The organism is Erythrobacter sp. JB1-15 (assembly GCF_057365035.1).
This window is the reverse complement of the sequence record NZ_CP200295.1, coordinates 1483222-1708849: the sequence shown is the minus strand read 5'-3', so window position 1 is coordinate 1708849 and position 225628 is coordinate 1483222. Positions and strand designations below refer to the sequence as shown.

223 protein-coding genes, 4 tRNA genes, 2 pseudogenes and 2 riboswitches (2 of these 231 running past the window's edge) are annotated in these 225628 nt (G+C 57.9%); of the genes and pseudogenes, 114 read left to right on the top strand and 115 right to left on the bottom strand.

Going from position 1 to position 225628, the window contains the following annotated elements:
* Window positions 1-1160, top strand: the 3' portion of a protein-coding gene (locus AC0V6L_RS08265) for a lipopolysaccharide biosynthesis protein (RefSeq protein WP_486153806.1). Its footprint begins 163 nt before the window's first position; only the last 1160 of its 1323 coding nucleotides appear in the window; the start codon falls outside the window, past its left edge; its stop codon occupies window positions 1158-1160.
* A 54-nt stretch (window positions 1161-1214) separates the two neighbouring features.
* On the opposite strand, the gene AC0V6L_RS08260 is transcribed toward AC0V6L_RS08265, so the two are convergent.
* The 10 genes from AC0V6L_RS08260 to AC0V6L_RS08215 all read right to left on the bottom strand — a co-directional run bounded on the left by AC0V6L_RS08260 (window position 1215) and on the right by AC0V6L_RS08215 (window position 14150).
* A complete protein-coding gene (locus tag AC0V6L_RS08260) occupies window positions 1215-2249 on the bottom strand; it encodes a DUF6624 domain-containing protein (protein ID WP_486153805.1) in 1035 nt (344 codons plus the stop codon).
* The gene (gcvPB, locus tag AC0V6L_RS08255) at window positions 2246-3829 is read right to left on the bottom strand and encodes an aminomethyl-transferring glycine dehydrogenase subunit GcvPB (RefSeq protein WP_486153804.1); all 1584 of its coding nucleotides are present in this window, start codon (window positions 3827-3829) and stop codon (window positions 2246-2248) included. The genes AC0V6L_RS08260 and gcvPB overlap by 4 nt, the downstream gene beginning before the upstream one ends.
* Window positions 3826-5202: an aminomethyl-transferring glycine dehydrogenase subunit GcvPA gene (gene gcvPA, locus AC0V6L_RS08250; protein ID WP_486153803.1), complete on the bottom strand. Its 1377-nt coding sequence runs from the start codon at window positions 5200-5202 to the stop codon at window positions 3826-3828. Before gcvPA ends, gcvPB begins: the two co-directional genes overlap by 4 nt.
* 100 nt (window positions 5203-5302) lie before the next feature.
* Window positions 5303-5674, bottom strand: coding sequence for a glycine cleavage system protein GcvH (gene gcvH / locus AC0V6L_RS08245; protein ID WP_486149971.1), 372 nt, complete (start codon window positions 5672-5674; stop codon window positions 5303-5305).
* 5 nt (window positions 5675-5679) lie between these two features.
* Window positions 5680-6831 (bottom strand): glycine cleavage system aminomethyltransferase GcvT, encoded by a 1152-nt coding sequence (gene gcvT, locus AC0V6L_RS08240; protein ID WP_486153802.1) that lies wholly within the window; start codon window positions 6829-6831, stop codon window positions 5680-5682.
* A 50-nt stretch (window positions 6832-6881) separates the two neighbouring features.
* A riboswitch (glycine riboswitch) is annotated at window positions 6882-6994 on the bottom strand.
* Window positions 6995-7089: riboswitch (glycine riboswitch) on the bottom strand. It abuts the riboswitch before it with no gap.
* A 129-nt stretch (window positions 7090-7218) separates the two neighbouring features.
* Entirely contained in the window at window positions 7219-8463 is a 1245-nt protein-coding gene (locus AC0V6L_RS08235; RefSeq protein WP_486153801.1) for a serine hydrolase domain-containing protein, read from the bottom strand.
* 30 nt (window positions 8464-8493) lie between these two features.
* On the bottom strand, window positions 8494-11133 hold the full coding sequence (gene metH / locus AC0V6L_RS08230) for a methionine synthase (RefSeq protein ID WP_486153800.1): 2640 nt from the start codon (window positions 11131-11133) through the stop codon (window positions 8494-8496).
* A 1-nt stretch (window position 11134) separates the two neighbouring features.
* Window positions 11135-12208, bottom strand: a complete 1074-nt coding sequence (locus AC0V6L_RS08225; protein WP_486153799.1) for a homocysteine S-methyltransferase family protein — start codon at window positions 12206-12208, stop codon at window positions 11135-11137.
* Entirely contained in the window at window positions 12205-13134 is a 930-nt protein-coding gene (metF, locus tag AC0V6L_RS08220; protein ID WP_486149963.1) for a methylenetetrahydrofolate reductase [NAD(P)H], read from the bottom strand. The genes AC0V6L_RS08225 and metF overlap by 4 nt, the downstream gene beginning before the upstream one ends.
* Entirely contained in the window at window positions 13131-14150 is a 1020-nt protein-coding gene (locus AC0V6L_RS08215; RefSeq protein WP_486153798.1) for an ArsR/SmtB family transcription factor, read from the bottom strand. Before AC0V6L_RS08215 ends, metF begins: the two co-directional genes overlap by 4 nt.
* A gap of 130 nt (window positions 14151-14280) precedes the next feature.
* Here AC0V6L_RS08215 and AC0V6L_RS08210 point away from each other — a divergent pair, with 130 nt between their 5' ends.
* Window positions 14281-16212, top strand: coding sequence for a beta-galactosidase (locus tag AC0V6L_RS08210; protein ID WP_486153797.1), 1932 nt, complete (start codon window positions 14281-14283; stop codon window positions 16210-16212).
* A gap of 8 nt (window positions 16213-16220) precedes the next feature.
* On the opposite strand, the gene AC0V6L_RS08205 is transcribed toward AC0V6L_RS08210, so the two are convergent.
* The 4 genes from AC0V6L_RS08205 to AC0V6L_RS08190 all read right to left on the bottom strand — a co-directional run bounded on the left by AC0V6L_RS08205 (window position 16221) and on the right by AC0V6L_RS08190 (window position 22789).
* Window positions 16221-17174 (bottom strand): NAD(P)H-binding protein, encoded by a 954-nt coding sequence (locus tag AC0V6L_RS08205; RefSeq protein WP_486153796.1) that lies wholly within the window; start codon window positions 17172-17174, stop codon window positions 16221-16223.
* A complete protein-coding gene (locus tag AC0V6L_RS08200; RefSeq protein WP_486153795.1) occupies window positions 17171-18682 on the bottom strand; it encodes a sodium:solute symporter family transporter in 1512 nt (503 codons plus the stop codon). Before AC0V6L_RS08200 ends, AC0V6L_RS08205 begins: the two co-directional genes overlap by 4 nt.
* 163 nt (window positions 18683-18845) lie before the next feature.
* Window positions 18846-21719 carry a TonB-dependent receptor gene (locus AC0V6L_RS08195; RefSeq protein WP_486153794.1) on the bottom strand — a complete coding sequence of 958 codons (2874 nt, stop codon included), beginning with the start codon at window positions 21717-21719 and terminating at the stop codon, window positions 18846-18848.
* A 212-nt stretch (window positions 21720-21931) separates the two neighbouring features.
* Complete coding sequence (locus AC0V6L_RS08190; protein WP_486153793.1) at window positions 21932-22789, bottom strand: helix-turn-helix domain-containing protein; 858 nt, start codon at window positions 22787-22789, stop codon at window positions 21932-21934.
* 214 nt (window positions 22790-23003) lie between these two features.
* Here AC0V6L_RS08190 and AC0V6L_RS08185 point away from each other — a divergent pair.
* From AC0V6L_RS08185 to galK, 5 genes and pseudogenes are all read left to right on the top strand, one after another.
* Window positions 23004-24898 (top strand): annotated as a pseudogene (locus AC0V6L_RS08185) (alpha-galactosidase); the annotation flags it as partial.
* Window positions 24872-25300, top strand: coding sequence for a GH36 C-terminal domain-containing protein (locus tag AC0V6L_RS08180; protein WP_486155080.1), 429 nt, complete (start codon window positions 24872-24874; stop codon window positions 25298-25300). The pseudogene AC0V6L_RS08185 and the gene AC0V6L_RS08180, both read left to right, overlap by 27 nt.
* 8 nt (window positions 25301-25308) lie before the next feature.
* Entirely contained in the window at window positions 25309-26802 is a 1494-nt protein-coding gene (glpD, locus tag AC0V6L_RS08175) for a glycerol-3-phosphate dehydrogenase (RefSeq protein ID WP_486155079.1), read from the top strand.
* Window positions 26799-27899, top strand: coding sequence for a galactose-1-phosphate uridylyltransferase (locus AC0V6L_RS08170; RefSeq protein WP_486153792.1), 1101 nt, complete (start codon window positions 26799-26801; stop codon window positions 27897-27899). The genes glpD and AC0V6L_RS08170 overlap by 4 nt, the downstream gene beginning before the upstream one ends.
* Window positions 27896-28939, top strand: coding sequence for a galactokinase (gene galK / locus AC0V6L_RS08165; RefSeq protein ID WP_486153791.1), 1044 nt, complete (start codon window positions 27896-27898; stop codon window positions 28937-28939). Before AC0V6L_RS08170 ends, galK begins: the two co-directional genes overlap by 4 nt.
* A 24-nt stretch (window positions 28940-28963) precedes the next feature.
* Here galK and AC0V6L_RS08160 read toward each other — a convergent pair.
* A tRNA-Thr gene (locus tag AC0V6L_RS08160) sits at window positions 28964-29039 on the bottom strand.
* 49 nt (window positions 29040-29088) lie between these two features.
* A tRNA-Cys gene (locus AC0V6L_RS08155) sits at window positions 29089-29162 on the bottom strand.
* Between the two features lie 159 nt (window positions 29163-29321).
* Between AC0V6L_RS08155 and AC0V6L_RS08150 the strand changes: the two genes are divergently transcribed.
* Both AC0V6L_RS08150 and AC0V6L_RS08145 read left to right on the top strand, forming a co-directional pair.
* Complete coding sequence (locus tag AC0V6L_RS08150) at window positions 29322-29549, top strand: hypothetical protein (protein ID WP_486153790.1); 228 nt, start codon at window positions 29322-29324, stop codon at window positions 29547-29549.
* On the top strand, window positions 29513-30100 hold the full coding sequence (locus tag AC0V6L_RS08145; RefSeq protein ID WP_486153789.1) for an acyl-CoA thioesterase: 588 nt from the start codon (window positions 29513-29515) through the stop codon (window positions 30098-30100). Before AC0V6L_RS08150 ends, AC0V6L_RS08145 begins: the two co-directional genes overlap by 37 nt.
* A gap of 34 nt (window positions 30101-30134) precedes the next feature.
* Here AC0V6L_RS08145 and AC0V6L_RS08140 read toward each other — a convergent pair whose 3' ends face one another.
* The 4 genes from AC0V6L_RS08140 to AC0V6L_RS08125 all read right to left on the bottom strand — a co-directional run bounded on the left by AC0V6L_RS08140 (window position 30135) and on the right by AC0V6L_RS08125 (window position 33972).
* Window positions 30135-30941 (bottom strand): crotonase/enoyl-CoA hydratase family protein, encoded by an 807-nt coding sequence (locus AC0V6L_RS08140; protein ID WP_486149947.1) that lies wholly within the window; start codon window positions 30939-30941, stop codon window positions 30135-30137.
* A 128-nt stretch (window positions 30942-31069) separates the two neighbouring features.
* A complete protein-coding gene (locus AC0V6L_RS08135) occupies window positions 31070-31465 on the bottom strand; it encodes a winged helix-turn-helix domain-containing protein (protein ID WP_486153788.1) in 396 nt (131 codons plus the stop codon).
* A gap of 485 nt (window positions 31466-31950) precedes the next feature.
* Window positions 31951-32667 carry a helix-turn-helix transcriptional regulator gene (locus AC0V6L_RS08130; protein ID WP_486153787.1) on the bottom strand — a complete coding sequence of 239 codons (717 nt, stop codon included), beginning with the start codon at window positions 32665-32667 and terminating at the stop codon, window positions 31951-31953.
* Window positions 32668-32766: 99 nt separating this feature from the next.
* Complete coding sequence (locus AC0V6L_RS08125; protein ID WP_486153786.1) at window positions 32767-33972, bottom strand: LL-diaminopimelate aminotransferase; 1206 nt, start codon at window positions 33970-33972, stop codon at window positions 32767-32769.
* A 160-nt stretch (window positions 33973-34132) separates the two neighbouring features.
* Here AC0V6L_RS08125 and AC0V6L_RS08120 point away from each other — a divergent pair, with 160 nt between their 5' ends.
* From AC0V6L_RS08120 to AC0V6L_RS08090, 7 genes are all read left to right on the top strand, one after another.
* Window positions 34133-36091, top strand: coding sequence for a PHA/PHB synthase family protein (locus tag AC0V6L_RS08120; RefSeq protein ID WP_486153785.1), 1959 nt, complete (start codon window positions 34133-34135; stop codon window positions 36089-36091).
* A 164-nt stretch (window positions 36092-36255) separates the two neighbouring features.
* Window positions 36256-37086, top strand: coding sequence for a phasin family protein (locus tag AC0V6L_RS08115; protein WP_486153784.1), 831 nt, complete (start codon window positions 36256-36258; stop codon window positions 37084-37086).
* A 304-nt stretch (window positions 37087-37390) separates the two neighbouring features.
* A complete protein-coding gene (gene clpS, locus AC0V6L_RS08110) occupies window positions 37391-37738 on the top strand; it encodes an ATP-dependent Clp protease adapter ClpS (protein WP_486155078.1) in 348 nt (115 codons plus the stop codon).
* A complete protein-coding gene (locus AC0V6L_RS08105; protein ID WP_486153783.1) occupies window positions 37735-38244 on the top strand; it encodes a DUF427 domain-containing protein in 510 nt (169 codons plus the stop codon). The genes clpS and AC0V6L_RS08105 overlap by 4 nt, the downstream gene beginning before the upstream one ends.
* Window positions 38245-38458: 214 nt before the next feature.
* Window positions 38459-39649 carry an LptF/LptG family permease gene (locus tag AC0V6L_RS08100; RefSeq protein ID WP_486155077.1) on the top strand — a complete coding sequence of 397 codons (1191 nt, stop codon included), beginning with the start codon at window positions 38459-38461 and terminating at the stop codon, window positions 39647-39649.
* A 15-nt stretch (window positions 39650-39664) separates the two neighbouring features.
* Window positions 39665-40762, top strand: a complete 1098-nt coding sequence (gene lptG / locus AC0V6L_RS08095) for an LPS export ABC transporter permease LptG (protein ID WP_486153782.1) — start codon at window positions 39665-39667, stop codon at window positions 40760-40762.
* Entirely contained in the window at window positions 40759-41277 is a 519-nt protein-coding gene (locus tag AC0V6L_RS08090) for a GNAT family N-acetyltransferase (RefSeq protein ID WP_486153781.1), read from the top strand. The genes lptG and AC0V6L_RS08090 overlap by 4 nt, the downstream gene beginning before the upstream one ends.
* Here AC0V6L_RS08090 and AC0V6L_RS08085 read toward each other — a convergent pair.
* Entirely contained in the window at window positions 41274-42374 is a 1101-nt protein-coding gene (locus tag AC0V6L_RS08085) for a fatty acid desaturase family protein (protein WP_486155076.1), read from the bottom strand. The two genes, AC0V6L_RS08090 and AC0V6L_RS08085, sit on opposite strands and share 4 nt — an antisense overlap.
* A gap of 150 nt (window positions 42375-42524) precedes the next feature.
* On the opposite strand from AC0V6L_RS08085, the gene AC0V6L_RS08080 reads away from it, so the two are divergent.
* Window positions 42525-43685 (top strand): N-acetyltransferase, encoded by a 1161-nt coding sequence (locus AC0V6L_RS08080; RefSeq protein WP_486153780.1) that lies wholly within the window; start codon window positions 42525-42527, stop codon window positions 43683-43685.
* A 281-nt stretch (window positions 43686-43966) separates the two neighbouring features.
* Window positions 43967-44761 (top strand): response regulator, encoded by a 795-nt coding sequence (locus AC0V6L_RS08075; RefSeq protein WP_486153779.1) that lies wholly within the window; start codon window positions 43967-43969, stop codon window positions 44759-44761.
* A 3-nt stretch (window positions 44762-44764) separates the two neighbouring features.
* Here AC0V6L_RS08075 and AC0V6L_RS08070 read toward each other — a convergent pair whose 3' ends face one another.
* Window positions 44765-46483 carry a CHASE domain-containing protein gene (locus AC0V6L_RS08070; protein WP_486153778.1) on the bottom strand — a complete coding sequence of 573 codons (1719 nt, stop codon included), beginning with the start codon at window positions 46481-46483 and terminating at the stop codon, window positions 44765-44767.
* A 201-nt stretch (window positions 46484-46684) separates the two neighbouring features.
* Between AC0V6L_RS08070 and AC0V6L_RS08065 the strand changes: the two genes are divergently transcribed.
* Complete coding sequence (locus AC0V6L_RS08065; protein ID WP_486153777.1) at window positions 46685-46897, top strand: NepR family anti-sigma factor; 213 nt, start codon at window positions 46685-46687, stop codon at window positions 46895-46897.
* An 86-nt stretch (window positions 46898-46983) separates the two neighbouring features.
* Entirely contained in the window at window positions 46984-47541 is a 558-nt protein-coding gene (locus AC0V6L_RS08060; protein WP_486151575.1) for a sigma-70 family RNA polymerase sigma factor, read from the top strand.
* 29 nt (window positions 47542-47570) lie between these two features.
* Here AC0V6L_RS08060 and AC0V6L_RS08055 read toward each other — a convergent pair whose 3' ends face one another.
* Window positions 47571-48848 carry a dicarboxylate/amino acid:cation symporter gene (locus AC0V6L_RS08055; RefSeq protein WP_486153776.1) on the bottom strand — a complete coding sequence of 426 codons (1278 nt, stop codon included), beginning with the start codon at window positions 48846-48848 and terminating at the stop codon, window positions 47571-47573.
* Window positions 48849-48968: 120 nt separating this feature from the next.
* Between AC0V6L_RS08055 and glmM the strand changes: the two genes are divergently transcribed.
* The 4 genes and pseudogenes from glmM to AC0V6L_RS08035 all read left to right on the top strand — a co-directional run bounded on the left by glmM (window position 48969) and on the right by AC0V6L_RS08035 (window position 52290).
* Window positions 48969-50309, top strand: a complete 1341-nt coding sequence (glmM, locus tag AC0V6L_RS08050) for a phosphoglucosamine mutase (protein WP_486153775.1) — start codon at window positions 48969-48971, stop codon at window positions 50307-50309.
* A gap of 15 nt (window positions 50310-50324) precedes the next feature.
* The gene (locus AC0V6L_RS08045) at window positions 50325-50549 is read left to right on the top strand and encodes a DUF1272 domain-containing protein (protein ID WP_486153774.1); all 225 of its coding nucleotides are present in this window, start codon (window positions 50325-50327) and stop codon (window positions 50547-50549) included.
* A 27-nt stretch (window positions 50550-50576) separates the two neighbouring features.
* Window positions 50577-51385, top strand: a pseudogene (gene thiD, locus AC0V6L_RS08040) (bifunctional hydroxymethylpyrimidine kinase/phosphomethylpyrimidine kinase).
* A complete protein-coding gene (locus AC0V6L_RS08035; protein WP_486153773.1) occupies window positions 51382-52290 on the top strand; it encodes an acyl-CoA desaturase in 909 nt (302 codons plus the stop codon). The pseudogene thiD and the gene AC0V6L_RS08035 overlap by 4 nt, the downstream one beginning before the upstream one ends.
* Here the strand turns inward: AC0V6L_RS08035 and AC0V6L_RS08030 are convergent.
* Window positions 52287-53171, bottom strand: coding sequence for an LOG family protein (locus tag AC0V6L_RS08030; RefSeq protein WP_486153772.1), 885 nt, complete (start codon window positions 53169-53171; stop codon window positions 52287-52289). The genes AC0V6L_RS08035 and AC0V6L_RS08030 overlap by 4 nt on opposite strands.
* 178 nt (window positions 53172-53349) lie before the next feature.
* Between AC0V6L_RS08030 and AC0V6L_RS08025 the strand changes: the two genes are divergently transcribed.
* Entirely contained in the window at window positions 53350-54621 is a 1272-nt protein-coding gene (locus tag AC0V6L_RS08025) for a Ppx/GppA phosphatase family protein (RefSeq protein WP_486153771.1), read from the top strand.
* 3 nt (window positions 54622-54624) lie between these two features.
* Window positions 54625-55293, top strand: a complete 669-nt coding sequence (locus AC0V6L_RS08020) for an RlmE family RNA methyltransferase (RefSeq protein ID WP_486153770.1) — start codon at window positions 54625-54627, stop codon at window positions 55291-55293.
* Window positions 55294-55314: 21 nt separating this feature from the next.
* Here the strand turns inward: AC0V6L_RS08020 and AC0V6L_RS08015 are convergent, their stop codons facing one another.
* A complete protein-coding gene (locus tag AC0V6L_RS08015; RefSeq protein ID WP_486153769.1) occupies window positions 55315-56040 on the bottom strand; it encodes a c-type cytochrome in 726 nt (241 codons plus the stop codon).
* A 133-nt stretch (window positions 56041-56173) separates the two neighbouring features.
* On the opposite strand from AC0V6L_RS08015, the gene AC0V6L_RS08010 reads away from it, so the two are divergent.
* The 9 genes from AC0V6L_RS08010 to bla are packed head-to-tail and all read left to right on the top strand — an operon-like array spanning window position 56174 to window position 64705.
* Complete coding sequence (locus tag AC0V6L_RS08010; protein WP_486153768.1) at window positions 56174-57067, top strand: prephenate dehydratase; 894 nt, start codon at window positions 56174-56176, stop codon at window positions 57065-57067.
* A 48-nt stretch (window positions 57068-57115) separates the two neighbouring features.
* Window positions 57116-57382 (top strand): hypothetical protein, encoded by a 267-nt coding sequence (locus AC0V6L_RS08005; RefSeq protein ID WP_486153767.1) that lies wholly within the window; start codon window positions 57116-57118, stop codon window positions 57380-57382.
* Window positions 57383-57390: 8 nt separating this feature from the next.
* Window positions 57391-57909 (top strand): hypothetical protein, encoded by a 519-nt coding sequence (locus AC0V6L_RS08000; RefSeq protein ID WP_486153766.1) that lies wholly within the window; start codon window positions 57391-57393, stop codon window positions 57907-57909.
* On the top strand, window positions 57906-59258 hold the full coding sequence (locus tag AC0V6L_RS07995) for a DUF4350 domain-containing protein (RefSeq protein ID WP_486153765.1): 1353 nt from the start codon (window positions 57906-57908) through the stop codon (window positions 59256-59258). Before AC0V6L_RS08000 ends, AC0V6L_RS07995 begins: the two co-directional genes overlap by 4 nt.
* A gap of 2 nt (window positions 59259-59260) precedes the next feature.
* The gene (locus AC0V6L_RS07990; protein WP_486155075.1) at window positions 59261-60217 is read left to right on the top strand and encodes an AAA family ATPase; all 957 of its coding nucleotides are present in this window, start codon (window positions 59261-59263) and stop codon (window positions 60215-60217) included.
* Between the two features lie 6 nt (window positions 60218-60223).
* Window positions 60224-61585, top strand: coding sequence for a DUF58 domain-containing protein (locus tag AC0V6L_RS07985; RefSeq protein WP_486153764.1), 1362 nt, complete (start codon window positions 60224-60226; stop codon window positions 61583-61585).
* Window positions 61582-62754 carry a stage II sporulation protein M gene (locus tag AC0V6L_RS07980; protein ID WP_486153763.1) on the top strand — a complete coding sequence of 391 codons (1173 nt, stop codon included), beginning with the start codon at window positions 61582-61584 and terminating at the stop codon, window positions 62752-62754. Before AC0V6L_RS07985 ends, AC0V6L_RS07980 begins: the two co-directional genes overlap by 4 nt.
* Entirely contained in the window at window positions 62751-63725 is a 975-nt protein-coding gene (locus AC0V6L_RS07975) for an RDD family protein (RefSeq protein ID WP_486153762.1), read from the top strand. Before AC0V6L_RS07980 ends, AC0V6L_RS07975 begins: the two co-directional genes overlap by 4 nt.
* Window positions 63722-64705 (top strand): class A beta-lactamase, encoded by a 984-nt coding sequence (gene bla, locus AC0V6L_RS07970; RefSeq protein ID WP_486153761.1) that lies wholly within the window; start codon window positions 63722-63724, stop codon window positions 64703-64705. The genes AC0V6L_RS07975 and bla overlap by 4 nt, the downstream gene beginning before the upstream one ends.
* A 29-nt stretch (window positions 64706-64734) precedes the next feature.
* Here the strand turns inward: bla and AC0V6L_RS07965 are convergent, their stop codons facing one another.
* Window positions 64735-65841 carry an isoaspartyl peptidase/L-asparaginase family protein gene (locus AC0V6L_RS07965; RefSeq protein ID WP_486153760.1) on the bottom strand — a complete coding sequence of 369 codons (1107 nt, stop codon included), beginning with the start codon at window positions 65839-65841 and terminating at the stop codon, window positions 64735-64737.
* Window positions 65842-65959: 118 nt separating this feature from the next.
* Between AC0V6L_RS07965 and AC0V6L_RS07960 the strand changes: the two genes are divergently transcribed.
* Both AC0V6L_RS07960 and AC0V6L_RS07955 read left to right on the top strand, forming a co-directional pair.
* Window positions 65960-67123, top strand: coding sequence for a mechanosensitive ion channel (locus tag AC0V6L_RS07960; RefSeq protein WP_486153759.1), 1164 nt, complete (start codon window positions 65960-65962; stop codon window positions 67121-67123).
* A 78-nt stretch (window positions 67124-67201) separates the two neighbouring features.
* Window positions 67202-68152: an SDR family NAD(P)-dependent oxidoreductase gene (locus AC0V6L_RS07955; RefSeq protein WP_486153758.1), complete on the top strand. Its 951-nt coding sequence runs from the start codon at window positions 67202-67204 to the stop codon at window positions 68150-68152.
* Between the two features lie 21 nt (window positions 68153-68173).
* Here AC0V6L_RS07955 and AC0V6L_RS07950 read toward each other — a convergent pair whose 3' ends face one another.
* Genes AC0V6L_RS07950 through bufB form a run of 3 tightly spaced genes read right to left on the bottom strand, consistent with a single transcriptional unit; the run spans window position 68174 to window position 70882 of the window.
* Window positions 68174-69127: an alpha/beta hydrolase fold domain-containing protein gene (locus AC0V6L_RS07950; RefSeq protein ID WP_486153757.1), complete on the bottom strand. Its 954-nt coding sequence runs from the start codon at window positions 69125-69127 to the stop codon at window positions 68174-68176.
* A 46-nt stretch (window positions 69128-69173) separates the two neighbouring features.
* Entirely contained in the window at window positions 69174-69980 is an 807-nt protein-coding gene (locus tag AC0V6L_RS07945) for an HvfC/BufC N-terminal domain-containing protein (protein ID WP_486153756.1), read from the bottom strand.
* Entirely contained in the window at window positions 69977-70882 is a 906-nt protein-coding gene (gene bufB, locus AC0V6L_RS07940) for an MNIO family bufferin maturase (RefSeq protein WP_486153755.1), read from the bottom strand. The genes AC0V6L_RS07945 and bufB overlap by 4 nt, the downstream gene beginning before the upstream one ends.
* A gap of 420 nt (window positions 70883-71302) precedes the next feature.
* On the opposite strand from bufB, the gene AC0V6L_RS07935 reads away from it, so the two are divergent.
* From AC0V6L_RS07935 to AC0V6L_RS07900, 8 genes are all read left to right on the top strand, one after another.
* Window positions 71303-71584 (top strand): BufA1 family periplasmic bufferin-type metallophore, encoded by a 282-nt coding sequence (locus AC0V6L_RS07935; RefSeq protein ID WP_486153754.1) that lies wholly within the window; start codon window positions 71303-71305, stop codon window positions 71582-71584.
* A gap of 74 nt (window positions 71585-71658) precedes the next feature.
* Window positions 71659-72132, top strand: a complete 474-nt coding sequence (locus AC0V6L_RS07930; RefSeq protein ID WP_486153753.1) for a DoxX family protein — start codon at window positions 71659-71661, stop codon at window positions 72130-72132.
* 13 nt (window positions 72133-72145) lie between these two features.
* Entirely contained in the window at window positions 72146-72676 is a 531-nt protein-coding gene (locus AC0V6L_RS07925) for a sigma-70 family RNA polymerase sigma factor (RefSeq protein WP_486153752.1), read from the top strand.
* Between the two features lies 1 nt (window position 72677).
* Window positions 72678-73334, top strand: a complete 657-nt coding sequence (locus tag AC0V6L_RS07920) for an NrsF family protein (protein WP_486153751.1) — start codon at window positions 72678-72680, stop codon at window positions 73332-73334.
* A 168-nt stretch (window positions 73335-73502) separates the two neighbouring features.
* Window positions 73503-74678, top strand: a complete 1176-nt coding sequence (gene ispG, locus AC0V6L_RS07915) for a flavodoxin-dependent (E)-4-hydroxy-3-methylbut-2-enyl-diphosphate synthase (RefSeq protein WP_486153750.1) — start codon at window positions 73503-73505, stop codon at window positions 74676-74678.
* The gene (locus AC0V6L_RS07910) at window positions 74675-75190 is read left to right on the top strand and encodes a thioredoxin family protein (RefSeq protein ID WP_486153749.1); all 516 of its coding nucleotides are present in this window, start codon (window positions 74675-74677) and stop codon (window positions 75188-75190) included. The genes ispG and AC0V6L_RS07910 overlap by 4 nt, the downstream gene beginning before the upstream one ends.
* 32 nt (window positions 75191-75222) lie before the next feature.
* On the top strand, window positions 75223-76137 hold the full coding sequence (locus tag AC0V6L_RS07905) for a histone deacetylase family protein (protein WP_486153748.1): 915 nt from the start codon (window positions 75223-75225) through the stop codon (window positions 76135-76137).
* Between the two features lie 57 nt (window positions 76138-76194).
* Window positions 76195-76746: a retropepsin-like aspartic protease family protein gene (locus AC0V6L_RS07900; protein ID WP_486153747.1), complete on the top strand. Its 552-nt coding sequence runs from the start codon at window positions 76195-76197 to the stop codon at window positions 76744-76746.
* A 19-nt stretch (window positions 76747-76765) separates the two neighbouring features.
* Here AC0V6L_RS07900 and AC0V6L_RS07895 read toward each other — a convergent pair whose 3' ends face one another.
* Window positions 76766-77449: a hypothetical protein gene (locus tag AC0V6L_RS07895; RefSeq protein ID WP_486153746.1), complete on the bottom strand. Its 684-nt coding sequence runs from the start codon at window positions 77447-77449 to the stop codon at window positions 76766-76768.
* Between the two features lie 78 nt (window positions 77450-77527).
* Between AC0V6L_RS07895 and AC0V6L_RS07890 the strand changes: the two genes are divergently transcribed.
* The 3 genes from AC0V6L_RS07890 to AC0V6L_RS07880 all read left to right on the top strand — a co-directional run bounded on the left by AC0V6L_RS07890 (window position 77528) and on the right by AC0V6L_RS07880 (window position 80308).
* The gene (locus tag AC0V6L_RS07890; protein ID WP_486153745.1) at window positions 77528-78985 is read left to right on the top strand and encodes an NAD(P)-binding protein; all 1458 of its coding nucleotides are present in this window, start codon (window positions 77528-77530) and stop codon (window positions 78983-78985) included.
* Window positions 78986-79072: 87 nt separating this feature from the next.
* Window positions 79073-79786, top strand: a complete 714-nt coding sequence (locus AC0V6L_RS07885; RefSeq protein ID WP_486153744.1) for a murein L,D-transpeptidase catalytic domain-containing protein — start codon at window positions 79073-79075, stop codon at window positions 79784-79786.
* Window positions 79787-79789: 3 nt separating this feature from the next.
* Window positions 79790-80308 (top strand): hypothetical protein, encoded by a 519-nt coding sequence (locus AC0V6L_RS07880; protein ID WP_486153743.1) that lies wholly within the window; start codon window positions 79790-79792, stop codon window positions 80306-80308.
* Here AC0V6L_RS07880 and AC0V6L_RS07875 read toward each other — a convergent pair.
* On the bottom strand, window positions 80305-81681 hold the full coding sequence (locus AC0V6L_RS07875; protein WP_486153742.1) for a L,D-transpeptidase family protein: 1377 nt from the start codon (window positions 81679-81681) through the stop codon (window positions 80305-80307). The genes AC0V6L_RS07880 and AC0V6L_RS07875 overlap by 4 nt on opposite strands.
* Before the next feature lie 218 nt (window positions 81682-81899).
* Here AC0V6L_RS07875 and AC0V6L_RS07870 point away from each other — a divergent pair, with 218 nt between their 5' ends.
* Entirely contained in the window at window positions 81900-82805 is a 906-nt protein-coding gene (locus tag AC0V6L_RS07870) for a DMT family transporter (RefSeq protein WP_486153741.1), read from the top strand.
* 87 nt (window positions 82806-82892) lie between these two features.
* On the opposite strand, the gene AC0V6L_RS07865 is transcribed toward AC0V6L_RS07870, so the two are convergent.
* Window positions 82893-83057, bottom strand: coding sequence for a hypothetical protein (locus AC0V6L_RS07865; protein WP_486153740.1), 165 nt, complete (start codon window positions 83055-83057; stop codon window positions 82893-82895).
* A 223-nt stretch (window positions 83058-83280) separates the two neighbouring features.
* Between AC0V6L_RS07865 and acnA the strand changes: the two genes are divergently transcribed.
* The 4 genes from acnA to AC0V6L_RS07845 all read left to right on the top strand — a co-directional run bounded on the left by acnA (window position 83281) and on the right by AC0V6L_RS07845 (window position 88453).
* Window positions 83281-85953 carry an aconitate hydratase AcnA gene (gene acnA / locus AC0V6L_RS07860; RefSeq protein WP_486153739.1) on the top strand — a complete coding sequence of 891 codons (2673 nt, stop codon included), beginning with the start codon at window positions 83281-83283 and terminating at the stop codon, window positions 85951-85953.
* The gene (locus AC0V6L_RS07855) at window positions 85910-86470 is read left to right on the top strand and encodes a rhodanese-like domain-containing protein (RefSeq protein ID WP_486153738.1); all 561 of its coding nucleotides are present in this window, start codon (window positions 85910-85912) and stop codon (window positions 86468-86470) included. The genes acnA and AC0V6L_RS07855 overlap by 44 nt, the downstream gene beginning before the upstream one ends.
* A gap of 97 nt (window positions 86471-86567) precedes the next feature.
* Complete coding sequence (locus AC0V6L_RS07850; protein WP_486153737.1) at window positions 86568-87131, top strand: rhodanese-like domain-containing protein; 564 nt, start codon at window positions 86568-86570, stop codon at window positions 87129-87131.
* A 116-nt stretch (window positions 87132-87247) separates the two neighbouring features.
* On the top strand, window positions 87248-88453 hold the full coding sequence (locus AC0V6L_RS07845) for a hypothetical protein (protein ID WP_486153736.1): 1206 nt from the start codon (window positions 87248-87250) through the stop codon (window positions 88451-88453).
* 587 nt (window positions 88454-89040) lie between these two features.
* Here AC0V6L_RS07845 and ruvB read toward each other — a convergent pair.
* Window positions 89041-90096, bottom strand: a complete 1056-nt coding sequence (gene ruvB / locus AC0V6L_RS07840; RefSeq protein WP_486153735.1) for a Holliday junction branch migration DNA helicase RuvB — start codon at window positions 90094-90096, stop codon at window positions 89041-89043.
* 71 nt (window positions 90097-90167) lie between these two features.
* Here ruvB and AC0V6L_RS07835 point away from each other — a divergent pair, with 71 nt between their 5' ends.
* Window positions 90168-90476, top strand: coding sequence for a GIY-YIG nuclease family protein (locus tag AC0V6L_RS07835; RefSeq protein WP_486153734.1), 309 nt, complete (start codon window positions 90168-90170; stop codon window positions 90474-90476).
* A gap of 159 nt (window positions 90477-90635) precedes the next feature.
* On the opposite strand, the gene AC0V6L_RS07830 is transcribed toward AC0V6L_RS07835, so the two are convergent.
* Window positions 90636-91133, bottom strand: coding sequence for a hypothetical protein (locus AC0V6L_RS07830; protein WP_486153733.1), 498 nt, complete (start codon window positions 91131-91133; stop codon window positions 90636-90638).
* A 57-nt stretch (window positions 91134-91190) separates the two neighbouring features.
* Window positions 91191-91805, bottom strand: a complete 615-nt coding sequence (gene ruvA / locus AC0V6L_RS07825; protein ID WP_486155074.1) for a Holliday junction branch migration protein RuvA — start codon at window positions 91803-91805, stop codon at window positions 91191-91193.
* 394 nt (window positions 91806-92199) lie between these two features.
* Between ruvA and aroC the strand changes: the two genes are divergently transcribed.
* From aroC to AC0V6L_RS07790, 7 genes are all read left to right on the top strand, one after another.
* Window positions 92200-93315: a chorismate synthase gene (gene aroC / locus AC0V6L_RS07820; protein WP_486153732.1), complete on the top strand. Its 1116-nt coding sequence runs from the start codon at window positions 92200-92202 to the stop codon at window positions 93313-93315.
* Window positions 93316-93422: 107 nt separating this feature from the next.
* Window positions 93423-93779, top strand: a complete 357-nt coding sequence (locus AC0V6L_RS07815; protein ID WP_486153731.1) for a UrcA family protein — start codon at window positions 93423-93425, stop codon at window positions 93777-93779.
* A 165-nt stretch (window positions 93780-93944) separates the two neighbouring features.
* Entirely contained in the window at window positions 93945-94388 is a 444-nt protein-coding gene (locus tag AC0V6L_RS07810; protein WP_486153730.1) for an NAD(P)-binding protein, read from the top strand.
* Complete coding sequence (locus tag AC0V6L_RS07805; protein ID WP_486153729.1) at window positions 94337-95377, top strand: hypothetical protein; 1041 nt, start codon at window positions 94337-94339, stop codon at window positions 95375-95377. The genes AC0V6L_RS07810 and AC0V6L_RS07805 overlap by 52 nt, the downstream gene beginning before the upstream one ends.
* Window positions 95377-96003, top strand: a complete 627-nt coding sequence (locus AC0V6L_RS07800) for an FAD-dependent oxidoreductase (protein ID WP_486153728.1) — start codon at window positions 95377-95379, stop codon at window positions 96001-96003. The genes AC0V6L_RS07805 and AC0V6L_RS07800 overlap by 1 nt, the downstream gene beginning before the upstream one ends.
* An 11-nt stretch (window positions 96004-96014) precedes the next feature.
* The gene (locus tag AC0V6L_RS07795) at window positions 96015-98129 is read left to right on the top strand and encodes an FAD-dependent oxidoreductase (RefSeq protein ID WP_486153727.1); all 2115 of its coding nucleotides are present in this window, start codon (window positions 96015-96017) and stop codon (window positions 98127-98129) included.
* 11 nt (window positions 98130-98140) lie between these two features.
* Window positions 98141-99085, top strand: coding sequence for an acetoacetate decarboxylase family protein (locus AC0V6L_RS07790; protein ID WP_486153726.1), 945 nt, complete (start codon window positions 98141-98143; stop codon window positions 99083-99085).
* 21 nt (window positions 99086-99106) lie between these two features.
* Here the strand turns inward: AC0V6L_RS07790 and AC0V6L_RS07785 are convergent, their stop codons facing one another.
* On the bottom strand, window positions 99107-100684 hold the full coding sequence (locus tag AC0V6L_RS07785) for a winged helix-turn-helix domain-containing protein (protein WP_486153725.1): 1578 nt from the start codon (window positions 100682-100684) through the stop codon (window positions 99107-99109).
* 260 nt (window positions 100685-100944) lie between these two features.
* Here AC0V6L_RS07785 and ahpC point away from each other — a divergent pair, with 260 nt between their 5' ends.
* The 5 genes from ahpC to AC0V6L_RS07760 all read left to right on the top strand — a co-directional run bounded on the left by ahpC (window position 100945) and on the right by AC0V6L_RS07760 (window position 106405).
* Complete coding sequence (ahpC, locus tag AC0V6L_RS07780; protein ID WP_486153724.1) at window positions 100945-101511, top strand: alkyl hydroperoxide reductase subunit C; 567 nt, start codon at window positions 100945-100947, stop codon at window positions 101509-101511.
* Between the two features lie 163 nt (window positions 101512-101674).
* The gene (gene ahpF, locus AC0V6L_RS07775) at window positions 101675-103276 is read left to right on the top strand and encodes an alkyl hydroperoxide reductase subunit F (RefSeq protein ID WP_486153723.1); all 1602 of its coding nucleotides are present in this window, start codon (window positions 101675-101677) and stop codon (window positions 103274-103276) included.
* Between the two features lie 146 nt (window positions 103277-103422).
* Complete coding sequence (gene katG, locus AC0V6L_RS07770) at window positions 103423-105624, top strand: catalase/peroxidase HPI (protein ID WP_486153722.1); 2202 nt, start codon at window positions 103423-103425, stop codon at window positions 105622-105624.
* A gap of 140 nt (window positions 105625-105764) precedes the next feature.
* Window positions 105765-106172: a Pr6Pr family membrane protein gene (locus AC0V6L_RS07765; protein WP_486153721.1), complete on the top strand. Its 408-nt coding sequence runs from the start codon at window positions 105765-105767 to the stop codon at window positions 106170-106172.
* Window positions 106130-106405 carry a Pr6Pr family membrane protein gene (locus AC0V6L_RS07760; RefSeq protein WP_486153720.1) on the top strand — a complete coding sequence of 92 codons (276 nt, stop codon included), beginning with the start codon at window positions 106130-106132 and terminating at the stop codon, window positions 106403-106405. The genes AC0V6L_RS07765 and AC0V6L_RS07760 overlap by 43 nt, the downstream gene beginning before the upstream one ends.
* On the opposite strand, the gene AC0V6L_RS07755 is transcribed toward AC0V6L_RS07760, so the two are convergent.
* A complete protein-coding gene (locus AC0V6L_RS07755; RefSeq protein WP_486153719.1) occupies window positions 106382-107260 on the bottom strand; it encodes a LytTR family DNA-binding domain-containing protein in 879 nt (292 codons plus the stop codon). The two genes, AC0V6L_RS07760 and AC0V6L_RS07755, sit on opposite strands and share 24 nt — an antisense overlap.
* 181 nt (window positions 107261-107441) lie before the next feature.
* Between AC0V6L_RS07755 and AC0V6L_RS07750 the strand changes: the two genes are divergently transcribed.
* A complete protein-coding gene (locus tag AC0V6L_RS07750; protein ID WP_486153718.1) occupies window positions 107442-108041 on the top strand; it encodes a DUF2306 domain-containing protein in 600 nt (199 codons plus the stop codon).
* A gap of 107 nt (window positions 108042-108148) precedes the next feature.
* On the opposite strand, the gene AC0V6L_RS07745 is transcribed toward AC0V6L_RS07750, so the two are convergent.
* The 3 genes from AC0V6L_RS07745 to AC0V6L_RS07735 form a co-directional block, all read right to left on the bottom strand.
* Complete coding sequence (locus AC0V6L_RS07745; RefSeq protein WP_486153717.1) at window positions 108149-108571, bottom strand: Smr/MutS family protein; 423 nt, start codon at window positions 108569-108571, stop codon at window positions 108149-108151.
* 158 nt (window positions 108572-108729) lie between these two features.
* Window positions 108730-109815: a murein transglycosylase A gene (gene mltA / locus AC0V6L_RS07740; protein WP_486153716.1), complete on the bottom strand. Its 1086-nt coding sequence runs from the start codon at window positions 109813-109815 to the stop codon at window positions 108730-108732.
* Window positions 109816-110001: 186 nt separating this feature from the next.
* Window positions 110002-110658, bottom strand: a complete 657-nt coding sequence (locus AC0V6L_RS07735) for a Tim44/TimA family putative adaptor protein (protein WP_486153715.1) — start codon at window positions 110656-110658, stop codon at window positions 110002-110004.
* Window positions 110659-110947: 289 nt separating this feature from the next.
* Between AC0V6L_RS07735 and secB the strand changes: the two genes are divergently transcribed.
* The 4 genes from secB (at window position 110948) to AC0V6L_RS07715 (ending at window position 115066) form a co-directional block, all read left to right on the top strand.
* On the top strand, window positions 110948-111472 hold the full coding sequence (gene secB / locus AC0V6L_RS07730; RefSeq protein ID WP_486149788.1) for a protein-export chaperone SecB: 525 nt from the start codon (window positions 110948-110950) through the stop codon (window positions 111470-111472).
* Window positions 111473-111515: 43 nt separating this feature from the next.
* Window positions 111516-113132 carry a murein biosynthesis integral membrane protein MurJ gene (murJ, locus tag AC0V6L_RS07725; protein WP_486153714.1) on the top strand — a complete coding sequence of 539 codons (1617 nt, stop codon included), beginning with the start codon at window positions 111516-111518 and terminating at the stop codon, window positions 113130-113132.
* A 1-nt stretch (window position 113133) separates the two neighbouring features.
* Window positions 113134-114153 carry a tryptophan--tRNA ligase gene (trpS, locus tag AC0V6L_RS07720; RefSeq protein WP_486153713.1) on the top strand — a complete coding sequence of 340 codons (1020 nt, stop codon included), beginning with the start codon at window positions 113134-113136 and terminating at the stop codon, window positions 114151-114153.
* 202 nt (window positions 114154-114355) lie between these two features.
* Complete coding sequence (locus AC0V6L_RS07715) at window positions 114356-115066, top strand: DUF4136 domain-containing protein (protein WP_486153712.1); 711 nt, start codon at window positions 114356-114358, stop codon at window positions 115064-115066.
* A gap of 96 nt (window positions 115067-115162) precedes the next feature.
* Here AC0V6L_RS07715 and dut read toward each other — a convergent pair whose 3' ends face one another.
* Window positions 115163-115621 (bottom strand): dUTP diphosphatase, encoded by a 459-nt coding sequence (gene dut, locus AC0V6L_RS07710; RefSeq protein WP_486149784.1) that lies wholly within the window; start codon window positions 115619-115621, stop codon window positions 115163-115165.
* Window positions 115618-117318, bottom strand: coding sequence for a bifunctional phosphopantothenoylcysteine decarboxylase/phosphopantothenate synthase (locus AC0V6L_RS07705; RefSeq protein WP_486155073.1), 1701 nt, complete (start codon window positions 117316-117318; stop codon window positions 115618-115620). Before AC0V6L_RS07705 ends, dut begins: the two co-directional genes overlap by 4 nt.
* A gap of 222 nt (window positions 117319-117540) precedes the next feature.
* Between AC0V6L_RS07705 and AC0V6L_RS07700 the strand changes: the two genes are divergently transcribed.
* Window positions 117541-117951, top strand: a complete 411-nt coding sequence (locus AC0V6L_RS07700; protein ID WP_486153711.1) for a DUF4345 family protein — start codon at window positions 117541-117543, stop codon at window positions 117949-117951.
* An 8-nt stretch (window positions 117952-117959) separates the two neighbouring features.
* Here the strand turns inward: AC0V6L_RS07700 and ubiB are convergent, their stop codons facing one another.
* Complete coding sequence (gene ubiB / locus AC0V6L_RS07695; protein WP_486153710.1) at window positions 117960-119525, bottom strand: 2-polyprenylphenol 6-hydroxylase; 1566 nt, start codon at window positions 119523-119525, stop codon at window positions 117960-117962.
* Window positions 119526-119574: 49 nt separating this feature from the next.
* Window positions 119575-120330 carry a class I SAM-dependent methyltransferase gene (locus AC0V6L_RS07690; protein WP_486153709.1) on the bottom strand — a complete coding sequence of 252 codons (756 nt, stop codon included), beginning with the start codon at window positions 120328-120330 and terminating at the stop codon, window positions 119575-119577.
* Window positions 120331-120513: 183 nt separating this feature from the next.
* Here AC0V6L_RS07690 and mutM point away from each other — a divergent pair, with 183 nt between their 5' ends.
* The 5 genes from mutM to yaaA all read left to right on the top strand — a co-directional run bounded on the left by mutM (window position 120514) and on the right by yaaA (window position 125487).
* Window positions 120514-121329 (top strand): bifunctional DNA-formamidopyrimidine glycosylase/DNA-(apurinic or apyrimidinic site) lyase, encoded by an 816-nt coding sequence (gene mutM, locus AC0V6L_RS07685; RefSeq protein WP_486153708.1) that lies wholly within the window; start codon window positions 120514-120516, stop codon window positions 121327-121329.
* 161 nt (window positions 121330-121490) lie between these two features.
* Window positions 121491-121751, top strand: coding sequence for a 30S ribosomal protein S20 (gene rpsT / locus AC0V6L_RS07680; RefSeq protein ID WP_486149772.1), 261 nt, complete (start codon window positions 121491-121493; stop codon window positions 121749-121751).
* Window positions 121752-122196: 445 nt separating this feature from the next.
* Window positions 122197-123657, top strand: coding sequence for a chromosomal replication initiator protein DnaA (dnaA, locus tag AC0V6L_RS07675; RefSeq protein WP_486149770.1), 1461 nt, complete (start codon window positions 122197-122199; stop codon window positions 123655-123657).
* 132 nt (window positions 123658-123789) lie between these two features.
* A complete protein-coding gene (locus tag AC0V6L_RS07670) occupies window positions 123790-124644 on the top strand; it encodes a HesA/MoeB/ThiF family protein (RefSeq protein WP_486153707.1) in 855 nt (284 codons plus the stop codon).
* Between the two features lie 54 nt (window positions 124645-124698).
* Window positions 124699-125487, top strand: a complete 789-nt coding sequence (gene yaaA / locus AC0V6L_RS07665; RefSeq protein ID WP_486153706.1) for a peroxide stress protein YaaA — start codon at window positions 124699-124701, stop codon at window positions 125485-125487.
* Between the two features lie 66 nt (window positions 125488-125553).
* On the opposite strand, the gene AC0V6L_RS07660 is transcribed toward yaaA, so the two are convergent.
* A complete protein-coding gene (locus AC0V6L_RS07660) occupies window positions 125554-125874 on the bottom strand; it encodes a hypothetical protein (RefSeq protein ID WP_486153705.1) in 321 nt (106 codons plus the stop codon).
* Between the two features lie 23 nt (window positions 125875-125897).
* Window positions 125898-126629, bottom strand: coding sequence for an NAD-dependent deacylase (locus AC0V6L_RS07655; RefSeq protein ID WP_486153704.1), 732 nt, complete (start codon window positions 126627-126629; stop codon window positions 125898-125900).
* 34 nt (window positions 126630-126663) lie between these two features.
* Here AC0V6L_RS07655 and dapB point away from each other — a divergent pair, with 34 nt between their 5' ends.
* Genes dapB through nth form a run of 3 tightly spaced genes read left to right on the top strand, consistent with a single transcriptional unit; the run spans window position 126664 to window position 129258 of the window.
* Window positions 126664-127401: a 4-hydroxy-tetrahydrodipicolinate reductase gene (dapB, locus tag AC0V6L_RS07650; RefSeq protein WP_486153703.1), complete on the top strand. Its 738-nt coding sequence runs from the start codon at window positions 126664-126666 to the stop codon at window positions 127399-127401.
* A gap of 23 nt (window positions 127402-127424) precedes the next feature.
* Entirely contained in the window at window positions 127425-128597 is a 1173-nt protein-coding gene (locus tag AC0V6L_RS07645; RefSeq protein WP_486153702.1) for a M48 family metallopeptidase, read from the top strand.
* A 10-nt stretch (window positions 128598-128607) separates the two neighbouring features.
* On the top strand, window positions 128608-129258 hold the full coding sequence (nth, locus tag AC0V6L_RS07640) for an endonuclease III (protein WP_486153701.1): 651 nt from the start codon (window positions 128608-128610) through the stop codon (window positions 129256-129258).
* A gap of 104 nt (window positions 129259-129362) precedes the next feature.
* Here nth and AC0V6L_RS07635 read toward each other — a convergent pair whose 3' ends face one another.
* Genes AC0V6L_RS07635 through AC0V6L_RS07620 form a run of 4 tightly spaced genes read right to left on the bottom strand, consistent with a single transcriptional unit; the run spans window position 129363 to window position 132802 of the window.
* Entirely contained in the window at window positions 129363-129677 is a 315-nt protein-coding gene (locus tag AC0V6L_RS07635; protein ID WP_486153700.1) for a 1-deoxy-D-xylulose-5-phosphate synthase, read from the bottom strand.
* 5 nt (window positions 129678-129682) lie between these two features.
* Window positions 129683-130939 carry a dicarboxylate/amino acid:cation symporter gene (locus tag AC0V6L_RS07630; protein ID WP_486153699.1) on the bottom strand — a complete coding sequence of 419 codons (1257 nt, stop codon included), beginning with the start codon at window positions 130937-130939 and terminating at the stop codon, window positions 129683-129685.
* A gap of 5 nt (window positions 130940-130944) precedes the next feature.
* Window positions 130945-132102 carry a succinyl-diaminopimelate desuccinylase gene (gene dapE, locus AC0V6L_RS07625; protein WP_486153698.1) on the bottom strand — a complete coding sequence of 386 codons (1158 nt, stop codon included), beginning with the start codon at window positions 132100-132102 and terminating at the stop codon, window positions 130945-130947.
* A 40-nt stretch (window positions 132103-132142) separates the two neighbouring features.
* On the bottom strand, window positions 132143-132802 hold the full coding sequence (locus AC0V6L_RS07620) for a glutathione S-transferase family protein (protein ID WP_486151563.1): 660 nt from the start codon (window positions 132800-132802) through the stop codon (window positions 132143-132145).
* A gap of 355 nt (window positions 132803-133157) precedes the next feature.
* On the opposite strand from AC0V6L_RS07620, the gene AC0V6L_RS07615 reads away from it, so the two are divergent.
* The gene (locus tag AC0V6L_RS07615; RefSeq protein ID WP_486153697.1) at window positions 133158-133598 is read left to right on the top strand and encodes a VOC family protein; all 441 of its coding nucleotides are present in this window, start codon (window positions 133158-133160) and stop codon (window positions 133596-133598) included.
* A gap of 43 nt (window positions 133599-133641) precedes the next feature.
* On the opposite strand, the gene AC0V6L_RS07610 is transcribed toward AC0V6L_RS07615, so the two are convergent.
* Both AC0V6L_RS07610 and AC0V6L_RS07605 read right to left on the bottom strand, forming a co-directional pair.
* Complete coding sequence (locus AC0V6L_RS07610; protein WP_486153696.1) at window positions 133642-135417, bottom strand: sodium:solute symporter family protein; 1776 nt, start codon at window positions 135415-135417, stop codon at window positions 133642-133644.
* 12 nt (window positions 135418-135429) lie between these two features.
* Window positions 135430-135735 (bottom strand): DUF4212 domain-containing protein, encoded by a 306-nt coding sequence (locus AC0V6L_RS07605; protein WP_486153695.1) that lies wholly within the window; start codon window positions 135733-135735, stop codon window positions 135430-135432.
* 179 nt (window positions 135736-135914) lie between these two features.
* Between AC0V6L_RS07605 and AC0V6L_RS07600 the strand changes: the two genes are divergently transcribed.
* Genes AC0V6L_RS07600 through AC0V6L_RS07590 form a run of 3 tightly spaced genes read left to right on the top strand, consistent with a single transcriptional unit; the run spans window position 135915 to window position 138864 of the window.
* Window positions 135915-138377 (top strand): M1 family metallopeptidase, encoded by a 2463-nt coding sequence (locus AC0V6L_RS07600; protein ID WP_486153694.1) that lies wholly within the window; start codon window positions 135915-135917, stop codon window positions 138375-138377.
* The gene (locus AC0V6L_RS07595; protein ID WP_486153693.1) at window positions 138374-138739 is read left to right on the top strand and encodes a DUF6702 family protein; all 366 of its coding nucleotides are present in this window, start codon (window positions 138374-138376) and stop codon (window positions 138737-138739) included. The genes AC0V6L_RS07600 and AC0V6L_RS07595 overlap by 4 nt, the downstream gene beginning before the upstream one ends.
* Window positions 138736-138864 carry a hypothetical protein gene (locus AC0V6L_RS07590; protein ID WP_486149740.1) on the top strand — a complete coding sequence of 43 codons (129 nt, stop codon included), beginning with the start codon at window positions 138736-138738 and terminating at the stop codon, window positions 138862-138864. Before AC0V6L_RS07595 ends, AC0V6L_RS07590 begins: the two co-directional genes overlap by 4 nt.
* A 63-nt stretch (window positions 138865-138927) precedes the next feature.
* On the opposite strand, the gene AC0V6L_RS07585 is transcribed toward AC0V6L_RS07590, so the two are convergent.
* The 6 genes from AC0V6L_RS07585 to AC0V6L_RS07560 all read right to left on the bottom strand — a co-directional run bounded on the left by AC0V6L_RS07585 (window position 138928) and on the right by AC0V6L_RS07560 (window position 146329).
* Window positions 138928-139998, bottom strand: a complete 1071-nt coding sequence (locus AC0V6L_RS07585; protein WP_486153692.1) for a M14 family metallopeptidase — start codon at window positions 139996-139998, stop codon at window positions 138928-138930.
* Window positions 139995-141269 carry a DUF3526 domain-containing protein gene (locus AC0V6L_RS07580; RefSeq protein ID WP_486153691.1) on the bottom strand — a complete coding sequence of 425 codons (1275 nt, stop codon included), beginning with the start codon at window positions 141267-141269 and terminating at the stop codon, window positions 139995-139997. Before AC0V6L_RS07580 ends, AC0V6L_RS07585 begins: the two co-directional genes overlap by 4 nt.
* A complete protein-coding gene (locus AC0V6L_RS07575; RefSeq protein WP_486153690.1) occupies window positions 141266-142696 on the bottom strand; it encodes a DUF3526 domain-containing protein in 1431 nt (476 codons plus the stop codon). The genes AC0V6L_RS07580 and AC0V6L_RS07575 overlap by 4 nt, the downstream gene beginning before the upstream one ends.
* Entirely contained in the window at window positions 142693-143418 is a 726-nt protein-coding gene (locus AC0V6L_RS07570; RefSeq protein ID WP_486149732.1) for an ABC transporter ATP-binding protein, read from the bottom strand. Before AC0V6L_RS07570 ends, AC0V6L_RS07575 begins: the two co-directional genes overlap by 4 nt.
* An 18-nt stretch (window positions 143419-143436) precedes the next feature.
* Window positions 143437-145638, bottom strand: coding sequence for a TonB-dependent siderophore receptor (locus AC0V6L_RS07565; protein WP_486153689.1), 2202 nt, complete (start codon window positions 145636-145638; stop codon window positions 143437-143439).
* Between the two features lie 76 nt (window positions 145639-145714).
* Complete coding sequence (locus AC0V6L_RS07560) at window positions 145715-146329, bottom strand: DUF1826 domain-containing protein (RefSeq protein WP_486153688.1); 615 nt, start codon at window positions 146327-146329, stop codon at window positions 145715-145717.
* A gap of 646 nt (window positions 146330-146975) precedes the next feature.
* On the opposite strand from AC0V6L_RS07560, the gene AC0V6L_RS07555 reads away from it, so the two are divergent.
* From AC0V6L_RS07555 to AC0V6L_RS07525, 7 genes are all read left to right on the top strand, one after another.
* On the top strand, window positions 146976-147941 hold the full coding sequence (locus tag AC0V6L_RS07555) for a tyrosine-type recombinase/integrase (RefSeq protein ID WP_486153687.1): 966 nt from the start codon (window positions 146976-146978) through the stop codon (window positions 147939-147941).
* A gap of 411 nt (window positions 147942-148352) precedes the next feature.
* A complete protein-coding gene (locus AC0V6L_RS07550; protein WP_486153686.1) occupies window positions 148353-148859 on the top strand; it encodes a hypothetical protein in 507 nt (168 codons plus the stop codon).
* 113 nt (window positions 148860-148972) lie between these two features.
* Entirely contained in the window at window positions 148973-149164 is a 192-nt protein-coding gene (locus AC0V6L_RS07545) for a helix-turn-helix transcriptional regulator (protein WP_486153685.1), read from the top strand.
* 187 nt (window positions 149165-149351) lie between these two features.
* Window positions 149352-149660 carry a hypothetical protein gene (locus AC0V6L_RS07540; protein ID WP_486153684.1) on the top strand — a complete coding sequence of 103 codons (309 nt, stop codon included), beginning with the start codon at window positions 149352-149354 and terminating at the stop codon, window positions 149658-149660.
* Window positions 149657-149890 (top strand): hypothetical protein, encoded by a 234-nt coding sequence (locus AC0V6L_RS07535; RefSeq protein ID WP_486153683.1) that lies wholly within the window; start codon window positions 149657-149659, stop codon window positions 149888-149890. Before AC0V6L_RS07540 ends, AC0V6L_RS07535 begins: the two co-directional genes overlap by 4 nt.
* A complete protein-coding gene (locus AC0V6L_RS07530; RefSeq protein ID WP_486153682.1) occupies window positions 149887-151098 on the top strand; it encodes a virulence-associated E family protein in 1212 nt (403 codons plus the stop codon). The genes AC0V6L_RS07535 and AC0V6L_RS07530 overlap by 4 nt, the downstream gene beginning before the upstream one ends.
* 176 nt (window positions 151099-151274) lie before the next feature.
* Complete coding sequence (locus tag AC0V6L_RS07525; protein WP_486153681.1) at window positions 151275-151658, top strand: HGGxSTG domain-containing protein; 384 nt, start codon at window positions 151275-151277, stop codon at window positions 151656-151658.
* Between the two features lie 274 nt (window positions 151659-151932).
* Here AC0V6L_RS07525 and AC0V6L_RS07520 read toward each other — a convergent pair whose 3' ends face one another.
* Window positions 151933-152442 (bottom strand): hypothetical protein, encoded by a 510-nt coding sequence (locus AC0V6L_RS07520; RefSeq protein WP_486153680.1) that lies wholly within the window; start codon window positions 152440-152442, stop codon window positions 151933-151935.
* Between the two features lie 151 nt (window positions 152443-152593).
* Here AC0V6L_RS07520 and AC0V6L_RS07515 point away from each other — a divergent pair, with 151 nt between their 5' ends.
* From AC0V6L_RS07515 to AC0V6L_RS07490, 6 genes are all read left to right on the top strand, one after another.
* On the top strand, window positions 152594-152824 hold the full coding sequence (locus tag AC0V6L_RS07515) for a helix-turn-helix domain-containing protein (RefSeq protein ID WP_486153679.1): 231 nt from the start codon (window positions 152594-152596) through the stop codon (window positions 152822-152824).
* Window positions 152825-153011: 187 nt separating this feature from the next.
* Window positions 153012-153866: an energy transducer TonB gene (locus AC0V6L_RS07510; RefSeq protein WP_486153678.1), complete on the top strand. Its 855-nt coding sequence runs from the start codon at window positions 153012-153014 to the stop codon at window positions 153864-153866.
* A 112-nt stretch (window positions 153867-153978) separates the two neighbouring features.
* Entirely contained in the window at window positions 153979-155436 is a 1458-nt protein-coding gene (locus AC0V6L_RS07505) for a tape measure protein (RefSeq protein WP_486153677.1), read from the top strand.
* A gap of 237 nt (window positions 155437-155673) precedes the next feature.
* Window positions 155674-156870 (top strand): phage tail tape measure C-terminal domain-containing protein, encoded by a 1197-nt coding sequence (locus AC0V6L_RS07500; RefSeq protein WP_486153676.1) that lies wholly within the window; start codon window positions 155674-155676, stop codon window positions 156868-156870.
* The gene (locus AC0V6L_RS07495; RefSeq protein ID WP_486153675.1) at window positions 156870-157136 is read left to right on the top strand and encodes a hypothetical protein; all 267 of its coding nucleotides are present in this window, start codon (window positions 156870-156872) and stop codon (window positions 157134-157136) included. Before AC0V6L_RS07500 ends, AC0V6L_RS07495 begins: the two co-directional genes overlap by 1 nt.
* Before the next feature lie 426 nt (window positions 157137-157562).
* Complete coding sequence (locus AC0V6L_RS07490; protein WP_486153674.1) at window positions 157563-158675, top strand: Fic family protein; 1113 nt, start codon at window positions 157563-157565, stop codon at window positions 158673-158675.
* Window positions 158676-158778: 103 nt separating this feature from the next.
* On the opposite strand, the gene AC0V6L_RS07485 is transcribed toward AC0V6L_RS07490, so the two are convergent.
* Window positions 158779-158854, bottom strand: a tRNA-Lys gene (locus tag AC0V6L_RS07485).
* Window positions 158855-159027: 173 nt separating this feature from the next.
* Window positions 159028-160578, bottom strand: coding sequence for a tetratricopeptide repeat protein (locus AC0V6L_RS07480; RefSeq protein WP_486153673.1), 1551 nt, complete (start codon window positions 160576-160578; stop codon window positions 159028-159030).
* Between the two features lie 222 nt (window positions 160579-160800).
* Between AC0V6L_RS07480 and AC0V6L_RS07475 the strand changes: the two genes are divergently transcribed.
* The gene (locus AC0V6L_RS07475) at window positions 160801-161310 is read left to right on the top strand and encodes a PEP-CTERM sorting domain-containing protein (protein WP_486149724.1); all 510 of its coding nucleotides are present in this window, start codon (window positions 160801-160803) and stop codon (window positions 161308-161310) included.
* Between the two features lie 301 nt (window positions 161311-161611).
* The gene (locus AC0V6L_RS07470; protein WP_486149722.1) at window positions 161612-162121 is read left to right on the top strand and encodes a PEP-CTERM sorting domain-containing protein; all 510 of its coding nucleotides are present in this window, start codon (window positions 161612-161614) and stop codon (window positions 162119-162121) included.
* A gap of 92 nt (window positions 162122-162213) precedes the next feature.
* Here AC0V6L_RS07470 and folK read toward each other — a convergent pair whose 3' ends face one another.
* The 3 genes from folK to AC0V6L_RS07455 all read right to left on the bottom strand — a co-directional run bounded on the left by folK (window position 162214) and on the right by AC0V6L_RS07455 (window position 165341).
* Window positions 162214-162681: a 2-amino-4-hydroxy-6-hydroxymethyldihydropteridine diphosphokinase gene (folK, locus tag AC0V6L_RS07465; protein WP_486153672.1), complete on the bottom strand. Its 468-nt coding sequence runs from the start codon at window positions 162679-162681 to the stop codon at window positions 162214-162216.
* A 16-nt stretch (window positions 162682-162697) separates the two neighbouring features.
* On the bottom strand, window positions 162698-163576 hold the full coding sequence (gene aguB, locus AC0V6L_RS07460; protein ID WP_486155072.1) for an N-carbamoylputrescine amidase: 879 nt from the start codon (window positions 163574-163576) through the stop codon (window positions 162698-162700).
* Window positions 163577-164495: 919 nt separating this feature from the next.
* Window positions 164496-165341: a class I SAM-dependent methyltransferase gene (locus AC0V6L_RS07455; RefSeq protein WP_486153671.1), complete on the bottom strand. Its 846-nt coding sequence runs from the start codon at window positions 165339-165341 to the stop codon at window positions 164496-164498.
* A 162-nt stretch (window positions 165342-165503) separates the two neighbouring features.
* Here AC0V6L_RS07455 and msrA point away from each other — a divergent pair, with 162 nt between their 5' ends.
* Window positions 165504-166049, top strand: coding sequence for a peptide-methionine (S)-S-oxide reductase MsrA (gene msrA, locus AC0V6L_RS07450; protein ID WP_486153670.1), 546 nt, complete (start codon window positions 165504-165506; stop codon window positions 166047-166049).
* On the opposite strand, the gene AC0V6L_RS07445 is transcribed toward msrA, so the two are convergent.
* Complete coding sequence (locus AC0V6L_RS07445; RefSeq protein WP_486153669.1) at window positions 166046-167293, bottom strand: RsmB/NOP family class I SAM-dependent RNA methyltransferase; 1248 nt, start codon at window positions 167291-167293, stop codon at window positions 166046-166048. The two genes, msrA and AC0V6L_RS07445, sit on opposite strands and share 4 nt — an antisense overlap.
* 37 nt (window positions 167294-167330) lie before the next feature.
* Between AC0V6L_RS07445 and AC0V6L_RS07440 the strand changes: the two genes are divergently transcribed.
* A complete protein-coding gene (locus AC0V6L_RS07440) occupies window positions 167331-167519 on the top strand; it encodes a DUF1674 domain-containing protein (RefSeq protein ID WP_486153668.1) in 189 nt (62 codons plus the stop codon).
* 232 nt (window positions 167520-167751) lie between these two features.
* Here the strand turns inward: AC0V6L_RS07440 and AC0V6L_RS07435 are convergent, their stop codons facing one another.
* From AC0V6L_RS07435 to AC0V6L_RS07420, 4 genes are all read right to left on the bottom strand, one after another.
* Complete coding sequence (locus AC0V6L_RS07435; RefSeq protein ID WP_486153667.1) at window positions 167752-169158, bottom strand: cytochrome P450; 1407 nt, start codon at window positions 169156-169158, stop codon at window positions 167752-167754.
* Window positions 169159-169218: 60 nt separating this feature from the next.
* Window positions 169219-170253: a ferrochelatase gene (hemH, locus tag AC0V6L_RS07430; protein WP_486153666.1), complete on the bottom strand. Its 1035-nt coding sequence runs from the start codon at window positions 170251-170253 to the stop codon at window positions 169219-169221.
* 79 nt (window positions 170254-170332) lie between these two features.
* Window positions 170333-172618, bottom strand: coding sequence for a molybdopterin cofactor-binding domain-containing protein (locus AC0V6L_RS07425; protein WP_486153665.1), 2286 nt, complete (start codon window positions 172616-172618; stop codon window positions 170333-170335).
* A 3-nt stretch (window positions 172619-172621) separates the two neighbouring features.
* Window positions 172622-173629 (bottom strand): Mrp/NBP35 family ATP-binding protein, encoded by a 1008-nt coding sequence (locus tag AC0V6L_RS07420; RefSeq protein WP_486153664.1) that lies wholly within the window; start codon window positions 173627-173629, stop codon window positions 172622-172624.
* Window positions 173630-173724: 95 nt separating this feature from the next.
* On the opposite strand from AC0V6L_RS07420, the gene hflK reads away from it, so the two are divergent.
* From hflK to AC0V6L_RS07405, 3 genes are all read left to right on the top strand, one after another.
* Window positions 173725-174918 carry a protease modulator HflK gene (gene hflK, locus AC0V6L_RS07415; protein ID WP_486153663.1) on the top strand — a complete coding sequence of 398 codons (1194 nt, stop codon included), beginning with the start codon at window positions 173725-173727 and terminating at the stop codon, window positions 174916-174918.
* A 2-nt stretch (window positions 174919-174920) separates the two neighbouring features.
* Entirely contained in the window at window positions 174921-175757 is an 837-nt protein-coding gene (hflC, locus tag AC0V6L_RS07410) for a protease modulator HflC (RefSeq protein WP_486149700.1), read from the top strand.
* A 184-nt stretch (window positions 175758-175941) separates the two neighbouring features.
* Window positions 175942-177477 (top strand): Do family serine endopeptidase, encoded by a 1536-nt coding sequence (locus AC0V6L_RS07405; RefSeq protein ID WP_486149698.1) that lies wholly within the window; start codon window positions 175942-175944, stop codon window positions 177475-177477.
* Window positions 177478-177535: 58 nt separating this feature from the next.
* On the opposite strand, the gene AC0V6L_RS07400 is transcribed toward AC0V6L_RS07405, so the two are convergent.
* Both AC0V6L_RS07400 and msrB read right to left on the bottom strand, forming a co-directional pair.
* Window positions 177536-179833 (bottom strand): transglycosylase domain-containing protein, encoded by a 2298-nt coding sequence (locus AC0V6L_RS07400; RefSeq protein ID WP_486153662.1) that lies wholly within the window; start codon window positions 179831-179833, stop codon window positions 177536-177538.
* A 118-nt stretch (window positions 179834-179951) separates the two neighbouring features.
* The gene (gene msrB / locus AC0V6L_RS07395; RefSeq protein ID WP_486153661.1) at window positions 179952-180359 is read right to left on the bottom strand and encodes a peptide-methionine (R)-S-oxide reductase MsrB; all 408 of its coding nucleotides are present in this window, start codon (window positions 180357-180359) and stop codon (window positions 179952-179954) included.
* A 146-nt stretch (window positions 180360-180505) separates the two neighbouring features.
* Here msrB and AC0V6L_RS07390 point away from each other — a divergent pair, with 146 nt between their 5' ends.
* On the top strand, window positions 180506-180688 hold the full coding sequence (locus tag AC0V6L_RS07390; RefSeq protein WP_486153660.1) for a hypothetical protein: 183 nt from the start codon (window positions 180506-180508) through the stop codon (window positions 180686-180688).
* 6 nt (window positions 180689-180694) lie between these two features.
* Here the strand turns inward: AC0V6L_RS07390 and AC0V6L_RS07385 are convergent, their stop codons facing one another.
* The 3 genes from AC0V6L_RS07385 to AC0V6L_RS07375 form a co-directional block, all read right to left on the bottom strand.
* Window positions 180695-181366 carry a glutathione S-transferase family protein gene (locus AC0V6L_RS07385; RefSeq protein WP_486149692.1) on the bottom strand — a complete coding sequence of 224 codons (672 nt, stop codon included), beginning with the start codon at window positions 181364-181366 and terminating at the stop codon, window positions 180695-180697.
* A 96-nt stretch (window positions 181367-181462) separates the two neighbouring features.
* Window positions 181463-181957, bottom strand: coding sequence for a hypothetical protein (locus tag AC0V6L_RS07380; protein ID WP_486153659.1), 495 nt, complete (start codon window positions 181955-181957; stop codon window positions 181463-181465).
* A 74-nt stretch (window positions 181958-182031) separates the two neighbouring features.
* Complete coding sequence (locus AC0V6L_RS07375) at window positions 182032-182394, bottom strand: hypothetical protein (protein WP_486153658.1); 363 nt, start codon at window positions 182392-182394, stop codon at window positions 182032-182034.
* 84 nt (window positions 182395-182478) lie between these two features.
* Between AC0V6L_RS07375 and AC0V6L_RS07370 the strand changes: the two genes are divergently transcribed.
* Together AC0V6L_RS07370 and AC0V6L_RS07365 are read left to right on the top strand one after the other, a co-directional pair.
* The gene (locus AC0V6L_RS07370; protein WP_486153657.1) at window positions 182479-182871 is read left to right on the top strand and encodes a VOC family protein; all 393 of its coding nucleotides are present in this window, start codon (window positions 182479-182481) and stop codon (window positions 182869-182871) included.
* Between the two features lie 73 nt (window positions 182872-182944).
* Entirely contained in the window at window positions 182945-183619 is a 675-nt protein-coding gene (locus tag AC0V6L_RS07365) for a basic helix-loop-helix domain-containing protein (RefSeq protein WP_486153656.1), read from the top strand.
* Window positions 183620-183639: 20 nt separating this feature from the next.
* Here the strand turns inward: AC0V6L_RS07365 and metW are convergent, their stop codons facing one another.
* Both metW and metX read right to left on the bottom strand, forming a co-directional pair.
* On the bottom strand, window positions 183640-184248 hold the full coding sequence (gene metW / locus AC0V6L_RS07360; protein WP_486153655.1) for a methionine biosynthesis protein MetW: 609 nt from the start codon (window positions 184246-184248) through the stop codon (window positions 183640-183642).
* The gene (gene metX / locus AC0V6L_RS07355; RefSeq protein WP_486153654.1) at window positions 184245-185354 is read right to left on the bottom strand and encodes a homoserine O-acetyltransferase MetX; all 1110 of its coding nucleotides are present in this window, start codon (window positions 185352-185354) and stop codon (window positions 184245-184247) included. Before metX ends, metW begins: the two co-directional genes overlap by 4 nt.
* A gap of 84 nt (window positions 185355-185438) precedes the next feature.
* On the opposite strand from metX, the gene AC0V6L_RS07350 reads away from it, so the two are divergent.
* Window positions 185439-186539, top strand: coding sequence for a pyridoxal phosphate-dependent aminotransferase (locus AC0V6L_RS07350; protein WP_486153653.1), 1101 nt, complete (start codon window positions 185439-185441; stop codon window positions 186537-186539).
* Entirely contained in the window at window positions 186536-187444 is a 909-nt protein-coding gene (locus AC0V6L_RS07345; RefSeq protein WP_486153652.1) for a prephenate/arogenate dehydrogenase family protein, read from the top strand. The genes AC0V6L_RS07350 and AC0V6L_RS07345 overlap by 4 nt, the downstream gene beginning before the upstream one ends.
* A gap of 32 nt (window positions 187445-187476) precedes the next feature.
* On the opposite strand, the gene AC0V6L_RS07340 is transcribed toward AC0V6L_RS07345, so the two are convergent.
* The 4 genes from AC0V6L_RS07340 to ftsE are packed head-to-tail and all read right to left on the bottom strand — an operon-like array spanning window position 187477 to window position 190426.
* A complete protein-coding gene (locus AC0V6L_RS07340; protein WP_486153651.1) occupies window positions 187477-188133 on the bottom strand; it encodes a lysophospholipid acyltransferase family protein in 657 nt (218 codons plus the stop codon).
* Window positions 188134-188163: 30 nt separating this feature from the next.
* Window positions 188164-188694, bottom strand: a complete 531-nt coding sequence (locus AC0V6L_RS07335) for a YdcF family protein (protein WP_486153650.1) — start codon at window positions 188692-188694, stop codon at window positions 188164-188166.
* A 10-nt stretch (window positions 188695-188704) separates the two neighbouring features.
* On the bottom strand, window positions 188705-189676 hold the full coding sequence (locus tag AC0V6L_RS07330; protein ID WP_486153649.1) for a cell division protein FtsX: 972 nt from the start codon (window positions 189674-189676) through the stop codon (window positions 188705-188707).
* 3 nt (window positions 189677-189679) lie between these two features.
* A complete protein-coding gene (gene ftsE, locus AC0V6L_RS07325; RefSeq protein ID WP_486149670.1) occupies window positions 189680-190426 on the bottom strand; it encodes a cell division ATP-binding protein FtsE in 747 nt (248 codons plus the stop codon).
* Between the two features lie 166 nt (window positions 190427-190592).
* On the opposite strand from ftsE, the gene AC0V6L_RS07320 reads away from it, so the two are divergent.
* Together AC0V6L_RS07320 and AC0V6L_RS07315 are read left to right on the top strand one after the other, a co-directional pair.
* Window positions 190593-191741 carry an MJ0042-type zinc finger domain-containing protein gene (locus AC0V6L_RS07320; RefSeq protein ID WP_486153648.1) on the top strand — a complete coding sequence of 383 codons (1149 nt, stop codon included), beginning with the start codon at window positions 190593-190595 and terminating at the stop codon, window positions 191739-191741.
* 160 nt (window positions 191742-191901) lie between these two features.
* Window positions 191902-191988, top strand: a tRNA-Leu gene (locus tag AC0V6L_RS07315).
* 91 nt (window positions 191989-192079) lie between these two features.
* On the opposite strand, the gene AC0V6L_RS07310 is transcribed toward AC0V6L_RS07315, so the two are convergent.
* Complete coding sequence (locus AC0V6L_RS07310) at window positions 192080-192652, bottom strand: flavin reductase family protein (RefSeq protein ID WP_486153647.1); 573 nt, start codon at window positions 192650-192652, stop codon at window positions 192080-192082.
* A 245-nt stretch (window positions 192653-192897) separates the two neighbouring features.
* Between AC0V6L_RS07310 and nhaA the strand changes: the two genes are divergently transcribed.
* A complete protein-coding gene (nhaA, locus tag AC0V6L_RS07305; protein ID WP_486153646.1) occupies window positions 192898-194103 on the top strand; it encodes a Na+/H+ antiporter NhaA in 1206 nt (401 codons plus the stop codon).
* A complete protein-coding gene (locus AC0V6L_RS07300; protein WP_486153645.1) occupies window positions 194093-195001 on the top strand; it encodes an alpha/beta fold hydrolase in 909 nt (302 codons plus the stop codon). Before nhaA ends, AC0V6L_RS07300 begins: the two co-directional genes overlap by 11 nt.
* Window positions 195002-195017: 16 nt before the next feature.
* Here AC0V6L_RS07300 and AC0V6L_RS07295 read toward each other — a convergent pair whose 3' ends face one another.
* The 19 genes from AC0V6L_RS07295 to AC0V6L_RS07205 form a co-directional block, all read right to left on the bottom strand.
* On the bottom strand, window positions 195018-195395 hold the full coding sequence (locus AC0V6L_RS07295) for a hypothetical protein (RefSeq protein ID WP_486153644.1): 378 nt from the start codon (window positions 195393-195395) through the stop codon (window positions 195018-195020).
* A gap of 18 nt (window positions 195396-195413) precedes the next feature.
* Window positions 195414-196847: a flagellar filament capping protein FliD gene (fliD, locus tag AC0V6L_RS07290; protein ID WP_486153643.1), complete on the bottom strand. Its 1434-nt coding sequence runs from the start codon at window positions 196845-196847 to the stop codon at window positions 195414-195416.
* Between the two features lie 30 nt (window positions 196848-196877).
* The gene (locus AC0V6L_RS07285; RefSeq protein ID WP_486153642.1) at window positions 196878-198017 is read right to left on the bottom strand and encodes an EscU/YscU/HrcU family type III secretion system export apparatus switch protein; all 1140 of its coding nucleotides are present in this window, start codon (window positions 198015-198017) and stop codon (window positions 196878-196880) included.
* Entirely contained in the window at window positions 198014-198814 is an 801-nt protein-coding gene (locus AC0V6L_RS07280; RefSeq protein ID WP_486153641.1) for a flagellar biosynthetic protein FliR, read from the bottom strand. The genes AC0V6L_RS07285 and AC0V6L_RS07280 overlap by 4 nt, the downstream gene beginning before the upstream one ends.
* 34 nt (window positions 198815-198848) lie before the next feature.
* The gene (locus AC0V6L_RS07275; RefSeq protein WP_486149652.1) at window positions 198849-199121 is read right to left on the bottom strand and encodes a flagellar biosynthetic protein FliQ; all 273 of its coding nucleotides are present in this window, start codon (window positions 199119-199121) and stop codon (window positions 198849-198851) included.
* Between the two features lie 14 nt (window positions 199122-199135).
* Entirely contained in the window at window positions 199136-199969 is an 834-nt protein-coding gene (gene fliP, locus AC0V6L_RS07270; RefSeq protein WP_486153640.1) for a flagellar type III secretion system pore protein FliP, read from the bottom strand.
* Entirely contained in the window at window positions 199966-200280 is a 315-nt protein-coding gene (locus tag AC0V6L_RS07265) for a flagellar biosynthetic protein FliO (RefSeq protein WP_486153639.1), read from the bottom strand. Before AC0V6L_RS07265 ends, fliP begins: the two co-directional genes overlap by 4 nt.
* Window positions 200277-200687 carry a flagellar motor switch protein FliN gene (fliN, locus tag AC0V6L_RS07260; protein WP_486153638.1) on the bottom strand — a complete coding sequence of 137 codons (411 nt, stop codon included), beginning with the start codon at window positions 200685-200687 and terminating at the stop codon, window positions 200277-200279. The genes AC0V6L_RS07265 and fliN overlap by 4 nt, the downstream gene beginning before the upstream one ends.
* The gene (locus AC0V6L_RS07255) at window positions 200684-201670 is read right to left on the bottom strand and encodes a FliM/FliN family flagellar motor switch protein (protein WP_486153637.1); all 987 of its coding nucleotides are present in this window, start codon (window positions 201668-201670) and stop codon (window positions 200684-200686) included. The genes fliN and AC0V6L_RS07255 overlap by 4 nt, the downstream gene beginning before the upstream one ends.
* The gene (locus AC0V6L_RS07250) at window positions 201667-202251 is read right to left on the bottom strand and encodes a flagellar basal body-associated FliL family protein (protein ID WP_486153636.1); all 585 of its coding nucleotides are present in this window, start codon (window positions 202249-202251) and stop codon (window positions 201667-201669) included. Before AC0V6L_RS07250 ends, AC0V6L_RS07255 begins: the two co-directional genes overlap by 4 nt.
* A gap of 33 nt (window positions 202252-202284) precedes the next feature.
* Window positions 202285-203082, bottom strand: coding sequence for a hypothetical protein (locus AC0V6L_RS07245; RefSeq protein WP_486153635.1), 798 nt, complete (start codon window positions 203080-203082; stop codon window positions 202285-202287).
* Entirely contained in the window at window positions 203030-204172 is a 1143-nt protein-coding gene (locus tag AC0V6L_RS07240) for a hypothetical protein (protein WP_486153634.1), read from the bottom strand. The genes AC0V6L_RS07245 and AC0V6L_RS07240 overlap by 53 nt, the downstream gene beginning before the upstream one ends.
* 265 nt (window positions 204173-204437) lie before the next feature.
* Entirely contained in the window at window positions 204438-204878 is a 441-nt protein-coding gene (locus AC0V6L_RS07235; protein ID WP_486153633.1) for a hypothetical protein, read from the bottom strand.
* Window positions 204868-206217, bottom strand: coding sequence for a FliI/YscN family ATPase (locus tag AC0V6L_RS07230; RefSeq protein WP_486155071.1), 1350 nt, complete (start codon window positions 206215-206217; stop codon window positions 204868-204870). Before AC0V6L_RS07230 ends, AC0V6L_RS07235 begins: the two co-directional genes overlap by 11 nt.
* An 8-nt stretch (window positions 206218-206225) precedes the next feature.
* Window positions 206226-206879, bottom strand: coding sequence for a FliH/SctL family protein (locus tag AC0V6L_RS07225; RefSeq protein ID WP_486153632.1), 654 nt, complete (start codon window positions 206877-206879; stop codon window positions 206226-206228).
* Complete coding sequence (gene fliG / locus AC0V6L_RS07220; protein WP_486153631.1) at window positions 206866-207924, bottom strand: flagellar motor switch protein FliG; 1059 nt, start codon at window positions 207922-207924, stop codon at window positions 206866-206868. The genes AC0V6L_RS07225 and fliG overlap by 14 nt, the downstream gene beginning before the upstream one ends.
* Window positions 207921-209657, bottom strand: a complete 1737-nt coding sequence (gene fliF, locus AC0V6L_RS07215) for a flagellar basal-body MS-ring/collar protein FliF (protein ID WP_486153630.1) — start codon at window positions 209655-209657, stop codon at window positions 207921-207923. Before fliF ends, fliG begins: the two co-directional genes overlap by 4 nt.
* A gap of 3 nt (window positions 209658-209660) precedes the next feature.
* Window positions 209661-210014, bottom strand: a complete 354-nt coding sequence (gene fliE / locus AC0V6L_RS07210) for a flagellar hook-basal body complex protein FliE (RefSeq protein ID WP_486153629.1) — start codon at window positions 210012-210014, stop codon at window positions 209661-209663.
* A complete protein-coding gene (locus tag AC0V6L_RS07205; protein WP_486153628.1) occupies window positions 210011-211423 on the bottom strand; it encodes a sigma-54 interaction domain-containing protein in 1413 nt (470 codons plus the stop codon). Before AC0V6L_RS07205 ends, fliE begins: the two co-directional genes overlap by 4 nt.
* Window positions 211424-211784: 361 nt before the next feature.
* Here AC0V6L_RS07205 and AC0V6L_RS07200 point away from each other — a divergent pair, with 361 nt between their 5' ends.
* Window positions 211785-212603 carry a flagellin N-terminal helical domain-containing protein gene (locus AC0V6L_RS07200; RefSeq protein ID WP_486153627.1) on the top strand — a complete coding sequence of 273 codons (819 nt, stop codon included), beginning with the start codon at window positions 211785-211787 and terminating at the stop codon, window positions 212601-212603.
* Window positions 212604-212958: 355 nt separating this feature from the next.
* Here the strand turns inward: AC0V6L_RS07200 and AC0V6L_RS07195 are convergent, their stop codons facing one another.
* The 15 genes from AC0V6L_RS07195 to flgC all read right to left on the bottom strand — a co-directional run.
* Entirely contained in the window at window positions 212959-213774 is an 816-nt protein-coding gene (locus AC0V6L_RS07195) for a class I SAM-dependent methyltransferase (RefSeq protein WP_486153626.1), read from the bottom strand.
* The gene (locus AC0V6L_RS07190; protein WP_486153625.1) at window positions 213771-216200 is read right to left on the bottom strand and encodes an HAD family hydrolase; all 2430 of its coding nucleotides are present in this window, start codon (window positions 216198-216200) and stop codon (window positions 213771-213773) included. Before AC0V6L_RS07190 ends, AC0V6L_RS07195 begins: the two co-directional genes overlap by 4 nt.
* Window positions 216201-216264: 64 nt before the next feature.
* Window positions 216265-217233, bottom strand: a complete 969-nt coding sequence (locus AC0V6L_RS07185; RefSeq protein WP_486153624.1) for a flagellar motor protein MotB — start codon at window positions 217231-217233, stop codon at window positions 216265-216267.
* Between the two features lie 14 nt (window positions 217234-217247).
* On the bottom strand, window positions 217248-218111 hold the full coding sequence (motA, locus tag AC0V6L_RS07180) for a flagellar motor stator protein MotA (RefSeq protein ID WP_486153623.1): 864 nt from the start codon (window positions 218109-218111) through the stop codon (window positions 217248-217250).
* A gap of 52 nt (window positions 218112-218163) precedes the next feature.
* On the bottom strand, window positions 218164-219081 hold the full coding sequence (locus tag AC0V6L_RS07175) for a flagellin N-terminal helical domain-containing protein (protein ID WP_486153622.1): 918 nt from the start codon (window positions 219079-219081) through the stop codon (window positions 218164-218166).
* Window positions 219082-219101: 20 nt separating this feature from the next.
* Entirely contained in the window at window positions 219102-220220 is a 1119-nt protein-coding gene (locus AC0V6L_RS07170) for a FlgK family flagellar hook-associated protein (protein ID WP_486153621.1), read from the bottom strand.
* The gene (locus tag AC0V6L_RS07165; RefSeq protein ID WP_486153620.1) at window positions 220189-220443 is read right to left on the bottom strand and encodes a hypothetical protein; all 255 of its coding nucleotides are present in this window, start codon (window positions 220441-220443) and stop codon (window positions 220189-220191) included. Before AC0V6L_RS07165 ends, AC0V6L_RS07170 begins: the two co-directional genes overlap by 32 nt.
* 9 nt (window positions 220444-220452) lie before the next feature.
* On the bottom strand, window positions 220453-220770 hold the full coding sequence (locus tag AC0V6L_RS07160; RefSeq protein WP_486153619.1) for a rod-binding protein: 318 nt from the start codon (window positions 220768-220770) through the stop codon (window positions 220453-220455).
* Window positions 220770-221882, bottom strand: coding sequence for a flagellar basal body P-ring protein FlgI (locus tag AC0V6L_RS07155; RefSeq protein ID WP_486153618.1), 1113 nt, complete (start codon window positions 221880-221882; stop codon window positions 220770-220772). Before AC0V6L_RS07155 ends, AC0V6L_RS07160 begins: the two co-directional genes overlap by 1 nt.
* A gap of 20 nt (window positions 221883-221902) precedes the next feature.
* Entirely contained in the window at window positions 221903-222622 is a 720-nt protein-coding gene (locus AC0V6L_RS07150; RefSeq protein ID WP_486153617.1) for a flagellar basal body L-ring protein FlgH, read from the bottom strand.
* Window positions 222622-223413, bottom strand: coding sequence for a flagellar basal-body rod protein FlgG (gene flgG / locus AC0V6L_RS07145; RefSeq protein ID WP_486149607.1), 792 nt, complete (start codon window positions 223411-223413; stop codon window positions 222622-222624). Before flgG ends, AC0V6L_RS07150 begins: the two co-directional genes overlap by 1 nt.
* Before the next feature lie 25 nt (window positions 223414-223438).
* On the bottom strand, window positions 223439-224188 hold the full coding sequence (locus AC0V6L_RS07140; RefSeq protein WP_486153616.1) for a flagellar basal body rod protein FlgF: 750 nt from the start codon (window positions 224186-224188) through the stop codon (window positions 223439-223441).
* A 13-nt stretch (window positions 224189-224201) separates the two neighbouring features.
* Window positions 224202-225014, bottom strand: coding sequence for a flagellar hook-basal body complex protein (locus AC0V6L_RS07135; RefSeq protein WP_486153615.1), 813 nt, complete (start codon window positions 225012-225014; stop codon window positions 224202-224204).
* A 34-nt stretch (window positions 225015-225048) separates the two neighbouring features.
* Window positions 225049-225453 carry a flagellar hook assembly protein FlgD gene (locus AC0V6L_RS07130; RefSeq protein ID WP_486153614.1) on the bottom strand — a complete coding sequence of 135 codons (405 nt, stop codon included), beginning with the start codon at window positions 225451-225453 and terminating at the stop codon, window positions 225049-225051.
* Between the two features lie 2 nt (window positions 225454-225455).
* Window positions 225456-225628 carry the 3' end of a flagellar basal body rod protein FlgC gene (gene flgC, locus AC0V6L_RS07125; protein ID WP_486153613.1) on the bottom strand. The gene runs 259 nt beyond the window's last position, so only the last 173 of its 432 coding nucleotides appear in the window; the start codon falls outside the window, past its right edge — the gene reads right to left on this strand; it ends in the stop codon at window positions 225456-225458.

Sequence of the window (225628 nt, the reverse complement as noted above, 5' to 3'; positions counted from 1 at the left end):
CCAATTTTCAGACTTGGCAATTCATCATCAGATGGGGCGCAAATGGAGATGCACCCGATGAAGAACCCGATGCCGAAAATGTGCGAGAGGCGACGGGGTTTGCCATCGCGCTCGATATGATCTCAATCGCAATAGGAACTGTGATTGCGGGATTGGTTGTTTGGACGGCCAATTGGTGGTCGCCTTTACCGCCTGAGCTGTACGCGCTTACCTTTGGTTATTGCGTTGTCTCACTTCTATCGATCCGCACAACACCAACAGGCCTTTTGCGGCTTAGGTTCAAGTTCGGAACCGCCACCGCAGCAGAGGCTGTGCAGCCCGCCATTCGTGCAGCAGGCGCGATCCTCGCCTTTTTCTTAATGCCAACTGTGACGGGCTTTATTCTTGCTTGGGCTGCGGCAGAGGTGTGCGTGGCCATCGCGCTTTGGATTGCCGCAAGCCGTGACCAGCGCATCGACCTATCTGCGCTCAGCCTTACGCGCATCCCTGCAAAATATGCGGATGTCTGGCGGTTTGTCTTGTCCACCAATATGTCGGGCAGCCTGACGGTTGCAGGAAAGCCCGTCGTGCTGCTGCTGGTTGGAACATTCGGAGGCGCAGCGCTGGCTGGCGGGTTCAGAGTGGCGATGCAATTGGGACAAGCGCTTGTCAGCCTTGCGCAGACTGTGTCGAAAGCGATCTTCCCAGAGCTCGTCCATGCCAAGGAAAACGCGCTGATGCTTGCAAGGCGCATGGCCAATATCGCGCTGGTCGCAGGTGTGATTGCCGTGCTGGTGGCGCTGATGGGCGGACGCTGGGCGCTGGAGACGATAACACAGGAAGATTTCAGCGGGTTTTACTGGGCAATGGTGATCCTATCCATCGCAGGCGCGGTGGAATTGATCGGGGCGAGCCTTGAATCGCTGCTGGTAAGCGCGGGGCGCGCAGGCACAGCCTTTATCGTGCGCGCCGTGCCCACTGTGCTGGCGCTGGTGATGCTGGATGCCGCGATTGACTGGAACGGCGCAAAAGGCGCAGCCTTTGCCGTGCTGGGATCAAGCTCTTTGGCCGTGATCGGGTTCTATGTGGCGATCCTGAATCTGTCAGAGATCAAGATTTCGGTGAAGGGGGATGGGGAGAAGGACGAGGACCAAGACGCGGTCAAGCAGACCGCGGAGTAAGCCTATTTCCAGCTGGCCGCTCCTATTGCGGGCCGTTTTTATTGAGGGCCGTTCTTATTGTGGGCAGGGCGCGCGGAAATATCCCAGATATTCCGCCAGTGGTTCCAGATCCATCTCGGCGCGTAACTGATCCACCCGCTCTGGTTCTTCAAGCGGCAGAGGCTGACGTTCTCCGCTTTTGCAGGTCATCTGCGTGCCAAAGCGTTGCTTGCCTGCCAGCTTGAGCATGACGCGATCATAGAGATAAGCGTAGTTGCTTTTGGATACTTCGCCTTCTGCAATCAATGCTTCCATCATTCGAAGCGCGCGCAATTGGAATGCTGGGTCTAAGTCAGCATGCTGAGTGAGGAGCCAAGCTGAAAACGCGCCACGCTTGCCGACTTCAGACATAGTGGGCCAACCCTCCTTGGCAACCAGCGCCTTAAGCCACGTGGTGTTCTGATGATCGACAAAGACAACTTCGCTGTTGAGCAGCGCGAGAAAGACCTTTCTTTCTTTTTCGGTCATTTTCGGCGCGCGCGGATCGCTGACCTCATTCCAACCCCAACGAAAGGCGAGGCGCAACATCTGTTCGCCCAGAATACGGTGATGCAGATCGCCCCCGAGATCGTCATTGCTGAAAGGCCCGGTGCGTTCTTCAGCGCGGCTAATAGACTGCACCAGCGTATTGAACACCAGCCGCGCGCCGCGCGTAGCCTCGGCCAGCTCGGCGAAAGAAGTAAATTCCTCAAAAAATTCGCCTTGGACCACCTGCTGGCAGACATTGTCCGCGCCGATCAGGCTGCCCTTGTCGTAGGACACGCCCAGCTCTCCCAGTTCGGCATCAAGGCGCGCTTTACCCTTTTTCTCGCAAGCGTCGAGCCACGCGATGAGCGCAGCATATTGGACCTTTTCCGCCTCGCTAGCCTCGGGGAAATAGCCGCGCAGATACTCAAATTGACCTAGCTCAACGCGGCCATCTTCTATGCGTTCGGAGAAGAAGGATGGCGGTTCTAGGGTCTCGGACGCGGCCTGAGGCGGCTCATCCGCCGCAATCAGCGATACGCCAATCGCAGCGATGATGCCTGCTTTGAGCCCTCTTGCGATCACCCCGCAGGCTCTTCCCACGCCAGTTTCGGTTTCCGTGCCGCTGCCGTTTCATCCAGCCGTCTGCGCGGGGCGAAATATGGTGCTTGTTTTAAGCTCTCATCGCCCGCCAGTGCGCGCTCAGTCACGGAGCGGAAGGCTGTGATGAACTGGTCGATCGACGCTTTGCTTTCCGTCTCTGTCGGCTCGACCAGCATCGCGCCGTGGACCACCAGCGGGAAATACACTGTCATCGGGTGGAAGCCTTCATCGATCAGCCCCTTGGCAAGGTCCAAAGTCGACAATCCGCCGCCGAAATCCTTATCGCCAAACAGCGCCTCATGCATGCACGGGCCGCTGTCTGCGAATGGCGCATGGAGGATATCTTCAAGGCTGCGCAGGATGTAATTGGCGTTGAGCACAGCGTCTTCGGCGACTTGTTTAAGGCCGTCCGCACCGTGGCTGAGCATATAGGTCAGCGCGCGGGTGAACATGCCCATTTGTCCGTGAAACGCTGTCATCCGGCCAAAGTGATTGAGCGGCCCGCCAAAATGTTCACGCGCAAATTCATCCGCCTGCCCTTCCTCGATCAGATGCACCACGCCATCCGCCGTGCGCGCCGTGTAAGGCAGCGGCATGAACGGGGCGAGCGCTTCGGATAGAACCACTGGCCCAGACCCCGGTCCGCCGCCGCCATGCGGGGTGGAGAAGGTTTTATGGAGGTTGATGTGCATGGCATCAACGCCAAGATCGCCCGGACGCACCTTGCCAACGATGGCGTTGAAGTTTGCACCATCGCAATAGACATATCCGCCCACTTCGTGAACCGCATCTGCAATCGTGCGAAAGTCCTTTTCGAACAATCCGCAAGTGTTCGGGTTGGTGATCATCACCGCCGCCACGTCAGGGCCAAGGCGTGCTTTCAAAGCCTCGACATCCACACGGCCTTCGGGCGTTGCGGGGATATTATCGACTTTATAGCCCGCAAACGCTGCTGTGGCCGGGTTGGTGCCATGCGCGCTTTCCGGGACCAGCACCACCTCGCGCGGATTTCCGGCGGCGGTGTGCGCTGCGCGGATCGCGAGGATACCGCACAATTCACCGTGCGCGCCCGCTTTGGGGCTCATCGCAACGCTGTGCATGCCCGTGAGTTTAAGCAGCCAATGCGCAAGCTCATTGATCACTTCCAGCGCGCCTTGAACGGTTGAAACCGGTTGCAGCGGGTGAATATCGGCAAAGCCGGGCAGTCGCGCCATTTTCTCATTGAGGCGCGGATTGTGCTTCATCGTGCAGGAACCGAGCGGGAAGAACCCCAGATCAATCCCGTAATTCTGGCGCGAAAGGCGCGTGTAATGGCGCACGGTTTCAGGTTCTGTCAGGCCGACGAGACCGATTGGGTCGGTCCGCTCAAATCCGCCGAGGCGGTTGGAGGACGAGGCGTCAATCTCGGGCAGGTCAACACCTGTTTGCTCAGCATGGCCAATTTCGAAAATCAGCGGCTCTTCCAGCATCAGCGCGCGATTGCCTGTAGTGGTGGGCGCATCACCTGCCGCATCAGCGACTTCCATCTGCGGTTTCCAGCCGGATTTGTTGGGCGCGTTCATTGGGCTGGCTCCTTCACGAGCGTTTCAAGTTCGGCGGCAAGCGCCTCGATATCTTCCTCAGTGGTCATCTCGGTCACAGTGACCAGCAGCGCGTGTTCGAGCGCCGCAACACCGGGATAAAGCCGCCCAAGCGACACGCCGCCCAGAATGCCCCGATCCGCCAGATCGCGCACAATATCGCGCGCAGGTCTGCCATCGAGCATGAGAGTGAACTCATTGAAAAACGCATTGTTCAGCAGTTTCACGCCCGGAACCGCGGCCAAACGGTCCGCGGCATGGCAGGCAAGACGGTGATTTTCTGCAGCGAGTTGGCGCAGGCCTTTTTCGCCCAGCAAAGTCATATGCGCGGTGAATGCCAGCGCGCACAGGCCTGAATTGGTGCAGATGTTCGACGTCGCTTTTTCGCGCCGGATATGCTGTTCGCGGGTCGAGAGCGTCAGCACAAAACCGCGCTTGCCGCTCGCATCCAGTGTCTCTCCGCACAGCCGTCCGGGCATCTGGCGCACATGCTTGGGATCGCGCACGGCGAACAGGCCAAGATACGGCCCGCCAAATTGCAAGCCAACGCCCAGCGATTGCCCCTCACCCACGACAATATCCGCGCCCATTTCGCCCGGTGACTTAACCGCGCCCAACGCCACCGGTTCGGTGTTCACGACCACCAGCAAAGCGCCCTTTTCATGCGCGGCATCGGCGACTTTCGACAGATCAGAGATGCGCCCCAGAATGTCGGGATATTGCACGACGACGCAGGCGGTATCCTCATCAATGCGCGAGGTCAGCGTTTCGAGATTGGGTTCTGGCGTGATCGCGGGCTGCGCCGTCGCAATCTGTTCGCCAGTAAACTGCGCCATGGTTTTGACGACTTGCGCGTAATGCGGGTGAAGCGCGCCTGAGAGCACGGCTTTGTTACGCTTGGTCACCCGCGTCGCCATCGCCACCGCTTCCCAGCACGCGGTCGAGCCATCATAGAGCGAGGCATTCGCCACCGCGCAGCCATAAAGACGCGCGACCTGCGTTTGAAATTCAAACAGCATTTGGAGCGTGCCCTGCGCAATCTCGGGCTGATAGGGCGTGTAAGCGGTAAGAAACTCGCCGCGCTGGATGATGGTATCAACGCTGGCGGGCACATGGTGCCGGTACGCGCCCGCACCGAGGAAAAACGGCGCATCGCCTGCGGCCAGGTTCTTACCCGCAAGCCGTTTCATATGCCGCTCAACCGCCATCTCGCTCGCATGCATCGGCAGGTCGCGAATAGGCCCGTCCAGCCGCGCGACTTCGGGCACATCGACGAACAGATCATCGATTGAGCCCGCGCCAATTTTCGCAAGCATATCGCTGCGGTCGGTGTCAGTTAGGGGTAAGTAACGCATTGTTTTTCAACCTTCGTCATCCCAGCGAAAGCTGGGATCTCTCTCAACACAGTGGGGCACAAGCGGCTAGCGATCCCAGCTTTCGCTGGGATGACGCGGTCTAAAGCCCCGCGACGAATGCCTTGTAAGCTTTGTCGTCCATCAGACCTTCCAGCTCGGCCTTGTCGCCAATGGTCATGCGGAAAAACCAGCCGTCTTCCTCGGGTGAGGAATTGACCAGAGCGGGCTCTTCTTCGAGCAAGTCATTGCCTTCGGTCACTTCGCCGGTAATCGGCGCGTAGACATCGCTGGCCGCTTTCACACTTTCGACCACCGCCGCATCGCCGCCTTTATCCAGAGCGGTGCCGACACCGGGCAATTCAACAAAGACGATATCGCCCAATTGTTCTTGCGCGTAATCGGTGATGCCAACGGTGGCGCTATCGCCTTCGACATCAATCCATTCATGTTCATCAGTAAAATAACGCGGCATATGGGTCAGCTCCCTCTGTAATAGCGGTGTGGGACAAATGGCATGGGTGATACGGTCGCGGGCAGGCGTTTGGTGCGCACTTGGCATTCCAATGCGGTGCCTGTCTCGGCATAGGTCGCGTGGACATAAGCCATCGCAATCGGCGCGCCCAAAGTGGGCGAGAACCCGCCGCTGGTGACTGTGCCGACTTTGGTATCGCCTGCATAAACATCAGCGCCTTCGCGTGCGGGCATGCGCCCTTCGAGCGTTAGGCCGACGCGGACCCGGTCTGTGCCTTCGGTGATTTCGCGATTGATGCGGTCTGCACCGGGAAAGCCGCCTTCACTGCGGCGGCGCTTGTTAATGCCGAAGATCAAACCCGCTTCGATAGGGCTGATCTCGGGCGACAGATCATGCCCGTAAAGCGGCAATCCAGCCTCCAGCCGCAAACTATCGCGCGCACCCAGCCCGATGGGTTCCACCTCCGGTTCTGCGCAAAGGAGTGTCGCAATTTCCTCTGCGGCTTCGGCGGCAATCGAGATTTCGAAGCCGTCTTCGCCCGTATACCCGGCGCGCGCAATTGTCGCATTATGGCCCGCAATTTCAAACTTGCCAAAGCGCATGAACGTGAGATCGGAGATCGCGTATTCGCCGCTTGCATGGCGCGCCAAGGCATCGGCTGCCTTTGGCCCCTGCAACGCCAGCAGCGCGTGGTCTTCCATATGATGCAGCGTGATTTCATCGGGCAGATGTTCGCGCAGATGAGCGATATCGTCGTATTTCACCGCGCCGTTTACCACCAGATAAAGGTGGCCGGGCCAACGCGAGACCATCAGATCATCGAGCACGCCGCCATTTGCATCCAGCAGCAGCGAATAGCGCTGACGGCCCAATTTCAGAGTGGAAAGGTCGATGGGCAAAACCGCCTCCACCGCTTCATCCAGCCCTTCGCCTGACAGTAGAACCTGCCCCATATGGCTCACGTCAAACAGGCCCGCTTGGGTGCGCGTCCAATTGTGTTCGGCAACAATGCCGCCGTTTTCGCCGGCATATTGGATCGGCATTTCATAGCCTGCAAACGGGACCATGCGCGCACCGCGCGCCCGGTGCCATGCATCCAATGGCAACGTGCCCAGCGGCAGGTCTTCGCCTGTATCTTCAGGTGGTGTTTCGCTCAAAATCGTGTTCCCCAGACGAGTGCAAGAACGCTTCGGATGAAGCGCGTATTCTTGCCCCCTCTGTCGGGTGAACCTGAGAGCTTCAGCAGCGCGCCAAATCGCGGCGCGCGCCTCCCCTTCGGTGGTTTCCAGCGAAGGCCGGAAACGCTTTCCAGAGTGCCAATGCTTTTGCGCGGTCCCTTGTACCTGAGAGTTTCCGGGGCGGTTGCTCCTTCGGCGCCGGTCCGATTTCGAACCAAGCTCTCCCGCGCAAAAATGCCAGAATCACTTCCGGCCAGCGAGGCCTTATGTTGCGGATGCGAAGGCCCCCGTCAATCGCGCAAAGGGGGTGTTTTTGCGCGCCAAAAGAGACTTATTCGCAGGGTAGATGGCGTGCGCGAAATATCCTTACTCTTGGCCGGACTCTTGTTGCGTTTGATCGGGTTTCTCGGCCGGACCAGCGATCTCAAGCGCGCGCGCCATCAAGGCGATTTCGCGTGCATCAAAGCCGCCTTCGTCTTCTGCTGATTGACGCGGGGGGACCTCAGTAGTGAAATAGACGAAGCCGCGATCGCGTAATGGCACAAACCACATCCCTGCGCGCAGTCCATAGGCCTCTCCGGCATGACCAATATAGGGCATTCCATCGCCGAATAATTCATCCTGGCAAGTTGTCTCCTCCCATTGGATCACCTGCACGCCTGCCCCGTAAATACAGAAGAAATCCTGCTCAGATCCCTGCAATTCGAAAAGCTTGATTGCGCCGCTCACGGAACTCTGCATTGGCCGAATGACGCTGTTCGGCAATGCTTCGCTATTGCCTTTCAGCAAGGCCTGCCCAATCTTCGCCAAATCCATCATCCCGATGCGCACGCCGCCCTGCGGGGAGAAGATCGAGGCATTCGTGCCGGGCACATAATTGTCGAGCGTGCATTCTGTGCCTTCCGCCACGGGCACAGGGCAGCCCTCTGCCAACTCTTCTGGAAAATCGCGCGCAGGCTCGCCCGTATCGCGGTAAAGCGCGACCGCGCGCGCTTTCATATCGTCCGAGCACCCGGTCCAGTTGACGCAGGCATTTTCGATGCCGAGCGGGTCAAACACGGTGCGCTTTAAGATTGCGTCATAACGCTCCCCCGTCGCCGCTTCCAAAACAGTCGCCACCACGGGCGATCCCAGATTGGCGTATTCAAAGGGAGCTTCGCCCGGCGGCGCGTCTGCATACCACGCGGCGGGGTCTTTTAGCTTTTCCTCCAGGCTCTCGCCCAAGGGGATCACATAGCCAGCATTGTCGCGCAGGCCGGATTGGTGCGAAAGCAATTGTGCGAGCGTAACCTCCGCATCCGGGTGATGCGGGGAGCGGACCTGCCACCCCAGATACTCCGACACGTCCGCATCCAGATCGACCACGCCCTCATCCACCAGCCGCAAGGTCGCGAGCGCCATGATAAGCTTGGAAATCGACGCAATGCGCACCGGATCATTGGCCTCCACCGCCTCGCCGCTTTCGCGATTGCGCGTGCCCTCAGCGATCAGCGGGGTGATCGTCTCACTATCAAACGCCACCACCACGGTTGCGGGCGGAGGTGTGCGGTCTTCGGCCTGAGCGGACAGGGGTAAAGCGAGAGCAGCAGCTGCAAGGATGGGTCTAAGCATAGCCCACCATTGCGCGGCTTGCTCCGTTAATCAATCCAGATTGGGCCGCAGCCAGCGTTCTGCCGTTGCCACATCGACGCCGCGCCGCTCCGCATAGGCTTCCAATTGATCGCGCCCGATGCGCGCCACGCCGAAATACTGGCTTTCCGGATGGCCGAAATAGAAACCTGAAACCGCCGCCGTGGGATACATGGCGAAGCTTTCCGTGAGGGTCAGCCCGACATTCTTTTCCGCATCCAGCAGTTCAAACAATATAGGTTTCAGCGAATGATCAGGACACGCCGGATATCCGGGCGCGGGGCGAATGCCGCGATATTGCTCTTTAATCAGCGCTTCATTGGTGAGCTGTTCTCCGGGCGCATAGCCCCACAGATCGGTGCGGGTGTGTAGATGCAGGCGCTCTGCAAACGCTTCAGCGAAGCGGTCTGCCAGAGCTTTAAGCAAGATGTCGGAATAGTCATCCTTGTCCGCCTGGAACCGGGCGGAGTGTTCCTCGATACCGTGAATGCCAACCGCAAAGCCGCCAATCCAGTCGCCATCGGGATCAATAAAATCGGACAGGCACATATTGGCGCGGTCGCGCGATTTCTTGATCTGTTGGCGCAGGAAGGGAAGGCGGATGTTCTCCTCGCGCCGCACGCGGTGGATAATCACATCATCGCGGCATTGATGATCGCGTGCGCATGGCCAGAAGCCGGCAACACCGCGCGCGGTCAGCCATTTTTCGCCGATGATTTTGTCGAGCATCGCATCTGCATCCGCTTTTAAGGACCGCGCGCTTTCGCCGACCACATCGTCTTGCAGGATCGCGGGGTAATTGCCGTGGAGTTCCCATGCGCGAAAGAACGGGGTCCAGTCGATGTAATCGCGCAGGTCTTCCAAAGACCAATCATCGAAAACATGCACGCCGGGTTTGAGCGGCGGTGCGGGTTTATCGGATAGGTATGCGTCGTAGAAATTCGCCCGCGCCTCTGACAAAGTCATCAGCTGGCTGGGCGTTTTTCCGGCGCGCGCATCGCGCACCTTGGTGTATTCACCGGCGGTACCAGCCACAAATTCTTCGCGCTGCGTGTCAGAAAGCAGCTTTGAGGCAACGCCCACCGCCCGGCTCGCGTCGAGCACGTGGATCACCGGCCCCTCATAACTCGGATCAATCTTGAGCGCGGTGTGGACCTTCGACGTTGTCGCTCCGCCGATCAGCAGCGGCATGGTCATATCGCTGCGCTGCATTTCTTCGGCCACCGTCACCATTTCATCGAGCGAAGGCGTAATCAGGCCGGACAGCCCGATCATATCCGCCTTGTTATCATTGGCGGATTTCAGAATGTCAGACCACGGCACCATAACGCCCAGATCGATTACGTCATAGCCATTGCACTGCAACACCACGCCCACGATATTCTTGCCGATATCGTGCACATCGCCTTTCACTGTCGCCATGATGATCGTGCCTTTGGAAGCGCGTTCGGCCTCGGGCAGCAATTCCTTTTCCGCCTCGATATAGGGGATGAGATGCGCGACGGCTTTCTTCATCACGCGCGCTGATTTGACGACTTGCGGCAGGAACATTTTGCCCGATCCAAACAGATCGCCCACCACATTCATGCCGTCCATCAGCGGCCCCTCGATCACCTCGATAGGCCGCCCGCCTTCCTCTTCCTTGGCTGCGCGCATAATCTCGGTGTCAGCCACGATATGCGCGTCGATCCCTTTGACCAGCGCATGTTCAAGCCGTTTGGCAACCTCCCAGCCGCGCCATTCTTCTGCGGCTTTTTCATCGGCGACCGATTTGCCTTTATAGCTTTCGGCCAGATCAATCAGCCGCTCGGTCGCATCGGGGCGGCGCATCAGGATCACATCTTCGCAATGCTCGCGCAGTTTGGGGTCAATCGTGTCATAGACATCCAACTGCCCCGCATTGACGATCGCCATATCAAGCCCTGCCGGGATCGCATGGTAGAGGAACACCGAGTGCATCGCGCGGCGCACCGTTTCATTCCCGCGGAAAGAGAATGACAGGTTCGACAGCCCGCCGCTCGTTTTAGCATGGGGGCACTGCTTTTTGATTTCCGCAACCGCCTCGATAAAATCGAGCCCGTAGCGGTCATGCTCTTCAATGCCGGTCGCCACGGCGAAGATGTTCGGGTCAAAGATGATGTCCTCGGGCGGAAAGCCTTCTGCCACCAGCAAATCATAAGCGCGTTTGCAAATCTCGACCTTGCGCTGTTTGGTGTCGGCCTGACCCACTTCGTCAAACGCCATCACCACCACGGCCGCGCCGTATGCCATGCACAGCCGCGCATGTTCCAAGAAAGCCTCTTCGCCTTCCTTCATCGAAATGGAGTTCACAATCGGCTTGCCCGAAACGCATTTCAGCCCTGCCTCGATCACGTCCCATTTGGAACTGTCGATCATCACCGGAACGCGCGCGATATCGGGTTCTGCGGCGATCAGTTTAAGGAATGTGGTCATCGCATGATGCGCATCCAGCAGCCCTTCATCCATATTGACGTCGATCACCTGCGCGCCGTTTTCAACCTGCTGGCGCGCGACCTCTACGGCGGTGGCGTAATCATCCGCCATGATGAGCTTTTTAAACCGGGCAGACCCGGTCACATTGGTGCGTTCACCCACATTGATGAAGCTTGAGGCTGATTTTTGAGCAGTCATTTCAGTTCGCCACCACAAAGGGTTCCAGCCCGGCAAGCCGCATTGCGGTTTCGCCTTCGGGCACAGCGCGCGGCTCCAATCCGGAAACCGCATTCGCAATCGCCTGAATATGCGCGGGCGATGATCCGCAGCAGCCGCCCAGAATGTTCACTTGCCCACCTTCGGCCCATTGTTTGACAAGGCCTGCCGTGGTGTCCGGCATTTCGTCATATTCGCCCAGTTCATTGGGCAGGCCCGCATTGGGGTAGGCCATAATCAGCGTATCCGCGATGGCGGAAAGCGATTGCACATGGGGGCGCAATTGGTCTGCGCCAAAGCTGCAATTAAGGCCAACAGTCACAGGCTTTGCATGGCGGATCGCATACCAGAATGCCTCGACCGTGTGGCCCGACAGGTTCCGGCCTGAAAGGTCCGTCAATGTCATCGACATCATGACAGGCACATCGCGGCCCAGATCATCGGAAAGCTGTTTAACCGCCATCACGCCGGCTTTCGCATTCAGCGTATCAAACACCGTTTCAATCAGGATGAAATCGCAGCCGCCTTCAACCAGGGCCGCAGCCTGTTCTTTGTAAACCGCGGTCAATTCATCAAAATCAATCTCGCGGTAGCCGGGATCTTCGACATCGGGGCTTAACGAGAGTGTCTTGTTCGTCGGCCCGATTGCGCCTGCGATAAAGCGCGGGCGGCCATCTTTTGCTTCATATTCATCGGCCAGTTCGCGCGCGATTTTGCCGCTTGCAATATTGATCGCGGCGACCTGATCTTCTGCCGCATAATCGGCCTGGCTGATGCGATTGGCTGAAAACGTATTGGTCGAAATGACATCCGATCCCGCATCAAGATAGGCCCGCGTGATATCGCGGATCACATCTGGGCGCGTCAGCGCAAGGATATCGTTATTGCCTTTTTGATCGGCATTTAAGCCCAGCGTGCCCGCGTAATCCGCCTCGGTCAGCTTGCGTTCCTGGATTTGCGTTCCAAACGCGCCGTCAAAAATCAGCACGCGTTTTGCAGCTTCAGCCTGAAGTTTTGCGCGCGCGCCCTGCTCTGAGCCTGCCTGATGGTGCGTCATGCGGCCTCTCCTTCGGGGCGTTTGCCCAGCATATGGCAAATCGCATAGGCCAGATCGGGCCGGTTGAGAGTGTAAAAATGCAAATCGCGCACCCCGCCTGCATAAAGCCGGCGGCAAAGCTCGGCTGCGACGGTGGCTGCAACCAGTTGGCGCGCGCCGGGGCGTTCATCCAGACCTTCGAACAGGCCGTCCATCCATTCAGGGATCACGGCGCCGCAAAGCCCTGCGAATTTGCGCGCCTGGGCGACATTGGTGACAGGCAGAATGCCCGGCAGCACCGGCTGCGACACACCTGCTGCGGCAAGTTTGTCCTGAAACCGGAAAAACGTATCTGCCGAAAAGAAGAACTGCGAGATTGCGCGGCTTGCGCCTGCATCCAGCTTTCGTTTGAGATGGTCGATATCGGCCTGCGGACAGGTCGCATCCGGGTGGGTTTCGGGATAGGCGGCAACCGAGATATCAAAATCGGCAATCTCTTTCAGGCCCGCGACCAGATCGGCTGCGCTGGCATAACCTTCAGGATGCGGAGTGAACGGCGCGCCCGGTTCGCCTGCATCACCGCGCAATGCGACAATATGGCGCACGCCCGCTTCCCAATAGTGTTCGGCAACTTCGCGAATCTCTTGCTTGGATGCACCCACACAGGTGAGATGCGCGGCGGCGGGCAAATTCGCCTCTGCAATGATCCGCGCAACCGTGTTGTGCGTGCGTTCGCGGGTCGATCCGCCCGCGCCGTATGTGACAGAAACAAAGCTGGGACCCAGCGGTTTCAGCTCTGTCACCGCCTGCCACAACTGGTTTTCCATCTTCTCCGATTTGGGCGGGAAGAATTCAAAGCTGACATCCACATCACCGGGCAAGCCGGAGAAAAGCGGCGTATCATGCGCGGTGCGAAGTTCAGCGGTGCTGTCGAGAGGGGCCGTCATGCGGATGCTTTCTTATCAGGGGATTTTTGGGTTTGAGAGGCAGGTAGATCAGGCATTTGCTGAGGCGCAGCGCGGCGCTGGCCAATCCAGATTTTGACAATCAATTCCCCGCTATCAAGCTGCGCCGGCGGCGCGGGGTCAAAGCCTGCCTTGCGCAGCAGAGCCGCCATTTGCCGGTCGGAAAATCCCAGCCGAGCATGGGCATGACGGCCCCGCAATTCTTCGCGGTCATGCGCGTCAAAATCGACAATCGCGATGCGTCCGCCCGGCTTTGTGACGCGCGCTGCTTCTGCGAGCGCGTGTGCGGGAACCTGAGCGAAATGCAGAACCTGATGCAGAAGCACTGTGTCAAACGCGGCATCTGGCAAAGGCAGATCGGTGAAATCGCCTTGCACCAGCTCTATTTGCGTACCGGGCACATGCTGCAATTTGGCCCGCGCAATGCGCAGCATTTCAAGGTTTTTATCAAGCGCGGTGATCCGCTGCGCTTTATCGGCGAACAATTCGGCCATGCGCCCCGTGCCCGTGCCAATATCGAGCACCGCGCCAAGCGGCGCATCCTCAAGCGCTTTTACCAGCGCCTCTTCCACCTGATCGTCCGGGCTGTGAAGCGCACGCAAAGCGTCCCATTCGCTTGCATGACGGGCAAAGTAATCCTCTGCCTGCGTGTCGCGCGCATCGCGAATGGCGGTAAGCTTGCGCCTGTCGGTATCGCACAGGGCCGCAAATTCCGGATCGTGGTTCTGGCTTGCGCTAAGCAGCGTTTCGACCGCGCTTAGGATTTCTGTATCAAGCGTTTCGCCGCTGGCCTGCCTCAGAAACACCCAGCTGCCCTCACGCCGCCGCTCAGCCAGCCCCGCATCGCACAAAATTCCCACATGGCGCGATACGCGCGGCTGGCTTTGGCCCAGAACCTGTGCCAATTCCCCCACCGCCAGCTCCATCGCAGACAGCAGCCGCATGGTGCGCAATCTGGTGGGATCAGCCAGCGCCTTGAAGATGGTATCGACGAGCATTGAAAGGAACATATAAAGATATTTTTATATGTGTAAATGGGCGGGATTAACACTCAAAAAATACACCCCCCACTAGGCCCACCAAAACCCTTGCGCTACGCATGTATTTCCTCAACCAAAGGCGACCCAAATGAAGCTTGGCTGCTGTTATTATCCCGAACATTGGCAGCCAGAAATGTGGCCCCAAGATGCGCAGAGAATGGCGGAAATGGGCCTGTCACTGGTGCGCATCGGGGAATTCGCCTGGAGCCGGATTGAACCTCGCCCCGGCGTCTTCGATTGGGATTGGCTGGACCGCGCAATAGACGTTTTGGCAGAGGCGGGTTTGCAAGTTATCCTGGGCACTCCCACCGCGACCCCGCCAAAATGGCTGGTCGATCAAATGCCCGATATGGTGGCGATTGATGAGGCAGGCCGCCCGCGCGGTTTCGGATCGCGGCGGCACTATTGTTTCTCGCACCAGGGATACCGGGAAGAGGCCGCCCGCATCACTCGCGCCATGGCGGAAAGGTATGGCCGCAACCCCGCTATCGCCTGCTGGCAAACCGATAACGAATATGGCTGCCACGACACCGTGCTCAGCTTTTCAGACAGCGCAGCCGCCCGCTTTCGCGAATGGCTCAAAGCGCGATATGGCAATGTGACAGCCCTCAATGCAGCATGGGGCAACGTCTTTTGGAGCATGGAATATGGCAGCTTTGCCGAGATTGATCCGCCCAACCTGACCGTTACCGAAGCAAACCCCGCGCACTGGCTCGATTACCGCCGCTTTGCCTCAGACGAAGTGATCAGTTTTAACGCAGCCCAAGTGGCGATTTTGCGCGAATACTCGCCCGGCCGCGATGTGACGCACAATGTCATGGGGTTCTTCACCGAGTTCGACCATCACGATCTGGGCCGCGATCTCGATATTGTGACATGGGACAGCTATCCGCTGGGCTTTCTTGAACAGTTCTGGTTCTCCCAAGAGGAAAAGCGCGACTTTCTAAGGCAAGGTCACCCCGACATCGCCGCTTTTCACCACGACCTTTACAGAGGCTGCTGCCCGCAGGGTCGCTGGGGAGTGATGGAGCAACAGCCAGGCCCTGTGAACTGGGCGCGGTTCAATCCGGCACCCTTGCCAGGAATGGTGACCTTGTGGACATTGGAAGCAATGGCCCACGGCGCAGAACTGGTGAGCTATTTCCGGTGGCGGCAAGCACCCTTTGCACAGGAACAAATGCACGCAGGGCTACTGCGCCCCGACAGCATTGACGCACCCGGCGCAGACGAAGCACGCGAGGCGGCGCAGGTCATTGATGAGCTGGGCCAACAATCGGCAATTAAGGCGCCCGCTGCACTGGTCGTATCTTACGAAGCAGCATGGGTGTGCGGTATCCAGCCGCAGGGGGAAAGTTTCCGCTATCTCGAGCTGGTGTTTGAATGGTATTCCGCCCTAAGGCGGCAGGGACTGGATGTCGATATTGTCGCGCCCAATGCTGACCTTACCGGTTACTCCATCGTTTTGGTCCCCACCCTGCCCATCGTAAGCGATGATTTCGTCAAATCGCTAGCGGGGCTGAATTGCCCGGTGCTGATCGGGCCAAGATCGGGCAGCAAGACGGCAAGCTTTTGCATTCCCGAAACCCTTGCGCCCGGCAAACTGAAAGAGGTCATGCCCATCACTGTCACACGCGCCGAAAGCCTGCGTGACCGCGTGAGCGAAGATGTGGGCGGCGGCGCGGTTGAACGCTGGCTTGAAGATATTGCGAGCGATCTGGAACCGGAACGGGCGACTCAAAGCGGGCAAGGCGTGCTCTACGGCGCCGGAGGTGCGCGCTATATCGGCGCATGGCCGGATCGCGCGCTGCTTGATGAGATTGTGGCGATGATGGCGGATGAAGCGGATTTGCCGCTCACCCCCTTGCCCACCGGGCTGCGTCTGCGCCGCACGCAAAGCCATGTGTTTGCGTTCAACTATTCAGCAGAACCCGTCGATATCGCGCATCTAATAGGCGGAGCCGCGCTTGTGACCGGGCAAACCGAACTTCCGCCAGCAGGAACCGCGATCTGGCCGCGATAGGCCGTGGGCTAACCCTCGATGCCCAAAAGCTTTGCATAATGATCGCGCAAAGTGTCGCTGCCAAACTCGGGCGTGTCATCGGCGCTGTATCGCTGCGCGGTATCATCCCACACCAGCATGCTTTCGGTCGCATAATATCGCGCGATCCGGGCGTATTCAGCCTTTTCCGCCGCCCAATCTGACCACCCTTGAGCTGCACCCAGGACCGTCGCGGCCCCGCTGAACACCGCGAGCGGAACCCTGCGGTATCGCGGCTCTTGTCCGAGCAGTTCAAACAGCATCGCGCCCTGTTCGCGCATTGTGATCGCCGGCCCCGGTCCGCCAATGGGCAAAATCGCGCCGCGCCGCGCTGGATCGGACAGGCAATCAATTATAAACCGCGCGCAATCGGCATCGCTGATCGGCTTGCACCGGGTCAATTCGCCATTGCCAAACACCATAAACGGCTTGCCGCTGCGCACCCGTTCAATCTGGCCCGAAAGCGATTTGAAAAACGCGGTCGGCCGCACGATGGTGTGCGCAACCGGGCTCTCGGCAAGCTTTGCCTCGAACACCAATTTTGCGTGTTGAAAGGCCAGCCGCGGCTTTTGTACGCAGATCGCCGATAGCAGTACGAAATGCTGAACACCTGCCTGCTCGCTCGCAGCCAACAGATTTGCGTTGGCATCGTGATCGACCGCCCACGCATCTTTGGGAGCGCCCGAGCGTGAAGCGATACAGGAGATAACTGCGGACGGACGAATAGCGGCCAAAGCGCGCGCGGCGGCCTTACTATCTGCAAGATCGACGACAATCGCATCCTCACCCGCCGCGTCAATGGGTGAGCGGACAAGCCGGGTTACCCTGTAGCCGTTTGCAACAAGGCATTGCGCAACTGCCTGTCCGATCGTCCCGGTTGACCCGGCCAGAACCACACGCTGGACGCCATGGCGCGTCGCTGCTGACGCCGCAGGACGGCTCATGCTGCTTGCGGCTGCCCTGCCTCTTTACCCAAGGCGAACTCAGCGTTCGCCCCGAAGACCAGCCGGTTGACCAATAACGAGGTGAACACCGACAGCAGCAAGGTGCATGCCATCCAGTGAATGTAGTGCACGTTCAACAATGCCTCTGCCCCCAGCAGCTTCATCAAACCTTCGCGCGCACTGATAACAAAGCCCAATGGCGCGGCCCAAAAGCCGTAGAAAAATACACCTGCCACCACTCCGATCATCGCGGCGCGCGCCTGAACCCCGGTGAAGACAAGCCCGACGATAAACGCAGAAAGGATCGGCATGGACAACAATCCATAGAGCGTCTGAACCGTGTTAATCAGGCTTTCCTGGCTGGCAAAGAACGGCACCAGTGCGAGTGCAAACAGGCTCATCAAAATGGAAACAATAGCTCCAAGCCGCGCGACCTTTTTAGGTTCGCCCACATAAGCTTCGTGCATATCGCACACATACAATGCCGCGCTGGCGTTGAGGATCGAGTTGAAGGTAGTGAGCGCGGCTGCGAACAAAGCCGCTGCAAAAGCGCCAGAAAGCCAGCCAGGCAATACCGAGCTGACGATCATGCCATACGCGCCATCCTGCGGGACATCGCCGAACAGCTTAAAGGCGACAATGCCCGGTACCACCACGATGATAGGCACAATCATCAGGCGGATGGCAGCAGCAGCCATCACGCCTTTTTGTGCTTCGCCGATTGACGGCGATGCCATGGCGCGCTGGGTGATGGTCTGATTGGTGGACCAATAGAATGTCTGGATGAATATCATCCCTGTTAGCAAAGTATGCCAGGGGATGTCAGAATTGTTGTCACCAATCAAAGTCAACCGGTCTGCAGGGATACCGCTGAGATCGAAATCAATCGCTTTGAGAGCAAGATAGGCGACCACCAACGCAAGGCTGAGTATCAGGACTCCTGAATAGGTGTCCGACACGGCCACTGCGCGAAGACCGCCGAAAATGGCATAGGCGGCACCGATCGTGGCGAGCACAACCGAAAGGATCATGATGTTTCCAAGCCCGCCATCCAGTTCGAGCAGGGACAAGAAAAAGCGCGATCCGCCATAGAGGATTGCGGGGAGAAAAATGAAGAGATTGCCTGCGAGAAAAAGCAGCGAGATCAGCGCGCGGATATGCTTGTCGCCATACTTCTTCTGCAACAATTCCGTCGTGGTGGTGCAATTGTTGCGATAATAAACAGGCAAAAACACGAAAGCGAGAATGAACAGACCAACCACCGCAGCCAGCTCCCACCAGGCAATCAGCAGCATCTGATTGCCATTCATGCTGACAAGCTGATCGGTCGACAGGTTGGTCAGCGTGATTGAACCCGCGACAAAATACCAAGACAGCCCGCCATTCGCGAGGAAGTAATCGCTTTTGCTGTCATCACCTGTCCCCCGTTTGCCCCGACAATGCATATAGGTCGCGAACGCGATGAGCACAGTGATCGCAAGAAACACCGCCGCCTGGCTTATGGTCATGATAAAAATCCCTCTCCGCAGCGCTTCGTGATCGCTGATTTTGCCGTAGTCTTTCAAGAACAGGCCGGGTGCGCAAGTCCGGTCCGCGCCCAAATGCAAAACAAAAGCGGGCACCCCTCACAAAAGAGAGATGCCCGCCAATGCCTATGCATACCCCTCAGGCTCAGAACGTGGCGCGAACGCCCGCAGTGTAACGCGCACCGGTCCGCTCATAGGTGAGCACCCGGTTGCGGAAACGTGAAAAGTCACGTGTGTCTTCATTGAAGATATTGAGACCTTCAACAAACACTTGGAACTGGTCAGTCAATTCATAGCTGGCCGAGAAATCAACCTGACCAAAGCTCTCACGCTGGCGCGGTTCGCTTTGCACGTCGCTGCCCTGGAAGAGGAAGCCATCGCGGTAGTTGTACGATACGCGCGCTGACAACCGGTCCCCTTCATAGAAGCCGGTAAGGTTGACTGTGTGCGGCGTAAAGCCGTTGAAGCCAAGATCTCCTACCGGTGCGTTGTCACGGCTTGATGTCACATAAGTGTAGTTGATGATGCCGCCAAAGCCGTTGTCGAACGTCTTCTGGAACGCAATTTCTGCACCTGAAATGCTACCCGAAAGACCGTTGCGCTGACGCGTATCCTGGAATGTCACGTCGGTCGGCGTATCGACGGTAAGCCCGCCATTGCCAGCAGGGAAGATGACAACGCCCGGCACACCGATGGTCGATGTTTCGAGGAAGCCGCCAAGCTCCTTGTGGAAACCGGCAACGCTGAAATAGCTCAGGCTGTCGAAATACCATTCGAACGATACATCAAAGTTGTCAGCCTCAAACGCTTGAAGCAGCGGGTTGCCGCCTCCGCTCAAAGGCGCATCGGAACGGCCGCCAAAGGTGTTGGCAACACCCAGCGCAGTCAATGTCGGCCGCGTCACGGTGCGCGCATAGCTCATCCGAAGGACCGTGTCTAAGGACGGTTCAACCTTGACGTTTACCGCCGGTAGGAAGTTCACGTAGTCGTTCGGCACCGAGACATTGGTCGCAGGGCCAAAGACCGTAACAAGCTGCGTGTCGCCAGGCGTTTCGCGGAATTCGATCACCGGCTGGTCAATCCCGCTTGAGACGACATCAGTGAATGCAATGCGGAAACCGATATTGGCCGACCATGGCAGGTCTCCACCAAAGTCGCCGCCCCATTCGGTGTTGAAATAGGCGGAATAGATCTGCTCTTCGACCTGGAAGCTGCCGCCGGGATTGAACGAAGGCGTGTAAATGCCAAGCACCGGATCAAGTCCGCCGCTGTTCAGATATGCCAAGAGATCAGCAGTGTTGCCGCCTGTGCGGTCCATATTCTGCAGGTTCGCCGTGCTGTTCAGCTGCGCGAATGCATCAGCAAAGCTAGCCGTCAGGATCTGAGCTGGAACCGTGTCAGCGCCATCGACACCGCTCAGGAACCCGTCAAATGAGAACGGGCTGAGGATCGAGGTGTCAAACGGCACGGTGTAACCGCAATAGGCGCAGAAAATTTGCGCCGCTGTCAGGCTTCCAAAACCAGGGTCAGCAAAGTTATCGAAAAGGTTCTGCACCTTTTCGCGGTCTGTATACAGCCCGCCAAATGTCACTGCGCTGAGCGGACCTGCATCGACTTCCCACTCGCCATCAAGACGCACTTCGAACACTTCGTCTTCAACCTGAGTGCGGTTCACATTCACAAAGTGCAGCCGCTGGATCGACGGATCCACAAAGTCTTCGGCGTTGATATTGGTGATTGTCGAAATGCCGGTTGTGCTGGTGGATTGGATCAGCGGTGATGTGGGCGCAAGCGCACCCAGCACGACAAACGGGTTGGTGCCATCGCGCGTTGCACGTGACCATGCCACGTCGGCCACAAATGTCAGTGCATCGCTGGCTTCAAATTCGAAGTTACCACCAAACGCAAAAGTTTCAGCTTCACGGTTGTTCGATGTGAGCACGTTGTCGTTTTGAGACAAGCCAACAGCGCCCGCGATATCGGGGTTGCGATTGGCAAAATCGATGCTGGGACGGTTGAACGATGTCACGGTTCCATTGGCATCAATTTCGGGATTCAGGAAAGGCGGGCTGAAAAAGCCGGAGAACTGCTGATCGAACGAGCTGATGTCGAATTTTGAATACAGACCATCAAATGTTGCCGTGAAGCGATCAGACGGCGCAAATTGTAACGCACCGTTCAGCGTGATCCGCTCACGCTCTTGCACATCGCGGCTGAAGATCACCTGCTGCTGAACCCGTGCCCCGTCTGGCAAGGCACCGATATCGGCGGGTTGCAAGCCGGCGGCACTTTCCGGCGCAAAGATAGCGGGATCGCCTTGGCGCAGTGCATAACCGTTGGTGATATTGCGATCGATCTGGGCGTTGCGCAGATTGTATGATGCACCAAACAGCGCACCGACAGTGCCGTTGGACCACGACACGACACCGCTAAGATCTGTACCGACGTCTTCGCTCAGGTTTTCGTAAATCGCAGCGCCTGATACCGATGCATTAAAACCTGGGCGATCCAGTGGCCGCGCGGTTGTGATGTTTACAAGCGCCCCGATACCACCTGACTGGAAACTCGGTTGAGCTGACTTATAAACCTCAGCGGTCTGGATGATATCCGAAGATAGCACATCGAATGAAAATTCACGCCCGGGGTTATCGGTGGCGATTGTCCGCCCGTTTAAAAGCACCGCGTTGAATTCAGGGCCAAGGCCGCGAACGGTGATGAACTGGCCTTCACCGCCGGACCGGTCAATCGCAACGCCAGTAATACGCTGGAGCGATTCCGCAACGTTCTGGTCGGGGAATTTGCCCACATCTTCGGCAGAGACCGCATCTACAACAGCAGCGCTGCTTCGTTTGAGATTGATCGAATCTTCGAGACTTTTGCGGAAGCCGGTGACGATGATGGTGTTTTCTTCACCCTCTACCGCTTCGGCGTCATTGTCTTGGGCAACAGCCGGGCTGGAAATAGCAATTGCTGCAATGGCAGCGCCTTGAGCCAACATGGCCCGCTTGGAAAACAACATGATACTCTCCCTTAACCGCGCCCCACCTGACCAATGTGATTTCTTATGGAGGCACATTCACGTGATCCTATCCGGATCGCGGTAGGATTTGTGGCGCTTCGATCCGCGATTTCCATGGGCGAATTGGACCGGCATGAAGTTTTTGGGAAATATCAACGTCGCTGAGCGTGATTGCTCAAATCTGTCATAATATTGCAACGCCTCACGGCGAATTATCTAACATGATCCGGGATTTCGCCCAATTCTTCAAATCGCGACGGACTGCGCGCAATCCGGGAGCGATATTCTGATGGGGGCCAACCGACTGATTTGCTGAATTGGCGGCTGAAATGGTATTCATCGCAATATCCAAGCTCGTCAGATATCTCGCGTAGCATAACATTGGGGTCAGACAGCATTTCGCAGGCCTTTTCCATCAGGACGCTTGTGCGATACCGGCCGGGTGATTGCCCCGCGAGCTTTCTAAAGCGCTTGCGAAACGCCTCATAGGAATGACCCAGCTGAGTCGCGGCCAGGCGAACGTCCAGAGTTTCGCCAATCACCGTTTTAGCATTGGCAAGCCAGGCAATATCATCACCCATATCCTGCTCACGTGCCTGCGTGATATCAGCAAGAAGGCTTTGCAATCCGACCGTTTCGCGCATCAATTCGCTTTGTGTTTTGGCTCTGGTCTGGCCGATAAGGTTCAAGATCCGGTCGCGCCAAAAATCCAGCGGCTTAAGCGAAACGACTGGATCTGCCTCGTCAAGACATCCCGAATTTCGCCAAAGATCGAACACTGGACCTTCGAAAACAAGATAAAATTCATCCCAGCTGCCCCCGGCAGGCGGCCCATACCAATGCTCCACGCCTGGCGCGACAATAATGGCATCGCCTGCAGTGACGCTCAGCGATTGCCCTGTCTCATCCCAATATCGCCCTTCCCCGCGCGTCACATAAACAAGGGTAAAGTGCGGCAACGTCCGCCTTGCACTCAAGACGCCCACGCCGTTTTTAAGGAAGCAAGCCAGCTTAATGCCGCCAATAGGCGACAATTGCATGTTCTGCTTGTAGACTTTTTCCTCCCACACGGGCTGCTCCTTGATTAAATCTGGATTGGGATTACCAAAAAATTCATGCACTGCCAAAATCGCACTTCACAAATGCCGGGCAAAGGCGTGATGGTGACGCGGAGTCCCATAAAGCGCGCGTCAGCAAGCCGTTTTGGGCATGGAGAGGGAAAGGCATGTGCTGTTTGGGCACTCAGCCTTAAGGGATGCTTCGTCAGAGGCATGATGTGTTAATATGACAGAAAAAGCCGCAATCGGCATGGCACAGTCAGATGAGCAGTCCGCGTCACGGGACGAAGCTGTTCGCAATGTAAGCAGCGAAAGCGCGGTCGCTGAAACCGTGATCCATGAACACCGGCCTGTGCCCGTAACCGATCCAGCCGAGCGGATTTCAGGCGAACCGCAATATTGCGAGTTGAGAGCAGGCGGCACACTGCTCGCACTCGAGGCGACTGTGGGAATGCGCCCGATCATCCTTTATGCTGGACCTGACCTGCCTGGCGTCACGCCTGCCAATATGGCGGTGCTCGCCACGCGCCAGCATGCACCGGGCAGCGCCTCTGTGCCGCTGCGTGGATCGCTGCTCAACGAAATCGGTACCGGAATATCCGGTCCCTCTGGCATGATAGGTCATCGCGATGGGCAGAACTGGGCGCTTGATTTGCGCATCGTCGCGGTTGATTTCACCGAAAACGAGCGAGTGGAGATACGCTGCGAAGATGCCAATGCGAAGATCGCAACCCGGCACATTTTTCAGATCGAAGCCGGCACGGGTATGCTGCGCGCCAAAACACTGGTCGAAAACCAAGCTGATGCGCCTTTCCATCTCGATTGGTGTGCTGCCCTGTGCTTGCCTTTTGATCAGCGCTTCGACCGTTTTCTAAGCCTTACCGGACGCTGGTCTAAGGAATTTCAGATTGAGCAGATCGATCTGTTTCAAGGTAGCATTGTGCGCGAGAACAAGGCTGGCCGGACCAGTCACGATGTGTTTCCCGGCGGCATTTTGGCCAGCGCAGAAACCACCGAAACCACAGGATTAGCGCTAGGCTTTCATCTTGCATGGAGCGGTAATCACAAACTACGCGTTGATCGGCATTCCGATGGGCGTGGCTTTGTTCAGACCGGCGAAATGGCGTTTCCGGGCGAAATAAAGCTTGGCCAGAACGACGTATATGAAACGCCTGAATTTCTCGCGGTTTGGGCGCAAAACGGCATCAATTCTATCGCGCAGGCCTTTCATACTCATCTCACTGACAAAGTGCTTGATCCGCGCACTCGCGACAATCCGCGGCCAGTGCACTACAACACTTGGGAAGCGGTCTATTTTGACCATGATGAGGCAACGCTCATTGAACTTGCACAGGCTGCCGCCGCTGTCGGGGCGGAAAGGTTTGTGCTGGATGATGGCTGGTTTGGTGGACGCCGCCATGATGCAGCGGGACTTGGTGATTGGTGGGTGTCCGATAACGTCTATCCCGAAGGCCTGCACCGCCTTGTCACAACAGTCAAAGAATTGGGCATGGAGTTTGGCCTGTGGTTCGAACCTGAAATGGTCAACCCAGACAGCGATCTGTACCGCGCTCATCCCGATTGGGTGCTAAAGGCTGATGGCGTTGAGGCGATACCTTTTCGCGGGCAGTTAACGCTTGATCTAACCAGAAACGAAGTGTTCGACTATTTGCTCAAAAAGATCAGCACGCTCGTGCACGAATATGGCATCGCTTATATCAAATGGGATATGAACCGCGATACCAATCACCCCAGCAGCAATGGCAGGGGCGCGATGCACCGCCAGACGCATGCAGTTTACCGCTTGCTGGATGAATTGCGCAGCCAGCATCCTGCGCTTGAGATTGAGAGCTGCTCATCAGGCGGCGCGCGGGCGGATTTCGGTATTTTGCGCCACACGGATCGCATCTGGACGTCCGACAATAATGACGCGCGCGAACGGCAGATTATCCAGCGCGGCGCGGCCAATTTTTTCCCCTGCGCGTGCTTGGTAGCCATGTCGGCCCAAGGCGGTGCCATATTACCGGGCGCGAATTGCCTATGTCGTTCCGCGTCGCCAGTGCCGTTTTCGGCCATATGGGCATGGAATTGGACCTGCGCGAGGAAAGCGAAGCGGATCTCGAAACGCTGAAAGCCGGCATCGCGCTTTATAAGCAGCATCGTGCGCTGATCCATTCTGGCGACTATCTTGCTCTTGCCAGCCCCGAAGGAACCAATTTCCTCGGCTGCGTCGCGGATGACAAAAGCGAAGCGCTGTTTTCCTACGCGAAACTGGAGCCTGAGCTTTCGACATTGCCCAGCCGGATTCATTTTGACGGACTTGATCCTGCCCAATTGTACGAGCTGCGCATTGTCTGGCCAGAATTTAATCCCTCAATCAGCGCGCCATCGATTATGGATGCAGCTGATCTTCAGGGGAACGGGATCAAAGTGCTGGGTGCAGCCTTGGTCGGGCACGGCATTCAACCCCCGCTGACTTTTCCCGACACCTGTCTCATCTATCATCTGAAAGCGTGCAAGTGAGCGCAGACATGAACCCCGTCTATGACCTGCTGATCATTGGTGGCGGGATTAATGGCGCCGGGATTGCCCGCGATGCCGCCGGCCGCGGTTTGTCAGTGTGCCTGGTGGAAAAGGACGATCTGGCTCAAGCCACTTCAAGCGCTTCGACAAAATTAGTGCATGGCGGGCTGCGCTATCTGGAACATTACGAATTTCGGCTGGTGCGCGAAAGCCTGATTGAGCGTGAACGCCTTCTCGCCATGGCGCCGCATATCATTTGGCCGCTGCGCTTTGTTTTGCCTCATGATGAGGGACTGCGTCCCAAATGGCTGCTGCGGCTCGGATTGTTCATGTATGACAATTTGGGCGGGCGAAAAATGCTGCCGCCCACCCGCACTCTGGATCTCAATTCTCCTCCCCACCGAGCTATCCTGAAGGATCGGCTCACAAAAGGATTTGAGTATTCCGATTGCTGGGTGGAGGATTCCCGGCTTGTCGTCCTCAATTGCATGGACGCAAAAGAAAACGGCGCTGACATTCACACGCGCACCGAATGCGTCGGGCTCACCCGCGACAACGATATGTGGACCGCGTTTTTGATCGGGCCGGAAGGCGCAAAAGAAGTGCGCGCAAGAACCGTCATAAACGCCGCTGGCCCCTGGGTTGACAGGGTATTGTCGCGCGCAAAACCGCACGAAACCCAGACGAACCTGCGCCTTGTCAAAGGCAGCCATCTCATCTTTCCGAAATTGTTCGAAGGCGATCATTGCTACATTTTTCAGAACAAAGATGATCGGATCATTTTCGCGATACCCTATGAAAGCGATTTCACGCTAGTTGGGACGACAGATGAAGGGTTCGAAGGCGACCCGGCCGGGATTACCATTTCGGACCGCGAAGCGAGATACATCTGCGATGCAGCCAATGAATATCTGCGCACCGAAATTACGCCGGATGATGCCGTTTCAAGTTATGCAGGGGTGCGCCCGCTTTATGATGACAGCGCCGCGTCCAATTCAACCGTAACGCGCGATTATCAGTTTGAGCTTGATCGGGGTGATAACGGCGATGAAGCCGCGATCCTCTCAATCTTTGGCGGTAAGATTACAACCTATCGCAAACTGGCAGAGCATGCGCTGGAAAAACTGGGGCTGGCGGGCAAATCATGGACGGCCGATCAGCCTCTGCCGGGGGGCGATATTGATCCGGCGCGTTTTGATGCTTTTGTCGCCGATGTCGCCACGCGATATGATTGGCTTCCCGCTGGCGCAGCACAGCGACTGTGCCGAGCCTATGGTACGCGGGTTCATGTCCTACTGACCGGCGCGGAAGGACTGAATGATCTGGGACCTCATCTGGGCGGTGACCTGTATACGCGCGAGCTGGAATATCTGGTCGATCAGGAATTTGCGACGTCAGCCGAGGATGTCTTGTGGCGCCGCTCCAAACTGGACCTTCACCTCGACGATGATGCAAAAACGCGCGTTGCCAAGTGGTTCGAACAGGCAAAGACTCCGGCGTGAGCGATAATGTCCTTTTGCCCCGCATGCTTGTCGGGCGCGGCGCGTACAGGCGCGATCATCGCAAGGCTGATGGGCGAATGCTGCACCTTTACGGCCGCACACCGCATGACCTGGACTGCTTAGACGAAACCCATGACGACATCGCGCAGGGCGGCGAGATCCGCCATCACCCCTTGCGCGATGAATGGAATGTCTATGCCGCGCACCGGCAAAACCGGACTTTCAAACCATCAGCAGCCCAAGACCCACTTGCTCCCACATTGCCCGGCGGGCCTGCGACCGAAATCCCATTCAGCGATTTCGAAATCGCCATTTTCGAGAACAAATTTGCAGCTTTTCACCCCAGCGCGGCTGATGCAGCCGAGCTTGATGGCATAGCCAGCGAGCCCGCAAAAGGCGCTTGCGATGTCGTTGTCTATGCGCCCGATGCCAGCGGCAGCCTGCACACATTGGGAACGGATCGCTGCCAGCTATTGGTAAGCGCCCTGCTCGACCGGTATGAAGCGCATTTTTCAGCCGGGTGCGATTATGTCCTGCCGTTTGAAAATCGCGGTGATGAAGTGGGCGTGACCCTGCATCACCCGCATGGGCAGATTTATGGATTTGACCGTGTGCCCGCCATCCAGCAGCGGGCGATCAATGCTTTTGCATCTGGGTACGATTTAGCAGCGGAAATGCGCCGCGCGATGCCCGATTATGGCCTAGGCGAGGATGGCGGGATGGCGGCCTTTGTCCCGCGCTTTGCCCGGTTCCCTTTTGAGACCTGGATCGCGCCCGTTCAAAAACGCGCTGGCCCTTGGGAATGCAGTGATGAAGAACTGGAAGCGCTCAGTTACTGGCTCGGAGAAATGACACGGCGGTATGATGCACTGTTCAAGCAGCCCGCCGCCACGATGATGGCTTTTCACGCTGCGCCCAATCCCGGTGGAGCAACCAGAGCGGACGGATACCATTTCACCGTGCAGTTCTATCCCCTGTTGCGCGCGCCGGGACGAGTGAAATATCTCGCTTCTGTCGAACAGCACACCGGCACGTTCACCGTGGATGTGATGCCCGAAGCAGCCGTTGCCGCTTTGCGAGAGCAGGCACAATCATGACACAGACGTTCACCGCGCGCGCACCGGGCCGCGTCAATCTGATTGGCGAACACACCGATTACAATGGCGGCATGGTTCTGCCAGCAGCGCTTGGCGTTGGGATAGAGGTCACGCTTGCCCCGCGAACCGACAGCGCAGTTGCAGTCACCTCAAACCATTATGACGCGCCCGTAATACGCGATCTGGCAGATGATGCCGTGGATGAATGGGCCGATGCCGCCGTGGGCGCCGTGCGGGAAGCGAACGCGCTCGGCCTGCTTAACGGCGGAGCAACGATCGATATTGTTTCTACCATGCCCGAAGGATCCGGGCTTTCTTCTTCCGCCGCCCTTATCGTCGCGCTGCTCAAAGCGGCTCGCTCTGCAGCCGGATCAAGCATATCCGATGTAGATATCGCGATTGCCGCCCGGCGGGTCGAAAACAACTATATCGGCGTCCCTTGCGGGATTATGGACCAGATGGCGGTCGCTCTGGCTACTCCCGGCACTGCAATGGCGCTCAACACCAATTCGCTTGCCTGGGACATCATCGATCTGCCCGCAGGCTATGACATGATGGTCCTGCATTCGGGCGTAACCCGCAAGCTAACCGATGGACGCTATGCCGAGCGTAAGGTCGAATGCGATACCGCAAAAGCGTATTTCGGCACTGAGGATCTGTGCTTGTTAAACGAGACGGATGTTGCCGCAGCAGACCTTGATCCCCCAATCGCCCGCCGGGTGGCGCATCTGGTGAGCGAGCATGCCCGTGTGGCTCAATCTGTCACTGCGCTGCGCGATGGCGATATCCAGCTTTTTGGCGATCTGATGGTCAAAAGCCACGCATCCATGCGCGACCAGTTTGAAATGTCGGTGCCGGCCATCGATGCCCTGGTGCAAAGCGCGCTGGATTGCGGGGCCATCGGTGCGCGGCTGACAGGCGGCGGATTTGGCGGATGCATTGTCGCCTGCGTCAGAACGACTGAGCGGGAAGCATGGCTCCAAAGAGTCTTGAAAGACCATACCGATGCGCGCTTTATCGATGCCGCGAAACGAAGCTGAGCGCGGACAGCCTACCATAAGGAGTGGTGCCGCTTACGTGACTCGAACACGTGACCCCATCATTACGAATGATGTGCTCTACCAACTGAGCTAAAGCGGCAGCGCGTCAGCACTAAAGGCTTCTACCCCAAAACGCGCAATCGCAGATGTGGAGGCCCGAGCCGGAATCGAACCGGCCTTCACGGATTTGCAATCCGCTGCGTAACCACTCCGCCATCGGGCCGAGCCACCCTCCTGCGAAAGGGGCGAGCGCGCGCACTAGCGATTCGGCGCGGTAAAGGCAATGCGCCTCTTGCAAGAAGGCACTAATCTGTGTGGTCACAATTGGCTTTACGTATGGTCAATCTGGACCCGGCGCGTTTGGCGAGGCAAAGAAGCGGCTATGACCATTGCCAGCTTGCTCGAACCCATAACCGGCGTGTCCGGCCTTGTTACTCTCAATCATGCTGATGACTGGATGCAAGGGCGCACTCTTTATGGCGGCGCATCCGCCTTGATCGCGTTCACCATGGCTCGCCGCGCCTTTCCCGATCTCCCCCTTTGCGCGCGGCCCAAATCGGTTTTGTCGCGCCAGTGGGTGAACATATCGAACTGTCCGCCGAGATCGTGAGGCAAGGCCGCAATGTTACCCAAGTTCGCAGCGAGATACGCAACGAGAAAGGCGTTGCCTTAACCGCATTCTGGCTGTTTGCAGCAGAGCGCGAAGCCAACGCCGTACGCGAAGCATCACCGCTGGCCGATTGGCCTGGTGCCCCTCAAGACAATCCTGTCACCATGCAGGGCCAAGGCCCAAGTTTTATTCAGAACAATTTCGAAATTCGCTTTGGTCAGGATAAAGACGCAGATCACGGTAGCACCATCAGGCGCTGGGCGAGACTGACCGAAGATCATGATCTTGACCCGGTGAGCAAGCTCGTTCTGATGGGCGATGTGATGCCGCCAGGCGCGATGCGGATCATGCAGCGCATGGGTCCGATCAGTTCGATCAATTGGTCATTCAATGTGCTCGATCCGGCGACACAGTCAGACGGCGGTTGGTATCTGGCTGAAAATGCCAGCCAGCACGCCGATCATGGCTATTCCTCAGAGCGGCTGAGGATGTGGGACAGCAATGGCCGCCAAGTGCTCGACGGGCTGCAATGTGTGGCGGTGTTTGGGTAAGACTTGCCCTTATTGGGGCCTATCTGATTGGGGTCTATACGTCTTCAAAAGTGGCTTTGCGCTTTTGCATGCCTGCCATAACCGCCTCAATCTGATTGGGTGTGCGGCTGATCGCTTGTTGTTCGGCACTTTCTTCCATCAAGATTTCATCGCCCGACATATCATGCATGGCTGCGCTTAAGCGCTTTGCTGCACGGATGGCGTGAGGGTTTCTGTTGGCAATATCAGCAGCGATTGCACGAGCGCGCGGCAGAGGATCGCTATCGACATAAGTGGCAAGGCCAAGGGTTTGCGCTTCAGCGCCTGTAAACTCGCGATTGGTGTAAACCAGTTCGCGCAGCACATCATCGCGTACAGTCCCGCGCCACAAGGCATAGCCGCCCATATCGGGCACCAGGCCCCATTTCAGCTCCATAATCGCCATACGCGTGTCCGGATGCGCGATGCGGATATCAGCGCCGCTGGCAATCTGTAATCCGCCACCAAAGCAAACGCCGTGCAGCGCAGCTACGACCGGGACAGGAAGCTTGCGCCATTGCAGCGCGACCTCTTGGAAGGTGTTTGCATTGCCATGCGTGCGCTCAACCAGGCTCGATGACACATTCGAAAAACTTGATGTATCAAGCCCTGCACAAAAAGCCCGGCCATCCCCCGACAGAACAACCGCGCGCAGGCCCGCAAGCTGATTGAGATAGGCACCGGCTTCGATAATCGCGGTGAACATCGCCGGATCTAGCGCGTTCATCTTGTCGGCACGTGTCAAACGCACATGCGCAACGCCATCCTCGTCCATATCAATCGCAACGCGATCACTGGAGGGTTTTTCCGTAGTATTTGCCATCGCTTAATCCGAGCCTGTGCCTGAATGATATTCCGTTTGGCAAAGGTGTGACGGATCAGAGAAGGTGTGTCCAGCCGTTCATTCTGGCGACGCGGCAAGCCGGGTCAAGAGCCGCATTCTGACAAGCATTATTCATCCTGTTCGGGTTCTTGATTAAATGCCCCCGGGCTCGGCGGCACATCAAGGAAATAGCCGTTCTGTTTGTGCGTCGCGAGGATGTGCGCAAGCCCATAAGGCTCCAGTTTGGCCCTTACCCGCGCAACATGAACAGCAACGCTGTTTGTCTTTGGCTCAAATGCAATGCGCCAGACATCAGCGAGCAACTGCTTTTTGGTGAAAGCCTTGCCTGGCTCTTCTGCGAGCCTCCACAACAGCTCAAATTCACGCGGATGAAGACCAAGCCACTTGGATTCAACCCGGCCGTCTCTGTGAACCAGATCAAGCGTCACGTCGCCTGCCTCTCGAAAACGAGGGATAAGCGTGTCGCTGTCCGGAAACATATTATAGGCAGGTGTTGACGTCATAATTCGGCCCCTGAAAGATTAGAGCACACTGACTTGCGAGAACAATAAAATAATCGAAATACAAATATCAAACTTGAACAATATAATAGTGGAATAAATCTTCCGATATCATTGTCATTTCTGATCTGTGACCACTCATTGAACGGCCGATATAATCGATTATCATTCTTGATCCCACAAGAAGTGTATTGCTGATAAAGTCCCCATCAGCACATAAAGTTCCCCCTAACTTTCAACACTAGACGAAATTTTGTCAATAAAGGAAAGTAAATTGTAGAATAAAAATGAAAATCCCGTACATTTTTCGTGGCTTATGGAAAAAGGGGTAGGATTAAGCTGTTTTGATTTATTTTTATCCAACTCATGCGAAAGCTGCGGTGTGCAGCTGCCGAACTGAACAATAGCGAAGGTTGAGCAAGAAAGCCTTCCCTGCATATGCCCCCCAATTTCATCACCTGCTGCAAAGCTTAGGGCGTTTGGAGCTGTTAGACTTTCCCGTTCAGACCAGGAAGCATAGTATTGTTCGCCGCGCGGGCTATTTCAATCTCGCCATCAGTCGCATCAACACTAATCGCCGGCTCTGCGCCAACCGCCTTTTCAATTGAGCCAGTTAGCGCGGAAGTCAGTGTCAAAGAAGCCAAAAACAACAACGCGATCACAACAATTGCACCCAAACGCAACACAATAGCATGCTCACCATTTAAGATGCTTGGTTCGCTCTTTTCAAACCACGGGGCATTTTCGACGACAGGTAAAATACCATTTATCAGTGTTCCGCCCAGTTCCTTGCTATCACCTAAATGGCTTTCTGAGACTATTTGAACACCAGAATTGCCCTTAACTTGTTTCTGTGGGGAGGTTGTAGAAATCGAAATACGCGCATTTGTATCTGCGATTTGCATGGGAAATGCGCTGGCCGTCACATATTGCACGCTCGAAGTTTCCATTCCGCCTAGATAGAAATGCTCCAGTTTGCTGCCATCTTCGGCATCAATGTCAGTCAAAGACGCGCGATAAAGCTCAACCAACTCGCCAAGACTTGCAGCGTCAAATATATCTTTGAGCGCGCGAATATGCTGATTGATCCGAGTCTCGGACACGCTCAATTCCTGAGCAATAACCTTAATCGGAACCCGGCGATCCACACGCTCCATAACGGCGCGCTGCCTGTCAGTCAGCGGTTTCGTATCTGGCGGTGGCATATTGGCCTCCTTAAACCGTGCACTCAGCATACATCCTCAACGCGCGATCTGGCAAATCGCTCCATTTTTGAGAGATGGAAAACGATTCATCAATCAAAACTAAGACTTCGGGCTGGCAGTGTTGACACCCACAGATATGAGATACCGTTTAATATTCCGCGCCGCCTGTCTCAGCCGCTGTTCGTTTTCGACCATCGCAATGCGAACAAACCCTTCGCCTTCTTCGCCATAGCCCACGCCCGGCGCGACCGCGACTTTCGCCTCGGTCAACAATTGCTTCGAAAATTCAAGACTGCCCATGTCTGACAACGCCGCAGGAAGTGGAGCCCAAGCAAACATTGAGGCGGAAGGGGCCGGGATGTCCCAACCCGCACGCCCGAACGATTCGACCATCACATCACGGCGCTTTCGGTAAAGAACCCGGTTTTCCTCCACAATATCCTGCGGCCCGTTGAGCGCCGCGCAGGCTGCTGCCTGAATGGGAGTAAAAGCACCATAATCGAGATAGGATTTCACCCGTGTCAGTGCCGCTATCAGTTTCTTGTTTCCAACCGCAAACCCCATACGCCACCCTGCCATGGAATAGGTCTTGCTCATGCTGGTAAACTCTACGGCGACATCCTTTGCGCCTTTCACTTGCAAGATGGAGGGCGTTGGTACGCCATCATAATACAGTTCTGAATAGGCAAGATCGGACAAAATCCAGACCTTGTTCTCGCGCGCCCAAGTGACCAGCCGCTCGTAAAAGGCCAGATCGACTGTTTCGGCCGTCGGGTTTGATGGATAGCTCACCACCAGCACACTGGGCCGGGGCACAGTGAAATTCATCGCGCTTTCGAGCGAGCGCCAATAATCCTCGTTGGGCGTAGTTGGAACCGAGCGGATGGTTGCCCCAGCGATGATGAAACCAAATGTGTGGATCGGATAGGATGGGTTGGGCGCAAGCACACAGTCGCCCGGCGCCGTAATCGCGGTGGCCAGGCTGGCGAGACCTTCTTTGGACCCCATCGTCACAACAACTTCGCTTTCAGGGTCTAGATCCACCCCGAAACGGCGTTCGTAATAATTGGCCTGAGCACGGCGCAAACCGGGAATGCCCTTGGATTGCGAATAGCCATGCGCGTCAGGCTTGGAGGCGACCTCGCACAGTTTTTCGATTACATGGGCAGGCGGCGGCTGGTCGGGATTGCCCATGCCCAAATCTATGATGTCTTCGCCGCTGGACCGCGCAGCGTGACGCATCGCATTCACTTCCGCAATCACATAGGGCGGAAGACGTTTCATGCGATAGAATTGGTCGTTCATTGCTTATCCTGGCAAAATCGCGCAATCAATGTGACAACACGCGCACCGATTATTCTAGGGCATTATTGCTGGCTGTGGGAAGGCGTTTTCGCGACAATTCCCCCGAAGGCCCTATTTTTGGGCTTTGGAACGCTGCGTCACTTGAGGGATTGTACTGGTCATGGCTTCGAAAAACACAACCGATAACGGCCCTGCGGCCTTCCTTCAAAATGAGCAGTTCAAAGCGTTCTTTGACATGCAAGGCAATGCCATGCGGGATATGCTGTCAGGCGCCCTGCCTTCGCATGCCAAGGATGCCGCTGGGGCGGCAACGGATATCGCGCAGGCTTTGCCAAAGGATATGGCAATCGGTGATCTGGCAGAATGGGCCAAAGCCAGCGCTGAGCTGCAGAAAATGTGGCTCGAATTTATCGCGCATCAGGCATCGCAAACGGCAGCCAAGGCGCCCGATGCCGCCAATGCGCTCGATCCGGCGCAGTGGATGACCATTTCGCGCGGAATGCTCCAACAATTGCCCAAGACTATGTTTGATGCGCACACCAAACTGGCGCAGGATTCGGTGCAATTGTGGCAGGGCCTGTTCAAACAGGTCACATCCTCGCTGACACCAGGAAGCGCTGGCGACAAAGATCTGGCAGTCGAACTTCCGCAGAAAGACCGCCGCTTTTCCGATCCGGCATGGCGCGATCTGCCGGCCTTTGCGCTGCTGCATCAAACCTATCTGATGCTGGCGGAGTATTTCCAGCAATCGGTCAAATCCATCGACGGACTGGACCCGGTCAAACGCCAACAGCTCGAATTCGCAGTCAGCGCCTTGTCCGAAGCGATGAGCCCCGGCAATTTCATCCTCACCAATCCCGTGGTGATGAAACGCACGGTTGAAACGCGCGGGCAAAATCTGGTGCGCGGCATGCGTCACCTGATCACCGATCTGAAACGCGGACAATTGACTCACACCGATCCTGACGCTTTCACCTTGGGTGAAAATCTCGCATCCACGCCGGGCAAAGTGGTGTTTGAGACAGAGCTGTATCAGCTCATTCAATACAGCCCCGCGACCAAAGATGTTTACGAAGTCCCGCTGGTGATCTTTCCTCCGTGGATCAACCGTTTCTACATCCTCGATCTGAATGCCAAGAAGAGCTTTATCAAATGGGCGGTTGATCAAGGGATCACCGTCTTTGTGGTCAGCTGGAAATCCGCTGATGAAAGCATGGCCGATGTCGTATGGGATGATTACATTCGCGGCCAAATCGAAGCGATTGATACAGTTCGCGAGCGGCTCTCTGTCCCGCATGTTCATACGATCGGTTATTGCGTCGCCGGCACAACACTGGCGGCAACGCTCGCTGTGCTGGCGCGCCGGGGCGATGCGGACAAGGTCAAAAGCGCAACGTTTTTCACCGCGCAGGTCGATTTTGAAAAGAGCGGCGATCTCAAACACTTCATCGATGAAAGCCAGTTGGACATGCTCGGCAAGCTGGGCAGCAAGGGGTATATTGACGGGCGTTATCTTGCCGCGACATTCAACGCTCTTAGGGGCAAAGATCTGATCTGGAATTATGTCGTCAACAATTACCTTTTGGGCGAAGATTACCCTGCCTTTGATCTGCTGCACTGGAACGGCGATGTCACCAATTTGCCCTCCAAATGGCACAATGATTATCTGTGCGATCTGTACCGCGACAACAAATTGGTTGTCCCCGATGCTTTGGAAGCGGATGGCACGCCGATTGATTTGACGCAGGTCACAACGCCCACTTTTGTGCAGGCCGGGCGCGAGGATCATATTGCCCCTGCTGAAAGCGTCTGGCGCATCACCGAACATTTCAAAGGGCCGCTGGAATTTCTGCTGGCCGGATCGGGTCACATTGCAGGCGTGGTCAATCCGCCGGCGGCTGGCAAATACCAATATTGGCTGGGCGATACCAAGGCCCCATCTCTCGGCGCATTTATCGAAAGCGCACAGGAACATCCGGGCAGTTGGTGGCCGCATTGGCTTCAGTGGCTGGACAAGCAAGCGCCTGAAAAAGTCGCCGCCACAGGCAAACGCAAGCCCGGCGGGCGCGGAGATAAAGTGATCGAGGATGCGCCGGGCCGTTATGTAAAGACGCGATAAGTTGATGAAACACCTTCTTAAGCGGGCGTAGGAAGATTGGTGAATTTCTCATCTGATCGCTGACTTTTCAGTGACTTACCTGCTTATTGTGCAGTGCACAAAAAATCCTTGACTTCGCAGTTGCAATCACTATTTTGTGCAGTGCAACATTAAGCGAGGATGACATGGCAGACGCCAACACCAAATCGAAAATCGACACAGCGGCTGAGAAGGCATATGCCGACGCTGCGTCCAAGACACCAACTGCAAGCGCCGCGAAAGTGGCTGCGGCTGTTGATGCTGACGCGCCCAAGCCCGCACCGAAAGTAGCAGCCGTGAAGAAAGCGGTGGCAGCCCCGGCGAAGAAAGCGGCTCCTGCCCGTAAAACCGCTGCACGCAAAACCACTGCGAAAAAAGCACCGGCCAAAAAGGTCGCGGCGAAAACCGCAGCTGTGAAGAAAACGGCCGCGAAAAAAGCGCCTGCGAAAAAAGTCGCAGCGACCAAGAAACCCGCCACAAAATCTTCGGCAAAAACTGCGCCGACCAATCCCGTTACCAAACTGAAGGATACCATTATGGCAACTGCCGAAAAAACCGATATCACTGCGCAAGCCAAAGACATGGCTGCAGACGTTCAGGACCGCATGAAAGGCGCCTACGCCAAAGCGGGTGAATTCGCTTCGGAAGCTGGCGATTTCAACAAAGCCAACCTCGAAGCTGTCGTTGAAAGCGGCAAAATCTTCTTCAACGGCGCGCAGGAACTGGTTCGCGACAATGTCGAAACCGGCAAAACCGTCGTCGACACCGTGACTGCTGACGCCAAGAAAATGGCTTCTGTCAAATCTCCAACCGAACTGGTTCAGCTTCAGGGTGAGCTTGCACGCCGCAACTTTGACGCTGTCGTTTCGTTCGGTTCGCAGCGCACCGAAGCTTGGGTGAAGCTTTACAACGAAGCATTCGCGCCGATTTCAAACCGCGTTAGCGTGGCTGCCGAGAAAATCTCGAAAGCTGCCTAAGCGCCATCAAAGTTTCTAAACCGGGCCTCTCCTCTCTCTCCCAAACCCGGTTTACGAAAACGCGCCAGAGCGCGCGAGGGCCGGACAGACCTATGCGGTTTGTCCGGCCTTTTTGTGTGCCCGTATCGACACCTTGTTAAGCCCGATGCCATTATCAAACGCAGCGGACCTTGCGAACAACGCAGCTAATCCCATAATGGACCCAAGCATGAATCACTCCGCTTTCCCTTTTTTGCCTGTCGCGGCACCCGATATGCTGAATTCGGCGCCTGAACTGCGGGCGAGAACCGCATGTGATAGCGGTATGATGGCAGGCGATAATGATGATGGGGACAAAAGCGGCGATGATGGCTCTGAAAGCGAAGTGGGGATCGCTACAAAGACCCGCACAAAGCCGAAAAAGCCCAGCCAGTACAAAGTGCTGCTGCTGAACGATGATTACACGCCGATGGAATTCGTGGTCATGGTGCTCAAACGCTTTTTCAGCATGGATCTGGAACAGGCCACCCGCGTGATGCTGCATGTGCATCAAAAGGGCGTCGGTGTGTGCGGCATATTCCCATATGAAGTGGCTGAAACCAAAGTGAACCAGGTGATGGATTTCGCGCGCAAGAACCAGCATCCGCTGCAATGCACGCTTGAAAAGGCGTGAGCCTGTTTGGCGGCCATCCGAGGCCAGACCCGGCGGGTCCGGGGCAGGAAAGCGTCTGGGACTACCCTCGCCCCGCCATTTGCGAACCAACCGGCAGGCATATTCAAATTGTGCATTGCGGCGTAGAGCTGGTGGATACCACCTCAGCTTACCGAACGCTGGAAACCAGCCATCCGCCCACCTATTACATTCCGCGCAGCGACATCGCGATGGATCACCTCGTCCCCAATGCGCGCCGCACCTTGTGCGAGTGGAAAGGCCAGGCGAATTATTTCGATCTCGTGATCGGCGAGACGCGGTTGGAGGCTATCGCATGGACCTATCCCAAGCCCACAACAGCCTTTGCGCCCATTCGTGACTTTTTGGCATTCTATCCCGACCCGCTGGATCAGTGCATGGTCGACGGCGAGGTCATCACCCCGCAACCGGGCCAGTTTTACGGCGGCTGGATCAGCCAATACGAAGCGGGACCGTTCAAAGGCATCCCCGGCAGCCGCCTGTGGTAAATCGCGCGCTCACCCGCGCTGATTTAGGAATAGTCCAACAGCCGCCATCAGGGCATGACGCGGGGTTAAAATCCCGCTAGGGACGCCTCGAAACCATGTAGAACGCCTGATTGCCACGCAAAGACGAACGAAGAAGCCGCACCCTGTGTCCACCGCCTTATCGAGCCCTGTAAGCAGTCTCGACCGGTATATTTTCCGGCTCGTGATTTTTCCGATGCTGGGTATTTTTGCACTGGCGGCATCGCTGCTGCTGCTCGATAAAATGCTGCGATTGTTCGATTTTGTCGCGGTTGAAGGCGGCCCTGTTGGCGTTGTGTTCAAAATGCTGGGCGCGCTTATTCCTGAATATGCCAGCCTTGCCATCCCGCTGGGCCTGCTGCTGGGCATTTTGTTCGCGTTTCGCAAACTTGCCATTTCCAGCGAGCTTGACGTGATGCGCGCGGTGGGGCTGTCCTATTGGCGGCTGCTGCGTGTCCCTTATGCGATCACCTTGGTGCTGGTCGCGGTGAATGTGGCGCTGGTGTTCTACATCCAACCGGTCAGCCGATATTACTACGAACAGATGGAATATGAACTGCGATCAGGCGCGCTGGGCGCGTCGATCAAGGTGGGAGAGTTTACTACGCTGGCTGACCGCATGGCGCTGCGGATTGAAGCAAGCGAGGATGATGGTCAGCGTTTGCAAGGCATCTTTGCGCGTGTGTCCAATTCCAAAGGTCAGGTTCTGTCGATCAGCGCGCGCGAGGGGTCTTTTTTGGCCACAAGTGACAATCCCGATACGATCATTCTGCGCCTGTCTGAAGGGACAATTGTGCAGGATACAGGCAGCAAGACCCCGCGTGTCCTATCCTTCAGCCGCCATGATCTGCCGATTGATCTGCCCGCCATTGAGGAATTCAGAGCACGCGGAGATGAAACGCGCGAATACATCCTGCCCGAATTGCTGCGAATAGGATGGAACGAGGCGCGCAGCGAACAGGAACGCGATGCCAGCCAGGCAACCTTCAATTTTCGCATGGTCGAAGTGGTGATGATGATGCTGATGCCGCTTTTGGCTGTCGCGCTCGCCATCCCGCCCAAACGATCCACCAGCGCGCTGGGCGTGTTCGTGTCGATTGTGATGGTGGTGTCCTATCACAAGATCAATCAATATGGAGAAGACATCGCCTCGCTTGGGCGGATCGATCCGATTGTGGCACTATGGGGGCCGTTTGTTATCTTTGCCGCGCTGATTTTATGGATGTTTTACCGGGTCGCATATGTGCCGGGCGCGCAGCCCTTGGGCGCGCTGGAACGGGTATTTGGCAAAATCACCAAGCCAATTGCCGCACTGTTTTCGCGCCAACCGCCGAAACCTGCCGTTGATGCCGCATCTGACCATTCCCAGATGGCACCGGCGGAATAAAGCGCAGCACGGTCCATGCAGCTTGATTTCTTCCCCTCGCGCACTTTGACGCTTTACCTGGCAAAGATGTTCGTCATCCGGATTCTGGCTGTGCTGGTGATGCTGGTGCTCGTTCTGCTGGCGCTCGATCTGCTGGGCAATACCGGCGATATCCTTGCGCCCGAAGGCAATGGCCAGGCGGAAATCCTCAAATATGCGAGCCTGCGCGCCCCGCAGCTTGTTGCGCGCTTTCTGCCTTATTCGGTGCTGCTGGCGACGCTGATTACGCTGGTGACATTGAACCAGAACAGCGAAGTGGTCGCCATGAAAGCGGCCGGTTTGTCCGCGCATCAGGTGCTTTCGCCGCTGCTTTTGACAGCTGCATTGATCGCGGTGTTGAGTTTCGCTTTTAACGAACGCGTGGTCACTAGAGCCAATGCGACGCTTAAAGTGTGGGACGCGGCTGATTATGGCCCGATCCCCGAAGAAACGGGCACACGCGCGAACATATACCTTACAGATGGGACCAATATTCTGGCCGCCGCAACGCTGAGCGGAACAGGCGAGCAGATCAAGCTTAACCAGGTCACCTGGTATGCCCGAATGCCCGGCGGCATCATTCGCGAACAGGTGCGCGCTCAAACCGCGACCTATGCAGCGCCCGGTTGGCGGTTGACAGGTCCGGTGCGCTTTGATGTCGCCAGCGCCGAAACGCAAGAATTGGATGATCTGGTCGTGGGAGAAATGCTCACGCCTGATCAGATTGATCTGCAATCGATTGATCCCGATGCGCAGGGGTTCTTTGAACTGGGCGAAACGATTGATGCGTTCGAGGCCGTCGGGCGGCGCACATCGGAAATGCGCGCCAAATGGTGGCACCGGATTTCAGGGCCTTTATCGGCATTTTTGATGCCATTGCTGGGATCAATTGCGGCGTTCGGCCTTGCCCGATCGGGCCAGCTGTTTGTCCGCGCGATAATTGGCATGGCGCTGGGCTTTGCCTATTTCGTGGTCGATAATGCGGCGCTCGCTATGGGCAGCTTTGGGGGATATCCGCCATTTCTGGCCGCATGGGCCCCGTTCCTGCTGTTCTTTCTGGTGGGCGAAACCGTGCTTATCAGGACCGAGGAATGACGCGGTGGTCCTTGCGGCTTGCGCGGCCTGATGATGCCGATGCCATGCCCGCAATTGAACGCGCTGCCGCCAGCCTGTTTGCAGGCGACCCCGATCTTGGCGCGCTTGATCCCAATGACACATGGATGCCCGATGAGCTGCGCAAACTGATCGCCAAAGGGCATTGCCTCGCCGCGCATGTAGGCGATCAGATGGCAGGGTTTTTGGTGAGCCAGCCGTTCCGGCGCGAGCTCCATGTCTGGGAAATGGATGTCCATCCGCAATTCCAGCGCCGCGGCATTGGCGCAGGCCTGATGCGCGCCTGTATGATTGATGCACGCAATTCAGGGTTCAAAGCCGTTACCCTAACAACCTTTCGCGATCTGGAGTGGAATGCGCCGTTTTATGAAAGGCTGGGTTTTGAAGAAGTGACCGCGCTGGATGCACACCCCCGGCTTGCAGGGGAATTGGCGAATGAGGTGGATGATGGCCTGCCCGCCCATCGCCGCTGCGCGATGATCCGGTTCCTGGACTAAGCGGGCGGCGTGCCGGCGCCCATCGTGCTTTTAGCAATCCGGCCCACAAGGTTCAGCAGGCCGGGATGGTTTGCCCCGTCATAGGTTGACCCAGCGCCCAGCGCCGCTTTCAATCGCCGATGCGCCTCTGGCAAATCGTGATAGGGCATGGAAGGCATCAGGTGATGCAGCGCGTGATAGCGCAGCCCCACAGGTGCCCAAATTTCCGCCACAGGTCCGGGCGGCGGCACATTGACGCTGTCCAAGAATTGGGCAGTAACCGTCATCGGTTCGCCTTCATTTTCCCACAAATGCGCAACCAGCGTGCGCAATTGGTTGAGAACAGCAGTGGCGGAGAAGATGGCCAAAGCTATGGCCAAGGGTTCCCACCCGATCACCAGCGGGCTGGCCAGCACAGCAATTGCCCAAATACTTGCTGCCGCTTCCTGCCAGCGCACCCGTTTGGCAAAATCGCCCGTGGGCGGCTTGCGGCGAAATTCCGGATTGATCGAGAGCGCAGAAAAACGCTCCCACGTGAATGTGCGCACGGCCGGGATCACCAATCCAACGGGCACCAGCACAGCATATCGCACAATCAGCGCCGCCGGCGCGAGCAGCGCGACCAGCACAAACAGCGGCAGGCTCCACGGTTTCATCAAAGCCAGCGGCAGATATTCAGGATCTTCAATCGTGCCGTATTGCGTGCGTTTGTGATGGATGGTGTGGACGCCTTCATACATGAAACTGGGCGTCAGCATCGGAATGCCGAGCAGCGCATTCCACGCTGTGCGAAAACCGGGCAGCGCATCGCGGTGGATATGGGTGAGCTCATGGATGAACATCAGCGCGCGATACAGCGCCAGCGATGCAATCACTCCAGCGGCAACCGATACCGCGATGTTTCCTGACAAAATGGCAGTCGCAATTCCGGCATAGCCGATGCCAGCGGAAATCAGCATGTCAGGCCAGTAATAGGCCCCGCGCGCTTCGCCCAGATCCTTGGTCAGATCGCGCGCGGCGCGCAGCATGTCCTTGTCATCGCGTGTCTGAAAATCAGCACGCTTGGCCCGCGGCAGATCGCGAGCCATGATAGCAGGGTCAGAGACGGGTTCGTGCATGTTCATAATAGCGGTTCGTTTCGGGGGCTTTACTGCAATTTCAGCGCAATCACCAAATTCGTTATGTTGGCAAGAGTGATCGAGTGGCTTGCTTGTACGGCGTGAGCAGGACAGACACGCATCTATCACTATCAATACGAGGCGAGTGGTTTGGAAGACGCGCAGATAAGAATTGAGCCGGTTGAGGGCAAGGCTGGCCGCGCCCGATTTGTCGATGTGGGCCGCGCATTTGCCGCGAAAGTGCCCCATTCGGTCCCGCAATTGCGCAGCGAACAGCTTGAACTGGTGGACCCATCCAAAAACCCTCTTTTCGGTCATGCCAAGGCGCAATTGTTTATCGCCATGCGCGGCGGAGAGGCGGTGGGGCGCATATCGGCACAAATCGATGAACTCGCGCTGACAATGCCTGCAGACAAAGGGTTTGGTCCCGGCACAGGCATGTTCGGATATTTCGATGCGGCGAGCGAAGCGATTGGCATTAAGCTAATGGAAGCGGCAGAAAACTGGCTGCGCGCGCAGGGCATGACTCGCGCATTGGGGCCGATAAGCATGGCCATGTGGGAAGAGCCGGGCCTGCTGGTGAAAGGTCACGATCATCCCCCGATGATTATGATGGGACACCACCCCGCCCATTACGAAGGGTGGATAACAGGCAACGGATATGCGCCTTTCCAAACGCTTTACACCTATGATCTGGATATCACGGGCGATTTTTCCCCGCTGATCCAGCGGATCGTGAAATCAGGCCACCGCAATGACCGCATCACCATCCGCCGGGTCGATAAATCGCAATGGGACAGGGATGCAGGGATAGTGCTCGACATCCTCAACGATGCCTGGTCGGATAATTGGGGTTTTGTCCCATTTACGCCCGAAGAAGTGGCCTATGCGGGCAAGAAACTGAAACCCATCATCAAGGAAGAGCTTAACATGATCGCCGAGGTGGATGGCCGCCCGGTGGCTTTTATGCTGACCTTTCCCGACATCAATGACGCGCTGAACCGCATCAATGGCAAGCTGTTCCCGCTGGGCTGGTTCCACATGCTGCGCTGGCTGCGCCGTCCGATGAATGCCGGAATGCGAGTACCTTTGATGGGAGTGCTGAAGGAATTTCAGAACTCGCGCATGGCCGGCCAGCTTGCCTTTATGATGATCGATGCCATCCGCGTTCAGGCGCATGGCAAATACGGCTCAACGCGCGGAGAGCTTGGCTGGGTGCTCAAAGACAATCAGGGCATGCTGGCGATTGCCGATACGATCAACAGCACTGTCAATCGCGAATATGTGATCTACGAAAAATCGCTCGGTTGAGTGTTCGGGTATGGCGCAAAATCCAAAAAGGCCTCCACTCGGCGGAGTGGAGGCCTTTCGGGATCGTATCACCAGCCGCTTGGACGGGAGGGGGTCTCGGCGGTGATATTGTCTAAATGCACGGCGAAAAAACGGGTTCCCGCCTGACGAAATTTTTTTCTTAAACCTATCGAAATCGGATGAAATTTGCGTCTGCCGCTTGTTTTGCTCGGGTTTGGAGCTAACAGATTGCCAAGGGCGCACGAGCCCTGGATGTGTGCGCCATTCTTAGGAGAGACCCCATGTCGCTTGGTCAGCAAATCGCCGCCAACCTTCCCTTTCTTCGGCGATATGCCCGCGCCCTTACTGGCTCACAAAGCACAGGCGATGCATTCGTGCAGGCCACACTCGAAGCGGCCTTGGCTGATAGTGATCTGAAGGCTTCTCTCGATGGTGGACGGATCCCGCTCTATGCCGCGTTCAACAAGGTCTGGTCGAGCGCCTATCTCGATGTGCCTGACAAAGGCGATATTTCAAGCGAACACGAAGCGAGCGCGCAAAACCGGCTCGGCGCCATCACTCCGCTTAACCGGCAAGCGCTGTTGCTAACGACGTTGGAAGATTTCTCGCCAGCGCAGGCCGCGCTGATCATGGATGTGTCGCCCGAGCAGGTTGAGGCTCTGGTTGCCGAAGCTGTCAGCGAAATTGACCGAGAACAGTCCACCAGCGTTCTGATTATTGAGGACGAGCCGCTGATTTCCATGCAGCTTGAAGATCTGGTGTCCTCGCTTGGCCATGAAGTGTTCGGCACGGCAGCCACCCGAACGCAAGCGGTTGAGCTGTTGGGCGATAAAACTCCCGGACTGGTTCTGGCTGACATTCAATTGGCTGATGGGTCGTCCGGGCTGGATGCCGTGGATGATATTCTGGCGATCACCGATGTGCCGATCATCTTCATCACCGCCTATCCCGAACGCTTGCTGACAGGCGACCGGCCTGAACCGACCTATCTGGTGACCAAGCCGTTCGAGGAAAAAACTGTGCGCGCAGCCATCAGTCAGTCGCTGTTTTTCCGATCTAGCAAGCCGCTCGCGTAAAAGTCAGCTTTCATCGCGAATTTTGAACGCACCGCGTTCGCGCACAGGCACGCGCATAAAACAGCGCACGCCTTCGGGCTCAAATCTGAGATCGACAGGGTTTTTCAGTTCGTGTGCGATGATCTTTTCGATCAATTCGGTGCCAAAGCCGCGCTGGCGCTCCTGCGCAACAGGCGGACCGCCGCGTTCGCACCATTCCACTTCTGCCAAATCACCTGCCACCAGCCACCACGACACGCTGACTTTGCCTTCCGCAACGCTCAGCGCGCCATATTTGGCGGCATTGGTGGCCAGTTCGTGGATTGCCAGGCCAAAGGATAAAGCATCATTCGGGGCCAGTTCCACATCCGGCCCGGACACTTCAACATTGTGATAGCCGGTCGCGATAAACTGTTTGAGCTCTGCATCGACCACTGCGTCTATCGGCGTGGTTCCCCAATCGGTGCCAGTAAGCAGATCGTGAGTGGCAGACAGCGCGCGGATGCGGCCTTCAAAACTGTGCGTGAACTCGTCAAGATCGCTCGCGCGCCGGCGCGTCAGCGACAGGATCGACAAGACATTGGCCAGCGTGTTCTTGACCCGGTGATTAAGCTCACGCGTCAATGTGTTGCGGATCGAGTTTTGCTCCTCGAAAAAGGCCAGACGTGATTGGTCTTCATAGGCCTGCTGAGTAAGCAGCCGGGCAAGCAGCATCAGCAGCCCCGCCATGGACAGCCCGAACACCAGAGTTAGCATCGACAAAGGCGCCAGCGTTGAGGAACGCTTGGATTCGACCACCAACTGCATTTCGCGATTGGCAAAGGAAACGGGGATTTCCACCCGGTCAGCTCCCACCCCTTCCAATGATCGCGCCACGAGCAAGTGAGCGGTGCCCCTACCGCCATCATACAGACGAACACCGTATTGGTCAGGCTCTGCCCGCTGGATCGCAGCATCCAGAAAATGCCCTGCATCAAAAGGGGTGAAGACAAAGCCTGCCAATGTAACTTCGTTGTTGGGTGTCGCCGGATCTTCCCTGAACACAGGCATGAAGATCACAAAACCCGGCGCTTCGCCAGCATCCGATTGCGCGAGATCAATACGGCCTGATGCGGTGGGCAAGGCTGTGCCGAACGCTTCTTCCATCGCGTGGAAGCGAACGGGATCGGAATACATATCAAATCCCAGCTTTTCGCGATTGGCGGCTGAATTGGGCGAAAAAAATGTGATCGGCGCAAGCCCCACTTCGTCCGCATAAAGCAGCTCGGAACGCACCCCTTCAAAATCAGGCTGTTGCTGGCGCACACGCTGTTCGAAATCGGCAATTTCATCGGGCGCAATCACTTCGGCCCATCCGATGCCTTCGGCTCCGCGATACGTCATATCAAGGCGCAATTCGGTCACAAATTGAAGAAAGTCCTGCGGTCCGAGATCCTTACGCGAAGTAAGCAGTGCTGCGCCTGCACGCAGATATGCCGAAAAACTCGATCCCCTGCGTTCCAGAGCAGAACCAATGGTTTGCGCATAAGCGTCAAGCTGCGCCTTATCACGCGCGCGGGCATTGCTTTCGACCGCAAAAACGCTGAGCGCGGTGATTGCGCAAACCGCAAGGAAAATGGCCAATGGTATGGCGCGCGGATACCCGATCAGCCAGCGGCGCGCGCGGCTGATTGTGCCAACTGCCGTCTGCGGCGCGGCTTCACTGACCCCTTCCAAAATGGCAGTGTGTGTTAGTCCGCCCATTTGGGTCTCTTTATTTCAGTCCCACAACTCAATTCGATTTGCTCAATTCAATTTGAATGTGACCACGGAACCAAAAACGAACAGCTTCGTTCCCAAACAGTAGCAATAATCGCCGAGAAAATCTGCGCCTCAGAAATAGCTTTGTGCGTTTCCAATTGGTGGTATCTCGGCGGAAAACCTGAATTAAGTTAGAAAACACCTATGCGGTCCGACAAGCAATCTTCAACGCAATCGAAAAGCGCGCCAGCGCGATCGGAAAAATCGCGCGATCCGGAATGGGCGGCGGGACTGAAGCAATTATACGATTCCGTAGTCGATGAAGAATTGCCCGATACGTTCAAGGATTTGCTCGCAGAACTCGACAGTCAACCGGCCGATGATAGCTCGGGTTCCAACAATGGTTCTGCCCGGTGAGCAATGCCGCCGATAGCGCTGAAAAACCCGCGCCCAAACCCAAGCCGAAACGCACTGCGAGCGAAAAGGCCGACTTCAAACGCGAGTTGACCGAGGTTGTCCCGCATCTACGCGCCTTTGCCCGCGGTCTGTGCGGCCGCCCGGATATGGCCGATGATCTGGTGCAGGAAGCTTTGCTCAAAGCATGGGCAGCGCAAGACCGTTTTGAACCGGGCACATCCATGCGCGCATGGACATTTGTGATCCTGCGCAATGCATACCTTACCGATATGCGCCGCAATCGGTTTCGCGGCGAATACGATGAGGGCGTGGCTGAACGCATTTTGACAGCACCGGCTGGCCAGGAAGAACCACTTCATTTGTCCGATATGCACCGCGCATTGTTAACTCTTCCGCCCGAACGGCGTGAGGCGTTGCTGCTGGTGGGCGCAGGCGGTTTTTCTTATGAGGAGGCTGCCAAAATCTGCGATTGCGCGGTCGGCACGATCAAAAGCCGGGTGGGCCGCGCCCGCGCCACGCTCAATTCCATGCTAGCAGATGGCGATATTCCGCAGCGATCAACCAAGGATGCAACCGCGCACCGCGCGATCCTTGAAGAATTGGACAATGTCGCAGCGGGCGGCGGTCAGACCCCGGTAAAGTAGCCCCCTGGCGCGGCATCACCGCCCAGCCGTTATTCCTGCGCGCGGTCCACCGCGCTTGTCACGGCCAGGTTCATCGTCACATTACCCAGCGTGCGCATAATATCGGGTAGCATTTCCACCGCCACCAGCAGCACAAGTGGTTCAATCGGCACGCCCATCGCCAATGCAATCGGCCCGATTGAGACGACAAAGCTGATCGATCCGGGCAGGCTGACAGACCCCACGCTGATTATCACCGCGACCAATATGCCCACCAGCACAAGGCCAAACGGCACCGTGATCCCTGTAAGCTGCGCCACATACAGCGCGACTGCCAAATTCATCGCCACACTGGTCGCGCGAAAGATCGCCACGGCGAGCGGCAGAACAAACTCCGCCGTGCTGGGCCGCAATCCCAGACGGTTCGCGCTGTCGAGCATGGCGGGCAGGCTGGCGAGCGAACTTTGCGTGGAAACCGCCACGGCCTGCGCAGGCAGGATTGCGCGGGCAAATCGCACAGGTCCAATCCCGCCAAGAACCGCCGCCAAAACATAAGCAAGCACCAGAATGAACCCGCCCATGGCAGATACCACCACGATGTAGTGCGCCAAGGCCGCAAACGCGCCCTCACCGCTGCGCAAACCCACTCCAAAAGCGAGCGCTGCCACCCCGATGGGCGCGGCCCACAAAACCCAGCCGATAATCATCAGCATCGCATTAGCGAGCGCATGGAAAAATCCGGTCAGCAGTTCCCCCTGCGCTTTGGGCAGGCGCGCAATGGCAATGGCCAGCAGGGCAAAAAACACCGTGAGCGGCAGCATTGCGGTTTCTGCCGCCGCTGCCACGATATTGGGCGCGACCAATGATTTCAAAAACTCCAGCGCGCCGGGCACTTCTTGTGCATCGCCGGACCCATCCGCGATAAAAAACGCGGCATCTTTGGGGATCGTGAACACATCCAGCAGCAAAGGCAGCGCCGCAGCGGTGAACAAACCGCCCGCAATCGCCACGCCCAGCACCAGCGCCAAAAACCGCCGGGCCGCTTTGCCAGCGCTCGCCGCCTCGATCATCTGCGTGAGGCCCAGCACCAGCAGGCTGGCGACCAGCGGAATAATTGTCATCTGCAAAGCGCGCAGCCACAAGGTGCCAGCCACTCCAATCAGATCGGTCAGCCACCCGGCCAATTGCGCACCCGAAAGCCCAACGCCGGCCGCCAAACCTGCAATCAGCGCGAGAAAAGTCGCGAGCACAGGCAGCTTGATCGTGACCAGCTCAAAGCGCTGAGCTGCATTGTGCGGCAGATCTGCCGGCGCGCGCTTATCTGTCATTCGTGTCACACCTTTTAGCAATGGGCACACCGCAATTGCCCTTCCCTTTGTGCGATAACCGCGCCAGAGGTAGCTGACAATCTCAGCGCATATTTCGCCCAGCAGGAGGGCCTTTTTCGAATGACACGCAAGTTCTTTGGCACAGACGGCATCAGGGGCCGCACCAATGATGGCGTAATGACGGCGACCACAGCGATGCGCATTGGTCAGGCGGCAGGCAATTACTTTATGCGCGGGCGGCACCGCCACCGGGTGGTGATCGGCAAGGATACCCGCCTGTCCGGTTATATGATGGAAAGCGCGCTGGTCGCAGGGTTCACGAGCGTGGGCATGGACGTGATTATGACCGGCCCGCTTCCCACCCCTGCCATTGCGCTACTCACGCGGGAAATGCGCGCGGATCTGGGCGTGATGATTTCGGCCAGTCACAATCTTTATGCCGATAACGGGATCAAACTGTTTGGCCCGGATGGGTTCAAATTGTCGGATGAAGCAGAGCTGGAAATTGAGCGCCTGTTCGAAGCGGACAATCCGACTCTTGCCCCGCCCGAAGGCATTGGCCGTGCGCGCCGGATCGAGGATTCGCGCGGGCGGTATATCCACGCTGTCAAACAGTCCCTGTCGAGCGAAACGCGCTTTGATGGCCTCAAGGTCGTGGTCGATTGCGCGCATGGCGCTGCCTATCAGGTTGCGCCTTCTGCGATCTGGGAATTGGGGGCAGAAGTTATCACTTTGGGCGTCTCTCCCAATGGCACCAATATCAATGACGGGGTCGGCTCCACCTCAATCGAGGCGTTGCAGGCCAAAGTCGTTGAGGAAAGCGCCGACGTTGGCATTGCGCTTGATGGCGATGCGGACCGATTGATCGTGGTCGATGAAAAGGGCCGCAAGGTTGATGGCGACCAGATCATGGCGCTGATCGCGACGCGAATGCAGGAAAAGGAAATGCTGCGCGGCGGCGGCGTGGTTGCAACTGTGATGTCAAACCTTGGGCTGGAACGCTATCTGGGCAGCATTGACCTAACGCTTGAGCGCACCAAGGTCGGCGATCGCTATGTGCTCGAACGGATGAAATCGGGCGGGTTCAATGTCGGCGGGGAACAATCGGGCCATATGATCCTGCTCGATCATGCAACGACAGGCGATGGCACCGTTGCCGCCTTGCGCATTATCGCCAGCCTGGTGCGCACGGACAAACCGGCAAGCGAAATCCTGCACCTGTTCGACCCGGTTCCGCAATTGCTCAAAAATGTGCGGTACAAAGGCGGAAAACCGCTTGAAGATGACGCAGTCAAAACGGTGATCGCGGCAGCCGAAAAAGAATTGGAAGGCAAAGGCCGCCTCGTCATCCGCCCATCTGGGACAGAGCCTGTCATCCGCGTTATGGCTGAAGGCGATGATCCTGCCCAGGTTGAGGCCGTGGTGGACCGCATCTGCGACGCAGTGCGCGCCGCGGCGTAAGGATGAGCGCCGACCATGCTTGACATGCGCCCCGATTGCGAAGGCTGCGGCGCCGATCTGCCCGCAGAAGCGCCGGGCGCGTTTATCTGCTCGTTTGAGTGCACGTTCTGCGCTGAATGCGCGGAAAAATCGGACGACATCTGCCCCAATTGCGGCGGCGAATTGATGGACCGCCCCACCCGCGCCAAAAAGCTGCACGCCAAGTACCCGCCCTCAGCCAAGCGGATGTTCGCATCATGAGCGCCCAAGCATGATCGGCCCCTGCCAATGACCACCAAAGCGCCTCCACGTATTTTGACGATAGCCGGGTCCGATGCCAGCGGCGGAGCAGGCATTCAGGCCGATATCAAAACAATCACCATGCTTGGCGGCTATGCCATGAGCGCGATCACCACGGTTACCGCGCAAAATAGCGTGGGCGTGCAGGCCATTGCCCCGATGTCCGGCGATGTCGTCGCGCAGCAGATCACCAGCGTCATCAGCGATATGGGCGTTGATGCGATCAAGATCGGGATGCTGCACGATGCCGAGATTATTGCTGCAACCGCTGAAGCTTTGCGCGGTATTGATGACGCTGTGCCGATCGTCCTCGATCCGGTCATGGTCGCGACATCAGGCGCAGCTTTGATTGCGGACCCGGCGATTGAATTGCTCCGCGATACTCTGTTCCCGATCGCAACGCTGATCACGCCCAACCTGCCGGAATTGGAGCATCTGATGCGCCGCACTTTGCGCACCACCGCTTTGGTGGAGGAAGCCGCAGGCGAATTGGCGCAAACGCATGGCTGCGCGGTCCTCGCCAAAGGGGGCACACCGACGATGCGCAGATCATCGACACGCTGGTGTTTGAACCGGGCAAGTTTGAGCGGTACTCCCACGCCCGCATCGACACGCCTCACACTCACGGCACTGGCTGCACCCTGTCATCCGCCATCGCAACCCTGATGGCGCACGGCCAACCGCTCGATCACGCGGTCGCCTTGGCGCGCAATTTCGTGGTGCAAGCAATCAAATCCGCCCCCGGATTTGGCGCAGGCGGCGGCCCACTCGGCCATCACGCAGTGCGCAAATTATGATGGAGCCTGTGCTCAGGGTTGATGGCCGCAAGGCTGATCCGTGCGCTGGCATTGTGAAACTGGATTGGGGGAAATCCGCGTGGAACGGAACGATGTTGGCCGGCACAATCGCCGCTCTGTTTTTCGCGACCTGGCAAAGCGTTTTGCTGTTTCTGGCGCTTACATACTCAACTCTGCTGATCGGTCACAGCGTCGGCATGCACCGGATGATGATCCACCGCACATTCAAAGCGCCCCGGTGGTTTGCGCGGCTGCTTATCTATTTAGGCACACTGGTCGGCGTGGCGGGTCCGTTTGGCATCATTCGCATCCACGATATTCGCGATTGGGCACAGCGAGAGGCGCAGTGCCACGATTACTTCGCTCATCGCCGGGCACTGCTGGCTGATCTGGCGTGGAACCTGTTTTTTAAATTCGAATTTCAAAAGCCCCCGGATGTGACTCTCGAAGCCGCAATGGCCGATGACAAGTTCTACCGGTTTCTGGATAAGACATGGCGCTGGCATCAATTGCCTTTGGCAGGGATCCTCTATGCAGCAGGAGGCTTGCCGTTTGTTCTATGGGGCATTTGCGCGCGCGTTTTTGTCAGCGCTGCGGGCCATTGGACGATCACCTATTTTTGCCACAACCCGCAATTGCGAAAACGCCCTGGCCGCTGGATCGTTAGGGATGCGGGGATACAGGCTTCCAATCTAACCGGCCTTGGTATCCTGACCTATGGCGAATGCTGGCACAACAATCATCACGCCTTTCCCGAAAGCGCGCGCATTGGATTGGAACGAGGGCAAAGCGATCCGGGATGGTGGGTCATCCGCGCTCTACAATCAGCGGGCCTGGCCTATGATGTCAGCCTGCCGCGCGCCTTTTCAAAGCGTGAGGATTTGCTGGAACGCAATTCGTCCTAACGCTCCAACTCATAAAAGTCTGCGATATGCGCCCACGCCTCATCAGCTGTTTCGCACCAGTGGAACAGGTCCAGATCCTTTTTCGAGATCGTCCCTTCCTCCGCAATCGCTTCAAAATTGACGACGCGTTCCCAGAAATCCTTGCCGAACAGCAGGATCGGAATGGGTTTCATCTTGCCGGTTTGGATAAGAGTGAGAAGTTCGAAAAATTCATCGAATGTCCCAAATCCGCCAGGGAACACCGCGACAGCGCGCGCGCGCAGGAGGAAATGCATTTTGCGCAGCGCGAAATAGTGGAAGTTCAAACTTAGATATGGCGTCACATAGGAATTGGGGGCCTGTTCATGCGGCAGGATGATGTTGAGCCCGATGGATTCCGCGCCTGCCTCGCTTGCGCCGCGATTGCCCGCTTCCATAATCGATGGGCCGCCGCCCGTGGTGACGACAAACTGGCGTTTGCCTTCTTCGATGATCGCTTTTTCAGATACCAGCCGGGCAAGCTTATGCGCTTCTGCGTAATACTTCGCTTTGTCCGCCAGCCTTTGGGCGACTTTCTGTTCGTATTCATCACCGTCTTTGGCAGCGTCGATTTTCGCCTGCGCTTCTTCGGGTGACGGGATGCGGGCAGAACCATACATCACCATGGTCGAGCCCACGCGCGCCTCATCCAGCAGCATTTCAGGCTTTAACAATTCCAGCTGAAAACGCACCGGGCGCAGTTCATCGCGCAGCATGAAGTCATGATCTCGAAAGGCAAGCTTATAAGCGGGATGCTCCGTTTGCGGAGTGCTTTTGGGCGCGCCTTCGACGAATTCGGTTTCTTCCCCGGCGCGGTAGAATTTGCGGTCAGTGAGGTCGTGATCATTGTGTTTATCAGTCATGCCGCCTGCCCTAGTCGCGGCGCGCGAAAGCGGCAAGCATGCGTTGCATGCTCGCATCTGCTGGCCCAGCGCAAAAAGGGGCGTCTATTCAGACAACTTGCCCTTACTGCGTGGTTGAGTTAGCTTAGCCGGCAGGTGCACAGGCAAAATGCCTGCGTGATATTGAAAGATTGATTGTATGGCGGACGCGTTTCCGCCGGACGCGAACAGGAGCGCTGGATCAAACAAGGGCAGCAAGTCCGGTAGAGTAGCCGATTTCCGCTACAAACGCCCTTACCAGCCAAATACGCAGCAAGGCGCAGGCCGCGATGCTGGCGCACTTGCATCCGGCCAGCGTTCAGCCAGCGCGCATCCTGATAATGCGCATCATGACACCGCGCATCCTGACAATGCGCAGCCGAAAGCTCACCCCAGAACCGCGCATTTTGCCAAGCCGCACGAAGCCTATGCCGCGCTTGATCTGGGCACCAACAATTGCCGCCTGTTAATCGCGCGGCCTTCGGGCAAGGATTTCACTGTTATTGATGCCTTCAGCCGAGTGGTGAAGCTGGGCGAAGGTGTCGCAACCACGGGCAAGCTTTCAGACGAGGCGATGGACCGGGCGATGGGCGCCTTGTCGATTTGCGCGGACAAATTGCGCCGCCGCAAAGTGCGCCTCGCGCGGTCTGTCGCCACCGAAGCCTGCCGCAGAGCCTCCAATGGCGCCGATTTTATCGACCGCGTGCACCGAGAAACGGGCATTGTTCTCGACGTGATCAGCGCGGGCGAAGAAGCGCGGCTGGCCGTTCTCGGCTGCCATATCCTGCTGGAAGCAGGCGAAGGCCCGGCGGTGATTTTTGACATTGGCGGGGGATCAACCGAACTGGTCCTGCTGGAGCCGGGCGGCAAAATCCCGCGCATCCTTGACTGGCAAAGCGTGCCCTGGGGCGTCGTCTCGCTAACCGACACGGTCAGCCCGGGTGAAAATTCGGCGCAAGGCCGCCTTGATCGCTATGCCCAAATGCGCAAACTGGTCGCGGACAGCTTTGCCCCCTTCGCTGCGCGGATTGCGGACGCTGCCGCGCATCCTGACATTCGCCTGCTGGGCACCAGCGGCACGGTGACAACGCTGGCCAGCCTGCATCTTGAATTGCCGCATTATGATCGCAAGGCGGTGGACGGATTGATCGTTCCGGCCCATGCCATGCGTTCAATCAGTGGCGATCTGGCAGGCATGTCGCCCGAAGAACGCAGCACACTCCCCTGCATTGGCGAAGACCGAGCCGATCTTGTGGTGGCCGGATGCGCAATTTTGGAGACGATCCTTGACCTGTGGCCCGCATCCCGGTTGGGCGTTGCCGATCGCGGCATTCGCGAGGGGATTTTGCGCAGTTTGATGGCATCAGAGCGGCAAGGTGAGCGCTCCCTGCGCGCGCTTGAACAATTGCGCACTGGCAAAGGCAATCCGTAAATCATGACCCGATCAGGCCGCAATCCCGACCGGCGGGTGAAGACCGCCAAAAAGCGCACCGCATCATCGACCCGGTGGCTGGAGCGGCAACTGAACGACCCCTATGTCAAACAGGCCAAGGCCGATGGTTATCGCAGCCGGGCGGCCTATAAACTGCTCGAATTGGATGAAAAGTTCAATCTTATCAAAGGCAGATCGCGCGTGGTCGATCTGGGCATAGCGCCGGGCGGTTGGGCGCAAGTGGTGCGCGCAAAAGCGCCCAAAGCCAAGGTTGTCGGCATTGATCTGCTGCCCACAGACCCCATCGAAGGGGTGACCATTTTCGAGATGGATTTCCTCGATGACGATGCGCCGCGAATGCTGGAAGAAGCATTGGGCGGTCCGCCCGATTTGGTCCTGTCAGATATGGCCGCGAACACTGTGGGCCACAAACAAACCGATCATCTGCGCACTATGGGTCTGGTTGAGGCTGCGGCCTGGTTTGCAACCGAGACATTGAGCGAAAAGGGCGCATTTGTGGCCAAGGTTCTGGCAGGCGGCACCGACCGCGACCTGCTCACTTTGCTGAAAAAGCACTTCACCACGGTCAAGCACGCCAAGCCGCCCGCAAGCCGCAAGGGATCATCGGAATGGTATGTGATTGCGCAGGGGTTCAAAGGGCGCGGAGAATAACCCCCGCGCATCCTTTGGATGCTACTCGGTTGCTTCGGCAGTTTCCAAAGACGTTTCTTCGGCTGCATTCTGCGCGTCTTCGGCGGTTTCAACCGCGTCGGTTGCGGCTTCCGCTTCGTCAGCAGCAACCTCGCCGTCGCCTTCACCATCTGCAGCTTCGGAGACATATTCCGGCACCGGCAGGTTCGAACCTTGCGAGTTCATGTAAAGCGCGACCGCGGCCCGGTCTTCAACTTTGGACAGGCCGGCAAAGCCCATCTTGGTGCCATCCATGTAGCGTTTGGGTGATTTGAGCCATTGGTTCATCTCATCCCAGCCCCATTGGCCGCCGAAAGATGCCATCGCGTCGGAATATTGATAGCCAGCTTTTTTCCCGACGCCTGCGCCCATAATGCCGTGCAGATTGGGGCCAACGCCGTTTGCGCCGCCTGCATCAATCGTGTGGCAGCTGGAACACTTGGCGTAGACTTTCTCGCCCGCAGAAACATCCACGCTGGCCATGTTCAACGCTTCGGCCATGGTCATTTCGGCCGCGACTGCGCCGCCCTCTTCAACTGCGCCTTCGATGACATAGCCCAATTGTTCGGGCCGTTCGGGCGAGGAGCCGTGGAAATACATGTCTGCCGCCACTGAAAGGCCAAGGCCAACAATGCCTGCAAACAGGGCCCAGCCCGCTGCAGTGTTGAACAGATCACCCTGTGCCTCGGTGGCAGGGGGCGTGTCGGAGTTGTGTGGTTCTTGATTCATCCCGTGCGGCCCATAATCATGCGTTTGGCGCGGCGCAAGACCCATCGGAACATCACGCATTGCGATATTTGCAATTTAGTGAGGCACCAAGCCTTGCTGTTACCCGAAAGCCCCTTTAGCACGCGTCACAATCATGCGTTCTTTTCCTGGCCCTGCCCTCCCGATTGTTGACGAATTGCGCAGCAAAGCCGCAGCTGATCCGGCGCGCGCGATTGCTTTTCAGGGATCGCCCGGCGCCAATTCGCACCGCGCCGCAGTAGAAGCCCGAGGCGATGCCTTGCCGCTGCCATGCTTCAGCTTTGCCGATGCTTTGGAAGCGGTGAAGGACGGGCGCGCAGGCCAAGCGATTATTCCGATTGAAAATTCACAGCATGGGCGCGTGGCCGATATCCACTTTCTTCTCCCCGAAAGCGGCCTGTCGATTACGGGTGAATATTTCATGCCGATCCACCACGCATTGATGGCGGTGGGCAATGGCCCGTTCGAAGCGGCCTACAGCCATCCACAAGCGCTTGGCCAATCGCGTGAGTTTCTGCGCGAGCGCGATATCGTGCCGCTCAGCTATGCCGATACAGCAGGCGCTGCCGCTTTTGTATCTGAACGCGGCGATCCGACTATTGCCGCGATTGCGCCCGCCATTGCGGCTGAGTTGTACGGGCTTTCCATCATCGAGGAAAATGTCGAAGACAGCCCAGACAACATGACCCGTTTCGTCATCCTTGCTGATAAACCAGCATTTCTGGCGCACGATCCCAACACCGCCACCATGACGACCTTTATTTTTGAGGTACGCAATATTCCTGCTGCTTTGTACAAAGCGCTTGGCGGATTTGCGACAAATGGGGTGAATATGAGCAAGCTGGAAAGCTACCAACAGGGCACCAGTTTTTCCGCGACCCGGTTCTATGCCGACATTATCGGCGCGCCGGGCGATCCTGCGGTGGATCGGGCGCTGGAGGAATGTTCATTTTATTCCAAGCAATTGCGGATTTTGGGCACCTATCCGCTCGCTCGCAAACGTGGGTGAGCAAAAGGCGTTGCGCGCGCCGCTAGACCGTGCCACCTACCATATCGCATGACTTTGGCGGCAGATCCAATTTACGAAAGCGATGATTGGGGCGATCCGCCCGTCAGCGCTCAGCCGCCTTATGACACCGTGCCCGAGCTGTCGGTTGAAGAACCGGAACCTCTGCCGGACGTAACCGTCGAAGATACCCGCGAAAGCTGGGAAACTGTGCGCGACAATGGCGATATCCAGTTCGATCCGGTCGAAATCCCCCGCCAGAACCTTACGAACCTTCCGCTTTTGAAAAAGCGCTGGAGGAGTTTTTTGCCTGGCTAGGTGAGTTGTTGTCCCCCATCGGCACCGCGCTCGCACAGGCTTGGCCGGTTTTGCAATATGTTTTGTTGGGGGCGGTTGTGCTGTTTGTGCTGTATCTGATCGCGCGCACATTTGGCCCGCTGGCTCGTCAAGCCAAAGACGCTAAAGCCGACGAGGAAATACCCGAATGGCAGCCTGATCGTCAGGAAAGCCTCGCACTGCTCGAAGATGCGGACAGGCTGGCTGCCGAAGGGCGCTATGATGAGGCAACCCATTTGCTGCTGCAACGCAGTGTTGGGCAGATCGCGCGGGCGCGGCCTGATTGGGTTGAACCATCAAGCACCGCGCGCGAACTGGCCTCGCTGCAATCTTTGCCCGACGCCGCGCGCAAAGCTTTTGGCACCATTGCCCAGCGGGTGGAGCGCAGCCTGTTTGCGCTGCGATCGCTCAATCAAGCAGATTGGGAAACGGCGCGCGCAGCCTATGCTGAATTTGCGCTGGAGAAAATCGGCGGCGCTGAAACGGGCCGCAGGAGAGCGCGCGCATGAGCAATGCCGGCCCGTCCCCAACCGCAAATCCGGCGGCCCAATCGGCACGCGGGGCATCGCCGTTTGGCCGCTTGACGCTGCTCTTCGTCATCCTTGTCGGGTTTGCCGCGTTTCTAGCGCTTTTATATTTCCTGTCGGGCGGCGATGATGGCAACCGCGACAACAATGGCGCAGCCCATGCCGCCGCGCGCGGATTGAACGGATATGCCGGGCTTGTGCGCTTGCTCGAGGCGGAAGATTACGACGTGACCCAGTCGCGTTCGCCCAGCGGTCTGGAAACCTATGACCTGCTGATCCTCACCCCGCCCAGCTATATGAACCCCGATGATATCGCCGAGATTTTGCAGGACCGCGAATATATTGGCCCCACGCTTGTCATCCTGCCCAAATGGTATGCTCGCCGCCCACCGCCCAATCTGCCTGATGACGTGGCGGACAAATTCAAGCGCGGCTGGGTTGAACTGGGCGAGGCATTCAATGTCGGATGGAGCGAGGAATTGCCCGATCCTTACGCTTTTGAACACAAGGTCGAGAGCCTTCAGAATGACGTGGCAAGCGATTGGAGCGGCTTTGCGTTAAAAGGCGATCTACCAACACGCTCCATCGCCTTTGCCGAGGATGACGGCGCGAACCAGCCGCTGATCACTGCTGCTGATGACAGAGTGCTGGCCATGCGCATTGGGACGGCCGGAACCCCTCAATATGATCCGAACAGCGATGACTATTACGATTCAACCGAAGAGGTGGTTTTCGTCGTCGAACCTGACCTCATGAACAATTACGGGCTCGCCGATGAAAACCGCGCGGCGGCTGCGCTCGCTCTAGTTCAGGATGCTGGCTATGGTCCGGGCACCAATGTCACATTCGATATGACTTTGAACGGCTTTGGCGGGACAGTGAACTTGTTGACGCTCGCGTTCAGGCCGCCTTTTCTGGCGGCGACCCTTTGCCTGATCCTTGCGATCATCATTGTGGGTTGGCGCGCTTTTCTGCGGTTTGGTCCGGCAGCGGCCAGCGGGCCTGACATCGCCTTTGGTAAAAAGCAGTTGGTGGGCAATGGCGCAGGGCTGATTGTGCGCGCGGGCCGGTTGAAATTGCTGGCGGAACCTTATGCCGGCCTGTCCGCCCGCCGCATGGCGCACGCGCTGGCGCTGTCAAAGCCTGATCCTGACGCGATCGATGCCGCGATGCAGACCCGCTTGCCAGATGAAGAACCCTTCACGCACCGCACGGCCCGGCTGCGCAATGCCAAAACACCATCGGACATCGTGCGCGCTGCCCAATCGCTGGGCAGCCTTGTCGAACAGATAGAAGCATCCAAACACAATAAGAAGGCACCCACCCAATGAGTATGAGCCTAGCCGAATTGCGCAGCTTAGCCGGCGCAATCCGCACCGAAGTCGCCAAAGCGATTGTGGGGCAGGACGCCATCATCGATCAAATGCTGGTCGCTTTGATCAGCGAAGGGCACGTCCTGCTCGAAGGCCCCCCGGGCACCGCCAAGACGTTTCTGGCCAACAGCTTTTCAACCGCTTTGGGCCTCGATTTTGGGCGCATCCAGTTCACGCCTGATCTGCTGCCGGGCGATATTCTGGGATCAAACCTGTTCAACTTTCAAACGAGCCAGTTCACGCTAACGCGCGGGCCGATTTTCTGCGAGCTTTTGCTGGCCGATGAAATCAACCGCACGCCGCCCAAAACGCAGGCCGCATTGCTTGAGGCGATGCAAGAACGCCGCGTGACACTGGACGGCGAAACGCACCAATTGCCAGAACGCTTCATGGTGGTCGCAACCCAGAACCCGATTGAGAACCAGGGCGTTTATCCCCTGCCAGAGGCGCAATTGGACAGGTTCCTGTTCAAACTGCTGGTCCCCTATCCCGATGAAGCCGAAGAAACGCGCATTGTCACCAGTTTCGGATCGCGTCAGGGGCCGCAGCGCCCGGCTGAAATGGGTGTCACTGCGGTGGCGGATGCGGCCAAGCTGGTCGCAGCCAGCGCTGCTCTTGACCAGGTGACTGTAGCCGAAGAGATCACGCAATATGTCGTGCGGCTGGTGCGCGCGACGCGCGATCATCCCGAACTGTCCGTCGGTGCCAGCCCGCGCGCCGCTGTTCTGCTGGCCAACGCCGCGCGCGCCCGTGCTGCGCTCGATGGCCGCGATTACATCGTGCCCGACGATGTCAAAGCGCTCGCTGTGCCCGTTTTGCGCCACCGCCTGACATTGAGCCCCGCCGCCGAGATTGAAGGCCGCGATATCGAGGCTCTGGTCGCCGAACTGGTCGAAAGCACAGAGGCACCCCGGTAACCGGCCATGGCGCTTTCTCGCCCATCATTTCTGGCAAAGCTGCCGCCTTTCCCGGTTGTCCCGACAGAACGGGCCGCGTGGGTCATTGCCGGGTTTGCGCCCATCGCGGTCGTGATTGCGGCAACTACGCCTGATCTGTGGATTGTCGCGCCCATCGCGGCGGCGGCTTTGTTTGTGCTGATCATGTGCGATGCGCTGCTGGCGGGCAAATGCGACAGTTGGCACGTCACCGCGCCGAATGATGCCGAAGTGGGCCAGCCAACGCCGGTTACCGTGACGGCCAGATTCAAAAATGGCGCGCGTTCGCAGGTTCGTTCAGCGCTGGAATTTGATCCGCGCCTTGGCATGGCGGGCCGCGCCGATTTCACTCTCGCGCCCGGACCTTATGATCCGGAAGATACAGGATCTCTCGAGCTGAAACCCGAGCGCCGCGGCACTGCGCCCATCACGCGGGCCTGGCTGCGCTGGACCGGGCCATTGGGCCTTGGCGCGCGCAACACCTACCGCGCGCTTGATGATGAAATCCGCATCTGGCCTGATCTTTCGCCTGTTCGCAGCAAGGAATTGCAGACGTTCCTGCGCGATGCCCAGACCGGCCTGATTGCGCGCCGTATCAGAGGCGAAGGCACGCAATTTGAATCGCTCACCGAATATGAAGCGGGTATGGATCGCCGCCGGATCGACTGGAAAGCCAGCGCGCGTCACGTCCATCTTTACGCCCGCGAAAATGAAAGCGAACGCAACAACCAGATCGTTTTCGCTTTTGATTGCGGACAAGCGATGTGCGAGCCAGCTGATGGCATGCCCCGGATTGACCGCGCTGTCACCGCTGCGCTCACCTGCGCATTTGTCGCGCTTAAATCGAGTGACCGGGTGTCGCTCTTCGGCTTTGCCCAGCGGCCGCAGATCATGACGCCATTTATCAGCGATGCGCGCGCCTTTCACCGCTTGCAAAGCGCGGCGGCGGGCCTCGATTATGAGCCCGTCGAGCCCAATTTCACGCTCGCGCTGGCCACATTAACTTCCAAATTGCAGCGCCGTTCGCTGATCGTATTGTTCTCCGATTTCACCGATCCAACCGCAGCAGAACTGATGGTGGAAAGCATCGGGCGGCTGGTGGACAAACATCTGGTGCTGTTCGTCACTATCGCTGATAGCGAGCTTGAGGAAATCATCGAAGAAGCGCCCGGCGATATCGCCACTATGGCGCGCAGCGTGACGGCTGACAGCCTTGCCACTCAGCGTTCGATTGTGCTGCAAAGGCTGCGGCGCATGGGGGTTGATGTGATCGAGGCACCGTGGAACCAGATTGGCTATCAACTGATTGACCGGTATTTCATGATCAAGAATTCAGAGGCCATCGGATGAGCGCGGCCAATCCTACAACATCAGGGGCCGCAACGGCTGCGCGCCCATTGGAGCCGGGCGAAACCGCGCCGCAGGCACCGGCCAAGGACACGGCTGCTCCGGCCAAAGCCAAAGGCCGCTTGGCCAGTTTGTTCGGCAAAGCCGATATCGCCCCGCCTGCCGATATTGAAAGCGCCGCTTTGCGCTCTGATCGGTTCCGGCTCGAACGCGAAGGCGATTGGCGCCGGCTCGAAACCATTATCCAGCGCATGGAAAGCGGCGGATTGCGCCGGATCGACGACGATGACCTCCTGGCTTTGCCCACCCTATATCGCACCGCTGCTTCCAGCCTTTCGGTTGCGCGCGAAACCTCGCTTGATGCGGCCACGCTCAGCTATCTGGAAAGCCTTGTTCAGCGCGCATGGTTCCAGGTCTATGGCCCGCGCAAAGGGCTGTTTGGCTGGCTGCGCGAATTTTTCTTTGGCGGATGGAGCCGGGCGGTGCGCGGCATCTGGCTGGAATCGTGCATTGCTCTGTTCGTGATGGTGGCAGGCGCAGTGGTCGGATGGCTGCTGGTGGTGCGCGATGAGGAATGGTATTACCGCCTTGTCCCAACTCAATTCCTCGATGCGCGCGTGCCCGGTGCCAGCCGCGAAGCTTTGGCCGGAACGCTCGCGGTGGAACAGGATGCGGGCGGATTATCGACTTTTGCCGCCAGCCTGTTCAGCAACAACGCGGCCGTTTGCATCCTTGCCTTTGCATTGGGATTTGCATTCGGCATCCCGACTTTGCTGCTTTTGATTTACAACCTTGCACTGCTTGGCGCGATGATGTGGCTGTTTGCGGGACAGGGCCTTGAGGTGGAATTTGCCGCCTGGCTCAGCGTTCACGGCACCACCGAATTTTTCGGCATTTTGCTATCGGGCGCAGCGGGCCTGCATATTGGCCGGTCCATGGCGTTTCCGGGCAATCGCAGCGTCCTTCAGGCAGCGTCCGAAGCAGGCCAGCGCGGCGCAGTGGTGATGATCGGGGTGGTGTTGATGATGGTCGCGGCTGCGCTGCTCGAAGCGTTCCCCCGCCAATTGGTCGAAGGCGCGCCCAACCGCTTTATGATCGGCGGGTCCATGCTCGCTTTCTGGCTGTCCTATTTCTATCTGTATCGCCCGCGTGCCCTAAGGTCTGATCAATGAGCGCGGCGGCGATGAATGATACAGGCTTTTCCGTCACAGGGCAGGCAGGTGGGTCAGCAGGCGGGCGTATCAATAAACGCGAACGCACGCTGATAACGCCAGAAGGCATTGCGGTGCCCATCGTGGTCGCATCGCGCGGCGCGCGGGCGGGCGCGCTGATCCTTGATATTCTGATCCTGATGATCGGGCTGATCGTGTTTTACTGGATCCTGTCGAAAGTTGCAGGCGGGCTGTTTGAACCCGATATCGGCGTTGACACATCCACCACATCCAATGCGCGCGAGTTTATCTCGATCATCGCCATTCTGGCGAGCTTTACAGCATGGTATGGCTATTTCCTTGCGCAGGAACTCGGCCCGCGCGGCGCGACATTCGGCAAGCGCGCGGTTGGTATCAGAGTGGCCGCGCATGGCGGCGCGCGGTTAACTCCCGAAGCGGTGATCGCCCGCAATCTGCTGCGCGATATCGAGATTTTCTATCCGGTCATTTTCATGATCGTGCTGCTCATCATCAATGTCGCAGAAGAAGACACAGGCGGCACGATCTGGGCTGCCGTCATCTGGTTTGCTGTGTTCCTGCTGTTTCCCTTTTTCAACAAGGATGCTTTGCGCGCAGGCGATATCATTGCCGGCACATGGGTGGTTGAAGCACCGCGCACCAAGCTGGTTGAAACCTTATCCACCCAGGGCGCGGCCAGCGGCACGAGCGAAGTGACAGGCGCGCGGTATGAATTCGGCGATGAAGAGCTGACCATTTATGGCGAACGCGAATTGCAGACGCTGGAGCGGATATTGCGCGATGGCGAACCCGATGCGCTGGCAGCGGTTCACGAAACGATCTGCCGCAAGATCGGTTGGGATCCAGGCGGCGGGGATGAACGCGCTTTCCTCGAAGCGTTCTATGCCCAATTGCGCGCCAAGCTGGAAGGCGACATGCGGTTTGGCAAACGCAAGGCGGACAAATATTCATGAGCAATCGCGGACCAAAGCTAACGCGGCGCACGGCGATTGGATCGGGTTTGGCCCTGGGGCTTTCAGGAACACTCGCCGGATGCCTGCCGCCTGATCAAAGCCCGCTGGGCCGGATTGAAGCACGCCTGCGCCTGATCGAAGCCAATGCAGGCGGCACATTGGGCGCAGAATTGTTCGATACCGGTAGCGGGCAGTCCATTGGGCTTAATCGCAATCGCCGATTTGGCCATTGCTCCTCGTTCAAGCTCTCGCTTGCAGCCAAAGTGCTGGCCGCGCATGCCAGCGGGGAAATTGATGCGGATAAACGTGTTTTCTGGAACAAGGATGATCTGATGTGGGTCTCCCCCTTCACCACCAAGCGCGTGGACGAAGGGGCAACTTTGCGCGAGCTTGCCCGCGCGACACAGATTACTTCGGACAATGCGGCGGCCAATGTGCTGCTGCGCGAATTGGGCGGGCCAGCGGCGCTGACAGGGTTCTGGCGCTCTATTGGGGATGATGTGAGCAGGCTTGATAGAACAGAGCCTGCGCTGGGCAATGTGCCGGTCACCGAAATGCGCGACACCACCACGCCAGCGGCCATGGCGCGCACGGTGGCAAAGCTGATCTATGGCGATGCCTTGCCCGAGGCAGAGCGAGTTACGCTCAAACAATGGATGGTTGAAACGCAAACGGGCAAGAACCGCGTGCGCGCGGGGATCGGCGATGGCAAACCCCAAGGCTGGGTCAGCGGCGATAAGACAGGGACATCAATCTGGCCAGGTATGGGCAGCCTGTATGTCGATATCGGTTTTGCCGAGGCCCCGCCCAAAGGCGATGAACCGCGCGCGCCGGTTACTTTTGCCGCCTATTACCGGGCGCGCGAGACGCATGAGGGGATGGACCCTGCTTCAGAGGCGGTCTTGGCGCAGATTGGCAAAGTGCTGACGGATTTTGTGCTGGGCGATTATCGCTGGTCGAAAATCAACCCGTTCGATTGAAGCCGGTTACCAGCCGCAGCCGCCCAGCCCTATTCCTCGCCGAAAATCGCCACCTCATTCACACCCTCGCTGGTCGCGCGGCCGCGGTACATGCCCTTTGTGTTGAAACTGAACAGCGCATCGCCGCTGGGGGTCACCAGGATAATCCCGCCATCCCCGCCCAGCGCTTTCACCTCTGCCATCACCGAATCCGCGATTTGCTGCGCGCGGCCTTGGGTATAAGCCTTGATATCAATGTCGCTATTGGCGGGTGCATAAACCGTCCAGCCGGACACTTCCATGCGCAGTCTTGCGCAAATCTCATGCGCAACGCCCACGCGGATAAAGTATTCGCCCCACCCTGTCGCGGATAAGGCGCAGCTGCGATTATCGGCATAGGTGCCCGCGCCGATCACCGGGCTATCGCCAATCCGGCCCCAGCGTTTGCCTGTCATCCCGCCCGTTGATGTGCCCGCAGCCAGATCGCCATGCTGATCGAGCGCCACCGCGCCCACTGTGCCGAACTTTATATCCACATCCAGCGCCGAAAGTGCATCGGCTTTCATCCGCTCAAGCGATTGTAACCGCCCCTCGGTTGCGAACCATTCGGGCGGAGCGGTTTCCAAACCCTTTTCGCCTGCAAACACTTGGGCGCCCGCACCGCTTAGGAAAACATGCGGGCTGTCCGTGCGCACTGTGTCGGCCAAGAGGATGGGGTTTTTTACCGATTTGACGCCCGAGACCGCGCCTGCGCTGCGATCGCGGCCATGCATGATTGATGCGTCGAGTTCGTTCTCCCCTTCCCAGGTAAACACCGCCCCGCGCCCGGCATTAAACAATGGGTTATCCTCAAGCAAAACGATCGCCGCCTTGATTGCATCCACCGATGTGCCACCATCGCGAAGGATCTGAGAGCCTGCATCCAGCGCTTCTTGCAAGGCGGCCTCATATTGGGCGCGCTGTGCAGGTGTGGTCGTCTCTCGTGCAATGGTGCCAGCACCGCCATGTATTGCGATGGACCATTGCGGCTCTGATTTTGGCTGAGAGCCCGGCTCAGCATTTTGGGCAGCGGCGGGAGAAAGGCCCAATGCGTATAGCCCCAATAAAGCTGCGACAAACGCGCCAAGTGACTGAAATTTAGAACAGATCAATGTCATTTCATAAGCCTTTACACGGTTTAACCCACAGCGCGGGCCAAATAGTTTACAAAAACGTAAATCGCCGCTGACCGTTCAGCGAGAGTTTTTACAAACCATTGAAGAAAAGGGGATATTCATGCAAATTGGACGATACAGTTTTGACAGCGAATTGGCCATGGCCTTGGGCCAAAAAGCCTTATTCGCGCTTGGCATTTTACTCGTCACGTGGATTCTGGCGAATATCGCCAAGAAAGTTTTTGCCACATTGGTGGACAAGGTTGAGATACTCAATCGCGGCACCGGCTCCGGTCAAAGCGTCGGCATGTCGCTTGGCAAGATCGTGGGCCTTTTGATCTGGCTGTTCGGCCTGCTCGCCATTCTCGACGTGCTCAATTTGGGCGGCGTCGCTGGCCCGATCAACGAATTGCTGAACACCGTCATGGGTTATATCCCGCGCCTCTTCAGCGCTGGCCTGCTTTTGTTCATCGGTTTGATGATCGCAGGGATTGTCCGCGATATTGCGGTCACTGCCATGCAAACGCTGGACCTTGATAAATGGGCCAATAAAGCGGGCGCAGACGAAGTGACAGGCAATGACACCATCACCAAAACGCTGGGCGTTGTCATCTATGCACTGATCGCCATTCCGGTTGGTATCGGCGCGCTGGGCGTGCTTGATATCGCTGCGATTTCCGGTCCGGCAACCGATATGCTGCGGATGATTATGGGCGCTATTCCCAACATCATTGCTGCGGGTGTCCTGCTTGGCATTGGCTATCTTATCAGCCGTTTCGTTGTAGGCCTGCTCACCGATGTGCTGGGCGGATTGGGTGTTGATGCACCGATCGCTGCAATGGGCCTGCTTCCGGCAAGCACCAAAGCCTCATCGGCGATTGCCCGCATTGCGCAAGTTGGCATCATCTTGTTCTTCGCGATTGCCGCCACGCGGATGCTCGGTTTTCCTGAGATCACCAACATCCTCAACCAGGTGCTCGCCATTGGCGGTAATGTGGCCTTTGGCGCGGTTATCATTGGGGTCGGCTTCCTGATTGCCAATCTGCTGGGCAAACTGGTTTCCGCTGGCACAGATGGCAGCATGGCCGGTTCCGTGGTCCGCTATGGCGCGATGCTGGTCTTCACGTTCATGGGCCTCAACAACATGAATATCGGTGAAGAGATCGTGACCATCGGCTTTGGCGCGCTGGTTATCGGCCTGTCGGTCGCAGGCGCTCTCGCCTTTGGAGTGGGCGGACGCGAATGGGCTGCCAAAAAGCTGGAGGAACTTGATAAAGCGAAATAGCACGCTTTTCAGTTTCAATGCATGACGGGGCGCGGTGGCAATGCTATCGCGCCCCTCATCATTTCTGGGAGACAATGCGTGAGCGGTTTTGGCAAGACGACAACCACCGATGAAGTGCTGGCGGGCAAAGATTTAAGCGGAGTGCGGGTGTTTGTAACAGGCGCAACGTCGGGCCTTGGCAAGGAAACGGTGCGCGCCATGGCCGCCAAAGGTGCCCACGTAATGCTGGCCGGGCGCAATCAGGAAACGCTCGATACGGCCGCGGCTGAGATCAAATCGGTGCACCCCGATGCGCGGCTCGACACAATCGTGTGCGACCTCGCCTCGCTGGACAGCGTGCGCGCTTGCGGGGCAGAGGCCCGCGCGCGGTTGGACGCGATTGATCTGCTGATTAACAATGCAGGCGTTATGGCGACGCCTTTGACGCACACGCAAGATGGATTTGAGAGCCAGTTCGGCACCAATCATCTGGGGCATTTTGTGCTGACCAAAGAGCTGATGCCGTTGGTGCAGGCAGGCAACAACAAACGCATCATCAATTTGTCGAGCCGGGGCCACCAGATTGCGCCAGTTAATCTCGATGATCCCAATTTCGAAAACCGCGAATACGATCCGTTCCTTAGCTATGGCCATTCGAAAACCGCCAATGTGCTGTTTTCTGTCGGCTTGGAGGCGCGTTTTGCCGATAAAGGCGTCCATGCCTATGCGGTACATCCCGGCGGCATCAACACCAATCTGGGCCGCCATATGGATGAAAAAATGCAGGAAGGTCTGATGGCGAATATTCTTGCGAATGAACCTGATTTTCAATGGAAAACCGAAGCACAAGGCGCAGCCACATCATGCTGGGCCGCGACTACGCAGGAGCTTGAAGGCAAAGGCGGCCTCTATTGCGAGGATTGCCACGTGGCGCAGGTTGATGATGAAAGCAAAAACGGCGGCGTGCGAAGCTATGCGGTGGACAGCGCGGCGGCAGACAAGCTGTGGACGCTGAGCGAGGAGCTGACCGGCACGGTTTTCACCGTCTGATCCGGGTGCAAAACGCCTCCGCTATTCGGCCAGAAATTCGCTCAGCAGCTTTAGGGTATCCTTGCTTTCGCGGCAGGGGGTGATCGCCATAAAGACATGCGGGGCCTGAGCGTATTCATACAGCATCGCATCCACGCCAACTTCGTTCAGCCGAGCAGCTAATGTGCGCGAATCCACAATGAACAGATCATGCTGGCCCGTCCAAATGCGCGTCGGCGGCAGCATGGCAAGGTATTGCGGCGCGGCATAAAGCGGGCTGCATTCAGCGCTTGCCGGATCGCGCGTTTCGGCAAACATTTTGCCGCATTCACGCAAAGTGCCGATTTTGAGCATGAAATCATGCGGCTCTACCGCAGCGATGGCCGGGTCTTTCATGGTGAGATCAAGCCACGGCGCAAACAGAGCTAGCTTGCCCGGCTGCGCGCTGCCTTCATTTGGCCCGCCCGCTTTGGCCAGCCGCAAAGCCAGCGAGAGAGCCATATGTCCGCCTGCGCTATCGCCATTGAGGATAATCTTGGCCGGATCGTGATCCTCGCACAATTTTGCAAACACGCTATCGGCCAGCGCATCTTGCGCGCTGTGCGAGCTTTCTGGCACCACTTCATACAGCGGAACCGTCACGCTCACCCCGCACGTATCGATCATCGCAGCGACCAGCGGCCAGTGTTCTTTGAACATCGGCAGAATAAAGCCGCCGCCATGGAAATAGAGCATATGCCATTCACCCGGCCCCGATTTGGGATGCAGGGTTACGGCCTGCTGGCCGGCTGCTTCCCACTGGCTCACATCATATTTGCTCGCAAAACTTGTCGGCATCGCCGCATCGCGCGGCAATTTGCGGGTCGCCATATCGGCGCGGAATTCTTCTGCGGTGTGCGGAAAAACCCGTTTGCGCCGCGACATGACCCATTTGACGGTTTTGAGCAGCAGGCTCGCTTTATCAGTGCGCGCCTGCGATGTAGTGTTGGTCAGCATAAATTATCCCTCTCACCGCCGAGGAGAGAGGCGCGGGACCAGCAAGTCAAGCGCTGAATGCCGCGATCAGCCCTTCGCTTAGCCATCCGCCAAGCATCGCGCCTGCCTGCATGGCGGCGGCCTGGATGGCTTCCTCGCCAGGATTTTCGCCCGCGATCAATCCGATAATATCTCCATAAACCGCGCCATCGCGCATGGCGGCAAAGGCGCGGCCTTGCGCCTCATCAACCATCAGAAAGGTGGGCCGCTCCCCCTCGCGCCACACCAGACAGCCGCGCGTGGCTGGGCCTGAAAGCTGCGGCGGTCCCTCGCTCCCCTCCTCCAGCGATCGCCACAGCGCGCCAAGGTCATAATGCACGATGCGCGCAGCAGAGCCGGGGAGGAATTGCAGGCAAAGCCCGGCCCATTGCTCATCACCGAATTGCTGAGATCGCTCGGCAAACTCCGCCGCGCTGATCGGCGCTGTATCCGCCGCTCGCGATGCTTCGAGCATGGACCATTCGAGCCAGGCGATCTCAGCCACTTCGGGATTGTCGCCGAACAGGTCTGCGCAGGTAGCATCAAAGCCTGCGCCCACGCGGTCAATCGTCCAATGCGAAGACGGATGGGCAAGCGCGTGGTGAATGCTCGCCTGACGGAACGCATCTTCCCCGACATAGCGCGCCGTGCGTTCATAGGTGGCGGCAATCGCGTCCATAACAGCAGAGCGGTAATTGCCGCGATAAACGCCCATGCCGGCGGCTTGAGAATTGCCCCATCCCTCGGGAAGCGGGGCGCTGTCATCCAGAATCGCGCGCATGAACGCCGCTTGTGTCTCGGCGAGGTTGACGGCAGGGTTGTTGGAGGGGCTCATGCAGGCTCCAACACCGCGGCTTGATCCGCTATCCCGCGCGCGCGGTCCAATTCGCTAAGCAACTCGCCCAAAGCGGGGATATCCGCATCGCGCTCTATCATGGTCGCAACCGGGCCGGGCAGCATTTCGAGAGCTTTGGCATACAGCGCCCACACGCCATCATCCACCGCCCGGTCATGCGTGTCGATGATGATATCGCGGTCCGCCGTCGCCGGATCGTGGCCCGCAAGGTGGATCTGGCGCACCCGGTCCAGCGGCAGACCTGCCAAATAATCGCCAGCAGAAAAACCGTGATTGGCAGCGGACACATAGATATTGTTCACATCAAGCAGCAAATAGCACCCCGTGCGCTGCGTCATTTCGGTGAGGAATTCCCACTCCGCCATCTCATCACCAGGAAAAGTGAGATAGCTTGACGGGTTTTCAAACAGCATTGCCCGGCCCAGCGCATCTTGGGCTGTATCAATGTTGGCGCACACCACATCCAATGCCGCCTGGGTCAATGGCATAGGCAGCAGATCATGGCTGTTATGCGCGCTGGTGCGGGTCCAGCACAGGTGATCAGACACCCATAAAGGCTCAATCCGATCCGCCAGCATGCGCAGCCGGGCAAGATAGTCCTTATCCAGCCCGTCCGCAGAGCCGATTGACATCGACACCCCATGCAGGATCACCGGATAAAGCGCGCGCGCCTCTTCCAGAATCCGCAAAGGCCGGCCGCCATCTGTCATATGGTTCTCGCTGATAACCTCGAGAAAATCGACTGGTTGCTTATTCGCCGGCTGCTTATTGATAGACGCCTGCTGCCCATCTGCCGCATCCAGAAAATCGGCGTAATGTTCTGATCGCAGGCCCAGACCGAAGCCGTGAAATTGGTCAATCGTATGGGATGAAGATGTCATGGAGGCGTCCTTACAGCATTTTTGCAAAATCGGCAGCCCGGCGGACCTGTCAACTTGCTTGCCCCCGTGTGCGCCGCGTGTGGGTGGGGGTCAGTGTCACGGCGCAAAAAGAGGCAGCCCGCCAGACTGCCTGACACCGCGCAAATAGGGCCAGGTAAGGCCGCCCTTCAGCGCGGTATCTGATAAAGTGTTCGCGATTGCCCCTGCACGCGTTACACATAGGAAACGAAGGGGGGCATCGAAGGGGGGATCGGAGGAAGAAAAATAGCGGACCCAAACACGGCCCGATCGCGGGCACATTGGCGCTAATTTCAAAAAAGTTGGAACCTGCTTGTAACCCATCGCGGCATTGCGGCGAATTGCCAGATAGCTGCGGCACACTTGCCGAGCGCAAGATAGATGAAATTCAGGAGACGACACATGAACACCAAGACAATCGCCAATTTCGCAGGCCTTGCATTGACCGCAGGTATTGCCGCTGGCCTCGCCGTAACCCCGGTTGCTGCTCAGGGCGCGAAGGAAAAATGCTACGGCGTTTCAAAAGCCGGCAAGAATGACTGCGCCGCCGGCCCCGGCACAAGCTGCGCTGGCACATCGACGCGCGATTGGCAGGGCAATGCCTGGAAATATGTCGACAAAGGGTCATGCGTAAAAATCAGCACGCCCAAAGGCAAAGGCTCACTCAAGCCGCTTAAGCGATAAAACCGATTGGCCCGGGAAAGCGGCGCATCAGGCAAATTTGGCGCCGCTTTCCAAGGGCAGCATAGGAGGACACAATGAACACCATCATTTCAATGTATCGCGGTTTGGTCGGCTTTTTGTCGGGCAAATTTATGGAAAGCGTCGGATTGCTGCTTGCACGCATTGCACTCGCGCTGATTTTCTGGCGGTCGTACAAAACGAAAGTCGTTGAAGGCACGTGGTTCGAAATCGACGAGATCCAGTACTTCCTGTTCGAAAACGAATTTTCAGGACTGCCAATCCCAACCGATCTGGCGGTTCCCATGGCAACCTACGCCGAATTTGCATTCCCGCTGCTGCTGTTTGCGGGCCTTTTCACCCGGTTCTCTGCGGTTTCGTTGATGATTATGACTTTGGTGATCCAGTTTTTCGTATTCCCGACAGCGGATCATTTCTGGGGTTGGGCGATTACACCTATAGCTTTGGCTTTGGTGCTGATCTCTCGCGGTGGCGGACTTTTCTCGCTTGATCGGATTTCTGACCGATTGTTCGCCCCGAAAGCCGGGTAAGCGGGTTTAGGCCATGATCGCCGACGAACCCACTCTGGCTCGCCTGATGGTGGCAGCGCAGGACGGCGATAAAGCCGCCGCCAATGTGCTGCTCACCGAGGTGGGCGTTTGGCTGGAGCGGTATTTTCGCCGCCGAGTGCCCCCGCATCAGATCGATGATCTGGTACAAGAGGTTCTCATCGCGTTTTATACAAAGCGCGCCACATGGGACCCAAAGCGCGCGTTTCTGCCATGGCTGGCAGCCATTGCGCGGTACCGGTGGGTCGATCATTTGCGCAAAGTGTACAAGCACGATGCGTCAGAATTGATGGAAGATGATGCGGTAGAAGACAGCGACGAAGAAGTTGTCATGGCCCGCGTCAGTCTTGATAGATTGTTCAAACACTTGCCTGACAATCAGGCCGAAGCGATTGAACTGGTTAAAATTGGCGGATTATCGATCCGCGAAGCGTCTGAAAAAACCGGGCAAAGCGAAAGCCTGGTGAAAGTGAATATCCATCGCGGCCTCAAGAAACTGGCCTCTTTGGTAGAGAAAGCTGACTGATATGGAAAAGTATTCGAGCACAGAGACATTGGTCGCAGCACTCGCTGACGATCTGACACCTGTGAAACGTGTGAAACCTGCCGAAGGCGCAGCTTTGATTGCGTTCGCAGCGGTCATTGCCGCTGTCGCATCCATCGCCGTTTATGATTGGTGGGATGGCCTTTTGACAGGCGAAGCATCGGGCTATTTCCTGATCACGCATGGATTGCTGCTGGTGGTTGGCATTGCCAGCACTGCGGCCATGGTAACAAGCGCCATGCCCCGGATCGGGATGCGTGCCAGCGCGCCGCTGTGGGGTGCGATCATGCTCGCAATTCTGCCTTTAGGCGCGATTATCAGTCTGACAACTGGCGAAGGCCACGATCATGCCGCCGAAGGGCTGAACGATCCGGTCGCATTTATGTGCACCACCGCCTCATTGGCCGCAGCGGCTTTGGTGCTGGTTGCATCGGTGATGTGGCTCAGACGCGGCGCGCCTGTATCGATTGAACGCTCCGCCTGGCTTGCAGGGCTGGCAGCAGGAACGCTTGGCACTTTGGCTTATGGGATCACCTGCCCGCTCGACACTTTCTCGCATGTCGGACTGTGGCACATCGCGCCCGTAGCGATTGCCGCCGTGATTGGCCGAATTGTGGTCCCGCCGCTGATCCGCTGGTAGGTTTCCTACCCGTTGCACGCTGTGGTAGATGGGCGGCCATGTTCAGGGTCGCAATTTTGCAGCAAAGCCTTCATATGGGGCGCGTAAGGGTGACTTGCGCGCCCCATCGCTTTTTGTTTCCAGGACCGTGTAACATGCGGTCCATGCTTCAGGTTGAAGGCCAATAGTATGAACGCGATCCGCCCTTGGCGCACGATTGAACGCCGCGAATGCCGGCAGATCATGGTCGGCAATGTGCCCGTTGGCGGCGACGCGCCGATCACGGTGCAAACGATGACGAACACGCCGACAGAGGATGCGGCGGCAACGATTGACCAGATCCGCCGGTGTGAGGAGGTGGGCTGCGACATTATCCGCGTCTCTTGCCCGACAGAAGAGGCCACAGCCGCCTTCCCGCTCATCACCCGAGCCGCCAACATCCCGGTGGTGGCCGACATCCACTTCCACTACAAACGCGCTTTGGAGGCAGCCGATGGCGGGGCCGCCTGCCTGCGCATCAATCCGGGCAATATCGGATCATCTGACCGGGTTGCCGAAGTGGTCCGCGCCGCCAAAGCCAATGGCTGCGCCATCCGTATTGGCGTGAACGCCGGCAGCCTCGAGAAAGACCTGCTTGAGAAATACGGAGAGCCCTGCCCCGAAGCCTTGATTGAAAGCGCATTGGATCACATCAAGCTGCTGCAAGATCACGACTTTCATGACTTCAAGGTTGCCGTCAAAGCATCCGACGTCTTCCTGGCGGTTGCCGCCTATCACGGCCTTGCCGATGCGGTCGATTGCCCCTTGCATCTTGGCATAACAGAGGCTGGCGGGCTGATCGGGGGAACGGTGAAGTCCTCCATCGGCATGGGATCGCTGCTGTGGGCAGGGATCGGCGACACGATCCGCGTATCGCTGTCGGCTGAACCTGAGGAAGAGGTCAAGGTCGGCTATGAGATGCTCAAAGCCTTGGGCCTGCGCACGCGCGGCGTGCGCGTTGTGTCATGCCCCTCGTGCTCGCGTCAGGGTTTCGACGTGATCCGGACGGTGGAAACGCTGGAAAAGCGCCTTGAGCATATCAAAACGCCGATGTCGCTGTCAGTGCTGGGCTGCGTGGTCAATGGCCCGGGCGAAGCGCGCGAGACCGATATCGGCCTCACAGGCGGCGGCAATGGCAAGCACATGGTCTATCTGTCCGGCATGAAAGCGCATGCGATTGAGGATGAGGATATGCTCGATCACATCGTGAAACTGGTCGAAGACAAAGCCGCCGCGATTGAAGCGGGCGAAGCGGTTGCGTTCGATCCGCATGCTCAAGAGCAGAAGACGCCTACCCCTGAAACGGCAACCGAGGCGGCTGAATGATCAAGGCTCTGTTTGCAGGTGTTCTGGCAGCCCTACTGCTAGGCGGCGGGGTCGCACTCGCGAAGGTCGCTGGCGGCGAGGCGCATGACTATCCGGAGGCCGAGGCCTACACCGTATCTGATGACGCAAACGCCGATGTCGATGCGGCGCTCGCAGCAGCGGCGGCGAATGATACGCGCGTATTGCTGGTGATGGGCGCAAACTGGTGCCACGACAGCCGCGCTCTGGCCGGTTGGCTTGGGACGCAGCGGTTCAAAGCGCTGATCGCTGACCGCTACGAGCTGGTCTATGTCAATGTCGGCATGCCTCAATCAGGCGATGGCCATAACCTCGCCATTGCCCGCCGCTTTGGCCTCGAGGATCTGCCCGGCACACCCAACCTGCTCGTGCTGAGCGCAGATGGCACACTGCTAAACCCCGACACCGCAACCAGCTGGCGCAATACGGCCACCCGCGAAGAAAACGCGATCTATGATGAGCTGGCGATGCTGGCGGATGCAGCAGGCGTCTAACTCTGCTGCACGTCGTCCACCACGCTGACTACATGGCGCCGCAACCAACGCGGGGCACGTTCAAGTTCGACAAGTATCAGCTTGTGATGGAGGAATTGCGGGCGAGCGGAGAAGCGATGACCGAACACGCGCCTCTCCCCATGCCGCGCGATTGGCTCGAAGCGGTGCATGACCCGGCCTATGTCGAAGAGGTCTTCACAGCCCAAGTTCCGCCCGAAAAGGAACGCCGTATCGGCTTTCCAGTGACGGAGCGTATCAGAGACCGCGTGCGCCACACCAATGGCGGCACATGGCTGGCGGCAAAGCTTGCGATGCGGCACGGCTATGCCGCAAACTCAGCGGCGGGCAGCCATCACGCGCTGAGCAATACCGGCGCGGGATATTGCGTGTTCAACGATCTGGCGGTCGCTTCCAACCGCTTGATCGCACAAGGCGATGCGCGTTCCATCCTGATCGTCGATCTTGATGTGCATCAGGGCGATGGCACAGCCAGTCTGACCGCCGGGCGCGAAGATATTGTCACTCTGTCGCTTCATGCAGAGCGCAATTTCCCGGTGCGAAAAGCGCGCTCTGATTGCGATGTGCCTTTGCCCGATGGGGTGGATGATGATGGCTATATGGCAGAGCTTCAGAAACACCTGCCGCGCATGCTGGATGATGCCGCGCCCGATCTGGTGCTGTACCAGGCGGGCGTTGATCCGCACCGGGATGACAGGCTGGGGCGGCTGGCGCTTACGGATGAAGGACTTGCCCGGCGTGATGCCTATGTGGTGAAAGAGGTGCGCGCTCGCGGCGTGCCGATCGCATCCGCGCTGGGCGGAGGATATGGCGATCCGCATGAGGTCGCCGCTCGCCATGCGCGTTCCATGCTGACGATGGCGCAAGTGAATGCTGGCTTTCCGCTTGGCGCGCTGACAGGTGACCGCGCGGATAAAGAAACGCTTTAGAGTGCCTTAAGCTTCGCGCCTTAAACTGCCAAAACAATGCTTGAACGGGTGATCATATTGGCTGCGGCAATCTGCGGCTTTGCGGTACTGGTTGTGCCTTCGGGTGATGAGAGCGGCGAAGAAGCCGCCGCAGCCGCATCATCTGCAAGCTCATCGCCTTTCTCCGGGTCTTCATCTGAGCCCTTCACAGGGTCAGGCAATAAGACATTTACGTCGAAATCAGGCAGCGGCAGTTTTGGCGGGGAGCACACTCTTGCGCGCGAAGGCGATGGGCATTTCTACGCCGCCGCCAGCATTGATGGCGCGCGCATGCGCATGCTGGTTGATACCGGCGCATCGGTGATCGCGCTGACGGCGGATGATGCAAGATCGGCGGGCGTGCATTGGAATGACGGCGATGTCCGCCATATCGGATCCGGTGCAAGCGGGGCGGTTTACGGCGTTCCGGTCACTCTGCGCGAGGTGGAAATAGGCGGCATGGTCAGGCGCAATGTCGAAGCGGTCGTGATCCCGCGCGGGCTTGGCATATCGCTGCTGGGCCAATCCTATCTGTCGCAGATCGGCGCGGTTGAAATTTCGAACGATGAGATGATTATGCGCGCGAATTAACGCCGGTTATCGCCGCCTGCTAAAAGTAGATGTCGATGTAATCGGTGAGACGATCGCACCATTCAAATTCGCGCAGCCGCCAATATTTGCGGTTCTGCGTGATGCCAAACCGCCAACCCCTTTTGCTCATATTGCAAAGCCGGTCAGCATTGGGCGCGCCCAGGATTTTGATCGTCCCGTCATAGATAAAATAATCGGTGCCGATTTCGGTGATGAACCCTTCGATCTCCATGCGTTCGCCAGGTGCCCCCTCTTGCCCGCCCATAAGCAGCCAATAGCCATCCTCATCCACCGCAACCCAGGTGCGCCCGCGTTCCTCCCAGCCAATCCATTGCACGGTGATGCCAGTGTTGCCGAACAGCCGCTCTGCCATGGCGGGGTCGAGGATTTTGGTGGGCTGCGCGGGCATTTCAGCGGCTTCGACTGTGACTGTGCTGGGCGTGTCCGTGCGGCTGCTACGAGTGATCGCAAGTTTGCGGTATTCGATTTGGGGCGCAGGCGCGACCGTTAGCGGCTTGGCAAGCGGGTAAGCCGGCGCGCCTGGTTCAGCTGTGCTGGCCGCAGGAGCCGCTTGCGCCGCGGCTTTCACGCTTTCAGGCCCGCCGACAGCCGACGCGCAGCCGCCCAGCGCTCCAAACAGCGTTCCAAACAGCGCCGCAAGCACCACCGCCGGACCCATTTTCGCAAGGTTATCTGCAACCATTTCACTTTCCCCCATATCGCATTTCGCCTAGCAGCATCGCAGCGCATCAGCGCACTATAAAGACAGGATAGACGCGATATGGCTGAGCTGGAAACCGATTATCTCGTGATTGGCGCAGGCGCTGTCGGATTGGCTTTTGCCGATACGCTGCTTGATGAAGATCCCGATTGCCACATCACCATCGTTGACAAACACGCGCGGCCCGGCGGGCATTGGAACGATGCCTATCCCTTTGTCGCCCTGCACCAGCCCAGCGCGACATACGGCGTCAATTCGATGGAGATGTGCCCCGACCGGGTGGACACACAGGGCCACAATGCCGGCATGTATCCGCTGGCCAAGCACGCGGAAATCCTCGCTTATTATCACACGCTGATGATGGACCGGCTGATACCGAGCGGGCGCGTATCCTATCACCCGCTCACCGCTTATGAGGGTGGCGAGGCAGGCACACACCGGGTCAAAGGCATTTTGTCCGGCGACGAGACCACCATCACCATCCGGCGCAAGCTGGTGGATGGCACATTTTTCAAAACCAGCGTTCCTGCGACGCACAAACCTGCTTTTGAAATTGAGGCAGGCACCCGGTTTGCAACGCCCGGTGATTTGCCCGCTTTGTGGCAACAGGCCGATAATCTGCCCGATCACTATGTCATTATCGGCGGCGGCAAAACCGCGATGGATACAGGCGTATGGCTGCTGGAGGCGGGCGTTAAGCCGGACTCCATCGGCTGGGTGCGCCCGCGCGATAGCTGGATGTTCAACCGCAAACTGTTGCAGCCTGCCCATGCCAATCTGGAAGGCTTGATCGAATTTCAGGTCGCCTTGGTTGAAGCCGCCAATGGGGCTGAAACCGGTGATGAGATGTTCGCGCAATTGGGTGAGCGCGGGGTGATGCTACGGCTTGATCCGCAAATCACGCCCAAAATGTTCCACTTTGCCGTCATTTCAGAGGCCGAGGTTGCGCTGCTGCAAGGCATTACGCAGGTTCATCGCCAAGGCCGCGTGACCCGCATCGCGCCGGGCCAGATGCATTTTGGCGAAACCGTAGTGAACGTGCCCGGCAATACGCTCTTTATCGATTGCACCGCCAGCGCCGTCCCGTTTGAAGCGCGCGGCAACATTCGCCCGTTCTTCGATGGCGACCGGATAACCCTGCAACTCGCGCAGGCCCCATTCGTCCCCTATTCCGCCGCGCTGGCCGCCTTTGTGGAAGCGAATTTTGAAACCGATGCGGAAAAGAACAATCTGCTGCCCCCTGCTCCGCTGACCGATACGACCGACACCTATCCCTATGCGGTGATGTCCAATTTGATGAGCACGGCGATCCTGTCCGGCAATGAGAAAACCAACGCCTTTAATGCGCGCAGCCGCTTGCATCCGACAGGGCCAGCGATTGCCAAAATGATGGCGGAAGGCGATCCGCGCCTTGCCCAATTCAGCCAAGTCGGCGCAAAAATCCGCGACAATATGCCCGGCGTCATCAAGCTTGGGATGAAAGCCAAAGCGATCCATGAAGGAGAGCTTGCCGCGTAAATGTCCCGATCTGGGAAAATACCTGTGCAAGGTGGACCTATTTTCCGTTCACGGGAACCTCATCACTGGGCTATATATTGGTAGATTATGAACCGACGCGATTGTCTTAAAGGTGCTTTGGCCGCAGGAGCCGCGTTATCGGTGCCTGCCGCTTTGCCTGCTAAACTGGCCGCACAGCCTGCCAAGGGGTCTGTGCGAGATCGCAAATTGTTCGAAATTGCCGCGCGAGAACTGGCGCGGGTGGGCGACAATATCTGGAAACGCGATATTGTTGGCATTGCCGATTACGGCCTGCATTCTGCGCTGCCGCGCTTTCACTTCGTCAATCTGAACTATGAAGAGGTGGAAAGCTATCACGTCGCCCATGGGCGCGGGTCTGATCCTGAACATGATGGCTGGCTCAACAATTATTCCAATGTCGAAGGGTCCAATGCGACAAGCAAGGGCGCCTATGTGACGTGGGAATGGTATCAGGGCCGCTATGGCACATCGGTGCGTTTGGGCGGGCTAGACCCCACGAATGAGGCCGCCTTGCGCCGCTATATCGTGATGCACCAGGCCAAATATGCAGAGCCATCGCATGTGGCGCGCTGGGGGCGGCTGGGCCGCTCCAATGGCTGTTTCGCGCTTGGGGCAGAAGATTTCAGGAAAGCGCTTTTGAACCTATCGGGCGGGCGGATGATTTATGCCGACAGTTTGGGCCTGATGGAAGACGGAAGCCTTGCGCGCGGGCCGCAATATGAAGCACTGCAACCCGCTCAGCCGACAGCAGCGCAAAGATATGCGCCGGGGACGTTTTAGGGTTTGGGTTATCAGACGAGCACTGCAAAGTTCGAGCTTGATGTTGGATCAGTGCTAGTAGGCATCTTGCCCGCAAGCTTTCAGGCTTCCATTATCGGAAGCACACTCTCAGTTCTTTATGTCATTGGATTTGCCGCGGTCACCGGCGACGGCATAGAATTTTCTGCATTATCTCAAGCTTTTTCGGGTCTCGTCGTAACTGCTTTGGTTTTGATTTTAACAATCAGTATCGGGGCAGCACTTTGCGCGTTCTACATCACAGCGATTGGCGCCCCTGTTGCGTTATGGCTAAGACAAAAAATCGAGATGCCGCGATCATCAATCACGGCAATTGTAACAGCAATCGGAGCCGGAGCGTTTGCGACTTACCAGATTTTTGGAGGTTTGACCGGTAGCGAACCGATAGATAATTTTCATCTGGTTGCGCTAATCGCAGTCTACGCAATTCCGGCTGGCTATTTTTACCGCCAAGCTATCATTGCTTCGCGTAGCTTTAGTCCATTGAACCATGGCGAAACTTAATCCCCCGCCAGCGGGTTGTTCTCAATCACAATCACCTCGTCGGTGATCTCATAGCTGCGATCGCGTTCGCGGGGTTTGTCGAGGCTCGCGAGCACGGGCGCATCTCGGTTGTAGATATCCTTGAACGTCGCCATTTCGCCGTTCACATCGGTCGCCATGGTGAAATAGGTGATATACGCTGGCACTTTACGCTCGTTCATCACCTTGGTGTATTTGCCCGAGGTGGAGATTTCGACCGCTTCTTCCTTGGTTGCGCCTTTGCCAAGGATCGCCACCATCATCGCCACTTCCAGCGCGCTTTCGGTGCGGATGCAGCCATGGCTGAGCGCGCGGTTCTCGCGGGCGAACAGATGGCGCGACGGCGTATCATGAAAGAAAATCGCGTGGCGATTGGGCATTTCCAGCTTCATCCGGCCCAGCGAATTGGTCGGCCCCGGTTGCTGCACAACCGAAATCCAGCCGTTCGCGCCGCGCGTTGCCTTATATCCCTTGGCCTTTGCCCAGCCCGGATTGCTGAGCACGCGCTGGCCCAGCCCTTCGCCTTTGACGATGGATTGGGGGACGGTCCAAGTGGGGTTGAACACCACACCTGACACATCCTCTGCCAATTGCGGGGTCGCGGTGCGGCCGGGTTTACCGACGATGGTCCGGTAGCTCTTGATGATCTTGTTGCCCACGGTCAGCCGCAGCTGATATTCGGGCACATTGGACATCAGATAAACCTTGCCCAGATCGCGCCCGAGCCAGCGCCAGCGATCCATATTGGCGCGGATCAGCTTGCGTTTGGCTGTGTCGGTTTCCGCCGTGGCTGCCAGCGCGGCCTTTAATTCGGCGTAATCGGGATGAACCGGGTTCAGCCCCATCAAAGTGCCCGCAATATCGCCCGATGCAAGTGCTTTCGCCAGCAGATCGCCGGTGCGATAGGTTTCGCGGTCAGGATCGACCACAAACCATTGTTCGCGCGCATCCATCGGCGTGCGGCCATCGCGCAGATCTTCGACCAGCCAGCCAAAGTTTTTAGAAGCAATCTGGTTGAGTTCAGCCGACGGCGCAGAGGCAATCGCGGTTTGCAGCGCCTGGATATCGTAATCGGCTGGATCAAGCCCTTCTGCGCCGATCCCTTCGATGACGGCAATCAGGCTTTGCGCATTGGCAATGCTCCATTCCTGCACGAGCGGCGCAGCGGGTTCCAGCCCGCCCTGCACGACAGGTTCGGAGATCATGGCAGGGGCAGCGGCGGCATCATCGCCTGCTGCATTCTGCTCGCCAGCATTGTCCTGCGCCAACGCTGTTCCTGTGGCTGCAACAGAGGCTGCGCCGATCAATGCCGTTGCCGCGAAAGTGCCGTTCAATTTGCCGATCCAATTGCGCATTGCTTATTACCCGTTTTGCAAAGTCATATGGGGGTTTGTGAGTGCCAAACCCGTTTTCACGCGTGCACTCTACCCCCTGTTTAAGACGACTATCAACCACAATGCCTTTACGGGGGCTGAATCCTGCACAGTTCTGGCGGAATTGGAAAAAGCACGCATACGGGGCCAGTGTTGAGCTTGGCGCGTGACCTTGAGCGCGCCCCGCGATAGGGGGCAGTATGCCTCCCAGCCCCCTCGCCAAGACCACTCCGGCACTGGCCGCTCTTGCCGCTTTTGCAGGGGTTGGGTTTTTGTCGCTGATGGATGCCTATATGAAAGAGGCCGCGCTTGCCGCTGGCGCTTATTCCGCCACCATTCTGCGATCGGCTGCCGCCATCTGCATCATTGCGCCGGTCTGGCTTGTCCAGCGCCCGAAATGGCCGGCGCGCAGCGTGATGAAGCTGCATATCGAACGCGGCGTTATCTCTGCCTTTATGGCGCTCAGTTTCTTCTTCGCGCTCACCAAGTTGCCGCTGGCCGAAGCGATTGCGTTGAGCTTTATCGCGCCTTTGATAGCGCTGTATCTCGCCCGGATTTTGCTGGGTGAGGAAATCCGGCGCACGGCGATATTTGCCAGCATGCTGGGATTTGCAGGCACGCTGGTGATTGTTGGCGGGCGGATCGGCGCAGGTCAGTTCAGCCAGGATGCAGCCTGGGGCATGGCTGCTTTGATGGTCTCGGCGCTGCTTTATGCTTACAATTTCGTCGTGATCAGGCGGCAATCGCAGCTGGCAGGCCCGATTGAGATTGCGACCTTTCACAGCGGGATCGGGGGGCTGGTGCTGCTTGTCTTTGCGCCGTTTCTATGGGCGATGCCGCCTGTCCAAACGCTGGGCGGGATCGGGGCTGCGGGATTTTTGACTGTGCTTGGCGCGATGGCGATTGCATGGGCCTATGCCCGCGCGCAGGCCCAAGTGCTGGTGCCAATAGAATATTCAGGCTTTGTCTGGGCGAGCATTTTCGGCTGGTTGTTCTTTCGCGAACAGGTCACATGGCCAACGCTTGCTGGCACAGCCTTGATTGTCACAGGATGCTGGATCGCCGCGCAATCAGCGAAAGAGGAAAAGCCGGAGCAGCTGGGATAGACTAGCCGCCCCGGCATCACGCTTCCTTGGGTCAGGGGCGGAAACGTGAATTCTTCCTCAACTAATTGCGACTCCGAAAGGAGGCCATCATGGCTGCCGCTCAGCCGTTTCCAGCTCGGAGCTTGCCGCAGCAGGCGCGCTCCCCGACATCGTAATGGCGATTGTAAAGCAAAAGGAGACCATCATGATCGCAGCAAAAATGCCCGCTTTCATGCTTTCAGCATGAGTTTGCGCGGTATCCTGCTTTTTCATGGGTCCGGCCCTCCTTTATCGCCCAACAATCGCGACCGCATTACCGCGAACACCGCGCAAAGCGGTAGTAAACTCTGGTAACATGGCGCAATTGGTCCTCATCCGCATCAGACCCACTTGACCTCTCGCGCGTGAACGCGCAGGTGAACCGGGCAAATTCGCGCCGCTGGGATCAATTGGCGGTTTATGCGCATCTGATGAGAAATAAGGGATATTCGACGCTATGACAGCCATCGGCAAGGACACGCTCGCCACCCGTTCAACGCTTGACGTAAACGGCAAGCAATACGCCTATTATTCGCTCGACAAAGCGGCGGCGCAATTGGGCGATGTCTCCAAACTGCCGAATTCGATGAAAGTGCTGCTCGAAAACCTGCTCCGGTTCGAAGACGAAGGTTTCACTGTCGGGCGCGAGCATATTCAGGCGATTGTCGATTGGCAGAAAAACCCCAAAACCGGCAATGAAATCCAGTACCGCCCTGCGCGCGTCCTCCTGCAAGATTTCACCGGCGTCCCTTGCGTTGTTGATCTCGCAGCCATGCGCGATGCGATCAAGGAATTGGGCGGTGATACCCAAAAGATCAATCCGCAGGTGCCGGTCAATCTCGTGATCGATCACTCAGTCATGGTCGATGAATTTGGTCACCCGCAGGCGATGGAAGCGAATATGGCGCTCGAGTATGAGCGCAATGCGGAACGCTATGATTTCCTTAAATGGGGTTCAAAGTCGTTTGAAAACTTCTCCGCTGTCCCTCCCGGCACCGGCATTTGCCACCAGGTGAACCTAGAACACATCGCGCAAGGCATCTGGTCGAGCGCGGATGAAAACGGCGAAATGGTCGCCTATCCTGATACCTGCGTTGGTACAGACAGCCACACCACCATGATCAACGGCCTTGGCGTTCTGGGCTGGGGCGTTGGCGGGATCGAGGCGGAAGCCGCGATGCTGGGCCAGCCGATTTCGATGCTGATCCCCGAAGTTGTCGGCTTCAAACTGACCGGCAAAATGGCCGAAGGCGTGACCGCCACCGACCTTGTTCTCACCTGCGTCCAAATGCTGCGCGAAGTGGGCGTTGTGGGCCGCTTTGTGGAATTTTACGGCGAAGGCGTTGCCAACCTCACTCTGGCAGACCGCGCAACCATCGCGAACATGGCGCCCGAATATGGCGCGACCTGCGGGTTCTTCGGCATTGATGACAAGACCATTGATTACATGCGCCTGACGGGCCGCTCAGAGGAAAATCTCGCTCTGGTGGAAGCCTATGCCAAAGCGCAGGGCATGTGGTTTGATCCTGCGCACGAGCCGGTGTTCACCAACACATTGTCACTGGATATCGCGAGCGTGGTGCCAAGCCTTGCCGGGCCAAAGCGTCCGCAGGACCGCGTGATCCTTCCCGAAGTGGACGAGCTGTTCAACGGTGATCTGAAAACGGTCTACAAAAAAGACGCCCCCGTCCGTGTTGACGTGGATGACACCGCGCATGATATTGGCGATGGCGATGTGGTGATTGCGGCAATCACCAGCTGCACCAACACATCCAACCCCGATGTGCTGATTGCAGCGGGTCTGGTGGCGAAGAAAGCGAATGAGCGCGGCATGCTGCCGAAGCCTTGGGTGAAAACCTCGCTCGCACCGGGATCACAAGTGGTCACTGATTACCTAGTCAAATCGGGCCTTCAGGATGATTTGGATGCGATCGGGTTTGACCTTGTCGGATATGGCTGCACGACCTGCATCGGCAATTCCGGCCCGCTGGCTGCGCCGATCAGCAAAGCGATCAATGGCAATGACATCGTTGCTGCCTCAGTCCTTTCGGGCAATCGCAATTTCGAAGGCCGCGTTAGCCAAGACGTGCGCGCGAACTTCTTGGCAAGCCCTCCGCTCGTGGTGGCCTACGCGCTCAAAGGCACGGTAACCGAAGACATCACCACCACGCCTTTGGGCCAGGACCAGGACGGCAATGACGTGATGCTCGCCGATCTGTGGCCTTCCAATGCCGAGATTGCAGAGCACCGCGCGGCCAATATTGACCGGTCTATGTTCGAAACCCGCTATGCCAATGTCTATGATGGAGATGAGCACTGGCAGGCGATCACGGTGGAACCATCCGACACCTATCAATGGCGCGCTGGCAGCACCTATGTCGCCAACCCGCCCTATTTCGAAGGCATGGGCATGGAGCCTGCGCCGGTTGAAGATATCGTGGATGCCAAACCGCTCGCGATCCTTGGCGATTCTGTCACAACCGATCACATCTCGCCTGCTGGCGCAATCAAGGAAGACTCGCCCGCTGGTTCTTATTTGAACTCCAATCAGGTCGCGAAGAAGGACTTCAACTCCTACGGCTCACGCCGCGGCAACCATGACGTGATGATGCGCGGCACTTTCGCCAATATCCGCATCAAGAACGAAATGGTCCCCGGCGTCGAAGGCGGCGAAACCGTCTATAATGGCGAGCAAATGCCGATCTATGACGCGGCGATGAAGCACAAAGCTGATGGCACGCCGTTGATCGTTGTGGGCGGCAAGGAATATGGCACAGGCTCATCGCGCGATTGGGCAGCCAAAGGCACCATCCTTTTGGGTGTGCGCGCGGTTATCGTTGAGAGCTTTGAACGCATCCACCGCTCAAACCTTGTCGGCATGGGCGTGCTTCCGCTGCAATTCAAAGGCGGCGATACGCGCGAAACGCTGAACTTGGACGCGGATTGCACATTCTCGATCAAAGGTCTGGCGGATCTCGCCCCCGGTCAGGATATCGAGATCGAAGCAACCCGCGCCGATGGCACCAGCTTCACTTTCACCGCGCTCTGCCGGATCGATACCGCAAACGAGATGGAATATTACCGCAATGGCGGCATCCTCCATTACGTTCTGCGCAAACTGGCTGCATAAACCGATGAAGCGGCGCGCTTTTCTCATCGCAAGTGCGGGAATGGGCCTCGCCCTTGCTGCTTGCGCGCCGCAATCGGATGAAAAGGACACCGTTCGTGACATTCTTCCGTTTCCCGAAATGGCGGCGGCAGCAGAATTGGAAGTGCGCGAAGGCCTGAGCCAAACCGGCTCAGAAATTGCCACAAACAACGGACAGCTCATCGAAATAAGCGCTGATGATTTGGCTGAGAGATTGGCAAATGAGAACATCCGGCTGATTGATGTTCGCACCCTTGAGGAAGTTGCCGAAGGCATCATCCCCGGCGCAGAGCATATCGCAATGGATCGCTTCGATCCTGCCGAGGTCGCCTCACAAGATGATCGGGAGATCGTCCTTTATTGCCGATCAGGCCGGCGTTCCAGTCTTGTCGGCGAAAAGCTTGCCGCGCACACTGGTAAGCCCGCCACACACCTTGAAGGCGGCATTCTTGCTTGGAAGTCTTCGAGCAAGACGCTGATTGTTCCGGGTAAAGAATAGCCCCCCTACCCTTGCCGCTAAAGCGCGGATCGACCCTATATTCATCAATCTTACATACTGGACACCCCATGACTTTCCCTAAGGTCAGGAGGTTTCAATGATAAACACGGTTTTGATAGCTGGTGCAGCTTTGTCTGCGGCCTTAGCGGTGCCGCTGACTGCGCAGGATCAGGTAAGCGAAGCGCAAGAAATTGATTATGCAGGCTTTGAACTGCTGACAAGCGAGGTTGCCTCCATCAGGCAGGAACGCCTTTTGTCGCTCGCAGATTTCAAGGCTCATGCGGCCGAAACTGATACACTCATCCTGGACACGCGATCCGTCGCCGCATTTGAGCTGGGCCACATAGATGGTGCGGTGAACCTGCCCTTCTCTGACTTTACACAAGATAAGTTGCGCGAAGTGATCGGCGATAACAAAGGCCGCAAAATTTTGATCTATTGCAACAACAATTTCAGCGACAATGTGCCGCCGATCAGGCTTAAGATCGCATCCCTCGCTCTGAACATTCCGACATTCATTAACTTAATCGGCTACGGCTATGGCAATGTTTGGGAGCTGGGCGATACTGTTACGACAGCCGATGTGGCTTGGGTGGGAACAACGCGAATGGCTCAGTTTCAAGCGCAACTCTCACAAACGGAACGTACAAGCCAGCAATAGGATTGCGTGCAAAAGAAAGGGCGGCTGTTCCGTGAGGAAAGCCGCCCTTTTCTGTGTTGGTGTGCCCGTACTCTTAAGCGGCTGCGCCTTCGCTACCGCCTTTTACACCGAATTTCTTGCGGCCCAGGATCGCTGCCGCGGCTGCGCCGAACAGGATCATCATCGGCGGAGCTGGCACTTCGGTGCCGCCGCTGGATGATGTGGTCGTGCCGCCTGAAGTTGACGATGTAGAGCTAGAGGTCGACGTCGAGCTGGTTGTCGATGTCGCGCCCGAAGTGGTGCCGCCGCTGGTGGTGCTACCGCCCGAAGTGGACCCGCCGGAGCTGGATGCACCCGAGCTGGAACCCGACGAAGAGGTCGATGTCGAGGTGCTGCTGGAGCTGGACGAAGAGCTGGTTGAGCTCGTCATATCGCCAGAGCTCGTCCCGCCGCTGGTCGCGCCGCCTGAAGAGGTGGTGCTTGACCCGCCCGAAGTGCTCGAGCCGCCCGACGTGCTGGTTGCACCGCCCGAGGTTGATGTGTCACCGCCGCTCGATGAGGAGCTGGAGCCGCCTGAAGAGCTCGAAGAACTGCTCGCGCCGCCCGATGTGCTGGTATCGCCGCCGCTGGAACCGCCGCTTGACGATGTGCTTGAGCCACCTGAGCTGGATGAACCACCCGAGCTGGACGAACCGCCCGACGAACTGGTGTTGTCACCGCCGCCGCTCGACGAGCTGGAGGACGATGAGGAGCTGCTGCTCGATGAAGAGCTGGAGCTGGAGGAGGAAGACGAGCTGGAAACCGCACCCGTGCTCGATGTCACGGCTCCGGTTGAGCTGGAAACCGCGCCGGTTGAGCTGGAGACTGCGCCAGTGGAGCTGGAAACATCGCCTGTTGAGCTAGAGACTGCGCCGGTTGAGCTACTCACCGCGCCAGTAGAGCTGGAAACCGCCCCCGTTGATGTCGAGGTGGAAACCGCACCCGTGCTCGATGAGACGTCGCCCGTTGAGGAGCTGACAGCGCCTGTTGAGGTCGAATTGTCGATGTTGATATTGATGTTGATGCCATCGCCATCTTCACCGCCCGTGCTGGTGGTTGTCCCGCCGCTGGTTGTGGTGGTGGTTGTGCCGCCGCTCGTTGAGCTCACCGGCTCGCCGGTATTGGTGATGTTGTTGACCGTGACATCGCCCGATGACGAGCCGCCACCGCCAAAGAAGCCGCCGCCAAAGCCGCCACCGAACCCGCCGCCAAAGCCGCCGCTGCCGCCAACAATCACGGGCGCAGCGCCAAAGCCGCCGCCGCCTTGTACGGGAGGAAGCGGGGGAAGCGGTGCAGGTGCATAGGCAACCTGCGCAATCGGCGGGCATTCAATCGGATCGTAATAGGCCTGGCTCGCGCCCGCAGGCAGCGGAGCCGATGCCGCGACAACGCCGGGTGCCAAAGGCTGGCATTCCACTGTGCGTTCCACAATCCGGCGGCGCTGTTCAGGGATCACCCGTTCGCGCGTCTTGATATAGCGCGGCTCGTTTGGAAGCGGTTGCAGCTTCGTCCCGTCGCGCGGCACATCCAGATTGGTGGTGTATTGCGGATCATCCGTGTTCAACGGCTCAGCCACACGAACAGCACCGCCCTGAATAAGAGCGACACCTGCGACGGCGGCGGAGAGCTTTGCAGCAGCCAGTTTGAACGACATAACTAAAAACCTTATTTGCCTATTGGAGGCTTGATATAGCGAACCTATACCGACGCCTGTTCCAACGCTGTAATGCCTCCACCTCGCATTACACCGCAATGTGTTTAACCATATTTAGGCCGCCTCGGCTCCTCAAAAATCGCGAATTACCGTGATTTTACGTCCGCTTGTCCCGAATTGACACTGCTGGGTTAGCTTTCATTTAGCCATTTTACACGGGCGCAACATTTGCGCGGCCTATTTGACGCTATCGCCGAACAATCCGGGCGAAGGGCGATTCGCATCATCGCCTGCGCGTTTCACAGGCGTCATCTCAAGATGCTCCCAGCCCGCATCATTCAGCACGCGCCCGCGCGCGGTGCGTGCGAGCAGGCCCAGCTGGATGAGGTAAGGTTCCACCACATCCTCCACCGTATCGCGCGGTTCCGCCAGCCCTGCTGCCAGCGTTTCCACCCCCACTGGGCCGCCTTTGTAAGTGGCGGCGATCATGGTGAGATATTTGCGGTCCATCGCGTCCAAACCCAGCCGGTCAATCTCCAGCCGGGTCAGCGCATCATCTGCGCCTGCGCGCGTCACGGTGCCGGTCCCTGCAACCTGCGCAAAATCGCGCACCCGGCGCAATAACCGCCCCGCCACACGCGGTGTCCCGCGCGAACGCCGCGCAATCTCGCGCGCCCCATCTGTGTCAATCGCGAGCCCCAGCAGCCCCGCGCCGCGCGTTACCACTTGTTCCAGCTCTTCATGGGAGTAGAATTGCAAACGCACCGGAATGCCGAACCGGTCGCGCAATGGTGTGGTGAGCAGCCCCTGCCGCGTCGTCGCCCCAATCAGCGTGAATGGCGGCAGATCAATCCGCACACTGCGCGCCGATGGCCCTTCGCCAATGATGATATCGAGCGCGCGGTCCTCCATCGCCGGGTACAGCACTTCCTCAACCACCGGGTTCAGCCGGTGAATTTCATCAATAAACAGCACGTCATGCGGTTCAAGATTGGTGAGCAAGGCCGCCAGATCGCCCGCTTTTGCAATCACCGGGCCCGATGTTGCCCGAAACCCCACACCAAGCTCGGCTGCGACAATCTGCGCGAGCGTCGTTTTGCCAAGGCCGGGCGGGCCAAAAAACAGCGTATGATCCATCGCCTCGCCGCGCGATTTGGCTGACTGGATAAACACTGCCAAATTGTCGCGTGCGGCTTCCTGTCCGATAAACTCGGAGAGCGATTTGGGCCTGAGCGCGGTATCAGGATCACCGATTTGCGGATCGGGGGAATGGATGGGCGGATCGTCCGTCATGACAGTGCTTTAATCCCTCCACCGTCATCCTGAACTTGTTTCAGGATCCATTTCGCAACACGCTTGGAGCCATGTCTTTGGAACGCCAACCCTGCGTCTACATTCTCGCCAACAAACCCTATGGGACGCTTTATATCGGAGTGACAAGCGACCTTATTGCCCGCCTGTGGCAACATCGAAACGATGAAATCGATGGTTTCACGAAACGCTACTCGGTTCATGGTCTCGTTCGATACGAAGTGTTTGGCGGCATGGAGGCGGCGATACAACGCGAGAAACAGTTGAAACGATGGCACCGGCAGTGGAAAATCAACCTGATCGAAAGCGAGAACCCCGATTGGCATGACTTGGCCATTGGGCTGGGCCTGCCCCCGCTTTAAGCTCTCGTCATGCTGAACTTGTTTCAGCATCTATTCCTGCCCCTCTTCGGCGAAGCAAATGGAGAAATGGATCCTGAAACGAGTTCAGGATGACGAATGTTATAAGTCATCATCCCGCCGCCTTTGTCAGCGCTGCACCTGCCATATCGTTCATCTTGCTCATTGCTCGGAAAAGTCTGAATAGGCCTTGCGGGAGGTGAATTGGGGGCGAAACAATTTTCCGCCATTGATCTGCACAGGATTGCCTGCCTGATCCAGCGCGAGCGAGCCCACAACGTAATATATGCCCGGTTCCGGCACTGCGACGGAGCTGCAACTGGTCCCTACAGGTTTTACGATTTTCAGACGGCCGGTCGCGCGTTCGATTTTGCCCGTTTCTTGGGGCGTATCAGCCATCAGATGTACATCGATCAGATCGCGGTAATGCACATTGCGCAGCGAATTGGGCGTGATGCGCACCCGGTATTGCACCATGCCTTCGGGGATTTCGGTCTGTTGCTGCGCGCTGAACACCACAAATCGGCTTTCAAACTGCGGCCCCTGGCACGCAGCGGCGGGTGATGCAGCGGTAAGGCCCAGCACAAGGCCCAGCCCAAGGCCCAGTCCAATGCCAAGTCTTAGGCGCGCGAGAGCGGCGAAAATCTTCGGGTTCTTCATCGGGTCAATTCCTCCTGAAAAACGGGTCGCATCGCAAGGATTGATTGCCGATGAACATCACCCCGCCGCCTTTTTGAGCGCCACGCGGATCAGATCGCTTTCGCTGGCATCCTCGCCCAATTCGGCGGTGGCGCGGGCGACGGCTTGGGCGGCCACTGCCGGTTTGAAGCCGAGATTTTCCAATGCGCTTACCGCATCCGCGCTTGCGCCGCCTGGCGCCATGGCCGCCCCGCCGCCTGACGCGCTGCCTGCCCCGACAGATCCCGGCATCGCGCCTGCTTTATCGGTCAGCTCATTCACGATCCGGCCTGCAAGTTTCGGCCCTACCCCATTGGCGCGCGCAACGCTGGCGGCATCGCCTGCCGCACACGCATCGCGCAATTCGGCAGTGGAAAGCGCGGAAAGGATCGCAAGGCCCACTTTGCTGCCCACGCCCTGAACCTGTGTTAGCAAGCGGAACCAGTCGCGCTCTGCGCTTTCCGCAAAGCCCAAAAGGCGCATATCATTCTCGCTCACCTGCAAATCGGTGTGGATGGTGCATGCCTCCCCCACATTGCCCAGCGCCGACAATGTGCGCGCCGAACAATGGACGAGATAGCCCACCCCGCCGACATCGACGATGGCCCAATCCTCACCCGTTTCATCGAGCCTGCCTGATAGCTTTGCAATCATATTGCATGTGTTCTCGCCTAAAGGTGCGCCAAAGGCCAGACCGTGCGAGGCGTTTATCGTCACTCCTGCAGGTGGCGGAGGCGCGCTGCCACCCACGTTTTCCTACTTTGTGTTGCCGCGCTATAGGCTTTGCCACGATGATTTGCGCGCTTCTCCTCTCTCAGGCCCTCTCTCAGCCCCTCCCTCAACCCTGCCGAATTGATCGACTGGTTCGATCAAAAGCCACATCAGTGATCGATCTGATTTTTACGCCAAGACCGTGTAACATGCGGTCCAAGTGCCTCTCACCAGCGACGAACCGAGTGAGAGGGCCCGGTGAGCTGAATAGTAAGCTGAATGGCAGGCAGCCGGGCGGGTGGTGGACAAATGGCGCCAGATTGGGGAAAGGGCTGGCATGAGCTGGAACACATTCGGACGCGCTTTGCGCTTCACCACTTGGGGCGAAAGCCATGGACCTGGCCTTGGCGTGGTGGTGGATGGCTGCCCGCCCGGGCTGGCGCTGACAGAGGAGGCGATCCAACCCTTCATGGATGCGCGCCGTCCGGGGCAAAGCAAGTACACAACGCAAAGGCAAGAGGCGGATCAGGTGCGCATTGGGTCTGGCGTGTTTGAAGGCAGGACAACCGGCACGCCCATTCACCTGATGATCGAAAACACCGATCAGCGCTCCAAAGACTACTCGGAAATCGCCAAGAGCTATCGCCCCGGTCATGCCGATTACACCTATGATGCGAAATACGGGCACCGCGACTATCGCGGCGGCGGGCGATCATCGGCGCGCGAAACCGCAGCGCGGGTGGCCGCCGGCGCAGTGGCGCGGGCGATCATCCCAGAGGTATCGGTGCTTGCCTATGTATGCGAACTGGGCGGGGATGCGATTGACATGAATGCCTTTGACGCAAGCGAGATCGCGCGCAATCCGTTCTTCTGCCCTGATGCGGCGGCGGCCAAACGCTGGGAAGCGAAAGTGGACGAGGCGCGCAAGGCAGGCTCTTCGCTGGGCGCTGTGGTCGAATGCGTGGCAAGCGGCGTTCCGGCTGGCTGGGGCGCGCCGGTCTATGCCAAGCTCGACAGCGATCTGGCGGCTGCGATGATGACAATCAACGCGACCAAAGGCGTGGAGATCGGCGATGGCTTTGCCGCAGCCCGGCTGACAGGTGAACAGAACGCCGATGCCATGTCGCCCGGCCCTGATGGCAAACCGCAATACGCCAGCAACCATGCAGGCGGGACAGCAGGCGGCATCTCCACCGGACAGCCCGTAGTGGTGCGAACCGCTTTCAAACCAACAAGCTCGATCCTCACGCCCGTCCCTTCCATCACCTCTGATGGCGAGGCGACTCAGGTGCGCACCAAGGGCCGCCATGATCCGTGTGTGGGCATCAGAGGCGCGCCGGTAGTCGAAGCGATGATGGCGCTGGTGCTGGCCGATCACAAACTGCTGCATCAAGGCCAGATGGGCAGCATCGGGGTGGGAGCAGGAGCAGGAGCAGGAGCGGAGAAGCCATAAGGGAAACATCAGATTAGCTTCAAGGTGCGCTCAGGACTTTGAATGCCAAACCCCCGATTGAGGATGGCAGGCGAACAGATCGCCACAACTCATCAAGGGGAATTCACATGTTCAATACCACTAAAGCCATCACGGCCACCGCTCTGCTTGCACTTGGCTGCACCAGCGCAATCGCCGCTGACAATGACACGATGACAGTCAACGATGACGGCAATCGCACCGTGATGGTGTCCTATGACGACCTCAACCTCGACAGCGAAACGGGGATGAAAGCTCTGGAAAGCCGCATTCGCGGGGCTGTCAAGAAGGTGTGCGGATACTCAAGAGCGCGCCAGTCGGTGCGCGAGGTGTCGCAATACCGCCAATGCGCAAAAGCCACCACATCGGTTGCGCTGGCCAGCATCAAGTCAACAAACGCCACTCGCCTCGCTGTAAGCAGCGTCCCGGCCAAAGCGAACCGGTAAGCACTGACCACAAAGGGGGCGGCTGGGTGACCGGCTGCCCCCTCAGGCTTAGGCCCGCGCCGAAAGGTGCGACATCAACGTGCGACAGGGAGGCAAAGCAATGGTAGGATTGATGCCAACGACTCCCGCCAGGCCGGGTCAGTCGATCAGGTTTGGGGGGACCATATGACTGACACCACGGGTGCGAACGAGGTCGCACAGCGCAAAAGGATCACGATCCTGGGCGGCGGACCATCGGCGGTTGCGGCCGCCTTCTGGCTCAGCGATCCAGCGCTTGAGGGCCGCTATGACATCACCATCTATACGCAAGGCTGGCGGCTGGGCGGCAAATGCGCGAGCGGCCGCAACGAAGCGGTTGCCGACCGGATAGAGGAACACGGCCTGCACATCCTGATGGGCTGCTATCAAAACGCCTTTGCCACTTTGCGCACTTGCTATGAAGAGTGGCGCAGAGTGCATCCCGACCCGGATAACCCCCTGCAGGAATGGACCGATGGGTTCAAACCGCAGCATCTGGTGTCTTTGATGGATCGTTCGCCCGATGGGGTCTGGACCCCGTGGAACATCCCCTTTCCCAAATTGGGGGAGAGCCGGGCGATGAGGTGCTGAACGCAAAAGACCGCCCCGGCCAGCTGCCAATCAGCGCACAAAGCAAATTGGTTCTAACTTTGATCGATACGATTGAAGGTTTGATCCCTGCTCACGCACCTTTCCGCAAAGCCGTGGAGACTTGGTTCGCTGTCGTCCGCTACAGGCTGGTGCCCGATCGGATACAACCCAAAGTGGGCGCAAAAGTCGCGCTGGCGAGCGCGCAGGACCAGATTGGCCAGTTCCTTAGCAGACATCAAAAAGATGATCGCCCGCTTGCCGTCGGCATCTTGGACACCTTGCGCATGATCGCCATTGGCGCGGATCTCGTTGTGGCGACAAGTGCCGGCTATATCAGCGATCTGCTGGGCAAGGGGGAAGCGGGCTACGACGCGCTCAACGCGCTCGACATGCGCGAATGGCTGGGCAAGCACGGGGCGACACGTGGCACGCTGAATTCGGGCCTCGTCAATGCAATCTATGACCTGGCCTTTGCGCAGGTTGGCGGAGAAATGGACGACCCAGGACTGCTGGCCGCCGGCGTGTCCTTTCGCGCGCAGATGGAGATTGCGGTCGGATACAACAACGCGCCGCTGTGGCGAATGGTGGCAGGCACAGCTGACACTGTATTCACGCCGCTTTACGATGTTCTGACCGCACGCGGGGTCGATATTCAGCTGTTCCACCGGGTGACCGGGCTGAAATGCGCAAATGGCGAATTGTCGCAAATCACTGTCAGACGGCAAGCGCGCACTCTTGGAAACAAGCCCTATAAGCCGCTTCGCCGGATCACCATACCGGGCGGCAAACAGATGGACAGCTGGCCAAGCGAGCCGGATTGGTCCCAATTGGAAAATGGCGAAAAGCTGAAAGCCGACGGCACCGATTTCGACTATTCCGATTGCCTCGTCTATTCCGATCCCCCCGCACACTCAGCGCGGGCGAAGACTTCGACATCGCCATATCAGGGCTTCCGCCGCTTGTTCTCGAACCGCTCGTCACCGATCTGATGACAGCGCATCCCAAATGGGCCAGCGCGATTGAGCACAGTGCATCGGTTGGCACACAGGCGATGCAATTGTGGATGAGCAGGGGACTTGATGACCTTGGCTGGAGCCATGGTTCAACCGTGCTCACATCGTACAAACCGCCTTACGATAGCTGGGGCGATATGACCGAGGTCATTGCCTTTGAGAATTGGGGAGAGGACCGGTCTGGCCCTGTCCCCATCCCGCATTCGCTGGCCTATTTCTGCGGCACTTTGGCAATTGACGGTGATCCAATATCCCCGCCCAGTCTGGCTCGCGATGCCGACCATATAGCCGATCAATGGATCGACACCTCGCTCAGCGGTTTGTGGCCTAACCTTAAAGACACCAGTTTCGGATCACAGGTTATCAGCAGCTATGTGCGGGCCAATTTCGACCTGTCCGAACAATATGTCCAAACCCCATCAGGCGAAAATGTCGCATCGCGCTTTGATCCTGCAAAACCTGCCGAGCTCAGCAATTTCTACATCGTGGGCGACTGGACCAAAACCCGCTTTAGCGGCGGCTGTTTTGAAAGCGCAATGGAATCAGGAATGCTGGCCGCGCGCGCGATCAGCGGCTTTCCGCAATACGTCAAAACCACCTGAGGAGGCGCCCGATGGCCAAGCGCAAGATAGCAATTCTGGGTGGCGGTATGGCGGGGCTGAGTGCCGCTTATCAATTGACCCGCACGCCTGATTTGCGAGCCGCGAACGAAGTGACCGTCTATCAGATGGGCTGGCGCTGCGGCGGCAAAGGGGCCAGCGGACGCGACGCGCAAAACCGCAATATCGAACACGGCCTGCATGTCTGGTTCGGCTTTTACGAAAACACGTTCAAACTGCTTCAGGAACTCTACGCCGAACGCCCGCCAATAGAAGGCGGGTGGGCCATGCCAGCATGGCAGGACGCGGCAAAACCCCAGCGCTTCACTCCGCTGGGAGTGTTAGATCCCGCAGGAACCTGGTCTTACTGGCCGCTGACCTGGGCGACAAACAATGGCATTCCGGGCACGGGCGGGCTGTTTCCGACCCTGTTCGAAATGCTTGGCACAATGGCAGATTGGGTGAAGCTGATCCTGTCGCATCACGAAGGCCCCAATATGCGCGAGGCGATCGGGCATGCGGGGCCTGCGCCAGATGGCCCGCACAAACTGCAAAGCCCGCTCGATGCTCTTGATGCAGCAGCAGCGCACATCCGCGCCGCTGAAGAAGCAACAGCGGATGCTCTGCATGAGGCAGCCCGCCGCGCACTCGGCCTGATTAGCTGGGTCCATAAGGCGCACGAACCGCACTCAGCCAAGGCGCGCAAGGCGAACGGTCATTCCATCCCGCACGATCTGCTCGACATTTTCAAAGCGGTATCGAAAGGGATCGTTCTTGATCTGATTTTGAAGGATGCGCCCTTCATTTCGCTTGACGATTTAGAGTTTCGCGAGTGGCTGCTAAAACACGGTGCAAACCGCGACGTAGTTGCGCAATCCACTCTTGTGCGGCTGCTCTATGACACCGCCTATCAATATGTCGATGGCGATGCGGACCAGCCCAATGTCGCCGCTGGCACTGCGCTCGGCACCATTATGCGCATCGTGCTCACTTACAAAGGCACGGCGATATACGAGGTGCAGGCTGGCATGGGCGAGGTGATGGTTGGCCCGCTTTACGAACAGCTCATCGCCAATGGTGTGACGTTCGAATTCTTCAACAAGGTCACGTCGCTTGAACCAAGCTCAACCGATCCCGGCAAATTGGGCAAGGTCAAAATCGACATACAGGCCGAGTGCATTGATGGTCCTTATACGCCCACGCAGCGACGAGATGGCATGGTGGTGTGGCCATCACAGCCGCATTGGGAACAGCTGAAAGCCGGCGCACAAATGCAGGCCGCAGCGGTCAATTTTGAAAGCAATTGGTACAACTGGCCGGCAGCAGACCAGCGTGAATTGACGCTGGGTGAGGATTTCGACGATGTCGTTCTGGCCATTGCCTTGGGCGCATTGAAACAGTTCAGCGAGGATGAGCCGGGCATCTGCGCCCCGCTTACCGCGATCAACACGCCGCTGCGCAATTGGATCGAAAACACCCCGATCGTGCCCAGCCTCAGCGTTCAATTGTGGTGCGACCGCGACCTTGAAGGTCTTGGCTGGACCCGCGCCAAACCTGCCTGTGTCTCAGGCCCCGAATATCTCGATATCTGGGCTGATATGAGCCAGGTTTTGAAATTTGAAGGATGGGGCGATCACGGCCCCAAGAGCCTGCATTACCTGACAGGTACCATGTCATCCACGCTGTATCGCGCGCCAAAATCTCAATCGGATACGCCGGCAAAAGCCAAAGCGGATTTGCGCCGCATGACGATCAATTGGCTCAACACCAAAAGCTACGCCTCATGGCCCGGTGCGCAAAGGGATAATCAGTTTAACTGGTCAATCCTCCATGCGCCCAGCGATGTGACGGGCGAAGCGCGATTGGACGCGCAATACTACCGCGCCAATGTTGATCCCGGCGAATGCACGACGCTTTCAGGCGCCGGGATGACGCAATACCGGCTGCACGCAAAGACCGATTTCAGCAACCTGATCCTTGCTGGCGAAGGGACGCAAATGGGGCTTGTCACCTCATTCGAAGGGGCAGTGTTGTCAGGCATGGCTGCCGCCCGCGCGATCTGCGGTCAGCCTGTCAAAATTATCGGATACGATTTTCTCGAACGCCGCCCTTCACAAGGCTTTGGATAAGGATTGAAACGATGAGCAATATCCCTTTTATTTCCTGGCTGGGCCATGGCGCGATTGATGTGGCACCGCCGGGAGTCTTTGAAAACGCGGCCGCGCACGCATTTGTAATTGAGGCCGATAAAGCGTCGATGCAAAATCTCACCGATGAACTTCTCAACGCAGCAAGCGATGGTAGCGTGCGGTATGAAGTTCCGCTGGGCGTGTCGATTTTCAGCTCTGTCGATGTGGAGCGCACTTTTTCAGGCGGCGCTGAGGTCGGCTGGCTACCGGGACGCGAATTTGCAGTGTGGATCCCGCTGATCGAAAAGCACAAAGGCGATCTATTGAAGACGCGCGTTGTTCTGTGGTCGCCCTATATTTTCATCAACTATGCCATGGGTATGGTGATCGGACGCGAGACATGGGGCTGGGCCAAAGAGCTGGGCGATCTCGAAGTGCCAGAAGACAATCCTGAAAACCCGCAATTCTGCTGCACAACCACATTCTTCCCCACCCTGTCGAGCGAGACGCGCGGGGTAACGGCTCCGCTTTACACCATCAAAGGTGCAAAGGCCGAATTGGACACCGCGGAATGGAGTGATGGCGTCAAAGCGGCAGAAGCCTTTCTCGCCCGGCTGCTGTCAGGCGCCGGCGAAGACGTGGCCGATTTGTTTCACTTTCGTCCCCATGTTCCGGCAGTCGCACTCAAACAATTTCGCGAGCCTGGCGCTACCAATACAGCGTGTTACCGCGCGATTGTGCACACGCCTGTTGAGATCACCAAGTTCAAAGGCGGCGGCTTTTTGAAAGGCGCGCATGAAATCGACGTGACAACGTGCGAAAGCCACCAGATCATTCGCGATATTTTGGGCCGCGAACCTGATCCCGGCTCCACCAAAATCCCGGTAAAATTCGCTATTTGGGCAAAGTTCAATTTTGCGACGCTGCCCGGCGATAATGTTCTGGTTAGCCAATAGCGGCAAAACCGGCTGACACCGTCAGCCCCCGCGCGCTTTGGCAATTCCTTCGTGAAACAGGGCGGTGATCGCCTTGTCTTCATAAAAGGTGCCTGCGGCCGCCGCGATGGATATGCCCGCTTCTGATTCCAGCTTGGTGAGCAATGCGGCAGCTTTGTCCAGCTGCCCCGCATGCGCACACGATGCAATCAGCAATGCGTAAATCGGCGGCGATTGTCCGTATTTCACCGCCTCATTCGCCAGCTCCATTGCCTGTGCGTAGTCACCTCTCGCAAACCCAATTGCAGCCTGATAACCGACCTGCAAAGTGCGATTGGGCGACAGAGGATCAAGCTTGATCGACAATTGCATCAACGCCTCAGCTTCATCGACATGGCCCGATGCAAGCTTGGCCATTGCGAGCACCATCTGTGTGAACGAGGAGCCCGGATTGAGCTGATAGGCCCGCTCTGCCAATCGGCTAGCCCCTTGAAGATCACCGGCGATCTTGCAAGCGAGCGATCCCGTACCCACCACCTGCGGATCGTCCGAGCCATGGGTGAGGCTTTCGGACGTGTGATATTCGGCCAGACGCAGATTTTCCAGCGGATCATCCGACCATTTGCTTTGCGCGATATTGGCATGGCATCCAGCCACAATGCTGTGCGCCAGCGGGTAATCGGGATCGCGCTCCAAAGCTTCATTCAGCAGGTCGAGCGCTTCGTACATGCCCTGGCGAGTGTAAGTGCGCAATTTGGCAAGCCCGCGCAGATAGAGCTCATATGCCTTAAGATCAGCGGTTGGGCGGCGGATCGCGCGCATGGTTTCGCGCTGCTGTACAGAAAACTCCACAACCCCTGCAACGCCTGCTGCAACATCATCATAAAGCTGGAACAGATCGTCCATCGAACCTTCGAACCGGTCTTGCCAAACGACCCCGCCATTGCTGACATCGGCCACTTCAACGCGGACACGCAGCCGGTCCCCTGCGGTTTGTGCCTGGCCCGAAACGATATAACGCACGCCCAGCTTCTCACCCGCTTCGATCGGCGTGTTGACCTCGTTCCGGATCGCAAAGGTTGAACCACTGGCAATGATGAACAAAGTGCGGATGCGGCTAAGCGCTGCGACCACTTCTTCAACCAATCCGTCCACGGCAAATTGATCCGATGCGGCATTGCCGCGCATCTCGAACGGCAAAACCGCCATGGATGGTAATTCAGGCAGTTCACGCGAAAGGCCGCCAGATATGACAGTCGGCGTGTGCTCGTCACCGCTTTGGGGTTTGGCTGTGACCGGCTGAACCAGCCTGTAACCGCGTTTTGATATGGTCTCGATATACGGGTCGGATTGGCCGAGAGACTTGATTGTCTTGCGCAGGATGGAAACCGCGCGGCTCAAGCTTTCATCGCCGCCAAATTCTACGCCCCAGACATCTTCGATCATCTCATTGCGGGAAACCACCTCGCCCTGCATCTGCGCGAGCTTGAGCAGCACTTCCATAATGCGCGGTTCGATTGCCGATGATTGATCGCCCAGTTCCAAGCGGTTGAGATCGGCGCGCACGCGGACCTCTCCAATGCGGTCGACACCATTGCGGTGCAAAAGCCTGTTGTTCAAATTCTATCCCCCAACACCGCCCCTTTACGCACCGCGCTTTCCTTGTGGCAAGCGGCAACCGCTTTGCAAGTTTAGGGCACCGGCAAGCAATTTCGTCCAGACGGCAGTGCATATTGGAACCAACCGGATAGGTTCCCGTTCTTTTCATTGAAAAAATCGATCTTCGCAATCGCACAATTCAATTTTGCTGCGGCGCATCAAATCCTATGTGCGTTTTCGCCGCAGCTAGAAATCCAAACTTTTCAGGAGATACAATTCACATGGGCATTATCGGTTCAACAATCCAACCTTTCACCGCCACCGCTTTTCAAGCAGGCAAAGACTTTTTTGACGTCACTGAAAAAGACATCGAAGGCAAATGGGCGGTGTTTTTCTTCTACCCCGCCGACTGGACATTCGTATGCCCCACAGAGCTTGAAGACATGGGCGAAAAATATTCCATGTTGCAAGACATGGGCGTGGAAGTGTACGGCGTTTCAACCGACACGCATTTCAGCCACAAAGCATGGCACGATAGCTCTGAGAAAATCGGCAAGCTGAAATTCCCGTTCCTCGGCGACCAAATGCACACATTGTCGAACCAGTTCGGCGTGCTGCGCGAAGGCCTGGGCCTTGCAGACCGTGCGACTTTCGTTGTCGATCCCGATGGCGTGATCCAGATCATGGAAATCACCTGCGAAGGCGTGGGCCGAAATGCCAATGAACTGACCCGTAAGATCAAAGCCGCGCAATATGTACGCGCCAACCCCGGTCAAGTTTGCCCGGCAGCATGGGAAGAAGGCGCTGAAACGCTTGCGCCTTCACTCGATCTTGTCGGTAAAATTTAACTGACAATATTGGGCAGCGCGCAACCCTCCAGCCGCGTGCTGCCTGCGCCCTGACGCAAGTCCGGGCAAACATCAGGTCCGAACCGCTTCCACCCCCTCCCCTCCCCCTCCCGAAGCGGTTCGGGCCTGTCCTTTTGTTACCCAATACACGACGGAACACGCCATGCTCGATGCCAATATGCAGACCCAGCTCAAACAATATCTCGCCAATCTGCGCGAGCCGATTGAGCTTGTCGCAGCTTTGGATGACAGCGCCAAATCCACCCAGACGCGCGAGCTTTTGACCGAAATCGCTGAACTTCACGAAATGGTATCAGCCCATTTCGACGGCGACGATCAAATCGCAGGCGGCCGCCGCCCAAGCTTTGTTATCCGGCGTGCATCCGACCCTGCGAAATGGGTGCGCTTTGCGGGTCTTCCCATGGGACATGAGTTCACTTCGCTGGTGCTGGCGCTCCTGTGGGCTGGCGGACACCCGCCCAAGGTTGATGCCGATCTGATTGAGCAGGTCCGCGCGCTCGAAGGTGATTTCGAGTTTGAAATGTTCTTCTCACTCACCTGCCACAACTGCCCCGATGTTGTGCAAGCTCTCACTTTGATGGCGCTCGAAAACCCGCGCATCACCGCCACTTTGGTTGAAGGCGGCACGTTTCAGGACGAGGTCGAAAGCCGCGATATCATGGCGGTTCCAGCGACATTCCTGAATGGTGAAAGCTTTTACAACGGCAAGATTGAGCTGGCTGAAATCCTCTCCAAACTGGACAGCGGCGCAGATGCGAAGGCCGCCGAAAAGCTCGCCGCGAAAGACCCGTTTGAAGTTCTCGTAATCGGCGGCGGCCCAGCGGGTGCAGCGTCCGCTGTCTACACCGCACGCAAAGGCTTCCGCACTGGTATCGCGGCCGAACGGTTTGGCGGTCAGTTGATGGACACATTGGGCGTCGAAAACTTACCTGGTACAACCTACACCGAAGGGCCGAAACTGGCGGATGATCTCAAAAAGCATGTCGGTGATTACGACATTGACCTGATGGACCTCTCCCGCGCAACGCAGCTTAAACCCGCAACGAAAGCAGGCGGCTTGCACGAAGTGACATTCGCGAATGGTGCGACATTAAAAGCGCGCTCGCTTATCCTTTCAACCGGCGCGCGCTGGAAAAATCTCGGGGTTCCGGGCGAAGCGGAGTACCGCAACAAAGGCGTTGCCTATTGCCCGCATTGCGATGGGCCGCTGTTCAAGGGCAAGCGCGTTGCCGTAATCGGCGGCGGAAATTCCGGCGTTGAGGCGGCGATCGATCTTGCAGGCATTGTTGGCCGCGTAACCCTCATCGAATTCGGCACCCGGCTGCGCGCTGATGAAGTGTTGCAGGCCAAATTGCGATCCATGTCCAATGTCGAGATCATCACCAATGGTCAGACTACCGAGATCACAGGCGATGGCAAACGGTGCAATGGACTGGTGGTGAAAGACCGGACAGATGGGGAGGAACGCCGGGTCGAATTGGAAGGCGTGTTCATCCAAATCGGTCTCGTGCCCAACACCGAATGGCTGGTCGATACAGACCTTGAATTGTCGAAGTATGGCGAGATAGTGATCGACGAAGAAGGCGGGACCAATTTGCCCGGCATCTATGCCGCTGGCGATGTCACCACTGTGCCGCACAAACAGATTGTTGTGGCCATGGGCGAAGGGTCAAAAGCAGCGCTTGGCGCATTTGATTACCTCATCCGAAATGAAGCCATCGAAGACATCGCAGCAGCGGCCTAGCCCGTACTCACATTAAACCACAAAACCGATCAATCTTGTCATATTAATCGATTGGACTAATCACACCGCTTGCATCATCTTTCTGCCATCAAACCTGATTATGCCGAATCCCGACCTGAGGGATTGGTTCAAGAGGAGAGCAGAAAATGGATGTAAAAACCGGTGAGATGAGTGGCTGCCCGTTCCACGGCGACGCAGGCCCGCGCGGGCTGTTTGGCCGTACCAATCGCGATTGGTGGCCGCAGGCCATGCAACTCGATATCCTCACAGAAGGTGGACGCAGCGCCAACCCGATGGGCGAAGATTTCGATTATGCCGAAGCCTTCAACGCCATTGATTACAAAGCACTGAAAGCTGACCTGACCGCACTGATGACGGACAATCAGGAATGGTGGCCAGCCGATTATGGCCATTACGGGCCGTTTTTCATCCGCATGGCCTGGCATGCAGCGGGCACATATCGCACCGGTGATGGCCGCGGCGGTGCCGGCAGCGGCCAGCAGCGTTTTGCACCGCTCAATTCGTGGCCCGATAACGGCAATCTCGACAAGGCACGCCGCCTCCTTTGGCCGGTCAAGCAGAAATATGGCAAGCACATCAGCTGGGCTGACTTGTTTATCCTCGCCGGGAATGTCGCGATTGAAAGCATGGGCGGCCCGGTTTTCGGATTTGGCGGCGGCCGCGCTGACGTTTACGAGCCCGAAAGCGTTTACTGGGGCACGGAAGAACAATGGGTCGACCAAGGCGTCGAAACCCGCATCATTCCGGACGAGGGCAAGGCGCTCGAAAACCCGCTTGCCGCAATCCAGATGGGTCTGATCTACGTCAACCCAGAAGGCCCCGGCGGTGATCCCGATCCGCTCGCATCGGGCCGCGACATGCGCGAGACATTTGCCCGCATGGCAATGAATGACGAGGAAACCGTCGCTCTTACCGCTGGCGGCCATGCCTTTGGTAAAGCGCACGGTGCGCACCCGGCAGACACATTCGGCGACAGCCCCGAAAGCGAAGATTTGCATCTGCAAGGGTTCGGCTGGCTCAACGATGCGGAAGAAATTGCCAATGGCAACATCACCACGTCTGGCATTGAAGGCAGCTGGTCAAACAACCCCACAGCGTGGAGCCACGATTATTTCCGCATCCTGTTCAAATATGATTTTGAACTGGTGGAAAGCCCCGCTGGCGCGAAAATGTGGACGCCGATCAATCCTGATCCTGAAGACATGGCACCCGATGCGCGCGATCCTTCCAAAAAAGTCCGCACCATGATGACGACTGCCGATATGGCGCTCAAAATGGACCCGGATTACCGTGTAATCTCAGAACGGTTCCTCAAAAACCCAGACCAATTGGATGACGCCTTTGCGCGCGCATGGTTCAAACTGTGCCACCGCGATATGGGACCAAAGGTTCGCTATATGGGGCCGGAAGTGCCGGACGAAACGCTGATCTGGATGGACCCGGTTCCAGAAGGGACAGCTCCGAGCGATGCCGATGCGAGCGCGTTCAAAACGGCGATCCTTGGCAGCGGCCTGGCCATTTCCGAGCTTGTGAAAGCGGCGTGGGCTTCGGCTTCGACCTATCGCAATTCAGACCACCGCGGCGGCGCCAATGGTGCGCGTGTGCGTCTTGCCCCGCAAAAGGACTGGAAAGCCAACGATCCGGAAGAACTTGGCAAGGTGCTCGCCAAAATCGAAGAACTGCGCGGCAATATCTCGATGGCCGATGCTATCGTGCTTGCCGGTAACGCTGCGATTGAGAAAGCCGCGAGCGACGCTGGCCACGCAATCAGCGTTCCTTTCACGGGCGGACGCGGCGATGCAAGTGATGAGCACACCGATGCCGCCAGTTTTGAGCCGATGGAGCCCTTTGCAGACGGCTTCCGCAACTACCTCAAAACCAAAGCGGATGTCCGCACCGAGGAAATGCTGATCGACAAAGCGCATTTGCTCGGTCTGTCGATGCCGGAAATGACAGTTCTGGTCGGCGGCATGCGCGCCTTGGGCGCGAATGCTGGAGGCACCAAGCACGGCATTTTCACCGACCGCGTGGGCCAGCTCACGCCGGACTTCTTTACCAACCTCCTCGACATGGGCACCAAGTGGGCTCCGGTCGATGGTTCGGGTGATGAAGAATATGTCGGCACCGACCGTAAGACGGGCGCAGAAAAGTACCGCGCCACGCGCGCGGATCTCGTCTTTGGCTCAAACTCCCAGCTTCGCGCTCAAGCCGAAGTCTATGCAGAAAGCGGCAATGAGGCGAAATTCGTCGCCGATTTCGCAGCCGCTTGGGCCAAGGTCATGGACAATGATCGCTTCGATGTAACCTATGCGAAACATCATGCGTAAAGCCCGGTAGAGCCCGCTAAGGCCTGACTTTCCCCCTGTCAGTCGGGCTTAAGCAATGGGTCGCTTTAGCCCCCGGTGCACAATATATGCGCCGGGGGCTTTTGCTTGCATTTTGGGCTTTTGTAAGGGCAGGAACAGCGATGACCATTCCTCAAAACCAAACAACGCAATCCACCGGAAGAGTGCCAGCCGCGATCATTGCCGCTCTGGCTTTTCTTGCTTTGGCTGTGCAGCCGCTGCTGGGCGATTTCGATTATCTCAGCAATCTGGCAGCCATGCTGCGGTTTTTTACGATCTGGGGCAATGTCGCCGCATGCGCGGTTATGGCGTTGATCGCGTTTGGCAAACCGGTTGGGCGCCGCGTAATGGCAGCACTGGCCACCGCATTGTTCATCATCGCTGGCATTTATTGGGGCCTCTTATCAGGTCAGCATCATCCCCAAGGGTTTGACCGGATCACCAATCAATTCCACCACACCATCATTCCTGCCGCGACGATTATCTGGTGGCTGCGCTTTACCCCGCTGACCCGCGCCCTGTTCGGCTGATCCCTGCGATCATGGTGCCGCCACTGACCTATGGCGCCTTTGCGCTGGTGCTGGGACAGGTGACAGGCTTTTACGCCTATTTCTTCCTTAATCTGCCGGAGCTGGGCTGGGCGAGATATGCGATCAGCAATGTCGTGCTGGCCGCTTTCTTCGCCGCTGTCGGCGCAGGATTGGTATGGGTGAAAAACCGTATCGGCGGTCAGCGCGCGCTAGATCCAGCCAGCGGCCTTTAATTCGCTTACCTGAGCGCGGCTAACTGGCGCTTCGATCCCGCGCGCGAGTTTGAGCCGCACATTGCGCCCTTCGCGCCGCACATCTTCAACAGCCCCGCGCGCCACCCACCAGCTGCGGTGAACCTGGCGTCCTTCTGCATCGGCCACATGCGTCATCGCGTCGCGCAGGCGCATCAGCACCATCTCTGATCCCAATGCCGTGTGCACGCGCACATAGTGGTCTTCCATCTGCAAAGCGATGATATCACTGCCAAGCTCGGCAGGAAGCTGATCCAGTAGCGGGTTGGTTGCGGTTGCTGACGCGGTCTCATAATCCGCCCCAGAAGTCTGCTGAGCGGCCAGCGTTTTTTGAGCAGAGCTGGTCATGTCTTCGGCCGTGCGCGCTGCGCTTGCCCGTGGACCGATGAAATTGAACAAAAGCGTCACGCCTCCGCCAATGACAAACACATAAAAATAGCTTGTTAGCGCTTCTTCCAGAGATGGCACCGGGGGCATTTCAGGCAGAAACTGCACGAAGTAAATTGCTGCAGTCATAGGCACGGTCGCAATCGCCGCAGCCGCTATCCACAAAGGCAGCCTCGGCAATGCCAAAGCGATATGGGCCCGTTCCACGAAGTATCCCATGGGAGAATAAATCGCATAGCCGAGATAGGAAAATGTGAGCCATGTCACGAGCCGGACTGCCAGCGGCTGCTCAATCGACCCAAACGGTCCGATCACCGCCAGAAAAACGCCGATTACGGTCATGATTGCAAGGTCGGTTAAAGTGCTTCGCCAGAACGCCGCACGCGCCGTCAGCTCGGCCGGCTTGCCTGCCGCTTCCCCGTCGTCATGCTTGCCGCCCCGCATATCCATAGCTCACAAATGCCTGCCCATTGGCGCTTCGTAAAGTGGCAAACGCCCCCAAACCCGCGGATTAGCCGCACCGTTGACGAAGGTCCCCACCCATTTGCGAAGCCGTGATTGCAGGCGAATGGGCAGGCGGCATGGTGAGGCCATCAAGTCAATCACGCACCTGCTCAACGGGAGTTTCATTATGACCAGCCTCATCCGTCACTTGCCATTCGTCGCGCTTCTCACCGGCACCAAACTGCACAAACAGACCGCGCAGGAACGCGCCAGCAATTACAAAGCAGCAAAGCAAGGCGGGTTCGATATCTCCCCCCATATCCGCGCAGTGGTGTGGGTAGCGGGCGTTACAATGACGCTCGCAGTGGTCTATGCCTTGATGCGCGGCCTCACAGGATTTGCCCCGGATCATCAAGCCACGCGCCACTTGGCGATTGTTCTCCATGTAACCACCGTTCTGCCGGCCATCCCGCTGGGCGCTTACCTGCTGCTGACGCGCAAAGGCACCAAGCTGCACAAACAATTGGGCAAGGTGTGGGTTGGCCTTATGCTGGCGACCGCAACGTCAGCCATCTTTATCAAATCAGGCGGCAGCTTCAGCTTCATTCATATCTTCGTGCCGATGACGTTCTGGGCCTCGTACAAAATCGTCGCCACAGCGCGTGCCGGCAATATGAAAGGCCACCGCTACGAGGTGCTCAGCCTGTATCTCGGGGCGCTCATGATCCCGGGTATCTTCAGCTTCGCCATTCCGGGCCGCTTGATGAATGTTTGGCTGTTTGGCTGAGGCAGACCGCCACCATCAAATCCTCTTGGGTAAGTGTGATGCGATAACCCTTACCCTAAGAGGCGGCGGCGTTGGTCCAGGCTGGTCCCACGCCGCCGTTTTGTGTTTCACGCTTTTTTCAAGACCACATAAAGCGCGCCCTCTCCCCCGTGCCTGATATGGGCACGGCGAATGGCTGCGATGCTGTCGGCATGATGGCTCGCCGCGAGCCAATCGAGCAGCTTTGCACGGATTGCGCCGCGTTTGGATGCACGGTCAGCCGGGTCCACAGGCCGCTCTCGGCCTGCAATCACCAGGACAACCCGCGCGTTCATGGCGCGCGCCTGATCCAGACCGCTGGTGATGCGGGTATAGGCGCTATCAAGGTTATGACCATGCAAATCGAGCGTGTAATCAGGCGCAATCTGCCCTGCCTTGAGTTTGCGGTTCCAGCTGCGATCAAGCGTTTGATCCTGCCCGATCCTGCGCAAAGGCGTCACAGGCGGCGGCGATGCGGCGCGCTTGATTGCCCGGCTTGGCGTTCGCTTCACAAGTATTGGCTTAGCGGCCTTTTGAGGAGGCTGGGGCTGCTTCTCTCGGGCCGCGCGTGCGGGAGTCATAGGCGCGGATTTCCCTTCCAGCGGCGTGACCGAACGCGCCAGATGCGACCAGGCAGCCGCTTCGTCCTCGCTCAATCCGCGCGGCGGCTTCATTGGCCCTGGGTAAGCCTGCGCACCGCAGCGCGCGGCAAAAGGATGTAAGCATTGCCGCGCCCGCTCATCCCGCCTGCGATAGTCCGCGCCTCTGCCCCAGCGCCCCAAAAGGTATCGAACCGGTTTGCGCCCTTGATGGCTCCGCCAGTGTCCTGTGCAATCCACAACCCGTCGGCCACATCGCGGTCCAGATCGAGAAACACCGGCGCACCATAGGGCACAAATCGCGGATCAACCGCGACGGAGCTTTCACGTCTAACGGGCACCCCGATAGAACCAAGCGGGCCATCCCCTGTCAGCGTGCGAAAAAAGACCCAGCTTTTGTTGAGCCGCATAAGATCGCGCCCATCCTCAGGATTTTCGCGGATATAGGCCATGATCCCCTGCATGGAGCCCGAATATTGCCCTGGCCCGTCGCCCAACAGGCCGCGATCGCGCATGACGCCTCCAATGCCGGTATAACCCCGCCCGTTCTGGCCAGCATATCCGATGCGAATAACCTCGCCGGTATCGGTAAGGATGCGGCCGGAACCCTGAATTTGAAGGAAGAAAAATTCCACAGGATCGGCGGCATATGCCAGTATGGGTGCGCGGCCTTCTAAAGCACCTTCTTCAATTTCAGCGCGTTCAAAATAGGGAACAAAAGAGCCATCTGCGAGCCTGCGCGACAAGGGTGCGCGGCCCGTTCGCTCTGACTGGGGCACATTATCAGGCCAGCCGCGCTCCAGATCACCGGGCACGCCATAGACGGGAACATAGCCGGGTCGCACCGTGCGACTGCCTGCGATTTCCGGTTCAAAATAGCCGGTTGCAAAAGCCTTGCCATCTCCAATGGTCACGGTCTGGAAATAGGACATGAAGAAACTGTCGGCGGTGCCGCGATTCTCCGGCGCCTTATCGCACGCTTCCTGCCAATCTGCTGGCTGGGTGAGGCCTGTGCGGTCTTCACGGCTTGTCAGAACACCGCAGCTTTCAATGAAAGAGCGCAAAGCTGCCTCCCCATCAGCAGAACTGAAAATAAGATCAGCTCTGCCAAACCGCTCACCTGCGATTTGCGGCCCCTTGTAAACGCCTGCTGCCAAAGCGCTGCTTGCATCAGCAACAGGAGGCGGTTTCGGCCCTGAGACTGGCGGTGTGCTGTCCGGAATCAATCGAAGACAACCGCCTAGCATCAGAAAGGCAAGGATGGGAAAGGTCAGGCGCATTTTCATACGCCCCTGTCTATGCGGGTAAACGCAGCGGCGCAATCATGCGCGCCGCAGTTTGACTTAACCTTCGTCGGTTTCGTCAAGAACCCAGTTGGGATCGCGATCCGCCGTATTGCGCGAGAAAGTCCACACATCGCGGCTTTCAATCGCATCATCGAGCGATCCGGCGATCATATTGCCATCCTTGTCACGGGTGACAGCAGCAATATCGGCAACAAACAGCACCGAAATCCGTGCAAGCCGGCCATCGAGCGATGCCGAATGGATACGGGTCTCTTCGATGCGGATCAGCGAGTTATCGAGCGTCTCACCCTCTTTTTCCCGCGCGTCAATCGCGGCGCTGAAACCTTCATAAACATCATCATCGCACAGATCGCCGAGCGTTTCGCGGTCACCATTCCAAAATGCTTCCAGCACCATTTCGTAAGCGGCTTTTGCGCCGTCCATAAAGATGGGCAGATCAAATTTTGCATCCGCATTGGCGATATCGCGAATGCCGCGCTCTACTGCAGGCATAACGCCTTCCAATTCGAGCGAGCGTGCAGGCGCGGGTGCATTCACCGCAGAAGGCTGCGACGATTGCGGTTGCTGATTCGCGCCCGAATCGAAGCGTTGCGGGATCGATTCCTCTTCATGTTCAGCCCGGCTGCCCAGCACAGAATACAGCCGATAGCCCAGAAAAGCGGCAAACAGGGCGAGGATTACAATCTCAATCACATCCAATATCCGATAAATCAGCTGATGGGGGCAGGGTTAACTGCGATACCTTTACAAAACTCTCACTGCCTTAATTAGGCATCAAATACAATTCGGCAACGCTCTTTTGGTTGCATCCTGCGCCGAAGTGGTCGCAAGCAGCGCAAGTGCTGCTAACGGGCGGGGCCATTTGCCTTCGCCGCAGTTGCGAGCCATGGTCCACCCTGCTAGGCGCGCGCCGAACACATTTGCCATCTTATTCTTGGCAAGATGAACCTCAGAATTACCAAAGATCGAAAGATAGACCCGCATGGCTGATGACAACAACGTACTTACCGATCTCGACAATCCCGCAGCAGGCGCCAATGGCGCAGACAACGGGCCAGCCGCGGCCATCATCACGCAGTATGTCAAAGATCTCTCGGTCGAAAACCCCAATGCACCCGATGTGTTTCAGTGGACGGACAATCCGCAGATTGACGTTCAGTTCAATATCGCTGCCGATAATCTGGGTGAAAATGTCCACGAAGTGACGTTGAAAGTGAACATCGCAGCCATTGCTGAAAAGGGTCAGGCCTATATCGTTGAATTGGCCTATTGCGGCCTTATCGGTATTCGCAACATTCCCGAAGAACAGGCGCATGCGTTTATGTTTGCAGAAGCTCCGCGGATCCTGTTCCCGTTTGCTCGCAGAGTGATTGCGGATGCGGTGCGCGATGCAGGTTTCCCGCCATTGATGATTGATCCGATTGATTTTAACGGGCTGTATGTGCAGCAATTGCAGGCCAAGCGCGAAGCTGATGGCGCTGGCGGCGATGCTCCCGCTCCAAATTGAGCGGGCGCATTGACCCTTTGAGCAAAGGCGCGGGCAAGACCATATGAGCCTGCTGAAAAACATCGGGACAATCGGATCGCTGACAATGCTCAGCCGGATCGCTGGCATGGCGCGCGAGATGATATTCTCGCGCGTGCTGGGCGCCAATGCAGTGACCGATGCATGGTTTCAGGCGTTCATCATCCCCAATGTGTTTCGCCGCCTGTTTGCCGAAGGGGCATTCTCGGCAGCTTTTGTCCCGATGTTCTCAAAGCGGTTGCATGGCTCAGATACTCCTGAAAAAGGAATGGAAGAGGCGCGCAGTTTCAGCGCCGATGTGCTGAGCGTTTTTCTGCCGGTGCTGATCGCGCTTGTGGCGGTGTTTGAAATCGCGATGCCGGGCGTAATATGGCTGCTTGCAGACAAGCCGATTAACCCGCAAGGCTTTGATTTAGCTGTCGATTTTGCGCGGATCATGTTTCCCTACATAATCTTGATCAGCCTGGTGACCTTGTTCACTGGCATGCTCAATTCAGTCTCCCGCTTTGCACCGGGCGCGAGCTTTCCCATCATCCTCAATCTGGTTCTGATCGCAGCGCTTTTGACAGGCGAATGGTTCGCCGCCACTTCTGGAGCGAGTGTCGAACAGATTGCTTACGGCATTGCCTGGGCGGTAACCGGGGCGGGCCTGATGCAATTGGCATGGCTGTATTACTGGACCCGTGTTGAAGGGTTTCGGCCAAAGCTGTTGTGGCCGCGCATAACTCCGGAAGTGAAACGGCTAGGGATCATCGCTCTGCCCGCAGCAATTGGCGGCGGAGCATATCAGATAAACACGTTGGTGCAGCTGTACTTTCTCAATCAGCTTGAGGACGGATCGGTCAGTTACATGAACTACGCTGATCGATTGAATCAACTGCCTCTCGGAATTATTGGCATCGCGCTTTCAACGGCCATTTTGCCAACGCTCAGCAAATTTGTCGGCAGCGATAACAAAGAAGGCGCTGACCGCATCCAGTCCGATGCAATCGAATTGGCCATGCTGCTTACCATCCCCGCTGCGGTCGCATTGGCGATTTGCGCGGAGGCTTTTGTAACGATGATTTTTCAGGGAGGGCGATTTGATATCGCCGATGCACAGGCAACCGGCAATGTGCTCGCTGCGCTCGTTCTCGGTCTGCCCGCCTATGTTCTGGTAAAAGTGCTCGTGCCCAATTTCTACGCACGTTCCGACACCAAGACTCCCGTAATCGCTGCCTTTATATCGCTCGGGGTTTTTGTTTCGTTCTGCATTCTAAATCTTGGAGTTTCATTGGGCGGAGAATTTGCTTTTGTAGGCTTAGGTTACGGAGTACCCGGCATCGCCTTTGCAAGCGTTATTGGTGCATGGATCAACGCCTTCGTGCTGATCGCCATCCTCGCACAGCGCGGCCATTACCGCATTCCGTACATCTTGCTGTTCAGAATTGCCCGCCAAGTGCTAGCCGCCGCCGCCATGGGCGCAGCGCTGATATATGCGAACGATCTGCTGGCTGGGTGGTACACGTCCGGATTGTTTGCAAGGCTTGGCGCATTGGCCGTTCTGGTTGGCGCGGCTGCCATCGTCTATTTCGGCCTGGCTTTTGCCGTTGGCGCAATCGACCGCCAACGCATCGCAACTCTTACCAAGAAGGCTTCTTAAAATGCGCGTCGTCTCCGGTATTCAACCCACTGGCCAACCGCACCTTGGCAATTATCTTGGCGCTATCGTCAATTACGTGAAGCTTCAGGATGAGGCGCATGCGGCGGGCGGGGAGTGCTTTATTTTCCTGGCTGATCTGCATGCCATTTCGATGCCGCATGATCCGGCTGAACTGTCTGCAACAACGCGCGAAATGGTCGCCACGCTGGTTGCCTGCGGCGTTGATCCAGCTAAAACCGTGCTGTTCAATCAGGCACAAGTTCCCGCTCATGCCGAATTGCAATGGCTCTTATCGGGCACTGCACGCATGGGATGGCTTAATCGCATGACCCAGTGGAAAGACAAAGCGGGCAAAAACCGCGAGGGTCAATCCATAGCTCTGTTCACTTATCCCGTGCTGCAAGCGGCTGATGTGCTGCTTTATCAGGCCACTCATGTGCCGGTCGGTGAAGATCAAAAGCAGCACCTGGAATTGGCGCGCGATATCGCTCAAAAATTCAACACGGATTTTGGCTCGCCAGAGGCTCCCATTTTCACATTGCCTGATCCCATAATCCCGCCAGAGGCAGCGCGCATCATGTCGCTGCGCAATGGTTCTGCAAAGATGAGCAAGTCTGATCCATCGGATCTTGCCCGTATCAATTTGATTGATGATGCAGACACGATCATGAAAAAGGTGAAAAAGGCAAAGACCGATCCTGAACCATTGCCGAGTGAGGAAAAGGGTCTGGAAGGACGCGCTGAAGCTCTCAATCTCGTTGGTATTTATGCCGCTCTTTCCGGCACTAAGCCGGCCGATGTGCTCGCAGAGCATGGCGGAAAGGGTTTTGGCGAATTTAAGCCCGCATTGGGCGAAGTGATGATCGAAACGCTAAGCCCCATTTATGCGCGGTTCCGCGATTTGATGCAGGACGAAGAAGCGCTAGATGCAATTCTTGCACGCGGAGCCGCCCAGGCACGCGAGGCAAGTGCCCAGACTTTATCCAACGCCTATAAGGCCTTGGGGTTGGTGCGCGGCTAATCGTTCATCATGCACGTTCAATCGCCGTTCACACCCAACCGCTAGTCTTCCGCGAGACAGTGGCGCCTTGCTTGTTGAGGTCAGGCACCTGCCATTTGGATCGCTCGTTCGCGTCTATCCCACTTGATGGCCGGTGTAATGCGTGGGGAACGCTTAATGTGTCACTGGCGTTGGACTCTGGTGATTACGCAAAGGGTATGCCATGTATAAACAAGAAATGACCTCAAAACCGCGCACAAACGCCCGCAGCCGCTTGGCTCGGATCGCGCTTCCGCTAGCACTGGCCGCGGGTCTTTCTGCCTGTGCGCCTGCTTTCAAAGCAGATGTTTCACGCTTCCAAAGCCAGTTGCCCGCACCGCAGGGTGAAACATTCGCTATTGTGGCAGATGATCCCAAGCTGGACGGCGGCCTGGAATTTGCACTCTATGCGGACCGCGTCGCTGCAGAAATGTCTGAGCTTGGCTACACCCGGGCGGCAAACGCGGCTGATGCATCGCTACTCGTGCGTTTTGACTATGATGTGGACACTGGCCGTGAACGGGTGCGCACAGTTGGCGGTGGTTTTGCAGGTGATCCATTCTTCGGTCCAGGCATTGGTTTTCGTCGAGGCTTCGGGCGAGGCTTTGGTTTCCGCCGTAATTTTGCATTTGGGTTTTACGATCCGTTCCTTGCTGGTCCCGATGTGCGAAGCTTTACAGTTTATACCAGCGAAATTGATCTGAAGATCGACAGCACTGCAACAGGGGAACGCCTGTTCGAAGGCAAAGCGCAGGCGCTTTCTCGTTCAAACCGTTTGCCCAAATTGGTGCCCAATCTCGTCGAAGCTTTGTTTACGGACTTTCCCGGCAATTCTGGTGAAACGCTGCGGATCACGATCAAGAACGACGGAACGAAAGTAAAGCCGATCGACTGATTGGTCCAAACAAAACACTACCCACCTCTTGGATGGGACGGAAAGGCGGCGCAAGGGATCAGCGCCGCCTTTTTGGTGTTAGCTTTTGAGGCAATTCTAAAGGCCGGCTGCCCCGCCCGTGGATCCAAACCCGCCAGCGCCGCGTGCTGTGTCATCGAGCTCCTCGACCTCGTCCCAAGCAGCCTGCACCACGGGCGCAAGCACCAATTGCGCCACGCGGTCACCGCGCGCAACGCTGAAGTCGGATGTGCCATGATTGATAAGCAGGACTTTCAATTCGCCCCGGTAATCGCTGTCGATTGTACCCGGCGTGTTGGGCACGGTTATGCCGTGCTTGAACGCAAGGCCAGATCGGGGCCGCACCTGAATCTCAAAACCTTGAGGGATTGCGACAGCTAAACCTGTTGCTACCGCGTGGCGCGCGCCCGGGGCGATTGCCACATCTTCAGCCGAGACGACATCCATGCCCGCTGCACCTGCGGTTGCGTAAGCTGGCAAGGGTAACCCTGCCCCATGCGCCAACCGTTTCACTTCAACTTTGACCGCGCCCGTCACTCAGCTGCCTCCTTCTGAAGCGCAGCGGCAATCCGTTCGGCCAAAGCCATAGCCACTTGATGCTTGGGCATTTCATCCAGGCTTTCGACACCCGCAGCGGAAATGATGTGCACGCGGTTTTCATCGCCGCCCATCACGCCTTCGCCGTGCTCATCGCTCGAAACATCATTAGCAATGATCCAGTCCGCAGCCTTGCGCTTGCGCTTTTTCTGGGCGTTATCGATGAGGTTCTCGGTCTCTGCAGCAAAGCCGATCACCAATTCAGGCCGCTTGTTTCCAGCGGCCACATTGGTGAGAATATCCGGATTTTCGGTAAGCATCAAAGCTGGCGGAGCAGAGCCGCGCTTCTTGATTTTCTCATCCTTGAATTCCTTAGGTCGCCAATCGGCCACCGCTGCCACCATCACGGCCACATCTGCGGGCAAAGCGGCTTTGACAGCGTCATTCATCTCCGCTGCACTTTCAACATCCACGCGCGTGACACCGGCAGGCGTTTGAAGCCAGACAGGGCCGGCGACCAAGGTTACATTCGCACCCAGGGCAGCGGCCGCACCCGCAATGGCAAAGCCTTGCTTCCCACTGGAACGATTGGCGATGTAGCGCACAGGATCAATCGCTTCCCACGTCGGGCCAGCGGTGATGAGGATAGAACGGCCTTTCAGCGGTTGATAGCTCGGGTCACTGACAAACTCGCCGACAGCGGCGGTGGTCGCCTCTATGGGCGCCGCATCCTGTGCGGCTTTTGCCGCAACTTTCGCCGTATCTTTTGCAGGAGCCGTCTCGTCGGTTGAATCCGCATCGCCCTCCAGCTCCTCAATCACTTCAGGTGCCGATTGCCGTTCATTAAACTCATGATTGATGGCATCAGGGTCTATCGGCGGAGCAGCGCCTGCGCTGCCTTTGGATGCGAGGATCGGCCCACCAAGATCGGGCTTGAACTCAATCTCTTCCTCTTCAACTTCGGGAAGCTCATCATCAGGCATGTCATCGCCGTCAATCTCTTCGGGCTCACGCTTGGGAGTTGATCGGGGAATAATGCGCGAAAGCAGACCCCCCAGCCCCCCGCCTGAGCTTTCCTCTTCTTCTGGCTCAAGCGCTTCTGCTGCAATATCTCCGGCGGTATCACCAACAACGCGAGCAGATGCGGTCGTTTCTGGCACTTCGATGCCGAGTTGCTGAGCTGCATAGCGCCAAATCGCATCTGGCTCAGGCAGGCGCCCATAGCCAAATTCACCGCACGCCATTGGCCCTTCATCAGGGTCAAGCACAATGGTGCCGCCTTCGCGCAATTGGGCGATATTGCTTTGAGTCGATGCATGTTCCCACATGCGTACATTCATCGCAGGCACCGCCATGACGGGCGTATCTGTGGCAAGGATCAGAGTGGTGGCAAGATCATCCGCAATGCCATTGGCCATTTTCGCAACCAGATCAGCTGTCGCGGGGCACACCACAATCAGGTCAGCTTCGCGGCTCAGTTGGATGTGGCCCATTTCGGCTTCGTTTTTGAGATCCCACAAGGTCGTGTAAACTTGGTTCTCGCTAAGCGCTGCCAGCGACATCGGAGTGACAAAGTGCTGCCCACCGCGCGTCACGACGCAAGTGACATCGGCGCCGCTTTTGCGCATCAACCGGACCAGCTCGCATGATTTGTAGGCCGCGATACCGCCGCCTACGACCAGCAAGATTTTGGGCATTTTGTCGGGCGCGGTCACTGGCGGTCTCTTTTTTGCCTCTTTAGCGGGCTTTCCCAGCGCGCGGTGCGCCATTTTGCCCAATTGAACAAGCGTTGCCCTCAGCCTAGCCGTCCCACGCGCCGCGGCCAAGGCCTGCCTGCTTCCTTGCGGCACAATGGTAAACTTTTCGCTATTGCGATGCGCCCATGCCGCATAGAGTGCCAACGAAACGGGAGACCCATAATGATAATCGCTTTGCGCATCGTACTTATACTCGGCGGGATGCTCCTGCTGTATATGGCTGGCGGTTTTCTGATCGATCCAGCGGCCGCCGGGGCTGACTTTGGCCTCGTCGCAGAAGGCGCACATGGCCTCACATCAATGCGCGCAGATTTCACAGCCTTTTTCGGCGTAAGCGGCGCGTGCTTGATCTGGGGTGCGCTTACGCGCCAAAGCGCGCCCTTGATTATTGCCGCGGCATTGATGCTGGTCACTCTAGCTGCCCGGCTTGTCAGCCTGATCATCGTCGGCAATTTTGAAGGCTACATAGCGCCGATGGTGGTTGAAGCCGTTCTGGGAGGTGCAGCTCTGCTCTGCGCAGTTAAGTCGCCAGCCAACGGAAAACGCAAAAGCTCAATCGCCAATGCGCTCTAACCGCCTGATTATCCAAGCACACCGCTCATCATCAATGCCAGCATCGCTCCAGCACCACCAAGCCCAGCGATAAAATAGCCAAGAAAGCCCGGCCCGCCTGCTGTTGTGCGCCGATCGGTCAGCAGCTTGATTTCGGGCAAAGGCGGCGCTTCTGGCGCGCCTCCCTTGGCGGGAAACTGATCTTCGATCCGGCGGACCAAACCGGGCAGACGAAGCAGGGTTTCGGTATCTTCTTTGATCCTATCAGCAAGCGCAGATTCCGGACCCAGTTCATCGCGGATCCAATCCCTGACATAAGGCGCAGCTGTGTCCCACATATTGATCTGCGGATTCAATTGTGTCGCAATGCCCTCAACCATGACCATCGTCTTTTGCAGCAACAGCAAATGCGGTTGTGTCTGCATGTCAAAATCCCGCGTGATGGCGAACAGCCCATCCAGCATCTGCCCCACGGACAATTCGCTCACCGGCTTTCCGCGCATGGGTTCGCCGACTGCGCGAAGAGCGGTCGCGAACTCGCCTACCGAATGGTAGCTCGGCACATATTGCGCCTCGAAATGTATCTCTGCAACGCGCTGATAATTGCCTGTGGTCAGCCCATAGAGGATTTCTGCCAACCATTGCCGCGCACGCCGGTCAATCCGGCCCATAATCCCGAAATCAATTGCAACAATCGTACCGTCATCTTCGACGAATAGATTGCCCTGATGCATATCTGCATGAAAGAAACCGGCGCTGATGGCCTGAGTCAGAAAACTGATTACGAGTTTATCGGCAATTCGGCTCAGGTCATGCCCGCGCGCGGCCAACTCATCGCTGCGCGAGATTTTTACGCCGTCGATCCATTCGATCGTCATTACCCGGCCATTGGTCCGGTCCCAGTCAATTTCCGGGATGCGATAGCCGCCAATGCCAGACATATCTTCTGCCAATTCGCTGGCCGAGGCTGCCTCGCGCCTCAGATCGAGTTCAGAATTGGTCCAGCGCTTAAAATTCGCAATGGTCAGTCGCGGGCGCAAACGTCCCGCTTCACCGCCCATCACCTCTACATGAGCCGCCGCCCATTCATATGTGGCAATATCGCGTGCAAACTTTTCTTTGATACCCGGCCGCAAAACCTTGATTGCGACATTTCGCCCGTCCGTAGTGATCGCCTTATGGACCTGAGCAATGGAAGCTGCACCGACAGGATTGGGGTCGACCTCGCTAAAAAGCGAATCGATGGGCTGAGCAAAACTAGCCTCGATCGCCGCCTTGATATCCGCAAAGGGAACTGGCGGGAGGCTGTCTTGCAGGCTCAGCAAGTTTTGTGCGGCTTCTTCGCCCACAAGATCAGGCCGCGTCGCGAGCGATTGGCCAAGCTTGATAGCCGCAGGACCAATCGCGCGAAATGCACCTGCATAATCAGGCTTGCCATTCTTGCTGGTGAAAGTCGCCCAGCGCGCCAGTTTCGCCAGTCGTTTGATCTGGCTGGGCGCATTGGGATCATTCTCAACCCCGATAAGTGCGCGCCGGCGAGCAAGAGTAATACCCCAACGCGCCAACCTAGAAAGATGGACAATGGGAGCGGTCATTTTGGAGCTTGCCTACCCAAAGAATGCGCAGACTCGGTGAAGGATATCATCAAATTTTCCAGCCCGAATGGATTGCCACTGCTCCGCCCAAAATACTCTCAACCTTGGTGTTCACAAAACCAGCAGCGCGAATCATGCGTTCAAATTCAGGAAGAGCAGGAAATTTGCGAATGGATTCGACCAGATAGCGATAGCTGTCTGCGTCTCCCGCGATCACTTGCCCCATACGCGGCATGATCTGGTTGGAATAAAGGTCATAGGCTTCTTTGAAGCCCGACCACTGCGTGGTCGAAAACTCCATGCAGAAAAAACGGCCACCCGGGCGCAGCACGCGGTGCGCTTCTGCGAGCGCTTTGTCCTTGAAAGTCACATTCCTAATGCCGAACACGATAGTGTAAGCATCGAATGTGTTGCTGGAAAAACTGACATCCTCAGCGTTTTGTTGTGAGAATACGAGGCTTCCTGTATCGGCGCTTTCGGTGCGGTCCATTGCCCGTTCGGCCCCGACATCAAGCATTTCCTGATTGATATCAGCCACCGTGATATCCGCGCCGCGATCGGCCATCCGGAATGCGATATCTCCGGTGCCGCCAGCCATATCGAGAATTGCCTCGCCTGGCTGCGGTTTAACGCGTTTGACGAATTTGTCTTTCCACCCGCGATGCATGCCAAAAGACATGGCATCATTCATGATGTCGTACTTTGACGCCACGCTGGAGAAAACTTCGCCAACGCGCCGGGTTTTCTCCTGTGGGGAGACATTCTCGTAACCGAAAGAAACGGTTTCATCAGTGGACTTGCTCATCCACGAGGCCCTAGAGGGAATTGCCGTGGAGGCAAAGGGGCGTTTATTGCACGGTCCGCACAAGGTATTGCGTGACGCCTGCTGGCTTGCGCTGCGCGGTATAATCTCGCATCGAAAGAGCGAACAACTTGCTCGCCAGCGCCGATCATGGCGGGCCGCCAAGCCATAGCGAACCAAACAGTCATGCCTGAATTGCCTGAAGTCGAAACAACCGTGCGCGGTCTGGCCAAATTTCTGTCAGGGGAGCGGATTGAACGCGTAATCCTCAACCGGCCAAATCTTCGGCGCCCCTTTCCGCCCGATCTTGTGCAGGTGATGACAGGCGCCCGCGTTATCGGCCTATCGCGGCGCGCGAAATACGGCCTTATCCATCTCGACCGCGCGCAATCGGTGATTTTTCACCTGGGTATGAGCGGGCGGTTTCGCATTGACCCAGCAGAACCAGACAAGCACGATCACTGGATTATCGAAACCGCGCGGCACCAGTTTGCCCTGTGTGACCCGCGCCGGTTCGGCTCTGTCGATCTTGTGGCCAGTGATGAACAAGACAAATGGCCCCAATTCGCCAGCTTGGGACCAGAACCCTTGGGGCCAGACTTTACGCCGGGCCATCTCAGGGAGGCACTTAGAGGCAAAGTGCAAGCCATCAAGCTATGCCTGCTCGATCAACGGTTGGTGGCCGGGCTTGGCAATATATATGTCTGCGAAGCCTTATGGCGCGCCGGTATCCATCCGCTCAAGAAAGGCGGCAAAGTCACCAAACCTCAACTTGCGAGGCTTGTTCCTGCTATCAAAGATGTGCTTGAGGCGTCTATTCGCGACGGCGGGTCTTCGCTGCGGGACTATTCAGCGCCGGACGGGAAGCTGGGATATTTCGCTACCAGCTTCGACGTCTATGGCCGCACAGGGGAGCCTTGCCACCGCGCAGACGAAGGAAAGGTTCGGCGAATCGCACAGGGTGGTCGCAGCACGTGGTATTGCCCGGTTTGCCAAAGGTAAGCGCCAGCCTCAGCGAATCCTTGACCTTCAGCGGTCTTGAGCATATGTGCCGCGTTTCTTGACGCCCGGATCGCATCTGCGGCGCCGCATTCTATTTCGAACACGCCGTATCAATTCGGTCGCGACCAGCGGCCAGCACACAACGCGAGACAGACAGACCTATGGCCAACACGCCGCAAGCCCGCAAACGTATCCGCCGCAATGCCAGCCGCACTGAAGTGAACACCGCCCGCATGAGCCGCATCCGCAGCTTTGTGAAGCGAGTCGAATCGGCATGCGAAGCAGGTGACAAAGATGCTGCCGCGAAAGCTTTGAAAGCCGCACAACCCGAAATGGCCCGCGGTGTCGCTCGCGGCGTCATGCACAAAAACACAGTCGCACGAAAAATGTCGCGGCTTAGCAAGCGCGTGGCGAGTCTCTGATTCGCGCCCTTGCCTAAGGGGTTTCCCTTAGGCAATTTTTGTCAGGACTTCTAAGGGCTTCGCCGAATTGGCGGGGCCCTTTTCGTTTGAGCCCGATGGGGCAAATGATGCGTTTCACAATGTCAGCTTTTCTGCCGATTCGCATAGGCCATTTTGTGAATTTTAAGCCAATTCAGGGACTTGAACGGAGGCCTGCGGGGTTGCGTTGAGTCAACCGAATTATTGCACTTTTCTTAAAATTTGATCCTTGCTTCTGAAGCCATTGCGCCCCTAATTCATGTCTCACCCGGAGCGGGACAGTTCGGGTTTTTACAGTCTAGCCGATAGGGGGTGCTCGCGAAGCTTTAGCTTTTCGAGCTCGGGAGAGCTTTGCCTGTTGTAAAAATTGAAACCTGATCTCGGCCTGGGATTCCGAGATAGAAGAAGTATTGGGATTGGGGAGCAAATGGTGCACAAAATTGACAAGGCGCGGACCACGCGCCGCAGCTCGGATGATGATTTGATGGAAGATGCTGAAGCCGTAAACCTCGCCGCTGACTGGTCTGATATCAGTCAGGGCCTTCGCAAAGATCTTGGCCATCAATTGCACAGCCAATGGATAAAACCGATCCAAGTTGGCGCGATCAACAAGGAATCGGGCACGCTCGATCTGTTCTTGCCAACAGAATTTTCTGCCAATTGGGTGAAAGACCGTTTTCATGATCGGTTGCAGCTGGCGTGGAAAATCGCGCGCAGCGAAGTGCGCAGTGTCAATATTCAGGTACATCCGGGCCGGCGCCAATTGCCCGAATTGCGCCTTGATGACGGCCGCAGGCCCGCCAATGACGGCGCGAGCGCGATTGCGGTGGCCGCCGGTACGATTGGTGAAGCGGGCTTTACATCCAGCGTCGGTCTTGATCCTTCTTTGACGTTCGCCGCCTTTGTCACTGGCGAAGCGAATGTGCTCGCCTGCAACGCTGCACAGCGCATGGCGGCAACCGAACAGCCGCAGTTCTCGCCGCTTTATCTCAAAGCCGCCACTGGTCAGGGCAAGACACATCTGCTTCACGCCATAGGCCACGCTTTTCTTCAGGCGCATCCGCGCGCTCGCATTTTCTACTGCTCGGCAGAGCGGTTTATGGTGGAATTTGTCCAAGCGTTGAAAGCCAATCAAATGATCGAGTTCAAAGCGCGCTTGCGCAGCTTTGATCTGCTATTGGTCGACGATATCCAGTTCATCATTGGCAAAGCTTCTGCTCAAGAAGAGCTGCTTTACACAATTGATGCTCTGCTGGCTGAAGGCAAACGGCTGGTCTTCGCTGCTGATCGGGCGCCGCAAGCTTTGGACGGGGTTGAACCACGCTTGCTCAGCCGCCTTTCCATGGGGTTGGTGGCCGATATTGCGGCGGCTGATATCGAATTGCGCAAAACCATTTTGGAATCGAAACTGAAACGGTTTGCTCCTTTGAGCGTGCCAGAAGATGTGGTCGATTTTCTTGCTCGTACGATCACTCGCAATGTGCGCGAACTTGTGGGTGGTCTTAACAAGCTGATCGCTTATGCGCAGTTGACGGGGCAGGAAGTGTCACTGCAACTTGCAGAGGAACAGCTCACCGATATTCTTTCGGCGAACCGCCGCCGGATCACGATTGACGAAATTCAGCGCACGGTCTGCCAATTCTACCGGATTGATCGCAGCGAAATGAGCTCCAAACGCCGCGCTCGCGCTGTGGTCCGTCCGCGTCAAGTGGCGATGTATCTGTCAAAAGTTCTCACGCCGCGTTCTTATCCTGAGATCGGCCGCAAATTTGGCGGACGGGACCATTCAACTGTGATCCATGCGGTGCGCCTGATCGAAGATCTTAGGGAGCGCGATGCTGACATGGATGGCGATGTGCGAAGCTTGCTGCGTCAGCTGGAAAGCTAACAAAATCGGGTGAAAGACCCCGGCGCAACGCCGGGTCTGTTTTGCATTAGCTGTTGAGTATGTACATGCGGCAGCCCCAAAGCCATCCACACCCTATTCACAGGGCGTCCCCAGCCTGTAAACAGAGCCAATATGGTCGACAGGTTGTTCACAGACACGCCCACAGAGGCTTCCACAGCGGCTACCACAGCTCAGGCGCGTGATGGCGCCCAATTGGCACCATCACCGCTTTCACCTGCAAGACTGGACCGGTTTGCGCGCCACATTGTCATCCCCGAAATCGGCGGCGCTGGGCAGGCTGCGCTTGCTTCGAAGCACATTGCGCTGATTGGTCTTGGCGGGATTGGCTCGCCCGCTTTGCAATATTTGGCAGGGGCCGGAATAGGACGCTTCACTCTGGTCGATGACGATGCTGTTGATGTGAGCAATCTGCAACGCCAAACGCTTTTCACCACGCGCGATATTGGTCACGGCAAAGCGACCTCCGCTCGGCGCTGGCTGGCCAATTTTGACGATGCGTTGGATGTCAGCATCTCTGACAGCCGCATCACGCCTGATAATGCCGGAGACCTTATTGCTGGCGCTGATCTTGTGCTTGATGGCACCGACAATTTCGCCACCCGCCTTGCGGTTTCTGATGCCTGCGTTGCCGAACGCGCGCCCTTGCTTTCTGCAGCGGTGGGCCGGTTTCAAGGACAGGTTGGCGCGTTTGCGGGACACTTGCCAGAACAGCCCTGCTATCGCTGCTTTGTCGGCGATGCCTTTGACGCAGAGGACTGCGACACCTGCGCCGAAGATGGCATGCTGGGCGCCATGGCCGGGTGGACAGGGACATTCGCGGCCATGCAAGCCGTGCGCGTATTGCTTGCAGGGGTGAGCGCGTTTGGCCAGCCCTTGTTCGGTCAGTTGCACGTGCTGGACGGGATGCAGCCGGGGATGCGCACAATCCGTATTTCCAAAGACCCCTCATGCAAAGGCTGCGGCTAACACATTAACAAAGCCTCACCTGAGCTCACTTATGAAAACTCCGGACTTCCAGTTATGATCACGCTTCTCTCGCCTGCCAAAAAGCTCAACTTTGATGCCCATCCCACTTCGCTGGATGTCACTCGGCCCCGCCTGGACGACGATATGCGGGAAATAGCCAAAGTCGCCAAAGCACAATCAGCAAACGATCTCAAAGACTTAATGCACATCTCGGACAATCTGGCAGAATTGAATGCCCAGCGGTTCAAATCCTTTGATCTGGATGGACGCAGCAACAGCGCCAAGCCTGCCGGGCTCGTATTTGATGGCGACGTGTATTGGGGCCTCGAAGCGAAAAGCATGGATGATGCCGCTTTGGCTTATTCGCAAGATCATTTGCGTATTCTTTCAGGGCTTTACGGTCTCCTTCGTCCCATGGATGCCATTCAACCTTATCGTCTTGAGATGGGCACCAAACTGGCCAACCCGCGCGGCAAATCGCTCTATGATTTCTGGGGCAGCCGAATTGGCGAACAATTGGACGAAGATCTGGCAGAGCACAGCGATCAGACCGTCGTGAACCTCGCATCAAACGAATATTTCAAAGCCGTCGACAAAAGCGCCCTGCCCGGCAATGTGATCGAGGCAAGCTTTCTCAATGTGAAAGACGGCGAGGCGCGCCGATTGATGTATCACGTCAAATTCGCGCGCGGATTGATGGCCCGCTGGATCATGGAAAACCGCATCGAGAACGCCGATGACCTGCGCGGATTTGATGCGGAAGGGTATCGTTATGATGCCCGCGCTTCCAGTGAAAGCGAGCTGGTTTTCAGCCGCAAACAGCCGCCGGTGAAAAAGAAATAGCAGGCATGCTTTGGCATCTTGCCCACTGGTTCAGGATTGTCCGCAGGCTTAGAATTTTTGGCAGGTTCAGAGCAGCTTGAACCCTGCAACCCCGCCGCCAATTGCCAGCAATAGCAGCTGAAAACCAAGCCACAGGTCAATGCCGCCCAGCGCGGCCTTGTCCGCCTGTTTTGACGCAGCCGCCTCGCGCAGGTTTTTCGATCCCGCAATGGCTGAACCCAAACCCACAAGCAGCAGGATCAATACGAATGCTGTGAGCGCGGCCACGGCAGCGTTTGAAGCGCTATCGGGTGAGCACGAGCCATCAAGGCACCCCGTCCACGAAAAGGCGAGATAGGCATAAATAGGTCCAAAGACCGCCACACTGATAAGCACGCGCTTAGCCATGCGCAGACACTATCTGAACGGGATTAAGATGAGGTTCGCAAAATCTCATCCACCCATTCCGGCACCAGCTTTCCCGCGGGGCCATGGCGCGCCTCGCCAAAGAAATGGCTGCCCTCGCTTGGCTCCAGATTAAGCTCCAGTGTTTCCGCACCTTGCGCGCTGGCTTCCTGCACAAAGCCAGCGGCGGGATAGACCGCGCCTGATGTGCCGATGCTGACAAACAGATCGCAACGCGACAGCGCTTCATAAATCCGCTCCATCTGATAGGGCATCTCGCCAAACCACACGACATCCGGACGCAGTGCCCGCATCCCGCAGGCCGGGCATTTCGGGCGGTCCAGCATTGGCGCATCCCAGGGGGTTCTAACCGCGCATGATGTGCAAAGCGCGGATTTCAGCTGCCCGTGCATGTGGAGCACTTGGCGTGATCCGCCCCGTTCGTGCAAATCATCAACATTCTGCGTAACAAGCAGCAATTCGCGCGCCGGAACTTTTGCAAATTCGCGCTCCAAATGGGCAAGCGCTTCATGCGCCCGGTTGGGCTTCACTCCGGCCAATGCCGCGCGCCGCATATCGTAAAACCTGAGCACCAGATCAGGATCGCGCGAAAACCCTTCGGGCGTTGCGACATCTTCCACCCGGTGCTTTTCCCACAATCCCTGCCCCTGGCCGCCAGCATTGCGAAACGTGTCGATACCGCTTTCTGCGGATATCCCTGCCCCTGTAAGGATGACGATGCGCTCAATTCCTGCCATGGCATCTTCAAACACTTCCAGGTTAAGGGACGCAATGGCGGATTTCGGAATTATTGGCAGTGCAGGCCGTATGGGCCAGGCTTTGGCAGAAGCAATAGAGGAAGCCGGGCACAAATGCGCAGTGGGCGTGGATGCGGGCGATGATGTCGCGTTGATAGCGGACCAATGCGCCGTTCTGGTCGATTTCAGCGCGCCTGCGGCTTTGGAGGCGAACCTGAAAGCGGCCTGCGATGCAGGAACGCCCATTTTAACAGGAACAACCGGTTTGGAAGAACCGCACCTTGCGCTTGTAGAAGCGGCGTCGCGCACGATCCCGCTCATCCAAACGGGCAACACATCTTTGGGCGTGACCCTGCTCAGCGCTTTGGTGGAAGAGGCAGCATCAAGGCTTGGCTCTGATTGGGATATCGAAGTGCTTGAAATGCACCACCGTCACAAGGTCGATGCGCCATCGGGCACAGCCAAATTGCTTGGAGAAGCCGCCGCAAAAGCGCGCGGCATTGACCTTGCAAGCAATCGCGAAGCAGTGCGCGATGGCTATACCGGCAAACGCGGGAAAGGCGCGATTGGCTTTGCGTCTTTGCGCGGCGGCAGCGTAGTTGGCGATCACAGCGTTATCTTTGCAGGTGAGCAGGAAACCATCACTTTGTCTCATTCCGCTTCGCATCGCCGCATCTTTGCTCGCGGTGCTGTTCGTGGAGGCGAATGGCTGATTGGTCAAAAACCGGGCCGCTACACCATGGAAGATGTGCTTGGACTGGCGCGCAAATAACGGGCATTTCAGGAGCAATTGGAATGGCATTTGATCCAGCAGCAGCGACCCGCGGCTATATCGATACTTTAGGGGCAGAAACGCTCGAATTGTCGCGCGCCTATACCACTGGCAATCACTGGCTGATTTTGGCCGGGATCATCGTCAGCGCTATCGTCACCTTTGTGGTGGTGAGGACGGGCGTGCTTGATCGGGTCTTTGGCAAGGTAAGCGAACGGTGGCAGAACCTGCGGGTGTTTGCCGTTGCGCTGGTGTTTAACGTGTTGAGCGCCCTGTTGACCCTGCCGTTCTCCATTTACGAAGATTGGTGGCGCGAAACCGAATATGGCCGCACGCAGCAACCTCTGGCTGATTATCTTAGCCAAGGCGCGATCGGCATAGTGATTGGCGCGGTGATGACCGCCGTGCTGTTTGTGGGCGTCTATTTCCTGATCCGGCGTGCAGGCAAATTGTGGTGGCTGTGGTCTGGCGGCCTTGTGGCCGGCTTTGCCTCGTTCGCCTTGCTGTTGTCGCCTGCCGTGATCGAACCGATTTTCAACGACTACACGCCCATTCCCGAAGGCGAAGTGCGCGATGCCGTTCACGCTTTGGGCGCCGAAGCGGGCATCCCGGCAGACCGCATCTTTATGTATGACGGATCGCGCCAATCGAACAATTTCACCGCCAATGTGTCCGGCATCGGTTCATCCGCCCGCATCGCGATTTCCGATGTGGCGATGGACCAGGCTTCGCTGGATGAAGTCAAAGCGGTAACGGGCCACGAAATCGGCCATTATGTGCTGGGCCATGTCTGGCGCATGATCGCGGTGATCAGCGTGATGGCGCTGATCGTGTTTTTCCTGACTGACAAAACCTATGGCTGGTTTGCACGCCGGTTTGGCAGCAAAGCGGCACTGGCAGATGTGCGCGGCATACCGGTGTTTTTGTTCGCTTTCGGGCTGTTTTTTACTTTGGCACAGCCGCTGCTCAACGGGATTGTCCGTATCGGAGAGCGCGAGGCGGACCGTTATTCGCTGGAGACCGTGAACCTGCCCGATGCGCTTGCCGGGGCGCTGATTAAGACAGCCGAATACCGCTATCCGCTGGCCGGCCCGATTGAGGAGACCGTGTTCTATACCCATCCCACGGTCGAAAACAGGGTGCGCACCGCGATGGAATGGAAAGCGGCAAACCCGCCCGCCAGTGCTGAGGAATGATGCTGGGCGCATGACCAAAGACCAGATTTTTGAATTCTTCCGCCGTTTGGCAGAGGACAATCCTGAGCCCGAGACCGAGCTGGAATATGGCAATGCCTATCAGCTTGTGGTCGCGGTGGCGTTGTCTGCGCAGGCCACTGATGTGGGCGTGAACAAAGCAACCCGCGCGCTGTTTGCAAAGGTGAAAACGCCGCAGCAAATGCTCGATCTGGGGCTTGAGGGGTTGATCGGGCATATCAAGACGATTGGCCTGTTCAATTCAAAGGCGAAAAACGTGATCGCGCTCTCACAATTGCTGATCGACGATTACGGCGGCGAGGTTCCCGATACGCGCGACGACCTCGTGCGGTTGCCCGGTGTGGGCCGCAAGACGGCGAATGTGGTGCTCAACTGCTGGTTCAAGCAGGAAACGTTCGCGGTCGACACGCACATTTTGCGCGTGGGCAACCGCACGGGGCTTGCCAAAGGTAAGACGCCGGAAAGCGTTGAGGCGAAGCTCGAAAAACGCGTACCCCAGCCCTTCCGCCTGCACGCGCATCACTGGCTGATCCTGCATGGGCGGTATGTGTGTAAGGCAAGAACACCGGAATGCTGGCGATGTGAGCTGACCGACTTGTGCAGTTTTCGCAAAAAGGTTCTAAAGACGCCTAGGGTGCGCTAGTTCCGCACTTACCGTCACCCCCGCGAAGGCGGGAGTCCAGTTTAGGACCGGTGTGGCTCCGCCCTGGGTCCCCGCCTGTGCGGGAATGACAACCATTGCCGGGGTTAGGCCTTTGTAATGCCCCTGATCGTCTGCCAGTATTCGTCCGCGACATCTTCGTCGATCTCAACCGGCAAAGCGCTCTGAGGGTAAAGCCGGTCGGCACCATCTTTGCGTGGACCCGAAATCCAGAAATGATCGCCGTTGTCTTCGGCTACATGATTGTATTTGTAGCCAGACCCAACCTTCTGGAAAGTGCGGCCTCGATAGTGAACGGATCGCCCCGACTTTGAGAACGTCACACGGCCAATCCGGGCAGGTCCGTTCAGACCTTCGGATTTGTCCTCAATGAACATGATCCGAGTTTTTGGCTTAGACATTTGCCTCAAACATCATCCGCTGAGATCATCTCTTCGGTGTCAATCTCACCCGTGAGGCTCGCTACGGTCGTCGCCACTGCCGCGTCACCTGACACATTCGTCGTCGTGCGCATCATATCCATGATCCGGTCGATACCAGCCACCAAAGCGATGGTCTCAAGCGGAACGCCAACAGCGCCGAACACCAGCACCATCATGATCAGGCCCGATCCCGGAATACCCGCCGCGCCGATCGCTCCCAAAGTGCCGAGGATTGAAATCGTCACATAATCGCCCCAGCTCAAATCAACGCCGAAAACCTGCGCGCCGAACAATGTCGCAAGGCCCAGATACATCGCGGTGCCATTCATATTGATCGTCGCGCCCAGCGATATGACAAAGCTTGCGACTGAGTTTGACACGCCCAGATTGCGGCGCGCGCAGCGCAGGGTTACCGGCAATGTCGCGTTTGAACTCGCGGTTGAGTAGCTCACAGCAATCGCGTCAATTATCCCTCGGAAAAAGTCGATCACGGGCAGGCGCGCGATGAACTTGATCATCCCTGCATAGATCACCCCGATAATCAGGAAACAGCCGAGGTAATTGAGGAACACCACCTGCCCCAAAGCCTTCAGCGCATCCACGCCCAAGGTGCCCGCAACCCACGCCATCAGCGCAAAGACGCCGAACGGAGTGAGCTCCATCACCACCATGGTCACCTTTTGCATGACGACGCTGCCAGATTCGAAGATCTTGAGCACAGGCTCGCCCTCTTCCTTCGCCATCAGAATGCCGATCCCGATAAGGAGCGAGAACACGATCAAGGGGAGGACGTTCACATCCGCCATCACCTGAACCGGGCTGGAAGGGATGACTTCCAGAATCATGTCGGTGAACGACACCGCTTCTTCCTTGCGTGCCTCTGCTTTTTCCAATGCTGCTGCATCGAGCGCCATCTTGGACGGATCAAGCCCTTTGCCAGGCTGCGCAATTGTGCCGATCGCAAGCCCCAGCCACACCGCCATCTGGCCTGTAACGATGAAGATCAGCAAAGCGCGCCACCCCACACTTCCCAGCTTTGACAGATCGCCAATGCTCGCAACGCCCGCCACAAGGCTGAAGAAGATCAGCGGCACGACCAGCATCTTGATGAATGCGATAAACACATCGCCGATGATCTTAATGCTTGCCGCCTCAGGCCCCCACGCCAGACCAAGCGCGATGCCAAGCACCAACGCACCGATCACTCGCTGCCAAAGGGGGATTGCGAACCAGGTCTGCATGGGTGTTACGCCTCTTTTTGTTCTGTCTTGAGAGCCAATGCGCCAAGGGCTGCACGGGTGTAGATGCGCGTGAGCACATCGAGATCAGCCATGGCGACCGCCTCATCGCGCTTGTGCATGGTAGCATTGCACAGGCCAAATTCGATCACCGGGCAAACGCTGCGCAGGAACCGCGCATCCGATGTACCGCCGGTTGTTGACTGCTCCGGCTTGAGGCCTGTTTCCGCTGCAATCGCGTCTGCAAGCATGGATGAGAATGCGCCCGGCTGGGTGAGGAAGGGTTCGCCCGATATGATCGGCAAAGCGCGCCCGCCGTGCCTTTGCGCAATCGCGGATACGCGTTCGGACAGGCTTGCGCCTGTGTGCAGGTCGTTGAACCGGATCGACAGGCGCGCTTTTGCCTGTGCGGGGATCACATTGTGCGCTTTATTGCCCACTTCGATATCGGTGATTTCCAGATTGGAAGGCTGGAACCAGTCCGTGCCTGTATCCAGCGTCAAAGCGTCCAGCTCTGCCAGGATCGCCACAAGCTTTGGCAGCGGATTGTCAGCCAGATGCGGATAGGCGACATGGCCCTGCGTGCCATCCACCGTGATCCAGATGTTGACAGAGCCGCGCCTGCCGATCTTCATCATATCGCCCAGCTGGTTCACCGATGTCGGTTCGCCCACCAGGCACAGATCAGGTGCGCAATCCTCAGCGCGCATATGATCGATCAAAGCGCGCGTGCCGTGCAGCGCTGGCCCTTCTTCATCGCCTGTGATGATGAAGCTGATGGTGCCCGCCTGTTGCGGCACATCCTTTACAGCAGCGATCATGCAAGCGATCGAACCCTTCATATCAACCGCGCCGCGGCCATAGAGCAGCTCTCCGCGTGCTTCGGGCTGGAACGGCGCGCTTGACCAGCCATCCCCCGGCGGCACCACATCAAGGTGCCCTGCAAAGGCAAAGTGGCCGCTGCCTTGCGACCCTTTGCGAATGGCGAACAGGTTTTCAACCGGGGCCTCGTCTGACCCTTCGTCCCCATCGCCGCGCTGAAAGCGGTGGACAGCAAAGCCCAGCGGGGCAAGCGCCGCTTCCATTACATCGAAGACCTCGCCGGTTGCGGGGGTCACACTGGGCGCAGCCATCAGCGCTTTGGCGTATTCCAGAGCATCACTCATAATGCGCAGGGGTAGCACGCATCAGCGCGGGCGCAAGCGATCACGTCACCGCCTCATACTGCTCGATAACCCATTGCTCTTCTTCAGACGCGGCGATCCATTCCTGCATCCAGTCATGTTCCCAGATGGCCTGCATATAGCTTTGCGCAAAGCCGGGCACGCCAATGCCATAGGTGATGAACCGCGACACAACGGGCGCATAGGCGATGTCGGCAGCGCCAAAAGTGCCAAACAGGAACGGTCCGGCGCTGCCGTGGCGCGCGCGGGCTTCTGCCCATAGGCCCAGAATGCGCACAACATCGGCCTTTGCCTGATCGGACAGGCTTTCCAGCTGTATCCGGCGGCGCACATTCATTGGCATTTCGGTGCGCAATGCCAGATAGCATGAGTGCATTTCGGCCACCATTGCCCGCGCCATTCCGCGCGGGGCGTCGTCCTTGGGCCAGAACCGGTCGCGCCCCACCTTGTCGGCCATATACTCCATGATCGCGAGGCTATCCCAAATCACATCATCACCGTCCCACAGGATGGGCACTTTGCCGCTGGAAGGCTGGAACTGCTCGTTGGTTTTGCGGCTGTTCCACTGCTCCCCGAGCATGGGAACGAGGATCTCTTCAAACGACAATCCCGATTGTTTGACCGCGAGCCAGCCCCGCAGGGACCAGCTTGAGTAGTTCTTGTTACCGATGATCAGCTTCATGCGTTTCCCGCTCCACCTTGCGTTCGAGGATCGCCCTATCCGTTCATCCTTTCGCTGTCGATGCTGAATGGTGGACCGCATGTTACACGGTCCAGAGGATAAATCGTCCATCGTAAGCAGCTCTGCGATGATTGCATCAAGCCGCAGCTCAGCAGGGGTCTTTGCCCGCACAGTTTTCGGGCCAGTGCTTGGGGCGGTGTTTAGGGCGGTTTTTCGCGTGATTTCAGGTTTCTTTTGCATACAGCTACCGGCCATCGCAAATTGAACGCGTGTAGGAAAATGCGCGCAATCATGCAGATGCATCGGCGGATGACGATCTGGCGCTGGCGCAAAAATTGGGGCAGATAGACCGCTTATGAGCTTGCCCCCTTTTCACCTCGCTTTTCCCGTCCATGATCTGGCCGCCGCGCGCGCCTTTTACGGCGATCTTTTGGGATGCGATGAAGGGCGAAGCTCAGATGAATGGATCGATTTTGATTTTCGCGGCCATCAGATTGTCGCGCATCTGGCTGATAATGCGGGGGCCAATACAGGGCCCGAAAAAGGCACCACCGGAGGCAACCAGGTCGATGGCGATCATGTGCCCGTGCCGCATTTTGGCCTGGTCTTATCAATGAAGGATTGGCGCGCTTTGGCTGACAAAATGCAAGCGGCTGGCACGCAGTTTATCATCGCGCCCAAAGTGCGCTTTGAAGGCAAGCCGGGCGAACAGGCCACGATGTTCCTGCGCGATCCATCCGGCAATGCTTTGGAATTCAAGGCTTTTGCTGACCCTGCCCAATTGTTCGCCACCTGAGCAAAACCGCGCCAAGGGCCCTGCTTACTATTTGAGCACCCCATCAATGCTCTGCCGCATCCCCTGCTCCGCGCGGCACCCGGATGGTTTCAACCAATGCGCGAATATGCGCCGGGGTCTTGGCCGTCACGCTTGCTGCGCCAATCGCTGCGGCAAAATTGATCACCATGCCGATCACTCCGATCCCCTCGGGCGAGATACCAAACAGCCAATTGTCCGCGGTGTTCGCCGCCGGGTTCACCAGCTTGAAATAAACGATATAGCCAAAGGTGAAGACTAGGCCTGAAACCATGCCCGCAATCGCGCCTTCGCGGTTCATGCCCTTAAAGAATATGCCCATAAAGATCGCCGGAAACAGGCTGGATGCGGCAAGACCGAATGCAAACGCCACGACCTGCGCGACCCAGCCGGGCGGATAGATACCCAGATACCCCGCCACCACAATCGCAGCCGTTGCCGCAATACGCGCGGCCAGCAATTCGCCCTTGGCAGAGATTTGGGGGGCAAAGGTGCTTTTCAGCAAATCATGGCTAACCGAACTTGAGATAACCAGCAGCAAACCCGCCGCCGTGGAAAGCGCCGCAGCCAATCCGCCCGCTGCCATCAGCGCGACGACCCAGCCGGGCAGACCGGCAATTTCCGGATTGGCCAGCACCAAAGTGTCGCGATCAACATAGATCTCGTTTTCGCTTTCCCCATTGGGCGCATTGGCCACCAGCCGCTCACCCGATGGGCCGCGGTTCCCGGTAAAATCAGGCTTGCCTTCAAACGCAGTGCCGGGGCGATATTGCATAACACCATCGCCGTTCTTGTCCTGCCAGGCGTAAAGGTCTGCATCCTCCCAATTGGTGAAGAACGGCTCGACCTCGCTGTAAGCGACCCCGTCGACTTTGTTGATGAGGTTGTACATGCCGAATGCGCCAATGGCAGGCGCAGTGGTGTATAACAGCGCGATAAAGACCAGCGCCCACCCCGCAGACAGCCTTGCATCGGACGCTTTGGGCACCGTGAAGAACCGCACGATCACATGCGGCAAACCTGCTGTGCCCACCATCAGCGCCATGGTGATGCAGAACACGTCGATCATGGATTTGGACCCGGCGGTGTATTGATTGAAACCCAGATCAACCAGCACATTATCGAGCCTTTCCAGCATATATTGCCCCGACCCATCCTGCACGACTGATCCCAGCCCAATCTGCGGCAAAGGAGTGCCTGTCAGCATAAAGCTGATAAAGAATGCGGGCACCATATAGGCAAAGATCAGCACGCAATACTGCGCGACCTGCGTATAGGTGATCCCCTTCATCCCGCCCAGAACGGCATAGATGAAGACAATCCCCATGCCGATGATAACGCCCCAGAAAATCGACACATCAAGGAATTGCGAAAACACAATTCCCACACCGCGCATCTGCCCTGCGATATAGGTAAAGCTGATAAATATCAGGCAGATAACCGCCACCACGCGCGCGGTTTTGGAATAGTACCGTGTGCCGATAAAATCGGGCACTGTGAACTGGCCAAATTTGCGCAAATACGGCGCAAGCAGCAGTGCCAGCATCACATATCCGCCCGTCCATCCCATCAGATAGACGCTGGCGTCATATCCCATAAACGCAATGAGGCCCGCCATGGATAGGAAGCTCGCAGCGCTCATCCAATCGGCCGCTGTCGCCATGCCATTGACAACCGGATGGACCCCGCCGCCTGCGACGTAGAACTCCTTGGTCGAACCCGCGCGGCTCCAGATGGCGATGCCAATGTAAAGGGCGAAACTGGCACCAACAAAGAGATAGATTAGCGTTTGCGTGTCCATCAGCGCGCGCGCCTAATCATCAAGATCATATTTGCGCTCAATCGCTTTCATCCGGAAAACATAGATGAAAATGAGCGCGATGAAGATGTAGATCGAACCCTGCTGCGCAAACCAGAACCCCAACGGATACCCGCCAAGGTTGAACTGATCGAGAAAATCGCGAAACAGGATGCCTGCGCCAAAGGAACAGGCAAACCAGATCGTCATCAGCGCGGTAAGCAGGCGAATATTTGCGCGCCAATAGGCGCTTTGCACCGCGTTTTTGGCCTGCATATCATGTGCGATATCATCAGCCATATCGTCCGGTTCGCCAGCCATCTGTACCCCCCCTTTAATCATGCGCATCAACCTTGCGCGGGCAAGAGAGCTTTTGCAATCTTTGTGGCGCGCGGTGTTCGAAAAGTTCCTTGTGCGGCGCTTTGGCATTTGGCCCTTTGCAGCCCGGTCTGGCCCCGTATAAGCTCACCCTATCTCACTAAACCCAAGAGGAAATCCCTTTGAGATTGATCGCCTTTATCGCCGCCTTCCTGTTCGCCGTCCCCGCTTTTGCGCAAGGCATCCAGCAGACGAAAGGCGATTTCGAAGACAAGTTTCGCCAATTGGACGAAGTGCTGGCCGATCCCAATGTCTATCGCAACGCATCGGGCGCGCCGGGCCATCAATATTGGCAACAAGAAGCCGACTACCGCATCCGAGCCAATCTCGATGAAGACGCGCGCCGGCTGACGGCAAATGCGACGATCACATACAAAAACAACTCGCCCGACACTCTTCCGTGGATCTGGATGCAGCTCGATCAGAACATCTTCAAAAAGGATTCCATGGCAGAGCTCACCAACACATTTGGCGGCCCCGGCAGGCGCGGGCCTGCGGTAAGTGCAGGCGGCGGGGGCGAGGCTCCCAAATTGTCGCTCGAAGAATTGCGCCGCCAACAGGCCATGGCTGACAAGGCCTATGGCTATGACATAGGCCGGGTGAGCCTGGCTGGCGGGCGCGCGCTTGATCACACCATTGTCGGCACGCTGATGCGGATTGATCTGCCAACGCCCCTGCGCCCGGGTGCCAGCGTTACTTTCAATGTCGATTGGGCGTTCAACATTGTTGAAGAAAACGTGATTTTCGCGCGTTCCGGCTATGAACATTTCCCCGATGATCCGCGCGAAGGGGGCAATGACCTGTTCCTGTTTGCGCAGTGGTTCCCGCGCATGGTCGCCTATTCCGATTATGAAGGCTGGCATAACAAGGAGTTTTTGGGCCGCGGCGAATTTACGCTCGAATTTGGCGATTACGATGTGTCGATGACGGTGCCCAACGATCACATTGTGTCCTCCACCGGCGTGCTGGCAAACTCGGCAGCCGTGCTTACGTCGGCGCAGCGTCAACGCCTGGCGCGCGCGCGTAATGCGACGGAGCCGATGTTCATCGTGACACCGGAAGAGGCAGAAGCGAACGAGGCCTCCAATCCCACAGGCAACAAGACATGGCGATTTACCGCGCAAAATGTGCGCGATTTTTCATGGGCGACCAGCCGCAAGTTCATGTGGGATGCGCAGGGACACAAACAGCCCGGCGCGCAGCATTCCACCGTGATGGCGATGTCGTTCTGGCCCAAGGAAGGCGGCGAATTGTGGCGCAAATATTCCACCGCCGCTGTGGTCCACACGATGGAGGTCTATTCAAAATACAGCTTTGATTATCCCTATCCTACCGCGCAATCCGTAAACGGCCCTGTCGGCGGGATGGAATACCCGATGATCACGTTCAACGGCCCGCGCACAACCCTGCAGGACGATGGCACGCGCACCTATTCAGAAAGCGAGAAGATCTTCCTTATTGGCGTGGTGATCCACGAAATTGGTCACATCTATTTTCCCATGGTCGTCAATTCGGATGAGCGCCAATGGACGTGGATGGATGAAGGGATCAATTCCTTCCTCGATAGCGTTGCAGGCTATGAATGGGATCCCGATGTGCAATGGACCCGTTCGCTGCCGCGCGATCTGATCCCCTATATGACATCGCGCAATCAGGTGCCGATCATGACGCAATCAGACAGCATCTTGAACATTGGCCCCAATGCTTACGGCAAGCCATCGGCGGCCTATCACATCCTGCGCGATACGGTGATTGGGCGCGAGCGGTTTGATTTTGCCCTTCGCGAATATGCCCGCCGCTGGAAATTCAAGCGGCCCACCCCCACCGATTTCTTCCGCACCATGGAAGAGGCATCGGGCACCGATCTTGATTGGTTCTGGCGCGGCTGGTTCTACACCACCGATCACGTCGATATCTCACTCGATACCATCCACAAGCTGCGGCTGGATACCAAGAACCCCGATATCGACCTTGCCCGCCGCCGCGATGAATTGGCCGGCGAGCCTGAGAAAGTCGGCGTGCGTCTGAACCGCGAACAGGGTCTGCCGATCTGGGTGCTGGAAAATCCCGGCGTGACCGATTTCTACGATGAAAATGATCGCTTCACCGTCACCCCGCGCGATACGAAAAAGTATGAAAGCTTCCTTGAAGGTTTGGACGATTGGGAGCGCGCAGCCTTTGACCGCGCGGTTGAGGAAGACGCCAATTATTATGTGCTGAGTTTCTCAAACAAAGGCGGGCTGGTGATGCCGATCATTCTTGGCCTGACCTTTGCCGATGGGACCACTGAAAAAATGAACATCCCGGCCGAAATTTGGCGGCGCAATTCGCGCAATGTTTCCAAATTGCTGGTCTATCCCAAAGGCAAGGAGCTGGCCGAGGTTGTCGTCGATCCTGATTGGGAAACGGCGGATGCGGATGTGGGCAACAACCATTATCCGCGCAAAATGATCGAGAGCCGGATTGAAGCGTTCAAACGCCCCGATCCCTCTTCGCGCGCAGGCCGCGATCTGATGGCCGAAGTGCTGGTAAAAGACGACGAAACCGAAGCCGAAGCCGAAGCCGAGGAAGCCGCAACCGAATGATGAAGCGCGCGCTCGTCTTTTTTATGGCGCTGCTGCTGGCGGTCCCCGCAGCAGCGCATCAGCAGAAAGCGTCTATCTCCGTCATCGCGCACAATCCGCGCACCGATATGATCGAAGTGGTGCACCGGGTGCCGATCCATGATGCCGAACACGCTCTGCGCACCTTTGGCGACAAAACCCACGATATTCTGGGCGGCATTGATGCCCGCCGCGCATTTGCTGCCTATGTCGCGGATCGATTTCGCGTTGAGCGGGACGGCGCCACCCTGCCCCTCACTTTGCTGGGGACCGAGATTGAAGGGCGCACTTTGCTGATTTATCAGGAAGCCCCCTCCCCGGACCGGGCGCTGAGCTTCGCGTGAACTCGCAAATCCTGACCGATATCTGGGCGCGCCAGGTGAACCGGGTGAATATCGGTGCAGGCACAGACGTGGAAACGCTGGTGTTTCGCGCAGGCGACCGGGCGAAAAGCGCTGCTCTGCCTTAGGCGTCCTGACCCAAGCGCCCATTTCTGAAATGCGCGGCTGGCTCGCCGCTTGAACCCAGCGGCTTAAAAGCTGCTGACAGGGCGGCCAATTGTCACCACTCCATCGCCTGCGCGCACCGGCGGCCCTCTCAGCCCATACAGCGCATAACCGTCAATCGGCGCGTATAGCCGCTCAACTTCCTTGCCCGTGTAATCGCGGATCGTGCCGATCAGGTCGCCTTTGAACAGATAACGCCTGTCCGGATCGGCAGGCGTGTAAAGGCCAAAATGCGATGCGGTAACGCCTGTCGTGCTTTCAAACAGGCGAAGCGCAGGCGGCACATTGATGCGCGATTTTTCCCAAATCCCCAAAATGCCAAGTGCGTTTTTAACCCCTGTGGCAATCGCACGGACTTGCGCTTTATCGCGGCTGCCGTTCTGGCCGATCTCCACCAGCACGGTCGGAATGCCCGCTGCCACGCCTTGCCGATTGAGCGAGCGCCTTGTGTCAACTTGCGCCTGCGTGTTCATTTTATAGCGCACGATATTGGGAAACCCGAACCCGCGCGCGACCTCCAAGGCAGTGTCAAAATCGCTCGACAATGGCCCGCCATAAACGCCCACAAAGGGTTCAAGAAATTCCGCGCCATCGCCGCTGTGAATGTCCATCAGGAAATCCGCGCGCGCCACCACTTCGCGCGAGAGGACATCGGCAATCCGCTCGGTCAAGGTTCCGGCCGCGCTGCCGGGAAAGCTGCGATTGAGGTTTTTGCGGTCCACCGGGTTCACATAAGGCGAGCGCGCTTCGAATGCGGGGATATTGGCAACCCGCACAAGGATCACCGTGCCTTTAAGGTCAGCGGGATCAATTGTGTCTGCCAACGCGTCCGCTGCCAAAATGGACGCAAATTCATAGCCATGCACCCCGGCCGCAGCGGCAAGCACTGGTCCTTCCTCATCCCCGTGAAGAACTGTGACAGGGATAAACGTGCCCGGATCATCGCCTATTGCCGGAACGATCAAGCGGATATCGGCGCGCTTGCCGGGCTGGACCCTATGCTCCCCGATCACGAACCGCTGCGCCGGTTCAGCAGACAGCGCGGGCGCGCAAATAGCCAGCAGCATTGTCAGGCATAGGCGGAGCCAGCGCGTCATGATGAGGCAGCGCCATGTGCCGAAGGCGGCGAAAAGGCGGGCAGATCATCGAGGCGTTTGACGTCATAGGGCTGCTCAGGGAACATCAGTGGATAATAAAATGCGCGCAATTCCCCATGAAAATCGCGCACGGCATTTTCATAGCCGATCATGGATTCCGCATCGGTCCCAGCGAGATGTTCAAACGCGCGTTCAACAAAGGATGTCGGCGAGAGATACGAGAAAAGCTGCGCTTCTTTATCGCGGGCCATTCGCGCATTGCGATACTGCTCAACCAAAGGCACGACCTTTTGATCGCCCACCTGCTGGAACGCGTAATACCAATTCCACGCCCATGTCCCTTCAATGGTGGCATGATCGGCCAGCTCTGGATGCTCAGCGACGAATGGCTCCATCGTGGCTTCTTTGGGCAAGTCCCAGGCATCATTCACCGCTTCGCGCTGCTGCAGCAATATCTCGCCGCCATCCGGCACCGGATTGCGCGCCTCAATCGCGGCTTTGGATAGTGCAGGGACGACGATTGCCAAGGCCAGCCAGACGCCGATTAGACTTGTAAGCAGCACTGATGGCGAGGCATTGATGCGGCTGATAAGCTCAACAATCAGCCACCATATCGCAAGCGCGCCGATAACAATTGCGCTTCCCTGCATCACCAACGCAATCGGTGCGCCCTCAATCAACGCCGCAGCCCACAGCGGGACAAGCAAAGCCAAAGCCAGCAGGCCCACCCGGACAAGCGCGCGCGCAAACCACAAGGATCCAGATGATCCTGCGGTTGCAACCAGCAGATCGTGCCGGCGCGCCGTGCGTTCAGAAGCGCGCAGATCGTACAATAACAAGATCAGCAAAAGCGGCGCAATCGACGCTGCGAGGAAAGCAAAATCAAACCGTCCCACAAGGCCAAAATCAGCGTTGCGAGTGTCCGCTTCGTGAATTTGCCCTTCGAGCGCGAGCATGCGCACCCGGTGTTTCCACGGGCTGGCATCGCGCTGCCCCATGGCTGCAAAGGCGAAATCGGAGGGCGGCGCGTAAGTGAAATGGAACGCGTAATAGGCAGCCGATCCCCATTCTTCATGCCCTTTCAGAGCGTTTTGGCGGTCGGCAGCATCCTCTTTGATCAAAGTTGCAATAGTGGCGCGCTGTTCGCGCACTTCGGATATGCCAAAACTGACTGCGATCACTGACAATGAAAGCGCAAGCGCCAGCCAGAACACCGCGCCGCGATCACGAATCAGGAACCGCGCTTCACGAATAAGTGCGCGCGCAATCACAGCTTCACCCGCCGCGCAGCAAACCATATGGCAGCCAATGCGCCCGCCAGCCACGCCAGCAGCACGCCAAGCGACAAAGCGGCGCGGCTTACTCGCTCGCCCGCGCTGTCAGGGGCAAAGCGAAACTCATCAAGCACTTGCCACGCCCCTGCATTGATCCGCGCTGCTTTGGATGAAGCGGCATCGGCGTTGCGATTGATATCGGCCGCGTAATCCAGATCCTCTGCATGCGCCTGATTGAGCGCCTGAACAAAGGCAAAGCGCAAGTCTTCTGCCTCGCGCAGGAACCGGTGATGCGTCGCCAGATCGGTGCCCGACAGCGTGCGCGAGGCAGCGCTTATGGCGATTGTAGGCGAAGCAATGCCAAACAGATTGAACAATTGCGATTGGCTTGCCTCCTTGCCCATTCGGTCTTCGGCGTATGAATTGAGCAGGTCAGTCAATTCCGCCTCGGAATAAGAGGCGACAACGCCGCGCCAGTTGATCGGCAATTCCTCGATTGTCTCGGCATCATACTGTTCCAGCACCTGCGCTTGCAATTGCTGGAAAGCGGGATCGGCAGCATCGTGGCCATCGCCCAGCTTGCGCTGCTCGGCGAGCATCACAAGGTCGCTTTCAATTTTGCCTGGCGCATCGATCGCTGCGCTGCTGGCATTGATAGCGAAACGCGGCACAATCAACGCAGCAAACAGCCAGACAAAGATCAACGCGCCCAGCGACACAGCGCGCTGTTTCAGCCAAATCGAAGCGGCCAGCACAATCGCGCCCCACACGCAAAGATAGGTGAAATATCCAAGGACCAGCATGGCAGCGGCAAGCACGCTCTCGCCCGCGCTGATCGAAAACACCGCCACACCGACGAGCGGCAGCATAAACGCCGCAATGACCACCAACAACGCGGCCGCTTTGCCCGCAGCAAGCGACACACCCGACTGCCCCTGCGCCAGCATAACGGCCAAAGTACCGCTTTCCCGCTCGCGCAGGAACATTGCATGGCCAAGCACGATCAACAAAAGCGGCATCAGCACCTGATACAAATTCGCCGGGGTCAAGGCGCCAAACCCGCCCAAGTCGGCTGCCGCTTTGGTATCGGCGAACATGGCGGTGTTCTGGCGATGCCCTTCGAGGAAGATCGACTGGCCGGTGACCGCGTCCACTCCGGGTTCAAACATGGCGAGGGGAGGCGGCGGGCGAAACGCGTAGTGGCCATAATGGACCATGCGATGCGGGTGCCTGTCAGGCTGAGCAAAGAAAGTTTGTTCGGCTGCCACCTGCTGCTGATGCCGCTGCGATTGTTCGCTGGTGATCCGCTCAATCGTCAAAAAGCTTGTCGCGGCAAGCAGCACGATCACAATCAGCGATGCAGCAACCACAACCCTTGATCGCAGCCACAACCGCCATTCTTCACGCGCGATCCGGGCGATCATGGCCGCGCCATTTCCCGCTGCGCGAAAGCAGCGTGGACCATTTCTGTGTCGATGCGCTCGCCATTTTCTGCAGCGAAACTGCCCACGAGCTGGCCGCCTCGCAGCAATCCCACCCGGTCCGCGACCTGACACGCGCCGTAAACATCGTGCGTTACCATCAAAATGGTTTGCCCGCCTTTCGCCAAGGTTGTGACAAGATCATGGAATTCATCAATCGCCACCGGATCAAGGCCAGAAGTCGGCTCATCCAAAAGCAGGATCGGCGTCTCGCGCAGCAGCGCCAAGGCAATCGCGGTTTTCTGCCGCATGCCTTTGGAATAGGATTGCAGCCGGCGCGTGCGTGCCTCTGCAGGCAAAGCCACCCGGTCAAGCGCCGCATCCAAATCCCCATCGCTCACCTTTTTACCGGCAAGGTCGAGAAAATAGCTCAGATTTTCGTAAGCGGTCATATGCCCGTAAAGCGAAGCAGCCTCAGGCAGATAGGCAATCAGCGAACGCGCTGCTGCAACATCGCTGGCAACCGATTTGCCATCCACCAAAGCTTCACCGCTGGCAGGGTCCAGAAACCCCAGAAAGGTTAGCAAAGTGGATGATTTGCCGGCCCCATTTCCGCCCAGCAAGGCAAAGATCTCCCCGCGCGCAACGCTGAAGGATACTCCATCCAGCACAGAATTTCCTTCGCGCACGAGCGATAACGAACGGGCTTCCAATGGCGATGTCATCTCGCTGATCCTTCCAATTTAGAAACTGAAACGAGCGGTAAAACGCGCAGAGGTCGGCGCGCCCGGTTGCACCCAGACATCGGCGAAGGAATTGGTGTAGAATGTCTCGTTAAAGATGTTGTCGACATCTGCTCTCAGCACAAATCCCTGCGCCACTTCAACCTCGGCGAAAGCGCGCACGGTCGTATATGCAGGCAAGTCAAAATCAACCCCGGCAAATCCATTGCGCGATCCCACATGCAGCACTCCGCCGCCGATTTCAGCAGGAATGTTGGCAATGGCAAATTCCTGGCTCGCCTGAATGCTCAATTGATGTTCGGGCGCGTTGATCAGCGGGTCACCCGCTTCGATTGTCGCGCCAAATCCGCTCTCATCCAGCGTTGTCGTTAGATATTCAGCGTCGGTGTAGGCATAGGAGACATAAAGGTTGAACCCCGTCTGAAATGCCAGATTGGCATCAAACTCAACCCCTCGGCTGCGCGCCTCACCTGCAGTGAAGAGGAAGAAGCCCGCAGCAACCGCTTCAGGGCGATCATCATTGTTGAGGATATTGCTCTGGTCGACCTGGAAAAATGTCAGCGTAACAAGACCATCGACCTTGTCCGAAATGGTGCCCACATCCAGTTTTCCGCCAAATTCAAAGCTCTCGGTGATATTGGGCGCAAACTGATTGCCTTCAAAATCAGAACCGGTTTGCTGGCGGAACCCCTCGCCGTAAGAGGCATAGAGGCTTAGGCCGTCATTCACCTGATAAACCGCGCCAATCTGCGGCGAGAAGCGATCGGAATTGGACGATGTCGTTGTGGCAGGGATGGCGCGAAGATTGGTCAGGTCTTGCTCAAAATCATCGAACCGTCCGCCGATGCGGATTTGCAGGTTTTCGGTAATTTCAATTTGGTCCTGAATATAGAAACCAAATCCTTTCAGCACTTCTTCGCGGTCGGTGTTGGGGCCGGGCGTCGGGATCGGGAATTGACCATAGACCGGATTGCTGGCGCTTAATGACAGATAAGTCGCCGGATCAAGCAGCGACAGATCCGCATCAGCTGGGACAAAGGGAGGGCGGAAGCGCAAGATAAACAGGCTGTTTTCAAACCGGTCGTAATCTGCGCCGAAAATCAGCCGGTGGTTAAGCGACCCGGTTTCAAATTCGCCAGCAAGCTCTGCCCGCGCCACGAAGTAATCGGAATTGAAATCGCGGAAACGAAAAAAGCGCGTTATCGTGTCACCATCGCGCAGAAACAGCTGGCGGCTTCCAAAATTGTTCTCGGATGCATTGCCGACAAGCGATGTCTCGCGGTAGCCCACTCCAGCGAGCAGGCTCCAATTGTCCGAAAAATCGTGCTGCAATTCAAATTGATGGCCGGTCACTTCGGTTTCAATCGGACCATCGCCCGGCTCACCTGTGAATGTACGGCGGGGGCTAAAGCCAAATTGTTCAGAGAAAATCACACCGCGATCAAACGGAATATCCTGACTGGTGTATTCAAATTCGTAAGTGGCACGGGTGTCTTCGCCCAGCTTGGCCGTGATAGAGGGGTAAAATCCGAACCGCTCGGTCTCAACCGTTTCGCGGAAGCTTCCGGCATCTTCGTAAAAACCAGCGATACGCACGCCGACATTGTCGCCAAGTGTCGTTTGCAGATCGACATCGCCGCGATAAAAATCGAATGATCCACCTTGAAACTGGACATAGCCCGAAGTTTCAAATTGCGGGCGTTTGGTGACGAGATTGACTGTACCGCCTGGCTCACCCCGTCCGTAAAGGGCAGAGCGCGGGCCTTTGAGTATTTCCACCGCTTCGATGCCTGAAAGATCGCGCGGCCCGCCAAATCCGCGCCCGGCGTTAAACCCATTGACGAGAAAGCCCGATGGCAGGTTGATATCGCCCGAAAAACCGCGCACCGAAAAGGCATTCCACAAACCGCCGAAATTGTTCTGGCGTGCGACCGATGCCGACAGATCGAGTGCTTGGTTGAGATCCAGCGCATTGGCATCGCGCAGCAGGTCTTCGCCAAGGATCTGATCGTTCTGCGGAATCTCCAGCGCATCAAAATCACCGCGATAAGCGCGGCGATCCGTCACGATGATTTCGTTGCCAGTGCCCTCGCCCGTTTCGACTGTTTCGGATGTCTCGGATGTCTCCGCAAAAGCAGCGGGCGCAGCGAGCGCAAAAAGACCAATGGCGGATGTCGAGGCGATAAGGCGAATTTTTAGCATGAATGTGACCCAGTGTTTTGTTGTGTGTTGGATGTGCGCGTTTGCTATTTGTAAAAGTGTGGAGTTGGTCGCTTGCTCATGCCGGATCGACCGGATTGAGCACCAGCAGCAACCGGGTCTCTCCCGTCCCCTCAATCGGCGGAGAGCGATGTATAATCGGCGTCTGGGTGGAGAGCCGCCCCTTGAACAGACCCACATGACCAGCAGGCAATTGGTTGATCTGTACCGGCTCACCCCCACGCGAAACACGGTCCGCATCGCGAGCATCAAGCCATTGGCTGCCGCTTCCCACATACGTACTGATAAGACGCGCCGTCACGTAATCGGCATGCCATTTGCGGCATGAATTGCCGGTCACGATCTCAAGCCGAACTTCCAGCTCATCAATATCCAGGATGGCGCAAAAATTGTCGGATAGCGCCGTAATATCAGCAATGAGCGCATCACGTGTCTCGCCCGCAGGAAAACCAGCTTCGGCCAACTGAAACGGAAGCTCCCGGGCCAAATCCGTTTTGCGAGCCGCAAAGCGCACATCGCGCGGCTGATCTCTCAACAGTGCTGCGACACCAGACAAACCTTCAGGCAGTGCATCACGCTGCCACACGGCAAGCGAACAGGCCGGATCGCGAATGTCGCGCAAATCATCGAGCGATTGCGAGTGGGAAGTTGAATAGAGGGAGAGCGTATTCATAAGAGGGAGGCGCGCAGATTAGATGTTACAACATAACATGTTGACTAACGGATGCATGGTTTTGTGGCAAGCGCGAAGTTGGGGAGGGCGAGAGAAGCCACACGACATAGACGAAGCCGCCGCTCGACCGGTCAAAACCACCAAGTTGCTTCACTTTCAGCAACTTGCAAGGCTGAGCTATCTTGATCCCAAGGTCATCCCATGCATCCTCGAGGGTACACTGGCCGAGAACCTTAAGACCCGTAGCCGTTAGCGGACGGGGAACCTGCCAGTTCGCTTCGCAGATCAGCGCGAGACACTTGGCTTACCCAACTTCAAATCGGCCGCAGGAAACTAAGCGCATTTCGGGAGCGATTAAGGGGGTCAATGCGTCTGCATTGTCGGTAGCAATTTCCCACTGGCGCAAAGACCCGGAATTGCCAGCACTATCTCGGCCTCCTCAGCGGAGACCCCAGAAACCGATGTTCGATAGGAATGAATGGTGAGTCCTGCTGGGTTCGAACCAGCGACCTACTGATTAAAAGTTAGCGTATCTATTGCCGAAAGTTCAGAATTACCCGGTGCGCAACCCTCTATAATCTCATCTTTCCTTATCGGAAATTGTCAGTTTTGATTGCAAGTTTGATTGCTACTGCTTACTATCTGATTGCTAGATTGGGAATGGATTGAGATCGGATTGGCAAAAGCTTCAATTACAAAGCGAACAGTGGATGCGGCGAAACCCGCTGAGCGCGACCGATTCATATGGGACAGAGACGTTTCCGGTTTTGGCCTCAAAGTCACACCGGCTGGAAACAAGATATACGTCCTTCAGTATCGGATAGCTCGTCCAGGTGAGGCGGCGCGCACTGCAACAAAACGCTACACAATCGGCAAGCATGGCAGACTTACACCAGATCAAGCGAGAGCCCGCGCCAAGGAGCTTGCAGCCATGGTCGAGATGGGCACAGACCCCCGCCAAGCCGAGCTAGACGCTATCGCAGAGAGAGACAGACAGGACGCAGAGGATCGAGAGCGCGCGCGACTAGAAGGTGAGCTGGCCTTTGGCCGAGTGGCAGACCAATGGCTCAACCAATACGAGCACGAGAAAGAGCGCAGACCATCAAGTATCAGACAAGCGCGACTTGTCATCGAGAACCATTTGCGCCCCTCCCTTGGCGACAAGCCATTCCCTCACATTGGCCGCGTCGACCTGCAGCCTATTATTGACAGCATACCAGCCGAGCAGCGCGCTATGCGGCGCGCGGTGTTCGCTTATGCCTCAGTGCTTTTTGGCTGGGCGGCGAAGCGTGGCATTATCGAACGCAATCCTCTTTCCAATATGGAGCGGCCTGAAAAGCCAAAAGCGCGCGACCGCGTTCTAAATGATGACGAACTCGCGACAGTCTTTGAGGCCTCAAATGGTATTGGCCCAGCGTTCGGCGCGTTCTTTCGGCTCTTGATATTGACCGGGCAAAGGCGCAGCGAGGTTGCAAGCGTTGAGTGGTGCGAGCTTGATCGCAAAGCCGCCCTTTGGACAATCCCAGCCGATAGAGCCAAGAACAAAAGCATCCACCTTGTCCCATTATCTGCTCCCGTGATCGAAGAACTTGACCGTTTGGCCGGGGGGTGAAAAATGGCCAGCCAAGGGCTTCGTCCTAACCTCTAGTGGCAAAAGGCCTATAGGCGGCATTGGAAAGGCTAAAGCCAATCTTGATCGCGCGATTGCGAGGCTGCGAGACGATGCCTCCATAGGGGCATGGCGCATACACGACATCCGTCGCACGGTAGCAACGGGTTTTCAGCGGCTAGGAGTTCGCTTCGAAGTTACCGAGGCCATTTTGAACCATAGGAGCGGCTCAAAGAGCGGTGTCGCGGGTGTCTATCAGCAACACGATTGGAAGGAGGAGAAGCGCTCGGCGCTTGATGCATGGGCTCGCCATGTCGAAGCGATGTTGAGGCCTACAGATCAATCAAACCTCGCTTCAATCGAAGACGCGAAGCGCCGAGCATGAGTTCCGGGGCGGAAAGTAATGATATGGCAATGACAGACCAAGAACGCCGAGAAAGCCTTGAGCGCGAAGCATTATTAGCCTTGCGAGGGATGTACTCTGCTCCCGAAGGTGCAAAGGCAGTCGCTTCCATGTTGAGAAGCCCATTCCCTATTGATCAACTCATCAGGAACGAGATTGCTGATGCACTTGATCCAAATGGGGCCAAATCAAAGCGACACAGTGAAATTGAGCTCGTACTAACGAAATTGGGCGAGGGCGCGCGGATTAGGTCTGTGTTGAGAAAACGCGAGAAAGTGGCCCTTGGTGAAGCGGCATTGGCCTTAATCGAAAGAGACGGTTTAGGGTGGGATGAGGCGACCGAAAGACTATCTCAGGACCCACCACTTGGGGCTCTTTTCTCTTCAAAATCAAAGGTGGAAAAAGCCATAGCTTTTGCTCGTCGCTTTCGGGAGCATTGCGATGCATTCGAAGGCGAAAGGGTCGAGAACCGCCCTGCCTATATTGCTTGGAAGGTGCAGTTCTTTTTCGAGCCATGAGGCCCGCTAGCGCCAAAACTCAGCTTTCCGTAAAGTCGGAATTTCGCGTCCGTAACTCTACTTACAATGCATGATTATTGAAGATGCCACCTTAGGAAAAAGGATGGTATCAAGTGATTCTAAACACCCCGGAAGCAGCGCAATATGTGCGCCTTAGCAAGCCAACTCTAGAGCGCTTTCGCCTCGTGGGCGGTGGCCCCAATTATGCGAAGCTGGGCGGCGCTGTTCGCTATCGCAAAGAGGACCTTGATGCTTGGCTTGAAAGCCGCCTTATCAACTCAACTAGTGAAGGGGATGCAGCATGACTTCCCCACCAGATACGCGAAGCCCCGGCGGCTGGAACCAAACCGGGGCCAAGAGATCAAGCGCGAACTCTTATCCTGCTACTTTTAGAGAACAAATCTCTGAATTACAAGCTATTCTAGCTAAACTTTCGAAGTGTCACTGGTTCAAAGGCCCATGGGGATCGACAGTATCCAAGGGGGCGCAGCGATGACTTACCCTGACCTACCTGGCGCGAAGGGCGACGATGGCACAAGCCAAGAAGCTGCAATGGCCATTGCGGGCCAAGCGAAGGCACTGCGCGGCATCGCTTTGAAGGCTATAGCAAGGCTTGGCACAGCAACACCACTCGAAGCGATTGAGATAACTGGCCTTACAGATCGCCAACTGCAGCCACGCTTCTCCGAACTCAAAGAGATGGGTCTGATCGAAGCAACAGGGGAGCGAAGGCGCAATCCTTCAGGCAAATTTGCAGCGGTTCTGACCCTGACTGAACTTGGGCGGGAGCGGCTGGCATGAGCTTAGAGACCATTACGCTGATGGCCCTTGCAACCGAGGATGGCATCAAGACCATTTCGAATATCTACAATCGAGGTGAAGGCTGGCCAGAGCCCGGCTGTATTCTGAGCGATGCGCAAATGCTGTGGTGCGCACGTCAAGCAAACAGGTGCGAAGCGGTGTTTCAGCTTCAGATTGTTGGTGATGGGCAATCGAGCGAATTGTACCTTTGCCAAGGCGGTGCTCGATGAGTGGTTCATCTGTAATCGATCTACAGGCTTGGAAAGGCAAGCTCATTCATGGCAGTCAAGGTGGCTACAAAAAGAACCTTACAAACCTGATGCTGTGCCTTCAGAACATTTCTTCACTTGCTGGCAATATTCGTTGGAACGAATTGGCTCAAGAAGCTGAATGGAATGAGGAGCGAATTGAGGACCATCACCTAATCGATATTCGGCTGACCTTGGAGAATACCGGTTTTGAGCCAGCCGTACGCGACGTCCATGGGGCGGTCATGCGCCATGCTCGCGACAATCCATATCACCCCATCAAAGACTATCTTGATTCGCTTAAGTGGGATGGAAAACCAAGGCTCAATTCTTGGCTCCAGACCTGCCTAGGTGCCAGCGATACAACCTATGTTGGCCTAGTTGGTGCAAAAACGCTCATCGCAGCGGTCGCGCGGGTGTACGAACCGGGATGCAAAGTCGACACTATGCTTGTTCTCGAGGGTGCTCAAGGCATCAAGAAGTCGAGTGCCATTACCGCTCTATTCTCGGAAGAATGGACTGCAGAATCCGTCAATCTGCTCGACGCCCATAACAGGATGGTGATGTCGATGATAGGAAGTTGGGTCATCGAGCTTGCCGAGTTCACTGCTATCGCAAAACGCGACCCCAACGCGGTGAAAGGCCTACTGTCTATTCAGAAGGACAAAGTTGTGTTGCCCTATGCAAAGAACGCCTCAGAACATCCGCGCCAGTGCATCTTTGTCGGCACTATCAACCCCGGTGAGAATGGATATTTAACTGATACGACTGGCAATAGGCGCTTCTGGCCTGTGGAGGTTGCTAGCGCTAACATCGAGGAAATTCGCGCGCAAAGAGATCAACTATGGGCGGAGGCGGTCCATAGATACAAACTCAAAGAGACTTGGTGGCTCGAAGGGAAAGAGAACGAAGCAATCGCTCAAGATGAAGCCGCAAAACGAGAGCAGGTCGATCCTTGGGACGAGGTATTGTGCAAGGAGCTAAGGCGATCAGGTGACAAACGATTCACAATGCAAACAGCGGCTCAAAGGCTGAATATCCCGACGGATCGAATGGATCGAAAAACTTCGAGCCGTATCGCAGCCTGCCTCAACCGGCTGGGTTTCAAATCAATTCCAACCAAGCAGCTAGACGACAGCGGTAAACGTGTATCCGTGAGAGTTTACGTTCCAAAGGAACCAGGCGAATAGGCAGTCTACCAAGCCACCTCATATGCGCGCCCTGTAGACACAATCTGACCACAGGCTAGCGTTTTTACAGATGCTAGTAGACACTCAGTAGACATACAAAAGCACCTTATTATCAATATGTTATAGGTCTTTTCTACTGTCTACTTCTATATTGAAAGAAGAAATAAGTAAGGAAAATGAGCATATTTGGGGGAGGATACGCAAGAGTTTCAGATTCTAGGATCGCTGTAGGCATGCCATTTTCCGGTGAGCGTAGTTTAGCATGTCCCGAGACCGGTAAAGAATTAGAGGTGGTTTCTTTGACGGATGGCGAAAAACGCAAAGTCTGGCGTGCGTGGTGCGACGCTACTGGGCAAAGACCTTTCCCAGAGGAATGCCGCGATCTTAGGTGTGGTGCAAAGACCCGCAAGGGCACCCCTTGCAAGCGCAAAGACCTATACCGCAGCGCGCGATGTAAATTGCATGGAGGAATGAGCACCGGCCCAAGGACGTTGGCTGGCAAATCAATCAGCTCAATGAATGGTAAGAAGCAAACCCCTTGGGAGGCTAACAAACCCTGACATTTGCTAGCCCATCGCCCCCCAGAGGCGGGCGTTTTGCGGCTGGGATCAATCGCCCGCAAGCAAACCCCATGAAAAGCCTTATGTTACCATAAGGTCAGAGACCAAGACGGCATGGTTGAGGCAAACCCCATGAGATATTGAGGAAACCTAACCTTTGATCGCTTACGACGCTTTTCTAAAGTGGGTTCGAATAGAAATAACTTGGCTTGACAAGGTCGCTTTTGAACCAGCCGGGTTCACCAACTGAAAGTCAGGCTCACTCGGCCTCGTCTCACCCTTTCCTACTTCTAATCTCAGCCTTGACTGCCTCATGCCCGTCACGGGTTTCTAAAACCCACATCAGGTCGAGCATTCTATCAGAAGGCTCGGTGGGTTGAGCAATGATGGTCTCTCCATTCATTTCGAGCCAATGCCCGCCTGCACTCTCGAACTGGTCTAGCCAATCCGACGCTTGGAATGTGCGGCTCGGCATCCCTGCATCGAGTTTGCGAAGCGCATCGAAAAACACAGCGAGCATCTCGCCAGTCGGCAGCGTTTCGGTATTTGCCCAGATGATCTCTGCCAACGCGCGAAGGTCGGAGGTGTTTTTGACTTCCTCTGCGCATACCTTGTCTTCTGCTGCATAGAGCAAGTCGGTAAGTTCGCCTTCGGTCTTGCGAGACAGGCCGACTGGGGCTGACACTAGATTGGCATGGCGAGCGTTGTAGAGCGCCAGAGCATCAGCAAATGCATCCCGCTCAGTCGGTTTGCTTTCGCGGCTGGCTTTAGTAATCGCGTTCATATGTCTGGTCCTACTCTTGCTTAGGATTGGAACAGGGCCAGGTTGAGGTTGCAGCCTCGCTTGGCCCGCACTTCAATTCCGAAGTTGTGATACGATTATTATCAGCAGCAGCTTGCCATTGCAAGCGATAATTGATACGAATGTTATCAGTATGACACCGACACAATCCCGTATGGCAAGAGCTGCATTGAAATGGTCGCTTGATGATCTAGCCGAAAAGGCAGGCATAGGACGCGCCACAGTTGCCCGGTTCGAGCTTGGTGAAAGCGTCATGGCTGAAGGCGTTGATGCAATGCGCTCACAGCTTGAGGCGGCTGGAATGCAATTCACAGGGAGTGGCAAAGGGCGCTATGGCGTAACAGACTTGAGAATGGATAGTTAGACCGGGCCATGCCGTCACAGCCGCCAATGAATTTTGAAAAGGTTTTCATCGAACATGGATGGAGGGGAGTTGAGCACTACTTCAATCCTCGGTCGAGCGTCCTGCAGCGCTGGCTAAATCATGCTGGACGGGAACAGCTTGAAGAAAAGCGCAGGGCTTACTTAAAAGAGCGAAGGAACAGTGAAATATGAGATTGCACAATATAGCCCTCTTAGTTGTTGGCCTGTGTAGTGCATCGAATGTTGAAGCACAGGATTTGCCGTATGGCTGGCAGGTTAGTGCCACGAAAAATGGCTGCGGGACAACAAATACATTTTATGATGGGCCGGGTGAAACGGGCTTCACACTCCTCAAAACCGTGAATGCGAGCACTTTGATTGCAATCACGAATAGCGGTTGGAGCGCTGTAGTTGGGAAGTCATATGAGGTTGAGTTAGTCGCAAACGGCGTTTCCTATTCAGGGAATGCATCGGGCTATAAAGAAGACCGACGGCTGGGGTTTGGTTTAACCGTCCCAGCTGCATTCATGCAGGACTTCGCAAAAGGCAATTCGGTCAGTGTCTATTTGGACGACCAACTGATCGATCAACTCTCTCTTAGAGGCTCTGCAGCAGCGGTAAAGGCAATCGAAAGTTGCTTGGAGAGCATGAAAACCCGCATTGCTGCTGAAAATGCTGAGAAAGAGCGCTTCTCATACTTACCAGCAGATCCGTTCGCTCAGCAAAGAGCTAAAGGGCCGAGGGCTGCTCAACCCAAAAATAGAGGGCGCTTTGCGGGGTTCTATCCATCGCGCGCGCTTAGAGAGGAGAAAGAAGGTAGAGTTGGCTTTCGAGTTACAGTCGATACGACTGGACGGGCTTCTTCTTGCACTGTCACTGAAACCAGCGGACATGCGATCCTCGATGAGAATGCTTGCACTTCCGTGAAGCGATATGGTCGGTTTTATCCAGCTTTAGACGAGAATGGTAAGGCGGTAGCTGGAGTATATGAAGACGCTATCACCTACCGGCTTAGCGCCGCGCCATCATTGGACGCCCAGTAATAGAGCGAAAATTAAACGCCCCGCCCTAAGTCCGTAGCTCCCGCTTTACCAGCCGAACACAACCCTTCCTAGAAGGGTTGGCCGTTGCCACCTGAAGAACAGGTGGCATTGCATGCCCACAACAGTCGATAGCGTAGTCGTAGAGCTTGAAGCCCGTGTCGCTGGCTTTGAGGCTGATCTCAGGCGGGCACAGCGCACAGCGGATACGGCATTGGGGCGCGCTGATCGTGCCGTACTGCGCACCGAGCGCCAGTTCAGACAATCCAGCGCCGCGATAAGCAATACGCTGCGCGGTTTGGCGGCAAGCTTTGCGACCATCTTCACAGGCCGCGAGCTATTGGCGCTGATTGACAACTTCACCCAGTATCAAAATGCGCTTCGAGTGGCCGGGCTTGAAGGTGAAGCGCTGGCCAATGTGCAGGAGCGGTTATCCCAGATTGCGGATGAGAACGGGGCTGCGGTAAACAGCCTTGCTCGCCTCTACAGCAATGCGGCGCAGTCCGGGCAAAGCCTAGGCGCTAGCCAAGAGCAGATCGTCCAAGTCACGGAAAACGCGGCTCGCTCGCTGCGCATTACGGGCACATCGGCTGCGCAGGCCTCTGGAGCCATCCTAGGGCTAACGCAGGCGCTCTCGAGCGGCGTTGTAAGGGCCGAGGAATACAATCAGATCAATGAGGGTGGCCTTAGACCATTGTTGCAGGCTGCTGCCGCCTCTGAGCGCTTTGCGGGTGACGTGAACGCTCTTCGCCGCGCCATTGTCGAAGGTGAGGTTACATCCCGCCAATTCTTCGAGCTCATCTTGCAAGGATCGCAGCAACTCGAAAGCCAAGCGGGCAACGCTGTTCTAACGCTGGGTGGTGCGTTTCAGGTTCTTAACAACCGCCTTTCTGAATATGTTGGCGAGGCGGCACAGACAAACGGTGCAACGGCTGCATTGACGCAAGGCATCCAAGCCTTGGCTAAAAACATCGATCTTGTCGCGGATGCGTTGCTTGTCATCGCTACCCTTGCAGGCGGGCGTTTTGCGGCTGGGATGCTGGTCGCGGCTCGCAATACAATCACCCTGCGGGTCGCCGCTCTTCAAACAAGCACGGCGTTAGGCGTGACGGCTGTTGCTGCGCGCGGGGCTGGCGCTGCACTGCTTGCTGCGTTTGGTGGTCCTGTCGGCGTTGCGATCTCCGCCGTTGCCTTGGGGATTGGGTTTTTCGCCACGCAGGCGATTGAGGGGCGGCAAAGAGCTGAACAGCTTAGCCAGACCTTAAATCAGGTTGAGCAAGACACAGAAGCGATGCGCGCCCGCATGATTGCTGCCGGGCATTCTGTGGACGATCTGGGTGGCGCGTCTGATGCAGCCCGCGATGGCGTTGACGCGCTCAGCGGGGCGATGGGAGTGGCGCGCGGGGAGGCGCGCAGCCTTGAGGAGCAGTTAATCCGCACGGCACAGGCTGCGGTGCAATTGCAAATCACAGAGCTAGGCAATGAGCGGCAACGCATCCTTGGGCAGCGAGCAGCCCGACAAAGAACGGCGCAGGGTCCGGGGGAGAGATACCTTCGCGGCTCGCATCAATGACGCAGCTACCGCACGTGAAAACTCGGAGCTTGATCGCCTGGACAGGGCCATCACGGGACTGACGCAGCAACAAGCTCTTATCAGACAAGACCGCGCGACCGCGCTGGGTGAAAACAGCGCGGGCGGCCCCTCCACCCCGTCCGGCCCCAGCGGGGGAGAAGACGTGGCCGCGCTGGCCCGTCCGCCGAGGATATTCAACGCCAAGAGTTAGAGCGTGAATTACGCGCGGCACAGGAATTGTCGCGGCTTGATGACGAGCTAATTCAGGCACGGCTCGCACTTACGAATAACGCAGAGGACCGCGCCGATCTGGAGGAGGAGCTTCTCGACAATGAGGCCGCGCGCCGTCGTTCTGAGATACGCACCAATGAGGATTTAACTGGGCCTGAGCGCGATGCACAACTTCGCATCATCGACGAGCTGTTTGGTGTTGAACGCGGGCTGTCTGAACAGAACGGGATAATCGTTAGCGCCAATCGCGGGCTTTTGCGCCAAACCATATCCATTGATCGCCTCCGGGCGCTATCTGAGGAACGGGAGCGTATTGCCCGCACTCTGGCGGACAATGAGTTGAATGCGCTCGATGCTCAGCTTGCCCTCGCGGAAACCGACGCGGCTCGACGCGATCTAGCTCTTCAGATATTTGACGCTGAAGAGCGCCTATTACGCGAACGCCTTGCGGCAATAACGGTGGCAAATGGCTCAACAGAGATTGAAGAGCGGATTGCGCAGCTGAGATTGCAGGGCTTAGAGGAAACTCAGGGCGCGCGCAGACAAGCCGTTGAGGAGCAAAACCAGACGACAGTCGAGCGCTTCCTTGCGCGTGTAAACCAGACCAATGCGCAAATCAGCGAAAGTGTCGATGGAATTGCGGTCCGAGGTCTTGAGACGTTAAATGATGGCCTTGTCGACGCTATCACAGGCGCAGAAAGCCTGGGAGATGCATTCAGCAGCGTAGCGGATCAGATCATCGCTGACTTGCTTCGCATCGCAATTCAGCAGGCGATTATCCAGCCGCTTGCTAACTCGCTCTTTGGCGCGGGAGAGGCATCTGGGGGTGGTTCGGGTGGCGGTATCTTTAGCGCCCTTGGGAGCCTTGTTGCAGGCCCTCGGCAAACAGGCGGCCCGGTTACCGCTGGCAGGCTTTACCAAGTCAATGAGGGAGCTGGTCAGGGGATTGAGCTTTTCCAGCCCGCGACCAACGGCAACATCGTACCTCTTGGGCAGGTTCCTTCGTTCACGCAGGCCAGCCAATCACAAGGCGGTGAGCCCGCCATTATTCGCGTCTCTGTGATGCGCGGCGAGCCATTTGAACCAATGGTCGAGAGTATTTCCGGGCGCGTTTCGGTAGAAACGGTTCGGGACTCTGCCCCCGAAATTGTCAATCGCAGTGTTGAGGAAACCCTGCGCATCTCCAGACGAAGGCGCACGTAATGGTGAGTATTACACAGGAACAGCAGGACAGATTGCTCAACGCATTGCTTGCCCCCCTGCCGCAAGCTCCTCTTGAGCGAGAGGTATCGGATGGCTGGACCTTGCGTGACGAGCTTCGTTTAATCTTCTTTGACGCGATGAAAGAGCCCTATGAGGTGGCTGGGCCATTCGGTGTTCTTATTGAAATGTCACGGCATCTAAAAGCGGAGATGAAAGTCTTAGGCATTGAAGCGAGGGGTGATTGGCCTTCGCGGGCACGGCATTGAGTTAGAGGTAAGCGCGTGAGGGATAGAAGCCTTCTCAGCAATTGCACGGCCCTTTACTGCAACCTCTGCGGAGGAAACTGCCCGAACAACACTTGGTGTTATGGCAGTGCATACAAGCCCAAGTTATCTTAATCGAGGAGGGTTTCAGCCTTTCGGAGTAAGGCTCTGCTGAAAATGGCCAGCTCTTCGACAGTGGTGGGACTTCGAAGAAGCCGATCCGGGCGTTGCTGGGCGCACATTTGTGAAAAGCGGATGAGGTCTTGGCCTTTCACGTCACACTTTGTGATAAGTAGGTTTTCCATTTTGCCACTTGTGTAAAGCCTTTGCGATTCGGAAGAATCAAAAGCGACCTTGTGGAACCATCACTTTACACAAGATCCTTTGTGAAAGGTAGACTGTGACTTGGCGTTACACTAAGGTCATCACATGACACAGCCATGCATCCCCGACGAACTGCCGCTAAACAACCTAAGATGGCGAGAAATTTTACCTCTCGTAGGCCATGCTAACGCTTGCTTAGCAAGATACGACGGGATGGTTCAGACCTTGCCCAACCCAAATGTTCTGCTCTCACCAATCACAGCAAATGAGGCCGTACTATCATCCAAAATCGAAGGAACGCAGGCGACACTTGACGAAGTACTTGAGGCTGAAGCAGGCCTTACAACTTCCGAGGCAAGGCGGGACGATATTGAAGAAATAACGAACTATCGAGCTGCTGTAAGGATTGCAGAAGCGGCCCTTGCTGAGCGCACCGCCTCACGATCACTCATAAAATCTGTCCACCAACGACTTCTACAAGGCGTGAGAGGGCGTGACAAAACACCAGGCGCCTTCCGAGAAGACCAGAACTGGATAGGGCGCTTCGGAGACCCAATTGAAAAAGCGAGGTTCATTCCCCCTAGCCCGGTTGTTTTGGATTCTGCATTGGAAAACTGGGAGCAGTACATTGCCAGCAATGATGAAGACCCAATTCTGCAAGTGGCGATCGCGCATGCGCAATTCGAAATACTCCACCCGTTCAAGGATGGGAATGGCCGAATCGGACGGATGCTAATACCCCTCTTACTTCATCAAAGGTCGGCCTTATCACGCCCCGTGTTCTACATGTCCGAATATCTGGAAGGCAATCGAGAGGAGTATTATGACCGGTTGCTTCACATTACAAAGTCAGGGGATTGGCACGGATGGATCACATTCTTTCTCCAAGCCGTCGTAATTCAGGCAGAGAAAAACCTAGATAAAGTCCGCCAGATTAGAGACCTTTATGAAACCACAAAGCAGAAAGTAGTCGATATTACACATTCTCAGTACGCAATGGGTGCTGTCGATGCTCTATTCGCTCAACCGGTAATATCTGGCACTATCTTTGCCGACCGAGCTGGCTTCGCAAACCGTGTGACTGCAAACAACATGCTTCGGCAGCTCGAAAACAAGGGAGTCATTACAAGGATTAGGGAGGGGTCAGGCCGAACCCCCGCAGTGTACGCCCTTCCCGACTTAATCAATGTCACGGAAGGCCGAGCCATATTCACATAATAAAATGCACTTGCCCAGATTCTGTCGATTGATTGCTATGTGATTGCTAGAACGCGAGGACGGACATTCATGCAGCGAGCACTGCAGCTAAGTCATTGTTTTATGGTGAGTCCTGCTGGGTTCGAACCAGCGACCTACTGATTAAAAGTCAGTTGCTCTACCGACTGAGCTAAGGACCCCCAAAAGTGTGTGAGGCACCGTTTGCGGAATCGGAACCGCGCGCGGAAGCGCTCAACTAGGCAGGGCTGCGCCATGGGTCAAGCCAATCAGCGCAATTGTTTGCACGAAAGGCAGATTCTTTCGCCGAATGGGGGCAAAACGGACCCGCAAACTGGCGAGCCGCCCACCTGTATCACTCTGCGTGCGCGATAGCCCAATGTTCGGCGATTTCGCGGTTGCGCGGCGCCTTGTCGCGCGCTTTGGTAAGGATTGAACGCGCTTCGGCGACATTGCCCCCCTGCTGCCACAAGGCCCAACCAAGCGTGTCCATAATCTCTGGGCTCGATGGAGCCTGCGTCAAAGCTCGCCGCGCCAACGCCACAGCCTCCTCGTGTTTGCCAAGTTTCGATTTCACAGCCGAGGCATTGTTCAAAAGAGCCGGATCATTCTTACCCTTACCTGCGACTAAAGGCGTGTAGATCGCATCGGCCTTTGCCCAATCACCTGCCCGAATGGCTTTACCCGCTTCAACCATTTCGGCGTTGAGCGATGGCGCTGCCTGGCGCTCTTTTAAAAGAGCCGTGACCCGGTCGACATTTTGGGGGCTGGCGCGTTCGGCCAGTTGCAACGCCATCACCAGGCCGGCGCCATCCATCTGCGGATGATCAATAATCGGAGCAATCGCTGCCCAAGCTTCGCTGAACTTACCCTCTTCACCCAGACTACGCGCTAGCAGTTGGCGGGTCAGCACATCGCCGCCTGTCTCTTTCACATAATTGCCCAGCGACAGGGCCGCCATCGCATGCTGGTCGCGGCGCGCATCGATAAGGCCGCGCAGGCGCACAAATTCGGGCTCGCTCGCCAGGCTTGCAGGGACTTTTTCGATCATCCCGAAAGCGCGATCCAGATCGTCTGCTTCATATGCCATCTGCGCCTCAAACAAGGCCCAAGCAGGCGAGGGTTCGACGCTTTCACCGATTTTGTTGAGCCAGTTATTGGCCGCCTGTTTATCACCGCGATCATTGGCAATCGCAGCCATGGCCAGCATTGCGGTCTGGTCAACGGGGCGAACAGACAGCACTTTTTTGAAGTGGTTTTCAGACGCGACCAAGTCACGCGATGCCAGCATCGCTTTGCCCGCAAACAAATGCGCCTCGTAAACAACCGGAGTGACTTTCAATGCGGGCGCCAGCCGCGCCAAAGCATCATCCACCCGGCCCTGCGCCCAAATCCGATCTGCATCATAGGTGACAAGCACTGGATCTTCCGGAAATTCAGCTAACCCTGCATCGAGCGCGGCAAACGCGTCGGAAACCTCGCCTTGCGCCAGGCGGTACATCACCAAAACGCGGTGCGCGAGCGGTGTATCAATTTCCAGTGTTTCAATCGTTTGCCCGGCCGCTTGCATGTAACTGCCTTCGATCTGAGCCTGAGCCAGCTTTGTGCGCGCCTCTTTGTATTGGGCCGCATCCGATGGCACCTTTTCCAACTCGGTGATCGCGCGGTCGGGTTGGCCAATCGCCAACGCCGCATCAGCGGCGATCATCAACAAATCGGGATTGCCCGGATCCTGTTCCAACCCTGCGGTCGCGTAATCAAGCGCGCTGCGCGGCTCTCCATCGGCGATGGCCTGTTGTGCAGCGGCAAGCGGATCGCTTGGGCCGGTGTCACAGGCAGCGGTCAGAGGCGTAAGGGCAAGCGCCAAAAGGGCGCCTGATCGAAGGAAACGGCTGGTTCTGGTCATAGTGATCGCTCTAGCTGAATTTGTTTAACGGCGGGTTGTTCTAAAAATCTGTCGGGCATTTTTACAAACCATCGGATTGCTCATAGTCGTTAACCCCTAAGAATCGCTGAAAACTGGTGTTTTCGAGCTTTTGGCACGCGAGTTGCTTACTCTATCTTTACCAAGTTTGGTTGTTAATTTTTAACCAGACTTTTCGCTGAAACCTTAACAAGGGGGATAACAATGAAAAACATCACCAAAGCAGCCGCACTTGCTGTTGCAACCGGTGGGATGATGGCGGCAGCGCCAGCATCGGCAACCATTTTTGAATACACTTTGAGCGGCGGCGACATCCTGACCATCGACACCGATGCAGGCACCGGCACTTGGAGCGGCTCACGTCTCAACGTGACGTTCGCCAGCCCCGATTTCGCTGATTTCGAAGGCGGCGAACTGCCCAGCCTTTCAGCCACGCTCAGCTCGATCACCGGTACACGCCGCATCAATGGCGTTTATTATGATCCGTCAGTGGACGCCAACCACCCGCCAATGCTGAACACTCGCGGCGAAGGCACCAAGTGGAACCTCTGGGTGAACTGGGGCGATCCGGTTGTTGCAAGCGATTTCCGTCGCACCATCCAGAGCGTTACCGCAACGGAAGTTCCCGCTCCTGGCATGCTCGGCCTGTTCGGTCTCGCACTTGTGGCTCTCGGCCTTGGCCGTCGTCGTCGCAGCAAGCTTGCGGCGGCCTAAACGACCAGCCGGCTGCTTCAAAACAGACAGAAAGGCGCCTCTCTGGGAAACCGGAGGGGCGTTTTTTTGGCTAATCGGCCCGCGATAAACGCAAATTTGGTTAATCGAATAATCTGTCGAGCTTTTTGACAAACCCGCAAATCGCCAGTTCTGCGTTAACTATCGAATTATGCAGGAACGCTGAGTTCGAGCGATTTTGGCACGCCAGTTGCACCCACTGTGTTCACCACATTGAATTTCTTTTTCGGCGTCATCGCAACAGCGCTTTCGCCAATCACGTATTGAACACCAGACGGGGAATATGATGAAGAACGTTACCAAGACCGCCGCAATCGCGATTGCCGCAACCACCATGGCAGCTGCTTCGCCTGCGTCAGCCACCATTTTTGAATATCGGTTAGGCCATGATGGCGCTCACACGCTGACAATCGACACTGACACCCAAACCGGCTCTGTCACGGGTTCGATCGTCAATGCCAATTTCACCAGCCCTGATTTCGCCAACTTCCAAGGCGGCGAATTTCCGTCCTTGATGGCGACTCTCACTTCGATGACGGGCACTCGCATCGTCAACGGCCATGTCGTTGGCTTGCAAAGCGATCCGCGCCACCCCGAAATGCTGAAAACCAAGCATGATGGGCGCAAATGGAATCTTTGGGCAACCTGGGGCGATCCAGTGGTTGCAGGCGATTTCGTTCGCAAGAACACAGGCTACACCGAAGTTCCCGCACCTGGCATGCTCGGCCTGTTCGGCTTGGCGCTTGTGGCACTCGGCCTTGGCCGTCGTCGCCGCAAGCTGGGCGCTGCCTAAACAAATTCAGGATTGGTCTCCTGCGTGATCGAAGCGCTCTGTCGGCATTCCCGGCAGAGCGCTTTTTCGTGTGCCTCCCATTGAGCCCGATCCTATCTCGCTCTGGCTGCAATATGCGCGATTGTGAGGCCGCTTGTGGGATCGCGCCAGTCTGCTGCAATCATCAAGGCTGGATCGAGCACAAATCGGCGCCTGGCCATTTCGCGGTGCGGTATGGTGAGTACACGTGAGGCGAAAACGCCGCCGCTCCACAGCACAATATCGAGATCGAGCACTCGGTCGCCCCAGGCCTGTCCGCGCCGGCGGCCAAAAGCGCGCTCCATCCGTTTCAGGCCCGCCAATAAATCTGGCGGGCTAAGCTCGCTCTCTAACACACAGGCAGCGTTCGCAAATTTCCTCTGCGCAGGCCCAATAGGAGCGCTGGTGATGACATCAGAACGCGCTTTAACGGTGCCAAGAACCGCAAGCTCCTCCATCGCCGCCCGTGCGACGGCGCGTGGTCTGCCATAGCGAAAATGGCGCCGATTGGACCCAAGCGCGATCAGATAAAGACTGCTCAAAATCCAAGAGCCCGGATCAAATATCCTGCGCGATCCGGCCATAAAGATCAGGCCGGCGATCACGGAAAAAGCCCATGCCGGCCCGGTGTTTTGCCGCGCGCGCCAGATCAAGTGTCGCAAACAAAACGCCAGTGTCTTCTGCGCTGTATTCAGCGACCATATCGCCCCATTCATCGGCAATGAAGGAATGGCCATAAAAGGTCTGCGCGTCGTCCTCTGGCCCTTCGCGGCCAATACGATTGGCAGCAATCACTGGCATGCAATTAGACACCGCATGCCCCACCATCGCGCGCCGCCACATCCGGCTGGTATCTAAACTCTCATCATAGGGTTCAGACCCGATGGCGGTGGGATAAAGCAGCACTTCGGCCCCGTTCAATGCCATTACACGGGCCGCTTCGGGATACCACTGGTCCCAGCAAATCCCGACGCCAACCCGCACCACCGCGCCATCATCGGCGGGCACGTCCCAGGTTTTGAACCCGTCATTGCCTGGGCGGAAATAGAATTTCTCCTCATAACCCGGCCCATCGGGAATATGGCTTTTGCGGTAAGTGCCCATGATCTCGCCATCGGGCCCGATCACCGCGAGGCTGTTGTAATAATGGTGGCCGTCACGCTCAAAAAAGCTGGTGGGGATGGTCACGTTCAGCTTCGCCGCCAGTTCCTGCATGGTGGTAATGCTGGGATGCGAGGCTGCGGGGCGGGCGAGCGCGAACAGAGCCTCATCCTCCACCCGGCAGAAATAGGGCGACGAAAACAGTTCAGGCGGCAGGATCAGTTTAGCGCCAGCCGCTGCGGCCTGCTCAACCATAGCGGAAACGGCAGCGATATTCGCCGCTTCATCATCAGAGCCAAGCGCGAGTTGAAGGGCGGCGACAGTGAGTTTGCTCATGCGCCGCCCAATACCGTCATTCGGGTTTTTGAACAGCAGTGTCATCCGGTCGCTTTCACCGATGGCGCTATATTTTGCCATTTCTTCTTCCGACTGGGCACCAAACCCGAATGAAGGCGGCAGGGTCCACACACCGCCTTCATAATCGGCGGTGTCATCGGGATTGGCGTTGATTTCGGACGTGTCCACCAATTCAAAGCCTTTCCCTTCGAAAAAGGCGATGAGCTCATCCTGCTTAAGATAGCCCATATTGCCATCGGCATATTCATCCGGCGCGTCGGCTTTCGCCCTGTGCTGGACCACACCAAGCATCCCGCCGGGCTTAAGTGCAGCAAGCCAAGCTTCCGCTTCGCCGTCGGCGATGCCCCAGCGTTTCAGATTGTGCATCATACGGAAAACCAGCACGCGGTCGGCTGTGCCCTTCACATCATCGGGGATGGCATTGGCAAAATAGAATGGCAGTTTTTCAGCGGCAATGCCGGTGCTTTCAGCCTGCCTTGCAGAGAAAGTTTCGCTGCCTTCGCGCACGCGTGCGACAAATTCATCGCCCAGTGATGAACCCGCTTCAGGCTCAAAACCGGAACCGATATATTGGCCTTCTTCGGCCACGTAAGGTGCAAGAATGCGCGTATACCAACCGCCACCGGGCGCATATTCGATCACGGTGTGGCTGGGTTCTACTTGAAAGAATGCGAGCGTTTCAGCCGGATTGCGAAACGCATCGCGCGCTGCATCTTCGGCCCGTAGATCAGCGGCAAGAACATCGGAGAGAGCAGAGTTTTCAGCCTCTGTTTGCGTTGCAGGTGCATCACTTTCACCCGCTTCGGGGCTGCAAGCGGCAAGCGCCAGAGCGCTCACAAGCGCCATTGCAGAATATCTCATTTTCTCTCTCCCATGTTCATTCGTGCCAGGATCAGGCTCAGTCGGCTTTCTTGAACAGCAATGTCATCCGGTCGCTTTCGCCAATCGCGCGGTGCTTGGCCATTTCCTCTTCGGATTGGCGACCAAACCCAAATGAGGGCGGCAGGGTCCACACGCCGCCTTCGTAATCGGCGGTATCCTTGGGATTGGCATTGATCTCGCTTTCTGCGGCAAGCTCAAATCCGTTTGCTTCGAAAATGGCGATCACATCCTGCTTGCGCATATAACCGCGCTGGCGAGCGCCATAATCGTCATAGCTCGCCCCTTCAGGCGCCCGGTGCTGGACCACGCCGACCATGCCATCATCTTTCAGCATCATACGAGCAGCTTTGAGCACATCATCAGCGCTGTTACCGATATTGAGCCCGTGCATTGAACGGAAGATCACCACCCGATCAACTGTCCCGGCTGCCTCTTCGGGCATCTCATCAATTTCAAAAGCAGTGACAGCGTCTGCGTCTACACCCATCATTTCAGCGACGCTCGATTTGAACCGCTCGGTCCAACCCTTGGCGCGGGCCTCCTGCGCGCGGTCACGATAGGTTCGCCCATCGCTGTCACCGTTAAATGCGATATATGTGCCAGCGGGCATCATGTAAGGCGCAAGCACACGGGTGTACCAACCGCCGCCGGGGCCGTATTCGGCCACTGTCATCGTTGGCTCGACACCGAAAAATTCAAGCGTTTCAGCAGGCCGGCGATACTGATCGCGCGCGCCATCATCACCGCGTTTGTCAGATGCCAGAACCTCCTCAATCGAAGGCGCGCCTTCGCTATGGTCATCCGCCAATGCGGGAACGGCAAGAGCAATTGCGGCAAGCGGAGCGAGCAGAACAGATTTCATCGGTGTGGTCCTTCGTGTTCAGGTGGTCATCTTGGGATTGATCTGTTCATGGTCTTACGCCGTGACGCTGCAATGACAAGACCCAAGGCTTTGAGCGGGCCAAGCACTGGCAATCCTTGTCGGCCTTCCTATGTCGTTTGTCGAACAGGAGACAATTACGACATGGAACAAGCGATCATTGCAGGTGGATGCTTTTGGTGCACCGAAGCCGTGTTCCGCGATGTGGTTGGAGTGAGCGAAGTTGAAAGCGGCTATATCGGCGGCGACAACGCGAACCCGACCTATAAGGAAGTGTGCACAGGGCGCACCGGACATGCAGAAGGCATTCGCGTGACTTTTGACCCCGCGATCACCAGCCTTGCAGAGATTTACGACATGTTTCTTGGCACGCATGACCCCACCCAGCTTAACCGGCAGGGCGGCGATGTCGGCACGCAATATCGCAGTGCAATCTTTCCCCTATCAGACGAGCAGAGCGCACAAGCGCAGGCCGCGATTGCACGCTGGAATGAAAGCAATGCGGGCACAGCGGTGACGACGATCGAAGGCCTGGAAAACGGCGAGCAGGTCAAGCCGTGGTATCCAGCAGAAGGCTATCATCAGGAATATTGGGAAGGCGAAGGACAGCGCAATCCCTATTGCCTTGCCGTGATCCCGCCTAAGCTAATGAAACTGCGCAAGAGCTTTCAAAACAAGGTGAAAGCCTAGGGCGCTTGCCACCTCGCCGCGAAGAAGCCGTCCAGCCCGCCTTGTTCTGGCAGCATGCCGGGATGAGTGCGCAGCCAGCCTTCGGATGTCGGGGCAATGCCTTCTGGCAATTCGTCTGCGGTTATCGGCGCGGGCGTGAGAGCAAGCGTTTCCGCCGCCCACTCCGCCTGCGCTTCTCCCTCTTCGCGTTCGAGGGAGCACACCGCATAGACCAGCGTCCCGCCCGGCTTTAGCCATCCCGCCGCGCGTTCGATCAGAGCCCGCTGCAATTGTCCCATCTCGCCAATGTGCCGCTCTCCGATGCGGTGGAGCACGTCGGGATGGCGGCGGCAGGTGCCAGTTGCGGTGCACGGCGCATCAAGCAGGATCGCATCATAGCGATGCTTGGGCTCCCAATTGAGAGCATCTGCGCGCACTGTTGATGCCTTCAGGCCTGTGCGTTTGAGGTTGCTTTTGAGCACATCCAGCCGCCGCTTTGACAGATCGAGCGCGGTCACGTTCCACCCATTTGCGGCCAGCGCCATCGTCTTGCCGCCGGGCGCGGCGCACAGGTCGAGCGCATGGCGGCCCTCACCTGTTCCCAGAAGCGATGGCGGTATCTGCGCTGCCAGATCCTGCACCCACCACGCGCCGTCCGCATAGCCGGGCAGCGCCTCAACCGCGGTGCCGCGCGGCACTCTAATATGACCGGGGGCAAGTGAGACGCCGCCCAGCTGCGCTTGCCATTCGCCTGTCTTGGCAAGCTCCTTAACCGCCAGATCGAGCTCGGGCGGGTGGATCAGCCCTGCTGCGATCACCGCGGACCAGCCGCCCCAGCGCGCTTGCACACTCGCAGGCAGAGTGGGCGTATCGGGCAGGCTTGCCCCGCCCTTCATCAGTGCGCCGAACACCCCGTGCGCCAATCGCCGCGGCCCGCCAGACAGCAGCGGCAGGCCGGTCGCGATCACCGCATGCGGCGGTGTCTCCAGCCGCAACGCTTGGGCCAGCATCAGGCGCAGGACCGCGCGCGGTTTTGCATCATGCGGCAAAACCTGACGGGTCGCGCCATCGATCAGCGCATCGAGATCGGTCAGCCACCGCATCGCCTCGCCTGCAATCGCCCGCGCCAGCGCCTGATCGGCAGCGCCGCGCACCTCGCGAAGGGCGGCGGGCGCGGCCTGTTCGAGCGTTTCCCCCCGGCGCAAAACTGCATCGCACATCTTCAATGCAGCGCGGCGCGCGTATATCCCTGTCGGTTGAGCCATCGCCCGCCCCTAGCCGTATGTGAAACCAAGCGCCAGCATGCGCGTTGCCTCTCATATGACCAAACGCAAATCCGCCGCTGCCAAGGCTTTCACCAAACCGGCCCACTGGACCAACGATCCGCCGCCCAAGCCCAAAGCGGTCGATCCGCTCAAGGATGAGCCGCGCGACATCTCCCCCACGCGTTATGGCGACTGGGAGAAGGACGGGATCGCCTGGGACTTCTGACGCCCCAACGCCGCCCCAACACCGGGGTAACTCACAGCCAACCTTCCAATCCGTCCAACCGCCCAATCCGTTCAGTTTCACGGGCCAAAGCCTGAAGCATGGACCGCATGTTACACGGTCCTGGGACTAAAAACCCTTGCCCGCGCCAACAGGCTGATACCGATATGCCTCGCACACTTTTCCCGGGGCACGCGGGGCGAATTTTACCCCGCAGGCACGGTGTAGGAAAGCTTCAAAGAGGTTTGAAGGTCACTTTCAGCCCGTCCTTGGGCTGCGGGATGGGCCATGGCTGCCAATCAGGAGCATAGCCTGCGCCCTCGGTCGGCTCGATCCGGTAACGTTGCAAGAGCTGCGCCAGCAGAACCTTTATCTGCATGTAAGCAAAATGCAGTCCCAGGCACATATGCGCGCCCCCGCCAAACGGTACCCAGGCATATTTGTGCCGCGCTTTCACCTTGTCAGGCGTAAAGCGCATGGGATCAAACATGCGCGGATCATCCCAATATTCATCCGAATAATGGGTCCATTGAATGTTGATCCCGCACAATTGCCCCGCCGGAACCCGGTATCCTTCAAATTCAAATGTCTTAAGCGCGCGGCGCGGCATTGACGGGACAGGCGCCATCATCCGCAAAGCTTCCTTGAATGCCATCTCCAGCATTTCAAGCTTGCCCATATCGTCATATTCGAGCGGGCGCGCCGCGCCTGATCCATCCGGACCTCCTGTGACCGCGATCACTTCTTCGCGCAGCGCTTCCTGCCATTTGGGATGTGTAGCAAGATAATAGAGGAACGATGTCGCAGAACTCGTAATGGTGTCATGTGCGGCCATCATCAAAAAGCTCATGTGGTCCGCCACCTGATCGACCGGCAGTAGCGAACCGTCTTCGCGCGTTGCGGTCGCAAACTGGCTGAACATATCTTGCCCGCCGCCTTCGGCGCGCCTGCGATTGGTTTCGCGGGTTAGAAAATCGACCATAAAAGCGCGGCCATCGACGCCCTTTTTCATTTTTGTAAACGGCAATGGCTTGCGCACAGGCGCGACCGAGGCTTGCACCATATCAACGAAGGCCGTGTTGATCTTGTCCGCCTCTGGCCCCCATGGAATACCAAGAAAACTGTCGGCAGCCAGATCCAGCGTCAATTGCTTGATAGCAGGCTGGAATTGCATCGACCCCGCCCATTTTGACACTTCACGCGCAATTCCAGCATTCAGCGCACCCGAATAATGCCGCATCGGGCCAGGTTTAAATGCGATTGATAAAGCGCGTCTGTCCATCCGGTGGTGGTCAAAATCGAGCAACATCAAACCGCGCGGAAACAATTGATCGAGCACTGGGCCCCAGCCTTGTTCGCTGGAGAAAATTTTGTCCTTATTGAACAAGACCAATTCATTGGCATCCGCGCCGATCAGCGAAACATTCCACCCGCCAAAGGCGTGCGTTTTGTAAACCTTGCCGTAAGTTTGGACCATTCGAGCGGTGTAAGCATGGGGATCGGCGAGCTGTTTGAATGTGTTGCCAACCAAAGGCAGGCCGCGTTCGCCGGGAATATGCGCCAGATCATCATCAGACGGCAGCCCCTCGCTCCAATGGGCGAAAACCGGTTCCTGCGTTTGTGCCTCAGCCGCGCTGGCCATGTCCTGCATCCCTATCTGGTTCGCTTTTGCAACTGATAGGTGGTCTACCAGAACGAAAGGTTAAATCCAGCCGGAAAGCTCGCGCCGGATAAGCGCCTCAAGCATGGCAATGCCGCTGGAAGAAACATTGAGGCAATCAAGCACGGCGTATTCCTCGCCGCCCGCTTCCACAAATTCATCGCGCCCTTCCAGTGCCAATTCCTCAAGCGTTTCCACACAGTCTGCGGCAAATCCGGGCGCGGCAACCACCAGTTTTTTGGTGCCTTTTTCGCCTTCGGCAATCAGTGTCGCATCAGTGGCCGGTTCCAGCCATGCCGCAGGGCCAAAACGCGACTGAAACGTCGTTTCAAACCGCACCCCGTCAAATTGCGGGACGGCGGAAAGCCTCTCACGCAGCAGGCGAGCGGTTTTGTGGCAATGGCAGTGATAGGGATCGCCGCGTTCAAGCGTGCGCTGCGGCATGCCGTGAAAGCTCATCAAGAACACTTCGGGTTTGAACGGCAATCCATCCATCTGCCGGGTCAGGTCTTTAGCGAGCGCATCAAGATAAACCGCATCATCATGATATGGCGGCAAAAACCGCAAGGCTGGCTGCCAGCGCATTTCTTTAAGAACGCGGGCGACCTCATCAAACACGGTCGCGGTGGTGGCGGCGCAATATTGCGGATACATGGGCGCCACCAATATCCGGTCGCACCCTTTGGCCATCAGCTGCGTCAGCCTTTGTTCGATAGAAGGCGAGCCATAGCGCATGGCATAATCGACAATCGCATGTTCACCCAGATCGCGCGCGACCGCCTCGGCCTGGCTCGCAGTGATATCAGCCAGCGGAGAGCCTCTGTCGGTCCAGACTTTGGCATAGGCTTCTGCGCTTTTGCGCGGGCGAGTGTTGAGGATGATGCCGCGCAGGATCGGCTGCCAGGCAATCGGCGGAATTTCAATCACTCGCGGATCGGACAGAAACTGTTTCAGATACCGCTTAACCGCGCCCGGCTCCGGCGCATCGGGCGTGCCCAGATTGATGACAAGCACGCCCACGCTGCCGCTTTTTACCGGCGGATGATCATTTGGCAGCAGCTGCTTTTCCCAAGTCATAGCGCCACCAACGCACCGCAGCGCCAGAATATCCTAGGCTTTGGCTGCGAAAGCGGATTGAGAGGAAGCGGGCGGCGCATCATAACCCGCTGGAAAGTAGGGGCAGACGGCGCAGGCGCAAGCCCGTGGCTGAAAACAGCGCGTTGGCAATAGCAGGCGGCGCGATGACTGTGCCCAATTCGCCCGGATCAGCAGGGGCCGCTTCGCTCGGCAGGAAATCCACTTCAATAAGGGGGCAATCGGCCAATTGCGGCAGCGCCAAATCATCATAGTCAAAGCTTGCCGGTAACCCGCCGCGATACCGCACGGCGCGGCCCAATGCGATGCCGATACCGAATATCAGGCCGCCCTCGATTTGCTGGCGGGCGATATCGAGGTTGATGATCCGGCCAATATCAACCGCAGCTGATAACCGGGTCACGCGCACGCCGCCTTCGCTGCGCCGGGCGGTCGCAACGCACGCAATGCGCGCACCGCTGATGGGATCGCCGATGCGGTGGCAGGCAATGCCCTGCCCGCTCTGGTCGATCCCGCCATCCCATTCAGCCATTTGCGCCGCGCGCTGAAGACAAGCAGCCAGCCGAATATCATCGCCCAGCATGCCGATGCGAAATGTCAGCGGTTCGCGGCCGGCGGAATGAGCGATTTCATCGATAAAGCTCTCTATCGCAAAAGCCGTGTAGCTGTGCGCATTGCCGCGCACCCGGCCAACGGGCAGGCCGATTTCGGTGGGGATATGCTCCACCACCACGCTCGGCATGGTGTAGGCTGGCACTGCGCCTTCGCACGACAAGGGATCACGCACGCCTTCGGTTGATGCGATCGCGGCCCATGGGGTGAGATTTTCGAACAGACGCTTGCCAAATTCGGCTGCGGCTGGCGGGGAAGCAATCCGCATCCGCATCGCATCAATTGCGCCGCTACCTGCTCTAGAAGTTTGCGCGCCCATCAACACATAGGCAGGCGTGCGCGGGCGGGAGCGGATCATCTCATCACGCCGAGACCAAGTCAGCTGCACAGGAACAGGCCCGTCTTTGGCAAGCTCACGCGCGATCACAGCGATTTCGATGGCGTGATCATGCTCTAGACGGCAATCGAAACTGCCGCCTGCTGGCATGGGGTAAAGCGCGACGTCCTCTGTGCGGATGCCGATGGCTCTGGCTGCAGCTGCCCGCGCGCTTTCGGGTGCCTGTGCCGCGATCCACAGGTCAAGCCGTCCATCAATAAACCGCGCCGCAGCGCTGGCAGTTTCCAGCGGGGCAGCGTGAGCGGCCTCTACCTCATACCGCCGGGCAATATCGACGCGCGACAATGCCTCTTTGCCAAATCCCGTTTCCGCCATTGTAAAGGACGCGCCGCCATCCACCTGCGTATCAAGCCGCGCGGCGATGTCATCGCTGTTGACCGGATATTCGGCCGTGAATTGCGGGTCCATTGCGTCAATCGCTCGTTCCGCGCTCCACCAATTGTTTGCCACCGCCGCCAACCATCGTTTGCCTTTGATCGTGGCGATATGGCCTTTGACCGATGCGGCTTTGTCAGCGTCAAATTCGCCCAGCTCCGCCCCATTATTGGGGCCATGGCGGATCGCCGCATAGACCATGCCGGGCAAGCGGATATCGCTGGCAAACTGGTGCGACCCATCCACTTTTGATGGCAGGTCAAGCCGGGGAAAGGCCATCTCGCTGATCGGCTGGCCCGGTATCATCGGCTCGCTATAGGGTTCAGGATTAAGCGGCGCGGTGCCGGGGGCTGATCGCGCCGCTGCAGCCTTTGCCAATTGGCCAAAGGTAAAGCTTTCCTCGCCATAAGAGACCACACCTTTGGCAACCGTGCAGCCCTGCGGATCAACGCCCCACCTTGCGGCGGCTTCCTCTACCAGAACGGCGCGCGCAGCAGCGCCCGCTTCGCGGCAGGGCAATTCATAGGCGGCCACCGACGTGCCATCGGCAGTCGCGCTGAAACGGGAACGCTCGGCAAAGTTCTTGGCAAGATAGGCATCGCTTGCATCAGACAATCCGCCTGCCACCGGATCCCACAAAGCCATCCATTTGGTCGCAAGCGGCACATTGGGATACGCGCCCGATATGCCTGCTGGCTCCACCGCGATCTGCCGCCAATCCGCGCCCATTTCCTGCGCAATGATCTGAGGCAGCAATGTCGTCACGCCCTGACCCATTTCGGTCTGCGGCACCGCGATTGTCACCACGCCATCTTCTGCGATTTTCAGCCAGGCATCAAAGACATGTTCGCCATCAGCGGCCATCAGCGGATTGGGATAGCGGCGCGGCACCAGCCACCACGCGACCAGCAATCCGCCGCCCACGGCAGCGCCTGTGACAAGGCCTCGGCGCGATACCTGCATCTTTTACGCTGCCTCCTTGGCAAGCCAATCGGACAGCCTGCCAGCGATGGCATGAAAAGCCGCAGCTTCCTCGCCATCGCCTGCTGCTGGCGGAGTGCCCGCATCGCCGCTGATCCGCACTGCCATAGCGAGCGGAATGCGGCCCCAGAACGGTATCTCCAAGGCTTTTGCAAATGTCTCCACCCCGCCCTGACCAAACGGATCGCTCACTTCGCCGCAATGGGGGCAGGCGTAACCCGCCATATTTTCAACCAGACCGATGATCGCAACATTACCTTGTTCAAACAATTGCCCGGCCCGCGCTGCATCAATCAAAGCGAGATCTTGCGGAGTAGACACCAGCAGCGCCCCATCGGGTTTGTTGTCCGCCATCATCGACAATTGCACATCGCCTGTGCCCGGCGGCAGGTCGATCAACAACAGATCGGTTTCTCCCCATTCCGCATCGACAAGCTGGCCCAGCGCTTTGCCCGCCATCGGTCCGCGCCATGCGAGCGCTTTACCCGGCGCGACCAAATGCCCCATCGATAATACTTTGACCCCATGCGGGCTTTCCAGCGGGATCAGTTTCTTGCTGTCTTCATCGGCGGCCGGTTTGCGATTTTCAGTGGCAAGCAATTTGGGCTGCGAGGGGCCATAGATATCGCCATCAATCACCCCGACATTGTGGCCCATTTTGGCAAGCGCGACGGCCAGATTGGCGGTCAGGGTCGATTTGCCCACTCCGCCTTTACCCGATCCAATCGCGATCACTCGGCGGCGGCGGCGATCAGCGGTCAGCGCGATGTGCACATCTGTGATCTGGGGATCGATATCGGGCACCGATTTCAATGCATCAGCAATCGCACCTTCCAATGCATCACGCTGCGCGCCGTTCAAATCGCCAGCATCCGCCACAACAATGGCGCGCGCGCCTGTCGCTTTTACAGACTGCACCCGCGATGAAATATCCGCTGGCAATGCGGCCAATAATGCGCTTTCCTGAGCCGTCAGTTCAGTCTTTTGGGTCATTCGCGCCCGCCCTTAACACCAAAATCATCCTTGGCCTGTCCTAATTTCAGGCGCCACCCCTGTTTTTTGCAGATTTGCATACCTATAAGAGTTTCATGCAGTTTTTTGACGGTTTGAAAGAGCGCCTTGGCTTGGCTGGAAAAGGTCTTGCCATGGCTGGGAAAAAGAACCCCTGGGGCGGCGGCGGTGATGAACCGTCCGGCGACAATTCGGGCGGCGATGGTTCTGGTGATGATGGCGAGAAAAAGGGCGGCAATGGCCCTCGCAATCCGTGGCTGCCTGGCGGCGGCGGTGAACCGCGCCGCTCTGCCAGCATCGAAGATATCTTCAAAAACAGAGGCCCCGAAGGTCCGCGGCGCGGCGGCCCCGGCGGCCCCAATTTCCGCATGCCGCAACTGCCCGGTGGGCGCAGCTGGGCTCCGCTGATTATCGCCGGCGCATTGGCTGTGTGGATTTTGGGCACAGGCCTGCATCAGGTCGAGGCGAAAGAAAAAGCCGTTGTCAAAACGCTGGGCGCATATTCCAGTACTTTGGATGCGGGCCTGCATTTGACCGCACCTTTCCCCATTCAAACGGTCGATATCGAAGATGTGCAAACCGTGCGCCCGCTGGTTATCCCCGGCACAGGTGAAAGCGCGAAATTAATCCTGACAGGCGATCAGAACCTCGTTGATCTCAGCTATATCGTGCGCTGGAACATCAAAGATTTGCGCGATTTCAATTTTGAACTGGTCGATCCAGTGGAAACTGTGAACGAAGTGGCCGAAGCCGCCATGCGCGCATCGGTCGCCGAAAAAACCCTCAACGAAACATTCACCGGTGAAGGGCGTTCAGAAATCCAGATCAAAGTGCGCGAACGTATGCAAGCCGTGCTTGATGAATACAAAGCGGGCATCAATATTCTGGGTGTCGAAGTGAACAAAGCTGACCCGCCCAGCGAAGTGGTCGATGCGTTCCGCGATGTTTCTGTCGCCGAACAAAACGCCGATGCTGAACGCAACCAGGCGCAAGGTTACGCGCAGCAAACGCTCGCCCGCGCCGAAGGTGAGGCGGAAGCTTTTGACAAAGTCTACGAACAATACCGGCTTGCGCCCGATGTTACTCGCCAGCGTCTGTATTATGAAACCATGGAAAAAGTGCTGGCCGTGACAGACAAAACCATTGTCGAGGCAGAAGGCGTAACGCCCTATCTGCCGCTGCCTGAAATTCGCAAACGGGCCGCAGCTGCGCCGCCCGCGCCAGAGCCAGCGCCAGCGCCCGCCGCGCAATCCCAACAAGGAGGACAGTGATCATGGACAGTTTCTGGACCACATTTCGCGTTCCCCTCGTCATCATCGCGCTGATTGTCGTCGCGCTTTCGATGAGCCTGTTTGTCGTCAACGAAGAAGAACAGGTCGTCATCATTCAGACAGGCCGGCCGGTTGGCACGATCAACATGGCAGGCGATGGCACTGGGCCGGGCATCAAAATCCGCGTTCCGATCATCCAGTCGGTGCGCCGGATTGAAAAACGTGTGCTTGATCTGGAAATGACCGATGAAGAAGTGCTGTCAAACGATCAGCAGCGTCTGCTTGTCAATGCCTATGCCCGCTACCGGATCGTCGATCCCATTCGCATGGTCGAACGCGCTGGCACCACCGAAGGCGTCACGACCGCGCTTGAGCCAATCTTGAACTCAGCCGTGCGTCAGGAACTGGGCCGCCGCACTTTTGCGGCCATGCTGACCGCAGAACGCGGCAATGCTCTGGCCAATGTGCGCGCCAATCTTGATCGTGAGGCGCGCCAATACGGGGCAGAAGTGATCGATGTGCAGATCAAACGGACCGATCTTCCCACCGGACGCCCACTGGAATCGGCGTTTCAACGGATGGAGTCGGACCGGGAACGCGAAGCGCGCACCATTCGCGCAGCCGGATCCCGGGATGCCCGCGTGATCCGCGCTGAGGCGGACGCCGAGGCCGCTCGCATCTATGCCGAAAGCTTTGGTCAGGACGGGAATTTCTACGATTTCTACCGCGCCATGCAAAGCTACGAACAAAGCTTTGCCAAAGGCGAAGGCCGGGGCGAAAGCTCGATCATACTGTCGCCTGAAAATGAATATCTGCGCCAGTTTCGCGGTCGCCGCTGAACGGGCAGGCGCATCTGGCGGATAGCCCCGACCAAGCGTTGACGGGCTCCTGCCAACGCCATGCGCTTGGTGAGCGTGTTCAAACGCTGTTCAGCGCAAGGTGGGTCATTATGCCGGGGCAAATGACAGATTAAGCGAGGCGGTTCTAATCGGAGCTGGCTCATAACTTGAGGAATTGAAGGACGTGAAAAACGTGCGGTATGTATACGGTCTCACCAGCGCCCTTTTGGTAGGCGGCGCTGCGGTTTCACTCATGGCAGGTCACCCGGCAGGCGCACAGGTTGCGCAAAACGATGCAGGCGTGATGAACGAAATGGTGCCGCGCGCCGGTGCCCCGTCCAGCTTTGCCGACTTGACCGAACAATTGCAGCCTGCGGTGGTGAATATCGCAACCCGCCAGCGGGTCGAAGTGCAGCGCAACCCATTTGCGGGCACGCCCTTTGCCGAAATGTTCAACCGCCGCCGCGGCGGACAAAATCAGGAACCGCAAACGCGCGAGGCGCAGTCGCTGGGTTCCGGCTTTATCATTTCGGCCGATGGCTTTGTGGTGACCAACAATCACGTTGTCACTCCTAACAACCGCGCGACTTTGGAAGAGATCACGGTGACCATGCCCGATGGCACCGAATACGAGGCTGAATTGGTGGGCGCAGACGCTGCCTCCGATCTGGCGGTGCTCAAGATCAAATCCGAACGGACATTCCCGTTCGTTCGATTTGGCGATTCGGCGCAGACCCGCGTGGGCGAATGGGTGGTTGCCATCGGCAATCCCTTTGGCCTTGGCGGCACTGTCACCAGCGGCATCGTCTCCGCCGTCTATCGCAACACCGGCCAAGGCGGTCCCTATGACCGCTTCATCCAAACAGATGCCAGCATCAATCGCGGCAATTCGGGCGGGCCGTTGTTCGACATGCAGGGCAATGTGATCGGCATCAACAATGCGATTTTCTCGCCATCGGGCGGCAGCGTCGGCATTGGCTTTGCGATCCCCGCTGAGATCGCTGCACCGATTGTTGACCAATTGAAAGAAGGCCTCGAGATTGAACGCGGGTTCCTTGGCGTCAGCCTTGAACCGATGAGCGATGATATGGCCGACTCCCTCGGGCTTGCGCGCAACCGCGGCGAATTGGTGCAATCGGTGCAAGGTGACAGCGCCGCCGAGAAAGCCGGGCTGTCTGCAGGCGATATCGTCACCAAAGTGAACGGCAAGACCGTCACCTCGGAACAGACCGTATCCTTCCTCGTCGCCAATCTTGCGCCTGGCACCAGCGTGCCGATCGAAGTGCTGCGCGATGGGCGCACAGTTGCTCTCACTGCGGTTCTGGGCAAGCGTCCTTCGGAAGCTGAGCTGCGCGCACAGGCGCAAACATTCGATCCCGATTCCGATGAGCCGATGAGCCCGGAGGAATCCGATGGCACCATTGAGGAAAAGCTGGGCCTGCAAGTGCTCACGCTCACTCCGCAAATCCGCAATTCGCTGGGTCTTGATGACGATGTAACAGGGTTGGTGATTGGCGCGGTTGACCCCAATTCGGATGCGGGCCGCAAAGGTCTGCGCCGGGGCGATGTGATCCTTTCTGCCAACTATGAAACGGTTGGCTCCGTCGAAGCGCTCAATGCACAAATCGCAGCGGCTGAAAGCGACAATCGCGATGCCGTGCTGCTGCGGGTGCAGCGCCGCGGCCAGCCGCCGCGTTTTGTGCCTGTGCGTCTGCGCTAGGCATTCCATCAAAACCTGAACCAAGCTTGGCTTAAAACCCCGCTGGCATTGCCGCTCGCTATTGTTGCAGCGGCGGTGCTTGCGGGGTTTGTTGTGCCGGTCTTTGTTGTGCTGGTCTTTGCTGAGATTGCCGCTGCTGTGCGGGCGGCGGCCTTGGAGGCGCAGGAGGCGGGCTGCCTTCTGCCGGCAATGCGCCGCCGGTCGCTTGCTCCAGGAAATCCTCGCTAACGGCTGGCGGCGGTTCGCTGGTGTTGCCGGTGCCGCCATCGCCATCCGGGCCAATCAGCCCTTCGCCGGGATTGCGCCGCCCTTGATCACCCCGCCCCTGCTCGATCAGATTGCCCTGTTCATCGATGAAGTAATAATCATCGGGATCGCCGTAGAGATATTCCTCATCGGGTTCCTGCCGCCACGCAGGCAAGTCCAGTTCGGTGTCGAATTTCTCAATCGCGCGGTCTTTCACGGCATAGCGCATATAGGCAGCAAAGGCGGAGGCGGGCGCGCGCCCGCCTTGCAGCCCGCGAACCGTTTTCGCATCATCGCGGCCCATCCACACCCCTGTTGTAATGCCAGAGGAAAATCCGACAAACCAGCCATCCTTGTTGGATGATGTCGTCCCGGTTTTGCCTGCCACAGGGCGCCCAATCTGCGCCGCTTTGCCGGTTCCCGTCGCCACCGCGGTTTGCAACAGGTCGGTCATCCCCGCGGCGACATAGCTTGGCACCAATTGCGACTGGCGCGGTTTTTCGCGCTCATACAAAGTTTCGCCGCTCGCGGTTACAACCTTGGTGATGCCGTAAGGTTCAACCCCCATCCCCTTGGCAGAAACCGAGGCAAAGGCGCGAGTCATTTCCAGCAAGCGCACTTCCGATGATCCCAGCACCATGGATGGGAAAGTAGACACTTTGCTGGTGATCCCAAACCTGCGCGCCATGGATGCAACCGTGCCAAAGCCCACTTCGTTGCCCAATTGCGCGGCTACGGTGTTGATCGAGAACGCAAAGGATGTGCGCAAAGTCGTCTCACCAATATTGCGCCCGCTGGCATTGCGCGGGCTCCACCCATCAATGGTGACAGGCACATCTTTCACCGTATCGCCGGGCGTGTAACCCGCTTCCAATGCGGCGAGATAGACGAACAATTTCCACGATGATCCCGGCTGGCGCATCGCATCTGTGGCCCGGTTGAAATTGGTTTCGACATAATCGCGCCCGCCCACCAGTGCGAGGATAGCGCCATCGCGGTCCAGACTGACGAGCGCGCCCTGCGCCCCGTCGGGTGTGTTTGCATCAATCGATGCGGTGGCCGCGCGCTGCATGCCCACATCAATCGTGGTCCACACCTCCAGCGGCTCGTTGGTTTCAGGCAGCAGGATATCAAGCTGCGGCAAAGCCCAATCAGTGAAATAGCGCACCGAATTTTGCCCCGCCTGCTGTTTCAGCTGCACCGCATCCACATCAACGCTGGCCTGATCGGCAGTGATATATCCCTGTTCGCGCATCAGGCGCAAAACAACGGCCGCCCGGTCCACCGCTTTTTGCACATCGGCGGTGGGCGAATACTTGCTCGGCGCTTTCACCAGCCCTGCAATGATTGACGCCTCGCCAATGGAAAGCTCATTGGCCGGGTGGCTGAAGAATTTGCGGCTGGCGCTGTCGATCCCGTATGCACCGCCGCCAAAATACACTTTATTGAGATAGAGTTCGAGGATCTGTTCTTTTGAAAATTTCCATTCCAGCGCCATCGCCAGAACCGCCTCGCGCGCTTTACGATCAAAAGTGCGGTTGGAATTGAGGAACAGATTGCGCGCCAATTGCTGGGTGATGGTGGATGTGCCGCCAACCCGTGATCGCTCACCGGTAAAACCTTCGATCACAGCGCCTGTGGTGCGCACCGGATCGACGCCGTAATGATCGAAATAGCGTTTGTCCTCCACCGCGATCATGGCGTTTTTCATATTGGCAGGGATGGTGTCGTAATCGAGCCATTCGCCAAAGCTTGGGCCAAGCTCCACAATCTCGCTGCCATCGCGGGCGCGCACCAGAATGGTCTGGGCATTGGTGGTCGTTTTCAGCTGATAGAAACTGGGAATTTCGCGCGCGGCAAATCCCACAGCGCAGGCCAGAAAGATGACGGCCAAAATGGCAAGCGCAAGGCCCCATACCGTCAGCCGTTTGGTCCAGCGCCACAAGGCCGACGGCTGCGCTGCTATCGCACCGCCATTTGCGCCGCCTTTCCTATTGCCCGGTGCAGGACGCTTGCTGCGGCTATTCTGGGATCTAGATGCCCGCTCGGACGCAGCCCGGCGAGAACCGCGCTTGCCCTTGTTTTGCAGACGATCACCGCGTTTTGACATTGTGTGCCTCTACCCCACGCCAATTACCAAGGCATCCACCAAGGCCATTTAACAATGCCTAGCCAAGTTGTAACAGGGCGTGAATATGGCAAAAGAGTGGCAAGGGCCAAACCGGCGCTCAATCATCCCCATCTGCGACAAATTCAAGCGATGCTGAATTGATGCAATAGCGCAATCCCCCTTGGTCCGGCGGGCCATCGGGAAAGACATGTCCCAAATGACCGCCGCATTTGCCGCAGGTCACCTCGGTGCGGATCATCCCAAAGCTAACATCGCGGTGTTCATCAATCGTGTCTTCATCAGCGGGCTTGGTAAAGGCGGGCCAGCCGCAACCACTGTTATATTTGGCCGCGCTGATAAACAGCCGCGTCCCGCAGCCCGCGCAGACATATTCGCCTTCTTCATAGAACTTGTCGTATTTGCCCGTGAACGCGCGTTCGGTGCCCGCTTCGCGCAGGACGTGGAACTGCTCAGCCGACAGGCGCGCGCGCCATTCTTCTTGGGTTAACTCAAGATTTTCTGACATGCGGTTCTCCTTGCCCACTGATATAAGCAACCCGTTCGCGAACTCAATCGGTGACACATATGGGCAAAGCTAGTCAGTGCTTTTCAAATCAAGGAAGTGCGCCAATCTATGTGTCGGTCGAACCTTGGCCCGAATGCTTCAAATTAATGCCGAAGGAAGAACTCACTCTTCGTTGGCATCCCGATCCCAATCAAGAATTGGCGCGTATTGAGTGGATCAACGACAAAGAACTGATTGTTTGGCCAAATGGCAACATCGACGATATCGAATTCCTGATCGACGGCGAAGAGGCTCGCCACAAAGCGTGGAACTTTGATCCACCGGGTTGACTGGGTTCACCCATCAACCTCAGCGTAATGCGCAGGCGGTTTGATCACATCCATGCGTTCAGTCAGCAGCGGACGGAAGCTGGGGCGGCTTTTGAAAACCGAATACCAGCCGCGCGCGCTGTCGTGGCCTGCCCAATCAATCCCGCCCAGATAATCGGCCACCGAAATTTGCGCAGCAGCGGCAAGGTCCGCCATGCTCATCGTCGATCCTGCAACCCACGGGCGCGTGTCGATCAGCCAGTCGAGATAATCGAGATGTCCATGCGCCATTTTCATCGCTTCGCGCAGGCGCTTGCTATCGGGCGGCTGGCGCAGGATGAGGCGTTTTTTCATCCGTTCCGACAACAATGGCTCTGTCACATCGGCGTAGAAATTTTCATCAAACAAAGCGGTAAGCCGCCGGATTTCCGCGCGCTGATCTGCGGTGCCCATGATCATTGGTGCGCGCGTTTCGGTTTCTTCGAAATATTCGCCAATTGCGCGGCTGTCAGCGATCACGACCTTGCGTTTTTCATCGGTCAAAACCGGTGTGCGGCCTGCCGGATTGAGGTTGAAAAACATGTCAGAACCCGTCCATGGATCTTCGCGCACGAGATCATAGGCGATGCCTTTTTCGCCCATCAACAGCCGGATTTTGCGGCTAAAAGGGCATAAGGGGAATTGATAGAGGAACCACATTATGCAGGTGCTTTTGCCTTATCACGGGGCCAAAATCCACCCGCCAAATCGCGCTCAGGCACCGCTTGATCGGGCCGTGTGCAGCGCGCCTTTGGTTTAGTCAGCAGTGCGCGCCCGCGCAACCGCATCGCCCATCTGTTTCGCCATCGCCTCAAGCGCGGGCAGCATCGCAGCAAAGCCTTCGCTCATCGCGCTCATCGTGTTCATTGCCTGGGGCAAGTTTTCCTCGATATCCTCACTCAGATCATCGGGGTTGCGCATGAGATCGCGAACGCGTGTATCGGCGTCAATATCAGCATCCTCAGGCCCTGCTGCACCATTGCTCGCCTGATCAACCGCCTGGACAAATTGCCCAATTTCCAAGTCCAGCATGGTGTTAACAAGCACGCCTGCCACCGCAGTGATCTGATCCTGAAAATCAGGATCGGCCAGTTTGTCAGATATCTCAGCCAAAGCCTCTTCACCCGATGCGGTCTCGCTCAAAGGGGCTTCGGCTGGCGGGTCTTCAGGCAGGGCAGTGTCCTGCGCCAAGGCGCCCGATGGCACGGCAAGAATAAATGTAGCAGCGGCAACAGCAGGCAAAGCGCGCATGGAAAAACCCCTCAATTGTGACGAATTAAGCGGACCCTAGCCCAAAGCCCATGGCCTGTTTCTGAACGCAGATGTTAAATCCCTGATCCCTCTAACATCACGAGGCACGAGGGCATGATCGCTTCTATCTCGCCTGTGTCCCACAGGTTCTGCGCCTCTGTGCTAACCAAGCGCGCAATGCCTTCCCTGTCCAGCCCGGTTTCATCCATCAACCTCGCGATCGAACGCACGAAAAATTCGCGCCCGCGCGTTTTCAGATCGGGCCAGCGCAAGGCTGCCTCATTGCCATTTTCCTGCCCCTGCGCCACCACCGCAAAAGCGGCTGAACAGCGCAGCAAAGCGCGGCTTTCGGGAGAGAGCTGCGTTTCAGAATCCGCAGGGCTAGCCGCCGGAGATTGCGCCGCCATCAATACGGCCAAAAGAGAATGTATAATCATTGCGCTGTCGCATATAGCCCCATGCATGAACCTCATGCTACCGCGCCGCGTGCGAATCCGTTTTTAACAAGGAGAACAACCGCAATGCTCAATCACATCATGATCGGCAGCAATGATATCGAAAAGTCCAAATCCTTTTACACCGCCGTGCTGGGCGTGCTTGGGGCGGGCGAGCCGATGGCGCATGTCAACGACACCGGCCAGACCCGGTTGTTCTACATCCACGATGGCAGCACCTTTTCGGTAAGCGAGCCGATCAATGGCGAACCTGCTGAACCTTCCAACGGCTCGACCATCGGGTTTGTCTGCAATTCGCCAGAGCAAATCCAGCAATTGCATGATGTCGCTGTCGCCAATGGCGGCACTTCAATCGAAGACCCGCCAGGGAAACGCGAAAGCACGATGGGCCCGATGTATCTGTGCTATTTCACCGATCCCGATGGCCACAAAATTTGCGGCATTCATCGGCCGGGCTGAGAACGAGAAACCAAACAAATCCCGCCCTGAGCAATGTCTCATACGGGCGGGATTTGCACACCAGGAGTACAAAATGAAATCGATTAGAGTTCTTGGGCTGAGCACTGCTGTGCTCGCCTTGGCGGCATGTGGAGGTTCGGAAGCGGACGTCGATCAGATGATCGCAGATATGCAGGCCGAAGAGACCGCCAATGCCCTGTCATTCGATGACGGTTACGACATATGCTTCGATAAAGCGCGCGAAACACTGGGCGATGATGCCATGGTGAGCAAACTGACGACTTTGTTCAGCACAGGTGAGGAAATCGACAGTCTGGAAACGCAACCGCGCGGCATGATGAAGACTTGCGACGTTGAATACCAAGACCCCAATGATCCCAAAAAAATGCTCTCGATACGTTACGACAGCAAAGAGGGCGCCTTTTCCGAGCCGCGGCAGCTCGAAATTACTGTGATCGGCGGCGATCCGGCTGATTTTAACGTGGCAGATTATGTCGTGCGGTTTGGTGATGTGAACACCGATGCATTGGATGCCTTTATGAAAAGTCAGGAAGGCGACCTCGGCACTGCATATGGCGATTATGCCTGGAGCAGCATAAATCTTGAAGGCCCCGGAATGATGGACCGCGATCATAAGCTTAGCGTAAGTGTGAAAGGCCGGCTTGCCTCAAATGATGTGAAAGACACTGGCACCGCACGGCTAAAACTGGACGGCAAAACGGTCATCAAAAACGCGCTTTTGCCATGATGTGAGTAGGGGCAGGGCCTCTAGCTTTTCAATTCAAACACAGCGAGTTCAGCGCGCCAATTGGCCCCAAACGGACCAATTGGCGCGTCATTTGCAAAATTCCATGCGCGCGTGATTTGCGCGCCCTTTTCCTGCGCAAGTTCCTTGAAGTCACAGATTGTGACGTGGTGAATATTCTCAGTCGCATACCAACTGACAGGCAGAGCTCGTGTAATCGGCATGCGTCCCCCAAACATTAACGCTGTTCGGGTGCGCCAATGTGCGAAATTTGGGAAGCTGACAAAAACAGTCCGGCCGATCCGCAACATCTCTTCAAGCAAGATATCGGGGCGCTGTGATGTCTGCAGCGTAATTCCCAAAACGGCGTAATCAAACGCGCCATCAGGGTAATTGGCAAGGTCGCGGTCCGCATCCCCTTGCACCACGGAAAGCCCTCGCGCAACGCAGCGTTCCACCTTGGCAGGATCCAATTCCATGCCGCGCGCATCCACCCCTTTGATGCTTGCCAATTCTGCCATAAGCGCTCCGTCACCGCAGCCAATATCAAGCAGGCGCGTATTGGGTTCGACCTGTGCTGCGATAACAGCCAAATCGGGGCGCAATGTGTAATCGGGTGCAGATGCGCTCATTCGACAAACCCCTGCACCACGCGGTACAGCTGGTCGTGCTCCAACAGGAAGCTGTCATGGCCTGCATTGGCGCTCAATTCGACAAAGCTGACCTTTGCGCCCGCTGCATTCAGCGCATGCACGATATGGCGGCTTTCGGCAGTGGGATAGAGCCAGTCTGTGTCAAAGCTGATGAGGCAAAAACGCGCGCCCTTGCCCATACGGTGCGCAGCAAAAGCGTCCGCCAAACGCCCGCCATGCTCCTCGGCTAGATCGAAATAATCCATCGCGCGCGTGATGTAGAGATAGCTGTTGGCATCAAACCGCTGCGTAAAGCCGCTTCCCTGATAGCGCAGATAGCTTTCGACCTGAAAATCCGCTTCGAACCCAAAGCTTTTCTCATCACGATCCTGCAGGCGGCGGCCGAATTTTTCGGTCAGTCCGTCTTCCGAAAGGTAAGTGATGTGCGCGGCCATGCGCGCCACGGCGAGGCCATTATCGGGTTTGGCATCCCCGCCATAATAAGCGCCGCCCGCCCATGCAGGATCGGCCATAATGGCTTGGCGGCCCAATTCGTGAAAAGCGATATTCTGCGCCGAATGGCGAGCCGTTGATGCAATCACCAAAACACGCTCTGCCCGATCCGGCCAATTGGCAGCAAGGCTTAACGCCTGCATTCCGCCCATGGAGCCGCCGACCACTGCGTGCAGCCGTTCAATTCCCAAGCCATCAAGCAAAGCCATAGTCCCGCGCACCATATCCCGGATGGTTATGACGGGGAAATCCATGGCGTAAGGTGCGCCATCTGGGTCCGCGCTCGCAGGCCCGGTGGAGCCCATGCAAGACCCGATGACATTGGCGCAAATGACAAAATGGCGATCTGTATCAATTGGCTTGCCCGGCCCGACCATCCGCAACCACCAGCCCGGCTTTCCCGTCACGGGATGGTCGCTCGCGACATATTGATCGCCGGTCAGTGCATGGCAGATCAGAACGGCGTTGGATTTATCCGGCGCAAGCGTTCCATATGTCTCATACGCGATTTGCGCGCCATCGAGCTCCTGCCCGCAATCAAGCGGTAGAGCGGCAGGCAGCGCGTAGCATTTCGAGGCGGAAGCGGCAGTCATCAGGGCACGCGGATTGGGCCACGGCAGCGCGGCTGTCAATTGCGCTGTTTTTTAGTGGCAAGAGCGGTTATGCGCGCAACAACTATGCCGACGCAACCTGAACTCAAGCCATGGATCAACGCGATCCGTCCCTATGTCCCCGGCAAATCCAAGGGCGATGATGGGCGCGCGCTGATCAAGCTTTCGGCCAATGAGAACCCGCTTGGGTGCAGCCCGGCGGCTTTGCAGGCGCTGAGCGAGCCGGGTCAGCCCGAGCTTTATCCCGATCCGGGCGCGCAGGCTCTCACGCACAAGCTGGGCCAATTGCACGGCATTGATCCTGCGCGCATCGTTTGCGGCACAGGCTCTGGTGAGCTGCTCCATTGCGCAGTGCAAGCCTTTGCAGGGCCCGGTGATGAGGTGGTGTTTTCCGCTTTCTCCTTTTCGCTCTACCCGCTGATTGCGCGCAAAGTGGGGGCCGTGCCGGTGTTTGCGCCCGATGATGATTTCACAGCATCAGTCGATGGAATTCTGGCAAGCATCACAGACAAGACCAAAGTGGTGCTGCTCGACAATCCGAACAATCCCGGCGGGACTGCAATTGGCCGCGATGAAGTGCGCCGCCTGCATCAAGGTTTGCCCGGTCACGTGCTGCTGGTGCTCGATCAGGCCTATGCTGAATATGTCGAGGATGATCTGTCCGATGACGGCCTGGGCCTTGCCGCATCGGCGAACAATGTGCTGGTGACGCGCACTTTTTCCAAAGCTTACGGGCTGGCCGGCTTGCGGATCGGCTGGGCAACGGGCGCGCCCGGTCTGATTGGTGCGCTCAACCGGCTGCGCGGGGCATTCAATGTGTCCGCTCAGGGGCAAATGGCAGCAATGGCTGCTCTGGGCGATCAGGCATTCATGGCCCGCTCGCGCGATGTGAATGCAAAGGGACGCGCGCAGCTGGCACGTGGGATAGAGGCGCTGGGCAATCACGGCCTTCGCGCCATCCCCAGCCAGGCGAACTTTATCCTCGTCCTGTTCGAAGGCGATGTAAAAGCCGAAACCGCTCTCGCCGCTTTGGACAAAGCCGGTTACGCCGTGCGCCATTTGCCGGGCCAGGGATTGCCCCATGCCTTGCGCATCACTATCGGCAAACCTGATGATATGGACCGCGTGATCGCCGCTTTGCGCACGCTATGCGGAGAGGCCGCATGACAATTCAGCGCGTTGCAATCATTGGGCTGGGTCTGCTGGGCGGATCGATTGGCCTTGCAGTTAAATCGCGCGCAGGCGGGATTGTGACGACCGGTTTTGACCAAAACCCGGATGTCCGGGAAAAAGCGCGCACTTTGGGCCTGACGAACGCGGTCGCCGACACCATCGAGGATGCGGTGCATGATGCGGACCTCGTGATCTTGTGCGTGCCCATGGGCGCGATGGAAAGCGCCGCGATTGCCATGGCGGATGCGGTGCGCGCTGATGCAATTATCAGCGATGTCGGGTCATCCAAAACGGGGCTGGCGCAAAAATTGTCCGCAGCTTTGCCCGGCCGGCACATCATCCCCGCGCATCCCGTTGCAGGGACCGAGCAATCAGGACCAGAGGCAGGCTTTGCCTCGCTGTTCACCAATCGCTGGTGCATCCTGACCCCGCCAACCGGCGCGGATGAGGATGCTGTAAAAGCGCTGTCGGCATTCTGGAGCCAGCTGGGCGCGCGCATTGAAATTATGGATGCGGAGCATCACGATCTGGTGCTGGCTGTCACCAGCCATATCCCGCACCTTATCGCCTTTACGATTGTCGGCACGGCAAGCGATCTGGAAGAAGTCACGGCTTCTGAAGTTATCAAATATTCAGCCGGCGGCTTTCGCGATTTCACCCGGATTGCGGCATCGGACCCTGTCATGTGGCGCGATGTGTTCTTGTCGAACAAAACCGCGGTGCTCGAAATGCTGGGCCGTTTCAGCGAAGATCTCACCGCTTTGCAGCGCGCTATCCGATCAGGAGACGGAGACACTTTGCATGATCTATTCAGCCGCACGCGCGCGATCCGGCGGCAAGTGATTGAGCAGGGCCAAGATGATCACCGGCCCGATTTCGGGCGCGAGGATCATGTGTGACCGCATAAACGCCGCCGCCAAGACCAGACCCTTTAATTGCAGGCATTAATCGCGCGGCGCACCCGTTCTTCAATCTCGCCGCGGGCAAGCCCTGCGGGGATCGTCTCGCCCACGCGGTAAGTGATCGTGCCGCGCTGTTTGATAAAGCCATGGTAAAGCGGCCCGCTATCCACTGCGACCGGCACGACAGGCAAGGCAAGCAGCTTGTAAAGACCCGCAAATCCGGATTGCAGCGGCGGATTATCGCCGTGATCGACGCGGGTTCCTTCGGGGAAAATCACCAGCGGCCGGTCTTCGCCCACGCGCAATTTGGCCGTTGCGATCATTTCTCGCAGCGCCTTTGCCCCCTTGTCACGCGCAACAGGGATCAGACCGTACACTTTTGCCGAATACCCCCATCCGGGGATCAAAAACAGCTCTCGCTTGGCGAAGACAGCGGGGAAATTGAACAGGAACGGCATGTCAATCGCTTCAAAAAAGCTCTCATGCTTGACCGCGATCAGATACGCGCCTTCGGGAACTTTGCCATCAACCACGATTGCGATGCCCAGCACATGGATGACGCACCAGCGGTGCCAGCGTCCCCACAGATTGACCACCCCCGCAACGGCATCGCGCCCCATCAAACTGGCGGCAACCGATGCGATCACAAGCAGCGCGCTGAACCCGTAGAAAAGGGGGTAAAACAAAAGGCTTCGCACTATTGCCACGCTCTGATCTTACAGATTGACAAGGCTGGCCGCCGAACTGGCAATCAGCTTGTTGTATTCAAGGAACAGTGTCGCAAGGCTGGGCTGCGATGCCACTGCATCGCGCACCACCGTGATGCCAGCGGGCAATTGCCGGTCAAGCTCACCTGCCGCGCGGCGCATATGCCAATCGGTTGTCACAAGGCGCAGCGACGCGATGTCGTTGGCTTCGACCCACTGCGCGGTTTCAGAGGCATTGGTGCGGGTGTCGATAGCGGAAAACCCAAGCGTAACGCAGCATTGCATGCGCACGTCATCCACTTCGAATTCGGCAGCAAATTCGCCTGGTTTCACATCGCGGTCCACTCCGCTTACCAGCATTTGCGGGGCAAGGCCCATGTCCATCACCGCCAAACCCTGCGCGATGCGGCCCGCGCCGCCTGTTGGGACAATCACCGCATCGGTTTTCTGCGCGCCGCCGGGGCCGGGCAATGTGATGGTGAACCACAAGAACCCCAGCGCCCACACCAGAAATACAGCTGATAAAATCCGTCGTAACATTACTGGGCGCTCACAACATGGATCGCAGCGCAAATGCAATGGTGATCCGGCCAGTGACAAAAGCAAGCGCAACCCCTGCAACAGGGATCAGGATTAACGCCAGCCAATCGGCAAGGCCCAATCCGCCTCCGCTCACCATGCCGCTGTCAAGCGCGCTGAATTGCTGGCCCAGCAGCCAAACCGCCGCCGCCCCCAGCACCAATCCAACCACCCCGCCAAAAGCCGCATCGCGCATGGCCGCGCGCTGAAACACGCGCGTGATCTGCGCATCGGTGCCGCCAAGCAGATGGATGATCTCAACGGTATCCTTATGCGCGCTGAACGCACTGCGCGCAGCCAGCCACACTGCCGCCGCGGTGGCCAACGCGATCAGCACAATCAGCCCCAGCGCCAGATATTGCAGCGCCGACAAAGCATCGTAAACGGGCGCAAGCCAGTCCGATTGCGCATCGACGCGCGCCTGCGGCACAACAGCCGTCAAAGCGCCTTGCAACCGGGCAATTTCTTCAGGCGAGGCCGCGCGCGACAATTCCACATCGATCAATGCCGGGATCGGGATATCCTCGCTCGCCGCGCCCGCGCCCAGCCATGGTTCGAGCAATTGGGTGAGCTCTTCATCCGGTACAACGCGCAAGGATCGCACCAGATTGTCGCTTTCCAGCACCCCAACCGCGCCTGCCACACGTTCACTGCGCAGTTCTGGATTGGGCTCAAGGATCTGGATGGTCGCCGCATTGGAGATATCGGCGCGCGCGGTCTCTGCCAGATTGCGCAGCGCCAGCCCGCCCGCTGCCGCGATCACAACCAGCGCAATCAGGATGGCGATCACCCACGGGATTGGACCGCCGAACCGCGCCTTGGGCAGCAGATCGCTTGCGCCTGCGCCCGCCCGTTTGGGCTTGGGCACTTTCCCACTGGCGGGCAGCGCATCGGGAATGGGAACGTCAGGGATTGCCGTATCAGGCACGCGCGCTTGGGCCATCTTTTACCCCCGCCCCCGCTGCGTGCTGGATGCGCCGCCCGGCTTTGGCGGATAACGCAGCGCGCCAGTGGGATCGGACAGCCGCCCTTTATTCAGCCGCATAATCAGCGATTCCGGAACTTTCTTGAGCAAATGCACATCGTGCGTCGCCACCACCACAGTTGTGCCCACACGATTGTTGAGCGCTTCGAACAAGCGCAGCAGTTTCAGCGCCATTTCCGGATCGACATTGCCTGTCGGCTCATCCGCGATCAGCATGCGCGGGCGCGCAATAACCGCGCGCGCAATGGCAACGCGCTGCTGTTCTCCGCCCGACAATGTCTCCGGCTTGGCCTGCGCCCGGTGCGACAGGCCGACCCATTCGAGCATATCGGAGACCGCTTTGAACACTTTACCTTCATCCGTGCCAGACAAACGCAGCGGCAAAGCGACATTGTCGAAAGCAGACAGATGCTCAATCAGGCGAAATTCCTGAAAGACAACGCCCAGCCTGCGGCGATATTCAGGAAGGCTGGGGGCAGGCAGCGTTATCATGTCCTTGCCGAACAAGCTGATCGAGCCGCGCGATGGTTTTTGCGCCAGGTAAAGCAGTTTCAAAAGGCTGGTTTTGCCAGCCCCGCTTGCCCCTGTCAGAAAGTAGAAACTGCCCGGAAACAGCGTAAAACTAAGATCGCTCAACACCTCAGGATCGGCGCCGTAACGCAGCCCGACATTGTCAAATTTCACAATTTCGGACGCGCGTTCGGTCATAGGCAACGTCCTATCAGCGCGGTGCGAATGGGGAAAGCCCCACGCGCTGCTCTGCCTGCATTACAGAACGATAATTGCGCCCTTTGTGGAAAAAACCCCCGAATTGTTCATGTAAGCGGCGCCAGCCCTTGTGCCTTTGAGTGTCAGGCGTATTGCAAGTGTAACCATGATTATATCCTGTCCTGCCTGCGCCACGCGCTATGTTGTGCCGGACGCTGCGATTGGCGGCGATGGCCGGACTGTGCGCTGTGCAAAATGCAAGCACAGCTGGCATCAGGATGCAGCCCCGCTCCCCCCGCGCGAAGAAACTACCAGCGCTGATGAGCCGTCCAGACCAGCGCCGCAGTCTGCGCCGCAGCGCGCAGCCGAAGAGACGGCGAGCGATGCCGGCCCCTCGGTCAATCACTGGCGGACATCTGATGCGCCCGGCGATGCGCCTGCGCCCGCCGATGCGCCCGACGGCGAAACCCAGCCCGCCTATGCGCAGCGCAGCACAGAGGCGCAAAGTTCCTCTGTTGCCGCGCGCGCGTTCCGCAACAGCATGGCGCGCCGCGACCCTGTGCAAGATGCAGAGGCCGATGCGCCCGCAAGCGACACCAAATCGCCCATGTTTGGCGGCGTCTTTCAGCGCGGCCGCGATACCTCTGATGAAGATACTAGCACGCAGGAGGCGGTAAGCGAAACCGACGCCTTCGCTGACGATGAGCCTTTCACAGACGCACCCGATAGCGATGACGTGCCCGATTTCGATGCCGAACCGGACTTTGTCTCTGACAGCGATCCGCTCGCCGATCACAGCTTCGATGAAGAAGACTATTCGTCAAATCCCGAAGAGGATTACGAAGACGGCATCTCGCAATTCGAATACAGCCCGCCATTCATTGCGCGGCGCAATCCGCTCAAAATGTGGACTGCGGCCGCTATTGCCTTTGCCGTTTTGGCCAGCGCCACCGTGCTTGCGGTCAGCTATTATGGTTTGCCCGATTGGTTCCCGGTTAATCAGCCCACCTTTGGCGTGAACAAGCCGGAATTGGTGCTCGATTTCCCGCGTGAACAGCAACGCACCGAAACCCTGCCAACAGGCGAAGAGATTTTCCGTGTGCGCGGGACGATCTCAAACACCGGAGCAGAAGCGATCGCCGTGCCGAGCATGCTGGTCGTTTTCCTTGATGAGCGCGGCCGCGAAGTTGGCAAATGGCCAGTTGCCCCTGCGAAAAGTGAGCTGGCGCCGGGCGAAAGCCTGAATGTCACAGAAGCCATTTCCGACATACCGGCAGCCGCGCGCGAAGCTGAATTGGGCTGGGCCCCGAACTGACCCAATCGCGAGGGCGGTTGCCATTTACCCCCAGTCTCTTGGGCAAGTCTCTGGCGCAAAGCGCGCGCTTATCTCGCAAAAGCCTTGCGCGCTATCAGACAGGTTGCTAGTGGCGCGCTCCTACCGAGGGGCAGCGTTGGTTTGCTCCGGTCTTACACGTGCGGTCGTGGCGGAACTGGTAGACGCGCAACGTTGAGGTCGTTGTGGGCTAACGCCCGTGGAAGTTCGAGTCTTCTCGACCGCACCATCACTTGTATTCAAATACCTGATATGCAGGTTTTTTTTGTTTTTTGAGGGAGTGTGGGCTCTCAAATTCCCCGCCAGCAAACTTTTTGATCTTAATCAAAAAGGGGCTGCTTACGCCGCGGCGATTGAGCGAAATCCGCTTTTGAAAAACAGCAGAGGTTGGCTTTCATCGCTGGCCTCTTTCCCCCGCTATCGCCATCAAGATAGAGCCCCGTCACTTCGCCTAGGATCATTGTGTGATCGCCTGCGGGATAGGTCTGGTAGGGACGGCATTCCAAATGGCCCAGCGCCCCACTAATATGCGGCAGACCGCTGTTGCCGATCACGAAATCGGCCGGGTCCGCAACTTTGTCCCGCGCGGCATAGCGCAGCGCAATCGCCTGTTGGTGCTGCGCCAGAATGCTGATCGAAAACGCGCGTTTGCCTGTCCAGATATCAAATTGACTGGACGAATTGTGAAGGCTCCAGCACACCAGCATCGGATCAAGCGAGACCGACACGAACGAATTGACCGTGATCCCCACCGGGCTTGCTTTCAGGCCGGCATCCGCATCATCGCCAATCGCCGCCACCACGCACACGCCAGTGGCAAATTGGCTCATCAGCGCGCGAAACGCACCCTCATCAACCGGCAGAACCGTTTCGTGTGAGGGATGATCGGGCAAACAAAATTCTCCGAGGATAAACGCAAAAACCAAGAGGCTTGCCAGCGCGTTTCCCGATACGCACGGGAATGTCAATCAATCCGGTCCTCCTGCCGTCTTCCCCGCGCCTGCCCCCCGGTCCAGATCCCCAATCAATCCTGCACGCACCGCCCCATTTGCAATTGCGCGAATTTCGGGCACCGATGCACTCTTTGCACGTTCATTCTCGTAACATCGCCAAAACTGGCCAAAGGATAGGCACAATCATGATCAACCGGGTGGGCGCCGCGCTTAAAGATTTCCTCAAACAGGAAAGCGCAGGGGGCATTGTTCTGATCATTTCGGCGCTGCTCGCGCTGATCATCGCCAACAGCCCGCTTGCGCCCCTTTATTTCGGCACGCTTGAGACCAAACTGAATGTCTCTTTCGGAAATTTCGAAATCAATAAGGGACTGATTTTGTGGATCAATGATGGCCTTATGGCGATCTTTTTCTTCCTTATTGGGCTGGAAGTGAAACGCGAGATTATCGAGGGGCAATTGTCCACGCTGGATAAGGCATCGCTCCCGCTTGCCGCTGCGATTGGCGGCATGGCCATCCCTGCGCTGATCTTTGTCGCCTTCAATCTCAATTCGCCCGACACGATCAGCGGCTGGGCCATTCCGGCAGCGACCGACATCGCCTTTGCGCTCGGCATCCTGTCGCTGCTTGGCCCGCGCGTGCCGGTGGCTTTGAAAGCCTTACTGCTCGCGATTGCGGTGATTGACGATATCGGCGCGATCACCGTGATTGCGCTGTTTTATTCGGGCGAGATCAAGGTTGATATGCTGATCGGCGGCGGCATCATGCTGGCGCTGCTTTTTGCAGTGGGCCGCGCGCGCATCGCGTCGTCCATCCCCTATGTCGTGCTGACGGTTATCATGTGGGTGTTTGTGCTGAAATCGGGCGTTCACGCGACTTTGGCCGGAGTGACAGCGGCGATGATGGTGCCGATGGCGGCCAAGGATGGCACGCGCCTGCTTGAACATATGGAACACGGCCTGCACAGCTGGGTCGCGTTCTTGATTATCCCGATTTTCGGATTTGCCAATGCGGGCGTGACACTGATCGGATTGTCGCCTGCTGACCTGCTGCAACCTCTGCCGTTGGGCATTGCTTTGGGGCTGCTTATCGGCAAGCAGATCGGGATATTTGGATTTGCCTTTGTCGCGGTGAAATTGGGGCTGGCGACGCTTCCCGAAAAGGTCACCTGGCGCAAACTGCACGCGCTGTCGCTGCTCGCGGCGATTGGTTTCACGATGAGCCTGTTTATCGGCAATCTCGCCTTTACCGATCAGGCGCAGATTGATGCGGTGAAAGTGGGCGTGCTGGCCGGGTCGTTGGTCGCGGCTTTTGCCGGGTTCTTCCTGTTAAAATCGGCTCTGCCACTCGAAGAAGCGGACACGGCGCAAGGCGATGCACATGCCAGTTAGGTCCGCGCCTGTTCAGCGCACGGCGGATGTGAACGGCATCAATCTGTGCTTTTTCGATTGGGCCCCTGATGAGTCAGCACAAGACGAACGGGCGGGCCATTCAGCCGCTCTGCCGACCTTGTTGTTCGCCCATGCCACCGGGTTTCACGCGCGCTGTTATGACGCGATTATAAAGCATTTCCCCCATCACCGCGTGATTGGGGTCGATCAGCGCGGGCATGGCCGCAGCACGGGCGATCCGATCACCGATTGGCGCGTGTTGATTGATGATATGAAAGCGCTCGCCGTGCATCTGGATCTGGCAGGCGCGGTTGCCGTGGGCCATTCCATGGGCGCGCATGTGCTGCTGAATACAGCCAGCGAATTGCCGGCTGCCTTTAGCCAATTGGTGCTGTTTGATCCGGTGATCCTGGAACCGGAATATTACGAGGCGCCAGAAACCATCTTCACCCCTGACAACCCGCATCCCACAGCCAAGCGCAAGCGTGATTTCGCCTCAGCCGAGGCGATGATTGAGCGGTTCAAAACCCGCGATCCCTATGCGATTTTTTCGCCTCGTGTGTTTGAGGATTATTGCCGCCACGGCCTGCTGCCGGCAGCGGTCGGCGATGGGTTTGAGCTCGCCTGCGCGCCCGAAATGGAAGCCAGCATTTACGCCTCCAGCCGGAGCAATACCGGTATATTTGATGCGGCCCGGTCCTGCAACACGCCGGCGCTGATCGTGCGGGCGAAACGCACCAATTTGATGGATTTCAAAAGCTCGCCCACATGGCCGGGGCTGGCAGACATTATGCCAAAAGGCACGGATCTTGATCGGTCAGACAGAACGCATTTTCATGCTTTCGAAGACCCGGCCGATGCCGCCGCGATCATCGCGCGGGCAATCGGCGCAGGGTAAGGCCAGCATTTGATACTTAGGCGGCAGCTTTCGCCGCTTCGAGCAAATCCTGATAATCGCGCCGCGCGATGTTTAATTCGCTGAAACGCGGATTTACCAGATTGCTGCGAATGGTTTTTTCAAGCCCGCCATAAAATTGCAGCAGCGCATCGCGCAAAGGATTGTCCGGCGCGACCGTGCGCATCAACCACAAGGCAATGCTGTGCGCGCGCACCAGCGCATCGCGCGGCACCGCATCGGGGTTTTGCGACAGCCGGACCAGCGCCTGACCCAGCGCAGAGATCGCCTCTTCAAGGCAGATGCGCGTCAGATCGCTGCCACCGGACGCCTCAATCCGGGCATCCAGATCAACCTTGCGATAAACCGCGGCGGGATTGGTTGAAAAGCTTTGCATAGGGGGATCGCGGCGGGTTTAATTGTTGTTCGACAGGTCAAATTGCTGCTGCAAAAAGCTGAGCGTGGATTGCGAACTGGCAATTCGGCTTTCCGCGCCAACCAGATCGCGCACCAGCCTTTCGCGCAGGCGGTTTTGTTGGTCGGCAATGCGTTCCAGGCGTTCATCATTGCGCTCAATCAGGTTTTCATACCGCTCCACCGAACCGCCCAGCGAACCAGGATCGGTCGTCGTGGTGTTGTCGCGCGCCAGATTGTCGATAGTGGCGAATACGCCGAAAACGCTGGTGGTGAACATGGCTGCGGTGGCATCGGGATTGGCGCTTAGCGTTTCATTCAGCCGCTCTGCATCCAACACAAATGTGCCATCAGCCGTGCGCGAAACGCCCAGATCGGCAAAAGTGCGCGGTTCATCATCTTCGGCATTGGGCATGATCACTTCATTGGTGAGCCGCCCCAGATCGCCCTTAAGCGCGCGCGCGCCCGGATCATTGCCCAGCGCGCCACCCAGTGCATTGCCATCTTCGTTGACGATGCCCGCCACATCATTCAGCGCCGCGACCAGATCGGCCATGACAGCGGAAATCGCGCCTGTATTGCTGGCAAAGCTGATCGTGGTGGGTGCGCCCGGATTGGTGCCGGTCAGCTCCAGCGTCATCCCTTCGGGAAGGCCGGTGACAGTGTTGCTGGTGCTGCGAATTTCGACCGTATCCAGCTCAAACACTGCATCTTGCGCGGTTTGGCGCAATTGGCCGGCATCGCTGCCCGGATCCCACGACAAATAAGTCAGATCACCGGGCCCCCCGCCCAGCGGCAGGATGGAATTGTTGGTCCCTTCAAGAGTGAAGCCGTTTACATCGCCGTCCTGCCCCTTGATCACCAATTGCGCGCCATCGGTGCCTTGCGCCACATAGGCCGTCAGCGCGCCATCGCTGGCGGTGGTGATTTTGGCAGCGAGAGTTTCCACCGTATCAGCCGCATCGACCGTGATATCGAGCGCGGTCTGGTTCGTATCTTCGGTAAAGCCGCCGCCTGCGACCGTGCCGAACCTGATGGTCAGCGTGCCTTCGCCCACCAGATCGCTCGCATCGGCAAAAGCGGGGGACACCAATGTCTGGCTTTGCGCCAATTGGCTAACCTCGAGCGAATATGTGCCCGTTGGCGTGGAACCTGTCGGAGTGGAAACGCTGGCAACGCTTGGGTCAGCAACCGTGCCTTCGGGCGACAGATCACCGGTGCGGATACGGTCACCCAATGCCGAAGACAGCTCTGTGAGGACATTGCGCAGGTTCGCCGCTGCCGAAATGCGCGCGGTCAGCGTTTCGTTGCGCGATGTGAGATTCTGGCGCTGGGCGGCAAACGTGGCCTCGGAAATGTCATTGGCCAATTGCACAAAATTGACGCCGCTGCCTGCGCCAAGCGCGGAAATGATTGATGAGCCGGGATTGTCCATGGTGGATAGAACGGTCCTTTTGAAGCAGGTTTAAGCCGGAATTTCGCGTTTGCCATCGCCGTCAAAGCGCAAGTCTTCGGGCACTTCGATTGTGGGCAGCGCCGGCTTTCCCCCGCGCTTCAGCGACAGTACAAAGGCAACCAGCGACGCGATGGCGACATACAAATCTTCGCGCACCATCTGATTGGCCTGTGTGGTGAAATAAATCGCGCGCGCCAGGCTTGGATATTCGAGCACGGGCAAGCCATCTTCGGCCGCAATTTCGCGCATGGCGAGCGCGGTTTCCCCGCGCCCTTTGACCAGCACGACAGGGGCCGGTGCAAGATCGGGATCATAAGTTAGCGCAACTGCGAAATGCAGCGGGTTCACCACCACAAACTGCGCTTCTTTCATCGCCCCTGCCACGCCGCCGCGCGCCATATCGCGCTGACGCTGGCGGCGCGCGCCTTTCATTTCGGGCGAGCCTTCGGATTGCTTGGTTTCATCGCGCATATCCTGATGGCTCATCTTGAGCTTTTTGTTGCGCTGGAATTGCTGGAGCGGAAAATCGACCATCGCGATGATGATAAGGCCCAGCACCAGCAGCCCCACCAGCGAGGATAAAGCCTCCAGCGCATAAGCGATCTGCACATCCAAACTGCCGCGCCCCAGTCCCAGCAGCAATGTAAGATTGTCCGCCGCCCACCACGCGGCAAGCGATGCCATCAGGACCAGTTTCAAAACGCTTTTGAACAGTTCCACCAGCCCCTGAATGCCGAAAATCCGCTTCATCCCGGCCAGCGGGCTGACGCGCGTCGCTTTCATCTCCAGGTTTTTGAGCACAAATCGCCCTTCGCCCCCTAGCAACAATTGCGCCGCCAGCGTCATTGCCATCACGCACACGCCAATCACCAGAATGGGGGGAAGCAATTGCGCGCCCGCCAGTTTAAACAAGCGCCCCGGCTCCAACGCTTCCAAAGTCCGGTGGTCAAACCGGAAACTGGCATTGGCGACCGTATCCAGCCCGGAAAACAGCCACCCGCCCACTTGCGACAGCACGAACACGCCTGTTGCCACGGCGGCTGCACTGGCGACTTCGCGCGAACGAAGGACATTGCCCTTTTGCGCCGCATCGCGTTTCTTTTTGTCTGTGGGTTCTAGGGTCTTTTCGCCTGCGGTTTCCTCGCTCATGACTGCGCCCCGCCGGCAGGCGCAATCACCAGCTCTGCCTGTTGCAGTGCGACAAACAAAGCGGCTGTAAATTGCTCAATCAGGATCGGCATTGCCAGTATCAGCGCGGCAATCCCGGCAAACACCCCCGCAGGCAGGCCCAGCGCAAACAGGTTAAGCGCCGGTGCAGAGCGCGAAATCATCCCTGTCACCATTTGCACCACCAGTAAAACCAGCACCACGGGAAAGCCAATCGCGGCGGCGAGCGCAAATCCATAACCCATAAACTCCGCCAAAGCGCGCGCACGCACTTCGCCAAAAGCAAAAGAGCCCACAGGCAGAATGCGGTAGCTTTCGATCAGCAATTCAAACCACAGCAAATGCCCGCCAATGGCAAAGAACAACAACGTCATCACCAGCGAAAAATACGTGCCAAGCGCGCCCGATTGCGCGCCGCTGGCCGGATCAATGCTGGTCGCAATCGCAAGGCCCATCGTGCCTGCGATCTGTTCTGCCGCGATCAGAGGCACGGCAAAGGCCACTTGCAAGACAAAGCCCATGGCCACCCCGATCAACACTTCCTGAACCACGGCCAAAATGGCGGCAAAGCTCATCATATCGGGCAGCGGGGGCAGCGGCATCCACACGGCCACAAACACGCCAAAAGCAATGCCCAACATGGCGCGCGCCTGCACGGGCACGGTCAATCCGCCAATCATGGGCGCAGCCAATATCGCCACCGAACAGCGCACCGATAAAAGCAGCAATTGCCACAATTGCGCATCCAGATTGGCAAAGCCGAAATCAAGCGTGTTCATCGCGCGCGCACCAGATTGGCCTGGCCCGGCCCGGTCAGGCCGAAACCTGCGCGATATGTGCGAAAATCTCGATCAGAAAATCGCCCAGCAAACCGATCATCGTGCCGCCCAGCACTACGAAAACCAGCGCGACAATCATCAATTTGGGCACGAATGTCAGCGTCTGTTCGTTGACCGATGTCGCTGCCTGAATAATCCCGACGAGCAGCCCGACAGTCAGCGCGGCGATCAAAACGGGGCCAGCAATCAACGCGACCGTCCACAAGGTCTGATCCGCCAGCGCGAGCAATTGGACATCATCCTGCATGGCTGCGTGCTCCTTTAAGCAAAGCTCATCGCCAGACTGCCCATCAACAGCACCCAGCCATCAACCAGCACAAACAGCAAAAGCTTGAACGGCAGTGACACAATCGTGGGTGATAGCATCATCATGCCAAGGCTCATCAGCACGCTGGCCACCACCAGATCGATCACCAGAAACGGCAGAAACAGCATGAAGCCGATCTGGAAAGCGGTTTCCAATTCGGAGGTGACGAAAGCGGGCAGCAGGATCGAAAATGGAATGTCCGATGGGTTTTCAAACAGTCCGCCGCCCGCCAGATCGGTGAACATGACAAGGTTCGCCTCGCGCGTTTGGCGCAGCATGAAAGCGTGGAACGCCTCGCCCGCGCTCGCAATGGCAGCATCAGCATCCAGAGTGCCCGCCGCATAAGGTTCAATCGCGGTGGCGTTCACGACATCAATCGTGGGGGCCATGACAAACAGCGACAAAAACAGCGACAGCCCCACCAGCACCTGAGTGGGCGGGGAACCTTGCAATCCCAACGCCTGGCGCAGGATCGACAGGACAATCAGGATGCGCAGGAAACTGGTCATCATCAAAACGATCGCAGGCAGGATCGTCAGCAGGCTCATCACCAGCAGAACCTGCAAGGACAGGCTTAAAGGCGCATCCCCCTCGCCCGCAGCATCGCTGCCGTTTTCACCGCCCAGCGCGCGTTCAATGGCGCTGCCAATGCCTGCGCCGGTTTCCCCCGGATCGGGCGTCTGGGGCGGCAATTGGGGCGCGGCGGCATGGGCCATATCAAGGCCCAGAAATATGGTTAACCCGGCAAGGCCGATGGCGCCGAGGACAAGGCGGAGAACGCCGCTCATGCCGGGGGGTTTGGGTTGGAGTGTTCAGCGGTATTTGCCTCTGCCGCATCGGGAATTGGATTGCTTTCGGCCAGCCGCACCAGCCCCTGACGCGAACAGCCCAGCAAAATCTCACGGTCATGAAAGCGGACAACGGCCAATTTCAAACCCGGCGCCACCAGACTGGTTTCAACCAGTTTGACCGCGCGCGATGCTGATTGCATGCCCACCAAACGGGTCTGCAAAAACCGCGTCAGGCGCAGGCTGCCCCAGATAAGCAGCCCCAAAAGCGGCAGCAAAATCGCCAACCGCACAAGATATTCGGCCATCATTGGCCAATGTCTTTCTGAATATCTTTCAGGGCGTCTTTCGGCGCACCAGCGGTGTCGCCCATGGGCGGCGGCTGTGCTGATGGCGCATCGTCCATTGCCCCGCCAGAAAGGGAGGCAGAAGGCGTTGCAGAAGGCGGGGCAGCAAGGCCTGGCCCTTCATCATCGCCCGCAAGGCTGACAATCCTCAGCGCGAACCGGCCATCTTGCGCAACCACTTCGCCGCGCGCGATGACGCGGCCATTGGCAGTGATATCGAGCAATTCATCGGTCAGCCTGTTCAATGGCACCACGCTGCCTTCGCCCAGCGCCAGAACATCGCGCAGCGGCATATCGCTGCGGCCCAATTCCACCGACAGCCTTACGCTGACATCGCCAAATCGCTGCAAAGCAGGGCTGACCGCGTTCATGCCGCCACCCCGCTGCGATGAAACCGGGTGAGGCGCACCGCCATCTGATTGTCAATCGTACCAAGGCTGCCATGCGCCAGCACGTCCTCGCCCGTGCGCAGCGGCACTTCGCGCGGCATGGCAAAGGGGATCTGATCGCCGGGCCTAAGCCGTTCGAGCCGGGTGAGCGAGAGGTCAAATTCCGCCAGCACCGCTTCGATTGACAGAGGGATATGGGCAAAGGGTGCATCATTGCCCCCGCGCCGTTTCGCCGCCTTATCGCTGCGCGCATCATTGCTGGCCGCGCCCGGCAGCAATCGGTCGAGCCGCTGTTCGGGCAGCGCGATGAGCGCTTTCCAGATAAGCGGATCGCCCGAGGCGCTTTCCTCGCGGCATTCCAGGGTAAAGACGGCGCAAGGCGTGTCCTGATCGAACGGTTTCAATCGGCCTGCACTTTCGCTGCGGACTATCACATCCGCTTTGATCGACCGCACCGCGCCGCCATTGCCAGGGCCGCTGCTCGAACCAGCCTGCCCTTCCATGCTAACCCGCGCGATGGTCTGGGCGATAATCTTGGCCGCAGTGTCAGTCAGCATCGCAGCAGAACGCGGCAATTGTTCAGGCAGATCATCTTCGCTCGGCCTGCCATCCCCGCCGAACGAGCGATCCGTCAGCGCAATCGCAGTGGCAAAATCATAGGACAAAAGCAGCGTGTGATCATCCTGCCCGCAGCGCAGCAGGCTGTTCGCTGCAATCGGGCCAATCCGGGTAAGCACATCGGACCCGGCCATCGCCTCTGGCGCTGACAGTTCAACGGTCAACTTTGCGCCTGAGAGCAATTCGGACAGATCCTGCGACAATTCGCGCGCAATATCGCGCTGCCATGCGGCAAGGTTTTCCGCGCGTTCTTCGGGGCGCGGGCCGGTGCGAATGAGGTCATCGCAGTGCTGCGCCTGCGGACGCGCGGTGGCAAAGGCGTCTGCCATGTTGGGGGACAAGTTCATTGGACCAGCAGCCCTCTGAAATGCACCGCTTCAACCCCGCCAAAGCCTTCGTTCTCCTCCAGCACAGCATTGATCGCATCGGTCAGGCGTTTGGTGAGCTTTGCCTTGCCTTCAACATCGTACAATTCCGCCTCTGTCGTTGCGGCAAGCTGCGCCAGGATTGCTGATCGGATCGCCAGTTCATGCGTTTTCACCCATTGCAGCACGCGTCCATCGCGGCGCGTGGATACGGCAAGCTCAGTTTGCACCAGTGCAGGCGAACCGGCCAGATTGGACGTGAAGCTGTCTTCGAAATTGTAATATGCAGTGCGGTATTCGCTGCCGCCTTCGCCGTGAACGACGGTAAATTCATCCTTGCCGCCGCCCTCTGTAGGCATGGCATAGGGATCATCTTCGCCCTTTTTGATATATTCGGGCAAATCCGGTCCGCTATCTTCATTACCGCCAAACAAACCGGCGGCATAAGCGCCGTAAGCCCCGCCCCCTGCAAGGACGAGCGTGAGCACAACCGCGATGACGATTTTCATCATCACCCCGCCTCCGCCAGAGGCTTTGTCGTCCATATCTTCGGTCTTGGCCATTGTCTTTCAGCTCCCCGAGCATGCGTGGCAAGTTTAAGCGAACAGCCCGCCATTGCGCTTGCCGTCCGCCAGGCCATCAGCCCCGCCGCCATCGCGCAAAAGGCTGTCCTGCCTGTCAGCGCCCAAATGCTCCAAAGATGGTTGAGAGCCGCTTCCCTCCTCCCCTAGGAAAGACCCGTAGCGCGGGTTTCCGCCTGCCGCAGACCCTCCGCTGCCCGCATTGTGCGCGCCGGAATGGGCCGTGCTATTGGCACCGTTTTGGCTGCTTTCCTGATGCCGCGATCCGGGCTGGTTGCCCGCCTGGCTGGTGGTTTCAACCGCAGCGATGACCGCGCGATCTGCCATAGCGGCATGGATTGCCGGGATAAATCCTGGATCGCGATTGGTCAGCACGGCGCGCAAATCCGCACCCGATGCCTCCAGCCGCATATTGACCGCGCCAAATTCGGCATGGCGCACGGTTAATTCGGGCCGGGCAGACCGCGATGCCTCACGCGTCTGGGTCAATTGGTCGATCGCTTGCTCAATCTGCGGGGCAGTCGCTTTGTCAGGCGCCGGGACGGCTGAGAATGAGGGGGCAGCAGCGGCGTTGGTGGGGGCGCTCACCGATGGGTTGGCTGCAGCGTGCGCGCTGGCGGCAGGCGTTAATGCGGCACCGGGCCGCTCTGCGATCGGGTCATGGCTCGGCTGCGCTTCGGCCAATCGGGGGGCGGCAGTAAGCTTGGCCGGATCGGTGCGGGTCTGGGGAAGCGGTCGCAGCTGGGCCTCATCTGAAGTTTCAGCGGCTTTGATGCCAGCCAGGGGGAGCCGCCGTTTGGCGAGTCGGATCAAACTGCTGCTGCTGGGGCGCGCGGGCGAGCTGCGGCAGAATATCCGGTGCGGGCGTATTGAGCGCAGCTCGCTTAAGCGCTGCTGCGCCAAGTTCCGGGCGCTGCTTCCCCTTTTGCAATGCGGCCAGTTGATCGGCAGCGAGGGCCTGCGGCAAAGGCTTGGCCGCTTCTTGTCCGGATTGTGCAGCCTGCGCCGCCGGCAAAGCCTGCGCGGCCTTCGCTTGCGGCATATCCTTGCCGGCCTGCAAGGCTTTGCCGCCATTGGATGCAGCGGCCGGTTCGCCGCGCGCGCGTTTATCGGCCGCGTCCGCCGCGGCAGGTTCAAGCGCTGGCAAAGCTCCCGCCGCAGCCGGATCGCGCGCCATCCCAGCCGGGCGCGCCCTATCCGCTTGCCCAGCTTGAACAGGAACCGCCGCTGCAACATCCGGCACCCCAGCTGCGGCCGGCGTTTCAGGCTGAGGCGGCATTTGAACAGGCCGATCCTGCGAGCCCTTTGCAACCGCGCGGGGCAAGGCATCCTGCGCGCCCTTTGCTGGCAATTTCGCATCCGCAATCGGCTGCGCGCCTTCAGTTTCGCCCGGCAAAGCGGGCCCCAAAGCAGGCCTCAATTCAGGCCTCACATAAGGCCCCAAATCAGACGGGGCGCTGGCGAATTCCAGTTTCGCGCGGATGTCGACTGCGGGCTGCGTGATGGGGAATTGACCAAGGGGCGCATCCGCCAACCGGCCCGCCTGCAATCCGCTGGGAGCAAGCATTTCGGAAGGCTCACCGGGCAAGGCAGCATCCGCAATCGGCGAAACATTCTTTGCAAGGTTCAACAATGCAATCGGCGAGGCATCGACCGGGCTTTCGGACGAAGCATCGGGCGCAGCATGAGACTGGGCATCAGACGGGGCATCAGACGGAGCATCAGACAGGGCCCCAGACAGGGCATTCAGCGGGCCATCAAACGGGGCGCCGCCCCTGTCCAAAGGCGCATTGCCAGCACCGGAGCCAAAATTGCGGCCAATAGTGGGCGCGGCAACGGGTATAGCCCCACCGCCATGCACTTTGGCCAAAACCCCCTCGTCCAACAGCGCAGCCATATCCATGGACGGACGGGGGTGCCCGGATTAGGGGCGGCTTTCAGACTTCGCGGACTGGCCAGACCGGGCGCACTAGCCAGACCGGACAGGCCGGGCGAACCGGTCAAATCTGATCCCTTCGGCAGACCTTGCCCGCTCGGCAGGCCTGCACCGGCGGGAACCTTGCCAGCGGAAATCGCAGAATTGGAGCCAGAAATCATAACATCATCCTTGAAAATACACGCTCAACCGCGCTCAATCCCGCTTTGGGCCGAAACCCAAGTCGCAGCGCTCAGCTTTTGTCGGGATTGGACTGCAATTTGCGTGCCATGGCGGCGGCGATGGGCTGATCTACGCGTTCCTGCCTATCGCGCTGTTCACGAAGCGCGGCCTTGGCCCGCGCGCTCAATCGCTCAATGCGCTGTTCGCTTTGTGCCAGCTTATCGACCTGCCAGCGCGCCTGACGCGAAGCATCGCCGCGCGCCTGATCGGCATTGCGCGCCAATGCGGCAAGCTCGCCTGCGAACAGGGTCTGATGGCTTAAAGTGCCGCCTGTTTGCGCGCCTGTGCGCCCGCCATAACCGCGAGCAAGCTCGCGGCTGCGCTGCGCTAGGCTGGCGCTGCGCTGTTCCTGCGCGATGGCATCGGCGAGCGCTGTCATCGCATCGCGCCGCGCAATGCGCGCCAATAACAATTGCCGCTCTGCGCGTTTCAGCTTGCGATTATTCGGCAAGGATTGCCTCTTGCCCCGCTGCGGCAAGGTCAAGCAGCGCGCTTTGACTGTCTTCAAGACCAAACGCCTCGCCCCGGCGCTGCGTGACAAAACCATCGATCCGCTCAGACAGCGAAAGCGCCCTGTCCAGCATCACATCCGATCCTGCACGGTAAGCGCCCATCATAACAAGATCGCGATTGTCCTCGCGCACGCTCATCAATCCGCGCACTGTGCGCGCCGCCTCTGCAACGGTCGGCGGCACCAATTCATCCATCACCCGGCTCAGCGATGCGGGCACATCAATCGCGGGATAATGCCCGCGCTGCGCAAACTCGCGCGACAAAACGATATGCCCATCAAGGATGGCGCGCGCGGTATCAACCACCGGATCAGCGGTGTCATCGCCATCGGCCAGAACCGTGTAAAGGCCCGTGACAGCCCCGCCCGTGCGCTGCGAATTGCCGGCACGTTCGACCAATTTGGTCACAGCTGCCAACGCCGAAGGCGGATAGCCGCGCGCAGCTCCCGGCTCGCCCAGCACCAGCGCCAATTCGCGCGCAGCATGGGCAACTCGGGTCAGGCTGTCGAGGATCAGCATCACACTTTTGCCTTGCGCGCGGAAATATTCGGACAATGCGGTGGCATATTGCGCGGCGCGCAGCCGCAGATTGGGTGCGTGGTCGGCAGGCACAGCGATAACGACAATGCGTCCGCGCTGCGGGCCTGCCATATGCCGCGCGACAAAGTCGGACACTTCGCGCGCGCGTTCCCCGATCAAAGCAACAATCGTGATATCCGCCACCGCATGGCCCGCAATCGTGTCAATCAGAACCGATTTGCCCACGCCGGACCCGGCAATCACGCCCATTCGCTGGCCCACGCCCATCGTGGTGAGCGCGTTGATCGCGCGCACGCCGCAATCAAACGACTGGCTGACCCGCGCGCGTTCGAGCGCGCTTTCGCGGTGTCCGGCCAGCGGCCAGTGCCGGGTAAAATCAATCGGCGGTCCACCATCAATCGGCGCCCCCAGCCCGTCCAAAGCGCGGCCAAGCACGGCATCGCCCACGGGCACTTCGCCCGGCCTGCCGCACGCGCGCACGCTGGCATCGGGGCGCAGCAGCACCGCATCGCCCAGCAGCATCATCAAAGAATGCCCGCTGCGAAAACCGATCACTTCGGCAAGGCTTTCGGTGCCATCCTCTGCCTCGATGGCTCCAAGTGAACCGATAGGCAGCGGCAATCCCGACACTTCGACCAATCCGCCATCGCACGCCGCCACCCGGCCCGTTATCACAGGGCCGCATTCAACATGCGCGCGCCGCATCCGCGCGCATTCCAGCTGCATTTCGGCCAGCATAAGGGCCGCTATCCGCGCAAGGCAGCGGCAATCGCGCGCCGCCATTCCGCCGGGCCATCGCGCACGCCGCCTTCGGGTCCGCTAAGTTCGATAGAGCCGCGTTCGAGCGCCGGATCGGGAACAATCTCCCATTCGGCCAAAGCGCCTTCTTCCAACAGCGCCAGATCATCCGGGTTCAGATGCAAAGTGCACGATTGCGCTGCAGACCCAAGCCGTGTGGCTGCCGCGCGCGCGCGTTTTTGCAAAGCATCGGGATCGGCAGCATGATCTGCCAAGGCCGCATCGCACAGCGAAAGAACCGTCTCCGCCAGTTCTGCAGCCAGCGCATCCATTGCCGCCTGATCAAGCTGGCGAAAGGCAAGCCGCAAAGCCATGCGTTCATCGTCCATCAGGGCCAGCTTTGCCTCCAGCGCCTTGTGTGCGGCGGCTTCGCCTTGCGCATATCCGCGATCCCATTCGGTCTGCGGCTGGGCGGGCTCGCTGGGCCGAGGGGTTTCTGGGGTTTCGCTGGCAGGGTGGGCGCGGGCGAAGGGCGATGCCGCGCTAAACTCGCTCGGCGCGCTGAACGCCGCGATCCAATCGGGCACGGCGGCGCCGGATGCACCACCGGCTGACAAAGCCCCGGCCGCGGCCGCATCAGCGATCCAATCAGACGAATTCACTGTCATCTGCCCCTATGGAAATTTCGCCTTCTTCGGCCAGCGAGCGGGCGAGATCGACAATCTTTCGCTGGGCCAGTTTCACATCGGCCATGGCCAATCTGCCGCGCAGTTCAATTTCATCGCGCACCCCATCAGCAGCGCGGCTCGACATGGCGGCAAAGAAGGGTTCGCGATCTTCTTCGCTAAGTCCTTTGAGCGCATCAATCAGCGCTTCGTTATCCACATCGCGCAGCAAGCGGCCCATCCCTTGCGGGTCCAGTTCAAGCAGCATTTCGAACGTGAACAATTCGTCTTCGATTTTCTGCGCCAGTTCCTCGTCGCGCTGGGCGATGGCGGGCAGCACGACATTGCGCAATTCGCCTTCGGACAGGTTGATAAGGTTCGCCGCTTCGCGCGGGCCGCCCATGGCCAATGCGCTTGCGCCGAAATTCGCGCCGATCCGGTGCGAGAGCAATTGATCGATCATGCCGATAGCCTGCTGCGATACAGGGCCCATCTTGGCGATCCGTTCCACCACGGCGGATTGCTTGGTCTCATTCAGCGATGAAAGCACTTCGGCAGCGGGTTCCGGCTCCAGCAGCAACAGCAAAGCCGCGATCACTTGCGGGTGTTCATCCGCGACCAGTTTGACAACGACACTGGGCGCCAGCCAGCGCGCCATTTCGATGCTGCGCGGGCGCGGCGCGGGTTCGATGCGAAGCATCATGCTTTCCGCTTTGGTGGGCCCAAGCGAGCGTTCAAGCATCTGGCGCACCTGTTCATTGCGGCCGCGTGCGGGCAGAATTTCGCGCGCCGCTTCGCCTGCGAAATCTTCCAGCGCCTCAGCTATGCGCGCCTGATCGATATCACCCAGCGCGCACATGGCAGCGCCCAGCGCCTGCAATTCAACAGGCTCCATCCGGCCAAGCAGACCTGCGGCTTCATCCTCGCCCAGCAGCATCAGGAACACCGCCGCCCGGTCCACCCGGCCCAGCAAAGGTTCAGGGATCGCACGCCCGCCTGATGCGCTTTCCAGATCAGCCTCTTTCACATCAGCATCACTCATGAAGACGGCGCTTTCTCATCTTTGGCCGATGGCGGCTCTAACATCCGCTGAAGCGCTTCGACCGCGCGTTCCGGTTGACTAACGGCAAGCTGCCGAGCGAGCTCAACCTGTTTCGACAGATCGGCAAAGGTGCTTGGCGCTGTTTGCGATTGCCCTGCCAAACCAGTCGCGCCTGCACCAATCGCTGCGCCCGCAAGCGGTTCATCGCCATCAATCAAAACGAGCACTTCATCATCGCCATACCCGCCGTCTTTGGCCGCGCCATCTTTGGCCGCGCCGTCCTTCTTGATTCGCCCGATCATCGGGCGCACGGCGAGGAACAGCACCAGCAGCACTGCGATGAGTGCGGTGGCATAACGCACCACCATCGCGAACCAGGGCTGTTCGTAAAAGGCAGGCGGTTCCATCACTGCGGTTTCAAACGCGCTGGGGATCACTTCGACAATATCACCGCGCGCCGTGTCCGCGCCGACAGCCGCGCTGACGAGGCTTTGCAATTGCTCCGCCGTCATCGGGGCTGCGGCTTTCAATGCTTCATCACTGACCGCGACTGCGACTGATAGTTTGGTCAATCCGCCCGGCCGGGTCGAAGTCACCGCCACTTCGCGGCCCACTTCGTAACTGCGCGATGTGGCGCTTTCTGTGTCTTTGGGCACGCCATCTGCGGCAGCGGCTTCGGTCTGTGCGGCGGCGGCTTCCGGATTGGGCGCTTCGTCCACCAATTCGGCATCTGGCGGAGGAGTGTTTGCCGTTACACCGGGCACACCGCCCACGCCGCCGCTGCCTGCAACGCGCACCGATGTGCGCTCGCTTTCTGATCGGACCACGCCGGGATCGTTGTATTTTTCCGTGGCGCTCGTCACATCCTTGGTGTCGAGTTCGACCTGCACCTGGCTGGAGAAATTGCCTTCTCCTAACAAAGGCGTCAGCAATCCGGCGATCTGCTCGCTCAGCTTGGTTTCAAATTCGCGCTGCAAAACCAGCCCGTCCATCGCGGCATCACGGGCGGCAGAAAGGAGGCGGCCATTTTGATCCACCACGCGCACCGCATCCGATGTCATTCCCGGAACCGAGGCAGAGACGAGATTGACGATGGCCTCGACCTGATCCTGACCCAGCGAACGCCCGCCCACCAGCCGCACCATGACAGAGGCGCTGGGCGGGCTGGCATTGCGCACAAACACCGATCGTTCAGGCGTGGCGAGATGCACGCGCACCGCTTCGATCCCGTCAATCTCGCGGATCGTCAGCATCAATTCGCGCTCGCGCGCCAGCCGCAGTCTCTCGCCTTCCAATGTGCGGCTGGAACCCAGCGGGATCGCGTCCAGCATTTCGCTGGCCCCTTCGGGCGCTGCCAATCCGGCATCGGATGCGACCAGCATGCGCGCGCGGTAGACATCATCTTCGGACACGCTCATCGCGCCTGTGCCATTGTCGATGGAATAGCTGATCCCGCCGCGCTCCAGCGTATCGACCACCTGCGCACGTTCGCCATCGGACAGGCTGGAATACAAAATCCGCTGCGGACCCGATGCGATCATCATATAAAGCGCCGCCAGCGCGACCACTGCGCCCAATCCGATCAATGCAGGCAAAGCGCGCACAAATGCAGGTTGCCTCGTGAAATCGGCCACGCCATCCGGCAGCATGGATCGCCACCCGCCCGGCTGGCTTGCCGCAGCAGCGGTGCCATCACCTATCGGCGAGGCGGCTGGAAGAGTGCTCTCAGCCACTTATCACGCCCCCATCCGCATGATTTCCTGATAGGCCGAAAGCAGCTTGTTGCGCACTTGCAGTGTCGCCTCAAACGCTATGCCCGCTTCCTGGCGAGCGACCATCACTTGCGCGATATCGGTCACTTCGCCGCGTTCATATCCGGCTTGCATATCGCCTGAATGTTTCTGCACCGCGCTGACCGATTGCAGCGCATTTTGCAGCGTATCGGCAAAGCCGCTGCCCGCGCGTTCGCCCGGTTCCGGGGCAATCCCGCTGGCTGCGCGCACATCTTGCAATGCTTGCGAGCGGCCAAGGATTTCCTTGCGCAGCGCCATCACATCGGAAACGCCAAATCCTGAAGATATCGCGTTCATGATACGCCTCCTTGTTGCAGCAAACCGGTCTCGCGCATGGATGCCAGCCGGTACCGCAGGGTTCGCTCCGATATGCCCAGCGCGCGGGCGGTGCGCGCACGGTGCCCGCCGTTCGAATTGAGCGCATCGATAATGGCGGCCGCTTCGGATCGGAACGCGACATCAGACAGCGAGGCGGCTCCGGGCTGGCTGGATGCTGATGGAGTGCGTGTTGGCAGCGCAGATGCGGCCTGCGCATCGCCCGCCGCGCCCATGCATCGCACCGGTTGATCAAACACGATATGGTCCGCCCCGATCATCGCAGCATCCCCTGCGAGCAGAATTGCGCGGCGGATCACATTTTCCAATTCGCGCACATTGCCCGGCCATGCATGCCCTTCAAGCAGGCCGAGCGCGTGCCCGCTGATCCAGTTCGGCTTTGGCAGCGATGCACCGCGTCCGTCATCCGCTTTTGCGCAGGCATGGCGCAGCAACATACCAAAAGCGAGCGGCGCAATATCCCCTTTGCGATCGCGCAAAGCCGCGATTTCGAGCGGGAACACATTCAGCCGGTACAGCAAATCCTCGCGGAAAGATCCCAGCGCAACTTCATCGGCCAAAGTGCGATTCGTGCAAGCGATGATGCGCACATCGATGGTTATCGGGCTGGTTGCGCCCAGCGGCAAAACTTCGCCTTCCTGCAAAGCGCGCAGCAATTTCGCCTGAAGCGCGAGCGGCAATTCGCCGATCTCATCCAGCAGCAATGTCCCGCCATCTGCGGCGCGAAACAAACCCTCGCGCGCTTCGGCGGCGCCTGTAAATGCGCCCTTACGGTGTCCAAACAGAAGGCCTTCCAGCATCGCTTCGGGCATGGCGGCGCAATTGACCGCGACAAATGGCCCGCTGCTGCGCGCGGATAGTCGGTGCACAAACCGGGCGAGAACTTCTTTACCTGTGCCCGTCGGCCCTTCGAGCAAGACGGGGATTTCGCTGCCCGCAATCCGCTCGGCCAAAGTCAGCAATGCAAGGCTGCGCTCATCAGCGGCAATCGGCCAGCCGCCTTGCGCGCAGCATGCCAGAAACGCAGCGCGCGCGGCTTCGTGTGATTGCGCGGTGTAACGCAAAGCGACCCGCGCTGGCGAACTGCGCGTAAGGCTGGGTTGATGGGCAAGGCCAAGGTCAAGCTCAATGGCATCCTTTGGCCGCCCGCCCGCAGGCAAATCAAAGCGCCCCTCTTCGCCCATCACCAACCGTGCGCGCTGCCATTTATGCGCGAGCAAAGGCAAGACCGGGTCGAGCAGCGCAGAGTGACGCGCGGTTACATCTGCGCGGGCTGCGCCCGGTTTGGTGAGCGGTTGAGGCGCAGATTGGGATACGCGGCAGCGCTCAGCCGGTCGCGGCACTGATTGCGGTTGAGGCGGGTTAGGCATGTTGCGGCACCGATTTGCTTGTTTTTCTGAGGGCTTATGAAAGGCTCGATGCTGGTTTGGCGCCCGGCCAGCCAAGATAGCCGTAAGTTAAGCCCCCGTAGTCGCACCTAAGCCCTGCAATTTCTGGCCGGGCTCTATGCAGGAGCGTGCAGGATACTCGGCGATGCCTGCCTGGTCCGGGGTGGCAAGCTGCGGGCCGGCTCTGGGCAAAAGCGCTTCTGCGTTCGCTTTTTCGCATGGGTCCATCACCCAGCCCTTAAACTTTCTCCCAAGTGGTCGCTCTTAGTCTCAGCAGCGGCGAAGCAATTCGTTCTGCAAGATCACACAAGATCACTTTACGATCGCTAGGAGTTTTAGACCAATGTCCGTAATCAACACCAATATCTCAGCCCTGCGCGCTCAGAACGCCAGCATGTATGCCAACAAGCAATTGGGCGATGCGATGGAGCGCCTGTCAACCGGCAGCCGCATCAACTCAGCCGCTGATGATGCCGCTGGCCTGTCAATCGCCACTGGCTTTACCTCAGACATCCGCGCGATGAACCAAGGCATCCGCAACGCCAATGACGGCATTGCGCTGGCGCAAACCGCCGAAGGGGCTTTGGATGAAGTGTCCAACATGCTTCAGCGCGTTCGTGAACTCGCCGTGCAATCACAAAACGGCACGCTTGATGATACAGATCGCGGTTTCCTTGACACCGAAGTCACCGAACTCGCCGCTCAGATCAACGACATTCTGACCAACACAACATTCAACGACGTAACACTGTTCAGCACGACCAGCGGCACCGACGTTTCTGTGAACATTCAGATCGACGCAACTCGTAATGTCACTTTGACCAGCACCGGCATTGATGACACCAACCTTGATGCAGCCGGCCTTGATGTGAGCACCGCTACCAACGCGGCCACCGCGATCACCAATGTTGATGCAGGGCTTCAGGCTGTGAACAGCGCGCGCTCTTCGCTGGGTGCAGGCCAGAACCGTCTGGAAAGCGCGATCAACAACCTGACCACGACATCGACCAACCTGACCGATGCGCGTTCGCGGATCGAAGATACGGATTTCTCATCGGAATCGACCGCTTTGGCCAAAGCGCAGATCCTTGGTCAGGCATCCACGGCGATGCTCGCTCAGGCGAACCAGTCACAGCAGAACGTCCTTTCCCTGCTGCGGTAAGCTTACCTTGAAGACCATCCAGCCCGGTCTGTTCTGGCCGGGCTGGAGACACGAAAACCCGAAAGAGGCTGAGGCGCTCTTTCGGGTTTTTGGTTTTGAGGGGGTGTTTTGTGACTAGGCGCTTAGGCTCACGGGCCGGGGCGTTTTTGTTGGGTGCGGATCAGACATCCGCCAAGGCCTTGCCGGACCACGCCTGAGTCTTTGTTGGGTGCGCCCTTGGCATCCGCCAAGGGCTTGCCGGACCGCCCCGCCTCCCCGCCCGTCCACCATATCCTAGTGGAACCCTTGGTGGACGGGCGGGGAGGTGGGGAGGTCCGGCGTGAGCGATAGCGAACACAAACAGAAAGCCTCACCCTCAACCCGCGCTGCGGTCCTGCCACTCGATCACTTCGAGGTAATTGCGCAGGCGGTTCTCTTCGATCCGCGCAATCAGCGGGTTCGCGTGATAGGGCAGCAGGAACTGCGCCAAGTCTTCAGACCACGGCGCATTGGCGTCAAACACAATGCCCAGGCCCAAAACGGCAGGCACATGCACATACATCAGCCCGCGATCATCGCTGTCGGTTTCGCGCAGGAAATCCTCCACCGCAGTCAGCACGCCATTACGCTCCCCGCCCGATGCCAGCGCAACCGCGAAATTGCCCATACCGCGCAGGCCTCGCCCGCGCGTGGCTGTGTCCATGTCCAGTTTCACCCCGTGGTCAAAACTGTGCGGATGCCGCCAGCCAGAAGGGATGCGCGCCGGCGCATAATAGAAATCGCGCCGCGCGCACGGCCATGACACATCGTGCAGGAAAGCAAGCAGCGGCTTGCCGCCCGCGACCTGCGCCGCATCGATCATTTTCAGCTCGTTATAGACGGTGTAATAATTGTGATCGCCATCCACAAACCACGCATCCGCCGCCGTGCAATCAGCGAGCGCATCCAGGCTTGGCTTTGCGATATGGCGCACATGGGACTGTTCATCCGCCCATGCGGCAAAGCCTGTTTCGGGTTCGGGATCAATGCAAGTGAGCTCGCCCCCGTTCTGCGCGCAGCGTTCGGCAAGCACTTTGGACATGCCGCCATGTTCGCTGCCAATTTCGGTGATGGACCGGGTTTTCGCCAGATCCAGACAGGGCAGGATCAGCGGGGAAAATTCGGACATTGAATGGATCAAAAGCTCGCTCATGCGGCGATCTCCTGCGTGCGGGCTTTGGGTTTTGATGCACCGGGTGCTGGCCGCTGGCGGATTGGGCGAAAGACAATTTCGACCATGTCCATAGTGGCCTGCGGGGTCAGCTGATCCGGCGCAATAAACAGCACGCCGGCGGGATCGGGGCATTCGAACAGGCCTGGTTGATGCTCGGTCAGGCCATCGGCAATCGCGGTAAGAGGCACGGGCCGGTCGTCATTGTCCAGACTGCCGCGCAGGCCACCAACCGGCGCGCGAGTGATCGAGGCAACTTCCACCCATTCAAACGCCGCGCCAATCCCGATGGCTATCGCTTTGGGGGCGGCACTGATCGGCAATTGCGCGGTGAAAAACCCATCATGGGTTGCGCGCGCTTCAATCTGGTGCGCGGCGCTGCCCGCAGTGCCAACGTAATAGGCATCAAGCGTGATCGTCTGCGGGGCATAATCGACATAGCTCAGCCCCAGGCCAAAGCGTTTTTGCAACAGCAGCGCGAGCCGCGTGCTCATGTCCTCTCCCGCCAATTCGGCAGGCAGGAACATGCGGGCAGACCCTTTCATGTAGAACAATCCCCGCCGTCTGATCCCTTCATGGGCAAAGTCAGGATCAAACAGCGGCACAATCCTCTCGCTGCCCAGATTAACGTCGTGCTCAAACCCTTTAAGCACGCTGAGTTCATCAGGCTGCGGCAGAAACAGGAACCGGGTGAGCGCATTGCCAGCGGTTTCGCGCCAGCCGCGCTGATCGTGCACCGCGCTGGTGCGGATAATGGGGGGCTTCATCGCGGCTTTTGCAAAAGCGACAACGCCTTTTTGCACCGCATCGCGAATATCGCTTTGCTGACCTTTGAAACCGCTCTGATTGCGCACGGGTTCGCCGTGATCGGTGTAATCGACAACCGATCCCAATTCGCAGGTCGCCAGCTGCTCGATCACCGCGACATTGCCGCACAGGGATTCCAGATGTCCGGGATCAAAATGGCGCGTATCGATCAGGCCCTTTTTGTCAAAACCGGACGCGGTCATCTCGCGCAGCAGCAAATAGCGGCCCGCCACATGGCAATCAAAGGCATCGCTTAACAGGCCGTCAATCTGGTTTTGCGCGGACCCGTTATAGCCCAGATCCACCAGCATCAGCGTATCGCCCGGCTGCGGATCAACGGCGCTGCGGACATGCGCGATCAGCCTTTCCGCAAAGCCGCGCGCCCGCCGCAATGTTGTTTTCTGGCGTTTGCCGGTGCGCAATTCTGCGAGCAAAGCTTCTGCCGCCGCGCTCAAATCCGCATCTGATCGCGGCGTGCCGATGCAATCGGTGATCTCTTCCGGAGTGAACAGCAATTGCCGCGCTAAAGTGCTGGGGTTTAGCCCATGTTCGAGCGCCACATGCCGATCATAGGCTTCGCGCGATGCCAGCCCGGCAGCGGTTGCGGTAAAGCGGCTGATTTCCACTCGCGCGGTGCTGTCAGCGCGGTCGCAAGCGGCATGGACGAGCTGCGGCAAATGCCCATCGCGCAGCATAAACAGCCAGTGGACCCTGCCGCCGCGCTCACTCGCCAGCGCCTCTGCCTCATCGCTCAGCCAGTTTTGATAGGCGCGAAACACCGGGCCAAGCACGCAAAAACCCAAACGCTCAGCCGGATCGTCCATCGCTGCTTCATAGGCGGCGATCAAAGCGCGCTGCATTTGCAGCCCGGTCACACCCGATCCAGACGCATTGGCGCTGCCTATCGCTCCGCATGCGCGTTCAAACCGCAGCCGCTGGCGCGCTTCATCGGTGAATTGCAGCAGCAGCAGTGCAGGCACGCCCAGGCTGCGCGATGCATCGTAATCCGCCGCAGGGTTATCGCCGATATGCAGCGCCTCTTGGCTTTTGCATTTCATCGTTTTGAGCGCTTTGGCCAGCAGCCCTTCGCTTTTGGACAGGCCCGCCTGGGACGAAGCAAACACACGGTCAATCAAGCCCGCGACCTCTTCGCCTGCCGCCTTTGTAATAAGGTCAGTCAATTCGCACGCATCCAAATAGGTGTCGGACACGATGATGACCTTGATCCCGCGCGCTTTGGCCGCCCGCATCAAAGCAACTGTGGGTTCAAAAGCGAAGCAGCTGCGCACTTCTAGCGCGTGTTCCGCCCCGGCCGCCTGCGCGATTTTGGCCCCGTCTGCATGCGGCATGGCCTGCGCGTAAATCTGCACAAGGCTTACCTCGCTGCGGCGACGCTGCGTAAATTGCGCTTTGCGTGCATTCGTTTCAGCCGCGCCGCGCTGTGCTGGCAGCACCGTATCCAGCCCTGCAAAAACGTCGCTGGGCGTATGACAATCGCGCCATAACAGCGTGTCAAAACAATCGAGCGACAGCACTTTTATCCCGCCGGGTGCCCGGTCAAGCGCGGTGGGCAATTCATGCGGCCAGATTGTCTCGGTCATTACGCTCTCCATTGGATCCAATCGCGCCTGCGGGATCGATGAAGAGAGCTAACCCTTGCATGGTTTATGAGCCCGGCGCGCTGCCCTCAGCCTTATCCCTTAAGGGGATTTGCGCAGCGGCCACCGGAGGCTGCGCGCTGAGCGGTTGCGGCGTGCGGCGGCGCTGGATACGCCCAGCCGGTTGATCTTCGAGCAGCAGCAGCGAAATGCGCCGGTTACGCGGATCTGCCGGATTGTCCGCCACCAGGGGTTCGCGGTCGGCCACCCCTTCGATCCGGGCAAAGCGTTCAGCGGCAAGGCCATTGCGAATAAGCGATTGGCGCGTCGCTTCTGCACGGCCCGCCGATAGCGACCAATTGTTGGCTACAATGCCGGGCCGCCAGGGCAGCGAATCTGTGTGACCGCGCAGGATCAGCGGCACATTCTGCGCCTCAAGCACGCCGCCGATCACTTCGATGAGCCCGCGCGCTTCTTGAGTCAAAACAGTGGTGCCAAGCGAGAACATCGAGAAATCCGCATCATCCACCAGATCAATGCGGATGCCATCGGGGGCGCGCATCACGCGCACCTGTTTGACCAGATGCGATATATCTTCGCGCTTTTTCAACTGGTTCGCGATCTCTTCCTGCAGATCCTTAACTCGCTGCGCATCGCTTTCGCCGCGCCCGCCGCCTTCAACCGGGCCGCCTTTGGCACTGCGCGGGACAGTGATCGATTTGGTCCCTGTCTGGCCGGCTGCATTGGGATAATTGTCGACATCGGTCAGCGATGAACCGCCCAGCAACCCATCTGACCCCGCGCTTTGCTGGCGGGTTTTGACCAGTGTCGGTGTGAAATAATCGGCAATGCCCTTGCGCTGGTTTTCCTCAGTCGCGCCCAGCAGCCATAACAGCAGAAAGAACGCCATCATCGCGGTGACAAAATCGGCATAGGCGACTTTCCACGCGCCGCCGTGATGGCCAGCGTCCTCGATTGTGATCTTCTTGACGATAATCGGCGCGAGCGGAGTTGGCGCTGTATCTGCATCGGACATTGCGGCAGCTCCCTCTATCTGCCGCGCATCATATCGAGCAGCTCGGTGAGCTTGGGCCGATGCGCTGGCGGCAGGCCTGCGCGCGCCGCTTCGAGCACCATAGGCTGAGGATAGCCATGCAGGCTCGCCACGATCACCTGTTTGATCGACTGGAAAATCTGCGCATCATGCGCGTTCACCTGTTTCAGCCGGTTGGCCATTGGCCCTGCAAAACCATAAGCCAGCAGCACGCCCAAAAACGTGCCGACCAATGCGCCGCCGATCATTTTTCCCAAAATGGCAGGCGGCTGATCGATTGCACCCATGGTTTTGATAATGCCAAGCACAGCCGCCACAATCCCGAGCGCAGGAAAGGCATCCGCCATCGACTGGATCGCATGTTCCGGCTCGTGCATTTCGTGCAGCTGGCTTTTGATTGACTGATCGATAATCTCTTCGACCGCATGCGTTTCCAGCGTGCCGCTGGACACCACCATCAATGTGAGCGGATCGCAGATCAATCCGCACACGACCGGGTCTTTTTGAAGATTGGGATATTCGCTGAAAATGGTGGAATTTTCAGGCTCGGTTACGTGGCTTTCCAGCGCCACGGCCCCTTCGGACCTCAATAATTTCATCAGCTTGCTAGTCAGCGATATCACATCAATGTGATCCTGATCGGAATATTTGGGCCCTTTGAAGACTCGGCCAAACCCGCCGCCGAGCAATTTCACCTCGTGCATGGAATTGCCGATCAGGATCGCGCCTGTGGCCGCGCCGCCAATCATCATGAATTCCAGCGGGAGCGCTGCGAGGATCGGCCCCATAGAGCCGCCCGCAAGCGTAAACCCACCAAAAACCATGGCGATAAGGACAACGATACCGATCGCGGCAAACACTGGGTTACACTCCTGGGTTTCGGGATAAAGCGGCCCGTTGGCCGCCGCCCGGTTAGATCACGTCAAACAAAGTAAGCGAGCTGACGCGGGCAAAACTGGCCTGGCTCGCTTCCAATGCGGTGAGAGTTTGCTGAAGCCGGGCGACCGCTTCTGTTAGGTCCGTATCGCCCACCTGACTGCGCCGTTCAGCGACCGCAATATCGCGCGAAGCCTGATTGTCCTGCACCACTTCGACCCATGCAAGGCGAGTGCCCAACACGGCCTGATTGCGCGATACAGAATCAATCGCGGCATCCAGCCCGCTGATCTGCGCGACAGCCGCCGCGCCGGCCCCCGGACCGCCTGTGCGAAAGGCATCGACCAGATTGGCAAACACGGCAAAGGCATCGGTGGCGGTGCCATCCACATCAAATTCAAACACCTGACGGCCTGTCACACCGCGCTCAATATCGGTGGCAGGGGCAACCGAAACCGAGCCCACTTGGTCATTGCCGTTATAGCTGACGACGCCTGCCGCATCGCGGATAAAGGCGGGGCCAGCAACGGTTCCGGCAAACAACGCCTCGCCCGTAACGCTCACGCCATTGGCACGGGTGAACAATTCCTCGCCCAATTGCTCCAGTTCTTCGGCAATGGCAGCGCGGGCGGCATCATCCAAAGTGTCATTGCCGCCGCGCACAGCCAGTTCGCGCGCGCGGATCAGGATGTCGCCCACCGCGCCCACCTGATTGGCGGAAAAGTCGAGATCCTGCGCAAGCTTGGCCGCGTTGTCTTCCTGAATATCGGACAGGGTTTCCAACCGGGTCAGCGCGCGAAGCCGCGCCGCAGCGGCAGGATCCTGCGATCCGCGCTCGATCCGCTGGCCCGTGGCGATCTGCGTTTGCAGGCTTTCCAGCGACGTGCGCAGATCGCTCATCTGGGCAAGCGAGCGCGTGTAATAGGCGCCTGTCGATGTGCTGACGGTGGTCATGGTTTGAATGCTCCTGCGAATTATCTCAGGCTCAGCAGCGTGTCGAACACCTCGACCGCGACCTGAATGACGCGCCCGTTGGCTTCAAAGGATTGCTGGAGCCGGATGAGATCGGTTGCTTCGGTGTCGAGATTAACACCGGTTTCTTCGAGCAATTGCGCCTCGGCCGCCTGCGATACAACGGCCAGTCCATCGGCCCGTGTTTGTGCGCCAGCGGTGCGGCTGGACAGGCCGAGCAGCAGAGTGTCTGCCGATATGACAGGGCCGGTATCGCTGCCAATGCTTGCGATCAGTCCGGCGATAGCGCCTGTCTCCCGGCTGCCTGCGGGCGATCCGGTGGGCGCGGTGACAAGCTGCGCCCCTGATGCAAGCGCGACCGCGATATCGCCTGCATTGCTGCCGGAAAACAGCGGCTGCCCTGCAGCGCCATCCACATCCACGCCGCTTGCCTGTGCGGCATTGGCAGCGGTGATGACCTGGCCTGCAATTGCATCAAGATCGCTCTGCAATCCGGCCTGGTCCTGCAAAGCCTGCGCCCGTCCCGCCATCGCGCCGCTGTTAAGCGCAACCGCCGTGCCATTGACGGCAAAACTGGACGTGCCATCTGGCGCAAGACTGGCGGTGAATGTGCTGGCAGTGGCGCCGGACACCAGCGTTTCAGCAGGCGTGCCGGCCAATTGCACATCCGCTGCGCCTTTCGCAGTGAAGGACACGGTTACGCCCAATTCTTCCGCGATCCCGCGCAAAGCGGCATCGCGCCGATCCAGCAAAGCGGCAAGCCCGGCGGACCCTTCGCGCGCGGCGACAATATCGGCGTTGATCTCTGCCAATTCATCCAGATTGGTCTGCACCGATGAAACCTCGGCCGTCAGATCGGATTGCATCACGCTGCGCGCATCGGACAAGGATTGATTGGCAAGCTGAAACGTGTTCGCCATTTGCCGCGCGGTTTCCAGCGTGGTGGTGCGCAGGTTCGCGTTAACAGGGTCGCTTTCCAATCGCACCAAAGCCGCTTCAAAATTGACCAGGCCTGCATAAAGCCCGGATTGTTCGAGCGCGGTTTCGCTGTTTTGCAAACCTGTGAGCAAAGCCTGAGTGCGCGAAAGGTCAGAGGCGGCATTGCGCGCCTGAAACTGCACCAGCTCGCTTGCGCCGCGATTGATCGACCCGATGCGGACCCCGCCCAGCGAGATCAGCGGAATTGAACCCGATGGTTGCCGTCATCACCAATTCGCTTTGGCCCAAAGTGCGCCGGGCGTAATTGGGATTGGACGCATTGGCGATGTTCTGCGCGGTCAGTTCCAGACCCGCGCGCGACGCTTTTGCGCCGTTCGCGCCAATATTGAGAAGTGCCATCGGCATGGGGAGCTCCTATCGCCGCTCTGTTTCATCAGGGCTTGTCGCAGGAAGATATTGCGCAAGCTGTTCCTCTATGCTCCGGGCAAACCCGAAGGAGCCGGAATTGCTGGCGATTTCAGCGAATTGTTCATCGCGCATCTTGGCAAAGGTTTCCATGCCGCCGCCTGCGAACGGGGTGTCATCCTTGGCAAAGCTGGTGGCGCGCGCCGCTTCGAGCAGACGGCGCACCATGATCGCCTCGAACCCCTTGGCCGCTTTGCGCAAGTCCTGCTGTTCGCTCGGCAAGGCCTCTGTTTTTGTGTGCGCGGAAAGGGCGGAGGTGACCTGCATCACAGCACCACCATTTCGGCTTGCAACGCGCCTGCCTGTTTGAGGCTCTCAAGGATCACCACCAGATCAGCCGCGCCCACGCCCAGCAGATTGAGCGCATCGACGATCTCGCTGAGAGATGCTGCGCCCGGCATCAGGGCGACCCGGCTGTCGATCTGCTCGACAGTAATCTCGGATTGCTGTTCCACCGCTGTCACCCCGTTGCCGAACGGCGCAGGCTGAACCACGCGCGGGGCTTCGTCGATGCGGATCACCAGCTTGCCGTGGCTGACAGCAGCGGGCGACAAGCGCACCGCTTCATTGATGACGACTGTGCCGGTGCGGCTGTTCACAATGACTTTGGCCGCCATCGGGGCGGGCCTGACATTCAGCATTTCGATCTCGGCCAGTTTCGCCGCGCGTTCATTATTGCCAAAGGGCAAAGCCAGTTCGATGCTGACCCCATCAGCGATTTGCGCGGTTCCGGGGAAACGCGCATTGATCGCATCGCGCACCCGGCTGGCGGTCAGAAAATCGGCCTCGTGCAGATTGAATTTGAGCGTTCCCTGCCGGTCAAACCCGGTCGCGACCGATCGTTCAACCGTTGCGCCATCGGCGATCCGGCCAACGGTTGCGACATTAACTGTCAACTGCGATCCATCGCGGCCCGATACGCCCAGGCCGCCGACTGCGACATTACCCTGCGCCATCGCATAAATCTGCCCATCTGCGCCCATTAACGGCGCGAGCACCAAAGCCCCGCCGCGCAAAGACCGCGCCTGGCCCAGCGTGGATACGGTAATGTCGATGGTCTGGCCCGGCTTGGAAAAGGCAGGCAGTTCAGCCGTGATGATAACAGCAGCGGCATTGCGCAGATTGGGGCTGACCCCTTGCGGCAATTGCAGACCCAATCGGCCCGACACGCCGCGCATCGCCTCTGTCACATAGGCCAGGTTATCATCGCCTGTCCCCTGAAGCCCGACGACCACGCCGTATCCTGTCAGCTGGTTTGATCTGAGCCCTTCAAACTGGCCCAGATCGCGAATGCGTTCGGCCGATGCAGGCGCGGGGATCAAAGCGCCAATGGCCGCAGCCAAAGTCAGCACGAACATTATTCTGAAATAGGAAGCCATCGCCAAATCCTCTCAGCCGATCAAAACGGCGAAATCATGCCAAAAAAGCGCGACAGCCAGCCGGGCCGCGATGCCTGCTGCACCGCGCCTTTGCCCGAATAGATGATCCGCGCATTGGCGACCTGCGATGAGGCCAGCCGGTTATCCGCATCCACATCGACAAGGCGGATGCGGCCAGCGAACTGGATCCATTCATTGCCCTGGCTCAGCGACATCTGCTTTTCTCCGACGACTTCGGCAGTGCCATTGGGGTAAATGGCGGCGATGGTGACAGCGACAGTGCCATTCAACTGGCTCTGCTGGGCTGCACTTCCTCCACCAGAGAACGACCCTTGCGCCGCAGGATTAAGGGCATTGGGATTGAGAAAGCCCAGCGGGCCGGACGTAGGCGGCGTGATCGAGAACGATCCATCGCGCTGCGTATCGCCGGTGGTGCTTTTGGAAGAGGTGATATTTTCCACCAGCACAATCGTCACCATATCGCCCAGCTTGCGCGCGCGGGTGCCTGTGACCAGCCCGGCATAACCATCCGATGCCTGATAGATTGACCCGCGATTATCGCTGATAGCGGGGTCAGCAGGCGCCGGCACAGTCTGCGCGGTAAGGGGCGATGCAGGCGGCGGCGGCGCGGTAAAACCGGGCGCCATTTTGCCTTCCATGCCAAAACAGCCAGACACCAGCATAGCAGCCGATATGGCAACAGCGGCGCGCGCGGCGCGGCCCATGGAATGCGCGCCCATCACAGCGTCTGGTTCGCATTGCGGAGCATTTCATCCACCGCGCTGACCATCCGCGAATTGATTTCATAAGCGCGCTGCGCCTCGATGATCTCAACCAGCTCTTCAACCACATTGACGTTGGAACCCTCGAGCATTCCCTGGCGCACATTGCCGCGTCCGAACTCGCCTGCCACACCCAATTCAACAGGGCCGCTGGCACCCGTTTCCACCAGAAAGTTATCGCCGATAGAGCGAAGCCCGCGCGGATTGGCGAAATTGGCGATTTGCAGCTGGCCCAATTGGACCGGCTGCGCCTGGCCCGGCTGGACCGCACTGATTGTGCCATCGGGAGAGATCGAGATGCTTTCAGACCCTTGCGGGATCTGCACAGGCGGAGATACCGAAAACCCTTCTGATGTGATCAGCTGGCCTTGCGGTGACAGGGTAAAGTTTCCCGCACGGGTAAACGCGATCTGCCCGCCGGGCGGCAGCTCCACCTGGAAGTATCCCGGACCATCCAGCGCCAGATCAAGGCTGTTGCCCGTCGTGTTGAGCGTTCCCTGGCTTTCAATCCGCGATGTGCCCTGCACCTGCACGCCCGTGCCCAGATTAAGGCCCACAGCATAGGCGGTTTGGTTGGTGGAATTGGCCCCCGCCACGCGCATTTCCTGATAGGTCAGGGTCGAAAAATCAGCCCGGTCACGTTTGAACCCGGTGGTGGAGACATTGGCGAGATTGTTAGCAATCACGCGGATGCGCATATCCTGCGCTTCCAGCCCGGTGCGGGCGACTTGCAATGCGGATGTTGGCATGGAAAATTCCTTGTTGAATAGGCGTTTATGTGAGCGACATCAGCCGCGCGCTGGCTTCATCCAGATCGCCTGCGGTGCTCATCACTTTGAGGCGCTGTTCAAAGCTGCGCTGCGCCTCGATCATGGCGACCAGCGTTTCTGCGGTTTCGACATTGGATTGCTCCAGCGCGCCTGCGGTGACACTTGCGGTGGGGTCGGCTGGCAAGACGCCGCCGCCGGGCACTTTGAGGAAACTGTCGATCCCTTTGGCGACCTGGCTGCCTTCGGGCGATACCAGCTTGATCCGGCCAATCTGCTGGGCCTCGGCGCCCGGCGCTGCCGGATCGCGCGCCAGCACAGTGCCATCGCCGCTGATGGTGATGGGGAAACCTTGCGGCACCGTTATCGCCCCGCCGCCTTCGCCCAGCACGGCAAGCCCTTCGCCATTTTCGATGAGGCCCGATACCGCGATGCGCAGATCGCCCCGGCGCGAATAGACCTCCCCGCCTGATCCATCGGGTGCCTGAAACGCTATCAGCGCGTCGCCCTGCACCGCAATATCCATTGGATTGCCCGTGGGCGTAATCTCGCCCGGAGCCAAATCGGCCCCGCGCACATTGCCGCGAGCAGGCGCGCGCGCTTCCAAAGAGCCATCGCGAAGGACCGATGGCTTCACCGCAAACACTTCCCTGCGAAAGCCGGGCGTGGACGCATTGGCGAGATTGTTGGCCACCATACGCTGGCGGTTCATCGCGGCATCTGCGCCTGATAATGCGGTGTAGATCATACGGTCCATCGCTCAAGCCTTCCTATCGCTGAAGGTTCAGGACGGTTTGTGAAATGGCTGTGGCTGTATCCAATGCCCGCGCATTCGCCTGAAAATTCCGCTGGGCGCCCAGCAGCGAGACAAGCTCACCTGCCAGATCGACATTGGAGCGTTCGAGCGCGCCGGAGAACAAATCGCCGTAATTGCCGCTGGCCGGTTCACCAAAGACAGCGCCGCCGGATTCGCCGGTCGCTTCGTATTGGGTAAGCCCGATCGGACGCAGGCCTGTGGTCGCCGCAAAGCTGGCAAGCGCTACCTGCATCACCGGCTCGGCTGATCCATCGGCATAGACCGCAGTCAGCACGCCATCATTTTCAATCGACACGCTGGCGAGTTCAGACCCTGCGCCATTGGTTGTGGGGATGGCGATGGTGGCAGGCGTGGTCGATGTGGCGGTGCCTGTCGCATCGACCGGAAAGGCCTGGACCAGATTGCTGTTGCTATCGAGCAATTGCCCGCTTGCATCAATCCGTAGATTGCCATTGCGCGAATAGGTTTCCGCGCCATTGTTCGGGCTGACACTGGCGAAAAAGCCATCGCCATTGATCGCCAGATCCAGCCCGCGTCCGGTCTGCTCAATCGCGCCGAGCGAGAAATCCTGCGTGATCGCCTGAACGGTTGCGCCAATGCCGGGTGTGCGGCGCGGATCGGTGTTCGATCCAGACGCGATCAGATCGGCAAAGGCTGCGTTGCTTTTCTTAAAGCTGACGGTTTCTGCGTTGGCGATATTGTTCGCGATAACGCGCAGATCGGTTTCGGCATTGCGCATACCGGATAGCGAAGTTGCAAAGGACATGAGTTCAGTCTCCTGTTGGGAATGAGATGTGTTTTTAGGAAAGGACAGAAATGCTGGGCGCTGCCGGCGTGATGCTGCCGGAACCTGACCCGCCTGCAGCATTCGTGGCAGCCTCGGTGGCGGCCTGTGCGGCTTCGGCGGCGGCATTTTGCGCTTCGATCAGGGCATCCAGCTTGGCCGAGATATCGCCCAAGGTCGCGCCCGATTGTTCCGTTTGGGCAAGCGATGTGAACTGCGCCATCTGCGCCAATAGCTGCTCATTATTCGCAGGCTCCAACGGATCCTGAAACTGCAATTGCGTGGTCATCAAAGTGAGAAAATCGCCGCTATCCAGCGATCCCAATCCGCCCGAATTGGGCAGAACGGATGGCGTGTTCAGCCGGTCAAGCGTGGCCTCCAGCGTGGCATTTTGCGTGCCTGATACAGGGGTCGCAGTCATGTTCAATTGCTCCTTAGGGTTTCCAGCATCAGCTGTTTGGCGGTTTGCAGCGCCTGGACCAGGTTCTGGTACTGGCGCGCGCTTTCCATGATCTCGACCATCTCGGCGGTCTCATCGACGGGGGCCTCGAAGATATTGCCATCTGCATCGGCGAGCGGGTGGAAGGGATCATATC

Excerpts from the sequence above, each read along its gene's own strand:
- gcvPB (WP_486153804.1), bottom strand. The coding sequence starts at position 3,829 with ATGAACGCGCCCAACAAATCCGGCTGGAAACCGCAGATGGAAGTCGCT.
- gcvPA (WP_486153803.1), bottom strand. The coding sequence starts at position 5,202 with ATGCGTTACTTACCCCTAACTGACACCGACCGCAGCGATATGCTTGCG.
- gcvH (WP_486149971.1), bottom strand. The coding sequence starts at position 5,674 with ATGCCGCGTTATTTTACTGATGAACATGAATGGATTGATGTCGAAGGC.
- AC0V6L_RS08235 (WP_486153801.1), bottom strand. The coding sequence starts at position 8,463 with ATGCTTAGACCCATCCTTGCAGCTGCTGCTCTCGCTTTACCCCTGTCC.
- metH (WP_486153800.1), bottom strand. The coding sequence starts at position 11,133 with ATGACTGCTCAAAAATCAGCCTCAAGCTTCATCAATGTGGGTGAACGC.
- AC0V6L_RS08225 (WP_486153799.1), bottom strand. The coding sequence starts at position 12,208 with ATGACGCACCATCAGGCAGGCTCAGAGCAGGGCGCGCGCGCAAAACTT.
- metF (WP_486149963.1), bottom strand. The coding sequence starts at position 13,134 with ATGACGGCCCCTCTCGACAGCACCGCTGAACTTCGCACCGCGCATGAT.
- AC0V6L_RS08215 (WP_486153798.1), bottom strand. The coding sequence starts at position 14,150 with ATGCTCGTCGATACCATCTTCAAGGCGCTGGCTGATCCCACCAGATTG.
- AC0V6L_RS08210 (WP_486153797.1), top strand. The coding sequence starts at position 14,281 with ATGAAGCTTGGCTGCTGTTATTATCCCGAACATTGGCAGCCAGAAATG.
- AC0V6L_RS08205 (WP_486153796.1), bottom strand. The coding sequence starts at position 17,174 with ATGAGCCGTCCTGCGGCGTCAGCAGCGACGCGCCATGGCGTCCAGCGT.
- AC0V6L_RS08200 (WP_486153795.1), bottom strand. The coding sequence starts at position 18,682 with ATGACCATAAGCCAGGCGGCGGTGTTTCTTGCGATCACTGTGCTCATC.
- AC0V6L_RS08195 (WP_486153794.1), bottom strand. The coding sequence starts at position 21,719 with ATGTTGTTTTCCAAGCGGGCCATGTTGGCTCAAGGCGCTGCCATTGCA.
- glpD (WP_486155079.1), top strand. The coding sequence starts at position 25,309 with ATGAACCCCGTCTATGACCTGCTGATCATTGGTGGCGGGATTAATGGC.
- galK (WP_486153791.1), top strand. The coding sequence starts at position 27,896 with ATGACACAGACGTTCACCGCGCGCGCACCGGGCCGCGTCAATCTGATT.
- AC0V6L_RS08150 (WP_486153790.1), top strand. The coding sequence starts at position 29,322 with ATGACCATTGCCAGCTTGCTCGAACCCATAACCGGCGTGTCCGGCCTT.
- AC0V6L_RS08140 (WP_486149947.1), bottom strand. The coding sequence starts at position 30,941 with ATGGCAAATACTACGGAAAAACCCTCCAGTGATCGCGTTGCGATTGAT.
- AC0V6L_RS08135 (WP_486153788.1), bottom strand. The coding sequence starts at position 31,465 with ATGACGTCAACACCTGCCTATAATATGTTTCCGGACAGCGACACGCTT.
- AC0V6L_RS08130 (WP_486153787.1), bottom strand. The coding sequence starts at position 32,667 with ATGCCACCGCCAGATACGAAACCGCTGACTGACAGGCAGCGCGCCGTT.
- AC0V6L_RS08125 (WP_486153786.1), bottom strand. The coding sequence starts at position 33,972 with ATGAACGACCAATTCTATCGCATGAAACGTCTTCCGCCCTATGTGATT.
- AC0V6L_RS08120 (WP_486153785.1), top strand. The coding sequence starts at position 34,133 with ATGGCTTCGAAAAACACAACCGATAACGGCCCTGCGGCCTTCCTTCAA.
- AC0V6L_RS08115 (WP_486153784.1), top strand. The coding sequence starts at position 36,256 with ATGGCAGACGCCAACACCAAATCGAAAATCGACACAGCGGCTGAGAAG.
- clpS (WP_486155078.1), top strand. The coding sequence starts at position 37,391 with ATGATGGCAGGCGATAATGATGATGGGGACAAAAGCGGCGATGATGGC.
- AC0V6L_RS08100 (WP_486155077.1), top strand. The coding sequence starts at position 38,459 with ATGCTGGGTATTTTTGCACTGGCGGCATCGCTGCTGCTGCTCGATAAA.
- lptG (WP_486153782.1), top strand. The coding sequence starts at position 39,665 with ATGCAGCTTGATTTCTTCCCCTCGCGCACTTTGACGCTTTACCTGGCA.
- AC0V6L_RS08090 (WP_486153781.1), top strand. The coding sequence starts at position 40,759 with ATGACGCGGTGGTCCTTGCGGCTTGCGCGGCCTGATGATGCCGATGCC.
- AC0V6L_RS08085 (WP_486155076.1), bottom strand. The coding sequence starts at position 42,374 with ATGCACGAACCCGTCTCTGACCCTGCTATCATGGCTCGCGATCTGCCG.
- AC0V6L_RS08075 (WP_486153779.1), top strand. The coding sequence starts at position 43,967 with ATGTCGCTTGGTCAGCAAATCGCCGCCAACCTTCCCTTTCTTCGGCGA.
- AC0V6L_RS08070 (WP_486153778.1), bottom strand. The coding sequence starts at position 46,483 with ATGGGCGGACTAACACACACTGCCATTTTGGAAGGGGTCAGTGAAGCC.
- AC0V6L_RS08065 (WP_486153777.1), top strand. The coding sequence starts at position 46,685 with ATGCGGTCCGACAAGCAATCTTCAACGCAATCGAAAAGCGCGCCAGCG.
- AC0V6L_RS08055 (WP_486153776.1), bottom strand. The coding sequence starts at position 48,848 with ATGACAGATAAGCGCGCGCCGGCAGATCTGCCGCACAATGCAGCTCAG.
- glmM (WP_486153775.1), top strand. The coding sequence starts at position 48,969 with ATGACACGCAAGTTCTTTGGCACAGACGGCATCAGGGGCCGCACCAAT.
- AC0V6L_RS08045 (WP_486153774.1), top strand. The coding sequence starts at position 50,325 with ATGCTTGACATGCGCCCCGATTGCGAAGGCTGCGGCGCCGATCTGCCC.
- AC0V6L_RS08035 (WP_486153773.1), top strand. The coding sequence starts at position 51,382 with ATGATGGAGCCTGTGCTCAGGGTTGATGGCCGCAAGGCTGATCCGTGC.
- AC0V6L_RS08030 (WP_486153772.1), bottom strand. The coding sequence starts at position 53,171 with ATGACTGATAAACACAATGATCACGACCTCACTGACCGCAAATTCTAC.
- AC0V6L_RS08025 (WP_486153771.1), top strand. The coding sequence starts at position 53,350 with ATGGCGGACGCGTTTCCGCCGGACGCGAACAGGAGCGCTGGATCAAAC.
- AC0V6L_RS08020 (WP_486153770.1), top strand. The coding sequence starts at position 54,625 with ATGACCCGATCAGGCCGCAATCCCGACCGGCGGGTGAAGACCGCCAAA.
- AC0V6L_RS08015 (WP_486153769.1), bottom strand. The coding sequence starts at position 56,040 with ATGAATCAAGAACCACACAACTCCGACACGCCCCCTGCCACCGAGGCA.
- AC0V6L_RS08010 (WP_486153768.1), top strand. The coding sequence starts at position 56,174 with ATGCGTTCTTTTCCTGGCCCTGCCCTCCCGATTGTTGACGAATTGCGC.
- AC0V6L_RS08005 (WP_486153767.1), top strand. The coding sequence starts at position 57,116 with ATGACTTTGGCGGCAGATCCAATTTACGAAAGCGATGATTGGGGCGAT.
- AC0V6L_RS07995 (WP_486153765.1), top strand. The coding sequence starts at position 57,906 with ATGAGCAATGCCGGCCCGTCCCCAACCGCAAATCCGGCGGCCCAATCG.
- AC0V6L_RS07990 (WP_486155075.1), top strand. The coding sequence starts at position 59,261 with ATGAGCCTAGCCGAATTGCGCAGCTTAGCCGGCGCAATCCGCACCGAA.
- AC0V6L_RS07985 (WP_486153764.1), top strand. The coding sequence starts at position 60,224 with ATGGCGCTTTCTCGCCCATCATTTCTGGCAAAGCTGCCGCCTTTCCCG.
- AC0V6L_RS07980 (WP_486153763.1), top strand. The coding sequence starts at position 61,582 with ATGAGCGCGGCCAATCCTACAACATCAGGGGCCGCAACGGCTGCGCGC.
- AC0V6L_RS07975 (WP_486153762.1), top strand. The coding sequence starts at position 62,751 with ATGAGCGCGGCGGCGATGAATGATACAGGCTTTTCCGTCACAGGGCAG.
- bla (WP_486153761.1), top strand. The coding sequence starts at position 63,722 with ATGAGCAATCGCGGACCAAAGCTAACGCGGCGCACGGCGATTGGATCG.
- AC0V6L_RS07965 (WP_486153760.1), bottom strand. The coding sequence starts at position 65,841 with ATGACATTGATCTGTTCTAAATTTCAGTCACTTGGCGCGTTTGTCGCA.
- AC0V6L_RS07960 (WP_486153759.1), top strand. The coding sequence starts at position 65,960 with ATGCAAATTGGACGATACAGTTTTGACAGCGAATTGGCCATGGCCTTG.
- AC0V6L_RS07950 (WP_486153757.1), bottom strand. The coding sequence starts at position 69,127 with ATGCTGACCAACACTACATCGCAGGCGCGCACTGATAAAGCGAGCCTG.
- AC0V6L_RS07945 (WP_486153756.1), bottom strand. The coding sequence starts at position 69,980 with ATGAGCCCCTCCAACAACCCTGCCGTCAACCTCGCCGAGACACAAGCG.
- bufB (WP_486153755.1), bottom strand. The coding sequence starts at position 70,882 with ATGACATCTTCATCCCATACGATTGACCAATTTCACGGCTTCGGTCTG.
- AC0V6L_RS07935 (WP_486153754.1), top strand. The coding sequence starts at position 71,303 with ATGAACACCAAGACAATCGCCAATTTCGCAGGCCTTGCATTGACCGCA.
- AC0V6L_RS07930 (WP_486153753.1), top strand. The coding sequence starts at position 71,659 with ATGAACACCATCATTTCAATGTATCGCGGTTTGGTCGGCTTTTTGTCG.
- AC0V6L_RS07925 (WP_486153752.1), top strand. The coding sequence starts at position 72,146 with ATGATCGCCGACGAACCCACTCTGGCTCGCCTGATGGTGGCAGCGCAG.
- AC0V6L_RS07920 (WP_486153751.1), top strand. The coding sequence starts at position 72,678 with ATGGAAAAGTATTCGAGCACAGAGACATTGGTCGCAGCACTCGCTGAC.
- ispG (WP_486153750.1), top strand. The coding sequence starts at position 73,503 with ATGAACGCGATCCGCCCTTGGCGCACGATTGAACGCCGCGAATGCCGG.
- AC0V6L_RS07910 (WP_486153749.1), top strand. The coding sequence starts at position 74,675 with ATGATCAAGGCTCTGTTTGCAGGTGTTCTGGCAGCCCTACTGCTAGGC.
- AC0V6L_RS07905 (WP_486153748.1), top strand. The coding sequence starts at position 75,223 with ATGGCGCCGCAACCAACGCGGGGCACGTTCAAGTTCGACAAGTATCAG.
- AC0V6L_RS07895 (WP_486153746.1), bottom strand. The coding sequence starts at position 77,449 with ATGGTTGCAGATAACCTTGCGAAAATGGGTCCGGCGGTGGTGCTTGCG.
- AC0V6L_RS07890 (WP_486153745.1), top strand. The coding sequence starts at position 77,528 with ATGGCTGAGCTGGAAACCGATTATCTCGTGATTGGCGCAGGCGCTGTC.
- AC0V6L_RS07885 (WP_486153744.1), top strand. The coding sequence starts at position 79,073 with ATGAACCGACGCGATTGTCTTAAAGGTGCTTTGGCCGCAGGAGCCGCG.
- AC0V6L_RS07875 (WP_486153742.1), bottom strand. The coding sequence starts at position 81,681 with ATGCGCAATTGGATCGGCAAATTGAACGGCACTTTCGCGGCAACGGCA.
- AC0V6L_RS07870 (WP_486153741.1), top strand. The coding sequence starts at position 81,900 with ATGCCTCCCAGCCCCCTCGCCAAGACCACTCCGGCACTGGCCGCTCTT.
- AC0V6L_RS07865 (WP_486153740.1), bottom strand. The coding sequence starts at position 83,057 with ATGAAAAAGCAGGATACCGCGCAAACTCATGCTGAAAGCATGAAAGCG.
- acnA (WP_486153739.1), top strand. The coding sequence starts at position 83,281 with ATGACAGCCATCGGCAAGGACACGCTCGCCACCCGTTCAACGCTTGAC.
- AC0V6L_RS07855 (WP_486153738.1), top strand. The coding sequence starts at position 85,910 with ATGGCGGCATCCTCCATTACGTTCTGCGCAAACTGGCTGCATAAACCG.
- AC0V6L_RS07850 (WP_486153737.1), top strand. The coding sequence starts at position 86,568 with ATGATAAACACGGTTTTGATAGCTGGTGCAGCTTTGTCTGCGGCCTTA.
- ruvB (WP_486153735.1), bottom strand. The coding sequence starts at position 90,096 with ATGACGGACGATCCGCCCATCCATTCCCCCGATCCGCAAATCGGTGAT.
- AC0V6L_RS07835 (WP_486153734.1), top strand. The coding sequence starts at position 90,168 with ATGTCTTTGGAACGCCAACCCTGCGTCTACATTCTCGCCAACAAACCC.
- AC0V6L_RS07830 (WP_486153733.1), bottom strand. The coding sequence starts at position 91,133 with ATGAAGAACCCGAAGATTTTCGCCGCTCTCGCGCGCCTAAGACTTGGC.
- ruvA (WP_486155074.1), bottom strand. The coding sequence starts at position 91,805 with ATGATTGCAAAGCTATCAGGCAGGCTCGATGAAACGGGTGAGGATTGG.
- aroC (WP_486153732.1), top strand. The coding sequence starts at position 92,200 with ATGAGCTGGAACACATTCGGACGCGCTTTGCGCTTCACCACTTGGGGC.
- AC0V6L_RS07815 (WP_486153731.1), top strand. The coding sequence starts at position 93,423 with ATGTTCAATACCACTAAAGCCATCACGGCCACCGCTCTGCTTGCACTT.
- AC0V6L_RS07810 (WP_486153730.1), top strand. The coding sequence starts at position 93,945 with ATGACTGACACCACGGGTGCGAACGAGGTCGCACAGCGCAAAAGGATC.
- AC0V6L_RS07800 (WP_486153728.1), top strand. The coding sequence starts at position 95,377 with ATGACAGCGCATCCCAAATGGGCCAGCGCGATTGAGCACAGTGCATCG.
- AC0V6L_RS07795 (WP_486153727.1), top strand. The coding sequence starts at position 96,015 with ATGGCCAAGCGCAAGATAGCAATTCTGGGTGGCGGTATGGCGGGGCTG.
- AC0V6L_RS07790 (WP_486153726.1), top strand. The coding sequence starts at position 98,141 with ATGAGCAATATCCCTTTTATTTCCTGGCTGGGCCATGGCGCGATTGAT.
- ahpC (WP_486153724.1), top strand. The coding sequence starts at position 100,945 with ATGGGCATTATCGGTTCAACAATCCAACCTTTCACCGCCACCGCTTTT.
- ahpF (WP_486153723.1), top strand. The coding sequence starts at position 101,675 with ATGCTCGATGCCAATATGCAGACCCAGCTCAAACAATATCTCGCCAAT.
- katG (WP_486153722.1), top strand. The coding sequence starts at position 103,423 with ATGGATGTAAAAACCGGTGAGATGAGTGGCTGCCCGTTCCACGGCGAC.
- AC0V6L_RS07765 (WP_486153721.1), top strand. The coding sequence starts at position 105,765 with ATGACCATTCCTCAAAACCAAACAACGCAATCCACCGGAAGAGTGCCA.
- AC0V6L_RS07755 (WP_486153719.1), bottom strand. The coding sequence starts at position 107,260 with ATGGATATGCGGGGCGGCAAGCATGACGACGGGGAAGCGGCAGGCAAG.
- AC0V6L_RS07750 (WP_486153718.1), top strand. The coding sequence starts at position 107,442 with ATGACCAGCCTCATCCGTCACTTGCCATTCGTCGCGCTTCTCACCGGC.
- secB (WP_486149788.1), top strand. The coding sequence starts at position 110,948 with ATGGCTGATGACAACAACGTACTTACCGATCTCGACAATCCCGCAGCA.
- murJ (WP_486153714.1), top strand. The coding sequence starts at position 111,516 with ATGAGCCTGCTGAAAAACATCGGGACAATCGGATCGCTGACAATGCTC.
- trpS (WP_486153713.1), top strand. The coding sequence starts at position 113,134 with ATGCGCGTCGTCTCCGGTATTCAACCCACTGGCCAACCGCACCTTGGC.
- AC0V6L_RS07715 (WP_486153712.1), top strand. The coding sequence starts at position 114,356 with ATGTATAAACAAGAAATGACCTCAAAACCGCGCACAAACGCCCGCAGC.
- AC0V6L_RS07705 (WP_486155073.1), bottom strand. The coding sequence starts at position 117,318 with ATGCCCAAAATCTTGCTGGTCGTAGGCGGCGGTATCGCGGCCTACAAA.
- AC0V6L_RS07700 (WP_486153711.1), top strand. The coding sequence starts at position 117,541 with ATGATAATCGCTTTGCGCATCGTACTTATACTCGGCGGGATGCTCCTG.
- ubiB (WP_486153710.1), bottom strand. The coding sequence starts at position 119,525 with ATGACCGCTCCCATTGTCCATCTTTCTAGGTTGGCGCGTTGGGGTATT.
- AC0V6L_RS07690 (WP_486153709.1), bottom strand. The coding sequence starts at position 120,330 with ATGAGCAAGTCCACTGATGAAACCGTTTCTTTCGGTTACGAGAATGTC.
- mutM (WP_486153708.1), top strand. The coding sequence starts at position 120,514 with ATGCCTGAATTGCCTGAAGTCGAAACAACCGTGCGCGGTCTGGCCAAA.
- rpsT (WP_486149772.1), top strand. The coding sequence starts at position 121,491 with ATGGCCAACACGCCGCAAGCCCGCAAACGTATCCGCCGCAATGCCAGC.
- dnaA (WP_486149770.1), top strand. The coding sequence starts at position 122,197 with ATGGTGCACAAAATTGACAAGGCGCGGACCACGCGCCGCAGCTCGGAT.
- AC0V6L_RS07670 (WP_486153707.1), top strand. The coding sequence starts at position 123,790 with ATGGTCGACAGGTTGTTCACAGACACGCCCACAGAGGCTTCCACAGCG.
- yaaA (WP_486153706.1), top strand. The coding sequence starts at position 124,699 with ATGATCACGCTTCTCTCGCCTGCCAAAAAGCTCAACTTTGATGCCCAT.
- AC0V6L_RS07660 (WP_486153705.1), bottom strand. The coding sequence starts at position 125,874 with ATGGCTAAGCGCGTGCTTATCAGTGTGGCGGTCTTTGGACCTATTTAT.
- AC0V6L_RS07655 (WP_486153704.1), bottom strand. The coding sequence starts at position 126,629 with ATGGCAGGAATTGAGCGCATCGTCATCCTTACAGGGGCAGGGATATCC.
- dapB (WP_486153703.1), top strand. The coding sequence starts at position 126,664 with ATGGCGGATTTCGGAATTATTGGCAGTGCAGGCCGTATGGGCCAGGCT.
- AC0V6L_RS07645 (WP_486153702.1), top strand. The coding sequence starts at position 127,425 with ATGGCATTTGATCCAGCAGCAGCGACCCGCGGCTATATCGATACTTTA.
- nth (WP_486153701.1), top strand. The coding sequence starts at position 128,608 with ATGACCAAAGACCAGATTTTTGAATTCTTCCGCCGTTTGGCAGAGGAC.
- AC0V6L_RS07635 (WP_486153700.1), bottom strand. The coding sequence starts at position 129,677 with ATGTCTAAGCCAAAAACTCGGATCATGTTCATTGAGGACAAATCCGAA.
- AC0V6L_RS07630 (WP_486153699.1), bottom strand. The coding sequence starts at position 130,939 with ATGCAGACCTGGTTCGCAATCCCCCTTTGGCAGCGAGTGATCGGTGCG.
- dapE (WP_486153698.1), bottom strand. The coding sequence starts at position 132,102 with ATGAGTGATGCTCTGGAATACGCCAAAGCGCTGATGGCTGCGCCCAGT.
- AC0V6L_RS07620 (WP_486151563.1), bottom strand. The coding sequence starts at position 132,802 with ATGAAGCTGATCATCGGTAACAAGAACTACTCAAGCTGGTCCCTGCGG.
- AC0V6L_RS07615 (WP_486153697.1), top strand. The coding sequence starts at position 133,158 with ATGAGCTTGCCCCCTTTTCACCTCGCTTTTCCCGTCCATGATCTGGCC.
- AC0V6L_RS07610 (WP_486153696.1), bottom strand. The coding sequence starts at position 135,417 with ATGGACACGCAAACGCTAATCTATCTCTTTGTTGGTGCCAGTTTCGCC.
- AC0V6L_RS07605 (WP_486153695.1), bottom strand. The coding sequence starts at position 135,735 with ATGGCTGGCGAACCGGACGATATGGCTGATGATATCGCACATGATATG.
- AC0V6L_RS07595 (WP_486153693.1), top strand. The coding sequence starts at position 138,374 with ATGATGAAGCGCGCGCTCGTCTTTTTTATGGCGCTGCTGCTGGCGGTC.
- AC0V6L_RS07585 (WP_486153692.1), bottom strand. The coding sequence starts at position 139,998 with ATGACGCGCTGGCTCCGCCTATGCCTGACAATGCTGCTGGCTATTTGC.
- AC0V6L_RS07575 (WP_486153690.1), bottom strand. The coding sequence starts at position 142,696 with ATGATCGCCCGGATCGCGCGTGAAGAATGGCGGTTGTGGCTGCGATCA.
- AC0V6L_RS07570 (WP_486149732.1), bottom strand. The coding sequence starts at position 143,418 with ATGACATCGCCATTGGAAGCCCGTTCGTTATCGCTCGTGCGCGAAGGA.
- AC0V6L_RS07565 (WP_486153689.1), bottom strand. The coding sequence starts at position 145,638 with ATGCTAAAAATTCGCCTTATCGCCTCGACATCCGCCATTGGTCTTTTT.
- AC0V6L_RS07560 (WP_486153688.1), bottom strand. The coding sequence starts at position 146,329 with ATGAATACGCTCTCCCTCTATTCAACTTCCCACTCGCAATCGCTCGAT.
- AC0V6L_RS07550 (WP_486153686.1), top strand. The coding sequence starts at position 148,353 with ATGACAGACCAAGAACGCCGAGAAAGCCTTGAGCGCGAAGCATTATTA.
- AC0V6L_RS07540 (WP_486153684.1), top strand. The coding sequence starts at position 149,352 with ATGACTTACCCTGACCTACCTGGCGCGAAGGGCGACGATGGCACAAGC.
- AC0V6L_RS07535 (WP_486153683.1), top strand. The coding sequence starts at position 149,657 with ATGAGCTTAGAGACCATTACGCTGATGGCCCTTGCAACCGAGGATGGC.
- AC0V6L_RS07530 (WP_486153682.1), top strand. The coding sequence starts at position 149,887 with ATGAGTGGTTCATCTGTAATCGATCTACAGGCTTGGAAAGGCAAGCTC.
- AC0V6L_RS07525 (WP_486153681.1), top strand. The coding sequence starts at position 151,275 with ATGAGCATATTTGGGGGAGGATACGCAAGAGTTTCAGATTCTAGGATC.
- AC0V6L_RS07520 (WP_486153680.1), bottom strand. The coding sequence starts at position 152,442 with ATGAACGCGATTACTAAAGCCAGCCGCGAAAGCAAACCGACTGAGCGG.
- AC0V6L_RS07515 (WP_486153679.1), top strand. The coding sequence starts at position 152,594 with ATGACACCGACACAATCCCGTATGGCAAGAGCTGCATTGAAATGGTCG.
- AC0V6L_RS07510 (WP_486153678.1), top strand. The coding sequence starts at position 153,012 with ATGAGATTGCACAATATAGCCCTCTTAGTTGTTGGCCTGTGTAGTGCA.
- AC0V6L_RS07505 (WP_486153677.1), top strand. The coding sequence starts at position 153,979 with ATGCCCACAACAGTCGATAGCGTAGTCGTAGAGCTTGAAGCCCGTGTC.
- AC0V6L_RS07495 (WP_486153675.1), top strand. The coding sequence starts at position 156,870 with ATGGTGAGTATTACACAGGAACAGCAGGACAGATTGCTCAACGCATTG.
- AC0V6L_RS07490 (WP_486153674.1), top strand. The coding sequence starts at position 157,563 with ATGACACAGCCATGCATCCCCGACGAACTGCCGCTAAACAACCTAAGA.
- AC0V6L_RS07480 (WP_486153673.1), bottom strand. The coding sequence starts at position 160,578 with ATGACCAGAACCAGCCGTTTCCTTCGATCAGGCGCCCTTTTGGCGCTT.
- AC0V6L_RS07475 (WP_486149724.1), top strand. The coding sequence starts at position 160,801 with ATGAAAAACATCACCAAAGCAGCCGCACTTGCTGTTGCAACCGGTGGG.
- AC0V6L_RS07470 (WP_486149722.1), top strand. The coding sequence starts at position 161,612 with ATGATGAAGAACGTTACCAAGACCGCCGCAATCGCGATTGCCGCAACC.
- aguB (WP_486155072.1), bottom strand. The coding sequence starts at position 163,576 with ATGAGCAAACTCACTGTCGCCGCCCTTCAACTCGCGCTTGGCTCTGAT.
- AC0V6L_RS07455 (WP_486153671.1), bottom strand. The coding sequence starts at position 165,341 with ATGAAATCTGTTCTGCTCGCTCCGCTTGCCGCAATTGCTCTTGCCGTT.
- msrA (WP_486153670.1), top strand. The coding sequence starts at position 165,504 with ATGGAACAAGCGATCATTGCAGGTGGATGCTTTTGGTGCACCGAAGCC.
- AC0V6L_RS07445 (WP_486153669.1), bottom strand. The coding sequence starts at position 167,293 with ATGGCTCAACCGACAGGGATATACGCGCGCCGCGCTGCATTGAAGATG.
- AC0V6L_RS07440 (WP_486153668.1), top strand. The coding sequence starts at position 167,331 with ATGCGCGTTGCCTCTCATATGACCAAACGCAAATCCGCCGCTGCCAAG.
- AC0V6L_RS07435 (WP_486153667.1), bottom strand. The coding sequence starts at position 169,158 with ATGGCCAGCGCGGCTGAGGCACAAACGCAGGAACCGGTTTTCGCCCAT.
- hemH (WP_486153666.1), bottom strand. The coding sequence starts at position 170,253 with ATGACTTGGGAAAAGCAGCTGCTGCCAAATGATCATCCGCCGGTAAAA.
- AC0V6L_RS07425 (WP_486153665.1), bottom strand. The coding sequence starts at position 172,618 with ATGCAGGTATCGCGCCGAGGCCTTGTCACAGGCGCTGCCGTGGGCGGC.
- AC0V6L_RS07420 (WP_486153664.1), bottom strand. The coding sequence starts at position 173,629 with ATGACCCAAAAGACTGAACTGACGGCTCAGGAAAGCGCATTATTGGCC.
- hflK (WP_486153663.1), top strand. The coding sequence starts at position 173,725 with ATGCAGTTTTTTGACGGTTTGAAAGAGCGCCTTGGCTTGGCTGGAAAA.
- hflC (WP_486149700.1), top strand. The coding sequence starts at position 174,921 with ATGGACAGTTTCTGGACCACATTTCGCGTTCCCCTCGTCATCATCGCG.
- AC0V6L_RS07400 (WP_486153662.1), bottom strand. The coding sequence starts at position 179,833 with ATGTCAAAACGCGGTGATCGTCTGCAAAACAAGGGCAAGCGCGGTTCT.
- msrB (WP_486153661.1), bottom strand. The coding sequence starts at position 180,359 with ATGTCAGAAAATCTTGAGTTAACCCAAGAAGAATGGCGCGCGCGCCTG.
- AC0V6L_RS07390 (WP_486153660.1), top strand. The coding sequence starts at position 180,506 with ATGCCGAAGGAAGAACTCACTCTTCGTTGGCATCCCGATCCCAATCAA.
- AC0V6L_RS07385 (WP_486149692.1), bottom strand. The coding sequence starts at position 181,366 with ATGTGGTTCCTCTATCAATTCCCCTTATGCCCTTTTAGCCGCAAAATC.
- AC0V6L_RS07380 (WP_486153659.1), bottom strand. The coding sequence starts at position 181,957 with ATGCGCGCTTTGCCTGCTGTTGCCGCTGCTACATTTATTCTTGCCGTG.
- AC0V6L_RS07375 (WP_486153658.1), bottom strand. The coding sequence starts at position 182,394 with ATGATTATACATTCTCTTTTGGCCGTATTGATGGCGGCGCAATCTCCG.
- AC0V6L_RS07370 (WP_486153657.1), top strand. The coding sequence starts at position 182,479 with ATGCTCAATCACATCATGATCGGCAGCAATGATATCGAAAAGTCCAAA.
- AC0V6L_RS07365 (WP_486153656.1), top strand. The coding sequence starts at position 182,945 with ATGAAATCGATTAGAGTTCTTGGGCTGAGCACTGCTGTGCTCGCCTTG.
- metW (WP_486153655.1), bottom strand. The coding sequence starts at position 184,248 with ATGAGCGCATCTGCACCCGATTACACATTGCGCCCCGATTTGGCTGTT.
- metX (WP_486153654.1), bottom strand. The coding sequence starts at position 185,354 with ATGACTGCCGCTTCCGCCTCGAAATGCTACGCGCTGCCTGCCGCTCTA.
- AC0V6L_RS07350 (WP_486153653.1), top strand. The coding sequence starts at position 185,439 with ATGCCGACGCAACCTGAACTCAAGCCATGGATCAACGCGATCCGTCCC.
- AC0V6L_RS07345 (WP_486153652.1), top strand. The coding sequence starts at position 186,536 with ATGACAATTCAGCGCGTTGCAATCATTGGGCTGGGTCTGCTGGGCGGA.
- AC0V6L_RS07335 (WP_486153650.1), bottom strand. The coding sequence starts at position 188,694 with ATGTTACGACGGATTTTATCAGCTGTATTTCTGGTGTGGGCGCTGGGG.
- AC0V6L_RS07330 (WP_486153649.1), bottom strand. The coding sequence starts at position 189,676 with ATGGCCCAAGCGCGCGTGCCTGATACGGCAATCCCTGACGTTCCCATT.
- ftsE (WP_486149670.1), bottom strand. The coding sequence starts at position 190,426 with ATGACCGAACGCGCGTCCGAAATTGTGAAATTTGACAATGTCGGGCTG.
- AC0V6L_RS07320 (WP_486153648.1), top strand. The coding sequence starts at position 190,593 with ATGATTATATCCTGTCCTGCCTGCGCCACGCGCTATGTTGTGCCGGAC.
- nhaA (WP_486153646.1), top strand. The coding sequence starts at position 192,898 with ATGATCAACCGGGTGGGCGCCGCGCTTAAAGATTTCCTCAAACAGGAA.
- AC0V6L_RS07300 (WP_486153645.1), top strand. The coding sequence starts at position 194,093 with ATGCCAGTTAGGTCCGCGCCTGTTCAGCGCACGGCGGATGTGAACGGC.
- AC0V6L_RS07295 (WP_486153644.1), bottom strand. The coding sequence starts at position 195,395 with ATGCAAAGCTTTTCAACCAATCCCGCCGCGGTTTATCGCAAGGTTGAT.
- fliD (WP_486153643.1), bottom strand. The coding sequence starts at position 196,847 with ATGGACAATCCCGGCTCATCAATCATTTCCGCGCTTGGCGCAGGCAGC.
- AC0V6L_RS07285 (WP_486153642.1), bottom strand. The coding sequence starts at position 198,017 with ATGAGCGAGGAAACCGCAGGCGAAAAGACCCTAGAACCCACAGACAAA.
- AC0V6L_RS07280 (WP_486153641.1), bottom strand. The coding sequence starts at position 198,814 with ATGAACACGCTTGATTTCGGCTTTGCCAATCTGGATGCGCAATTGTGG.
- AC0V6L_RS07275 (WP_486149652.1), bottom strand. The coding sequence starts at position 199,121 with ATGCAGGATGATGTCCAATTGCTCGCGCTGGCGGATCAGACCTTGTGG.
- fliP (WP_486153640.1), bottom strand. The coding sequence starts at position 199,969 with ATGAGCGGCGTTCTCCGCCTTGTCCTCGGCGCCATCGGCCTTGCCGGG.
- AC0V6L_RS07265 (WP_486153639.1), bottom strand. The coding sequence starts at position 200,280 with ATGATGGCCGAATATCTTGTGCGGTTGGCGATTTTGCTGCCGCTTTTG.
- fliN (WP_486153638.1), bottom strand. The coding sequence starts at position 200,687 with ATGAACGCGGTCAGCCCTGCTTTGCAGCGATTTGGCGATGTCAGCGTA.
- AC0V6L_RS07255 (WP_486153637.1), bottom strand. The coding sequence starts at position 201,670 with ATGAACTTGTCCCCCAACATGGCAGACGCCTTTGCCACCGCGCGTCCG.
- AC0V6L_RS07250 (WP_486153636.1), bottom strand. The coding sequence starts at position 202,251 with ATGGCCAAGACCGAAGATATGGACGACAAAGCCTCTGGCGGAGGCGGG.
- AC0V6L_RS07240 (WP_486153634.1), bottom strand. The coding sequence starts at position 204,172 with ATGGATATGGCTGCGCTGTTGGACGAGGGGGTTTTGGCCAAAGTGCAT.
- AC0V6L_RS07230 (WP_486155071.1), bottom strand. The coding sequence starts at position 206,217 with ATGCTGGCCGAAATGCAGCTGGAATGCGCGCGGATGCGGCGCGCGCAT.
- fliG (WP_486153631.1), bottom strand. The coding sequence starts at position 207,924 with ATGAGTGATGCTGATGTGAAAGAGGCTGATCTGGAAAGCGCATCAGGC.
- fliE (WP_486153629.1), bottom strand. The coding sequence starts at position 210,014 with ATGAACGCGATATCTTCAGGATTTGGCGTTTCCGATGTGATGGCGCTG.
- AC0V6L_RS07205 (WP_486153628.1), bottom strand. The coding sequence starts at position 211,423 with ATGCCTAACCCGCCTCAACCGCAATCAGTGCCGCGACCGGCTGAGCGC.
- AC0V6L_RS07200 (WP_486153627.1), top strand. The coding sequence starts at position 211,785 with ATGTCCGTAATCAACACCAATATCTCAGCCCTGCGCGCTCAGAACGCC.
- AC0V6L_RS07195 (WP_486153626.1), bottom strand. The coding sequence starts at position 213,774 with ATGAGCGAGCTTTTGATCCATTCAATGTCCGAATTTTCCCCGCTGATC.
- AC0V6L_RS07190 (WP_486153625.1), bottom strand. The coding sequence starts at position 216,200 with ATGACCGAGACAATCTGGCCGCATGAATTGCCCACCGCGCTTGACCGG.
- AC0V6L_RS07185 (WP_486153624.1), bottom strand. The coding sequence starts at position 217,233 with ATGTCCGATGCAGATACAGCGCCAACTCCGCTCGCGCCGATTATCGTC.
- AC0V6L_RS07175 (WP_486153622.1), bottom strand. The coding sequence starts at position 219,081 with ATGACCACCGTCAGCACATCGACAGGCGCCTATTACACGCGCTCGCTT.
- AC0V6L_RS07165 (WP_486153620.1), bottom strand. The coding sequence starts at position 220,443 with ATGCCGATGGCACTTCTCAATATTGGCGCGAACGGCGCAAAAGCGTCG.
- AC0V6L_RS07160 (WP_486153619.1), bottom strand. The coding sequence starts at position 220,770 with ATGCAGGTCACCTCCGCCCTTTCCGCGCACACAAAAACAGAGGCCTTG.
- AC0V6L_RS07155 (WP_486153618.1), bottom strand. The coding sequence starts at position 221,882 with ATGGCTTCCTATTTCAGAATAATGTTCGTGCTGACTTTGGCTGCGGCC.
- AC0V6L_RS07150 (WP_486153617.1), bottom strand. The coding sequence starts at position 222,622 with ATGGGCGCGCATTCCATGGGCCGCGCCGCGCGCGCCGCTGTTGCCATA.
- flgG (WP_486149607.1), bottom strand. The coding sequence starts at position 223,413 with ATGCCAACATCCGCATTGCAAGTCGCCCGCACCGGGCTGGAAGCGCAG.
- AC0V6L_RS07140 (WP_486153616.1), bottom strand. The coding sequence starts at position 224,188 with ATGGACCGTATGATCTACACCGCATTATCAGGCGCAGATGCCGCGATG.
- AC0V6L_RS07135 (WP_486153615.1), bottom strand. The coding sequence starts at position 225,014 with ATGTCCTTTGCAACTTCGCTATCCGGTATGCGCAATGCCGAAACCGAT.
- AC0V6L_RS07130 (WP_486153614.1), bottom strand. The coding sequence starts at position 225,453 with ATGACTGCGACCCCTGTATCAGGCACGCAAAATGCCACGCTGGAGGCC.